General features: G+C 61.6%; 219 protein-coding genes and 5 pseudogenes (2 of these 224 only partly in view). 102 read left to right on the forward strand and 122 right to left on the reverse strand.

The features are described 5' to 3' along the window. Positions 1-528 carry the 3' end of a fumarate hydratase gene (locus FHT93_RS02850; protein ID WP_183846040.1) on the forward strand. Its footprint begins 1,080 nt before the window's first position, so 528 of the gene's 1,608 nt are visible here — the last part of the coding sequence; its start codon lies off the left edge, out of view; the stop codon is at positions 526-528. 58 nt (positions 529-586) lie between these two features. Here FHT93_RS02850 and FHT93_RS02855 read toward each other — a convergent pair whose 3' ends face one another. After that, positions 587-823 (reverse strand): hypothetical protein, encoded by a 237-nt coding sequence (locus FHT93_RS02855; protein ID WP_183846041.1) that lies wholly within the window; start codon positions 821-823, stop codon positions 587-589. A gap of 363 nt (positions 824-1,186) precedes the next feature. Between FHT93_RS02855 and FHT93_RS02860 the strand changes: the two genes are divergently transcribed. After that, a complete protein-coding gene (locus tag FHT93_RS02860) occupies positions 1,187-2,257 on the forward strand; it encodes a GGDEF domain-containing protein (protein ID WP_183846042.1) in 1,071 nt (356 codons plus the stop codon). 85 nt (positions 2,258-2,342) lie between these two features. Here the strand turns inward: FHT93_RS02860 and FHT93_RS02865 are convergent, their stop codons facing one another. Further along, the gene (locus FHT93_RS02865) at positions 2,343-4,769 is read right to left on the reverse strand and encodes a glucan 1,4-alpha-glucosidase (RefSeq protein ID WP_183846043.1); all 2,427 of its coding nucleotides are present in this window, start codon (positions 4,767-4,769) and stop codon (positions 2,343-2,345) included. Between the two features lie 164 nt (positions 4,770-4,933). Between FHT93_RS02865 and FHT93_RS02870 the strand changes: the two genes are divergently transcribed. After that, the gene (locus FHT93_RS02870) at positions 4,934-5,662 is read left to right on the forward strand and encodes an ROK family protein (RefSeq protein ID WP_112547412.1); all 729 of its coding nucleotides are present in this window, start codon (positions 4,934-4,936) and stop codon (positions 5,660-5,662) included. A 19-nt stretch (positions 5,663-5,681) separates the two neighbouring features. Here FHT93_RS02870 and FHT93_RS02875 read toward each other — a convergent pair whose 3' ends face one another. Next, on the reverse strand, positions 5,682-6,461 hold the full coding sequence (locus tag FHT93_RS02875) for a class I SAM-dependent methyltransferase (RefSeq protein ID WP_183846044.1): 780 nt from the start codon (positions 6,459-6,461) through the stop codon (positions 5,682-5,684). 59 nt (positions 6,462-6,520) lie between these two features. Between FHT93_RS02875 and FHT93_RS02880 the strand changes: the two genes are divergently transcribed. Next, positions 6,521-7,390, forward strand: coding sequence for an acyl-CoA thioester hydrolase/BAAT C-terminal domain-containing protein (locus FHT93_RS02880; RefSeq protein ID WP_183846045.1), 870 nt, complete (start codon positions 6,521-6,523; stop codon positions 7,388-7,390). Positions 7,391-7,404: 14 nt separating this feature from the next. Here the strand turns inward: FHT93_RS02880 and chrA (FHT93_RS02885) are convergent, their stop codons facing one another. From chrA (FHT93_RS02885) to FHT93_RS02895, 3 genes are all read right to left on the reverse strand, one after another. Beyond that, positions 7,405-8,616, reverse strand: a complete 1,212-nt coding sequence (gene chrA, locus FHT93_RS02885) for a chromate efflux transporter (RefSeq protein WP_183846046.1) — start codon at positions 8,614-8,616, stop codon at positions 7,405-7,407. 152 nt (positions 8,617-8,768) lie between these two features. After that, positions 8,769-9,680, reverse strand: a complete 912-nt coding sequence (locus FHT93_RS02890) for an EamA family transporter (RefSeq protein WP_246781531.1) — start codon at positions 9,678-9,680, stop codon at positions 8,769-8,771. A gap of 176 nt (positions 9,681-9,856) precedes the next feature. Beyond that, entirely contained in the window at positions 9,857-11,299 is a 1,443-nt protein-coding gene (locus FHT93_RS02895; RefSeq protein WP_246781532.1) for a DUF1254 domain-containing protein, read from the reverse strand. A gap of 330 nt (positions 11,300-11,629) precedes the next feature. On the opposite strand from FHT93_RS02895, the gene FHT93_RS02900 reads away from it, so the two are divergent. The 3 genes from FHT93_RS02900 (at position 11,630) to FHT93_RS02910 (ending at position 13,386) form a co-directional block, all read left to right on the forward strand. Next, positions 11,630-12,265, forward strand: a complete 636-nt coding sequence (locus tag FHT93_RS02900) for a LysE family translocator (protein ID WP_183846049.1) — start codon at positions 11,630-11,632, stop codon at positions 12,263-12,265. Positions 12,266-12,380: 115 nt separating this feature from the next. Continuing rightward, positions 12,381-12,803 (forward strand): hypothetical protein, encoded by a 423-nt coding sequence (locus FHT93_RS02905; protein ID WP_112547357.1) that lies wholly within the window; start codon positions 12,381-12,383, stop codon positions 12,801-12,803. 10 nt (positions 12,804-12,813) lie between these two features. Continuing rightward, positions 12,814-13,386, forward strand: coding sequence for an OmpA family protein (locus tag FHT93_RS02910; protein ID WP_183847486.1), 573 nt, complete (start codon positions 12,814-12,816; stop codon positions 13,384-13,386). A gap of 166 nt (positions 13,387-13,552) precedes the next feature. On the opposite strand, the gene FHT93_RS02915 is transcribed toward FHT93_RS02910, so the two are convergent. From FHT93_RS02915 to FHT93_RS02930, 5 genes and pseudogenes are all read right to left on the reverse strand, one after another. Beyond that, positions 13,553-15,007 carry a transporter substrate-binding domain-containing protein gene (locus FHT93_RS02915; protein ID WP_246781533.1) on the reverse strand — a complete coding sequence of 485 codons (1,455 nt, stop codon included), beginning with the start codon at positions 15,005-15,007 and terminating at the stop codon, positions 13,553-13,555. A gap of 103 nt (positions 15,008-15,110) precedes the next feature. Continuing rightward, positions 15,111-16,775: an arylsulfatase gene (locus FHT93_RS02920; protein ID WP_183846050.1), complete on the reverse strand. Its 1,665-nt coding sequence runs from the start codon at positions 16,773-16,775 to the stop codon at positions 15,111-15,113. 139 nt (positions 16,776-16,914) lie between these two features. Then, positions 16,915-17,071, reverse strand: a pseudogene (locus FHT93_RS35990) (DUF1254 domain-containing protein); the annotation flags it as partial. A gap of 166 nt (positions 17,072-17,237) precedes the next feature. After that, on the reverse strand, positions 17,238-17,693 hold the full coding sequence (locus tag FHT93_RS02925; RefSeq protein WP_183846051.1) for a helix-turn-helix domain-containing protein: 456 nt from the start codon (positions 17,691-17,693) through the stop codon (positions 17,238-17,240). A gap of 13 nt (positions 17,694-17,706) precedes the next feature. After that, on the reverse strand, positions 17,707-18,153 hold the full coding sequence (locus FHT93_RS02930) for a MarR family transcriptional regulator (protein WP_113015767.1): 447 nt from the start codon (positions 18,151-18,153) through the stop codon (positions 17,707-17,709). Positions 18,154-18,238: 85 nt separating this feature from the next. Between FHT93_RS02930 and FHT93_RS02935 the strand changes: the two genes are divergently transcribed. After that, the gene (locus FHT93_RS02935) at positions 18,239-20,056 is read left to right on the forward strand and encodes a chloride channel protein (protein WP_113147542.1); all 1,818 of its coding nucleotides are present in this window, start codon (positions 18,239-18,241) and stop codon (positions 20,054-20,056) included. 85 nt (positions 20,057-20,141) lie between these two features. Here the strand turns inward: FHT93_RS02935 and FHT93_RS02940 are convergent, their stop codons facing one another. Further along, entirely contained in the window at positions 20,142-21,593 is a 1,452-nt protein-coding gene (locus FHT93_RS02940; RefSeq protein ID WP_183846052.1) for an MFS transporter, read from the reverse strand. Between the two features lie 134 nt (positions 21,594-21,727). Between FHT93_RS02940 and FHT93_RS02945 the strand changes: the two genes are divergently transcribed. Next, a complete protein-coding gene (locus FHT93_RS02945) occupies positions 21,728-22,645 on the forward strand; it encodes a LysR family transcriptional regulator (RefSeq protein WP_183846053.1) in 918 nt (305 codons plus the stop codon). A 147-nt stretch (positions 22,646-22,792) separates the two neighbouring features. Here the strand turns inward: FHT93_RS02945 and FHT93_RS02950 are convergent, their stop codons facing one another. Beyond that, on the reverse strand, positions 22,793-22,996 hold the full coding sequence (locus FHT93_RS02950; RefSeq protein ID WP_162710225.1) for a hypothetical protein: 204 nt from the start codon (positions 22,994-22,996) through the stop codon (positions 22,793-22,795). A gap of 223 nt (positions 22,997-23,219) precedes the next feature. On the opposite strand from FHT93_RS02950, the gene FHT93_RS02955 reads away from it, so the two are divergent. Both FHT93_RS02955 and FHT93_RS02960 read left to right on the forward strand, forming a co-directional pair. Beyond that, positions 23,220-24,059, forward strand: coding sequence for a DUF4118 domain-containing protein (locus tag FHT93_RS02955; protein WP_183846054.1), 840 nt, complete (start codon positions 23,220-23,222; stop codon positions 24,057-24,059). 159 nt (positions 24,060-24,218) lie between these two features. After that, positions 24,219-24,398, forward strand: coding sequence for a hypothetical protein (locus FHT93_RS02960; RefSeq protein ID WP_113116852.1), 180 nt, complete (start codon positions 24,219-24,221; stop codon positions 24,396-24,398). A 103-nt stretch (positions 24,399-24,501) separates the two neighbouring features. Here the strand turns inward: FHT93_RS02960 and FHT93_RS02965 are convergent, their stop codons facing one another. Both FHT93_RS02965 and FHT93_RS02970 read right to left on the reverse strand, forming a co-directional pair. Continuing rightward, the gene (locus FHT93_RS02965) at positions 24,502-24,813 is read right to left on the reverse strand and encodes a hypothetical protein (RefSeq protein ID WP_112547367.1); all 312 of its coding nucleotides are present in this window, start codon (positions 24,811-24,813) and stop codon (positions 24,502-24,504) included. Between the two features lie 111 nt (positions 24,814-24,924). Next, entirely contained in the window at positions 24,925-25,809 is an 885-nt protein-coding gene (locus FHT93_RS02970) for a LysR substrate-binding domain-containing protein (protein WP_246781534.1), read from the reverse strand. A gap of 135 nt (positions 25,810-25,944) precedes the next feature. Between FHT93_RS02970 and FHT93_RS02975 the strand changes: the two genes are divergently transcribed. Continuing rightward, positions 25,945-26,337, forward strand: coding sequence for a RidA family protein (locus FHT93_RS02975; protein ID WP_113147538.1), 393 nt, complete (start codon positions 25,945-25,947; stop codon positions 26,335-26,337). 9 nt (positions 26,338-26,346) lie between these two features. On the opposite strand, the gene FHT93_RS02980 is transcribed toward FHT93_RS02975, so the two are convergent. After that, a complete protein-coding gene (locus FHT93_RS02980) occupies positions 26,347-27,093 on the reverse strand; it encodes a sulfite exporter TauE/SafE family protein (protein WP_183846055.1) in 747 nt (248 codons plus the stop codon). A 97-nt stretch (positions 27,094-27,190) separates the two neighbouring features. On the opposite strand from FHT93_RS02980, the gene FHT93_RS02985 reads away from it, so the two are divergent. After that, complete coding sequence (locus tag FHT93_RS02985) at positions 27,191-28,069, forward strand: LysR family transcriptional regulator (protein WP_183846056.1); 879 nt, start codon at positions 27,191-27,193, stop codon at positions 28,067-28,069. A gap of 22 nt (positions 28,070-28,091) precedes the next feature. On the opposite strand, the gene FHT93_RS02990 is transcribed toward FHT93_RS02985, so the two are convergent. Then, on the reverse strand, positions 28,092-29,306 hold the full coding sequence (locus FHT93_RS02990) for an alpha/beta fold hydrolase (RefSeq protein WP_113015760.1): 1,215 nt from the start codon (positions 29,304-29,306) through the stop codon (positions 28,092-28,094). A 154-nt stretch (positions 29,307-29,460) separates the two neighbouring features. Between FHT93_RS02990 and FHT93_RS02995 the strand changes: the two genes are divergently transcribed. The 4 genes from FHT93_RS02995 to FHT93_RS03010 all read left to right on the forward strand — a co-directional run bounded on the left by FHT93_RS02995 (position 29,461) and on the right by FHT93_RS03010 (position 33,169). Beyond that, entirely contained in the window at positions 29,461-31,014 is a 1,554-nt protein-coding gene (locus tag FHT93_RS02995; protein ID WP_113015759.1) for an acetolactate synthase large subunit, read from the forward strand. Positions 31,015-31,105: 91 nt separating this feature from the next. Continuing rightward, entirely contained in the window at positions 31,106-32,002 is an 897-nt protein-coding gene (locus FHT93_RS03000; protein WP_113015758.1) for an AraC family transcriptional regulator, read from the forward strand. Between the two features lie 62 nt (positions 32,003-32,064). Continuing rightward, positions 32,065-32,943: an NAD(P)H-binding protein gene (locus FHT93_RS03005; protein WP_113015757.1), complete on the forward strand. Its 879-nt coding sequence runs from the start codon at positions 32,065-32,067 to the stop codon at positions 32,941-32,943. A gap of 76 nt (positions 32,944-33,019) precedes the next feature. Next, on the forward strand, positions 33,020-33,169 hold the full coding sequence (locus FHT93_RS03010) for a hypothetical protein (RefSeq protein WP_112547375.1): 150 nt from the start codon (positions 33,020-33,022) through the stop codon (positions 33,167-33,169). An 85-nt stretch (positions 33,170-33,254) separates the two neighbouring features. Here the strand turns inward: FHT93_RS03010 and FHT93_RS03015 are convergent, their stop codons facing one another. Beyond that, positions 33,255-33,551 (reverse strand): hypothetical protein, encoded by a 297-nt coding sequence (locus FHT93_RS03015; protein WP_112968280.1) that lies wholly within the window; start codon positions 33,549-33,551, stop codon positions 33,255-33,257. A gap of 170 nt (positions 33,552-33,721) precedes the next feature. Between FHT93_RS03015 and FHT93_RS03020 the strand changes: the two genes are divergently transcribed. After that, on the forward strand, positions 33,722-34,111 hold the full coding sequence (locus FHT93_RS03020) for a YkvA family protein (protein WP_113015756.1): 390 nt from the start codon (positions 33,722-33,724) through the stop codon (positions 34,109-34,111). A gap of 22 nt (positions 34,112-34,133) precedes the next feature. Here the strand turns inward: FHT93_RS03020 and FHT93_RS03025 are convergent, their stop codons facing one another. Beyond that, positions 34,134-35,024 carry a LysR substrate-binding domain-containing protein gene (locus FHT93_RS03025; RefSeq protein WP_113015755.1) on the reverse strand — a complete coding sequence of 297 codons (891 nt, stop codon included), beginning with the start codon at positions 35,022-35,024 and terminating at the stop codon, positions 34,134-34,136. Between the two features lie 168 nt (positions 35,025-35,192). On the opposite strand from FHT93_RS03025, the gene FHT93_RS03030 reads away from it, so the two are divergent. From FHT93_RS03030 to FHT93_RS03040, 3 genes are all read left to right on the forward strand, one after another. Continuing rightward, entirely contained in the window at positions 35,193-35,354 is a 162-nt protein-coding gene (locus tag FHT93_RS03030) for a DUF1127 domain-containing protein (protein ID WP_112547378.1), read from the forward strand. 107 nt (positions 35,355-35,461) lie between these two features. Then, on the forward strand, positions 35,462-36,322 hold the full coding sequence (locus tag FHT93_RS03035; RefSeq protein ID WP_183846057.1) for an NmrA family NAD(P)-binding protein: 861 nt from the start codon (positions 35,462-35,464) through the stop codon (positions 36,320-36,322). Between the two features lie 129 nt (positions 36,323-36,451). Continuing rightward, the gene (locus FHT93_RS03040) at positions 36,452-36,850 is read left to right on the forward strand and encodes a cupin domain-containing protein (RefSeq protein ID WP_183846058.1); all 399 of its coding nucleotides are present in this window, start codon (positions 36,452-36,454) and stop codon (positions 36,848-36,850) included. A gap of 118 nt (positions 36,851-36,968) precedes the next feature. On the opposite strand, the gene FHT93_RS03045 is transcribed toward FHT93_RS03040, so the two are convergent. The 8 genes from FHT93_RS03045 to FHT93_RS03080 form a co-directional block, all read right to left on the reverse strand. After that, the gene (locus FHT93_RS03045) at positions 36,969-37,898 is read right to left on the reverse strand and encodes a sigma-70 family RNA polymerase sigma factor (protein ID WP_113015916.1); all 930 of its coding nucleotides are present in this window, start codon (positions 37,896-37,898) and stop codon (positions 36,969-36,971) included. Positions 37,899-37,945: 47 nt separating this feature from the next. Then, on the reverse strand, positions 37,946-38,878 hold the full coding sequence (locus tag FHT93_RS03050) for an alpha/beta hydrolase fold domain-containing protein (protein WP_183846059.1): 933 nt from the start codon (positions 38,876-38,878) through the stop codon (positions 37,946-37,948). Between the two features lie 199 nt (positions 38,879-39,077). Next, positions 39,078-39,938, reverse strand: a complete 861-nt coding sequence (locus tag FHT93_RS03055) for a glycerophosphodiester phosphodiesterase family protein (protein ID WP_183846060.1) — start codon at positions 39,936-39,938, stop codon at positions 39,078-39,080. Positions 39,939-39,954: 16 nt separating this feature from the next. After that, positions 39,955-40,779: a glycerophosphodiester phosphodiesterase family protein gene (locus FHT93_RS03060; protein ID WP_183846061.1), complete on the reverse strand. Its 825-nt coding sequence runs from the start codon at positions 40,777-40,779 to the stop codon at positions 39,955-39,957. A gap of 11 nt (positions 40,780-40,790) precedes the next feature. Continuing rightward, positions 40,791-41,888, reverse strand: coding sequence for a sn-glycerol-3-phosphate ABC transporter ATP-binding protein UgpC (gene ugpC, locus FHT93_RS03065; RefSeq protein ID WP_183846062.1), 1,098 nt, complete (start codon positions 41,886-41,888; stop codon positions 40,791-40,793). A 1-nt stretch (position 41,889) separates the two neighbouring features. Continuing rightward, entirely contained in the window at positions 41,890-42,807 is a 918-nt protein-coding gene (locus FHT93_RS03070) for an ABC transporter permease subunit (protein ID WP_113206327.1), read from the reverse strand. Between the two features lie 9 nt (positions 42,808-42,816). Continuing rightward, the gene (locus FHT93_RS03075; RefSeq protein ID WP_183846063.1) at positions 42,817-43,707 is read right to left on the reverse strand and encodes a sugar ABC transporter permease; all 891 of its coding nucleotides are present in this window, start codon (positions 43,705-43,707) and stop codon (positions 42,817-42,819) included. Between the two features lie 61 nt (positions 43,708-43,768). Further along, positions 43,769-45,079: an extracellular solute-binding protein gene (locus FHT93_RS03080; RefSeq protein ID WP_183846064.1), complete on the reverse strand. Its 1,311-nt coding sequence runs from the start codon at positions 45,077-45,079 to the stop codon at positions 43,769-43,771. A gap of 190 nt (positions 45,080-45,269) precedes the next feature. Here FHT93_RS03080 and FHT93_RS03085 point away from each other — a divergent pair, with 190 nt between their 5' ends. Both FHT93_RS03085 and FHT93_RS03090 read left to right on the forward strand, forming a co-directional pair. Continuing rightward, entirely contained in the window at positions 45,270-46,424 is a 1,155-nt protein-coding gene (locus FHT93_RS03085; RefSeq protein ID WP_183846065.1) for an ROK family transcriptional regulator, read from the forward strand. Positions 46,425-46,711: 287 nt separating this feature from the next. Beyond that, positions 46,712-49,309, forward strand: coding sequence for an autotransporter outer membrane beta-barrel domain-containing protein (locus FHT93_RS03090; RefSeq protein WP_183846066.1), 2,598 nt, complete (start codon positions 46,712-46,714; stop codon positions 49,307-49,309). 34 nt (positions 49,310-49,343) lie between these two features. Here FHT93_RS03090 and FHT93_RS03095 read toward each other — a convergent pair whose 3' ends face one another. After that, positions 49,344-49,739, reverse strand: coding sequence for a GFA family protein (locus tag FHT93_RS03095; protein ID WP_113211662.1), 396 nt, complete (start codon positions 49,737-49,739; stop codon positions 49,344-49,346). Between the two features lie 253 nt (positions 49,740-49,992). Between FHT93_RS03095 and FHT93_RS03100 the strand changes: the two genes are divergently transcribed. Beyond that, complete coding sequence (locus tag FHT93_RS03100) at positions 49,993-51,594, forward strand: methionine--tRNA ligase (RefSeq protein ID WP_183846067.1); 1,602 nt, start codon at positions 49,993-49,995, stop codon at positions 51,592-51,594. A 126-nt stretch (positions 51,595-51,720) separates the two neighbouring features. On the opposite strand, the gene FHT93_RS03105 is transcribed toward FHT93_RS03100, so the two are convergent. Together FHT93_RS03105 and FHT93_RS03110 are read right to left on the reverse strand one after the other, a co-directional pair. Continuing rightward, entirely contained in the window at positions 51,721-52,332 is a 612-nt protein-coding gene (locus FHT93_RS03105; protein ID WP_183846068.1) for a pyridoxamine 5'-phosphate oxidase family protein, read from the reverse strand. 48 nt (positions 52,333-52,380) lie between these two features. Then, on the reverse strand, positions 52,381-53,331 hold the full coding sequence (locus tag FHT93_RS03110) for an alpha/beta fold hydrolase (RefSeq protein WP_183846069.1): 951 nt from the start codon (positions 53,329-53,331) through the stop codon (positions 52,381-52,383). 45 nt (positions 53,332-53,376) lie between these two features. Between FHT93_RS03110 and FHT93_RS03115 the strand changes: the two genes are divergently transcribed. Then, positions 53,377-53,844 carry a MarR family transcriptional regulator gene (locus FHT93_RS03115; RefSeq protein ID WP_112547394.1) on the forward strand — a complete coding sequence of 156 codons (468 nt, stop codon included), beginning with the start codon at positions 53,377-53,379 and terminating at the stop codon, positions 53,842-53,844. Positions 53,845-53,899: 55 nt separating this feature from the next. Here FHT93_RS03115 and FHT93_RS03120 read toward each other — a convergent pair whose 3' ends face one another. From FHT93_RS03120 to FHT93_RS03130, 3 genes are all read right to left on the reverse strand, one after another. Further along, complete coding sequence (locus FHT93_RS03120; protein ID WP_183846070.1) at positions 53,900-54,295, reverse strand: SgcJ/EcaC family oxidoreductase; 396 nt, start codon at positions 54,293-54,295, stop codon at positions 53,900-53,902. Between the two features lie 184 nt (positions 54,296-54,479). Further along, a complete protein-coding gene (locus FHT93_RS03125; protein ID WP_112968291.1) occupies positions 54,480-55,667 on the reverse strand; it encodes a low temperature requirement protein A in 1,188 nt (395 codons plus the stop codon). Positions 55,668-55,721: 54 nt separating this feature from the next. After that, the gene (locus tag FHT93_RS03130; protein ID WP_112547419.1) at positions 55,722-56,096 is read right to left on the reverse strand and encodes a DUF971 domain-containing protein; all 375 of its coding nucleotides are present in this window, start codon (positions 56,094-56,096) and stop codon (positions 55,722-55,724) included. Between the two features lie 136 nt (positions 56,097-56,232). Here FHT93_RS03130 and moaA point away from each other — a divergent pair, with 136 nt between their 5' ends. Then, positions 56,233-57,279 carry a GTP 3',8-cyclase MoaA gene (gene moaA, locus FHT93_RS03135; protein ID WP_183846071.1) on the forward strand — a complete coding sequence of 349 codons (1,047 nt, stop codon included), beginning with the start codon at positions 56,233-56,235 and terminating at the stop codon, positions 57,277-57,279. 183 nt (positions 57,280-57,462) lie between these two features. Beyond that, positions 57,463-57,978 carry a GNAT family N-acetyltransferase gene (locus FHT93_RS03140; protein WP_348649756.1) on the forward strand — a complete coding sequence of 172 codons (516 nt, stop codon included), beginning with the start codon at positions 57,463-57,465 and terminating at the stop codon, positions 57,976-57,978. Between the two features lie 20 nt (positions 57,979-57,998). On the opposite strand, the gene FHT93_RS03145 is transcribed toward FHT93_RS03140, so the two are convergent. The 3 genes from FHT93_RS03145 to FHT93_RS03155 all read right to left on the reverse strand — a co-directional run bounded on the left by FHT93_RS03145 (position 57,999) and on the right by FHT93_RS03155 (position 61,671). Beyond that, positions 57,999-58,628, reverse strand: coding sequence for a GNAT family N-acetyltransferase (locus FHT93_RS03145; RefSeq protein ID WP_183847492.1), 630 nt, complete (start codon positions 58,626-58,628; stop codon positions 57,999-58,001). Between the two features lie 162 nt (positions 58,629-58,790). After that, complete coding sequence (locus FHT93_RS03150; RefSeq protein ID WP_112547399.1) at positions 58,791-58,997, reverse strand: CsbD family protein; 207 nt, start codon at positions 58,995-58,997, stop codon at positions 58,791-58,793. A gap of 118 nt (positions 58,998-59,115) precedes the next feature. Beyond that, positions 59,116-61,671, reverse strand: a complete 2,556-nt coding sequence (locus FHT93_RS03155) for a HAMP domain-containing methyl-accepting chemotaxis protein (protein ID WP_183846072.1) — start codon at positions 61,669-61,671, stop codon at positions 59,116-59,118. A 311-nt stretch (positions 61,672-61,982) separates the two neighbouring features. Here FHT93_RS03155 and FHT93_RS03160 point away from each other — a divergent pair, with 311 nt between their 5' ends. Genes FHT93_RS03160 through mobB form a run of 3 tightly spaced genes read left to right on the forward strand, consistent with a single transcriptional unit; the run spans position 61,983 to position 64,095 of the window. Then, positions 61,983-62,891, forward strand: a complete 909-nt coding sequence (locus FHT93_RS03160; RefSeq protein ID WP_112968295.1) for a DMT family transporter — start codon at positions 61,983-61,985, stop codon at positions 62,889-62,891. Positions 62,892-62,908: 17 nt separating this feature from the next. After that, positions 62,909-63,538 carry a molybdenum cofactor guanylyltransferase MobA gene (gene mobA, locus FHT93_RS03165; RefSeq protein ID WP_183846073.1) on the forward strand — a complete coding sequence of 210 codons (630 nt, stop codon included), beginning with the start codon at positions 62,909-62,911 and terminating at the stop codon, positions 63,536-63,538. 32 nt (positions 63,539-63,570) lie between these two features. Further along, positions 63,571-64,095: a molybdopterin-guanine dinucleotide biosynthesis protein B gene (gene mobB / locus FHT93_RS03170; RefSeq protein ID WP_113202487.1), complete on the forward strand. Its 525-nt coding sequence runs from the start codon at positions 63,571-63,573 to the stop codon at positions 64,093-64,095. 335 nt (positions 64,096-64,430) lie between these two features. On the opposite strand, the gene FHT93_RS03175 is transcribed toward mobB, so the two are convergent. Continuing rightward, entirely contained in the window at positions 64,431-66,704 is a 2,274-nt protein-coding gene (locus tag FHT93_RS03175) for an OmpA family protein (protein WP_183846074.1), read from the reverse strand. A gap of 326 nt (positions 66,705-67,030) precedes the next feature. On the opposite strand from FHT93_RS03175, the gene FHT93_RS03180 reads away from it, so the two are divergent. The 7 genes from FHT93_RS03180 to FHT93_RS03210 all read left to right on the forward strand — a co-directional run bounded on the left by FHT93_RS03180 (position 67,031) and on the right by FHT93_RS03210 (position 72,483). Beyond that, a complete protein-coding gene (locus FHT93_RS03180; RefSeq protein WP_112968299.1) occupies positions 67,031-67,804 on the forward strand; it encodes a transporter substrate-binding domain-containing protein in 774 nt (257 codons plus the stop codon). A 111-nt stretch (positions 67,805-67,915) separates the two neighbouring features. Further along, positions 67,916-68,689 carry a transporter substrate-binding domain-containing protein gene (locus FHT93_RS03185; protein WP_183846075.1) on the forward strand — a complete coding sequence of 258 codons (774 nt, stop codon included), beginning with the start codon at positions 67,916-67,918 and terminating at the stop codon, positions 68,687-68,689. Positions 68,690-68,802: 113 nt separating this feature from the next. Continuing rightward, positions 68,803-69,609 (forward strand): ABC transporter permease, encoded by an 807-nt coding sequence (locus tag FHT93_RS03190; protein WP_112547511.1) that lies wholly within the window; start codon positions 68,803-68,805, stop codon positions 69,607-69,609. Continuing rightward, positions 69,606-70,436, forward strand: coding sequence for an ABC transporter permease (locus FHT93_RS03195; RefSeq protein ID WP_112968300.1), 831 nt, complete (start codon positions 69,606-69,608; stop codon positions 70,434-70,436). Before FHT93_RS03190 ends, FHT93_RS03195 begins: the two co-directional genes overlap by 4 nt. Before the next feature lie 161 nt (positions 70,437-70,597). Then, positions 70,598-70,864 (forward strand): usg protein, encoded by a 267-nt coding sequence (locus FHT93_RS03200; RefSeq protein ID WP_112547513.1) that lies wholly within the window; start codon positions 70,598-70,600, stop codon positions 70,862-70,864. 43 nt (positions 70,865-70,907) lie between these two features. Next, a complete protein-coding gene (locus tag FHT93_RS03205; protein ID WP_112547514.1) occupies positions 70,908-71,729 on the forward strand; it encodes a class I SAM-dependent methyltransferase in 822 nt (273 codons plus the stop codon). Positions 71,730-71,799: 70 nt separating this feature from the next. Then, positions 71,800-72,483 carry a glutathione S-transferase family protein gene (locus FHT93_RS03210; protein WP_113015730.1) on the forward strand — a complete coding sequence of 228 codons (684 nt, stop codon included), beginning with the start codon at positions 71,800-71,802 and terminating at the stop codon, positions 72,481-72,483. 15 nt (positions 72,484-72,498) lie between these two features. Here FHT93_RS03210 and maiA read toward each other — a convergent pair whose 3' ends face one another. The 6 genes from maiA to FHT93_RS03240 all read right to left on the reverse strand — a co-directional run bounded on the left by maiA (position 72,499) and on the right by FHT93_RS03240 (position 78,537). Then, a complete protein-coding gene (gene maiA / locus FHT93_RS03215; protein WP_113015729.1) occupies positions 72,499-73,149 on the reverse strand; it encodes a maleylacetoacetate isomerase in 651 nt (216 codons plus the stop codon). Positions 73,150-73,311: 162 nt separating this feature from the next. Beyond that, positions 73,312-74,133 carry an ATP-binding cassette domain-containing protein gene (locus FHT93_RS03220; RefSeq protein WP_113015728.1) on the reverse strand — a complete coding sequence of 274 codons (822 nt, stop codon included), beginning with the start codon at positions 74,131-74,133 and terminating at the stop codon, positions 73,312-73,314. Between the two features lie 11 nt (positions 74,134-74,144). Further along, complete coding sequence (gene ssuC / locus FHT93_RS03225) at positions 74,145-74,981, reverse strand: aliphatic sulfonate ABC transporter permease SsuC (RefSeq protein WP_183846076.1); 837 nt, start codon at positions 74,979-74,981, stop codon at positions 74,145-74,147. An 89-nt stretch (positions 74,982-75,070) separates the two neighbouring features. Further along, entirely contained in the window at positions 75,071-76,246 is a 1,176-nt protein-coding gene (gene ssuD / locus FHT93_RS03230; RefSeq protein WP_112968305.1) for an FMNH2-dependent alkanesulfonate monooxygenase, read from the reverse strand. A 48-nt stretch (positions 76,247-76,294) separates the two neighbouring features. Then, positions 76,295-77,260 carry an aliphatic sulfonate ABC transporter substrate-binding protein gene (locus FHT93_RS03235; protein ID WP_183846077.1) on the reverse strand — a complete coding sequence of 322 codons (966 nt, stop codon included), beginning with the start codon at positions 77,258-77,260 and terminating at the stop codon, positions 76,295-76,297. 311 nt (positions 77,261-77,571) lie between these two features. Beyond that, a complete protein-coding gene (locus FHT93_RS03240) occupies positions 77,572-78,537 on the reverse strand; it encodes an aliphatic sulfonate ABC transporter substrate-binding protein (RefSeq protein WP_183846078.1) in 966 nt (321 codons plus the stop codon). Positions 78,538-78,802: 265 nt separating this feature from the next. Between FHT93_RS03240 and FHT93_RS03245 the strand changes: the two genes are divergently transcribed. Beyond that, complete coding sequence (locus FHT93_RS03245; RefSeq protein ID WP_183846079.1) at positions 78,803-79,672, forward strand: NAD(P)-dependent oxidoreductase; 870 nt, start codon at positions 78,803-78,805, stop codon at positions 79,670-79,672. After that, positions 79,669-80,352, forward strand: coding sequence for a DNA alkylation repair protein (locus FHT93_RS03250; RefSeq protein WP_183847494.1), 684 nt, complete (start codon positions 79,669-79,671; stop codon positions 80,350-80,352). Before FHT93_RS03245 ends, FHT93_RS03250 begins: the two co-directional genes overlap by 4 nt. A 3-nt stretch (positions 80,353-80,355) precedes the next feature. On the opposite strand, the gene FHT93_RS03255 is transcribed toward FHT93_RS03250, so the two are convergent. From FHT93_RS03255 to FHT93_RS03275, 5 genes are all read right to left on the reverse strand, one after another. Further along, positions 80,356-81,288 (reverse strand): LysR substrate-binding domain-containing protein, encoded by a 933-nt coding sequence (locus tag FHT93_RS03255; protein ID WP_112547524.1) that lies wholly within the window; start codon positions 81,286-81,288, stop codon positions 80,356-80,358. Positions 81,289-81,728: 440 nt separating this feature from the next. After that, positions 81,729-82,799, reverse strand: coding sequence for a porin (locus tag FHT93_RS03260; RefSeq protein WP_113015720.1), 1,071 nt, complete (start codon positions 82,797-82,799; stop codon positions 81,729-81,731). Between the two features lie 856 nt (positions 82,800-83,655). After that, entirely contained in the window at positions 83,656-84,144 is a 489-nt protein-coding gene (locus FHT93_RS03265; protein WP_007816294.1) for an Lrp/AsnC family transcriptional regulator, read from the reverse strand. A 70-nt stretch (positions 84,145-84,214) separates the two neighbouring features. Continuing rightward, positions 84,215-84,862, reverse strand: coding sequence for a uracil-DNA glycosylase family protein (locus FHT93_RS03270; protein WP_183846080.1), 648 nt, complete (start codon positions 84,860-84,862; stop codon positions 84,215-84,217). Then, the gene (locus FHT93_RS03275; protein ID WP_183846081.1) at positions 84,856-85,401 is read right to left on the reverse strand and encodes a thermonuclease family protein; all 546 of its coding nucleotides are present in this window, start codon (positions 85,399-85,401) and stop codon (positions 84,856-84,858) included. Before FHT93_RS03275 ends, FHT93_RS03270 begins: the two co-directional genes overlap by 7 nt. 106 nt (positions 85,402-85,507) lie before the next feature. Here FHT93_RS03275 and FHT93_RS03280 point away from each other — a divergent pair, with 106 nt between their 5' ends. Beyond that, on the forward strand, positions 85,508-87,043 hold the full coding sequence (locus tag FHT93_RS03280; protein ID WP_112968314.1) for a HAMP domain-containing sensor histidine kinase: 1,536 nt from the start codon (positions 85,508-85,510) through the stop codon (positions 87,041-87,043). Positions 87,044-87,056: 13 nt separating this feature from the next. Here the strand turns inward: FHT93_RS03280 and FHT93_RS03285 are convergent, their stop codons facing one another. After that, positions 87,057-87,437 carry a diacylglycerol kinase gene (locus tag FHT93_RS03285; RefSeq protein ID WP_112547529.1) on the reverse strand — a complete coding sequence of 127 codons (381 nt, stop codon included), beginning with the start codon at positions 87,435-87,437 and terminating at the stop codon, positions 87,057-87,059. A 121-nt stretch (positions 87,438-87,558) separates the two neighbouring features. Next, positions 87,559-88,575: a nicotinate-nucleotide--dimethylbenzimidazole phosphoribosyltransferase gene (gene cobT / locus FHT93_RS03290; protein WP_112968315.1), complete on the reverse strand. Its 1,017-nt coding sequence runs from the start codon at positions 88,573-88,575 to the stop codon at positions 87,559-87,561. A gap of 155 nt (positions 88,576-88,730) precedes the next feature. Between cobT and FHT93_RS03295 the strand changes: the two genes are divergently transcribed. Genes FHT93_RS03295 through FHT93_RS03305 form a run of 3 tightly spaced genes read left to right on the forward strand, consistent with a single transcriptional unit; the run spans position 88,731 to position 90,424 of the window. Continuing rightward, positions 88,731-89,510, forward strand: coding sequence for an adenosylcobinamide-GDP ribazoletransferase (locus FHT93_RS03295; RefSeq protein WP_113015716.1), 780 nt, complete (start codon positions 88,731-88,733; stop codon positions 89,508-89,510). An 18-nt stretch (positions 89,511-89,528) separates the two neighbouring features. After that, positions 89,529-89,726 carry a DUF1289 domain-containing protein gene (locus FHT93_RS03300; RefSeq protein WP_113116922.1) on the forward strand — a complete coding sequence of 66 codons (198 nt, stop codon included), beginning with the start codon at positions 89,529-89,531 and terminating at the stop codon, positions 89,724-89,726. Continuing rightward, positions 89,723-90,424, forward strand: coding sequence for a TIGR02281 family clan AA aspartic protease (locus tag FHT93_RS03305; RefSeq protein ID WP_112968317.1), 702 nt, complete (start codon positions 89,723-89,725; stop codon positions 90,422-90,424). Before FHT93_RS03300 ends, FHT93_RS03305 begins: the two co-directional genes overlap by 4 nt. On the opposite strand, the gene FHT93_RS03310 is transcribed toward FHT93_RS03305, so the two are convergent. After that, entirely contained in the window at positions 90,421-91,410 is a 990-nt protein-coding gene (locus FHT93_RS03310) for an aldo/keto reductase (RefSeq protein ID WP_183846082.1), read from the reverse strand. The genes FHT93_RS03305 and FHT93_RS03310 overlap by 4 nt on opposite strands. 112 nt (positions 91,411-91,522) lie before the next feature. Between FHT93_RS03310 and FHT93_RS03315 the strand changes: the two genes are divergently transcribed. Beyond that, the gene (locus FHT93_RS03315) at positions 91,523-92,491 is read left to right on the forward strand and encodes an AraC family transcriptional regulator (protein ID WP_112968319.1); all 969 of its coding nucleotides are present in this window, start codon (positions 91,523-91,525) and stop codon (positions 92,489-92,491) included. A gap of 87 nt (positions 92,492-92,578) precedes the next feature. Further along, on the forward strand, positions 92,579-93,424 hold the full coding sequence (locus FHT93_RS03320) for an NAD(P)-dependent oxidoreductase (RefSeq protein WP_183846083.1): 846 nt from the start codon (positions 92,579-92,581) through the stop codon (positions 93,422-93,424). 5 nt (positions 93,425-93,429) lie between these two features. Here FHT93_RS03320 and FHT93_RS03325 read toward each other — a convergent pair whose 3' ends face one another. Beyond that, positions 93,430-94,401, reverse strand: coding sequence for an alpha/beta hydrolase (locus FHT93_RS03325; RefSeq protein WP_183847496.1), 972 nt, complete (start codon positions 94,399-94,401; stop codon positions 93,430-93,432). 145 nt (positions 94,402-94,546) lie between these two features. Between FHT93_RS03325 and FHT93_RS03330 the strand changes: the two genes are divergently transcribed. Both FHT93_RS03330 and FHT93_RS03335 read left to right on the forward strand, forming a co-directional pair. Beyond that, positions 94,547-94,984 carry an Rrf2 family transcriptional regulator gene (locus FHT93_RS03330; protein WP_113015712.1) on the forward strand — a complete coding sequence of 146 codons (438 nt, stop codon included), beginning with the start codon at positions 94,547-94,549 and terminating at the stop codon, positions 94,982-94,984. A 158-nt stretch (positions 94,985-95,142) separates the two neighbouring features. After that, positions 95,143-95,580, forward strand: a complete 438-nt coding sequence (locus FHT93_RS03335; RefSeq protein WP_183846084.1) for a hypothetical protein — start codon at positions 95,143-95,145, stop codon at positions 95,578-95,580. An 8-nt stretch (positions 95,581-95,588) separates the two neighbouring features. Here FHT93_RS03335 and FHT93_RS03340 read toward each other — a convergent pair whose 3' ends face one another. After that, positions 95,589-95,978, reverse strand: coding sequence for a Rap1a/Tai family immunity protein (locus FHT93_RS03340; RefSeq protein ID WP_112968323.1), 390 nt, complete (start codon positions 95,976-95,978; stop codon positions 95,589-95,591). A gap of 148 nt (positions 95,979-96,126) precedes the next feature. Then, positions 96,127-96,753 (reverse strand): TetR/AcrR family transcriptional regulator, encoded by a 627-nt coding sequence (locus FHT93_RS03345; RefSeq protein ID WP_183846085.1) that lies wholly within the window; start codon positions 96,751-96,753, stop codon positions 96,127-96,129. A 115-nt stretch (positions 96,754-96,868) separates the two neighbouring features. On the opposite strand from FHT93_RS03345, the gene FHT93_RS03350 reads away from it, so the two are divergent. Beyond that, complete coding sequence (locus tag FHT93_RS03350) at positions 96,869-97,726, forward strand: MBL fold metallo-hydrolase (protein ID WP_183846086.1); 858 nt, start codon at positions 96,869-96,871, stop codon at positions 97,724-97,726. 13 nt (positions 97,727-97,739) lie between these two features. Here FHT93_RS03350 and FHT93_RS03355 read toward each other — a convergent pair whose 3' ends face one another. Next, positions 97,740-98,192 carry a pyridoxamine 5'-phosphate oxidase family protein gene (locus FHT93_RS03355; RefSeq protein ID WP_183846087.1) on the reverse strand — a complete coding sequence of 151 codons (453 nt, stop codon included), beginning with the start codon at positions 98,190-98,192 and terminating at the stop codon, positions 97,740-97,742. Positions 98,193-98,340: 148 nt separating this feature from the next. Here FHT93_RS03355 and FHT93_RS03360 point away from each other — a divergent pair, with 148 nt between their 5' ends. Both FHT93_RS03360 and FHT93_RS03365 read left to right on the forward strand, forming a co-directional pair. Continuing rightward, the gene (locus tag FHT93_RS03360) at positions 98,341-98,763 is read left to right on the forward strand and encodes a helix-turn-helix domain-containing protein (protein WP_183846088.1); all 423 of its coding nucleotides are present in this window, start codon (positions 98,341-98,343) and stop codon (positions 98,761-98,763) included. 18 nt (positions 98,764-98,781) lie between these two features. Continuing rightward, the gene (locus FHT93_RS03365) at positions 98,782-99,162 is read left to right on the forward strand and encodes a DUF4180 domain-containing protein (protein WP_183846089.1); all 381 of its coding nucleotides are present in this window, start codon (positions 98,782-98,784) and stop codon (positions 99,160-99,162) included. Between the two features lie 41 nt (positions 99,163-99,203). On the opposite strand, the gene FHT93_RS03370 is transcribed toward FHT93_RS03365, so the two are convergent. Beyond that, positions 99,204-100,193, reverse strand: coding sequence for a squalene cyclase (locus FHT93_RS03370; protein ID WP_183846090.1), 990 nt, complete (start codon positions 100,191-100,193; stop codon positions 99,204-99,206). 171 nt (positions 100,194-100,364) lie between these two features. Between FHT93_RS03370 and FHT93_RS03375 the strand changes: the two genes are divergently transcribed. Continuing rightward, positions 100,365-101,288, forward strand: coding sequence for a LysR family transcriptional regulator (locus FHT93_RS03375; protein ID WP_183846091.1), 924 nt, complete (start codon positions 100,365-100,367; stop codon positions 101,286-101,288). On the opposite strand, the gene FHT93_RS03380 is transcribed toward FHT93_RS03375, so the two are convergent. The 3 genes from FHT93_RS03380 to FHT93_RS03390 all read right to left on the reverse strand — a co-directional run bounded on the left by FHT93_RS03380 (position 101,251) and on the right by FHT93_RS03390 (position 104,320). After that, positions 101,251-101,988 carry an SDR family oxidoreductase gene (locus FHT93_RS03380; protein WP_183846092.1) on the reverse strand — a complete coding sequence of 246 codons (738 nt, stop codon included), beginning with the start codon at positions 101,986-101,988 and terminating at the stop codon, positions 101,251-101,253. The genes FHT93_RS03375 and FHT93_RS03380 overlap by 38 nt on opposite strands. A 117-nt stretch (positions 101,989-102,105) precedes the next feature. Beyond that, on the reverse strand, positions 102,106-103,503 hold the full coding sequence (gene chrA, locus FHT93_RS03385; RefSeq protein ID WP_183846093.1) for a chromate efflux transporter: 1,398 nt from the start codon (positions 103,501-103,503) through the stop codon (positions 102,106-102,108). Between the two features lies 1 nt (position 103,504). After that, positions 103,505-104,320: a sulfurtransferase/chromate resistance protein gene (locus tag FHT93_RS03390; RefSeq protein WP_183846094.1), complete on the reverse strand. Its 816-nt coding sequence runs from the start codon at positions 104,318-104,320 to the stop codon at positions 103,505-103,507. A 270-nt stretch (positions 104,321-104,590) separates the two neighbouring features. Between FHT93_RS03390 and FHT93_RS03395 the strand changes: the two genes are divergently transcribed. After that, positions 104,591-105,187, forward strand: a complete 597-nt coding sequence (locus FHT93_RS03395) for a demethoxyubiquinone hydroxylase family protein (RefSeq protein WP_183846095.1) — start codon at positions 104,591-104,593, stop codon at positions 105,185-105,187. Between the two features lie 6 nt (positions 105,188-105,193). On the opposite strand, the gene FHT93_RS03400 is transcribed toward FHT93_RS03395, so the two are convergent. Next, complete coding sequence (locus tag FHT93_RS03400; protein ID WP_183846096.1) at positions 105,194-105,931, reverse strand: glucose 1-dehydrogenase; 738 nt, start codon at positions 105,929-105,931, stop codon at positions 105,194-105,196. A 192-nt stretch (positions 105,932-106,123) separates the two neighbouring features. Between FHT93_RS03400 and FHT93_RS03405 the strand changes: the two genes are divergently transcribed. Beyond that, the gene (locus FHT93_RS03405; RefSeq protein ID WP_183846097.1) at positions 106,124-106,747 is read left to right on the forward strand and encodes a TetR/AcrR family transcriptional regulator; all 624 of its coding nucleotides are present in this window, start codon (positions 106,124-106,126) and stop codon (positions 106,745-106,747) included. 175 nt (positions 106,748-106,922) lie between these two features. Here the strand turns inward: FHT93_RS03405 and FHT93_RS03410 are convergent, their stop codons facing one another. From FHT93_RS03410 to FHT93_RS03435, 6 genes are all read right to left on the reverse strand, one after another. Beyond that, positions 106,923-107,456 carry an AAA family ATPase gene (locus FHT93_RS03410; RefSeq protein ID WP_183846098.1) on the reverse strand — a complete coding sequence of 178 codons (534 nt, stop codon included), beginning with the start codon at positions 107,454-107,456 and terminating at the stop codon, positions 106,923-106,925. Between the two features lie 53 nt (positions 107,457-107,509). Further along, a complete protein-coding gene (locus tag FHT93_RS03415) occupies positions 107,510-108,829 on the reverse strand; it encodes an ATP-binding protein (protein WP_183846099.1) in 1,320 nt (439 codons plus the stop codon). Beyond that, positions 108,826-109,503: a response regulator transcription factor gene (locus FHT93_RS03420; RefSeq protein WP_183846100.1), complete on the reverse strand. Its 678-nt coding sequence runs from the start codon at positions 109,501-109,503 to the stop codon at positions 108,826-108,828. Before FHT93_RS03420 ends, FHT93_RS03415 begins: the two co-directional genes overlap by 4 nt. Beyond that, the gene (locus FHT93_RS03425; RefSeq protein ID WP_183846101.1) at positions 109,500-110,066 is read right to left on the reverse strand and encodes a cytochrome b/b6 domain-containing protein; all 567 of its coding nucleotides are present in this window, start codon (positions 110,064-110,066) and stop codon (positions 109,500-109,502) included. Before FHT93_RS03425 ends, FHT93_RS03420 begins: the two co-directional genes overlap by 4 nt. 3 nt (positions 110,067-110,069) lie before the next feature. After that, entirely contained in the window at positions 110,070-110,336 is a 267-nt protein-coding gene (locus FHT93_RS03430; RefSeq protein ID WP_183846102.1) for a PepSY domain-containing protein, read from the reverse strand. Between the two features lie 120 nt (positions 110,337-110,456). After that, the gene (locus FHT93_RS03435; protein WP_210299178.1) at positions 110,457-110,825 is read right to left on the reverse strand and encodes an NIPSNAP family protein; all 369 of its coding nucleotides are present in this window, start codon (positions 110,823-110,825) and stop codon (positions 110,457-110,459) included. Between the two features lie 396 nt (positions 110,826-111,221). On the opposite strand from FHT93_RS03435, the gene FHT93_RS03440 reads away from it, so the two are divergent. Then, on the forward strand, positions 111,222-111,926 hold the full coding sequence (locus tag FHT93_RS03440) for a DNA helicase (protein ID WP_112968340.1): 705 nt from the start codon (positions 111,222-111,224) through the stop codon (positions 111,924-111,926). A gap of 71 nt (positions 111,927-111,997) precedes the next feature. Here the strand turns inward: FHT93_RS03440 and FHT93_RS03445 are convergent. Then, positions 111,998-112,890, reverse strand: a pseudogene (locus FHT93_RS03445) (LysR family transcriptional regulator). Between the two features lie 94 nt (positions 112,891-112,984). Here FHT93_RS03445 and FHT93_RS03450 point away from each other — a divergent pair. From FHT93_RS03450 to FHT93_RS03465, 4 genes are all read left to right on the forward strand, one after another. After that, the gene (locus FHT93_RS03450) at positions 112,985-113,392 is read left to right on the forward strand and encodes a cupin domain-containing protein (protein WP_112547554.1); all 408 of its coding nucleotides are present in this window, start codon (positions 112,985-112,987) and stop codon (positions 113,390-113,392) included. Next, the gene (locus FHT93_RS03455; protein WP_183847498.1) at positions 113,392-114,375 is read left to right on the forward strand and encodes an aldo/keto reductase; all 984 of its coding nucleotides are present in this window, start codon (positions 113,392-113,394) and stop codon (positions 114,373-114,375) included. Before FHT93_RS03450 ends, FHT93_RS03455 begins: the two co-directional genes overlap by 1 nt. Positions 114,376-114,400: 25 nt before the next feature. Beyond that, entirely contained in the window at positions 114,401-115,141 is a 741-nt protein-coding gene (locus tag FHT93_RS03460; protein WP_183846103.1) for an SDR family oxidoreductase, read from the forward strand. A 373-nt stretch (positions 115,142-115,514) separates the two neighbouring features. After that, a complete protein-coding gene (locus tag FHT93_RS03465) occupies positions 115,515-116,150 on the forward strand; it encodes a DUF1062 domain-containing protein (RefSeq protein ID WP_113202453.1) in 636 nt (211 codons plus the stop codon). A 67-nt stretch (positions 116,151-116,217) separates the two neighbouring features. Here FHT93_RS03465 and FHT93_RS03470 read toward each other — a convergent pair whose 3' ends face one another. The 3 genes from FHT93_RS03470 to FHT93_RS03480 form a co-directional block, all read right to left on the reverse strand. Further along, entirely contained in the window at positions 116,218-116,745 is a 528-nt protein-coding gene (locus FHT93_RS03470) for an NUDIX hydrolase (RefSeq protein WP_183846104.1), read from the reverse strand. 142 nt (positions 116,746-116,887) lie between these two features. Beyond that, positions 116,888-117,892, reverse strand: coding sequence for an inorganic phosphate transporter (locus FHT93_RS03475; RefSeq protein ID WP_112547558.1), 1,005 nt, complete (start codon positions 117,890-117,892; stop codon positions 116,888-116,890). After that, positions 117,892-118,536 (reverse strand): DUF47 domain-containing protein, encoded by a 645-nt coding sequence (locus FHT93_RS03480; protein WP_183846105.1) that lies wholly within the window; start codon positions 118,534-118,536, stop codon positions 117,892-117,894. Before FHT93_RS03480 ends, FHT93_RS03475 begins: the two co-directional genes overlap by 1 nt. Before the next feature lie 114 nt (positions 118,537-118,650). Here FHT93_RS03480 and FHT93_RS03485 point away from each other — a divergent pair, with 114 nt between their 5' ends. After that, positions 118,651-119,193: an NUDIX hydrolase gene (locus FHT93_RS03485; RefSeq protein WP_183847500.1), complete on the forward strand. Its 543-nt coding sequence runs from the start codon at positions 118,651-118,653 to the stop codon at positions 119,191-119,193. 63 nt (positions 119,194-119,256) lie between these two features. On the opposite strand, the gene FHT93_RS03490 is transcribed toward FHT93_RS03485, so the two are convergent. From FHT93_RS03490 to FHT93_RS03500, 3 genes are all read right to left on the reverse strand, one after another. Beyond that, positions 119,257-120,099, reverse strand: a complete 843-nt coding sequence (locus FHT93_RS03490) for an isocitrate lyase/phosphoenolpyruvate mutase family protein (protein WP_183846106.1) — start codon at positions 120,097-120,099, stop codon at positions 119,257-119,259. A gap of 102 nt (positions 120,100-120,201) precedes the next feature. Further along, complete coding sequence (locus FHT93_RS03495) at positions 120,202-120,963, reverse strand: ABC transporter permease (protein WP_112547561.1); 762 nt, start codon at positions 120,961-120,963, stop codon at positions 120,202-120,204. Beyond that, complete coding sequence (locus FHT93_RS03500) at positions 120,960-121,886, reverse strand: ABC transporter ATP-binding protein (RefSeq protein WP_112547562.1); 927 nt, start codon at positions 121,884-121,886, stop codon at positions 120,960-120,962. Before FHT93_RS03500 ends, FHT93_RS03495 begins: the two co-directional genes overlap by 4 nt. A 570-nt stretch (positions 121,887-122,456) precedes the next feature. Here FHT93_RS03500 and FHT93_RS03505 point away from each other — a divergent pair. After that, positions 122,457-123,863 (forward strand): adenylate/guanylate cyclase domain-containing protein, encoded by a 1,407-nt coding sequence (locus tag FHT93_RS03505; protein ID WP_183846107.1) that lies wholly within the window; start codon positions 122,457-122,459, stop codon positions 123,861-123,863. Between the two features lie 11 nt (positions 123,864-123,874). On the opposite strand, the gene FHT93_RS03510 is transcribed toward FHT93_RS03505, so the two are convergent. From FHT93_RS03510 to FHT93_RS03550, 9 genes are all read right to left on the reverse strand, one after another. Beyond that, on the reverse strand, positions 123,875-124,357 hold the full coding sequence (locus FHT93_RS03510; protein ID WP_183846108.1) for a GNAT family N-acetyltransferase: 483 nt from the start codon (positions 124,355-124,357) through the stop codon (positions 123,875-123,877). A gap of 93 nt (positions 124,358-124,450) precedes the next feature. Then, complete coding sequence (locus tag FHT93_RS03515; protein ID WP_112547572.1) at positions 124,451-124,741, reverse strand: hypothetical protein; 291 nt, start codon at positions 124,739-124,741, stop codon at positions 124,451-124,453. A 7-nt stretch (positions 124,742-124,748) separates the two neighbouring features. Continuing rightward, positions 124,749-124,985, reverse strand: coding sequence for a hypothetical protein (locus FHT93_RS03520; RefSeq protein ID WP_112547573.1), 237 nt, complete (start codon positions 124,983-124,985; stop codon positions 124,749-124,751). Positions 124,986-125,183: 198 nt separating this feature from the next. Further along, positions 125,184-125,546, reverse strand: coding sequence for a cytochrome C oxidase subunit IV family protein (locus tag FHT93_RS03525; RefSeq protein WP_112968348.1), 363 nt, complete (start codon positions 125,544-125,546; stop codon positions 125,184-125,186). A 7-nt stretch (positions 125,547-125,553) separates the two neighbouring features. Then, positions 125,554-126,273, reverse strand: coding sequence for a heme-copper oxidase subunit III family protein (locus FHT93_RS03530; protein ID WP_183846109.1), 720 nt, complete (start codon positions 126,271-126,273; stop codon positions 125,554-125,556). Positions 126,274-126,299: 26 nt separating this feature from the next. Further along, positions 126,300-127,019, reverse strand: a complete 720-nt coding sequence (locus FHT93_RS03535) for a cytochrome c oxidase subunit 3 (protein WP_183846110.1) — start codon at positions 127,017-127,019, stop codon at positions 126,300-126,302. Next, the gene (gene ctaD / locus FHT93_RS03540; RefSeq protein ID WP_112547577.1) at positions 127,016-128,785 is read right to left on the reverse strand and encodes a cytochrome c oxidase subunit I; all 1,770 of its coding nucleotides are present in this window, start codon (positions 128,783-128,785) and stop codon (positions 127,016-127,018) included. Before ctaD ends, FHT93_RS03535 begins: the two co-directional genes overlap by 4 nt. 52 nt (positions 128,786-128,837) lie before the next feature. Then, on the reverse strand, positions 128,838-129,656 hold the full coding sequence (locus FHT93_RS03545) for a cytochrome c oxidase subunit II (protein WP_183846111.1): 819 nt from the start codon (positions 129,654-129,656) through the stop codon (positions 128,838-128,840). A 143-nt stretch (positions 129,657-129,799) separates the two neighbouring features. After that, on the reverse strand, positions 129,800-130,189 hold the full coding sequence (locus tag FHT93_RS03550) for a cytochrome c family protein (RefSeq protein ID WP_183846112.1): 390 nt from the start codon (positions 130,187-130,189) through the stop codon (positions 129,800-129,802). Between the two features lie 212 nt (positions 130,190-130,401). On the opposite strand from FHT93_RS03550, the gene FHT93_RS03555 reads away from it, so the two are divergent. Next, on the forward strand, positions 130,402-130,575 hold the full coding sequence (locus FHT93_RS03555) for a hypothetical protein (RefSeq protein ID WP_183846113.1): 174 nt from the start codon (positions 130,402-130,404) through the stop codon (positions 130,573-130,575). Further along, positions 130,562-131,101, forward strand: coding sequence for a DUF1772 domain-containing protein (locus FHT93_RS03560; RefSeq protein WP_246781536.1), 540 nt, complete (start codon positions 130,562-130,564; stop codon positions 131,099-131,101). Before FHT93_RS03555 ends, FHT93_RS03560 begins: the two co-directional genes overlap by 14 nt. A gap of 2 nt (positions 131,102-131,103) precedes the next feature. Here the strand turns inward: FHT93_RS03560 and FHT93_RS03565 are convergent, their stop codons facing one another. Further along, entirely contained in the window at positions 131,104-131,358 is a 255-nt protein-coding gene (locus FHT93_RS03565) for a DUF982 domain-containing protein (protein WP_112547581.1), read from the reverse strand. Between the two features lie 228 nt (positions 131,359-131,586). Between FHT93_RS03565 and FHT93_RS03570 the strand changes: the two genes are divergently transcribed. Then, positions 131,587-132,351 carry a Crp/Fnr family transcriptional regulator gene (locus tag FHT93_RS03570; protein ID WP_183846114.1) on the forward strand — a complete coding sequence of 255 codons (765 nt, stop codon included), beginning with the start codon at positions 131,587-131,589 and terminating at the stop codon, positions 132,349-132,351. Here the strand turns inward: FHT93_RS03570 and FHT93_RS03575 are convergent. Continuing rightward, positions 132,345-132,839, reverse strand: a complete 495-nt coding sequence (locus tag FHT93_RS03575) for a sigma-70 family RNA polymerase sigma factor (protein ID WP_112968355.1) — start codon at positions 132,837-132,839, stop codon at positions 132,345-132,347. The two genes, FHT93_RS03570 and FHT93_RS03575, sit on opposite strands and share 7 nt — an antisense overlap. 137 nt (positions 132,840-132,976) lie before the next feature. Continuing rightward, positions 132,977-133,360, reverse strand: coding sequence for a response regulator (locus tag FHT93_RS03580; protein WP_183846115.1), 384 nt, complete (start codon positions 133,358-133,360; stop codon positions 132,977-132,979). Between the two features lie 266 nt (positions 133,361-133,626). Between FHT93_RS03580 and FHT93_RS35880 the strand changes: the two genes are divergently transcribed. The 3 genes and pseudogenes from FHT93_RS35880 (at position 133,627) to FHT93_RS03595 (ending at position 134,931) form a co-directional block, all read left to right on the forward strand. Continuing rightward, entirely contained in the window at positions 133,627-134,154 is a 528-nt protein-coding gene (locus FHT93_RS35880) for a hypothetical protein (protein WP_183846116.1), read from the forward strand. A 64-nt stretch (positions 134,155-134,218) separates the two neighbouring features. After that, complete coding sequence (locus FHT93_RS35885; RefSeq protein WP_183846117.1) at positions 134,219-134,581, forward strand: hypothetical protein; 363 nt, start codon at positions 134,219-134,221, stop codon at positions 134,579-134,581. Further along, positions 134,578-134,931 (forward strand): annotated as a pseudogene (locus FHT93_RS03595) (ADP-ribosylation/crystallin J1). Before FHT93_RS35885 ends, FHT93_RS03595 begins: the two are co-directional and overlap by 4 nt. A gap of 7 nt (positions 134,932-134,938) precedes the next feature. Here FHT93_RS03595 and FHT93_RS03600 read toward each other — a convergent pair. Further along, on the reverse strand, positions 134,939-136,294 hold the full coding sequence (locus FHT93_RS03600) for an extensin family protein (protein WP_183846118.1): 1,356 nt from the start codon (positions 136,292-136,294) through the stop codon (positions 134,939-134,941). 268 nt (positions 136,295-136,562) lie between these two features. On the opposite strand from FHT93_RS03600, the gene FHT93_RS03605 reads away from it, so the two are divergent. Further along, on the forward strand, positions 136,563-136,994 hold the full coding sequence (locus FHT93_RS03605) for a nuclear transport factor 2 family protein (protein ID WP_183846119.1): 432 nt from the start codon (positions 136,563-136,565) through the stop codon (positions 136,992-136,994). An 81-nt stretch (positions 136,995-137,075) separates the two neighbouring features. Here FHT93_RS03605 and FHT93_RS03610 read toward each other — a convergent pair whose 3' ends face one another. Further along, a complete protein-coding gene (locus tag FHT93_RS03610; RefSeq protein WP_112968360.1) occupies positions 137,076-138,896 on the reverse strand; it encodes a methyl-accepting chemotaxis protein in 1,821 nt (606 codons plus the stop codon). A 299-nt stretch (positions 138,897-139,195) separates the two neighbouring features. Here FHT93_RS03610 and FHT93_RS03615 point away from each other — a divergent pair, with 299 nt between their 5' ends. After that, positions 139,196-139,579 carry an acyl-CoA thioesterase gene (locus tag FHT93_RS03615; RefSeq protein ID WP_112547587.1) on the forward strand — a complete coding sequence of 128 codons (384 nt, stop codon included), beginning with the start codon at positions 139,196-139,198 and terminating at the stop codon, positions 139,577-139,579. 4 nt (positions 139,580-139,583) lie between these two features. Further along, on the forward strand, positions 139,584-140,168 hold the full coding sequence (locus FHT93_RS03620; RefSeq protein WP_112968400.1) for a hypothetical protein: 585 nt from the start codon (positions 139,584-139,586) through the stop codon (positions 140,166-140,168). Between the two features lie 60 nt (positions 140,169-140,228). Here the strand turns inward: FHT93_RS03620 and FHT93_RS03625 are convergent, their stop codons facing one another. From FHT93_RS03625 to FHT93_RS03655, 7 genes are all read right to left on the reverse strand, one after another. Further along, on the reverse strand, positions 140,229-141,401 hold the full coding sequence (locus FHT93_RS03625; protein ID WP_183846120.1) for a DUF1501 domain-containing protein: 1,173 nt from the start codon (positions 141,399-141,401) through the stop codon (positions 140,229-140,231). Between the two features lie 9 nt (positions 141,402-141,410). Beyond that, positions 141,411-142,940, reverse strand: a complete 1,530-nt coding sequence (locus FHT93_RS03630) for a DUF1800 domain-containing protein (protein WP_183846121.1) — start codon at positions 142,938-142,940, stop codon at positions 141,411-141,413. A 127-nt stretch (positions 142,941-143,067) separates the two neighbouring features. Then, positions 143,068-144,243, reverse strand: a complete 1,176-nt coding sequence (locus tag FHT93_RS03635) for a GGDEF domain-containing protein (protein ID WP_183846122.1) — start codon at positions 144,241-144,243, stop codon at positions 143,068-143,070. Between the two features lie 190 nt (positions 144,244-144,433). Further along, the gene (locus FHT93_RS03640) at positions 144,434-145,684 is read right to left on the reverse strand and encodes an MFS transporter (RefSeq protein ID WP_113015674.1); all 1,251 of its coding nucleotides are present in this window, start codon (positions 145,682-145,684) and stop codon (positions 144,434-144,436) included. 183 nt (positions 145,685-145,867) lie between these two features. Then, positions 145,868-146,779 carry an ankyrin repeat domain-containing protein gene (locus FHT93_RS03645; protein ID WP_183846123.1) on the reverse strand — a complete coding sequence of 304 codons (912 nt, stop codon included), beginning with the start codon at positions 146,777-146,779 and terminating at the stop codon, positions 145,868-145,870. A 234-nt stretch (positions 146,780-147,013) separates the two neighbouring features. Beyond that, positions 147,014-147,298 carry a hypothetical protein gene (locus FHT93_RS03650; protein ID WP_113209278.1) on the reverse strand — a complete coding sequence of 95 codons (285 nt, stop codon included), beginning with the start codon at positions 147,296-147,298 and terminating at the stop codon, positions 147,014-147,016. Next, the gene (locus tag FHT93_RS03655; RefSeq protein ID WP_183846124.1) at positions 147,298-148,080 is read right to left on the reverse strand and encodes a thioredoxin family protein; all 783 of its coding nucleotides are present in this window, start codon (positions 148,078-148,080) and stop codon (positions 147,298-147,300) included. The genes FHT93_RS03650 and FHT93_RS03655 overlap by 1 nt, the downstream gene beginning before the upstream one ends. A 118-nt stretch (positions 148,081-148,198) precedes the next feature. Between FHT93_RS03655 and FHT93_RS03660 the strand changes: the two genes are divergently transcribed. Both FHT93_RS03660 and FHT93_RS03665 read left to right on the forward strand, forming a co-directional pair. Then, on the forward strand, positions 148,199-149,419 hold the full coding sequence (locus FHT93_RS03660; protein WP_183846125.1) for a helix-turn-helix domain-containing protein: 1,221 nt from the start codon (positions 148,199-148,201) through the stop codon (positions 149,417-149,419). 84 nt (positions 149,420-149,503) lie between these two features. Then, entirely contained in the window at positions 149,504-150,136 is a 633-nt protein-coding gene (locus FHT93_RS03665) for a PQQ-binding-like beta-propeller repeat protein (RefSeq protein WP_113015670.1), read from the forward strand. A 75-nt stretch (positions 150,137-150,211) separates the two neighbouring features. On the opposite strand, the gene FHT93_RS03670 is transcribed toward FHT93_RS03665, so the two are convergent. From FHT93_RS03670 to FHT93_RS03685, 4 genes are all read right to left on the reverse strand, one after another. Next, on the reverse strand, positions 150,212-150,631 hold the full coding sequence (locus tag FHT93_RS03670; RefSeq protein ID WP_112547597.1) for an organic hydroperoxide resistance protein: 420 nt from the start codon (positions 150,629-150,631) through the stop codon (positions 150,212-150,214). A 67-nt stretch (positions 150,632-150,698) separates the two neighbouring features. Continuing rightward, positions 150,699-151,343: an isochorismatase family cysteine hydrolase gene (locus tag FHT93_RS03675; protein WP_113015669.1), complete on the reverse strand. Its 645-nt coding sequence runs from the start codon at positions 151,341-151,343 to the stop codon at positions 150,699-150,701. 16 nt (positions 151,344-151,359) lie between these two features. Then, positions 151,360-151,902, reverse strand: a complete 543-nt coding sequence (locus FHT93_RS03680; RefSeq protein ID WP_113147452.1) for a hypothetical protein — start codon at positions 151,900-151,902, stop codon at positions 151,360-151,362. A gap of 75 nt (positions 151,903-151,977) precedes the next feature. Continuing rightward, on the reverse strand, positions 151,978-153,255 hold the full coding sequence (locus tag FHT93_RS03685; RefSeq protein ID WP_183847502.1) for an epoxide hydrolase family protein: 1,278 nt from the start codon (positions 153,253-153,255) through the stop codon (positions 151,978-151,980). Between the two features lie 315 nt (positions 153,256-153,570). Between FHT93_RS03685 and FHT93_RS03690 the strand changes: the two genes are divergently transcribed. The 3 genes from FHT93_RS03690 to FHT93_RS03700 all read left to right on the forward strand — a co-directional run bounded on the left by FHT93_RS03690 (position 153,571) and on the right by FHT93_RS03700 (position 157,651). After that, positions 153,571-156,423 (forward strand): winged helix-turn-helix domain-containing protein, encoded by a 2,853-nt coding sequence (locus FHT93_RS03690; protein WP_183846126.1) that lies wholly within the window; start codon positions 153,571-153,573, stop codon positions 156,421-156,423. 115 nt (positions 156,424-156,538) lie between these two features. Beyond that, a complete protein-coding gene (locus FHT93_RS03695; RefSeq protein ID WP_113209319.1) occupies positions 156,539-157,228 on the forward strand; it encodes a type 1 glutamine amidotransferase domain-containing protein in 690 nt (229 codons plus the stop codon). Positions 157,229-157,381: 153 nt separating this feature from the next. Beyond that, entirely contained in the window at positions 157,382-157,651 is a 270-nt protein-coding gene (locus FHT93_RS03700) for a hypothetical protein (RefSeq protein WP_112972020.1), read from the forward strand. 51 nt (positions 157,652-157,702) lie between these two features. On the opposite strand, the gene FHT93_RS03705 is transcribed toward FHT93_RS03700, so the two are convergent. The 3 genes from FHT93_RS03705 to FHT93_RS03715 all read right to left on the reverse strand — a co-directional run bounded on the left by FHT93_RS03705 (position 157,703) and on the right by FHT93_RS03715 (position 160,574). Next, entirely contained in the window at positions 157,703-158,506 is an 804-nt protein-coding gene (locus tag FHT93_RS03705) for a class I SAM-dependent methyltransferase (protein ID WP_183846127.1), read from the reverse strand. Positions 158,507-158,779: 273 nt separating this feature from the next. Continuing rightward, positions 158,780-159,637: an N-acetylmuramoyl-L-alanine amidase gene (locus FHT93_RS03710; RefSeq protein WP_183846128.1), complete on the reverse strand. Its 858-nt coding sequence runs from the start codon at positions 159,635-159,637 to the stop codon at positions 158,780-158,782. A 31-nt stretch (positions 159,638-159,668) separates the two neighbouring features. Further along, positions 159,669-160,574: a glycoside hydrolase family 75 protein gene (locus FHT93_RS03715; RefSeq protein WP_183846129.1), complete on the reverse strand. Its 906-nt coding sequence runs from the start codon at positions 160,572-160,574 to the stop codon at positions 159,669-159,671. A 173-nt stretch (positions 160,575-160,747) separates the two neighbouring features. Between FHT93_RS03715 and FHT93_RS03720 the strand changes: the two genes are divergently transcribed. Further along, on the forward strand, positions 160,748-161,494 hold the full coding sequence (locus FHT93_RS03720) for a hypothetical protein (RefSeq protein WP_183846130.1): 747 nt from the start codon (positions 160,748-160,750) through the stop codon (positions 161,492-161,494). 13 nt (positions 161,495-161,507) lie between these two features. On the opposite strand, the gene FHT93_RS03725 is transcribed toward FHT93_RS03720, so the two are convergent. Further along, positions 161,508-161,960, reverse strand: coding sequence for a TspO/MBR family protein (locus FHT93_RS03725; RefSeq protein WP_113015944.1), 453 nt, complete (start codon positions 161,958-161,960; stop codon positions 161,508-161,510). Positions 161,961-162,351: 391 nt separating this feature from the next. Between FHT93_RS03725 and FHT93_RS03730 the strand changes: the two genes are divergently transcribed. Both FHT93_RS03730 and FHT93_RS03735 read left to right on the forward strand, forming a co-directional pair. Continuing rightward, a complete protein-coding gene (locus FHT93_RS03730) occupies positions 162,352-165,225 on the forward strand; it encodes a peptidoglycan-binding protein (RefSeq protein WP_112545981.1) in 2,874 nt (957 codons plus the stop codon). After that, positions 165,222-167,285, forward strand: coding sequence for a hypothetical protein (locus FHT93_RS03735; RefSeq protein WP_183846131.1), 2,064 nt, complete (start codon positions 165,222-165,224; stop codon positions 167,283-167,285). Before FHT93_RS03730 ends, FHT93_RS03735 begins: the two co-directional genes overlap by 4 nt. 57 nt (positions 167,286-167,342) lie before the next feature. Here the strand turns inward: FHT93_RS03735 and FHT93_RS03740 are convergent, their stop codons facing one another. Further along, on the reverse strand, positions 167,343-168,245 hold the full coding sequence (locus FHT93_RS03740; protein ID WP_183846132.1) for an AraC family transcriptional regulator: 903 nt from the start codon (positions 168,243-168,245) through the stop codon (positions 167,343-167,345). Between the two features lie 96 nt (positions 168,246-168,341). On the opposite strand from FHT93_RS03740, the gene FHT93_RS03745 reads away from it, so the two are divergent. Then, entirely contained in the window at positions 168,342-169,079 is a 738-nt protein-coding gene (locus FHT93_RS03745) for an SDR family oxidoreductase (protein ID WP_183846133.1), read from the forward strand. 61 nt (positions 169,080-169,140) lie between these two features. Here the strand turns inward: FHT93_RS03745 and FHT93_RS03750 are convergent, their stop codons facing one another. Next, positions 169,141-170,016, reverse strand: coding sequence for an NmrA/HSCARG family protein (locus FHT93_RS03750; RefSeq protein ID WP_183846134.1), 876 nt, complete (start codon positions 170,014-170,016; stop codon positions 169,141-169,143). A gap of 127 nt (positions 170,017-170,143) precedes the next feature. Here FHT93_RS03750 and FHT93_RS03755 point away from each other — a divergent pair, with 127 nt between their 5' ends. Further along, the gene (locus tag FHT93_RS03755; RefSeq protein WP_183846135.1) at positions 170,144-171,058 is read left to right on the forward strand and encodes a LysR family transcriptional regulator; all 915 of its coding nucleotides are present in this window, start codon (positions 170,144-170,146) and stop codon (positions 171,056-171,058) included. 72 nt (positions 171,059-171,130) lie between these two features. Further along, on the forward strand, positions 171,131-171,889 hold the full coding sequence (locus FHT93_RS03760; RefSeq protein WP_183846136.1) for an adenylate/guanylate cyclase domain-containing protein: 759 nt from the start codon (positions 171,131-171,133) through the stop codon (positions 171,887-171,889). 97 nt (positions 171,890-171,986) lie between these two features. Here FHT93_RS03760 and FHT93_RS03765 read toward each other — a convergent pair whose 3' ends face one another. The 4 genes from FHT93_RS03765 to FHT93_RS03780 form a co-directional block, all read right to left on the reverse strand. Then, a complete protein-coding gene (locus FHT93_RS03765) occupies positions 171,987-173,468 on the reverse strand; it encodes a sodium:solute symporter family protein (RefSeq protein ID WP_112545987.1) in 1,482 nt (493 codons plus the stop codon). Then, entirely contained in the window at positions 173,458-173,658 is a 201-nt protein-coding gene (locus FHT93_RS03770; protein WP_112546004.1) for a DUF3311 domain-containing protein, read from the reverse strand. The genes FHT93_RS03765 and FHT93_RS03770 overlap by 11 nt, the downstream gene beginning before the upstream one ends. Before the next feature lie 205 nt (positions 173,659-173,863). Next, positions 173,864-174,511, reverse strand: coding sequence for a response regulator transcription factor (locus tag FHT93_RS03775; protein WP_113211492.1), 648 nt, complete (start codon positions 174,509-174,511; stop codon positions 173,864-173,866). 41 nt (positions 174,512-174,552) lie between these two features. Continuing rightward, entirely contained in the window at positions 174,553-175,923 is a 1,371-nt protein-coding gene (locus FHT93_RS03780; RefSeq protein ID WP_112545989.1) for a cache domain-containing protein, read from the reverse strand. Between the two features lie 112 nt (positions 175,924-176,035). Between FHT93_RS03780 and FHT93_RS03785 the strand changes: the two are divergent. The 4 genes and pseudogenes from FHT93_RS03785 to FHT93_RS03800 all read left to right on the forward strand — a co-directional run. Next, positions 176,036-176,134, forward strand: a pseudogene (locus FHT93_RS03785) (adenylate/guanylate cyclase domain-containing protein); the annotation flags it as partial. A gap of 68 nt (positions 176,135-176,202) precedes the next feature. Continuing rightward, positions 176,203-176,772, forward strand: coding sequence for a TetR/AcrR family transcriptional regulator (locus FHT93_RS03790; RefSeq protein ID WP_112545990.1), 570 nt, complete (start codon positions 176,203-176,205; stop codon positions 176,770-176,772). 159 nt (positions 176,773-176,931) lie between these two features. Continuing rightward, complete coding sequence (locus FHT93_RS03795) at positions 176,932-178,113, forward strand: efflux RND transporter periplasmic adaptor subunit (RefSeq protein WP_246781574.1); 1,182 nt, start codon at positions 176,932-176,934, stop codon at positions 178,111-178,113. A gap of 6 nt (positions 178,114-178,119) precedes the next feature. After that, positions 178,120-181,278: an efflux RND transporter permease subunit gene (locus FHT93_RS03800; RefSeq protein WP_183846137.1), complete on the forward strand. Its 3,159-nt coding sequence runs from the start codon at positions 178,120-178,122 to the stop codon at positions 181,276-181,278. A 186-nt stretch (positions 181,279-181,464) separates the two neighbouring features. Here FHT93_RS03800 and FHT93_RS03805 read toward each other — a convergent pair whose 3' ends face one another. Next, positions 181,465-183,063: an EAL domain-containing protein gene (locus FHT93_RS03805; RefSeq protein ID WP_183846138.1), complete on the reverse strand. Its 1,599-nt coding sequence runs from the start codon at positions 183,061-183,063 to the stop codon at positions 181,465-181,467. A 290-nt stretch (positions 183,064-183,353) separates the two neighbouring features. On the opposite strand from FHT93_RS03805, the gene FHT93_RS03810 reads away from it, so the two are divergent. Then, on the forward strand, positions 183,354-184,151 hold the full coding sequence (locus FHT93_RS03810; RefSeq protein WP_183846139.1) for a class I SAM-dependent methyltransferase: 798 nt from the start codon (positions 183,354-183,356) through the stop codon (positions 184,149-184,151). A 29-nt stretch (positions 184,152-184,180) separates the two neighbouring features. Here the strand turns inward: FHT93_RS03810 and FHT93_RS03815 are convergent, their stop codons facing one another. From FHT93_RS03815 to FHT93_RS03825, 3 genes are all read right to left on the reverse strand, one after another. Beyond that, positions 184,181-188,200, reverse strand: a complete 4,020-nt coding sequence (locus tag FHT93_RS03815) for a hypothetical protein (protein WP_183846140.1) — start codon at positions 188,198-188,200, stop codon at positions 184,181-184,183. A 124-nt stretch (positions 188,201-188,324) separates the two neighbouring features. Next, complete coding sequence (locus tag FHT93_RS03820) at positions 188,325-189,362, reverse strand: MBL fold metallo-hydrolase (protein WP_183846141.1); 1,038 nt, start codon at positions 189,360-189,362, stop codon at positions 188,325-188,327. Between the two features lie 288 nt (positions 189,363-189,650). Further along, positions 189,651-190,316 (reverse strand): peroxiredoxin, encoded by a 666-nt coding sequence (locus FHT93_RS03825; protein WP_183846142.1) that lies wholly within the window; start codon positions 190,314-190,316, stop codon positions 189,651-189,653. A gap of 260 nt (positions 190,317-190,576) precedes the next feature. Here FHT93_RS03825 and FHT93_RS03830 point away from each other — a divergent pair, with 260 nt between their 5' ends. The 4 genes and pseudogenes from FHT93_RS03830 to FHT93_RS03845 all read left to right on the forward strand — a co-directional run bounded on the left by FHT93_RS03830 (position 190,577) and on the right by FHT93_RS03845 (position 196,761). After that, a complete protein-coding gene (locus FHT93_RS03830; RefSeq protein WP_183846143.1) occupies positions 190,577-192,295 on the forward strand; it encodes a BTAD domain-containing putative transcriptional regulator in 1,719 nt (572 codons plus the stop codon). A 410-nt stretch (positions 192,296-192,705) separates the two neighbouring features. Beyond that, the gene (locus tag FHT93_RS03835) at positions 192,706-192,891 is read left to right on the forward strand and encodes a hypothetical protein (protein ID WP_246715509.1); all 186 of its coding nucleotides are present in this window, start codon (positions 192,706-192,708) and stop codon (positions 192,889-192,891) included. 164 nt (positions 192,892-193,055) lie between these two features. Next, a pseudogene (locus tag FHT93_RS03840) lies at positions 193,056-194,897 on the forward strand (tetratricopeptide repeat protein). A 73-nt stretch (positions 194,898-194,970) separates the two neighbouring features. Continuing rightward, positions 194,971-196,761, forward strand: coding sequence for a glycoside hydrolase family 15 protein (locus tag FHT93_RS03845; protein WP_183846144.1), 1,791 nt, complete (start codon positions 194,971-194,973; stop codon positions 196,759-196,761). A gap of 78 nt (positions 196,762-196,839) precedes the next feature. On the opposite strand, the gene FHT93_RS03850 is transcribed toward FHT93_RS03845, so the two are convergent. From FHT93_RS03850 to FHT93_RS03860, 3 genes are read right to left on the reverse strand one after another with little or no spacing between them, the layout of a single operon-like run. Then, positions 196,840-197,166, reverse strand: a complete 327-nt coding sequence (locus FHT93_RS03850; RefSeq protein WP_113015960.1) for a helix-turn-helix domain-containing protein — start codon at positions 197,164-197,166, stop codon at positions 196,840-196,842. Then, positions 197,159-197,515: a type II toxin-antitoxin system RelE/ParE family toxin gene (locus FHT93_RS03855; RefSeq protein WP_113015961.1), complete on the reverse strand. Its 357-nt coding sequence runs from the start codon at positions 197,513-197,515 to the stop codon at positions 197,159-197,161. Before FHT93_RS03855 ends, FHT93_RS03850 begins: the two co-directional genes overlap by 8 nt. A 60-nt stretch (positions 197,516-197,575) precedes the next feature. Continuing rightward, positions 197,576-197,860: a hypothetical protein gene (locus FHT93_RS03860; RefSeq protein WP_183846145.1), complete on the reverse strand. Its 285-nt coding sequence runs from the start codon at positions 197,858-197,860 to the stop codon at positions 197,576-197,578. 298 nt (positions 197,861-198,158) lie between these two features. Here FHT93_RS03860 and uvrB point away from each other — a divergent pair, with 298 nt between their 5' ends. The 7 genes from uvrB (at position 198,159) to FHT93_RS03895 (ending at position 206,817) form a co-directional block, all read left to right on the forward strand. Then, positions 198,159-201,125 (forward strand): excinuclease ABC subunit UvrB, encoded by a 2,967-nt coding sequence (gene uvrB / locus FHT93_RS03865; RefSeq protein ID WP_183846146.1) that lies wholly within the window; start codon positions 198,159-198,161, stop codon positions 201,123-201,125. 70 nt (positions 201,126-201,195) lie between these two features. After that, positions 201,196-201,645 (forward strand): hypothetical protein, encoded by a 450-nt coding sequence (locus FHT93_RS03870; RefSeq protein ID WP_183846147.1) that lies wholly within the window; start codon positions 201,196-201,198, stop codon positions 201,643-201,645. A 203-nt stretch (positions 201,646-201,848) separates the two neighbouring features. Then, entirely contained in the window at positions 201,849-203,423 is a 1,575-nt protein-coding gene (locus FHT93_RS03875) for an AAA family ATPase (protein WP_183846148.1), read from the forward strand. Between the two features lie 14 nt (positions 203,424-203,437). Beyond that, entirely contained in the window at positions 203,438-204,502 is a 1,065-nt protein-coding gene (locus tag FHT93_RS03880) for a hypothetical protein (protein WP_183846150.1), read from the forward strand. Positions 204,503-204,699: 197 nt separating this feature from the next. Next, positions 204,700-205,665 carry a hypothetical protein gene (locus FHT93_RS03885; RefSeq protein ID WP_183846152.1) on the forward strand — a complete coding sequence of 322 codons (966 nt, stop codon included), beginning with the start codon at positions 204,700-204,702 and terminating at the stop codon, positions 205,663-205,665. Positions 205,666-205,757: 92 nt separating this feature from the next. Further along, complete coding sequence (locus tag FHT93_RS03890) at positions 205,758-206,225, forward strand: DUF3828 domain-containing protein (protein ID WP_183846154.1); 468 nt, start codon at positions 205,758-205,760, stop codon at positions 206,223-206,225. Positions 206,226-206,430: 205 nt separating this feature from the next. Further along, positions 206,431-206,817: a GNAT family N-acetyltransferase gene (locus FHT93_RS03895; protein WP_183846156.1), complete on the forward strand. Its 387-nt coding sequence runs from the start codon at positions 206,431-206,433 to the stop codon at positions 206,815-206,817. Between the two features lie 8 nt (positions 206,818-206,825). On the opposite strand, the gene FHT93_RS03900 is transcribed toward FHT93_RS03895, so the two are convergent. Next, positions 206,826-207,434 carry an exonuclease domain-containing protein gene (locus tag FHT93_RS03900; protein WP_183846158.1) on the reverse strand — a complete coding sequence of 203 codons (609 nt, stop codon included), beginning with the start codon at positions 207,432-207,434 and terminating at the stop codon, positions 206,826-206,828. Between the two features lie 264 nt (positions 207,435-207,698). Beyond that, positions 207,699-208,025, reverse strand: a complete 327-nt coding sequence (locus tag FHT93_RS03905) for a hypothetical protein (protein ID WP_112971988.1) — start codon at positions 208,023-208,025, stop codon at positions 207,699-207,701. Between the two features lie 489 nt (positions 208,026-208,514). Here FHT93_RS03905 and FHT93_RS03910 point away from each other — a divergent pair, with 489 nt between their 5' ends. Next, positions 208,515-211,418, forward strand: coding sequence for a winged helix-turn-helix domain-containing protein (locus tag FHT93_RS03910; protein WP_183846160.1), 2,904 nt, complete (start codon positions 208,515-208,517; stop codon positions 211,416-211,418). Here FHT93_RS03910 and FHT93_RS03915 read toward each other — a convergent pair. Beyond that, positions 211,395-212,666, reverse strand: a complete 1,272-nt coding sequence (locus tag FHT93_RS03915) for an MFS transporter (RefSeq protein ID WP_246781537.1) — start codon at positions 212,664-212,666, stop codon at positions 211,395-211,397. The genes FHT93_RS03910 and FHT93_RS03915 overlap by 24 nt on opposite strands. Positions 212,667-212,776: 110 nt before the next feature. Here FHT93_RS03915 and FHT93_RS03920 point away from each other — a divergent pair, with 110 nt between their 5' ends. From FHT93_RS03920 to FHT93_RS03930, 3 genes are all read left to right on the forward strand, one after another. Continuing rightward, on the forward strand, positions 212,777-213,631 hold the full coding sequence (locus FHT93_RS03920; RefSeq protein WP_183846162.1) for a VOC family protein: 855 nt from the start codon (positions 212,777-212,779) through the stop codon (positions 213,629-213,631). Positions 213,632-213,702: 71 nt separating this feature from the next. Further along, the gene (locus FHT93_RS03925) at positions 213,703-214,116 is read left to right on the forward strand and encodes a putative quinol monooxygenase (RefSeq protein ID WP_113203202.1); all 414 of its coding nucleotides are present in this window, start codon (positions 213,703-213,705) and stop codon (positions 214,114-214,116) included. 71 nt (positions 214,117-214,187) lie between these two features. Next, complete coding sequence (locus FHT93_RS03930; RefSeq protein ID WP_183846164.1) at positions 214,188-214,907, forward strand: SDR family oxidoreductase; 720 nt, start codon at positions 214,188-214,190, stop codon at positions 214,905-214,907. Positions 214,908-214,960: 53 nt separating this feature from the next. On the opposite strand, the gene FHT93_RS03935 is transcribed toward FHT93_RS03930, so the two are convergent. The 3 genes from FHT93_RS03935 to FHT93_RS03945 form a co-directional block, all read right to left on the reverse strand. After that, on the reverse strand, positions 214,961-215,797 hold the full coding sequence (locus FHT93_RS03935; RefSeq protein ID WP_183846166.1) for a dienelactone hydrolase family protein: 837 nt from the start codon (positions 215,795-215,797) through the stop codon (positions 214,961-214,963). A 241-nt stretch (positions 215,798-216,038) separates the two neighbouring features. Beyond that, entirely contained in the window at positions 216,039-216,491 is a 453-nt protein-coding gene (locus FHT93_RS03940; protein WP_183846168.1) for a hypothetical protein, read from the reverse strand. Between the two features lie 53 nt (positions 216,492-216,544). Continuing rightward, complete coding sequence (locus tag FHT93_RS03945) at positions 216,545-217,150, reverse strand: J domain-containing protein (protein ID WP_113117685.1); 606 nt, start codon at positions 217,148-217,150, stop codon at positions 216,545-216,547. 719 nt (positions 217,151-217,869) lie between these two features. Between FHT93_RS03945 and FHT93_RS03950 the strand changes: the two genes are divergently transcribed. Continuing rightward, on the forward strand, positions 217,870-218,082 hold the full coding sequence (locus FHT93_RS03950; protein WP_007818490.1) for a cold-shock protein: 213 nt from the start codon (positions 217,870-217,872) through the stop codon (positions 218,080-218,082). A 271-nt stretch (positions 218,083-218,353) separates the two neighbouring features. On the opposite strand, the gene FHT93_RS03955 is transcribed toward FHT93_RS03950, so the two are convergent. Then, positions 218,354-218,734, reverse strand: coding sequence for a helix-turn-helix domain-containing protein (locus FHT93_RS03955; RefSeq protein WP_183846170.1), 381 nt, complete (start codon positions 218,732-218,734; stop codon positions 218,354-218,356). A 47-nt stretch (positions 218,735-218,781) separates the two neighbouring features. Here FHT93_RS03955 and FHT93_RS03960 point away from each other — a divergent pair, with 47 nt between their 5' ends. Next, positions 218,782-219,496 carry the 5' portion of an SDR family NAD(P)-dependent oxidoreductase gene (locus FHT93_RS03960; protein WP_183846172.1) on the forward strand. The gene runs 95 nt beyond the window's last position, so 715 of the gene's 810 nt are visible here — the first part of the coding sequence; its start codon is at positions 218,782-218,784; the stop codon falls past the right edge of the window.

The raw sequence follows: 219,496 nt of genomic DNA on the forward strand, positions 1-219,496 counted from the left end.
ATGGCCGATATCCTGGCCGAGCTTTCCAAGCATCCGGTCAAGACGCGCCTGTCGCTGACGGGCACGATCATCGTCGCCCGCGACCTCGCTCATGCCAAGATCCGTGAGCGGCTGGAAAAGGGCGAAGGCATGCCCGACTATATGAAGAACCACCCGGTCTATTATGCCGGCCCGGCCAAGACGCCTGCCGGTTACGCCTCCGGCTCCTTCGGCCCGACGACTGCCGGTCGCATGGACAGCTATGTCGACCAGTTCCAGTCCTTCGGCGGTTCCATGGTCATGCTTGCCAAGGGCAACCGCTCGCGCGCCGTGCGCGAAGCGTGCAAGAAGCACCAAGGCTTCTATCTCGGCTCCATCGGCGGCCCGGCCGCCCGGCTGGCGCAGGATTGCATCCGCAAGGTCGAGGTGCTGGAATATCCCGAGCTTGGCATGGAAGCCGTCTGGAAGATCGAGGTTGAGGACTTTCCGGCCTTCATCGTCATCGACGACAAGGGCAACGACTTCTTCCAGGAGCTGAATCTGGGCTAAGGAAGTCCGGTGAAGGGCGATTGGCCGAGTGCCATTTCGCCCTGACAAACCCCATATTCTACCGCACCGAAGCCGCCTGAGGCCCATCGAGATTGACGGCCGTCATGGACGGGACTGGTGGCTTCTCCAGCGCGGCGATATCGGCAGCGCTCAGGACATCCTCTGCCTTTACGCTGGCGACGATGTCTGTGCTGAAGATGCCGTTGAAAAAGCCACTCTGCTGCAGAAGGAAGATGGTGCCGGCGAGAACGGCGAGACCAAGAATGACGGGTGACGTGTAGCGAGACGATTCCATGATCTCATGCCCAAAGACGGGGACCGCGATCCGGTCCCCATGAATTCGATTTCCTGAGATGGAATCTGTGGTCTCGCCATGCCGGTCTGTAGATCAGACAAAAGATACCGACCGTCAACAAAGCGAAAACAATCCCTAAAAAGAGAAAACGATTGAACTTTTTTGGAACACCTCGCGCATAAGAGGTGTCTCCGTTGCAGTCGAACTTACAAATATTTGTGAAAAATCATAGGGCTGATCGTAGTATTGATGCCCGTCAAACTTATCGTATGTAATCTTTGGTATATGTCGCTTTAATCATTTCCCAAGAAATCTAAGGTAACAAATAGAAGATTGCTTAAGAATTGGATGAGGAGTTGCCGGATGAACACGGCTGTTGCGCCCAAGGTGCAGGTTCCCGATGTGGCGGGTCAGATCACCTATGCCATGCGCTCCATGGGCGTTGCGCCAATTCCCCGCAATTACGAACTCTTCTACGAAGCCTATATCGGCTCCAACCCGGCACTCACCCGCGACCTTGCCGCCCTCGGCAGCCAGGCGACGCAGGCCGAGCTCGATGCTCTTGGCTCGCAGCATTGTTCCCACACGGCGCCCGCCAAGATTTTCGACGATGCCCACAGCCGCATCGCCGGTGAGCTGGAAGGCCTGCTGCGCGTGCTGCGCCAGGAGCAGACCTCGCTCGAAAGCTACAATCGGCTGCTCAACGAGACCTGCAAGCGCATCAGCTCCAAAAGCACGACGAGCGCCGACCTGATCGAAAACGCCATCGACCTGCTCACCCAGGCAACTGGCGATACGATCACCCATGGTGAAAAGACCGTCGAAGACATGGTTCAGCGCTCGCAGGAGATGGATCAGGTCCGCAAGGAACTCGACGAATACAAGCGCATCGCCAATACCGACTCGCTGACGCGCCTTTCCAACCGCCGCGCGTTCGACGACCGTCTGGCGGCCGTCTTCAACACTCCGGCGCTACGCCCGGTAACCGCCCTGCTCCTGGCCGACATCGACAATTTCAAGAAGATCAACGACACCTATGGTCATCCGGTGGGCGACAAGGTGCTGGCGACAGTCGCCTCCGTCATCCGCAGCAACGTCCGCCGCGACGTCTTCGTCGCCCGCACCGGCGGCGAGGAGTTCGCCCTGATCATTGACGGCAATACGCTGGAGGAAGTCACCGCGATCGCCGAGCGCATCCGCCGGACGCTGGAATCGACACCCTTCAAGAATTCCCGCACGCGTGTCAATTACGGCCCGGTCACCGTCTCCATCGGCATTTGCATGGCCTCGCATGCCGACGATGCCGGCGAACTCTATTCCAAGAGCGATATCGCGCTCTACAGCGCCAAGAACGCTGGTCGTAACTGCACCGCCGTCTATGAGGACGGCATGCAGAAGGAGTTCACCAAGAGCTGGCTGATCTACAAGGCCTGATTCCTGGACCCGATGAACTGGGTTTTTCGGCGGCCGCGACGGCCGCTTTTTCTTTGTGTCCGCTCGGCGGCGCACGGCACGAGCCTCAAACCACCTCGATCTGAAAATCCGCGCCCTCCCAGCGCTGCGCATCTGCCCAGAAAATCGTGAAGTCGATCTTGCCGGAACCAAGCGCCTCCGTTGGCAGGTCGAAGACATGGGTTCCGAAAGCGGTGTCACGGCACGGGCTGTCGGTAGCACTTGCCCACCAGTCGGTGGACCAGCGCACCAGGGCGGGTGACGGCAGTTCGATGCGCAGCTTGCGTCCGGCCGGCATACGGTCCTGCCGCGCCGTCAGCCGCCACGAGAAAGGCGCCGGTTCCGGTTTTGCCGCTACATAGCGGGCAAAGGTCTGGGGCGGCATATCGAAGATCACGCCGTCGCGCAGCGATCGCAGCAGCTTGATATGTTCGGCATGCGCCCAGACGAGCGGCATGGCGCTGCCGGAGGGTCGGCCGAGGAAGAGTTCGCGCCGCGGCACGTCTTCGCTGTCCCAGATCTGCTCCGGCAGGAGCCCGCCTTCGCTTGCCGAGGCTTCGAGTGCTGCGAGCATTCGCCGCGCCTCGCCGGCTCGCCCGGCAGCGAGTTCATAGTGGGCGCGCTCGCCGGTCAAGAGCGGCCACAGCCGTCCGACACCACTGCCGGCAAAGGGCGCGCCGTCGATGCGCTCGCCATAGCCATCGTCATTGTAGCGATACCAGTAGGGACCGGCAGGAAGGTCGCGGCGCAACTCCGCATCGATCACGGCCACCGTACCAAGTATGCGCGGATCGTCGGCGGCCCGCAGGCCGAAACGTACGAGCGCCAGCGCATCTGGACTGATCAGCAGGTCCGCTTCAAGCACCTCGCCGAGATCGTCCCGATTGCGGATCGGAATGAAGTCACGCCGCAGTGACGGGCTGCTACCATCGGTCGCCGAGGCGATGCGAACATAATAGCCTTCGACGCCGACACGGCGCGACAGCTCGGTATCGGTGGCGTAAGTCCATTCCTCGATGCGCTCGTTCCAGCCGTCAGCCACTTCGCGCAGATAGCGCGCCGCATCCAGCCGCCCGGCCGCTTCCACGGCATCGGCCGCTGCAAGCAGGCCGGCAATCTCGACAGCGAGCGTGAAAGGCGAATAGCCGGCATCCTCCTCCCACCGGTCTTCCTGGGTGGCAGGCCCGTTTCTGACGATATAGCCCGCCGCAGCCTCGATCATCGGCAGATAGCGCCCCCGCTCGGCGGCATCGATTGCGCCTGCGCGCAGCAGCATGTCGTAGAGCAGGATCGGAAAGGCCGTCTCGTCCATCTGGATGCCGTTCCAGTAAGGCCGGCCATCGAGCCAGGCATTCTGCACCCAGTGGCCGTCCCCTTCCTGGATGACGGCGAGATAGTCGAGCACGGAGCGTGCATCCGCTATGGCCCCGGCTGCGAGCAGTCCGCCCGCCGTTTCCACCAGATCGCGCGTCCAGACCAGATGATAGCCGCCAAGGTCGTCATCGCTCTTGCTGAAGCCCCAGGGGATGGAAAGGCTGGCAATGATGGCGCCGGAGGCATCGTCCCGGTGGGTGGCGAGCACGCCGGTGCTGACGCGGTACCGGTTCAGCTGGGTCGGATCATGCGGCTCGTCGAGCGCTAGCAGTCCGGCCTGCCATTCCCGCCAGCCGCTGCGATAATGTTTCAGCGCCGGCTCGACGCCCTGTTCCAGGCTGAGCAGCGTACGCAGGGCCGCCTCCTCCGGCTGCGTGCCGAAACCGATGGCGATCAGCGCCCGTCCCTGGTCTGCTCGGCCCCCGCTAGATTGAATATCCAGTGTCCCCGACAGCGCGATGTTCCCGGAGCCGGCATAGCAATATTCCTCCTTCAGTCCCTCGCCGCGCGACAGCGTCTGCCAGCCATCGGAAAAGCCCACATAACCTGCCGAGCGCGCAAGCCAGGGCACAGAAGCGGCGACGGCGAGCGAGCGGCCGGAACCCTCGGCAAAGAGCATCGGCCTGCCCTTGAAATCGGCATACCAGCCGGTGTTGTCTGCGCCGCCATTGACGAGATGCGGAGCGATCAGTGCGTGCAGCCTGTAGTCGGAGAGACTGCCCGTCAAAGCCTCGAAGCGGATGTCCTGCAACACCACTTCGCGCTCCGGGTCGGAAAAGATGGTCTTGGTAATGCGATAGCGACCGTCGCGGGCGGTATTGACCAGGCGGAAGCCCGGGACGCCGTCCTCGATCGCCTGCACGCGGTGATCGGCGTCACGCTTTTCTTCGGAGAAATAGCCCTGCGCGGTAACGATGAAGCCGAAATCGCGGACACAGGCCATGTCGAGCCGCGGCGCGTAGATCTCGTTCACAATGCCGTGGCTCGTGGTGAACCAGACGCAGCTCGCCGAGCTCACTGATGTGCCGACCGCACTCTTGTCGCTGGAGGTCCAGCGGGGCTCGATGCCGGGAGCACCTGGTGGTTCGACGGAACCGGGTGGCAGTTTCGGAAAGGCCAAGTGCTGTTCCTCCGCTTAAGGGTTCTCCACTGAATGCGCTATCCTGAGATGAAATTGGGCGATCCGCAATATACCGGGCTTGACAGCCGGCACCTATCTTGCGCCCGATAGAATGGCGCGGGAAGGATTGAGGCCACCCGGAGAGGAGCGCCAGCATGACGGACATGACGGAAGCACCAGATGCGACTCAGGCAGGCGAGCATGGCAAGGAGGCGGCCGCATCGGCGAGCCGTATCGTGCTTGCCGTCGATATCGGCGGCTCGCATGTGAAGGCGGAACTCAGCAGCGGCAGCGAGCGGCGGTCGGTCGTCTCGGGGCGCGAAATGACGGCGGCAAAGATGGTCGCCGCCCTCAAGGATCTCACCGCCGACTGGCACTATGACGTCGTCGCCATGGGCTATCCCGGCCCCGTCTCCGCCCACCGTGCCGCGGCGGACCCGTTCAACCTTGGTCCGGGATGGAAGGGTTATGATTTCGAGCAAGCCCTCGGCAAGCCCGTTCGCATGGTCAATGACGCGCTGATGCAGGCGATCGGCAGCTACGAGGCCGGCCGTATGCTTTTCCTCGGTCTCGGCACCGGCCTCGGCTCGGCCCTGGTCGCGGACAATGTCTGCCTGCCCTTGGAACTGGCGCATATGCCCTACAGGAAGAAGACCTTCGAAGATTACGTCGGCGAACGCGGTCTGGAAGGTCGCGGCAAGAGTAAATGGCGAAAATCGGTCTTCGACGTTGCCGATCGCCTGAGTGCTGCCCTGTTGCCCGACTACATCGTCATCGGCGGCGGCAATGTCGGACGGCTCAAGGATTTGCCCCCGAAGTGCCGGCGCGGCAACAATGACAATGCTTTCCGCGGCGGTTTCCGGGTCTGGCTGGACGATAGCCTGCGGCTTTGAATTCAGTCTCTGGCGATGGTCATGACCTGATCGAACCCCAGACCAGTTTGGTCTTGACTGTGAAACTGATTTTTCCGGCAGAGGCATAGGGGGCGAGAATTTCCCTGATCTCCGCATCGAAAGCCTTCATCCTGTCGCCGAGGCGCGATGGCGCGAATGTATCGCGCGAATGCTGGCAGCGGATAAAGTCTTCGACGCTTTGCTCAAACGGGGCGGATAGAAAGTTCTCGGAACCATCGATGTCGAGGAACGCCTTGTAAGCCGACCAGCTCTCCTCCTTGCCGACGGGGTCGAACGCCTTGCCAGTCATGGCAGGAACCCACCTTGCAAGAAACGAGTGCCAATCGGCCTCCCAGGCAGGTTGGAAGGGCGCATCTCCTGAAATCACCGCCACCTTGTGATCGGCAGCCGCATAGGTTTTCAGCCGCGAGAAAAGGCGCCCGTGATCCATCCAGTGAATGCTGGCGGCGGCGACGATGAGATCGGGACGATCGGGGATGTCGATATCCTCGGCGAAACCCACGATCCAGTGAAGATTGCGCGCCCGGCCGTCTTCCAGGCTCTGACCGAGTTCGATCATGTTGCGGGACGGATCGACAGCTATGACCTTGTCGAAATGCCGCGAGAGAGGTCGCGAAACCTTGCCGGGGCCGCAGCCTATATCCAGCAGACAGCCACGTTTCGGCGCGATGGCCAGCAGCTTCTCGTAGATCGCCTCGGGATAAGGCGGGCGATAGCGATAGTTGCTGACGACATCGGCATCCTCGAAGGAAGCCCCTGCACGCGCATGCTCGACCATGGTAGGCTCCGCCTCTAGTGACAGTCGAGAACCATCCGATAATTCAAGAAGATGTCAGTATGGTAACAAGTGCGACGGAGGGCTGCAAAATCGAGCGGCTCCAAGGCCGGATAAACGGTGCATTCGTTTTCAGGCCAGATGCGGGCGAGACCGGCGTCGTCGTGCTCGGCGGTTCCAGCGGCAGGGTCGATACCGACCGCGCCAGGCTCTTTGCCGAGGCCGGCGCAAAGGCATTGGCGTTGCAATGGTTCGGCGCAATGGGGCAACTGCCTGGAATCTGCGAAATCCCGTTGGAGACCTTCTGTGAGGCAATCGACTATCTGATCTCGCGCGGATGCCGGCGCATCGTCTTCGTCGGGACATCGAAAGGCGCAGAAGCCGCGTTGCTCGTCGCGATCCGGGACCCGCGCATCAACGCCGTTGTCGCGATCAGCCCAACCGCCTTCGTCTGGGGTAATATCGGCCCCGGCAAAGACGGCGTGGAATGGCCCGAACGCTCGTCCTGGTCCTGGAAGGGAGAGCCGCTGGATTTCGTTTCCGCCGACACTGCCTGGGAGCGGGACTATCGCGACGGGCTGATATCCTATCGTTCCTTTTTCGAAAAATGCCTGAAGACGGACCGAGAGACCCTGGGGCGGGCCGAGATCCCCATCGAAAAAACCGCCGCAGAGCTCATCCTCGTGGCCGGTGGTGATGATGCGCTCTGGCCATCGGAGAGGTTCGCACGCGAGCTTGCCAGCCGTCGCGAACGAAGCGGCAGGCCGGTGTCACTGGTCGTTGATACCGAGGCGGGCCATCGTGTACTGCTCCCGGGCGAGACGACGCCTCGCTCCAGCCTTCGTGCTCATGGCGGCAGCGACATTGCGGATGCAAGGCTTGGCCTGATGGCATGGGCGGCGATAGAAGCCGCTTTATCACCAGGGGATTGATGGCCTGGCACCGGTCAGGCGGAAAGCTGCAGCAGGATCGCACTTGCCGCCATCAGCACCACCACAATCCATGGCGGCGCCTTCCAGATGACCAGCAGAAGAAAGCCAGTCAAGGCAAGAGCAAAATCCGCGGATGTCAGGACCGCGCTTGTCCATACCGGATTGTAGAGCGCTGCACCCAGCAGGCCGACCACGGCGGCATTTGCGCCACGCATGGCCGCCTGCGCCAGTGGATAGGCGCTGAGCCTGTCCCAGAAAGGAAGGGTGCCGAGCAGCAGCAGAAAGCCGGGCAGGAAGATCGCCACCAGGGCGATCGCTGCGCCTGCGACACCGTTGGGAGCCGGCGCCACAACCGCCCCGAGATAGGCCGAGAAGGTAAAGAGCGGACCAGGCACGGCCTGCGCAACACCGTATCCGGCGAGAAACGCATTTTCGGAAACCCAGCCCGGTCTCACGACCTCCGCCTCGAGCAGCGGCAGGACGACATGGCCGCCGCCGAACACCAGCGCGCCCGAGCGATAGAAGGCATCGAAGAGGCGCAGCCCCTGGGAATCGAAGGCAGCGACGACAATCGGCAGTCCGAATAGCAGGAGCAGGAAGGCCAGCAGGCAGACAATGCCGGTTGATCGCGATATTCCGAACGAAAACCCCGCCTTGTGTTCGACGGCGGCCTGGCGACAAAGCACGAGCCCGGCAATTGCACCCAGGGCGATGGCGGCGAGCTGGCCGAGCGCGCCCGCGGCTGTCACGATGAAGATCGCGGCCAACGCAACGGCGGCGCGTGGCTTGTCGGGTGTCAGCGATCGCGCCATGCCCCATACGGCTTGTGCCACAACGGCGACGGCAACGAGCTTCAATCCGTGCAGCAGTCCCTGTCCAAGTGGATTGTCGAGCGCGGTGGCGGCGGTTGCGAAGATGAAGAGGATCAGCGCGGACGGAAGCGTGAATGCACTCCACGCCGCAAGCGCGCCCAGCGGCCCACCGCGCAAGAGGCCCATGGCAAAACCGACCTGGCTCGATGCGGGACCGGGAAGGAACTGGCAGAGCGCGACGAGATCGGCATAGCCCTTCTCGTCGATCCATTTCCGCCGCGTCACGAGCTCGTTGCGGAAATAGCCGAGATGCGCGATCGGTCCGCCGAACGATGTGAGGCCAAGCTTCAGAAAGGCGCCAAACACCTCCGCAGGCGTACCCGCCGGTGGAGCCGCTGTCTTCTCCCTGGTCATTTCATTCGCATCCACGCCAATATCCCCCATTGTCCGCCCCGTATCCTCATCATCAATGACGGCGCGATGACAACAGGCGATTTTCGATATCTGTCAAATAGTGGTCGCGGCCCCGGTGCCCGCGGCAGCGAGGCTGAACCGAGGCCGGGCGTTCATGTCGATGGCGGCATGGACTGGATTGCCTGGCGGACCCGCGCTCTGGCAGGCAGCGTCATGGCAATGACGCCGGCCATGATGCAGGCAAGCCCAAGGCCTGCCGTCGAAGACAGCGTTTCGCCGAGGAAGACGACGCCGATTGCAACGCCGATCGGCACCCTGAGATAGGCCTGGGCCGTCGCGCCGACCGAACCGAGCGTCTGCACGAGGCGGAAATAGATCACAAAGGCGAGCGCCGTGGAGAAGACCGCGAGGGCAAGGAGCGCGAAGATCGAATCGAGGCTGGGGCTCAATTTCCACGGGGCATCGATGACGATGCTGATGGGGATGAGGATCACCGCCCCTGCGAGCAACGAACCGGCGGCCGGCATCATCGGATCAAGCCCCCTGAAATTCCGCCCGAAAACGGCAGCGCCCGCATAGCAGATCGTGGCGGCAACGATTGCAAGCTGCGCCCAAAGCCCCTGCCCCAGAGTGTCGAGCGCGCCAAGGCCAATGACCAGCGCGGTGCCGGCCAATCCCGCCGACACGCCGAACAGTTTGCGGCCTGTGAGGGCCTCGTGCCGGGTAACCAGTGCCGTGATTAGAAAGGCAAAGATCGGCGTCGTCGAATTCAGGATCGCCGCCAGGCCGGCATCCGTCGTCCGCTCGGCCCAGGCGATCAGCGTGAAGGGCAGGACGCTGTTGAGGCAGGCCTGAAAAAGAAAATAGGTCCAGGTCTTTCGATCGCGGGGCAGTTTGAGGTCACGCCAGCTGATGATGGCGAGAAGCAGCACGCCGGCAACGAGTGTTCGTGCGGCCACCAGTGTCAGCGGCGGGATGGTTTCGACGCCGATCTTGATGAAGGTGTAGGAGGCTCCCCAGAGCGTCGAAAGCGCCAGCAGCAGCGCCAGTTCCGTTGTCATCATCGCCGTCTTTTCCATCGCAGTCCCATTCGTCAGCCGTGCAAAACCGACTGCCTGTTTAACGGGTGCGGGCGCGAAATGCTTCGATACGGGCCGAACTGTCGATGGAAAAGAAAGGCTTGGCGGGACGCGCGCGGATCATGGCGCGCGCCCCAATGTTTTCGATGCCTTTAGCCTTGTCACTGAGCGGCGAGCGGAGCGGCTGGAGCCGCACGTGTCACCGGCGGCGGGTTCCACTTGCCGATCAGCGCCGTCCCCTTCGGCGCGTAAAGCCGCATCGTCAGATTGTACGGGCCGTTCGGCGCCGGCAGCCAGTTCCATTCCTTGTCCTTGCCGGGGCTTTCCGTCTGGAAATAGAGGTCGAGTGAGCCGTCGGCATTGAACCGGAACGGCATCCAGCTGCTGACGGCGAACCGGTTGAGCGGATTGGCGACCTGGAAACCGTCATTGTCATAGAGGGTGACAGACCAGAAAGCATTGACCGGCGGGATCTCCTCCTTCTCGAAATGGATCGTATAATTGCTTCGTCCATCGAGCGGGTTGCCGCTTTCATCCGCAAGGTTGAGCGGATAGATGGCGTCTTCGGGCAGATTGGCACCAAGCCCTTGTTGCGCCACGATCGCCCGTTTCAGGTAGTAATTGCCGTAGACGCCCATCGTGTCGGTATTCATCGACCAGCCGTTGACCACGCGGGCCAATGTCTTCAGCTTCCAGCCCATCAGTGCCTGCCCATCCTGTGGCGCCGTCTTCAAGGCGTTCTGGACGACAGGATCGGCCTTGGAAAGATCGAAGCTCTTCCCGGGCTCGATGCCGATCCGCTTCATGCGGGCAATGATCGGCTGATCGGTGCTGTGCGGCGGATGAAGTTTCAGGAGTTCGGCAGCATAGGCGAAATAGTCTTCCGCCGACGCCGTGTCGACCTGCGTCTTCGGTGGCGTCTTCATGTCGATGGATGGGTCTATCTTGACCGCGGCCGGCTTGGCGTCCGTACCCCACTGCGACAGCGGGGTGATCTTGTAACCGTCCTGGATCTTGTGGACGGTATCGTAATCATTGGGGCCATCGGTCTTGGTGCGGCCGATGATCCAGACATAGGGCGTCGGAGCATCGATCCGTTCGGTCCCCTCCGGCAGCTTGAATTCGCCGAACGTGCCGCGAAGTTCTGGCCTCCAGCCGGGCGGTGCGACCAGGAAGTTTCCGGCGGATGTCCCGGTCGTGCGCCAGCCCGGCGCGGCAAACACATCCGTCCACATATCCAGCATCGGCAGCAGATAGTAGCGGCCCGCCGTATCGGGCGCGGTCACGACCACCGGCTCCTTCGTCAGATCAAGCCAGCCGCTCGAATAGAGCGTATCGAAATTTGGCCGCACCACGGCTTTCATGTCCGCCGCCGGAAATGCGCGGATATTGTTGAACTGATTGGGCGGCCCGCCGATCGCCCCTTCCTTCGCTTCCATGTTGGTCAGCTGTTTGCGCGTAATATCCATCGTTATCAGCGGATAGAAGTAGACATAGGCTTCGATGCCGATCTGCCGCGCTTCCTCTTCCGTCAGAGAAGCGGCCGCGGCCTCCTGTGCAGCCGGAATGGCCATCGAAGCGATTGCCAGAAATGCGAACGACATAGGTGTCTGCAACAGGCTTTTGATTCCAAACTGGATTGTCATGTGCGTTTCCCCCGGAACGAAATGTAGAACGTGGCAGGACTTCGATTGACGTCGGGCATCGCTGGCAAGACCAGGATGCAAAGATACTGGGGACCTACTGGCGACCCATGAAAAGCGAAACATACCGGGCGTATATCCGGAAGTACGTTACAGTAAACGGCGCCGTAAATGGCCGGGATACAGAGCTTTGTGCTTCTGTCGGGTGCAGGCTATTGGCTTTCCTTGAAGACCCTTCCGCAAATGTCAGGTGAATGCCATAACTCGAATCCTGACACGGAGGAGGACGACATGACTGAAATGACGGTTCTTGCATTTGCGCTTGTGGCATTCATCGGCATCGCCACACCCGGCCCGACCGTGCTTCTCGCCCTGACGAACGGCTCGAAATTCGGAGTGCGCCGGGCGATGTCGGGCATGATTGGCGCTGTCCTGTCCGACTTCGTGCTGATCGGTGCGGTTGCCCTCGGGCTCGGTGCTCTGCTGGCTGCCTCGGAATTCTGGTTCACTGTCGTCAAATGGGTCGGTGTCTGCTACCTCGCCTTCCTCGGCGTCATGCTGTTGCGCTCGAAGGGAACGCTTGACGTCTCGATGCGCTCTGAAAGCGGCAACACGTCCGCTTCGCCGGTGACGATCTTCCTCAAGAGCTTTCTCGTCGCCGTCACCAATCCCAAGGGCTATCTCTTCTTCTCGGCCTTTCTGCCGCAGTTTATCGACCCCGCGGGTCCGCAGATCGAGCAATATGCCGTGCTCGCCCTCGTCTTCGCTGCCATCGATTTCATGGTCATGTTCGGTTACGCGTTGCTTGGCTCGCAGGCCGTCCGGCTGCTCAGGAAATCGGGCGCGCTCTGGCTCGACCGGATCTGCGGCGGTGCCCTGCTGACGCTTGCCGGCTCGCTGGCGCTCTATCGGCGGGCGACCACCTGACAGCCTGCCGATTTACAGCGAGTTTACGGTAACGTACTTATCCGAGCTCTCCCGATCTGCATTCAATGGCCCTGAGGGGACGCCATTTCGGCGGCCGTAACAGGAGGGCTCATACATGCCTGGAGTATGGAGACTGGCAGGTGCGGTGGCGATTGCCGTCATCGCCGGGACGTGTGCCGCCAAGGCCGACACGGTCAGCTATGCCGATGCGATCACTGTACTGGCGAAGGATTGCGGCAGCGATATCAAGAAACTCTGCAAGGGGCTGAACCTCGGCAATAACCGCATTGCCGATTGCCTGGCGCAGAATTCCGCCAAGGTCTCGCCGACCTGCACATCGACGCTGGCAAGCGTTGCAGCGTCGATCCAGAAACGCGAGCAGGCGCAGACGAGCTACAAGCAGGTCTGCGCAACCGATATGGCGCGGCGCTGCAACGGCGTCAAAGGCGACGGCTACATTCTCGCCTGCCTTGCCGGCAAGACGAAAACGATCAGCAAGCAATGCAGCCAGACGATCACCGATGCGGGCTGGAGGTAAGATCATGACCATGAGAAAAACCGCCCTCGCCGGCTTTGCCGCGGCCTTCCTTCTACCCGCCCTTGCACTGGCCCAGCAGGTTTCCGAGCAGCGCATCATCACCGGCCTCGGCAAGTTGCAGGGTGCTGCCCCGATCGTCGATGTCGAGATTCTGCGGCAGGAGGCCATGAACGGCTCCGGCAAGCAGATGTCCGGCCTGCCGAACTGGAGCAAGGTCGCGCGCCTGCCGCAGATGGTGGTCGAGATCGCCTTCGCCAACGACTCCGTTGCCATCGAGCCGGAATCCTACCGCACGCTCGGCATGATCGCCGATGCGCTGCACCACCCGAACCTCTGGGCTTACAAGTTCCTCGTCGTTGGCCATACGAGCTCGACCGGAACCGACCAGCACAATCTCGATCTCAGCCAGCAGCGTGCCGATGCGATCAAGGAGATCCTGTCGACCACATTCGCCGTCGATCCCGGCCGTCTCTATGCGGTCGGCGTCGGCGAATATTTCCCGATCGACGGCTCGAAATCGGAAGCCGCCAACAACAGGCGCGTCCAGCTCTACAATCTCGGCGTCTTCACGAAGAAGCCGTGAGGCTCAAAAATGCCGGTGTCGTCGCTGCCGGCATGCTTGGTCTGCTAGCCTTCACGCTGGCGCGAATGGGCGCGCCAGGGCCTTGCGGGCGTGGCAGGGCCGCCAGCCGCATCGCAGGGAATACGGTTCGGCGGCGTGTCACCACCGGGTGATGTTGCCGAAAATCCTATTTCTGCACCGCTTCGCCGGCATCCGAGCGTTCGCCCATCCGCGCCACGAGCAGCGAATAGGCCACGTAATATTTGTAGATATTGCTGACATACTGGACCGTCTCCCGACCGACGATCTCGGACGCCGCATTCTCCACATTGCCGAACCAGACATTGGGGTCGAGCCCCATCGCCTTGGCCTTGTCGCGGAATTTGTGCAGATTTCCCGGCCCCGCATTATAGGCGGCGAAGGCAAAGAGCTGCCGGTCCTTGGGTGTGAGCCCCTCATCATCGATATAGGTATCGATCAGGTGACGCAGATATTTGGCGCCTGCCTCGACATTGCGATCGGGGTCCTTGTCGATGCCGCTGATGCCGATCACCTTGTCCTTCGCCGTCGAAGGCAGCATCTGCATGATGCCGACGGCGCCGCGCGGCGAGCGACGCGACTGGTCGAGCTGCGATTCCTGATAGCCTTGCGCCATCAGCATCAGATAGTCGAACGAATAGCTGCCGCCATATTTGCGGAAGATTTCGGTGAGCGTCTGAAAACGTGCGACATCGGAGGGCGAGTAGGCGCGTTTGACGATCTTGTCCTGCTTGTAGAAGGTGTTGCGCAGGATGTTGCCGAAGGTCGTGCCCACTTTGTGCGTGGCGACGAAGGCGTTGAGGTCCGCCTTCAGCTTCGGGCTGTTCTTGCGGATCGCCCAGGCTATCCTACCCTGCGATGACAGGACGATGTCGTGGCGCACCTTCATGTCGCCAAAGACGTGCGTCCAGATATCGGCCTTGTAGGCATCGACGGTCGTGAAGGGCAAAAGGTCGGCATTGACCATCTCCATTAGGTCCTCGTCTTCGAGGCTCTCATCCATCAGGTCGATGATGATCTCGGGCTTGCCCGCCGCGGCCAGCGCCTTGTTGCGCGCCAGAAGATGTTCGTAGTAGCTGCTGGAGGCGCGCACCGCGATATGCTGGCCGGAGAGATCGTCAAGGCTGGCAATCGCCGGGCTGTTCGGGGCGCTCACCAGCACTTCCTCGGCATTTTCATAGAGCGGATCGGCAAAATCCACCTGCGTCAGCCGCTCGTCGGTAATCGTCAGATTGGCCATGACGATATCGCCATAGCCTTCGTTCAACGCGTCGAGCAACCTGTCGCGCGGCATCGGCACGAAGACGATGGTGATGTGGTCGATCTGCTTCTTGCGGTCCTTGTTCAGGACCTTTTCAAGCTCCAGCCCGAATTGCACCGCCGTGCCGTACTGGCGACCCTTGTCGACGAAATAGATCGTCTTGCTGTAGGGCACGAGCACACGCACGATCCGGCGCTCCTTCATCGCGTCGAGATCGATCACATGCTTGTCGATGAGGGCCGGTTTCTCAAGCGGTGCCGGGGTCTCGGCCAGAGCAGCCCTGGTCCCCAGCGATACGGCAGCCAGAACGAGGACGAACAATACCTTCAAAAACGAGCTCATCGAGGCCTCCCCAGCATCGGCCATGAACGCATTCTATCGCTGCGGTTTTGATCTTATCCGCCGCGGGAGCTCCGGCCGCACTCCCGCGACGGTCTTGCGAGACCTATTGCGGCGTGAGCCGCTCAAGATCATTCAGCCGTTTCAGCGCCGCTTCCTGCCGCAGAAGGCTGTAGTTGATGCCGCTCGCATTCAGCGAACTGCCCTCCTGATAGGGGTATTGGTTGAAGTCGGAGAAGAATTCCTTGATCTTGCCCTGCACCGGCACGATCAGCCACATGTTGCGGGCAAGGAATTCGATGGCGCCGCCACCCTCCTTCAATCCGCGCTCATAAGGGTCCATGCGCAGATTGGCGATGCTGGCCCAGGCGGGCACCTCGCGCGTTGCCGTGGCGATGTTGCCTTCGCTATTGACCGCGAAGCTGAGCTTCCAGTCGTTCCACCTGATGGCGTTGAGATTGCCGCCCTGATCGAAATAATAGACGGAATCGCGCGGGCCGGATTTGACTTCGCCTTTCAGCATCGGCAGCAGATTGTAGCCATCGAGATGCACCTTGAAGTTCTTGGCGCCCGAGGCGAAGCCGACCTTCATCTGCTCCTTGAGATCGTCCATGCCGGCAGCCGCCGCAAATGTCGGCATCCAGTCCATCAGCGTGACGATGTCGTTGACCTCGGTTCCGGGCTTCACGACACCGGGCCAGCGCACCATCATCGGAATGCGGAAACCGCCTTCCCATGTCGTGCCTTTTTCGCCATGGAACATGGTCATGGCGCCATCGGGCCAAAGCGCGATCTCCGCGCCGTTGTCGGTCGTGTAGAGAACGATCGTGTTCTCGGCGATCCCGAGTTCGTCGAGCTGGTCGAGCAGCTGGCCGACATGGCCGTCATGCTCCACCATGCCGTCGGCGTGGATGCCCTTGCCGGTCTTGCCGAGCGAGTCTGCCTTCAGGTGGGTGAAGACATGCATGCGGGTCGAGTTGAACCAGCAGAAGAACGGCTTTTCGGCCTTGGCCTGCCGGCCGATGAAATCCTTGGCGGCGGCGAGGAATTCTTCATCCACCGTCTCCATACGCTTGGTATTGAGCGCGCCGGTATCCTCGATCTTGCCGTCCGCCGTCGATTTGATCACGCCGCGCGGGCCGAACTGCCGACGGAAGGCCGGGTCCTTGGGATAGAAATAGCCCTCCGGCTCTTCCTCGGCATTGAGGTGATAGAGATTGCCGAAGAATTCGTCGAAACCGTGCTTGGTCGGCAGATGCTGGTCCTGGTCGCCCAGATGGTTCTTGCCGAACTGGCCGGTGGCATAACCCTTCGTCTTCATCACATCGGCAATGGTCGGCATCCAGTCCTGAATGCCATGTGGGTCGCCCGGCATACCAATGGTGAGAAGACCGGTACGGAACGGCTCCTGACCGAGAATGAAGGAGGCGCGCCCGGCCGTGCAGCTCTGCTGGCCGTAGGAATCCGTAAAGATCGCCCCTTCCCGGGCAATACGGTCGATATTCGGCGTGCGATAACCCATCAATCCCATCGTATAGGCGCTGATCTGCGGAATGCCGATGTCGTCACCGAAGATGACGAGAATATTCGGCGGCTTCGTGGAGCCGCCGGTCTGGCTGGCCGTGTTCTGTTGTGTCTGGGCGACCGCCGGCCCGGTCGCAGCTGAAACGGCAAGAGCCGTGAGCGCCAGCGACGTTCCGCCCAGCAGAAGATCACGGCGGCTGACGGGAACGATCGGGTCATCCTGCTTCTGAATATCGACGTCGTTCATCGAATTTTCTCCTTGAGATGAAACCTGCACGGGAATGCTTTGCCAATTTCCGTGATCGCGGAAGTACGTTACGGTAAACATCGGCCGTAAACTTACGCTGAGCCGAACGGCACTTGAGCTTCATGACGTCATCCCCTGCGCCGGTGCCATCGAGGCGCAGAGCGGCGATGAAGTTGCGGCCCGGAACGGTCTGGATCCAGTTGCTGCCGGGCGCTTCTGCAGGTCTAATGGCTCCGAAAGCCGTTGACAGATGGCAGCAACTGCCTTGCCTCCGGCATCGATACATCCGTCACGTTCTTGAGCGTTGCATGGCTACAATGTCGGCTGGAATGTCGGCAAGGCGCGGGACAGACCGTCCGGCACGCCCATCTACATGTCATCGGCCGCCTTGCCGACGAGCCGTTTGCGGACCGCGACATTTGCCATCACCTGAAACAGGCAAACAACCGGCGGACTTGGGCGTCAGCGCGACCAGGGGTCGGTCTTGATCTCGCCGTCCGTCTGCAGACCTTGCAGGATATCGATGAGTTTCGGCGCCATGTCCCTGATTTCGGTCATATGAATGGCTGTCAGCCGCTTCAGCACATCGTCTGCCTTTGCGGTCAGCTCCAGCGTCTGGCGCCGTTTGTCGGCGGGGTCGGTCTTGCGGGAGACGTAGCCCGCGGCCACCAGCCTCCCGACCAGTTCGGTTGCCGAATGCGGGGCGATCAGCAGCCGCTCGGAAAGCAGGCCGATCGTCATGGCGTCTTCGCTGCGATGGCCGCGGATCGCAAGCAGCGCCTGATGCTGCTGGGTCGGCAAGCCCTCCTCCTGCGCGGCGGATGCGCTGAAATCCATGAAGCGGCGCAGCGTGTAGCGCAGGTTGGAGAGGGCCTCGTAATCGGCATCCGTCAGATCGTTCCTGGGCTTCTTCACCATGCCTCCCCTGCGATCATTGCATCCATGCTGCCACTTCCATCTGCCGGTGATCCTGCAGCATGCGCAGCGCCTGCATAAGTTCCGGCGCCATCTCGCGGATCTCGTAGAGATGGGCCGATGTCAGCCGACGCAATAGCTCTTCTGCCTGTGCTGTCAACAGCACGACCGGCCGGCGTTTCTGCTTCGCCTCGATGGTGATATGGCCGGCCTCCTGCAGCGAGGCGGCAAGCTCTGCGGCCTCGGGCGGCGAGAGGAAGAGCCTGTCAGCAAGCGCAGACAGGCTCATGCGCCCGCCGGCGCCGAGCCCCTTGATCGTAAGCAGCGCCTGATGCTGCTGCCGCGTCAAGCCGAGCTTTTCGGCCGCTTTCCCGCTGAACTGGCGAAATTTGCGGATCCTGTATCTCAGATTGGCGAGCGCCTCATATTCGGTTTCCGATAAGGCGCGGTCTACGTTCGGCATGGTTCCAGCTCCTGATTTTGGCTGTTGATTTATATCGTACTACGATATATTTGCGACGAGAACGAAGCCGTCAACAGGACCAGCAATGCCTCCCCAAAAAAATGCTCATCGCCCCCATGATTTCATGGGTGGCCTCTCCCGGCGCGAGGCCGGGGATTTCACCACCGACAAGCGCGTTCTGGCCCTGGTCGGCATGGCCTTGATCGTCGGCACGGGCGGCGCCTTTGCCGCCTGGGTTCTGGTCAGCCTCATCTCGCTGGTGACGAACCTCGTCTGGTTCCACCGTTTCAGCATCGCCGCCGTGTCGATGGCGCAGGCGCCGCGCTCCGTCTGGATGGTACTCATTCCCGTCATCGGTGGCCTCGTCATCGGCCTGATGGCCCGCTACGGCTCCGAAAAGATCCGCGGTCATGGCATTCCCGAAGCAATTGAGGCGATCCTGATCGGCGGCAGCCGCATGTCGCCGAAGGTGGCGGTCCTGAAACCCCTCTCCTCTGCCATCTCGATCGGCACCGGCGGCCCCTTCGGCGCGGAAGGCCCGATCATCATGACGGGCGGCGCAATCGGCTCGCTCTTTGCCCAGTGCTTTCATCTGAGCTCGGCCGAGCGCAAGACGCTGCTGGTCGCCGGTGCCGCCGCCGGCATGACCGCGATCTTCGGCTCGCCGATCGCCGCAATCATGCTTGCCGTAGAACTGTTGCTGTTCGAATGGAAGCCGCGCAGCTTCATTCCCGTTGCGGTCGCTGCCTGCGTCTCGATCTGCTGGCGCCCCTTCCTGTTTCAGGCCGGTCCGCTCTTTCCCAAGCAGTTCCATATGGATCTGCCGTGGTGGGGCATCCTGCTCTGCGCTGCAATGGGCATTATAGCCGGGCTGCAATCCGGTATCCTGACGACGCTGCTCTACAAGGTCGAGGATCTTTTCGAGGCGCTGCCGATCCACTGGATGTGGTGCCCTGCCCTCGGCGGCCTCTTCATCGGCCTTGGCGGCCTGATCGAGCCTCGGGTGCTCGGCGTCGGCTACGACATCATCGACGGCCTGCTGAACAGCTCCATCCTGCCGGCGGCGGTGCTGACGATCCTCCTGGTGAAAGCCGCGATCTGGCTTGTCGCCCTCTCGTCGGGCACGTCAGGCGGCGTGCTGGCGCCGCTGCTGATCTTCGGCGGAGCGCTCGGCTGGCTGGTCGGCCTTTTCCTTCCCGGCGATCCCGGTTTCTGGGCGTTGCTCGGCATGGCTGCCATGATGGGCGGCACCATGCGTGCGCCGCTCACCGGCACCTTCTTTGCCGTGGAACTGACGGGCGACGTCTCCTCGCTGCTGCCGCTTCTGGCGGCAACCGTTTCCGCCTACGCGGTGACGGTACTTCTGCTGCGCCGGTCGATCCTGACGGAAAAGATTGCCCGCCGCGGCCAGCACATCACCCGTGAATATGGCATAGACCCTTTCGAGTTCTCCCGCGCCCGCGACATCATGATCAGGGAGGTCGATACGTTCCCGTCGGATATGACGGTGGGTGACGCGACCCATTTCTTCACGGCGACCGCGAAAACCCACCGCGTCTATCCGGTCGTCGATGGCAGAGGCATCGTCAAAGGCCTGGTCTCGCGCGGCGATGCGCTGCGCTGGCAACAGGATGGGACGCTTGCCGACCAGACGCTCGGCGATCTCGTATCCGACACCTCCCTGCCGCTCGCCCACCCGGACGATACGGTCGGCTATGTCGCCGACCTGATGCTGGCGACGGACGCCGGTCGCATCCCGATCGTCGATCCCGAAAACGGAGAGCTGCGCGGCCTCGTCGCCCGCAAGGACCTGCTGCGCCTGCGCCATTCGCTGAAGGCAACCGAGACGGAGCGTCAGCCCTATTTCGGACCACGAAGGCAAATGGGCGAAACACGCACCTGAGGCTCAGACATCTGATTGTAGGTGAAATCCGCCGTCAGCCTGTGACGGCGGAGAATGACTTGGGAATTTAGCGTCAACGCAGGCCTCACCTGTATGCGTGATCTATGGTTGTCCCTTTTTGCAATGCGCGGAACAGGATGAGGCCCAGAGCAACGGCGACCAAATTATAGAGTGTCGCGACCGCGAATGCCGTCCCATAGGCACTGGCGGTTCGAACAGCGGAATCTGGTTCTGCGCCGCTCCCGTTACTGATGCCGAACAGGATCATACCGACGATCGTCACGCCAAAAGCCGAGCCTGCGGTTTGGATGGTGCTGAAAACGCCTGACGCCATCCCGGCTTCAGTATCTGCAACAGTGCTCAGAACCATGTTGAGCAGAAGCGGAATAATGATTCCCTGGCCGAACCCCTGGAGGATCACTGAGACAGTCAACGCCGATCCATCTCCGCCGACAAAGCCGTCGATAACCGCGATCAGCAAGCCTAAGCTGAAGACGCCCATGCCAAATGTCGGCGCCCCATGCTGCAGCCGTTTCGCAAACCAGGCGGAAACCACGGAACCGGCAAAGAACGCGACAGTGGAAGGCAAGAACAGCATGGCCGCCTGAAGAGGGCTCTGGCCGAGGCCGATCTGCAAGAAGATCGTCAGAGACAGCGAGAACGAACTGATCGCGGAGAAAAATAGAAACGATGCCAACATGCCGAGGGCCACACCGTTTTTCTTGAACAGCAAGGGATCAATGATTGGGATGCCGCCGCGCCGCCTCACGCGGTTTTCGTAGGCAATGAAGGCCGCGAACAAAGGTACGGACAGCAGTAGGCCGAGGACCGTCCACCATGGCCAATGTTGTTCCTGTCCGACCATTGCTGGCAGGAGGATCGCCGTGAGTGCCGAGGCGCCAAGTAGTGCGCCCATGAGATCGAGCCTTGCCGATGTAGCGTCTCTGGTTTCGACAATGAACCATTTCCCGGCAATGAGGGCGTAGGCGGCGATGGGAAGGTTGACGAAGAAGATCAGGCGCCAGTCGAGGCTGCCAATGTCGAGTGCCATCAAGCCGCCGCCGAGCAGTTGCGAGGCCGCACCTGCGATACCTTGCACCGCGCCCATCACGGCAAAAGCCCGCCGACGCTCGTCACCATCGAACAACAATCGCAGCGACGCGTAGACCTGCGGCATCATCAGGGCTGCGCCGATGCCCTGCAGGGCTCGGGAGGCGATAAGGCTCCAGGGAGATAAAGCGACGCCACACAGCAGGGATGCCAGCGCAAAGATTGCCATGCCGGAGAGAAACATCCGTCGACGGCCATAGAAGTCGCCGAGCCGTGCGCCATTGAGCAGCATTGCGCCGTAAGAAACGCTGTAAGCCACCATGATCATCTGCAATTCGGCATTCGAGGCGTGCAAGTCCCGTTGGATGTTCGGCAAGGCCACATTGACTATGAAAAGGTCGAGGATGGTGACGAAATTTCCGGCTAGCAGCACCGCCAGTGATGAATTGGCTCCTGCCCACTGTCGTTCCTTTTGTGTCAACTTCATCTTTTTCTCCGGCTAAAGGAAAGCAGAAACCGAATTGGCTTCCTGTCGGAGGAAACGATATTCTGTCTTCAATATGGATCAATCGCCGGGTATGGACTTACATAAAGGACAAAATGTCCTCTTTGATATAAACCATGGATAGTCTCAGCAGCCTTACCGCCTTCGTTCATGCCGCCGAGCGACACAGCTATGTCGCGGCGGCCCGCGTCGCCGGTGTTTCTCCATCGGCCATCGGAAAGGCCATCGCTCGCCTGGAAGCGCGGCTTGGCGTCCGGTTGTTCAACAGGACGACGCGCAATATCAGCCTGACGGAGGAAGGTTCAGCCTTCTACGAACGCTGCAAGCGCATTATCGATGATCTCGAAGATGCGGAGACGAGCATTATCGAAAGCCGGAAACGCCCGAAGGGGCGCCTGCGCGTTAGCGTTCCGCATATCGTCGGTCATCATCTCCTGATGCCGATCCTGCCGGCCTTTGTCGAACGATATCCCGAAATCGAGCTGGATATCGACTTTGAGGATCGCGTCGCCGATCTGGTGACAGAAGGGCTGGATGTTGTCATTCGCAGCGGAGAACTTGCCGATACTGGTCTGATCGCCCGTCGTCTCGGTGAGCAGCATTTTGTCGTTTGTGGAAGTCCCGGCTATTTCGCTCGCCATACGCTGCCGACAACGCCAGCCGATCTTGCCGGGCATGCCTGCATACATTTCAAATATCCAACCAGCGGTCGCCTGGCGCCCTGGGCTTTTGCTCCTCCGAACGAAAAACTGATCTTGCCGAGGAGCCTGACGTTCAACAATACGGACGCAGGCTTGCAAGCCGCGCTGGATGGTTTGGGCATTGCCCATTTGCCGGTCTATGTGGCGGCGGCGCATGTAAGGGCGGGATTGCTCGTCCCCGCCCTGACCTCATACATGGTCGCGTTTGGTTCACTGTCTCTCGTCTGGCCGTCAAATCGCCAGTTATCACCGAAGGTTCGGGCCTTTGTGGATTTCGTAGCCGAGCATCTCGCCGATCGACCTCGCGAAATTCCTGATTTTCGTCGGAAATAAGCAGAACTGAGATCGCTCGTTAAATCTTGCTGCAAATATCAAACGCAAAAGTCCACCTTCGGAGAGGATTCTTTGTGTCGACCGCGCAGATCGGCGGGTATCGATCCGCCGAGGTGCAACGGCATTGCAGTTACTTCATCATTCCTGTCAGTTCGCCACCCACAGGATGCAGGCGACGCCAGCAAAGAAGACGGCCAGAACCAGGGCGAGCCTGACGAATATCCAGAGATCGTCTGCGTGATCGAACGCGACCCCGGTTCTGTTCTGCGTATTCCTGGACGGATGAGACAAGGTCACATCGCGCATGCGCGCCTGCATGTAATAAGCCCACCAGCGACCGTACATAGCCATTCCTTCCGATCAAAATGCACTTGTCCGAACGGACGATGCAAAGCTATCGGTTCGCGCATATGTTTTCGATTGGAGCAGACGGGAAGCGGCATAAGCGTCGTATAAGGACGCCAAGACGCGTTCGTCCGGCAGAGGCTTTATGCGGCCTTTATGAAACGCCGCCTTTTTCCGCATGGAATTCAAATACGACGCGATCCACTTTCCTCTCAGAAGGATTGTGGTCATGTCTCTTGAGAAGAATTTCACTGCGTCGCCGGCCGAAGCCTCGATTGCCGACATTGATATCGAAGAAGGCCTGGATTTCTCGGAGGTGCCGCCGGCCGTCCGTTATGTCATCTGCCTCCTCATGACCGTGATGGCGACAGCCATTGCCGCGGGTTTCGACCGCTATGAGGCCATTCCCAACCTGTCGCTTATCTATGTCATTCCAGTCGTCATCGGCAGCGTGTTCTTTGGCTTTGGGCCGGCGCTGTTTTCAGGCGTCCTCGGCGCGCTCGCCTATAACTTCTTTTTCACCGAGCCGCGTTTTTCGCTTGCTGTGGCTGATAGCGCCAATATCTGGGCGATCGTTTTGCTCTTCGTCGTCGCCTGCATCATCAGCGCCATCACCGCCTGGGGACGTCACAAGAGCATCGATCTCGAGAGAACACGCCGCATGCAGGCTGCTCTGAAGACCTATGCGGGAAAGATGACGACAAGCCGCTCGCTGGAGGACTCGACGACGCTGACGCTTGCTGCCGTCACGGGCTTCTTCCAGTCGCCGGTCGTCGTCATCATCCGAGAACGGGCGGATGGCAAACCGAAGGTTACGGGCGCAGAACAACTGTCGGCCATCGAGATCGAGGCTGCAAGATCCGCGTGGGATTCGCGCCTTGCCGTCACTGGCGGCGTCTACCCCTATGACGAATCCCGCTTCGACTTCTGGCCCGTCGCAAACGCCTGCGGCCAAAGTGCCGTCATCGGCGTCGCCTTCGATCCGGACCGGCGCCCGGCCAATCCCGACGGCATGATGGATATCGTCGCCCTGGTCTTCGGCACCGCGATCGACCGCTATCGGGCTTGAAGCCCGGGCCTGCGAGTTTTCACGCTGACAGTGGCAGCGAGCACGCTTTGGCACTTATGCAATTCTTATCTGCCCTGCCCCGCGGCAATATCGATTTCATATGGGCTTTTCGGGCAAATTCCCTCGGCAATCCAGTCGAAGACCTCGAGGAAGAAACCTATGTTCGGCCGCAACGGCGTAATTTACCTGGCGCGTGAACGCGAAATCATTGCCGGCAGCGCCCGAAACCGGAAGACCTATCGGCACTTTCTGGCGAGCCTTACGACTGCGGTCGTTCTGTTTCTCCTGCTGGCCGGTGCGATCGCCATCAGGCTGATGCCGCACGGCACCTCCTTCTAGACCCGACCTGTTCAGCCTGCGGCTGCAAAAAGCGTCATCCGATCGGGCCGGCATATTGTTCCGGCGGCAGGCCATCATGCGAGCGCATGATGGCCGCATGGCATTACCGGCCGAGCCAGCGATATTCCTGGATAGAGGCCTTGCCGGTCTTCTTGTCGTAGAGGCAGATCAGGTTGACGTTCTTGACCTTGCTCTTGCCCTTGCCCATCGAGCCGCGCAGCAGCACGGCAACCTTGCCCGTCGCGTCGTCGAAGACGATGGGAGCGGTCGCCTCTGGCGTATCCATGCCCGACTGGCCGATGCAGGTGCCGTTCACCTTGGCAAAAAGCGCATTCCACGCGGCATCACTGGAGGCAGCGGCAAACTGGGCCGATACCAGCATCGCGGTTGCCGCAATCGTCATTATCTTGATCATTTTCAAACCCTTGTTGAACGGTCGAATCGCCCATCGCGTGGGACCTGCTTAGTGATAGGCGAGCGGGGCCAAAACAAGGCGGCGGGCATCATACGGCGCGACGCCCGACGATCAGCCTATCTCCGCCCGCAACCAGTCGAGCGCCGCGCGAACGCCGGCACCGGGCGGCTGATCACTGCTCGTGACCATATGGTAGGTATGGCCGGCAACTGCAGGGCCGAACGGCTGGACCAGATGACCGGCCGCCAGCTCCTCCCGCACAAGCGCAAGGCTCAGCAACGCTATACCCTGGCCGGCAACGGCGGCCTGAATGGCATGGCTTTCATCCGAAAAGTGCAATTGTCCACGGGGCGAAGACGGGGCAAGACCGGCTGCCGAATACCAGCGCTCCCAGGTCGGATTGAGCGGGTGTTGTCGCCGCCATTGAAAATGGATGAGCGGCACCTTATCCAGGTCGCCGATCCCCAGCGGACCGAGCCGGGGATTGACGACGGGGGCGAAGTCATCGGCAAACATTACCTCGGCACTCAGGCCGGGATAGGGGCCTCTCCCGTAGCGGATCGCGATATCGATACCGGTCTCGGTGAGACTGACCGCATCGTCGGAAGCGTGAAGTTGAAGGTCGATATCCGGATACAGGGCGTGAAAACGCGCCACGCGCGGAACGAGCCATTTGGACGTGAACGCGCTGGTGGCCGAAATCGTCACCCTGGCGCGTCTCTGGACCTGAACAAGACGGTCGAGCACTGCCTCGACGGCATCGAACCCGTCCCGCAGGACGGGATAGAGCTGCACACCCGCCTCCGTCAGCACCACCTTGCGGACCTGCCGGTTGAACAGAACAAGGCCGGTGTGATCTTCCAAGGACCGGATCTGATGGCTGATGGCCGTCGGCGTCACGCCGAGTTCCTCCGCCGCTCGCTTGAAGCTCAGCAAGCGGGCGGCTGCCTCAAACGCACGCAGCGAGGACAGGGGTGGAAGTTTGCGCATGACCATGACGGACGAATTCAGTTCACCTGATAGCTGATGATTTGGAATTTGTCGAACACAGGATTTCCAGATCATTATCCCGACAAAGCCGAGGTCATCAAGATGATCTGAACTTGATCATCGCCGCGCAAGGAGCAATCAATGTTTGAACGTGTCGTCACCCAACCGGACAATTATGAACCTTTCCTGCTGTCGCAGGGCATCAGGTTCGGCAATCTCCTGTTCATCTCCGGCCAGGCCGGTGCCGATGACGAGGGCCGGATCGTCGACGGCGGTTTTCGTGCACAGGGAGAGCAGGCCTTCGCCAATCTGCGCCGCGCGCTCGAAGCCGGCGGCTCGAGCCTGAAGGACGTTGTCAAGGTGACGATCTTCGTCACGGATATGAGGCATTTCCCCGATGTTGTAGAACTGCGCCGCAAATATTTCTCCGAGCCCTACCCCGCGGACACGATCGCCGAAATCACGGCGCTCTATGACCCCAAGGCGATGATCGAAATCGAAGCGATTGCCGCGACCGGCGGCCCAAGCCGCTGACAAGCGGCGTCAACGTGGCACCAGACACATCTCCGCCCCGAGCAGCAGCAGACAGATGAGGAAGCCTCGGCGGAACGTGTCGGGCGCAATTCGCCCGCGCAGCACTTGCCCCGCCCACATGCCGGCCAGCGCCGGAAGAATGGCGAGGCAGGAGAGCGCAAGATTGCCCGCTTCGAAGGCGCCACGCAGCCCGAGCGACGCCGCAAGGCCGAACGTCGAGACGGTGAAGGACAGGCCGAGCGCCTGGACCAGATCATCCTTCTCAAGCGCGAGCGCTTGCAGATAGGGTACGGCGGGAATGACGAAGACGCCGGTACCGCCCGTCACCAGTCCGGTGGCAGCGCCAATGGTGGGCGAAAGCCAAGGTTCCATCGCCCGTGGCACGCGGATCTGGCGGCTGAACAGCGCATAGGCGGCATAGAGCACCAGCGCGGCGCCCAGACATCTGGTCGTCAGGCTGGTATCGCCTGTGGTCAGCAATGCCGATCCGAGAAGCGTTCCCGCAACAACTGCTGCCATCATCGGCCAGAACCGTCGCAGAAGCGGAAGCAAGCTCGGCCCCGCGAACAACTGCCAGATATTGGTCACTGACGACGGCGCAATCAGCAGGCTTGCCGCCGTCAGCGGCGAGGTCAAAACACCCAGGACACCCATTGCGACCGTCGGAAGTCCCATGCCGGTGACACCCTTGACGATGCCGGCGACAAAGAACGTGGCGGTGACTGCTGCGAGAAAGGTAATGGAAAGATCGGGCATGCCGCATCGGTAGCAGCTTCCAGTATCGGCACAATGCGGAAGTCCCTCGCCCAGCCTTCGGCTGGTCCGAAGGCTGAAAATAGCCTATCCTTGAAAAATGCGTTTCGATCTGACTGACCTTCGCCTTTTCCTGGCCGTCGTCGATGCCGGCAGCATTACCCATGGGGCGGCAGACGTGGGCCTCTCGCTCGCCGCTGCCAGCGAACGCCTGCGCGACATGGAGGCGCTTGGCGAAGTCGCCTTGCTTGAGCGCGGCCGGCGCGGCGTCTCGCCGACTGAGGCCGGCGCGGCACTTGCTCATCATGCCCGCCTGATCCTCGGCCAGCTCAGGCAGATGCACGGCGAACTCGGCGAATATGCACGCGGGCTGCGCTCGACGATCAGCATTCTCGCCAACACGGCCGCCATATCGGAACACCTGCCAGAAAAGCTGGCTCATTGGATGGCAGCCAACCCGCAGGTGGATCTGCAATTGAAGGAGCGCCAGAGCGTCGAGATTGCGAGAAGTGTCGCAGCCGGCCATGCCGAGATCGGCATCCTCTCTGCCGCGGCTGAGATGGCCGGCCTGACGGCGAGACCTTTCGCGACCGATCGGCTCGTCGTCGTAGGCAGCGGCCATTCTCTGGCGCAGGAGAGCAGCGTCCGTTTCGCCGATCTCGCAGGCGAACATTTCATCGCGCTTGCCGGCGGCGCCCTTCAGGATCACATCGATGCCCAGGCGAGCCGCATCGGTGTCAGGCTCAAGATCCGCGTGCGGCTGCGCGATTTCGAGGCCATCTGCCGGCTGGCCGGTGCAGGCGCCGGCATCGGCATCGTGCCGGATACGGCCGCCCGCCGTGCGAAGCGGTCATGCGGAATTGTCGTTGTCGGCCTGGCGGACGATTGGGCAACCCGACGGCTGGTGGTCTGCACGGCGCAAGGCGCGGACCTGCCGGTTCACGCCCGCAACCTTCTGGACCATCTGACATCGGCCTGAGCAATGTCTGGGTGTCCGACGATCAGGCCCTGAATTGCTCGTCGAGCCAGTCCAAAACGCGCCTGTTGAGCAGTGACCGGTTCTTCATCTCGCAATGGCCATCCGCGCCCTCTGCGGCGGTGAACCGCATCAGCGTCTTCGGGCAGCGCAATGCAGCGAAGAAGAAGCCGGCGTCGGCAGCAAGCCCATCATTCTCGGCCTGGGTGATCAATGTCGGGCACTGGATGCGCTCGGCATGTCCCCGCATGGTGAAAAGTTCGGCCGAGGCGAGGAAGGCCCTGAGATTATCCACTCCATGCACCCAGAAACCGCGTTGCACCACCTTCCAACTCAGCACCGGGTTGGCGCGCAGGAAAGCGTCCATCGTATCGAGCAGTTTCTGGTCGAGAGCGCCGAGATCGGCCGCCGCTTCCGCCGGGACGCCGAATTTCTGGATGATGACCCGGCGAAAACCATCGGCAATGCTCCACGTGCCAGGATCGGCAATGAGCGCGGCAATGCGCGGCTCTCCCGCCGCCCCGCGCGGCGCGAGGAGCCCGCCGAGGCTCCAGCCGCTGAGCGCGATCCGATCAGGGTCGACGAGCGGATGGTTGACCGCAAAATCCACCACCGCCCTGATGACCACGTCCCAGTCCGGCCGCAGCGGTATGCCGTGCTCGTAGAGCATGGCGCCCTGGCCGGGACCGTCGAAAAGCAGGCTGTGATAGCCGCGCCGCGAAGCCGCGACGGCGCAGGCGAAATAGGTGTCGGTGATGGTGCAGTCATAGCCATTGTTGAAGATGACGAGCGGCCGCACCTCATGCTCGAGACCCTGTGCCGGGACGAAATATCCGGGCATCGGCGTCTTGCCGAATGGTATGGCGAGCGGCTCGATCGTCGGCGCCGAGAGCGCAAGCCCTCTTTCCAGTGCGTCCGTCTGCTTGCGGAAGGCGGAAAGCAGGCGCGGATCGACGGGCGCACCATAGAGCGGATGATAGGAAGCCGCATAAAAGACGCTCGCTCTCAGATAAAGCTCGCGTGCGCTGACCTTATGGCCCCTGGAGAGCGCTGCCTCGGCCTCTTCTTTCAGCCGGTCGCCGGCCGAAATCCAAGCCTGGTAAAATGCGCCGTCATCGCCATCCCCGACGGCTTCCGCCACAGCCCGGATCTCGCCGAAATCCGCCCCGCCATAGGGAATATAGGCAATCGGCCAGCTGCCGAAATCCTCATGCAACTGGTTCCTGAACAGCATGCTCATCGCCAACTCCACCAATGGCTGCCGCCGCAGCGATCGCAATGACTATAGTGGCGGCTTTCGACCCTGTCACGAAAACGCGCTTACCTGAGACATTATTGGAGGTTGTGCTCATGCTCTTCCCGTGCAAGGCTGTTGAAAGCGGGAGGTAACTGTCATGAACGGTGCAGACAGCCTGTGTGATACGCTTCTGGCAAACGATGTCAGCGTATGTTTTGCCAATCCCGGTACATCGGAAATGCATTTCGTGGCGGCGCTCGACCGCAAGCCCGAGATGCGTTGCATCCTCGGTCTTTCAGAGGGCGTGGTGACGGGCGCAGCCGACGGCTACGCGCGCATGACCGATCGCCCGGCCGCGACCTTGCTGCATACCGGGCCGGGCCTCGCCAATGGCCTTGCCAATCTCCACAATGCGCGGCGCGCGCGGATACCTGTCATCAACATTGTCGGCGACCATGCGTCCTATCATCTGCCCCTCGATGCGCCGCTGACATCCGACATTGAGGGCCTGGCAGGCACGATGTCCAACTGGGTGCACCGCATCAGCAGCCCGGAAGATATTGTCGGCGCGACGGAGGCTGCCTATCGCGCCTCCTTGTCACCGCCCGGTGTGGCAACGCTCATCCTGCCGGCAGATGCCGCCTGGGGCGATGTCGAAGTGGATCAGCCGATCAGGCTGCCCCGGCCGGAGCCTCATGCCGTAAACATGGACAGCGTGCGCGGGGTTGCCGACGCCATCAGAGATGCGCCCGGCGAGGTCGGCATTCTTCTCAGTGGCGCGGCAGCCCGCGCAGACTCCCTGGAGATCGCGGGTGCAATTGCGGCTGCCAGGGATGTGCGTCTCTTCTGTGAGATGCAGCTGCCAAGGGTCGAGCGCGGCCGCGGCCGTGTCGCGCTCACCCGCATCCCCTACCCGATCGACGCCGCGCTGGACCTGCTGGCCGATATCGATGTGCTGGTGCTCGCGGGCGCGCCGGAGCCCGTCGCCTTCTTTGCCTATCCGGGAAAGCCCGGACGGCTGGTGCGCAAAGGCTGCAAGGTTTTGACGCTTGCCAGGCATGGCGAGGATCTGAAAGGAGCGCTGGAGGCGCTGCGGGATGAACTCGACGTCAGGCAGTCGCTGCCTCAATCGCGGTCGCCGGTGCTTTCCGACGATATCGTTCCGTTCGGACATCTGACCGAAGATGCGATCGCCGTGATGGTGGCGGCGCGACTTCCAGACAATGCCATCGTCTGCGACGAAGGTGTCACCTCCGCCCGCCGTTTCTTCGAACTTTCGTCCGGCGCGGCGCCGCATGACTACCTGATGAACACGGGCGGCTCGATCGGCTGCGGCATTCCGCTGGCAACGGGTGCAGCGGTTGCCTGTCCCGACCGCAAGGTCATCAACCTGCAAGCGGATGGCAGCGGCATGTATACGGTCCAGGGCCTGTGGACGCAGGCGCGTGAAAATCTCGACGTGATCACGATCATCTTCGCCAACCGCGCCTATGCCGTGCTGCATGCCGAGATGCGCAATGTCGGCGTCAACGGCATCGGCGAGAACGCCCGGCGGATGATGAACCTCGATCACCCGGCCTGGGACTGGGTGTCGATCGCCAAGGGCATGGGCGTCGATGCCGCAGGCGCCCATAGCTGCGAACAATTTGCCGATCTCTTCGAAAGCGCACTCAGGCGCCGCGGACCGTTTCTCATCGAAGCGATCATTTGAGCGTTCAGGCGACCCCGGTTGGCAAGGCGGCGATTGCGACATAGCATCTCCGCCTCAAGCCGAAAGCCCCTGCCAAAAGCAAAGACAGATCATGACAGCTTCATCCTTGCAGACCTCGCCGCAGATCCTGCTGACCAGCGCTGGACGGGCGTGGAATGGGCTCGCGGCCGAATTCCTGCATATCCCGCGCGGAATCTCCCGCGTTCCGGGGGGTGACATGCATCGTCTCGGCATCCACTTCGGTCCGCCCGTCAATGCCGATTGCCACTGCGGCGGCAGGCGCATGCGCCGCGTCCAGAAGCCGGGCGATATCGATGTCGTCCCGGCCGGCCTCGACGGGTCCTGGGAGGATGATGCCGATTGCCGGATCCTGCGTGTGAGTCTCGACCCCTTGCGGCTGCAGCAGGTCGCGGAAGATCTCGGGCGGGATTTCAGCGAGATCGAGCTGCAGCCAAGATTCCAGCTGCGCGATGCCGGCATCGAGGCGATCTGCCGGGCGATCAAGGCGGATCTGGAGGCCGATATTCCATCAGAGCCGCTCTATATCGACCTTCTCGCCAACGCGCTCGCCATCCGGCTGATCGAGACGTCGAGCGATGGCGCTCCCGGGCCAGAGATCGGTCGTGAACAAAAACTCTCGGCCCGGCAATTGCGGATGCTGACGGAATTCATCGAGACCCATCTGGACCGGAAGCTGCATCTGGCGGATCTGGCTGTCGTTGCCGGCGTCAGCGTCACAAGGCTGAAGAGCCTGTTTCGCAACAGCACTGGCCTTTCCGCGCACCAATATGTCATCCGCCGCCGCGTCGAATATGCCCGTGCCCTGATGACGACGACGGATATGGCCGCAAGCGAGATTGCCCTTGCCGCAGGCTTTGCCCATCAGAGCCATATGGCGACGACCATGCGCCGGCTCATCGGCCAGACACCCGGAGAGATCTTGCGCGAAGTGGGCGAATTCCGCCCGAAATTGCAAAGACCGGCCTGAATTTGTGCGACGCCTTCGGTGCTGCCCCCTAGTCCTTGCGCGTCACCAGCAAGGAGAAAGACATGATTGCAATCCTCGGAGCCGCCGGAAAGATCGGCTATTCGACCGCCAGGACGCTGCGCGAGGTAGGGGTGCCGGTGCGCGCCATCCTGCGCGATCCGGCAAAGGCTGACCGCCTGAGCGCCATCGGCTGCGAAGTCGCATTTGCCGATCTGCAGGACGCCAGGGCGTTCGCCGCAGCGATATCGGATGCCGACAGCGTTCAGGTCATTCTGCCGGCCGACCCTCGGGCCGAGGACATAAAAGGCGATATGCGCCGCTCGATCGAAAGCATTGCCGGGGCATTGGAAGAGGCGCGCCCTGCCCTCGTGCTTGCCATTTCCGATTACGGCGCCCATCTCGGCGAAGGCTTCGCCATGCCGAGCATGTTCTACCAGTTCGAACAGCGCCTTCGCCAGCTGGATATGCGCCGGATCTTTCTGCGGTCGGCCGAGCATATGGAAGGCTGGGGCCGCGTCGCGCCGATAGCGATCGCAACCGGCATCCTGCCGAGCTTTCATGACCCGGTCGAAAAGCAGATCCCAAACGTCTCGGCACAGGATGTCGGCCGCATCGCCGCCGATCTCCTGCTTCGGCCCGACATCGAGACGCGCGAACAGACCGTTCATGCGGAAGGCCCGCGCCGCTATAGCGCAAGCGACGTGGCCGCAGCGCTGAGCCAGCTGCTGGGGCGCACGATTACGGCCGAAGCCCTGCCCCGCTCGCAATGGCGGGAAAGCCTGGGCCGGGTGATGAGCGCCAGCGCTGCCGATCTTCTGACCGAGCTTTATGAGGTCCACAGCAGGGGCGGCCTCATCGAGGTCGAGCCGAATGCGCTCGATATCCGAAAAGGCTCCACCGAACTTGTCGACGCACTGAGGCCTATTGTCGCCGAACGGTGACTTCAGGGAGGGTCGTTCCGGCAAAACGGAACCGAATAAGGCTGAGGGGATTTATCCCTCAGCAGAGGAGATTCCGATGATCCGCAAACTGAAGTCAGGCGAATATCGTCTCTATTCCCGCAAACCCGACGCCAAGACGAACAAACGCAAGAACCTTGGCACCTTCAAGACCCGGGAAGCGGCTGAGAAGCATGAACGCGAGGTGCAGTACTTCAAGCATCACTAGAGCAATTCCGGCGAGAATACCGAGCACCAGCGATAGCGCCGTTGGCGCCGACAACGGCTCAAGTGTACGGCAGATCGCTTTCGCCTCAGCGGCCAACCGTACCCTTCGAATCATCCTGATATGGGCTGCTGCGGTTGGGGTCGCTGTAATAAGTCCGGTAGCCGCCGCTCGAATAGGTCTCTCGATAGGTGCCGTTGAGCTGCTGATGCGTCTGCGAATAGAGATCGCCGTTTCGATAGGTGTTATAGCCGCCGCCGAGATTCTGCTCCCTGATATAGGTATTGCCTGAACTGTCGGTGGAACACGGAGCCGAAACCAGCTCGCACGATGCAGACGCGCTCCCGGCCGTCAGCAAGAAAATCCCAAACAAAACCGTCTTCATTCAACTCTCTTTTCGCGAAAATAAACGCCACGCACGCATGCAATGTAACTGAACGGCAAAAAAGAACAAACAGAAAACATCCGGGCTTCAATTTGCCCTTCGTCCAATCGATCAAATGTTAAACTGCATCTGCGATCATCCCGATCCTCGAACCGACAGGCGGCGCAATGATGGGTGAATGGTTGACGGCGGCAAAACGATGGGCGCGGAGCGTGAAGCGCGATGTCGTCGCGCTCTGGATTGCCGCGCGCGACGATCGCACGCCCCTGATGGCCAAGATCGTCGCCGGCGCGGTTGCTGCCTACGCCCTTTCCCCTGTTGACCTCATACCCGATTTCGTGCCGGTGCTCGGCTATCTCGATGATCTCATCATCGTGCCGCTCGGCATCCTCATCGCCATCCGCCTTATTCCCGCGCCGCTGATGTCGGAATTCAGGGACATGGCCACCGAGCGCACGCAGCGCCCGGTCAGCCGTTCGGGGCTTGTTGCGATCGTGATCGTCTGGCTTCTCGCAGCCGCCCTCTGCCTCTGGCTTGCGCGGGATCTGTTTCGTCACTGAAGCGAAAGCGAGTTTACCCGGCCTATTCCCGCACGAAGGCGCTGCGCAGCCAGTCGAGGAAATGGCCCGCTGCCGGCGACAGCGCACGGCCAGGCTGAATGACGGCCACGAAACCGTTCTCGTAAGTCAGGAATTCCGACCGTTCCACCAGCTTGCCGCTTTTCAGCTCGTTCAGCGCAAATCGCCGCTCCACCAAAGCCACGCCAAGCCCGCTGACGGCGGCGCTGACACAAAGATACATATGCGGGAAGTAGAGCTCCGACTGCGCGGAGATCCTGTGCCCGGTCGCCGCCTGCCAGTTGGTCCATTGTTCGCTCAAACTGTCGGGCGAAATGCGGGCCGGGAAGCTGAAATCATCGCCATCGGTACTGAACGGATAATCCGGTGCCGACACGAGGCCAAAGGAAACGGAGGCGAGCGGGATATGCTCGCGCCTGAACTGCGGCCGTGACAGCCGATCCCAGCTCAGCATGATATCCACCCCGTCCCTCGCCCGGTTCGGGCCGGCGTCACGGGCGCTCGATGACATGGTCAGCTGCACGCGGCAATTCGGATAGAGGCTGTAGAATTCCGCCAGACGCGGCACCAGCCAGACCATGGCGAAGGTAGCGCTGCAGGAAAGATGCACGCTCGCTTCGTTCCGGCTCGACTTCAGCTCCTGATAGCGCTCCTCCAGAAGATCGAAGGCCCGCGACACCGTGGTGAAGAAGGCTGCCCCATCCTCATTCAGCCGAAGGCCGGTGCCCGACTTCTCGAACACGGGAAGCCCAAGCTGCTCCTGCAAAAGCTGAAGCTGCTTGGAGACGGCACCGTGCGTGCGCCCCAGCTCGTCGGCTGCCCGTGTCACCGAACCGAGACGTGCAGTGGCCTCGAAGGCCCGGAGATAGGAGAGCGGCGGCAGATGGCGGGCCATGGTCTTCTCTTGTGTGAGTTTTTCTAACGGATGACGTGAAGATAACGCGCTTTTTCGAATTCAGATATGGGCATAAAACCATGACACAAGAGCAAAGTGAGTGGAATCTTCGCCTCCACCTTCGTCAATCATAGGTGAGTTTTGCCAACAGAGAAAGGAAATTTCATCATGCATGTGACCGACACGCTCCGCATGTGGCGCGAACGCTGGACCGAACGTCGTCTCTTCGCACGCGAGCTGGATACTTTGCCCGACGAAACGCTCAGGGATTTCGGCATGACCCGTGAAGCCGCCTTCGAGCAGAGCCACCGACCCTTCTGGCGTGCGTAGGCGGCGTCCCTACCCGAAAGTCAAACTTCACCGTTCCGGCGACATCAGCGACGGAACCTCGAAGCGGTGTGCGCAGTTATCCTGATGGTTGTCTGCGAGTTTCACCCATGTATGTCATCCTTGGCGCATCCGGACATATAGGCTCTGTCGTTATCGACGCATTGCGGGCGTCGGGCGAGAAAGTCATCGCTGTCGCTCACAGTGCAGACAAGGCCGCCGCCATCGCACGCGACGGTATCGAACCTGTCGTCGCCGATGTCACCGATACCGGGCAGCTTCGATCGATCCTGCAAAAAGGGCGTCGCGCTTTTCTCTTGAACCCGCCGGCCGATATCAAAGGCGATACCAACGCCGGGGAACTGAAAACCGCCAGCAGTATTGCCGCCGCACTTGAAGGATCCGGGCTGGAGAAGCTCGTCCTGGTGTCCACCTATGGAGCGCTTGACGGCGCCGGCATCGGCGATCTCTCGGTGCTGTACGAATTCGAACGCCTCGTGAAGGCAACCGGCATTCCGGTCGCGATCAATCGCGGTGCATATTACTTCACCAATCTCGACATGCTTCTGCAGCCTGCGAAAGAGACCGGGCGCCTGCTCACTCCCTTCCCCGAGGACATGAAGATACCGATGGTTTCTCCAAGGGATCTGGGGGAAGCCGCCGCTGCACGCCTCAGGAGCCCGAGCGAGGATATCGGGATAGACCATGTCGAAGGTCCGGAGCGTTATTCCTTCGCCGATGTCGCCAAGGCGTTTTCATCGCGTCTCGGCCGCCCGGTTAGAGCCGAGACGATCCCTCGCGAAAGGTTCGAGGAATATTATCTCGGACTTGGCTTTTCCTGGGCTGCCGCCCGTTGCTACGCGAAGATGGCAGAGGTCACCATCGATACCGGCTTTGAAATGCCCACCCGCCGCCATTGGGGCAGGACGACGCTGGATCAGCACCTCGAAGCACTTCAAGAAAATCAGTGACGAGAGCATCTCGCAGATACACGGCGATACAAAAAACGTCCTCCGCTGAAACATTTCCAATTCATCCGTCTGTTCATATGAACCCGTCGCCCGGTTGCGGGCCTAGCCATCTGACGGAAGGACAGACAGATGAGGACCATCATGATCATGGCAGCAGGCGCACTCCTCGTTGCGGGTGCAATGCAGCTGACCAAGGCCAACGCCGAGCAGCCCATCCAGCGTACCGATCTCGTTCAGAACGACATCGACGTGCCCGGTCACGAGGCTGTGCAGGTTCGCGTCGACTTCGCCCCCGGCGCCTTCGCCGTGAAGCATCACCATCCGGGCGAGGAAATCGCCTATGTGGTCGAAGGCACGCTGGAATATGAGCTGGACGGACAGAAGCCGGTGACGCTGAAAGCCGGCCAGTCGCTGTTCATCCCCTCGGGCGTTGCCCATTCCGCCAGGAATGTCGGCGACGGCAAGGCCTCCGAACTCGCAACCTATATCGTCACGAAGGGCTCGCCGCTCGTCGTGCCGGTGAAATAGCCTGGTGCCAGATGCAGGTCGGCGCCCATGGCGGGCGCCCGGCCCGGTTCGCCTGGATCAGCCGAAACCGTGGCCTCCCCAAGGACTCGCAACCGCCGAGACTTGCTCTGCGCCTCCGTCATCCTCCTTGCGAGACGACGGACCCGGCCATGAGTTCCAGATCGGCCTCCGAGGCGTTTCCAATGACCCACGGGCAGGCATAATAATCTTCAATGCGGTCGATAATGCCGCCGACGACATGGACGCGAACCGGCCATGCGACCCGCCACAGATCTCCTTGCTGGAAGAGCACGAGCAGGACGGGCTCCCCGTCGATCGCCCCAAACTCCATGGTCCACGGTTCCGTGTTTTTCTCGTATTCGACGAAATAGGGAGAGTTTCTGAGCAGACCGTCGAAGCAGTCGGCGACCCGCAATCGGGCATCGGCGCTGGTGAGACCCCGCACACCATCCCAATCATGGCGGTTGAAGAGGTCAACATAGCGCTGCAGGAGCAGCGCCGTGTCGGGATCAAGCGGGCGGCTCGGTTCGCCGGTCGGTTCAGCGGGCAAGCCGGCGAGCTTCGCCCGTCCACGGGAGAGCGCGGCTTTGACGCCGCCAACCGTCGAATCCACGAGTTCTGCGGTCTCCTCCAGCGAATAGTCGAACACATCCTTCAGGAGGACGCAGGCGCGCTCTTTGGGCGGCAGGCTGCCGACCAGCCGTTCGATGGCGCGACGTGCATCACTCGCAGCCGGCTCCGCGACGACGACGCCGATGTCATCCGAATAGGTGCTCTCCGCGCGCTCGCGCGCATCGCGCCGCCTCAGAAAGTCGATGCAGCGATTGTGAGCGATGCGAAACAGCCAGGACTTCAGCCTGTGGGCCTCATCAAGTGTCTCGATCTTCATGTAGGCCTCGAATAGCGTTTCCTGCATGAGATCCTCACCGTCGAGCCGTGAGCCGGTCATGCGGGCGCAGTAGCGATGCAGTTGGGCACGAATGTCTGACACCGTCTCGAGGAAGGCTCGATATCGCACGTCGAATAGACCGATCGGTCGCTCCCGCATGTCCTTCACCTGTCACATCCCAACGTTTTTGAGGAAATAGATACGAGTCATGCGACTTCGCGACTTTCAAGGCGTGCTGCCGCGGCTCCGGTCAGGCCGAGCTTGGGGCGAACCCACTGTGCAAACCGCTCTATCGCGTCATCGGCTTCGGGAGCGCGGCCAGCCATCATCTGGAACGAGTGCAGCATCTCCGGAAATACCTCTAGGCGCACCTCGACGCCCGCAGCCTTCGCACGGTCTGCGAGCACTCGGCTGTCGTCAAGCAGGGTTTCGTCTTCGCCAGCTTGCAGACAGATCGGCGGCAAGCCCTTGAGATCGGCAAAGATTGGACTGGCGAGTGGATTTCGAGCATCGGCTCCTCCGAGCACCTGTGATGCCAACATATCCACGGTCGCCTTCTGGAAGAAAGCGTCCTTTTCGCGGTTAGCCTCGTAAGACAGGCCGCTCGCCGACAGATCGTGCCAGCCAGAGATGCTGAAGAGCGCGGCCGGCAGCGGCCGTCCCGCATCACAAAGTTTCATCGCGGCTGCAACGATCAGGCCCGCGCCAGCGGAATCGCCTGCACCTATAGTGTGCTCCGGCCCGATGCCCTGCTCGGCCAACCACTCCAACGCGGCCACGACCTGCTCGATCTGCCGCGGGAACTTGCTCTGAAACGAGTAGTCGTAACTCACGATCAAAGCGTAGCAGCCTACCGCCTTGGCGAGGTGTCCGACCATCTTGCGATGAGTCCAGATCGACCCGCCAACATAACCGCCGCCGTGTACGTAAAGCATGACGCGATCCCTGGCCGCCAGTTTGGGCTGCACCCACAGCGCGGTCTTGCCGCCGAGGTTCGCCTCGATGTAATCGACGCCGCCCGGTTCCGCCGTCAGAACCGACCACTCGGAGACTTCCGGTGTCAATTCCCGACCGTTGCGCCAAGCTTCCGCGTTCGTTTCGTAGTATATCTTGTTTGCCAAACTCTGCTTGCTATCCATTGTCACGCTCCAATTCGTTAAGGGGCGACGTCGAGGACGACCGCCAACAATAACCAAGACGGACGATCGCGCCGAAAGGATACGTGGCCAGCAGATTTGAATTTCAGTACGGACTCCAGACCAACTGCGTCGGACCGCTCGAATGCGGAAGATGCGGGCCACCGCGCCGGCTGGCGGATGGCCGGCAAATCGCGGAGGCTCAGCCCGCAGCCCGGGTTGTCACGGGATTTTGCGCCGCTCTCCGCGCCTCGATATAGGTCCGCAGCGCAGCCGGTTCGTCCGTCTGGATCGTGCTGATTCCGGCGTCCATGAGGCGGCCCCAGATGGCGTCGGGTTCGGTCAGCGCCCGGGGATCGGTCCACTCGCCGCTCGCCGCCATATCCAGCGTATTGAACCAGATTGCCATATCGGCATCTTCGAAGAGCTGGCGGTTGCCGGCGATCGTCTCGAGATGATCGAAGCGCAGTTCGCACATGAAAGGCTTGATTTCCGAGAGCAGCGAAAGCCTTTCGCTGACATCGCCGGCGGTGAAATAGGCCATCGCCATGAAGGGCACGCCTTCTATGTTCTGGGCGCGTACCCAGTCGAGATCTTCGCGGGTCATGACTGTCGTCTTCAGGTCGACGGATGACGCGACGCCCATGTCACGGGCACAGGCTGCCACCTCCGAGAACAACCTGCGATCCTTCAGGTCGAGATCAGCGAAGATGCGTCCGCGAATGGTCTCGAACACCTGCTTCAGCGTCGGAATGCGCTGATCGGTGAGAGCGCGGCCCTCGCCGCCATTGTCTTCGCGCAGCGCAATCGCCTGGAGTTCGGCCATGGTGAAAGTCTCGGCATCGCGATCGATGCCGGCCATGCGCAAGAGCGTATCGTCATGCATCAGGAAAAGCTCGCCATCCGCGCTCTTGCGCACGTCGATCTCGACAATATCGGCGCCGACGGCAATGGCCTTCTCGATCGCTGCCAGGCTGTTTTCCGGCGCACCGTGCCAGGCGCCGCGATGAGCGACGATAGCGCAGGAACGGTTCGGGTCGGCGATGAAGTCTTTGTAGCTCATGGTCTTTCCTTATGTGTCAGCCGCGGCGGCTGGCGAGGTATGATTTGAGGGCGACCGGTTCGTCGGTCTGGATCAGGGAAACGCCGGCTTCGATCAGCCCGCCCCAGATGGCGTCGGGATCCTGCATGGCAGCCGTGTCGGTGAAGCCGGCAAAGGCGACGGAATCGAGCGTATTGGCCCAGAGCGCCATGCCCGTCTGGCGAGCGTGGAGCGCGGCGATATCCTCGACGCGGTCGAAGCAGACTTCACAAACGGCAGGCGCAAGCTGGAGCAACAGATCGAGCTCCGCCTCGGCATGCGTAGCGCCGATCCGTGACTTGGCCATGAACAGCACGCCATACGGGCTAACAGTCTCGCGCACCCAGGCAAGATCTTCGGGCGTTCGAAGATTGCCCCAGAAATCCACCTGGGATTCGACATCGAGATCGCGCGCGCAGGCGATGACGTCGGGGACGATGGCACGATCCTTGACATCGAGATGCAGGAAGATGCGATCGCGCGTCAGGTCGAAGAGCTGCTGCAGGCTCGGCAGCCTCTCGCCGGTCATGGCGTTATTCTCGCCACCGTCGCGGTTTCTGAGCGTGAGACCTGCGAGCCGTGCCGAGCTCAACGCCTCCGGCGCCTCGTCGATGCCTGCCATGCGCAGCAGCGTCTCGTCATGCAGCAGGAAGAGGCCGCCGTCCGCACTCCGGCGCACGTCGATTTCGACGATATCGGCACCGGCGCGGATCGCCGCTTCGATGGCGGGCAAGCTGTTTTCGGGTGCGTCGCGCCAGATGCCGCGATGCGCCACGACTGCGCAGTCCCTGTTCGGGCTGCGCACATAGTCAGTGTAGTTCATGGAGAGGTCTTTCAATGGCCGGCGAATGCATCCGCAATGGCGCGCCCCGTTTCGCTTTCAAACAGGTGCAGGCGGGATCGTGGGAAGGAAAAGGAAAGTTCCGTGGCGGCATCGATCTGCGCGCCGAAGGGCGTGGCGATACGGATGGAAGTGCCCGCGAGATCGACGGCCAGCACCGAATGCGAGCCGAGATCCTCGAAATGCCTGAGGCGTCCCTTGATCCTACCGTCGGCGCTGATGGCGATATCTTCCGGGCGGATGCCGAGCTGGAAATTGCCAGGCCTGTGGTACTCGGCGACCACCTGCCCGTCTGCCAGCCGCAGCACGGACCCGTCTGATGTCACCGGCAGGATATTCATCGGCGGCGCGCCGATGAACTTGGCGACGAAGACCGAGGCCGGGCGATGATAGATCGCCTTCGGCGTATCGAACTGTTCGACATTGCCCTTGTTGAGGATGAGGATCCTGTCGGCGAGCGTCATCGCCTCCACCTGGTCGTGGGTAACGAAAACGGTCGTTGCTCCGATGCGCCGATGCAGGTCGGCAAGCTCGACGCGCATGTCGTGGCGCAGCTGCGCATCAAGATTGGACAGTGGCTCGTCGAAGAGCAGCACGCCGGGCTCGCGTACGATCGCCCGGCCGATCGCCACACGCTGGCGCTGGCCGCCTGAAAGCTGTCCCGGTTTGCGATCGAGATAGGCGGCCAGTCCCAGCATCTCGGCAACGGCGCCAACACGTTCCCTGCGTTCAGCTTTCGGCAGGCCGGCGACACGCAGGCTGTAGGCCATGTTGTCAAAAACGGTCATATGCGGATAGAGCGCGTAGTTCTGGAAGACCATGGCGCAGCCGCGCTGCTTCGGCTCCAGGCCCTGCACCTCGCGGTTGCCGAAAAGGATCTTGCCGCCGCTGACGGCCTCGAGGCCTGCGATCATCTGCAGCAGCGTGGATTTTCCGCAGCCGGACGGGCCGAGAACGACGGTGAATTCGCCGGCGCGCAACTCGACATCGAGTGGCGGGATGACGGTCGATTTCGCGTCATATGCCTTGGTGACGCCTGCGAGCGTGATGTTGGTGGCCGCGCTGCGGATAGCGGTATCGATGGCGTTCACGTCATTTCTCCGAAAGAACAAGGCCTTGCACGAGGTAGCGCTGCAGGAGCGCAATCATCGCAAGGGGAATGATCGAGACGACCACGACACCCGCCATGATCATCGGAAAGTCGGGAATCTCGCCCTCCATATCGGGCGCGAGCCGTGCAAGACCGACGACGGCGGTGGTCATCTCGGGTTTCGAGGCGGCAACGAGCGGCCAGAGATATTGCGTCCAGCCGCTGAGGAAGGTCAGCACGAAAAGCGCCGCAAAGCTGCTGCGTGAAATCGGCAGCAGGATGTGGAAGAGGAAGCGGATCGGCCCTGCCCCATCCATGCGCGCTGCCTTGAAGAGATCGGACGGCAGCGTGCGGAAGAACTGCCGGAACAGGAAGGTGCCGGTTCCATGCGCGACAAGCGGCGCCACGAGTCCGAAATGCGTGTCGAGCACGCTGAGTTCGAGGTGAAGTGGCGCGCCGAACAGGCTTTCGATCAAGGCGTTCGCCCCGATCAGATCGAGCAGTCCATTCAGTGGCGAGAAGATATTGGCCGCCACCTGATAGGTGGTGATCACGCGAATATCGATCGGTAGCATGATCGTCGCCAGGATCACCGCGAAGGCAATACCTGCCCAGCGGATGCGGAAATAGACCAGCGCATAGGCCGCAAGGAAGGACAGCGCGCAGGTAAAGAAAGCATCGTAAAGCGCAACCAGCATGCTGTTCAGCATCTGGATCGGAATGCGGGTCTCGTTGAAGACACGCGTGACGTTGGCGACGAACTGATCACCCGGATACCAGGCAAGCCCGTTGCGAAGCAGAAACTCATAGGACTGTGATGCATTGGCAAGCGTCAGATAGAGAGGCCCGAGAATGAAGACGATGCCGATAAGCAGGATGGCGCTGGCGACGAAATTGAGCGAGCGGGCATTTTCGATCATGGCTCTCTCCTACCGTTCATAATTGACGCTACGGCCGAGAAGCAGGAACTGCGCGGCTGTCAGGATGACGACGAAGACCATCAGGATGGCCGTCTGCGTGGAAGCGCCCGAGAGATCGTAGCCGCTGAAGCCATCGGTATAGATCTTGTAGACCAGCAGATTGGTGGCGCCGCCCGGACCGCCCTTGGTGATCGTGTCGATCAGCGCGAAGGCCGACGTGACGCTTTCGGTAAACTCCAGCACCAGCGTCAGGAAGAGCTGAGGCATGATCAGCGGCAGCTGTACGTCGAAAATGCGCCGCCACGGCCCTGCCCCATCCATGGCCGCCGCCTGAAACATGGTGCGCGGGATGGATTGCAGGCCGGCAAGCAGGATGACGAAATTGAAGGGAATGCCGCCCCAGACATGGGCTACGATGAGTGTGATGAATGCGTCAGTGCCATCGAGGCCGGGCGCCCACGCCCCCGGAAAGAAATGGTTGATTGGCGCCAGAATGCCGACGAACGGGTTGAAGATGAAGGCGAAGACGACGCCGATCGAAGCTCCCGCCACCCCCTTCGGCCAGACAAGCACGTTACGCGCTGTCAGCGACAGACGGATCTTTCGGTCGGCGGCAACCGCCAGGATCAGCGGCAGTGCGACGGCGAGCGACGAGGCAAAGACCATGAAGATAACTGTGCGCCAACCGGCATTCCAGAATTCCGGGTCGGCAAGCACGCGGCGGAAATTATCCCAGCCGACGAATTCCGACCCGCCGCCGAATGGCCTTTCCAGAAAGAACGACCAATAGAAGGCCTGCACGATCGGCGCATAGAAGAAGATGAGGATCAACAGCAGCAAGGGTGCGGCCAGCAAAGCCGGCAGCCAGCGATGGCTGAAAAGCGAGGATTCCGACGTCATCACGCATGTCCATTTCGAGGAAGCCCGGTGCGGCGACGGGGAGCGCCGCACCGGCCAGGGATCAGGGCAGCTTTGCCGTCTTGTAGGTCTGCTCGAAGCGGCGCAGCAGTTCGTCGCCACGCTTCTTGGCATTGTCGAGCGAGACCTGCGCGGTCTGTGTGCCCGCAAATGCCTTCTGCGTTTCCTCTATAAGGATCGAGCGGAACTGCACGTAGAAGCCGAGGCGAATGCCGCGTGTATCGGGCGTGCCCGGCTCGTTCATGGATTCGATGCCGACACCGGCCGTCGCATATTTGGTGGTACGGGCATCCGGGCTTTTGGCGATGGCGTCGAGCACGTCATTGGTGACAGGCACGTAACCGGTCGAAGCCGTCATGAACATCTGCTGTTCCGGCTTGCGCAGGAAGTCGAGGAAGACCTTGGCGCCATCGATCTCGGCCTGGTCGTGACCCTTCATGATGTAGATGGACGCGCCGCCGACGAAAGTGTTGTGGCGCTCGTAGCCCTTGTACATCGGCGTCAGGCCGACGGAGAGCTCATACTTGCCGGCAAAGGCCTTTGCAGAGTCCGTGTAGGAGCCGGAGGAATTTTCCATCATGGCGCATTCGCCGGAATTGAATGCGGCCGTATAGTTGCCGGCCTTGGTGTCGCTGGCGATCTTGACCAGGCCTTCCTTGCGCCAGTCGATCAGGTTCTGCAGGTGCTTTGCAAAGAAGGTTGTGTTGAAGACATATTCGGCATCGAGACCATCATAGCCATTATGCTTGGAGGCGATCGGCAGGCCGTGACGGGCGGAGAACTGCTCGAACATCGACCAGGGCTCGCCATTGGTGACATAGGGGCATTCATGGCCTGATGCCTTCAGCTTGCGGGCAGCCTCGATAATGTCTTCCCAGGTCTTCGGCATCTCGGTGACGCCGGCTTTCTCGAGCTCCGTCTTGTTGACGTAGAAGAGCAGCGTCGAAGCATTATAGGGCTGCGAATAGAGCTTGCCGCCTGACGTTTCGTAATAGGAGCGCGCGCCCTTGATGTAATTGTTCCAGTTGACATCGGGCAGTACATCCTGAACCGGAACGACGGCATCCGACAGAAGCAGGTCGAGCGTGCCGGCATCGAAGAACTGGATCAGCACCGGATGTTTGTTGGAGCGGTAGGCGGCAATCGCCTTCTGCATGGAGACTTCATAGCTGCCCTGCCCGACGCAGGTCACATGGTCTTTCGACTGCGACGCGTTGAAGGTGTCGCATTGTGCCAGGATCGCCTTCTCGACGCTTCCCGTATTGCCGTACCAAAATTCGAAATTTGCAGCCTGCGCGGAACTACACGCAGCCGTCATCAGGGCGGCAGCAGCCACCAGAATGGAGATCTTCATAATACCCTCGCCTGAAATGTGAGACCCGCCGGACCAGCGTCCGGATCGTCAACGGCGGCTTAATACACTTTGTGTGTAACAACTGGATGACGAGATTTGGCTTGATCGGTTACGCGGGGCCCGGTATCTAGGCACCTGCGGTTGCCATCTATGTTGCATTTACACTTTTGTAGTATATTCGAGGTGCGTGATGCCTTATTCTCCTGAACCGTTGATTGCTGCCCGCTTCCGGCGTCCGGGAGAAGAAATCGTCGTCTCCGCGAATGAGCGCAGCCTGCTGAAGCTCATCTGGCGCAATCCCGGCCTGTCACGATCCGAGATCACCGGCCACACCGACCTTACGCAGCAGTCGGTCCATCGCATCATCGACCAGCTCGTCGAGCGCGGTATCGTTTCGCTGGGGTCTCCCAAGCCCGGCCTCGGCCGCGGCCAGCCGAGCCCCATGCTCAGCCTCAACGGGCGCCACGCCTATTCGGTCGGCATTTCCGTCAATTCCGACGTGGTCGATATCTGCCTGGTGGACCTGTCAGGCAATGTGCTCGGCGAAAGCGACATCTCGCTGAGGGAGCTCAGCATGAACCAGGCGCTGGATCGCGTGCGCGACCGCATCGCCGAACTGCAGCAGTTGAACGGCCTCGATGACGAGACCTTCTTCGGCATCGGCTTCGGCATTGCCGGCGCTCTGATATCAGGGACAAAATATAATGCCTCGATGCCGCTGCATGAATGGTCGTTGATCGAGCTTGGGCCTCTCCTGAGCGATCTCTTCAAGAAGCCCGTCTGGCTCCTGAACGGCGGCAGCGCCGGCGCAGTCGCCGAGGCGATGTTCGGCGTCGGGCGTTTCATCAAGCATTTCGCCTATCTCAGCTTCAACTACGGCTTCGGCGGCGGCCTGATCAACGACGGCGAACTCCTGGCCGGCGGTAACGGCAATGCCGGCGAATTCTCGGGCATGTTTGACGATGAGGAGACCACCCGCCGCCCCGCCCTGCAGCTGCTCCTGGAGAAGCTGAAGCGCCACAATGTCGACGTGCCGTCAATCCCCTATCTGCGCAAGCATTTCGATCCGAAATGGCCAGGCGTCGTGGAATGGGTCGAGGAGATCACCCCCGCCTATAACCGTCTCGTCAATGCCATCTGGGCGATCTACGACCCGCAGGCGATCGTCTTCGGCGGCCAGGTGCCGCCGGGATTGGCGCAGATGCTGAGCGAACGCACCGAACTTTTCGGACGCCCGCGCTACGGCGTGCCTCGCCCGCACCCGAAACTCATAGTGTCAGACATAGCAGGAGACGCCGCTGGCATGGGCTCGGCCATCGTTCCCTTCAAATCGACATTCTACTGAAGAGCCTACTCGCTTGAGCGACCGCTATGTCGCATCTTCATCACCGGGTTCTGATAGGCGCTCCGCCAGGCGCAAAGAATCAACCTTTCAGTGTTTTAGTCGCCGCTGAATCGCGAAAGTTCCCATTTACGTCCGTTTGACCACAGACTCAGCATCGGGATAAGTCGAGGAAAGGTCTACATTTTTTCGTTTTTGTTACGCTGAGGCGATACACGTTTACGGTAACAAGGTTCCTTTAGCAGGAAGACATGAGCTAATCTTCGCGCATAAGTGACGGAGAGATGCTGATGTTCAATCTGTCGTTGGCGGAATCGCCGAGGAAAAGAAGACCATTCAACAGCCTGTTGCTGTTCCTGATGTCTTCGGCGGCTTTCCTGGCGTCGTCCTGGCCGCATATGGCGCGTGCCCAGCAGGTTTTCGCTGACGGCACCACCGTCATCGCCAGCGGCGTGATCGACATGGGCACGATCAACGGAGACGCCGGCATCGCCCTGCGGGCCCGCAATAACGGCACGATCCAGAGCTTCTCTCCATTGACGATCATAACCCGCGGCAGCAGCGCCATCGGCGCTCAGGCGCTCTCGAATTCTCGCATCTATCTCTTCGACGGCACCACGATCCACACCACCGGTAGCCAGGCCGATGGGATCGTCTCCTCCGGTGCCGGCAGCCTGGTGACGGCCATCGGCACGGACGTTCTGACGGAGAACATCGGTTACGGCCTCATCGCCGGCACGAACGGCCGCATCCTGATGACGAACGGCTCCGTTCGAGCTCTGACTGGCACAGGCGTGGCCGCCTTTACCGGCGGCCAGGTTACGCTCGAAAACAGCATTGTCGAGACTGGGTCCGGTCTGGCTCTTTGGGTCAATCCAAACTCCAGCATCATCGGGACCGGTGTGGCAGTCACGTCCAACACAGTGCAGGGAGCTTACGTCCAGCAGGGCCTTCTCTCTCTGACGGACTCGTCGATACGCAGCAGCTCCATAGGCGTCCAAACCGCGACCGGCGCAACCGTGACGTTGAACAACACCGCGGTCAGCACCACCGGGACTTCCGCCTATGGCGTGTATCTCAGCGGCGGTAGCGCCCTTACGATGAACGGCGGCTCGATCGAGACGGCAGGCAGCGGCGCCAGGGCGATCTATGGCGGCCCGGGCACCAACACCGCAACGATCACGGGTGCGGATATAACGTCGTCTCGTTCGTCGGCCATCCTGGCGTTTGGCGCTACCGCCGTCTTCAACGTGGATCTGATCAATTCATCGATCATCGGAAATCCATTGGCCCTCGAAATCGGTGGCGGTGCGACGCTCGCTCTCGACGCCTTCGGCTCGCAGATGACAGGGGCGGCCGTCACGGCGGCCGGCAGCACGTCCAATGTCGCCCTGTTCGACGGGACGGTATGGAACCTCACCGGCAATTCCAACATCACCGCCCTTTCCAACGACGACAGCCTGATCCAGTTCAGCGATCCCGCGGGAGGCGCCTACAAGACGCTGACGGCCGTGAACTACGCCGGCAACGCGGGCCGCATCGGACTGAACACCTATCTCGCTGCAGACGGGTCGCCGTCCGACCTCCTGATCATAAACGGCGGGACTGCGACGGGGACGACCGGTCTATTGATTTCCGACACCACCGGCGGCGGCGCGTTGACGACCGGGAACGGTATCCTTGTCGTCGACGCCATCAGCGGGGGCGTGACCGATAGCGGAGCATTCCATCTCGCCGGACCGGCGGTCGCAGGTCCCTACGAGTATTCGCTCTACCGCAGCAGCCTCGACGCCTCAGGTCCGCAGAACTGGTACCTCCGGTCGGACCTTTCACCCTCTCCTCCCGGGCCGGGGCCGGAACCGACGCCCGATTACCGTCCCGAAGTCTCTCTTTATGCCGCGATACCCGCGATGGGGGCGATCTACGGACGGCACCTGATCGATACGCTGCACGAACGCGTCGGTGAGGAAGAGCAACTCGGCAGCCGGGACGACGGCGGAGGGAATGAGACTTTTAACGGCTTCTGGATGCGCGGCATCGGCCATTGGGGGCATCGTGACGGCGACCCGAACGGCATTTACGATGGCGCACCGGAATTCGACTATCGTTTTGGCGCTATGCAGGGAGGGCTCGACTTCTATAGGAGCGAGACGGGCAGCGTCACCGACCATGCCGGCATGTATCTCGCTTACGGTCGCGGCGTGATGGATGTGACCCAGGACAGGTTGATCGAAACCAGGGATGCAGGCCGGAACGAGTTCAATGCATTTTCCGTCGGTGGCTACTGGACGCGCTTCGGCGAGAACGGCTGGTATCTCGACGGCGTCCTGCAGGGCACCTGGTACGACATGACGACCAGATCGAACCGAGCCACCGAGTTCGGGCTTCCGGATCAGGATGTAGACGGCTTCGGTTTCGCCGCCTCCCTCGAAGGCGGTTACCCCTTCGACCTTGGCAATGGGTGGCAGCTCGAGCCGCAGGCGCAGGTCGTCTGGCAGACCATCCACATGGGCGACTTCAACGACGGTGCGGCCGATATCCGCTACGACGAGCTGAACTCCCTGGCTGGGCGCATCGGCGCGCGGATCGCCCGCACCTGGGAGGCCAAAGAAGCGACAGCCACGGAGCCTGCCCGCCTTGCGACGATATGGGGACGGGTCAACCTCTGGCACGAGTTCACTGCAAAGGCGCAGACGGAGATCTCGTCGGCGGATGGATATGTACCGTTCTCGACCGATCTCGACGAGACGTGGATCGAGGTTGGCGTCGGGGGAACGAGACAGGTGTCGAACAACACCTCGCTGTATGGCAACGTCGGCTTCAGTACGAGTTTCGACGGCGACAACTACGCCTGGAACGGCAAGGTCGGCTTGCGCGTCAACTGGTGAATCCGGCGCGATGCCGGCGGCTCAGGTAGCAAGGTCAGGGCTCAGGCGCATGCTCGTTTTCGTCATAGAGCCGGACATCGGGTACAGCGGGCAGCCAGGATTCGCGCCTGATAGTCCAGACTTCGACCATCGGGTGGATGTCGTTCGGTGCCTGATCCAGGGTGCCGATGAAGACTTCCACAGCGTCGTCGAGCATGAAGAACAGCCGAGAGCCGCAGATCGGGCAGAACGACCGTTTGTCGTAGGTGCTGATCTCACCGTCCATCTTGAACTTCGAGCGCCGCCAGTTCGCTGTGGCCGAAAAGATCGAGCCCGTCAGCTTCCGGCATTTGGTACAGTGGCAGAGCCCGGACTGATATGGCTCGCCTTCGACTTCGTAGCGCACCGCGCCGCACATACAGCCACCCATCCTCACGCTTTCCGTCGCCATCGCTTCCTCCACGCATCAAGCCACCGCAGAATAGCTGACAATGCGTCGAAAGCAGCCGGCTTGTCGGATGCGGCTCCAGGTGTTACCAATTCCGCATGGACAGAACCGTGATCAGCACGTCGGTGATGATGATGCCGCGCTCATAGCGTGGCGGGTTTCGTGCGTCCATAATGCACCAGCGACCGCCCTCGAGGCGGTCTTTTCATGAGTCGATCCGTCTCGCGGGGCAGCTAGCCCTCGAAAGGATCAACAGATGAACAAGATCTATATTACCACTTCGATCCCCTATGTGAACGCTGCCCCGCATGTGGGCTTTGCGCTCGAACTCGTGCAGGCCGATGCCTATGCGCGCCACTTCCGACTGCTCGGCCGCGATGTGCGGTTCCAGTGCGGTACCGATGACAACAGCCTGAAGAACGTTCGCTCGGCGGAGGCTGCCGGCCTGCCTGTGGCGGATTTCGTCAATGCCAATGCCGACCGCTTCGAACAGCTGGGGATACGGCTCGATGTCTCCAACCACGAGTTCGTCCGCACTTCGCGCGACTCGCGGCATGTCGCCTGCGTGCATGCCCTGTGGAATGCCTGTGCTGACAATGGCGACCTCTACCGCAAGGCCTATGAAGGCCTCTATTGCGTCGGCTGCGAGCAGTTTTATGAACCATCCGAACTCATCGATGGGCGCTGCCCCGAGCACCGCATTCCGCTCGAACTGGTGCGGGAGGAGAACTGGTTTTTCCGCCTCTCCCGCTATGGCGACCGGCTGCTGCACCTCATCGAGAGCGACGGACTGAAGATCGTGCCGGCCCACCGGCGCAACGAAGTGCTGGCGCTGCTTCGGCGCGGCCTTGAGGATATCAGCGTCTCGCGTAGCGCCGAACGGGCGCGCGGTTGGGGTGTTCCCGTGCCTCTGAGCGATGAGGTCGTCTATGTCTGGTTCGATGCGCTGGCAAACTATCTGACCGGGCTCGGTCATGGCGCCGATGAAGAGCTCTTCAATCGCTACTGGACCGCTGGCGGTGAGCGCATCCACGTCGTCGGCAAGGGCATCTCCAAGTTCCATGCCATCTACTGGCCGGCCATCCTGCTCTCGGCCGGTCTGCCGCCACCGTCGTCGATCCTTGTGCATGGCTATGTGACGGTCGACGGCAGAAAGATCGGCAAATCGGCCGGCAATGGCATCGATCCCAATAGCGTCATCGATGCCTATGGCACGCCGGATGCGCTGCGCTATTACCTGCTCCGGCATATCCGCTCGGGCGATGATGGCGACTTCTCGGCCGAGCGTCTGGAGGCAGCCTGGACAGGAGAGCTCGGCGGCCAGCTCGGCAATCTCGCCAACCGGGTCCTGGCACTGGTCTCGTCAGCTTTCGAAGGGGTCGCTCCGCCCCTGCAGAAGAGTGATTTCACGCAGGAGGCGGCACGGCTTCCAGCGAAAGTGGCTGAGGCCTTCGACGCTTATGAGCTGCATGTCGGCCTTGCGGATATCTTCGCCTTCGTCGGCGAGGCGAACCGGCGCTTCGCCAAGGGTGCACCGTGGGTAGATGCAAAGGCACTTGCGGGGGATCTGACGACGGCGGAGAGGAAAGCGACCGGCGACCGCCTCGGTGCCTGCATTGCCGAGCAGGTCTATGCGTTGGCGGTGGTGGCGCGCTGCCTCTTGCCGTTTCTGCCGCGCTCCGCCGTGGCATTGCATGGAAGATTGGGAATTGCGGTGCCTGAGGTGTACAGGGCGCCGCTTGTGATTGATGGAGTAAAGACGGCGTCGGAAGCTGTGCTGTTTCCGAGGAGGGAAGCAGCCTCACGACATCACGGCAAGGCCCCTCCCCAACTCCTCCCCACAGGTGGAAGGGGCTAACTCCTTACTTCCTCTCAAACCTCGAAGGTCTAGAGAGCGGGGGCCGCAAATTAAGCCCTCCCCTGTGGGGAGGGTTTGGGGCGGGTTCCTTGTCGCCTCTAAAACAATCCTTACGCAGCAACCCCCTCACCACATCGTCTTCGCAGCCCGCGCCGGCCATTCGCGATCGTAGGTTTCGTGGTCGAAATCCCCAACCGCATCCTTCAGCATCTGACCGGGCGTCGGCAGATTGGCAGGGTCGACGAAATGTTCGGCATTCCAGAGCTCGGCGCGCATCACCGCGCGGGCGCACTGGAAATAGACCTCGACGATGCTGATGACGATGACCGTGCGAGGATGCTTGCCGTCCATCTCGAAGCTTTCGAGCAGCGCCTCGTCATTGGACACTACCCCGCGCCCGTTGATGCGCATCACCGTGTTCGAGCCGGGAACGAGGAACATCAGCGAGAGGCGCGGGTCGCGCACGATGTTGGAGAGCGAATCGACGCGGTTGTTGCCGCGCCAGTCCGGCAGATGCAACGTGGTATCGTCGACGATACGCACCACACCGCCGATATCGCCGCGCGGCGAACAATCGAGCCCCTCAGGCCCGATAGTTGCCAGCGCCACGAAGGGCGAGATCTCGATCATGCCACGGTAGAGCGGTGTCAGCGCCTTCGTTACCTTGTCGACCGAAGCCTGCGACAGCCCGCCTCCATAGATCGCATTGAGCTCTTCGATCGTGCTGATGATCTTCATCTGTGTCCTGCCATGGTATCGGCCGCCTGACTTGCGGCCGGCCGGACGCTACACCGATGCGCGCCGCGCCGGAAGCTCTGATATCGGAATGATCTCAGCATCTTTTTTGATGTCTTCGTCGGCAAGGAAAGCCACGACTTCGCCGAGAACCGTTCCTGCCGACATGATGCGCCGGTGGCCGAAGCCGTTCGCCCAGGAAAGCCGCACGTGACTGCCCGAAGCCGCATAGCGCCGCGCGTGGGCGGCGCTGACTTCCTTGTCGTCCTCGGCATGAATGACGAGCACAGGCTTGCCGATGCCTGCTGCCGTTTTTCCCGCGTCGAAATCCTCTAGTCTCCGGCCGGTGATACGCTGCACGGCATCCTCGAGCGCGGCCTGTGCGGCCGATTTCAGCCGCAGGATCCGTCCGAAATCGGTAAACAGCCATTGCATTTCACTCGGCGAGCCGATCAGCACCATGCGTTCGCACGAGACGGGCTTTATGTCCGGCAGAATGGCGGAGGCCGAGACCATCAGCGCGGCGCCGCCGAAGGAATGGCCGATGACCGCATCGAACCGTCCGAAACGCGCTTCCGCCGCCGCAATCGCCTTGACCGCCAGCCCCATATGCAGGAAGCGCCCGCCGGCGCGGCCGTGACCGGGGAAATCGAGCGCGATCACTTCGGCGCCCGTCCCGGCAAGCATCGTCACCAGATCGGCCATATAAGCCATGCCGGAGCCCCAGCCATGGGTAACGAGATAACGCTTGCGCCGCCCGAGCGCCCCGCCATTCAGTCGGTACGCATGCGCGCGCCTGCCTTCGACGGGCAACGTGAACTGCTCCGCGCTGGCCAGCCTGGCGACACCTGCTGCATACGCTGCCTTGGCCTTCTCGCCTTTCGGTTTGGCGGATGGCGTTCGGCAGAACAGCCGGAAGGCCGCCTCGCCGGCAAGGCGTGGGGAAACGGCTTGCATGAGCGAAAATCCGAGGCGCGTGACCTCCAGCGCAAATTTTGCCATGATAGGATTCCGATAATGTTCAACACTGAACAATAAAGTACAACGATGAACAAAAATCAATCCCTCCCCTGGGATCATCCGCGTTTTCGCAGCTGGATCGCGGTGGCTCGCGCCTGCCAGCTCATGCAGCAGTCCCTCACCCGCTCGCTCTCCGATCTCGACATCAAGCCGCCGCATCTCGATATTCTCGTCAATCTCTACCGCTTCGAAGGCATTTCGCAGCAGGAACTTGCCCGCAAGCTCCTGGTCGGCCGCTCCAATATGAGCATGCTTCTGCCGCAGATGGAAAAGCGCGGCCTGATCCTGCGCCGCGACGACGAGCGCGACAAGCGCGTGCTGCGCCTGCACCTGACGCCCGAGGGACGCAAGCTGACCGAGGAGGCCATGGCGATCCAGACCGCCCTCATCGAGCGCACGCTCTCGGCAGAACCGATCGAGCAATGCATGGCAACGGCCGATTCGATGGAGCGCATCATCGGCGTGCTGCTGCAGGATCTCAGGGACGAGGATTAGGGTAATTCCATCAACCCGTGCAGCAGCTTTGCGTCCGGAATTGCCTTGATAACGACTAGGCCACGTCCAGCAGATCCGTCCCGTAGGAATTGTCGATCAGGCAGAGCCATTTGCCGCCGACCTTGTGGAAGACATAGGTCGCGCGACGTGTGATAGCCGTGACTGCGCCATTGGCTCCTGTCGTCTCCAGTGTCGCCTCGGCAAGGACAAGCGCCGTATCGCCGCCTTCGACGATCTGCATCCTGGCCTGCGCGATCTTCAGCGAGTGATTGAAATAATCGGCGATCGCCACGAATGCCGCACGGATCTTCTCCTTGCCCGAGACCTCGAGTCCCGGCTTGACCACCAGTGTCGCCTGCTCGTCGTAGAAATCCATCAGCGCATCGAAATCCTCGGCCATGATGGCGCGGTCGGCAGCATCGATAACGTCTCTGAGTTCATGAGATGACATATCCGTCTCCTGTAGGGCCGGGCGACGGACAAAGAAAACCCGCCTCGCCGGCGGGTCGCATTCTGGAAGCTTTATGCGCGCAAACCCACCATTTACAAGATGGTGCGAATAATCAGCGGGCGGTTGGCGCAAACCTGTTCCATGCGCCGGTTTTCTCACAGGATCGGAATACTGTCCAGCCGCCTCAGTGCAGCGCCGGCCCGGCCGGCGCTTTCGTCAGCGACTTGTACTCCCAGGCCGCCACGACAATCAGCACCAGTGCCGCCAGGATGCCCAACACATAGACTTCCATGAAGGGCGCGAAGAATGTGCAGAGGATCAGGATGACGATGCCGGCGAGATGGGATAGCGGCATGCGGCCGCTGGTGGCGCCCTTGAACCAGAGATTGCCGACCAGGAACAGGCCGGAGCCGCCGAGCACGGAAGCAGCGATGGCGAGGCTGCCCCTGTCATATGGATGCTCGAACATCCATTCCACCGCCACCGCATGCACGATGATGCCGGCAAGAACAGGGATATGCGCGTAGGTGAAGGCCTGCCGCGCGAGACTGCCGGGCGTATCGGCATGTTCGATACGGTGCGCCGCCCGCTCATGGCCGAAGCGGAAATAGAGCCACCACATGGCGACCGTGCCGATGAAGCCGATCAGGAAGACGACGCCGGTGATGGCGGAAAATTCCATCTCCGAGAAGGTGCGGCCGGAAACGAGGATTGCCTCGCCGAGGCAGATGATGATGAAGAGCGCACAACGCTCTGCCATATGGGCGCCGGAAACGTCCCATTCCTCCGTCTTCGACCGGCCGAGACCGGGTACGGCAAAGGCAAGTGCAGGTCCTGTATATTCGATCAGCAACGCGATCACCCAGCAGATCAGCCGCGCTTCATGCTCCAGCAGACCGCCTGCAATCCAGAACACACCGGCCGCCGCAAGGTAGATGGTGATGCGCACGAAATTGATGACGGCCGAGCGGCCTGCAGCCCGCATCGCATAGGTGGTGAAGAGCGAGCGGCCGACCTGCATCAACACATAGGCCGAGGCGAAGAGCAGACCCTTCTCGCCGAAGGCCTCGGGAATGGAAGCCGAGAGCACGAGGCCGAGCAGCATCAGCACGACCAGCATCGATCGTACCGGCATGCGCTCCGGGTCCAGCCAGTTCGTGGCCCATGCGGTGAAGATCCACACCCACCATACGGCAAACATCATGAGTGCGGCTTCGGCAGCACCGAGCAGCGTATAATGCGCAAAGAGCGCGTGCGAGAGCTGGGAGACGGAAAAGACGAAAACGAGATCGAAGAAAAGTTCCAGGAATGTGACCCTGCTGCCGGTATGCCCATGGGCCCGCAGCCAGCTCTTGTTATGCGTTTGCGTCATGTGCCCCCCGGCAGCCAGTGATATTCAAAACATTTCCAGCAAAAGTGTATAGCTCTATCGCGGCCGTTCGGTCACATCGCGGCTCATCCCCTTTTCCTTGAGCTCTTCTTCATAGGCGGAAAAGAGTTCGAAGCCGCGTTCGCCGAGTTCGCGCAGATATGTCCAGGTATATATGCCGGTATCATGCATGTCGTCGAAGCCGATGCGCACGGCATAGTTGCCCGTCGGGATCACGGACACGATGGCGACATTGCGCTTGCCCGGCACCGTGACCTTCTGCCCTGGCCCGTGCCCCTGCACCTCGGCAGAGGGCGACAGTACGCGCAGCAGCTCGGCCGAGAGATCGAAGCTCTGGCCGTCATTGAAGCTTATCACCAGCCTCTGGCGGTCCTTCGAGATCCTGATTTCGGTCGGCCAGATATCGCTCATCTCAATGTCCTCTTCTGATGCGAGGAGTAGGCGCTGATCTTTTTCGGCGCAAGCGCAAATTCGCTTGATGCCGCGGCCTGTTTCCCTTGACGCCACAATAGCATATGCCCACATTGAAACGAGTACGGAGACAGACGTGAACAGCAGTGTCGGAACGATTGGCAATGCCTCCCCGCTGGTAGCTGGCGCAGGACCGATGATCGACCCCTTCGGTCGTGCGGTGACCTATCTGCGTGTCTCCGTCACCGACCGCTGTGATTTCCGCTGCACTTACTGCATGGCGGAAAACATGACCTTCCTGCCCAAGAAGGATCTGCTCACGCTGGAAGAGCTCGACCGGCTCTGTTCCGCCTTCATCGCCAAGGGTGTGCGCAAGATCAGGCTGACCGGCGGCGAGCCGCTGGTGCGCAAGAACATCATGCATCTCGTGCGCCAGCTTGGAAAGCAGATCGGCTTCGGCCTCGACGAGCTGACGGTTACCACCAACGGCTCGCAGCTCGCCCGCCATGCGCAGGAACTCTTTGATTGCGGCGTGCGCCGCATCAACGTTTCGCTCGACACGCTCGATCCGGACAAATTCCGCAAGATCACCCGCTGGGGCGATTTCGCCAGGGTGATGGAAGGCATCGATGCAGCCCAGAAGGCCGGTCTGAAGATCAAGCTCAATGCCGTGGCGCTGAAGGATTTCAACGAGGCGGAGATGCCGGACATGCTGCGCTTCGCGCATGGCCGCGGCATGGATCTCACCGTCATCGAAACCATGCCGATGGGCGAGATCGAAGAAGACCGTACCGACCAGTACCTGCCGCTCTCCAAGCTGCGCGCCGATCTCGAACAGCAGTTTACGCTTGAAGATATCGATTACCAGACCGGCGGCCCTGCCCGCTATACCAGGGTCGCGGAGACCGGCGGCCGCCTCGGCTTCATCACCCCGCTCACCCATAATTTCTGCGAGAGCTGCAATCGCGTGCGCCTCACCTGCACCGGCACGCTCTACATGTGCCTCGGCCAGAATGACGCTGCCGACCTGCGCTCCGCCCTGCGCGCCACCGAAGATGACGGCCTGCTCCATGCCGCAATCGACGAGGCCATCACCCGCAAGCCCAAAGGCCACGATTTCATCATCGACCGCACCCATAAACGCCCGGCTGTCGCCCGGCACATGAGCGTTACGGGTGGGTGAGGTCCGGTGCCGCGCAGCGGCAGCAATCGATCCAGTGAATCGATTGCAGGACCGAACGCCCGAAGCCATGCGAAGGGCCGGCAAAGGCCGGTGCCGCGCAGCGGCAGCAATCGATCCAGTGAATCGATTGCAGGACCGAACGCCCGAAGCCATGCGAAGGGCCGGCAAAGGCGGGTGCCGGCTGTGATCGACAACCACACCCGCCGCACCGACAGGCTGCTGCTGCGCCCGCCGATGTTGGAGGATCTTCCCTTTCTGACGGAACTGTTCGCAAAACCTGAACTGGTGGCGCATCGACCGGTGCCCCAGCCGGACAGCCCCGAGGAAAGTGCTGCACGACTGGCAAGGGACATGGCGCATTGGAAGCAGCATGGCTTTGGCCGCTTTGCAGTCGTCGCCGGTGGTGAACTGATCGGCTTTGGCGGAGTGACCGTGTCGAACGAGTTCGACGCTCTCAACCTTTCATATCACCTCGATCCGCGAAGCTGGGGGCACGGTTACGCAACCGAACTCGTTTCCGGCATTCTGGCCTTTGCCTTCAACGAACTGGGTGCCCGGCGGATTATCGGCCTGGTACGGCCGGCCAATCCTGCATCCCGCCGCGTTCTCGAGAAATGCGGCTTCGGTTTCGAGCGCGAACTCATGCTCCACGGTGCGCCAACGAACCTTTACAGCCTTCTATCCCCGAGCTCCGGATAGGCTCTTGTGCTGGCGCGGCCCTATTCGAGGATCGGCACATGCGGCGCCGCCGACCGCGGCAAAACCCCGGTCAGTCGCGGATCGTCCGCGACCTCGATCATGAATGCATAGGGTTTGAAACCGGACCGCTGATAGAACGGCAGTGCATTCGGATGGTCGAAATGACAGGTGTGCACCCAGAGCCGCTCGATCGGATGCGCCCAGGCGATGGATAAGGCGTGATTCATGAGATAGCGCCCCGCCCCGGTGCCAATGGCGCTTTTGCTGAGGCCGAAGAAGACCAGTTCACATTGGCCGGGCTGGCGAAAATCAAGTTCCAGCATTCCGACTTGCCGGCCGTCCGAGAGCAGCACGTAGATCTCCACCAGGGGGTCGCCGATAATGGCCTTCAGCGCTTCATCGGTCATGACCAGCCGGGAAACCCACAGCCAGTCCTCGCCGATCGCCCTGAACAGCTGCCGGTATGTCTGCGGATCGGGCGCCGGCATCCTCTCCAGGGAAAGCCCTGCGATATTCCTTGCCTCCCTCGGCAGCGGCTTCTCGGTCATTTCCAGGCAGGTGACGGCGTTGGCAAGCTTGCCTCGGGGAACCGCAGAATATCCCATCGGGAGCTCCGGGTTTGACTTATCTGGTTTTTCCGCAGTGCTCATGGTTCGTATATCCGCTGTGCTCGGTTCCAAGATATCTAACGGAGAACAGGATTCGGCCATTGCATCAACACGGCGTGCCGCGGCTGATGGCGGACACAAAAAAAGCCCCGCGTGAGCGGGGCCAAGTCTATGTGAGTGGAAGACTATGATATCGGATTGTTATCAGTGCCAGGTCTGGCTGTCGTACCAGGTATCGACATCTTTGCGGATACGGTCCTTTTCGTAGCCGTAGCGTTCCTGCAGCTTGCCTTCGAGCTGTTCGCGGCGGCCGTTGATCTGGTCGAGGTCGTCGTCAGTGAGCTTGCCCCACTGTTCCCTAACCTTGCCCTTCATCTGCTTCCAGTTGCCTTCAACACGGTTCCAATCCATCGCTGTTCTCCTTTGTTGGACATGGTTGGAAAACGACCGGGTCGGCTAATTGTTCAAAAGAAAAACCCGCGGTTGGAAAACCGCGGGCTCTTTGTGATCTCATTGCCGATGCACTGACTTAAGCAGCGCGGCCCGTCCAGCGCCCTTCAGCGCGGCCATATCCATGCACCGCGCCCTCCTCGCCGGTGCGGAAGCGGTTGACCTTGTCCGAGAGCATGTCCACACGCTGGCGCAAGCCCTGGATTTCGGCATTGTTCTCTTCCACCATCGCCGCATTCTGCTGGGTGATGAGCTCGACGTCATGCACCGCCTTGCTGACCTCGTGAATGCCGGTCGACTGTTCGCCGGTGGCTGCCGAAATCTCGGAGACGAGGCGTTGCACGCCGCCGACATGGTCGATGATTTCGGCAAGCGCCTGGCCGGTTTCCTCGACGAGCTGCACGCCGCTCTGCACCTGGCCGGAACTTGCCGAGATCAGTTCCTTGATCTCGCGGGCGGCCTTGGCGCAGCGCTGGGCGAGTTCTCGTACTTCCTGCGCCACCACTGCAAAGCCACGTCCCGCCTCGCCTGCCCGCGCGGCTTCCACGCCGGCGTTCAGTGCCAGCAGATTGGTCTGGAAGGCGATCTCGTCGATGACACCGATGATGGTGGCGATCTTCTCGGACGAGCGGTTGATTTCGCTCATGGCGTCGACGGCCTTGGCGACCACTTCGCCGGAACGAGTTGCGAAAACCTGCGTCTCGTTGACCGAATGCGCGGTCTGCTTGGCGCGGTCGGCGGTGGAGCGCACGACGTCGCTCAGGTGTCGCAGCGCCCGCGAACTTTCCTCAAGGGCGGCCGCCTGCTGTTCGGTGCGGCGGGCAAGGTCGTCAGCCGAGGACGCGAGATTGCCCGTGCCGCCCTTGATCTCGACGGTGGCGCCACGCACATCGGCAAGCGTCTGGCGCAGTGCCTCGACGGCATGATTGTAGGTATCGGCCATATCGACGAAATCGGCAGCGAGATCGCGGCGCATGCCGATCTCGAGATTGCCCTCGGCCAGCGCGTTCAGTACGTCGGAGAGCGCATGCAGCGCCTGCTTCTGCTCGGCCTCGATGCGAGCGCGTTCGGCGGCGCGGCGGCTTGCCTCATCGGCGGAGAGCGCACGGGCACTTTCGGCCTCCCTCTCGAGCCGGACGTTTTCGACCGCAGCGTCACGGAAGACGGCAACCGAGCGCACCATGTCGCCAATCTCGTCGCCCCGGTTGCGGCCTTCGATGGCAACTTCGAGATCGCCATTTGCAAGCCGCGTCATCACGTCGGAGACGCGCTTCAGCGGGCCGCGCAGCGTCTCGACCAGCATCAGGCCGCCGACAATGGCTAGCAGCGTGCCGAGGATCATGGCAAAGACGGAAACATTGGCCGAACGCTCGCTGTCCTCCTTGCCGAGTTCCTGTGCCTGGCTGACGAACTGGCGAAGAGCGGCCATGGCGCCGGAAAGGATTTCGGAGGATTGCTGGCGGGCCGCCTTCCAGTCCGCCGCAGCCTTCAGCATGTCGGCCGAACCGGAGGTCAGCGAAGCCGCAGCCGGGGCAACATTGTCCGCAAAAGCCTTCATCACCGCATCATTTGCACCGAGCGCCGAGATCTTTCCGGCGGTTTCGGTCAGAGCCTTGAGGTCGGCAAGAACCACGTCCCGCGCGGCCGCATCACGCGCGCTCAGCATCTGGCTTACATGCACCTGCAACCGGTCGGCACCGTCGCGCACCTGATCGACGGAGGTCAGAAGCTCGCGCTGTTCGGCAATGCTCTTGTCGAGGTTGACGAAGCGGGCCGCCGCCGTATCGCTGTTCTTGGCCGATTGCAGCGTCATCTGCCCCTCGGTGTTGACGAAGCCGGTCAGGAGCGGCGCCATGCCGGAGGCCTTCTCATCCGGTGTGCCGGTGCCCTTCAAGAGCGCATCGAGCTTGCCGGCCGTTTCGGCGACCTGCGCTATCAGCGGCTGGCCGTCCTTGGAAACCATGGCCTTGGCGATATCGAGCTGCTTCAGGATCTCGGCAATATGCTGCTGGGCGGCTTCGATCTGCTCCTCGGGCGTAAAGCCCATCTGGATGTCGACGCGCATCGCGCCCATGATATCTGTAAGCGACTTGAAGGCGGCAGAATCGTAGAGCAGCGCCTTGGCGAAGATTTCCTTGTCGGTGAAGTCCTTGCGCACCAGATCGGTCTGGCCGCCGGCTTCATCCGCAGCCGCCGAAATCGCCTGCACCATCGTGTTGATGGCCGCAACGCTTGCATCCTCTGCCTGGCGCAGGCCCCACAGCGTCTCCTGCTGCTTGCGCATGGCGGAGGCCAGGCCGCTGACTTCGGTGAGCTGGCTGCGCTGGTCGTCCGTCTTCAGCAGCCCGTTGAGGCGTAGCACGCCGCTCTCCTGTGCATCGATCGCCTTGCCGAAACCGGCCTTGCTCGCATCCGACGGATCAGAGACGAACTCCTGCAGTGCCGCCTGCAGGTTCTCGAAATCGGAAATGTTTTCGATCGTGGCGCGCGTCACCGTCATGTGACCATTCAGGATGTTGGCCGTGTGGTAGCCGAGGATGCCGACGCCTGCGATCAGCACGACAAGCGGGATGACGAACAGCAGGACCTTGGTGACGATGCGACGGCTTTGCAGAAGTCGGTCGATGAAGTGCATGGATGCGGCGCCTTGAAGCTGATGGTACCGTCCAGTCCGCAATCATTCCGGATGGTTCGGCGGCATCCTCCATCATGGAGAGTGATGGCATATTTCGCCGAATCGGTTGATACAACCTTAATCGGCAACCGGAAGATTTGGGAATTATCCTTATATTTCTAATATTTGCCGCAACTGCACAAGGATTTGCTTTACCTTGCGGCAGGTTGTACTGCAGTGCAGCATCGAATTATCGGAAGTGTGGCATTCCTCCGATACCCTTGCCCGCCGTTCCCTTCTAAAAGGGCTTGTAAGGTAAGGGAATCTCCAGCATGCCGCGATCACGCAATACCGAAGGCGCCATCTGCATGAGCATGGCGATGGCGGGCTTTTCCGCAAGCGACGCACTCTCCAAATCCGTCATAGCCTACATGAATGCCGGCGAGATCATGTTTCTGCGTGGCCTCTTCACCAGCATCCTCGTCTATCTGATCGCCTGGAAGCTGGGCGCGCTGCGGCCTTGGCGCGTCATGCTCAAGCCTGTCATCGCACTGCGCATCGCCTGCGAGATCATCGCTGCCGTCACTTACATTACCGCCCTCGGCATGATGCCGATCGCCAATGCCTCGGCGATCCTCCAATCTCTGCCGCTGGTCGTCACCTTCGGCGCGGCACTTTTCTTCAAGGAACCGGTCGGCTGGCGGCGCTGGCTGGCGATCCTCGTCGGCCTTGCCGGCGTCATGATCATCATCCGCCCCGGTCCGGAAGGTTTTACCCCGGCCGCCCTCCTCTGTGTCGCCAGCGTTGCCTCCACCGCAGGGCGCGACCTAGCCACCCGCGGCATCAGCAAGGAAATTCCCTCGCTGATGATCACGACGGTCACGGCGGTCTCGGTCGCAATATTCGGTGCGCTGATGATCCCTTTCCTCGGCGGCTGGGAACCGGTCAGCGTCACTTCGCTTTCGCATCTGCTGCTCGCCTCCGTGCTGGTGCTGGTCGGCTACCAATCGGTCATCCTCGCCATGCGTACTGGCGAAATCTCCTTCGTGGCGCCCTTCCGCTATACGAGCCTGATCTTCTCGTCCCTTCTCGGCTTCGTCTTCTTTGCCGAAGTGCCGGATTTCTGGACGCTCGTGGGCGCCGCTATCGTTATCGCATCAGGCCTCTATACGTTCTATCGTGAGGCCAAGCGTCACGTGCCGCCGGTCGCCCAGGAATCGGCGCCCCGTTCGCCCGTGTGATCGTCAGAGGTACCGCCATGACCGACTTCGTGCTCGACCAATCGACCATTCCAGGTGTCGTGCTGGCCGGCGGCCGCTCATCGCGCATGGGCCGCGACAAGGCGGGCGTCATGCTTGGCGGCCGCAGCCTGCTTTCGCATGTCCTGGCTCGCCTCTCGCCGCAGACGGCGGAGATCGCCGTCAACGCCGACACGGCCGTCGGACACGACCTGCCCGTCGTCTCCGATCTTATTCGCGGCAAGGCGGGGCCAATGGCCGGAATCCACGCGGCTATGGTCTATGGCGCCGGCCTGCCCGCTACGCATGTCGTGACCGTCTCTGTCGATTGCCCCTTCTTTCCGGCCGATCTCGTTAGCCGGCTTATGAATGCGATAAGCCATCCCGAACAGATAGCGATTGCTGCCTCCGAGGGCCGCAGCCACCCGGTCTTCGGCCTCTGGCCGACCGCGCTCGCCGCCGACCTGGAAGAATGGGTCAAGGTTGACGAGAAGCGCCGCGTGCGCGACTTCCTCTTGCGTCATGACGTTACGGAAGTGCCCTTCCCGCTGCATCCCACCCGCGCCAGCCTGCTCGATCCCTTCTTCAACATCAACACACCCGATGATCTAATCGAAGCCGAGCGCTGGCTGGAGGCGCTGGGGGGATGAAGCAAGATGGAGGGATAAAGGAAGGTGGGGCAATGACACAGAAAATCTTCGGCATCGCCGGCTGGAAGAACTCCGGCAAGACAGGTCTTGCGGTGCGCCTCGTCGAGGAATTCACCCGCCGCGGCTATCGCATTTCAACGATCAAACATGCCCACCACGATTTCGACATCGACAAGGTCGGCGCTGACAGCTACCGCCACCGCCAGGCCGGCGCCCACGAGGTGACGATCGTCTCCGGTACCCGCTACGCCATCATGCACGAGCTGCGTGGTGCGGCGGAGCCGAGCTTCGAGGAGATCCTGGCGCGGTTGGCGCCCTGCGATCTGGTACTCATCGAGGGCTACAAGCGCGAGCCGATCCCGAAGATCGAGGCGCGGCGGCTCGAATCGGCAAGGCGTGACCCGCTGGCGCCCGAGGACCCGCATATCGTGGCGATTGCGGCCGATCATGTGGTGGACGACGCGGCGGGTCTGGTGGTGTTTGATCTCGATGATACCGTCGCGATTGCCGATTTCGTGGCGCGCACGGTTGGGCTTGGGGCTCCGGTTGGCGTTTGAGGAAAGGTATGAGACGGCCTCCGGAATCGGGTGTGTTGTTTTCTGCTCACGGCGTGCCGTGGGACACCCCCCTCTGGCCTGCCGGCCATCTCCCCACAAGGGTGGAGATCTACAAGCGGCCTGACCTTCGCGTCTCTCTACCGTTTTGCCGGGCTGCAACGCGAATAGTTTGGGGAAGCCGGTGCGCCCAGCCAATCTCCACCCTTGTGGGGGAGATGGCCGGCAGGCCAGAGGGGGGTGCCACACGGCACGCGCCCTCGCCTCTTCCCAGAAAATCCAAAAAGAAAGGGCGAGGCCTCGCGACCTCGCCCTCCTCATAACAGTCCGGCGCCCTCTTACCTGTTCTGTGCCACCGGCCGCACCAGCGGCGTGACACGGCGAATGGTCACACGGCGGTTCTCCTGGTTCGGCCCATCCGTATTCACCTTCAGATAGCGCTCGCCATAACCCTGCGTCGCAAGGTTCTCCGGCGGAATGCCATAGACATCCGTCAGCACGTTGGCGACCGATTCCGCGCGCTGGTCGGAGAGGATCAGGTTGCTCTGGTCCGAACCGACAGCATCGGTATGGCCTTCGATCAGGAAGGTCTCGCTCTTGTTCTTGTCGAGCACTTCGTTCATCGCATCCGCCACCTTGCGCAGCGTGCGGGCCTGGCTCATCGGAATTTCCGCGCTGCCGGTCGCGAAGGTCACCGTATCCAGGTCGATACGGCGCACCTTGTCGCGGATACGAGCGGAATATTTCACCTCGTTCAGCGAATAGACGCGTTCGACCGGCTCGACGGGCGGCTCGCTCAGGAACTCGTAATAGTCACGGTCCGGATCGGTGCTGGTGTCGATGATATAGTCATTGAGCGGCACGCGCAGACGCATCGGCGGCAGGTCGGCACCCGGATCCTCGAAGTAATCGCGGTCCGGATCCTCATAGAGCTCAGGCGAATAGTAGAGCACCTCTTCCCGGCCGCGTGCATCTACCCGTGAGCGCTGGATGATGTCGCCGTAGCGATTGCGGAGCGTCACGATGCGATAGCCCTCAGGCCGCATGATCGTCTCGCGGTAACGGTCGCCCGAAAGCTCCTCATAGCTCGGCCGTTCGCCGTCGCGCAGGAACCGGCGATCGTCGTCGCTGCGCACCACGGTGCGGTTGCCGAACTGGATGATGACGCGGCTGTCGTCGGTGCGCTCGCCGTAGCGCGCGCCGTCAGGTTGCGCGAACTGAGGACGGCGATCGATGCGCCGGCCTTCCTCGCGGGTGATGGCCTCGATCTGTACCGGCGCACGCTGCCGGGTGCCGCTCAGCGACTGAGCTTCGGCATCGGAGGTCGGCAGCTTGAAATCCTGGCTGTCGGCGCGCTGGCGATCCCGGTCGCGGCGGCCCTGCCGGCCCTGGCTGCGATCGGCATCCTTGTCGCTGTCGAGAACGGCGGCACCGTTCTGAACCGGCAACACGATGGTCTCGTTGCTCTTGGCAGGATCCTGGGCGATCTCCTTGCGGCGCTCCAGCTCCTGCGGTGTGACCTTTTCGGGCGCCGGAATGGCCTGTTCGGCCTGCTGCGGCGCAGTGGCTGCCGGCGGCTGGCCGGGCTGCGGAGCGTTTGCGGCAGGCTGTTCCGGCTGGACCTGGCCGGTGGCTGGCTGCTCGGCCGGTTGCTGGGCTTGACCTGCTGCAGGTTGTTCAGCCTGGCCAGCGGCCGGCTGTTCGGCAGTGGCGGGCTTTTCAGCAGTCGCCGGCTTCTTGGTCGGAACGGGCTGCTCGGCGGCAGGCTGTTCTGCGGTCGCAGGCTTCTCGGCCGTTGCGGGCTTTTCAGCGGGAGCCGGTGCTTCTCCGGCCGGTGCTGCCTGCTGCTCGGTGGCAGCGGGACGCTTGCCGCCGGCCGGGCGCTTGCCACCCTGCTGCTCTGCAGGCTGTTCCGTGCTCTGCTCGGCGGGCTGCTCTGTTGTTTCGCTCTTCTGGCGCTGCGGGCGCTGGCGCGGTTTTTCAGCGGGCTGATTCGCCTCGCCTGCGGCCGGGGCTTCGGCAGCCGGTTGCTGCGCCTCAGGGGCGGCCTGCTCGGCATTCTGCTTGCGGTCGCGCTGGCGCTTCGGCTGCTCTGCGGGTGGCTGCTCGGCTTGCGGCTCGGCCTGCTGTTCGGGCTGCGCCTGACGCTGGCGCCGCGGCTTCTGCGGCTCTTCGGCGGCAGGCGCCTGCTGGTCGGGTGTTGCCTGTTCGGGCTGGGCTTCCCGCTGGCGGCGTGGACGTGCGGGCTCCTCAGCCGCAGGTGCCTGCGCTTGGGGCTCTGCCTGCGGTTCGGGTTCGCGCTGACGCCTGGGTTTCTGTTCCGGTTCCGGAGCGCTTTCGGCGGGCGCCGCGCGCTTCTGCGGCTTTTCTGCAGGCGCCTCCTGCTGCTGTTGCTGCTCTTCCGCTTGCTTCTTCCTTTTCAGAAGCTCCTCTTCGGAAGGTGCGTCCTGTGCCACCTCGTAGCTGCCCCCGATAAGGGGATTGGCGACGGTGCCGACAGCGCCGTGCTCAACCCCGCCCACTGCGGCGTAAGCGCCTACCGGCGGCACCACCAGGGTAAGGGAAAGCAGCGGAAAGGCCGCACTGGCAAACAGTCTGGATTTCATGCCCATCAGGGGTTTCCTCGTCCTTATTTTGACTTCAACCGGGGCTGACTGCCCCGCAATCACGGCTTTTTGTGCACTAAGCGAAGCACAAATCGTTAAAATGCAGATTTGTTCCTGACGCTAAGAAGGACGGGATTAACCTTGCCTGAACACCTCGGTCGGGCCCTGTTCATCTCGGCTGCCGGTTGCAACGCACAACTGCGCGGGGATTCCTGTTGCAATTTTGCGAAAAAAGGTTTGATTATCGCCGCAAGACGGTGGTGGCACCGTCGAAGTGTGCGGCCGCCGGCGAACAACAACAAGACCCGGCGCCACCAACAGAGAGGATCCTCATGCGCATTTCCACCAAGCTCCTTGCTGCAGCTTCGCTAGCGGCAATGTCCCTTTTTGCCGGCGCAGCACTTGCTGACGGCGAAAAATACGTGATCGGCACGGACTCGACCTACCCGCCGTTCGAATTCGTCGACGCCAGTGGCACCATTCAGGGCTTCGACATTGATATCGCCAAGGCACTCTGCGCCGAAATGAAGGCTGAATGCTCGTTCGTCAGCACCGACTGGGACGGCATCATCCCGGCGCTCAACGCCAAGAAGTTCGACATGATCGTCTCCTCTATGTCGATCACCCCGGAGCGCCTGAAGCTCGTCGACTTCTCCAACAAGTATTACAACACCCCGCCGGCAATCGCCGTGCCGAAGGACTCCACCATCACTGACGTTGCCGGCCTCAAGGGCAAGGTGATCGGTGCGCAGACTTCCACGACCCATGCCAACTACGCCGAGAAGCACCTCGCCGACACCGAGCTGAAGCTCTATCCGACGGCTGACGAGTACAAGCTCGACGTTTCCAGCGGCCGCGTCGATGCCGTCATCGACGACGTCGTCGTTCTCTCCGAGTGGGTCAAGTCCGACGCCGGCTCCTGCTGCAAGATCCTGACGACCCTGCCGGTCGACAAGGAAATTAACGGCAACGGCGCAGGCATCGCCATCCGCAAGGGCGATCCGCTGAAGGAAAAGCTCAACACGGCGATCGCCGCTATCCGCGCCAGCGGCGAGTACAAGAAGATCCAGGACAAGTACTTCGATTTCGACGTTTACGGCGAATGATAAATTCGGTATCTGGCCGATGAAGGTGATGGCGGAAGACTTGCTCTTCCGCCATTTTTTGTTCGGCAACACGGCGATGTCAAAACGGCAAAAGCCGTGAGAGGAATTCTCATGCGTATTTCCACGAAGCTCCTTGCTGCAGCCTCGGTTGCGGCATTGTCTCTCTTTGCCGGCCCGGCTCTCGCCGACGGCGAAAAATACGTCATTGGCACCGATTCGACCTACCCGCCATTCGAATTCGTCGATGCCAGCGGCACCATCCAGGGCTTCGACATCGATATCGCCAAGGCCCTATGCGCTCAGATGAAGGCCGACTGTTCGTTCGTTTCGACCGACTGGGACGGCATCATCCCGGCGCTCAACGCCAAGAAGTTCGACATGATCGTCTCGTCGATGGCGATCACCCCGGAGCGCCTGAAGCTCGTCGATTTCTCCGATCATTTTTACAGAACCCCGCCGGCCGTTGCCGTGCCGAAGGATTCGACCGTGACTGATGTCGCCGGCCTCAAGGGCAAGGCGATCGGCGTGCAAATCTCCACGACAAACGTCACCTATGTCGAGAAGCACTTCGCTGACAGCGAGTTGAAGCTTCACCCGACGGCTGACGAGTACAAGCTCGATGTTGCAGCCGGCCGTGTCGATGCCGTCATCGATGACATCGTCGTCCTCTCGGAATGGATCAAATCCGGTGACGGCACCTGCTGCAAGATCCTGACGGCCCTGCCGGTCGACAAGGAAATCAGCGGCAACGGCGCCGGTATCGCTGTCCGCAAGGGCGATCCTCTGAAGGAAAAGCTCAACACGGCGATCGCCGCGATCCGCGCCAGCGGTGAGTACAAGAAGATCCAGGACAAGTACTTCGATTTCGACGTTTACGGCGAATGATAAATTCGCTATCTGGCCGATGAAGGAAATGGCGGAAGGCTTGCTCTTCCGCCATTTTTGTTTGACAAAGGTGGCAATATCAAAACGGCAAAAGCCGTGAGGGGATTTCTGGCATGGGCGGATTGTTTTCCGCGCTCGGCTCCTTCTGGAGCCTGCTTGTGCACATCTTCGATCCGCTGTGCGGACCCGTCGGTATTTTCACCTGGTTGGCCCCGTCGACCATCCTTGCCTGTGGCGACACCGGCTGGGGCGACGAGATCGCGCTTGGCCTGCAGGTCACGGTTTCGGTGGCGATCGTCACCCTGCCGATCGGTCTCGTCATCGGTTTCCTCGTGGCGCTCGGCCAGCAGTCGGAAGAGAAGTCGCTGCGGCTGGCAGCCGGCATCTACACCACGATCTTCCGCGGACTGCCGGAACTTCTGACGCTCTTCATCATCTATTACGGCATGCAGATCCTGATCCAGTATCTGCTCGACATTGCCGGCTATGAAGGGCCACCGGTCGAGATCAACGCTTTCGTCGCCGGCGTCATTGCGCTGTCGGTGGTCTTTTCCGCCTATTGTTCGGAAGTGCTGCTGTCTGCCTTCCGCGCCATTCCCAAGGGCCAGTATGAGGCGGGCGATGCGCTCGGCCTGCATCGCGGCCGCACACTGCGCCTCATCGTCCTGCCGCAACTGGTGCGTATCGCCCTGCCCGGGCTGACGAACCTCTGGATGGTGCTCTTGAAGGATACGTCCTACGTCTCGATCATCAGCCTCTCCGATATTCTGCGCCAGACGAACGTGGCCGTGCGCGTCACCAAGGAACCCTTCTTCTTCTATGGCATCGCCTGCTGTCTCTATCTGGTGCTCGCCATCCTCTCCTCCTTCCTGCTTGTCTATATCGACCGCTGGGCCAAGCGTTCGGAGGTCCGCCGTTGAGCTACGCTGAAAAATTGATCGCGCCACAAGCTGCACCGCGCGCGGTGGCAAAGCCGATGACGCCCGCCCGCCTCACCGGCTACATCCTCGTCGCTTTCTGGGCACTGCTCGCAGCCTTCCTGATCCTGACCGTCATCAAGGGCTGGGATCCGGATAAGTTTACCCGTTACGGGCCGCGCTACCTGCACGGCCTCTGGATCACGCTTTCCATCGTCGCCCTCTCGGTCGTGTTCGGCGCCGTGCTGTCATTGCCGCTCGCCATGGCCCGCATGTCCGGAAACCGGGTGCTGAACGGACTGGCCTACTGCTACATCTATTTCTTCCGCGGCACGCCGCTTCTGGCCCAGCTCTTCCTCGTCTATTACGGCCTCGGCATCTTTCGCCCGCAGATGGAAGCAATCGGCCTCTGGTGGTTCTTCCGTGACGCCTGGTATTGCGGCGTCTTCGCCATGACCATCAACACCGCGGCCTATCAGGCGGAAATCCTGCGCGGCGCCATCGAAAGCGTGCCGCATGGTCAGCATGAGGCGGCGGCAGCACTCGGCATCCACAAGCGCATCGCCTTTTTCAAGATCGTCCTGCCGCAGGCCTTCATCGTGGCGCTGCGCCCCTATGGCAACGAGATCATCCTGCTCATCAAGGGCTCGGCGGTCGTCGCCATCATTACCGTGCTCGACCTCATGGGTGAGACGCGCTACGCCTTCTCGCGCACTTTTGATTACCAGACCTACCTGTGGGCGGCGATCTTCTACCTCGCCATCGTCGAGGCGCTTCGCCACCTCTGGAACTGGATCGAACGCCGCCTGACGCGTCATCTGAAGCGCTGAAGAGGCTGGCAGCACTCCCCGATGATCGCTGCTAAGGCTTTGAAATTAAAAATAAATAGCTCTTTTATGCGCTATCTGTCAAGCTTCGGTTAACCACCGCATGATCTCATATCATGTGGCGCTAATTAGCGCTAAGTGGGAACAAGAAGAAGCGAGACAAAATGCACAAAGACATGGAAAAACAGCTCAATGGTTATGGGCTGACGACAGCGCAGATCCTCTACCACATGCCGGATCATCCGGCCTTTCTCCAGACCTATATCTGGCAGGACTACGACCTCGCCCCGGACTTTCCGGAAATGCGCGGTTTTCTGAAATTCTGGCAGGAGAAACTGGACGGGCCGCTGCATTCGGTACGTTACATTCACCGCAGGCTCATTTCGGCAACCGAATGGCGCTCTCTTAAGGGTGAATTCATATTGCACTGAAAATGCAGTTGCGATGGTAGGCTGCGGGCTCTAAAACGCCCGCATGAACAAAAAGAAAGTCGACGAAGAGGCTCTCGCGGAAGCCTATAACCGCGCTCTTGCGCTTGAGAAAGCCGGTGATGTCGATGCGGCCGTCGAGGCTTACCAGGAGGTCCTGGCAATCGACCCCGACGATCACGGCGGCGCGGCCGTCCGTATTGCCTCCATGGGCCGCGGCGAAACGCCAGTCCGTGCGCCGGACGCCTATGTCGAAACCCTCTTCGACCAGCATGCCGAAGTCTTCGAGGATGTGCTGGTGGAGCAGCTCGGCTATCACGTGCCGATGCTCGTGCGTCAGCGCCTGCAGGATCTGAAGCTCGGCCCCTTCAAGCGCATGCTCGATCTCGGCTGTGGCACGGGTCTGACGGGCAGCGCGCTCAATGACCTCTGCGAAGAGATGATCGGAATCGACATTTCCGAGAACATGGTCGTCATCGCCGACGAGAAGGAAGTCTACGAGACGCTCTTCGTCGCCGAGGCCGAGGATTTCCTCGATGATAATGACGAAGACCCCTTCGATCTCATCACCGCGACCGATGTGCTGCCCTATCTCGGCGCGCTGGAACCGCTCTTCTTCGGCGCCGCCGAGAATATGAAGCCCGGTGGCATTTTCGTCTTCTCCTCGGAAACCCTGCCCGAAAGGCTGGCAGACGGCCGCCCCTACATGGTCGGCCCGCACCAGCGGTTCATCCATACGGAGACCTATATTCGCGAGCGCCTCTCCGCCACCGGCTTCGAGCTCCTCGAGATGCTCGAAATCAACGTGCGCATGCAGGAAGGCCAGCCGAGCCCCGGCCATCTGGTCACGGCACGTTATAACGGCTGAGTCTGCCATCTGGCATTTTGCGGGCGCCTTGCTTATGTCCTGAGCTGAATTTCTCAGGAAAGGTCAAAGCATGGCGCTCGTTCTCTACCAGCATCCGCTTGCCTCCTTCTGCCACAAGGTGCTGATCGCGCTTTACGAGAACGGGACGCAATTCGAAAACCGCTTCGTCGATCTCGCCGACGAGCAGTCGAGCGCCGATCTCCTGCGTTTCTGGCCAGTCGGCAAGATTCCGATCCTGCGCGACGAGACGCGCGACAGCACGGTTCCCGAAACCAGCATCATCGTCGAATATCTGGACCGACACTATCCCGGCCCGGTTCAGCTCGTGCCCGAGGAAACCAATGTCGGCCTGCAGGTCCGCCTCTGGGACCGCTTCTTCGATCTCTATGTACAGGTGCCGATGCAGAAGATCGTCATCGACCGGCTGCGCCCGGAAGGTTCGGCCGATCCGCATGGCGTCAACGAAGCGCGGGGCATGCTGTCGCTTGCCTATGACATGGTGGAAAAACAGATCGACGGCAAAGCCTGGATCACCGGCGACGCCTTCACCATGGCCGATTGCGCCGCAGCACCTGCCCTCTTCTATGCCCGGACGCTGGTGCCTTTCACGGAGAAGCGGCCGGGGCTGGAAGCCTATTATCGCCGCCTGCTGGAGCGCCCCTCCTTCGCCCGGGCGCTGAAGGAGGCGATGCCCTATTTCAAGTTCTACCCCTATAAGGAAAACCTGCCGGACGAGTTTCGGCCCCAGGAATAGCTTGCGCCCGCCATCCTAGTGAGCGTTCGAGTAACCGGGCTGCTTGGACGGATGCGCCTGCGCAAACTCCGGCATGTCGAAGCAGCGCTTCCCAAGCGCCGCCACGGCCGGAAAGGCTGCGAGGTCAATCTTGTTGAACTCGGCCAGGACGATCTGGCCGGCGATGCAGATATCGGCAATGCCGGGGGTCTCGCCCAGCGCGAAGGGTGTGGGCGGGCGCCGGGTGAGCAGGCGTTCGTAGGTCGCAATTCCCTCCATCGTCCAATGCCGGCCCCATGCCTCGATCGCGGATGCATCGGCGCCGAGGGCCTCGCCGAGATGTTTGCGCACACGCGGCACGATCAGCGGATGGGCATCGGCGATGGCAACAAGCGCCAGCGACCGGGCATAGGCTCTCTCTTTTGCGTCAACCGGCATCAGCCTTGGCTCGGGATGGATATCGTCCAGATATTCCATGATCGCCAGCGACTGGAAGAACTGATGACCATCGTGAACCAGCGTCGGCACGACATGCTCGGCGTTCACTTTCGCATAGGCGGCATCGAACTGACGCCCGGAGAGGATATCGATCTCGATTTCCTCAAACGCCAGTTTCTTCAACGCAAGTGCCACACGGACGCGGAAAGCGGCGTTGGAGCGCCAGAAGCCGTAGAGTTGAATGGTCATGGGAGTGATCCACTGTAATGAGTGCCAGGTCTCGCAATGATGCGAACCTGCCCAATCTAGCGGATGACCTACCCACGTGTCTCGCCTCGCGGGATCGCAGCGACGCAATGTCACTTCGTCGACACTCAAGCGCCTTGCTCTGAAAGAGGATGACTGGCGGACCTAATGCCCGCCATCACTGCCGAGAATGGCCGAAAGCAGCCGCCCTTCCAGCTCCGCGAGCGCGGGATTGCCGTGACGACGCGGATGCGGATAGGGAATGGCGAGATCGAGCGAGATGCGGCCTTCTTCCAATACGATGACCCGGTCGGCCAGATGCACCGCCTCGCTGACATCGTGGGTGACGAGCACGGTGGTGCAGCCGAGTTCGCACCAGACGCGGTTCAGCAATTGCTGCATGCTGATGCGGGTCAGTGCGTCGAGTGCACCGAGCGGTTCGTCGAGGGCCAGAATGCCGGGCTTGCTGACAAGCGCGCGGGCCAGCGCCACACGCTGGCGCTGGCCGCCGGAAAGACGCGCCGGCCATTCGCCGGCCTTTTCGGCGAGCTGAACTTCGGCAAGCACAGCCTTGGCTTCTTCCCGCGCCCGCTTCTTCTCGATACCTTCGCCGAGACCGACGACGACATTGTCGGCGACACTGAGCCAGGGAAGTAGCCGGGGCTCCTGGAAGACGATGCGGGCATTGGGCTGCGTATCGCTGCCATCGGCGCCTTCGAAGCGCAACTCACCATCACTTGGCTCATCGAGGCCCATCAGGATGCGCAGCAGCGTGCTCTTGCCGCAGCCGCTCTTGCCGATGACCGCGACAAACTGGCCGGCGGGAATATGCAGGTTGATGCCACGCAATACCCGGTTGGCACCAAAGCTCTTTTCGAGGCCCGAGAGTGTGATGGAGGCAGCGCCCTCGCCGGCGGCGATCGGCTGATGCTCGCCATATTCGGCTGTATCGACGGGATGGAAACGCTCACGCGAGATGACGGTCATCGCACTAACTCCTATTTCGCGTAAGCCGGGTTCCACTTGAGCGTCTGGCGCTCAAGGGCACGAGCGACAACATCGGCGAGCTTGCCGAGAACCGCATAGATGACGAGCGCGAGCACCACGACATCGGTCATCATGAATTCGCGGGCATTGTTGGCCATATGGCCGATGCCGGAGGAAGCGGCGATCGATTCCGAGACGATCAGCGTCAGCCACATGATGCCGAGTGCATAGCGCAGCCCGACGAAGATCGACGGCAGCGCGCCGGGGAAGATCACCTTGCGGAACAGCGTCCAGCCACTCATGCCATAGACCTTGCCCATCTCGATCAGGTCGCGATCGACATTGCGCACGCCGTGGTAGGTGTTGAGATAGACAGGAAAGAGCACGCCGAGCGAGGTGAGGAAGAGCTTCGATTCCTCACCGATGCCGAACCACAGGATGACGAGCGGGATCATCGCCAGATGCGGGATGGTGCGCAGCATCTGCAGCGTCGTATCCGTCAGTTGCTCCGAGAGTTTCGACACACCATTGGCAATGCCGAGCAGGAAGCCGATAGAGCCGCCGACGAGCAGGCCGGCAAAGGCGCGTGCGGCGCTGACCAGCACGTCCTCGGGCAGTTGCCCCGAGATCGTCGTCGTCCAGAAGGCACTGGCGACATCGGCCGGAGACGGCATGATGCGCGAGGAAATCCAGCCGACGAAGCAGCCGAGCTGCCAGAGTGCGATGATTGCAACCGGCACCAAATAGGGCAGCAGCCTGTCACGGCCGGGCAGCGGAAGGCGAAAGCCCGCCCTGCCCTTGTCGGTATCGGCGGCAGCCCGCGCAAACGGCGTATCGAAAGTCGACATGAATATCTTCCTCGCGCTTTGCTTCAGTGCAATTCCGGGAAACCGTGCGGAGTTTCGTGTCCGGAACTGCGTTGGTGAATGGCCCCCGATCAGGAGCCCGAGACGACCTTCAGGTTGCCGCCATGGCTGCCGCCGGCAAAAACCTTCTTGCGGCCGAACTCGTTGTTGAAGCTGAGCCGCTGTTCGTCCCTCTCGATGCCGAGTTCCGGGAAGAGCAGTTCGGCGACGCGATAGGCTTCTTCGAGATGCGGATAGCCGGAGCCGATCACCGTATCGATGCCGACCTCCTGATATTCGCGCAGGCGCGCGGCAACCGTCTTCGGCGAGCCGACGAGGGCAGTACCCGCACCGGCACGCACCAGGCCGATACCGGCCCAGAGGTTCGGCGATACTTCGAGCTTGTCGCGGCGGCCGCCATGCAGCGCAGCCATGCGCTTCTGGCCGACGGAGTCGGATTCCTTGACGAAACGCTCCTGCGCTTCGGCAATCGTCGCGTCATCGAGATGGCGGATCAGGCGATCGGCGGCTTCCCATGCCTCCTCGTCCGTCTCACGGACGATGAAATGCAGGCGGATGCCGAAGGAAACGTCGCGGCCCTTGCCGGCGGCGGCAGCGCGCACCTTCTGCACCTTCTCGGCAACCTGTGCCGGCGGCTCGCCCCAGGTCAGGTACTTGTCGACACGGCCGACGGCGAAATCGATGCCGGCATCCGAGGAGCCGCCGAAATAAAGCGGTGGGCGCGGAGACTGCACCGAGGGGAATCCGAGGCGGGCATCGGTCGCCTTGATATATTTGCCGTCGTAGCTGGCGACACCCTTTTCGAGCAGTTCTTCAAAGACATGGAAGAACTCGTCGGCATGGGCGTAGCGCTCGTCATGCTCCAGATGGATACCGTCACCGGCAAGCTCGGCTGGGCTGCCGCCAACGACGATATTGAGCAGCAGGCGACCGTTAGAGATACGGTCGAGTGTCGTGGCAAGGCGGGCATAATAGGCCGGAGATGCCGTGCCGGGGCGGATCGCCACCAGGAACTGCAGCTTCTCGGTCCGCGCCGCGAGCGCCGAAGCCATGACGAAGGATTCCTCGCAGGCAACGCCGGTCGGCAGCAGCACACCGGAATAACCAAGACGGTCCACCGCCTGGGCAATCTGCGTGAGGTAACCGATCTCAGGCGCGCGGTTGAGGTCGGTGGAGCCGAGATAGGTGCCGTCGCCGGAGGTCGGGATGAACCAGAGAAAATTGATCGGGTCGGATGAAGCGGTCATGAGCGCATTCCTTTCTTATACATGTCTGAAATCGGTCCGGTTACCCGATCAGCTGGCTTTCGGATGCCACACGATATCGCTGATCGTGAGCTGCTTCGGCACGATCTTGAGTTTGTAGAAATCGTCGGCGAGCGCCTGCTGGTAGGTGAGCGCCGCATCCGGAACGAGCGAAACTTTGCCGAGGTCGGCCTGGCTGCGGGTGAGTGTGACGCGGGTGATATCGGCCGGCACGCCGGTGATCTGGGCGAGCGCCTTCACCGTGTCGTCGAGATTGGCCTGTGCGGCCGCGCCTACCTTGGCAAGCTCGTCGATGACATCGACGATCACTTCGGGATTGGCGTTGGTGAAGGTGCTGTTTCCGAGGAAGTAACCCCAGTTGTCGAGCAGGCCTTCCGAAGTCGTCAGCACCCTTGTTTGCGGATCGGCCTCCGCAACAGCGAAGAAGGGATCCCAGATCGCCCAGGCATCGATGCTGCCGGTCTTGAAAGCGGCACCTGCATCCGGCGGCGGCAGATCGACTTCGGTAATATCCGACAGCGAAAGCCCTGCCTTCGCGAGAACCTTGAGGGCGAAATTATGGGCGCTGGAACCGCGCTTGTAGGCGACTTTCTTGCCCTTGAGATCCTCCAGCTTCTGGATCGGCGAATCCTTCTGTACCAGCAGGCCGTGGAAGGCGGCAGGGCCGCGATAAGCGCCGACATAAAGGAGATCACCACCGGCGGCCTGAGCAAAGAGCGGCGGCACATCGCCGGAGACGCCGAAATCGAGTGCGCCGGCACCGACGGCTTCAAGCAGCGGCGGGCCGGAAGTGAATTCGTTCCACTCGACGCTTACACCCCTGGCCTCGAGCCGTTTTTCAAGTGCGCCTGCAGCCTTGGCAAGCGGCAACACGCCGAACTTCTGCCAGCCGATGCGCAGCGTCGTGGCCGCAGCCTGTGCGGAGCGAACCTGCGGCAGAATGGTCGTTGCGGCCGCAGCACTGAAAAGCCCGAGTGTTTGTCTGCGTGTAAACATGAAATCTCTTCTCCGTCCTCGTGGCTTTCGGCGGTGACCTTTTGCGAACCAAAGTCGCGAACCGGTCGCCCTTGGTCATGCGGAGATACTGACATAGACGACTAATTAGATCGACAATATCAATTTGCTATTCTAACTCGGTCTGGAGAATAATTTTGCCCGGTTCCGCGGCATGGGTATGTTCCCATGCCGCGGTTGCCCGGCCCTGCCCCAGCGCCACCCCAAGCCGCAGGAGAGACGAGCTTGCCCGGCGGCTGGCTTGGTCAGCTCGCTCGAACTGACGAAATCAGCTACCTCGGCGGCTGACTTGGTCAGCTCGCCTTCGGACGCCAGACGATATCGCCGGTTGTCAGCTTCTTAGGCACGATGCCGAGATTGTAGAATTCGTCGGCCAGCGCCTGCTGATAGGCGGCCGCCGCATCGCTTACCGTTGTCACGCTGCCGAGATCGGCGCCGGGACGCTGGAGCGTCACCCGCGTAACATCAGCGGGAACGCCCGTTATTTCCGAGAGCTCCTTGACCGTCGCGTCGAGATTGTCCTGCGCCGAGCGGCCGACCTTGGCGAGCTCATCGAGCACGTTGACGATAACAGTACCGTTCGCGTCGGTGAAATCCTTGTTGGCGAGGAAGAAGCTGTAGGAATCGACGATGCCTTCGGCAGTCGTCAGGATGCGTGTATCAGGATCGGCTTCGGCGATGGCGAGATAGGGATCCCAGATCGACCAGGCATCGATGCTGCCGTTCTTGAATGCAGCAGCGGCATCCGGCGGCGCAAGATCGACCTGCTGCACATCCTCCGGCTTCAACCCCGTCTTGCGCAAGGCCTTGACGGTTACGTTATGAGCGCTGGAACCGCGCTTGAAGGCAACCTTCTTGCCTGTCAGATCCTCCAGCGTCTTGATCGGCGAATCCTTGCGCACGAGGATGGCCGACCCCGCCGGGCTGCCGCGATAAATGCCGACATAATAGAGCGCCCCGCCTGCCGCCTGTGCAAAGAGCGGCGGCACGTCGCCCGTAGCCCCGAAATCGAGCGCTCCGGCGCCGAGCGCTTCAAGCAGCGGCGGGCCCGACGTGAATTCCGACCAGCTGACGGTGATACTCTGATCGGCAAGCCGCTTCTCGAGCGCCCCGCGGCGCTTGGCGAGCGCCAGCACGCCATTCTTCTGCCAGCCGATACGGAACTCCGTTGCCGCAGCCTGCGCCGAGCGGACGGATGGCAGAATGGCGGTGGCGGCTGCGGCTCCGAAAAGCCCGAGCGTCTGTCGACGTGTGATCATCTCTATCCCCTTTGTCCGGCGAGCTGGTGCTCCTGCTGCGCTCGCTGCCTGTTTCGATGGGGAAATGATGATTTAGTCTATAAATTAGATCGACAACTAAATTTGTCATATTCACGATATCTGAAACTTTCCAGACCCTGTTTTGTCGGGCTCGGAGAAATTTTGTTCCAACGGAGGTCGCTTCTCTCCGCCGAGTGGCTTTCCGCTGCCCGCCGTTTCCGCTAATCCTCTGACCCTGTTTGCAAGCGGTTATGGAGGACAGCATATGGCGAAAGTCGCTTTCATCGGTCTCGGTGTCATGGGTTTCCCGATGGCGGGACATCTGAAGACAAAAGGCGGCCACGATGTCACCGTCTATAACCGCACGTCCGAGAAGGCCGCCGCCTGGGCGGAGAAATTCTCCGGAAAGTCCGCCCCGACGCCGGCTGAAGCTGCCGAGGGCTGTGATTTCGTCTTCGTCTGCGTCGGCAATGACGACGATCTCCGTCAGGTGACATCGGGCGAAAGCGGCGTGCTGAAGAGCATGAAGCGCGGCTCCGTTCTCATCGACAACACCACGGCAAGCGCCGAAGTCGCCCGCGAACTCTACGAGGCGGCGAAGGCAAAGGGTGTGGATTTCATCGATGCCCCCGTTTCCGGCGGCCAGGCAGGCGCCGAGAATGGCGTGCTCACCGTCATGTGCGGCGGTGATGAGGCTGTCTTCGAAAAGGCAAAACCGGTCATTGACGCCTATGCCCGCATGGTCGGCCTCATGGGGCCAGCCGGTTCCGGCCAGCTGACCAAGATGATGAACCAGATCTGCATCGCCGGCATCGTCCAGGGTCTTGCCGAAGCCGTGCATTTCGGCAAGCGCGCCGGCCTCGACATCGAGAAAGTGGTTGACGTCATCTCTAAGGGGGCCGCCGGCTCCTGGCAGATGGAAAACCGCCACAAGACGATGAATCAGGGCAAGTATGATTTCGGCTTCGCCGTCGACTGGATGCGCAAGGATCTCGGCATCGTCCTGTCGGAGGCACAGCGCAGCGGCGCCAGATTGCCGCTGACCGCCCTCGTCGACCAGTTCTATGGCGATGTTCAGGCGCTCGGCGGCAAGAGATGGGATACGTCCTCGCTGCTCGCCCGTCTCGAAAAATGATCGGCCCGTCTTCGAGCGCAGCAGAGCTGATCGCGCATCTTCTACCGCTGCGCTCGGAAGACAATATAGCCGGCATGGCGCGTTTCGGCATCGTTACCGAAACCGCGATCGGCATTTCCAATCCCGATCTGCAGAGGATCGCCCGGCTCGCAAAGAAGAACCACATCAGGGCAAAAGAACTCTGGGCAAGTGGTATCCGCGAAGCGCGCATGCTGGCGCTCTACACACTCGAGCCGAAAAGGCTGACGGATGCGGAGGCGCGCATCCTGGTGGCGGACTTCAATTCCTGGGAAATCGTCGACTGCGCCGCCGATGTCTTCGTCGAGGCCGATCTCGACGCGCTAATTCCGGAATTCGCCGCCGACAGCAGAGAATTCGTCAGGCGAACCGCCTTTGCCATGATCGCCGGCGCCGCCGTGCATCGCAAGAAGGATACGGATGAAAGCCTGCTGGCCTACCTGTCGCTGATCGAAGCGCATTCGACAGATGACAGAAACTTCGTCCGCAAGGCCGTCAACTGGGCGCTTCGCAACATCGGCAAACGCAGCCGTGCCTGTCACGCCCCTGCCCTGATGCTGGCCGAACGCCTTGCCGCCAGCGCCGACAAGACCGCGCGCTGGATCGGCAAGGATGCCGTCAGGGAATTGACGAGTGAAAAAATACTGGCTCGCCTAAGGTAATCCTTATTCTGCGGCAAGTGCAGCGCTGGTCGTAACGATCTGATGCTGCTTGGATTTTTCGACCAGGAAATCGATGAGCGCCCGCACTGCCGGCGGCATGCCCTTGGTCGTCGTGAAGACGAGATAAAACTGGCTCTCCACCGTCTGCCACTCCGGCAACACGCGAACCAGCCGGCCGGACTGGAGGTCCGGCGCGCAGGCATGCTCGAGGATGAGCCCGTAGCCCACACCCGCGCGTGCGGCATCGAGGATAGCCGTCATGCTGCGGCAGGTGAGCCGCGGCTGATGCCGCACCACCTTCTTCTCGCCATCCGGTCCGACCAGCTCCCAGGTATGGAACGACATCCAGGCGGTCATCGCGAGCGTTGGGGCATTGCCGAGATCGTCGACACTGGTGAGTTCGCCCATGCGTTCGATCAGCGAAGGGCTGGCGACGAGGATGCGCCGCGCCCGGTCGAGCTTGCGCATTGTCAGGCTCGCCTGTGTTTCCGGCTCGCTCGCCGCGCGGACTTCGACATCGATGCGCTCGTTGATGAGATCCGTGCGCCGCTCGGAACCGACGACCTGCAGCTTGATCTTGGGGTAGCGCTCCAGGAATTCTGGCAGCACGGCTCCTAGGGAAATATCGATGAGGCCGAGCGGGCAGCCCATGCGCACAATTCCCTGCGGATCGGACTGGGCCTCCGTAATGATCGACTTGGCGCGATCCGCTTCCCTGAGAATCGTCTGGCATTGCTCATAAAAAGCCTGCCCGATCTCCGTCACCCGGAAGTGACGTGTGGAACGCTCGATCAGCCTCGCGCCGAGGCCATCCTCCAGGCGACTGACGCGCCTGCTCAGCTTGGATCGGGGTATTTTTAGAGTTCGGCTTGCGGAAGCAAAACCACCGCTGGAGACGACGGCGGCAAAATAGAAGTAGTCATTAAGATCGTCCATTATCGAAACCTACCCGAGAGTAGTAATGAATGCCAGCCTCTGAAATGCTTATAGCGTCTCACCTGTTACGTTACAGTCACATTATCGGCATCGAATCCCGACAGATGAAACCTGTCCCGATGAGCAAACTCGCCCGATGAAATTGCATCACGAAAAGATGCACATCGCGCAACAAGATAGGGCGCGATTTACCGGGGCCAACGAATACGGCGATAATTTAAAAAGGTAGGCGACGTTGGGAAACCGGAGGAAAGCCTGCCGACAAGGTGAAACCGGTAAGCGTGGCGGCGCTCCTGGCTTCATGACCGCTTTCAACTGCAAAGGACTGGCCCAGCAGGGAAAACCGGACCAGTCCCTCGTTACTGATCGGAGGTCATTCTGATCAGAAACTCGTGGGTTAGGAGACCCCCGGCACGAAGCCGGGGGTTCCGTCGTTCAGATTAGAACGAGCGCTGCAGACGGAAGTAACCGGTGGTTACGTCGTCGCCATCTTCCGGATCCAGGTACTGGACGGAAGCCTTGGCGTAGAAGTTGTCAACGATCTGGTAGTCAACCGTCAGACCGGCCTTCCAAGCATCGCCGAGACCGTCGAAGTCATCCGGAACATCCTTGCTGCCACCGAAGTAGTTGCCGTAGTACTGAACACCAGGGGTGATCTTCAGCTTGTCCGTTGCCTTGATGGCGTATTCGGCAGCAATTGCCCATTCAGCAGACGAGTAGTAGGAGTTCGGGCCGCTGGAGTAGACAGCAGCGAGGCCGAGCGTGCCCGGACCAATTTCAGCCGTACCCATTGCGCGGATTGCGCCGTCTTCGTTGTCGAAGTCCCAGCCGCCGGTAACCTGGTAGCTGAATGCGCCAGCCGTGCCGCCGATGCCGAAGGCAACGCCGACGTTGTTCGGAGCTTCGTCAGCCGTGAAGACGCCGGTGGCGGGATCAACGGTACCCTTGAAGACGCCGTCTTCCAGTTCGTCGACGCTGATGCCAGCGTAGAAGGAACCGGTTTCGTACTGATAACGGATGGAGTTATGCAGCGTTACGACAGAACCGATATCGTCCGTTTCGCCGGAGAGACCATCGTCCCACCAGGAGTAGAAGAGACCAGCGCGGAAGCCAGCAACGTCGAGGTAAGCGGAGTCAAGGATCGTTTCCTGGCTGGATGCGTTGTCGGCATTGGCCTGGAGAACGATAACGCCGGTGAGCGGACCGTATTCGGTGTCGCTCTTAGCCGTGAACTGAACCTGACCACGGGTTACAGCATCCCAGCTCGAGTCGTTGGTGGAGCTGTCGCCGCCGGCGTTCGGGCCGACGTTAACCTGGAAACGAATGTAACCTTCGATCTTAAGGCAGGTTTCCGTGCCCGGGATGTAGAAGTAGCCGGTGCCGTAAGCGTCGCAGACGCGAACGTACTCAACCGGCTCCGGCTCGGCAGCAACGATTGCGTCTGCTGCGAGTACCGGGGTCGATGCAGCAAATGCTGCTGCCGACGCAAGCAATACCATCTTGATGTTCATTGTAGAATTCCACTCCTTTGTCGATCGGGGCTTTACCCTGTCTCCGAAGATCCAAAGCCGACCCGTTTGAACAGCCTCACGGCGTGCGGATCGATCGAACCGCCGAACGTTCATCCCACAGACATCTGAGTGTAGCAATTCGTGAAGGGCGCCAACTCACAGCCGGAGCATGCTTTCTGCTTCAGGCGTGGTTTTTATACAACAATTTCAAGGAGATAAATAGTTAACGCAGAAATGCCGCCGCGGTAGCCAGTGGCTATCGCAAGCGGCAAAAATAATCCTCCCAAGGCATCGCGAAAAGGGAGCGGAGCTCGAACGCTTTTTTGCGATGCAGCCAAACACTAGCGCCGGCTAACGACTATATAAAGGTCGGAGATTAGGACATAGTGTCCTGAAATCGAACCTAATGGTGCAGATAACGACCACTAGTCGATTTGAAGCCTACTTTTCGTTGCGAAAACAACCAAAAGTAAGAGTTTTGGCGCCACTCAAGCGTTTCGCCAACCGCACAAAAAATCGTGTACAGTGCGATACTGCACTGCACGGACATTATAATAAGTGCTCCAGATGCCCCCGGACCACCTCCTGAACCTGCTCCCGTGCCTCCCAACGGCTGAGCTGATTCATGACCCGCGTGAATTCGCATGGTTCCATGACAGGAAGATTACAATTTGGAAAGGTTTCGCGCTGCCGTCAAGTGGCTCCCGCTTCGGGATCACTGTCAGAAGTCACTGATGAACTCTGATTCTCTCTGTGCAGCCTGTCTCCGGAGGAGCTTGTATCTCCTCGCCGGGTGGGCGCGATTCGCTCGCGCCTGCCTTAAGTCATATGCGCTGTCGCGAAGCGCCTGCCCTGCTCAGTCCTCGTTGGACTTCGCGTTTTCCAGAAGCATGTAGTCGAGCGGCAGTTGCGTCGAATATTTGATCTGCTCCATCGCGAAAGCAGAGGAGACGTCGCGAATCTCGATCTTGGCGATCATTCGCTTGTAGAAGGCGTCATAGGCAGCGATATCGGGCACGACGACGCGCAGCAGATAATCCACGTCGCCGCTCATGCGGTAGAATTCGACCACTTCCGGGAATTCCGCCACGACCTCGGAGAAGCGACGCAGCCATTCGATGGAGTGGGTCGCCGTGCGGATCGACACGAAGACCGTAACCTTGGTGTTGACCTTTTCCGGATCGAGAATCGCCACCCGGCGCTTGATGACGCCGTCTTCCTCCATTTTCTGGATACGCCTCCAGCACGGCGTCGTCGAAAGCCCGACCTTCTTGGCGAGGTCGGCCACGGCGAGCGTCGAATCTTCCTGGAGCAGGCGCAGTATCTTTCGGTCGAGGCGATCCATGCGAAAACAAGTCCCTTTCGAATTATTTTCTTTGTATAGCGCGATTCCGGCCGGCGAAAAGAATTTTGTTTCAGAATGCCAGCATTTTGATTCGCCGGCGCAGCTCAGGAAGCAGTTCCTCCTCAAACCATGGGTGGCGCTTGATCCAGCCCGTGTTGCGCCAGCTTGGATGCGGCAGAGGAAGAATCAAAGGCTTTCCCGGCGCGCCGAGGCTGTCACGCCAGGCCCGCACCGTCTCGGTCATGTTCTCGCGTCTGAAAGCCCCCATATGCCAGGTCTGCGCATAACCGCCGACGGCAAGCACCAGTTCGATCTGCGGCATGGCCGAGAGCACGCGATCCCGCCAGACCGGCGCGCATTCGCGCCGCGGCGGCAGGTCGCTGCCCGCAGCATCATAACCTGGAAAACAGAAACCCATCGGCACGATCGCGAATCGATCCCGGTCGTAGAAGGTCGGCCGGTCCACCTCCAGCCATTGCCGCAACCGGTCACCGGAGGCGTCGTCGAATGGCAGTCCGCTTTCATGCACGCGCAGCCCAGGCGCCTGGCCCGCGATCAGCACACGGGCGCGGGAAGAAAGCACGGCAACCGGACGCGGCTCGTGCGGCAGCCGGTCCTCGATCCCGCGCAGCGGCGCATCGCGACAGATCCGGCAGGCAGCGATCTCGGCCCGCAGCTCGTCCAATTGCTCCTCGTTCAATGCACTCTTGATTACCATCCCGTCCATCCGCCGATCAGCCGCCGGAGCCCTGAACTCTCATGTCGGGCCTGATCCCTGACATCGCGCGGCATCTCAAAATGACCGGCCCAGAGCCCAAGCTTTTGGCCCCTCGCCTTACCTTCCTCCTGCTGATAACCGCCATAGGAAACCGCCATCCCGCTAGCAACCATGCGTGCATTGATATTGCCGGCCTTGTTGCGGCAAGTGACAAGCAGCCTGTCGTAGCGATCGCGCTCGTTTCCGCCGCATTGCGTGGCCTCGTCAGAAACCAGTTGCTGCAGCGCATATTGCGCCTGCCTGCCACAGGCCCAGTCCTGCCCCTGCCGCTCGCAAGTCTGCGACAGTTCCGGCGCATCGATGCCATCAAGCCGCATGCGCTCGCCATCGAGAACGAGGCTGTCGCCGTCGGCGGCGCGAAAGGCGCCCTGGTGCCGGATGTCGGGCCTATCGTTGAGCTTGGCCGCGATTAATACAACGAGAACAAGAAAAGCCAGAGCGGTTGCACCGTCCCGGGTCAAGACCAGAAGCCGTGCCACGCTTTTGCCTCCTTGAAAAACAAACCCTTGGCAAAGATGGCAAACATCTTCTTAAGAATTTCCGGTTAAGCTCTTATTCATCTGTGGGACAAGTTTCAACGTGCACATGAGTACCGGCGTCAGCACATCAACCGACAAGATCATTGTCGACAAATCGCGCGGCCACCGCAACAAGGCGGTTTCCAAGGCCGTCCGGCAGACGCGCGAACGCTTGCAGTCCGGCCATGCCTCAAGCTCCGCCTTTGATCGTGACGTGCTGCAGATGTATGTTGCAGCTGTCCTGCAGGGCGCGGCGATCATGCCGCCCTTCGTCATTATCGTTGCAGCACTCGGCACCTATTTCGCCGAGGATGCGAGCTTGTTCTTCTGGGCGTTGCTGACGCTGACTTGTCATGCTGCCAATATCCTCCTGGCCCGCCGTGCCAGAAAGCAGGAGATTACTGCCGATACGGTGCGCCGCTGGCGCAACCTGTTGCTGGCGGGCCAGTTCCTGATCGGTTGCTGCTGGGCGGTGTTCGCCTTGCAGGAGTGTTCAGCCTGCGAACCTTCGAGCTTCACCCTCTATAAGGGCGCTACCCTGCTGATCGCGCTGTCGGTCGCGACCATGTCGAATTTCATGCTGACGCCCGCTGTTCTTGTCGGTTTTGCGCCTGCTGTCGTTGCGCTCGCGGCAAAAAGTGGCATTTCGCGCGATATTCTCGAACTCTGCCTGACCGGCGTCTTCACCACGACGGTCGTCTTCTTCAATTACATCAGCGACCGGCTCTTCCAGTCCAGCCTTAAGATTCTCTCCTTCCAGTCGGAAAAGGATGATCTGATCGCCGAGCTGGAAGTGGCGAAATCCATGTCCGACGAGGCCCGCCGCCGCGCGGAGGAGGCAAACCTCGCCAAGTCGCGCTTCCTTGCCTCCATGTCGCATGAACTGCGCACGCCGCTGAATGCCATTCTCGGTTTCTCCGAGGTCATGTCGGCGGAGGTCATGGGGCCGCTCGCCAATCCGACCTACAAGGAATATGCCGGCGACATCCATCGCTCCGGCCAGCATCTGCTCGATTTGATCAACGAGATCCTCGACCTTTCCCGTATCGAAGCCGGCCGATACGAGCTCAGCGAAGAGGCGATCTCGCTGCTCGATATCACCGAAGACTGCATCGGCATGGTGCAACTTCGCGCCCGCGCCAAGAACATCACGATCCACGATCAGGTCGAGCGCCAGCTCCCGTCGATCTGGGCAGATGAGAAATCCATGCGCCAGGTCGTGCTCAATCTTCTTTCCAATGCCGTGAAATTCACGCCTCAGGGTGGAGAAATCAACGTCAAGGTCGGCTGGACTGCCGGCGGTGGTCAATACATCTCGATCAAGGATAACGGCCCCGGCATCCCCGAAGAAGAAATCCCGGTCGTGCTGTCGGCTTTCGGCCAGGGATCGATTGCCATCAAGAGCGCCGAACAGGGCACCGGCCTGGGCCTGCCGATTGTCCAGGCGATCCTTGCCAAGCATGACGGCCAGTTCATCCTGAAATCCAGGCTGCGCGAAGGCACCGAAGTCATCGCCATCCTGCCGGCCAAGCGCGTGCTGCAGAGCATCCCGGCCGTGGAAGAAGCGCAGCCCGTCACCAAGAAGCGCAAGAGCTTCGCCTAGTCATCTCATTCTTTTAGAAGAATAGATGCTTGATCACGACGAAGCCGAGATAGAGGCAACAGGCGGCGATCATGCAGCTCACGGCAAAAGAGCCGAGATCCTTGGCATGTTTGCCGACGATGGAGATCTCAGGTGATATCCGGTCGATCACTTCCTCGACCGCTGTATTCATCGCCTCGATTGAAAAGAGTCCGAGGAATAGCACCGTCGTGATGACGAACTCTGCGGCATCCGCACCGATCAGGAAAAGCAGGATCAGTGCCGCGACGAAAAAGCCGATCTCCTGCCGGAAAGCCGATTCCTTCAGCACCCGCTGGAAGCCGGCGAGTGAATAGCTTGCCGCTGCCAGGAAATGGCGAAATCCTGTCTCCTTGGTCACCGCGGGTTTGGTCAACGGCCTCTCGTTTTCCCCGCGCCGATCCCCGAACCGGCGCTCTGTTTTTAAGCGAATACGCAGATACCGTGTCGCTGGCTCGCGTGCAAGCAATGTGCAAGCCGGCTTGGCGGCTCCAGCCCTAGTGTTTTCCGGAGACACCGGCCTGGGCGAAGGTCGCCATGCCGGAATGGCAGGCGGCGGCCGCCTTGACGATGCCGGCGGCAAGTGCTGCCCCCGTACCTTCGCCGAGCCGCATGCCGAGCGCCAGAAGCGGCGTCTTGCCGAGCTGCTCGATGGCGCGCAGATGCCCCGGTTCGGCCGAGACATGCCCGATCAGGCAATGGTCGAGCGCTGACGGGTTGGCCGCCCGGAGGATCGCGCCGGCCGCTGTCGCCGTGTACCCGTCGATCAGCACCGGAATCCGCTCCATGCGCGCCGCAAGAATTGCACCTGCCATCGCTGCGATCTCACGGCCGCCGAGCCGGCGCATGATTTCCAGGGGATCGTCGAGGTGATCGCTGTGCAGCTCCACCGCACGCTCGACGGCATCGATCTTGCGTTCCAGCATCTCGCCTTCCGAGCCCGTTCCGGGGCCGACCCAGTCGCGCGCGGTGCCGCCGTAAAGCGCATAGTTGATCGCGGCCGCAATCGTCGTATTGCCGATACCCATTTCGCCAATGCAGAGCAGGTCGGTCCCGCCGGCGATCGCTTCCATGCCGAAGGCCATGGTGGCCGCACAGTCGCGCTCGGAAAGAGCGGCTTCCTCGGTGATGTCGCCGGTCGGATAATCGAGCGCCAGGTCGAAAACCTTGAGGCCGAGATCGTTGGCCACACAGATCTGGTTGATCGCCGCCCCGCCGGCTGCGAAATTCTCCACCATCTGCTGCGTCACCTCAGGCGGGAAAGGCGTGATGCCCTGCCGCACCACACCGTGATTGCCGGCAAAGATCGCCACCAGCGGCCGGTTGACGGCGGGCGCCCTGCCCGTCCAGGCCGCGAGCCAGAAGGCGATTTCTTCAAGTCGTCCAAGAGCGCCCGGCGGCTTCGTCAGTTGCGCGTCGCGTTCGCGGGCGGCGACCAGCGCACGGGCATCCGGTCCCGGCAGGTCGCGAATAAGGGCGCGAAAATCGTCGAACGGCAGGCCTGAAACGCTCATCTGGATGGCTTTCCTTGTATTCTTGTCTTTTCCCGGCAAATCGGGTTCTTTGCGTGGCGACTCTCTTAAAGCGACGGGCCAAGAGGAACAACCTCAAAAGCCGCAGCAAGACAAAGACGCCGGGAGAGACAGGGGACCGCAGGAATGATCCGGAAATGATAAAAGCCATCGTGGTCGATGCCGCGCGCGCCGTGGCTTTCCTGAGCCGTATTCCGATGCCGCCATGGCTCTTTGCCGGCTATGACGGCAAGCTTGGCCGGCTGGTGCGTGTCTTCCCGCTTGCCGGTCTCCTCATCGGCGCCCTGCCCGCGCTCGTCTTCCTGCTGATGCTGGCCTTTCGCGCCGACCGCCTGATGGCGGCGCTCGTCGCCCTCGCCGTGCTGACGATCCTCACCGGAGCGCTGCATGAAGACGGGCTTGCCGATACGGCCGACGGCATCGGCGGCGGCAAGTCGCGCGAGCAGAGCCTGATCATCATGAAGGACAGCCGCATCGGCAGCTATGGGGCGATCGCCCTGATCCTCTCCTTCGCTCTCCGGGCCTCCGCACTTGCCGCCATTGCCCGCGAGGCAGCACCCTTTGCCGCTGCTCTTGCCATTCCGGCCGTTGCCGCGCTCAGTCGCGGTGCAATTGCCTGGCACTGGCAGCGCCTTCCCGCTGCAAAGCCGGATGGCCTTGCAGCCTCGGCTGGCAGCCCCGTCGAGGCGACGATGCAGATCGCGCTCGTCGTGGCAGGCTTTATCACTGCCATGCTCGTCTGGCCCGCGCTCGGTCTGCTTCCCTTCGTCTCGGCTCTCCTCGCCGCCGGCCTCTCGACGCTTGTCTTCACCTGGTTTATCCGCCGCAGGCTCGGCGGCCATACCGGCGACACGCTCGGCGCCACCCAGCAGATTTGCGAGGTCGCGGCTTTCTGCGCCCTTGCCATGGCCCTCTGAAATCACGATATGACGCTCATGCGAACACCCTGCATCCGCATATGCTCCCTGGATCCTCTCACCGGTCTCTGCGCCGGATGTGGCCGCACAACGGATGAAATCGCCGGCTGGATGCGCTTTTCCGACGAGGACCGCGAAACCATCATGAACAGCCTGCCCGCCAGGCTCGCAGCACGTGTTCCCGAATCGGCGAAACCTCTGGAGGCGACGGCCTGATGCGCCTCATCATCCTGCTTGCCGTCATCGGCATTGGCCTTGCGGTCCTGCTCTTCAACAGTGATCAGACTCGTATTTTTGGACTGGCAAGCGACGATTTCGGCCGCTTCGTCTACCTGCTGCCGATCGCCCTGATGCTGGCTGCCGGTATCGTGGGCAGCCGTCGAAACATCGGCCAGACCATGCGGCAGTTGATGATCTGGCTGGTCATCATCCTGGCGCTCGCCACTGCCTATCTCTACCGGCAGGATGCGCTTGGTGTCGGCAACCGCCTGCTTGCTGGTCTCGTGCCCGGCCGTGCTGTCGTCGTCACAACGAGCGAAGGCGGGCAGGAAGTCATCGTGCACAAGATGCTGAACGGCCATTTCGAGGCCGAGGTATCCGTCAACGGTCAGTCCGTGCCGATGCTGGTCGATACCGGCGCCAGCATGGTGGCGCTCTCGCACGCCGATGCGTTGCGCATCGGCATCGATCCGAAGCAGCTCACCTACTCCATGACCGTGATGACTGCCAACGGCCGCGCTCGCGCCGCGCCCATCACCCTCGATCAGGTGGCGATCGGCCCCATCGTGCGTCACAATGTTGCCGCCACTGTCGCCGAAGATGGCAGGCTCGACCAGAGCCTGCTCGGCATGAGTTTCCTCGAAACGCTGGGCTCCCTGCAGATGCAGACGGATGAGCTGAGGATGCGGGACTAACGGTCAATGGTGGCCATGATCCAGTCCGCATAACGGTTCCCGGATATAGTCCCGGTCACCAGCGCTGCATCGAGCCTCCGCACCTCCTCAGCGTCCAGGCGGATAGAGGCAGCAGCAACATTCTCTTCCAGATAGGATCTGCGCTTGGTGCCGGGGATCGGCACGATATCGTCACCCTTGCGCAGCAGCCAGGCGAGCGCGATCTGACCGGGCTTCACGCCCTTGTTCGCGGCTATGTCGAAGACGATCTGCGCCGCCTGCATGTTGGAATCGTAGTTTGTGCCCTGATATCGCGGGTCGATCCGCCGCGTATCGCCTTCCGGATAGTCCTCGGCCCGCTTCACGCCACCGGCGAGGAAGCCGCGTCCCAGAGGGCAGAACGGTACAAGACCGATCCCAAGCTCGCGCAGGACCGGAATGATCTCAGGTTCCAGGTTCCGCTCCCAGAGCGAATATTCGCTTTGGAGCGCAGAAACAGGATGGACGGCATGGGCGCGGCGAAGATTGGCGATACCGACCTCCGAAAGCCCGAAGAAGCGCACCTTGCCTGCAATGACCAGATCCCTGACCGTGCCGGCCACGTCCTCGATCGGGACGCTCCTGTCGAGGCGGTGCTGGTAAAGCAGGTCAATATGATCGGTCTGCAGCCGGCTGAGGCAACCCTCGACAACCCGGATGATGTTCTCCGGCCTGCTATCTGTGCCGACGATCCTGTCACCGTCGAAGCGTGAGCCGAATTTGGTCGCGATCACCACCCTATCGCGCCGATCCCTGAACGCCTTGCCAAGTAGAGCCTCGTTCTTGAATGGGCCGTAATTCTCGGCCGTGTCGAAGAAATCGCAACCCAGCTCGATGGCGCGGTGCAGGGTCGCGATCGATTCTGCCTCGTCGGCTGGCCCGTAGGACTGGCTCATGCCCATGCAACCGAGGCCGATTGCTCCGACTTCCAGTCCCTGGCTGCCAAGTTTTCGTCTGCTCAATGTCATGAAGATTCTCTCTGTCCAACACCGCCGGTCCGGCGGCATAGATCAAAGTTAGAACTGTCAGGTCGGATTATGAATGCTTGAACGGGTGAAATACTTGCGCGATAGTGCGGGAATGCCTTCCGATCCCTTCTCCGATATCCTGAAATTCACCAATGCCGAAACACTTGTCACGGGTGGGTTCACGGCTGGAGGTCCCTGGGCAATCCGTTTTCCGGTGCCGAAGACGATCAAGTTCTTTGCCGTGGTGAAGGGCAGCTGCTGGGTTGATATCGATGGTGAGCCGAAGCCGATGCTGTTCGAAGCCGGCGATGTCGGCCTTCTTTCGGCGCGGCGCTCCTTCGTGCTGTCGAGCGCACTTGATGTTCCCGCGGTCGACGCGATGAGCCTGTTTTCAGGTGCCGGCCGCTCGACCGCGCAGCTTGGCGATGGCGATGACTTTGCCCATATCGGCGGCCATGTGCTGCTCGATCCCGTCAGCGGCCGCTTGCTGGCCGATGTCCTGCCGCCCTGGATCCACATCGGCGCAGCGTCCCTGCAGGCTTCGACCATCAGATGGATTCTCGACCAGCTCGTCAACGAACGGGCTTCCACAGAGCCCGGCGCTCGTCTTGCCTGCGAGCAACTTGCCCAGCTTCTCTTCATCCAGATCCTTCGCGCCCATCTGAAAACGGCGGCGCTCATGCCTCCCGGCTGGCTACGGGCGTTGTCGCATCCCCGCCTCGCACCCGCACTGCGCCTCATGCATGGTGACCCGACCCGTTCCTGGCATTTGGATGAGCTTGCCAGTGCCTGCGCCATGTCGCGCACGACCTTTGCTTTTCATTTCCGCACGATCTCGGGTGCGGCCCCTCTGACCTATCTCGCAGGATGGCGTATGCACCTTGCCGAACGGGCGCTCAGGGAGGAAACCACCCCTGTCGCCGTTATCGCCCGCTCGCTCGGCTATACGTCCGAGAGTGCCTTCAGTAATGCCTTCAAGCGCATGACAGGTAGCTCGCCGAGGGCCTGTCGCGATGCCGCGCGTTCGCAGTCCGGCTTAAACCGGACCAATAGAGAGGCTGAGGAGATAACGAGCCTTTGAGACGCGGACCGAAGGCCGCACCCGCCTTGCGGCAGCGGCCGTCCCGCCCTAATCTCAGTCCATCCCGCCAATGAGGTCTCTCCGCCAATGTCCATCACAATCGCATTGTTCGGTGCCGGCGCCATGGGCAGTGCCGTCGGCCGCCGCCTTGCCGAGTCCGGCGCCAAGGTCATCACCTTTCTCGATGGACGCAGTCAAGCGACAATCGAGCGCGCCCGAGCCGCTGGCCTCATCGCCGCTCCGCTTTCGGCGTTCACCGAGGCCGATATCATCCTCTCCATCGTTCCGCCGGCAGAAGCGCAGAAGGTTGCGGATCTCATCGCTCCGGTGCTGCGCGACAGCGGCAAAAAGCCATCCTTTGTCGATCTCAATGCCATAAGCCCGAAGACCATGGAAACGCTGGCCGCGGGCCTCGCTTCCTCTGGCGCCAAGGTCATCGACGGCTCGATCATCGGCGGCCCGCCGGTTCCCGGCAAGGCCGGCCCGGTCGTTTGCCTCTGCGGTGATCTCGCCGGCGAACCCGATCTGCTCTCCCGCTTTGGCCTGAAGATCCGCCGCGTGAAAGGCCCCGTTGGAGCCGCCTCCGCGTTGAAGATGTGTTACGCCGGCATCAACAAGGGCATCACCGGCCTCTCCGCCGCCATGCTGCTTGCGGCCGCACGCTCTGGTGCCAGCGACGCATTGAAGGTGGAACTGGCCGAAAGCCAGAGCGAGCATCTGAAGCGGCTGCGCCAATCCATTCCGGACATGTTTCCGAAGGCCTATCGCTGGGTGGCGGAAATGGAAGAGATTGCCGAGTTCCTGGGCGAAGACGATCCCGCCGCGCTCATCTTCAAGGGCATGGCCGGCGTCTTCCAGACAATCGCCGATGACCGCACCGGCAGTCGGGAACTGATCGCCACCCTTGAGCGGATGCTCGAAGACGGCGATTAAACCGCTCACAGGCCCCGCACGAAATCGATGATCGCGCGGCTGACAATGTCGGGCCGCTCCTGCGGCAGCCAGTGGCCGGCGCCGGGAACGAACTGCGTCGCCCTGAGGTCGGGCGCGAGTTGTGGCATCGCGCCGATAATCTCCCGCATTCCGGGGATGGCAAGGCCTGTATCGCGTTCGCCGGCCATGAACAGCGCGGGGATCTCGATCTTCAGCCCCGCAAAAGCCTTCTGCAATTCCCAGTTCCGGTCGAGGTTGCGATAGTAGTTCAGGCCGCCGCGAAAGCCCGATGCCTTGAAGGCGTCGACGAACGTATCGAGATCGGATTTCGGAAGCCAGGCGGGAAGCGTATCGCTTTCCGGCAGATCGGCGAGCAAACCGGAAGCGCGCGAGACCATGCCGAAGGGATTGGGCGTTCCGTCGCCCGGCAGCCGCGGGCCCGCCTCGCCGCTTGCGGCGCCATAGATCTTGCGAAGCGTGACCTCCACATTCCGCTCGAACTCGGCCTCCGCCGATCCCGGCTGCTGGAAGTAGAGCACATACAGCAGATGATCTGCCGTGGCCGGAAAGATCTTCGTCGGCGGTATCGGCGGCTGACCCATGAGAGGCACGCTCATCGCGACGACACCCCGGAACCTGTCCGGACGCATCAGCGCGGCCTGCCAGGCAACCGTCGCACCCCAGTCATTGCCGACGATGACAGCCTGTTCCGCACCAAGCGCATCGACGAGCGCCACCATGTCGGCCACGAGATCGACGACCGTATAGGCGCCGGCCTCATCAGGGCTTTCCGTTCGGCCATAACCGCGCATGTCGGGCGCCACGGCATGAAAGCCCGCCCCTGCAAGTGCGGTGATCTGATGACGCCATGCATGCGATGTCTCGGGAAACCCGTGGCACAGCAGCACCAGCGGCCCCTCGCCCGCTTCGGCAATGTTCATCCTCAAGGTTGCGGTTTCGATCATGCGCTGCTGCATCGCTGCCTCCTCGACAATAAGCCCGTCGCCCTCGGAAAAATCGGATCCGGACGACATCGAATCTTTAATTCCGTATCTTTTTACGTTACAGAATATGGGAGTCAATAGACCGTAACATTATTTGTTACGCTATGGAGAGGCGCAGATGCGGCAAGACGGAAGACTGGCGCGAATGATCCATGTTCTCGTCCATATGGGATTGCTGGGCGGCAGGGAAACGAGCGAGCGCATCGCCCAGATGCTCAACACCAACCCTGTCGTCGTCCGCCGCACCATGGCCTCGCTGCGCCAATACGGCATCGTCGAATCGGAGGGCGGCCGCGGTGGCGGCTGGTCGCTGACAAGGCCGTTGGCAGAGATTACCATTCTGGATGTGCAACGCGCCCTGCAGGGCGAAACGATCCTCGATGCGCCGCTCTCCAACGATCACCCGTCCTGCCCCGTTGAGCGCGCCGCCAATGGCAAGCTGCAGCGCGCCTTCGAAAGCGCCGAACAGACGCTGGAGCAAGAATTCCAGAAGGTGACGCTGGCCGAAATCGGCGACATCGCCATGGCCACCGCCCAGGCGGAAAAGCGGGCGTGACACTCATCCGGCTGCTTGCCGACGGCGCGTGAATCTGCCAACTTTCAGCAAAACAACAAGACCACAAAGAACAAGAAGAAACTCCTAGTCTGGTGGCACCACATCCCGATCGCCTTCCCTGAAGGTCTCAGCGTGTCCGGTGCGACAGGAGTTACATCATGACTGGATTCTGGCCCTTATTCGTCGGCGGCGTGGTCCCCGCCGTTCTCTGGGGCATCACCGCTATTTTCCAGAAGCAGAGCGCCGTATCGGGCGTCGGCTCTTCGGCCTATCTCATCGCCTTCGGCCTGACGCTCGCTGTAGCGGGCGGCATCTCCGCCCTGATCTGGCGCCCCGCGCCCTGGACGGCAGAAGGCATCGGCTTTGCCGCCACCGCCGGCTTCTGTTTTGCCCTTGGCACCGGCCTCATCAGCTTCGCGCTCTTTGCCTACGGCGTGCCGGTCTCCAAACTCGCGCCGATCTGGAGCTGCAACGTCCTGGTGACGCTCGCCGTCGGCGCGGTGTTTCTGGGAGAGGCTGCTGAGATCGATATCATCAAACTCTCTGCCGGCACCCTGCTTATCATCGGCGGCGCTATCCTTGTCAGCAAGGCCTGACGCCTGCCTTACCGGCAGCCGTAGCTGCGGGTAACGACGGTCATCACCAGATCGTCGCCCTCAGCACTGCGGACGCCCGGATTCTCCTGCAGGAAGTGGCACAGCATTTCGCCGATTATGATGGGTGTCGTGCCCGGCGGCAGGCAGATATTCCACCCGACCGAATGGCCGAGACGGGTTATACTGACCATCGCCTGCGGATCCCCGGCCGCATCCGCGAACGAACGCCGCGCAAGAAACTCATCCCGGTTCCATTTGTCGAGCCAGCCGGAAACATAGCCGATGACGAACTGCCGCGAACCGCCACAATCCGAAAAGAGAAGGTCGCCGCTGGCATACTCCATCGGCGCCTTGGCCGAGACAGTCGCCAACAGGGTTGCAATGAGAATGCCCGGCATCTGATCCCCCGCCCGCATATCGATGCCGGAAACTCCAGCCCGAACATGTCGGAATTAAGCTGGAACTGTTACCGATCCATGACGTCGGAAAAGATGGTAAATGCCCGAACCGGAACGGAAATTTCTTCTTAACCGGGGTAAATAGCCTTCAATGCCCCTTGCCGTGCAGCAGCACGTCAAAGACCATCTGCTTGAATGTCTCGAGCGGGGCTCCGCTACGGTCCGCGCGCATGCGCAGAAGCGCCCCTTCCCAACTGTTCAGGATGAAATCGGCAAGTGCTCCGGCCGGCAGTTCGCCAGAGAGTGTGCCGTCTGTCTGCGCTTCGGACAGACATGCCGCAATCACCTCGCTCCAGCGGCCGAAATGCGCTGCCACATGCTGGCGGATCAACTCGCTGTGGTCCACCGTCTCGGCACTGAAATTGCCGAGCACGCATCCCTGCGTATGACCTCTCAAGGCAAAGGACGCGGTGCGATCGTCGAAAAAGGCCTTGAGGCGGCGAAGCGGTGGTTTGTCGTGATCGGCAAGGAAACTCGTGAGCCGGGCAAGCGCCTGCTCGGAGTAGCGATCGGAAACCTCCGCCCCGAAGGCCTCCTTGCTCTCGAAGTAATTGTAGAAAGAGCCCTTCGGTACCTTGATGTCGTCGACGATCTTCTGGATCCCGGTCGCGGCAAACCCATGAGCATGGATCTCCTTCAGACCTGCCTCGATAAGCTTCTCCCGCATGTGCATGTTCGGCTTGGGGCCGCGTCGAGCCGGCGTGTCTGCGTCCATTTTTCCTCTTGAACAATTATAGACGACCGGTCATATATTTATTGTTTCGCAGCAAAAAATCAAGCTCGATCCCTCGCCCTGCCGCCAAAACTCAACTGTTCAAGGAATTACCGCCATGAGCTCGAACCCCACCCCCAGCCTGCGCTACGATGTCCTGACAATCCGCCGCCCAGGCCTCAGCCGCGATGTGCCGGCTGGAGATCCCGCGCTTCGATGGGTCGCCAATTCCGCCACGCTGATCTCGGGCGAACGTGATGCCGTGCTCGTCGACACTTTCCTGACCGAACCGCAGACAAAGACGCTCGCCGACTGGGTGGAGGCGAGCGGCAAGCACCTGAAGGCGATCTACATCACCCACGGCCATGGCGACCATTTCTTCGGCATCGGCGCTCTGCTGAAGCGCTTCCCCGATGCGAAGGCTTATGCGGTCTCAGATGTGGTGGAGGCGATGCGCCGCCAGAGCGAACCCGACATGCTCGACGGTTTCTGGCGCAAACTCTTCCCCGGCGAGATCGCCGAGACCATGGCCGTCGCGGATGTGCTTGAAGCACCCGACCTGGAACTCGAAGGCCACAAGCTGATCCCGATCGATGCGGGCCATACCGACATGTCGCACTCGACCGCCCTGCACGTTCCCTCGATCGGGCTCATCGTCGGCGGCGACGTCGTTTATAACGGCATTCACTGTTACCTCGGCGAAACCACGCGCGAGAGCAGGCAACATTGGATCGAAACGCTGGACCGGCTGAAAGAGCTGAAGCCGAAGGCCGTCGTCGCCGGCCACAAGATCCCCGAAAATGACGACAACCCCGATATCATCGACCAGACGCAGCAATACTTGCGTGATTTCAACAGGCTTGAACTGGAAACGACGACAGCGCGGGAACTGTTCGACGCCATGCTGACGCTCCATCCCAACCGTGCTAATCCCGGCTCGCTCTGGGGCGCTGCCAAGGTCACCAAGGGCGCCTGACTTTCACGCCGCATCAGAGCGTGACGAGATCCGCGTGGCCGAACCCTTTGGAATAATCAAGCACCGAGATCACCTTCGGCATGACGCGGAAGATAAAGATCTGATCCCGCGTCGGCATGGCGACCGCCAGATCCTGCTGGACGGGATATTTCGCCGGCATCATGCGGAGCACCCTGTCGGCCTCGTCAGGGTCTTCCACCTTCTCGGCAAAGGCCGCCATCGACAGGCCGGTGATCTGCATCAGCTGGGCTACATCCGGGTTGATCGTCAGCGACAACCTTTTGTCCCGCGCCAGATTGGCGGCTTTCTGGCTGTCCGGGCTGCAGAGAAAATAGAGCGTCAGCCCGTCATTGACGTAGCCCACCGTCGTCGTCTGCGGCCAGCCGTCTGGCCGGAGCGTCGCAACGCTCATGATCCGTTGCCCATCCAGGATCGCCTGGATCGTCTTCCTGATCGCCTCGTCCATGGCTCGCTCCGTTCAGTTTGCTGGCTGAAGCATGGTTTGCTGCTCGGCATTCCGCATTGATCCGTATCAAGGCGAATATCGATCTGGATTAATTCCAAATATTCCGTATTATTACAAAAAATGATCAGGATAGAGAATAATACGGACCATGTCGGAAGAGTTCTACACCGCTGAACAGGCGGCCGAGCGGCTGAAACTGCACCCGAAGACCCTGCTGCGGCTCATCCGCGAAGAGCGCCTGCGCGCCACGCGCATCGGCAAATCCTACCGCATTCTGCGCTCCGACCTCGAAGCCTTCGCCGGTGTCAGCAACAGCGCCACGGCCCTGCAGGCGGAGGTCTATGTCACCAGCATCGTCGAAGTGCCCGATCTCTCCGCCGACATGTCGAGCCGCCTGACGGTGCTGATGCAGGCCATGCTGATCTCGCGGCATCGCCGTCCGCACGCCCTGCAGTTCAATGCCGTCTATGACGCGGAACGGCAACTCCAGAAATTCATTCTGATCGGTACGCCGTCGGATACGGCGGAACTGTTGAACAGCCTGGACGCTTATCTGAAGGCGCTCCGCTGACCCGAAGGGAGACATTCCGTGAGCAACGATATCAAGCTCCTGCACGGCTTTCGCGTGCTCCTGCGCAATCCCGATGGCAAGCCGTTATCGGCTGAAAGCGGCATCAATGATCTGATCGGCCACGCACTCGGCGAATCCGTCGATTGGGTCTTGCTGCCGGTACCGCGACTGCCGGAGGGTTTCCTGACGCTCCGCTCGGGCATTGCCGGTGCTGCGATCCAGAAATTCGTCAATTACCGGGTTCGTGTCGCCATCATCGGCAGGATCGATGCGGAGCTTGCCGCAAGCAACGCGCTGCAGAGCTTCGTTCTTGAAGCCAATCGCGGCACGACCTGCTGGTTTCTCGATACGACGGAAGAGTTCGATGCCAGACTTTCAGCCTTCAGCACGCCGGCATAAATCACTGATTTATCGGGATAATGCCGGCTGTCGCGGCAGACTCACGTTGCGGCATGTTCAGACCGACGGCTGTCCCACCATTTCAGCACCCTGAGCGCCCTGAGCGTTACCCAGCGGGAGGGCTCTCCCTCGCCGTCATCCATGACGAACCAGGCCCTGCCGGACACGCGCCAGTCGAGCGGCCAGCGGCCATCTTCAAGTCGCCGCAGCCGGAGGTATTCAATTGCCTCTTTCAGCCGCATATCGGGAGCAGCCCCGGTCTGCAGGCTTGAGGCGCGAAAGTAATCGAGCGCCCGCAGCACATCGAAGCGCCAGCGGTTCGGATGCAGGAACTGCATGAATTTTTCGTCGACCGGTTCGCCGGTGCTGAGGCGCCGCATCAGGTGCCGCGCCAGCAGATAATCCTCGCCTGACCGTCTTGCCTCGCGCGCTTCCTCGGTGCCGCCGGTAGTCCGCTCATATTCGAGAAGTCCTTCCAGCACATTGATCGTCGTGTGGAAGGAGGAACGCATCGAGCCATTCGCCCGCTCGCAGTTCCAGCCGCCATCCGACTGCTGCTCACCGAGCAATCTTTTCACGATCGGCGAGATATCGACGCCGAAATAGGCGCCGTCGCCAACGGTGCGGCCATTGATGCATTCCTCCACCTCTCCTTCCCAGAAAGGCTGTCCGCCCTCGTCCCAGCGGCAATTGGCGCCGATGAGTGCGACAGTTCTCCGTGCGCTTTCGGAGCGCGGGTCGAGGCCGAATTCGCGAAGCTGCGTCAGCGAGAAATTCGTTGCCGTCCAGGGCTGGCCGGTTGCCTGCCATTCCTCGCGCGTGAAATCGCTGGGCAGGAAGGAACCGCCCGCCCATTGCCCATCGGCATCCTGAAAGGACAATAGCTTGGCGCCCCACCCCTCGCGCTCGACCTTCTGCCGTTCGGCGGACCAGACGGGTTCAGGCGCGTCCAGAAGATCGCGCAGCACCTGCCAGCGGATGGCCGGGTCGGAGGCGAGCAGCCAATCGATCACGGATGTCTCAGATGGCATCGGCAAGGCTCCCGTCGCTTGCGAAGACGGTCTTAAGTTTGGCCAAGCATGTGTCTGCCGTCAATATTGCGAGGCTCGACGCGAGGATTCCAGCCAACCGGAGACTCCCTCGGAGCAAGGCCACCTGATATAGGAGTGCCCATCCTTGCCACGGAGCGCACGGAGCTCGCGATGAACCCACGCCAACTGAAGACCTTCCTTGCCGTCGCAAAGCACGGCAATATCACCCGTGCCGCAAGCGAGGCCAATCTCGCCCAGTCGAGCCTCAGCGATCAGATGCAGGCGCTCGAAGAGGAATTGGGCGTCCCGCTTTTCGAGCGTTCCCGGCAGGGCGTGACCCTGACACCGGCCGGTGACGCGCTGAAGGCCTATGCCGAAGAAATCCTTGCCCTGAACGACGAGGCAAAGACCGCAATCCGCGCAGCTGCCGGTCTCGAGAAACAGGCCCTGACGATCGGTACGCTCGAAACCATCGCAGCGGAAAAGCTCGCCGCCTTCCTGTCGCGTTTTCGCGAGACGCATCCCGATATCGGTCTGACGCTGAAGATCGGCGGCAGCGGTGAATTGCAGCGGCGGCTGGAAGACGGCTCGATCGACATCGCCTTCACCTTCGACCGCGGAGAGCAGGATGGACGGTTCCAGACACGCCTCGTCTCGCGCGAGCCGCTAACCCTGATAGCAGGCCGCAATACCCGGGTGATGCCGCCCGCAAACCTCGCTGACGTGAGCCGCCTGCCCTTCATCGCCACCGAAACCGGCTGCGTCTATCGCCGCGTCTTCGATACTGCCTTTGCCGAGGCAGATATTGCCGCCCCTGATATCGTCACCCAGGCGGACAGCGTCCAGACGATCATCCGCCTCGTCGCATCCGGCGCCGGTTACGGTCTTGTCCCGCGTCTGGCCGTCACTCCGGCCGCCGAGAGCAGCGATGTCGTGGAACTGCCCTGGCCAGGTGATACACCTGCTGCGTCGCTGATCATGCTGTGGCGGCGCCGGCGGGTGCAGCCGCCGGCGCTCTCTTCATTGATTGCCATGGCAAGCGAAGACCTGCGGTCGGTCAGACCAGCCGATGCCCGCCTTCGACATGCAGGATAGTGCCTGTGGCAAAGCCGTTGCCGATGAGGAAGCGGATCGCGTCGGCAATATCATCAGGCCGACCGACGCGACCCGCAGGCAGCCGCTTCGCCATCGCCTCCAGCGTTGCCAGCTTGGCATCGCCGGCAACGAAATTCCAGATCGGCGTATCCACCCAGCCCGGTGACACGGCGTTGACGCGCAGAGGCGCAAGTTCGACCGCGAGCGCCCGCACCAGTCCCTCCAGCGCCGCATTGACGGCCGCAACGACGGAACCGCGCGCCGCCGGCCGATAGGCGGCAACCCCCGACGTAAAGGTGATCGAGCCAGACGGCGGCAGGCACGGCGCGCCGTATTTGGCAAGCAGCAGCGGCCCGTAGAATTTGCTCTCGACAACCCGCTGCGCCGCCGCAAGCTGCAGATCCGGCAGCAACTGATAGGCTCCCTCGATATCCGCCGCCGTGCTGACGATATGGTCGACCGGCCCGCAATCGCGGAAGAAGGCCGCAATCTCCTCTTCACGAGTGAGATCGAGGGCCGCGGTGTTCAGATCAGCAGGGTCGCCGAGCGTCTGCCGCGCCGCTTCAAGCCTCTCCGCACTGCGCCCGGCAATCGTCACCCGCGCCCCTTCGGCCAGCAGCCGTCGCGCCAGCGCCAGCCCCATGCCGGAACTGCCGCCTACGATGATAATCCTGGCGCCTTCCAAATTGATATCAGTCATCTGCGTCTCCTTCTTGTCTGGAAGAGCAGATGCCGCGTGCCGGGCGGCAAGAAAAACGGAAGAAACCGATGGCGCCATCGGTTTTTCCGATGATGCGTCCGGCGCGCCGTCGATGCTTCAAGTCGGCCAGAACATCCCGGCGACGGCACAGCCGAGCAGCACCGGAATGACCGCCAGCCTGAACCGGAAGATCGCGATCGCTGCCGCAAGGCTCAACAGCAGCGATGGCAGCGACAGCGACGCCCAGACGGGCAGCTCGATCGAGAAGGGTCCGAGGCTGTGAACCGCGGCGCTCCTGAACAGGAAATGCAGGCCGAACCAGATCGCGAGATTGAGGATGACGCCGACCACGGCCGCCGTGATGGCCGACATCGCACCGGCCAGGGCTGCATTGCCGCGCAGCTTCTCGATGAAGGGAGCGCCGAGGAAGATCCAGAGGAAACAGGGAACGAAGGTCACCCACGTCGTCAGGATGGCGGCGAGCGTGGCGGCTGTCATCGGACCGAGGCTGCCGGGATCGCGATAGGCGCCCATGAAACCGACGAACTGGAGGACCATGATCAGCGGACCTGGCGTCGTTTCCGCCATGCCCAGACCATCCAGCATCTCGTTGGGCTTCAGCCATCCGTAGTGCTGGACGGCTTCCTGAGCCACGTAAGCGAGCACGGCATAGGCGCCGCCGAAAGTCACCATCGCCATCTTGCTGAAGAACACGCCGATCTGCGTGAAGATGTCGTCGGGTCCGAGAAGGAGATAGAGCAGCAGTATCGGCAGCAACCAGAGTGCCAAGAGCGCCGACGAGATCCTCAGCGACCACAGAAGGTTCGGTCGCGCATGCAGAGGTATCTCCTCTCCGAGCAGGGCATCGGAATCGGATAGAGCCGCGCCGCCAGCTGCCTTGTGCCCGCCGTCACCCTGGAACAGGCGGGAACCCGACTTCGATCCCAGGAAGCCGACGATGGCAGCGGAGAGGATGATGACGGGAAAAGGGACATGGAACACGAAGATCGCCAGGAAAGCGGCTGCCGCGATCCCGACCATTGCCCTGTTCTTCAGTGCGCGGCCGCCGACCCTGACGACCGCCTGAATGACGACGGCAAGCACCGCCGCCTTCAGGCCGAAGAACAGGCCCTCGACGGCATCGACACTGCCGAGGCTCACGTAGAGATAGCTGAGCGCCAGAATGGAGAGGAAGCCCGGAAGCACGAACAGGATGCCCGCGACCAAACCACCGGCGGTCCGGTGCATCAGCCAGCCGATATAGATGGCAAGCTGCTGCGCTTCCGGTCCCGGAAGCAGCATGCAGTAATTCAGGGCATGCAGGAAACGCTGCTCGCCGATCCACCTCTTCTCATCGACGACGATGCGGTGCATCACGGCGATCTGCCCGGCCGGTCCGCCGAAGCTGAGGGCTGCAACGCGCAGCCAGACGCGAAAGGCCTCGCCGAAGGTGACGCCATGCGGGTTCGGCGACGCCCCGGTATCGGGCGTCGCATGGGTAACGGCACTGCTCATGTCAGCCTCCCTTTTTCGCGGAAGGCCAGTTGTGCGTTTCATCGGTGGCGTCGCGGCACCAGCGGTAGAAGGCATCATAGAGCAGCATACCTGCATCGAGCTGCTTGAGATCGTCGACGAACATGCGCGACAGGCCGAGCGAAGCGGCGAGCAGCCCGGCCACTTCAGGGGCAAGGTCCGGCCGGGCGGTATCGGCGCCGCGAACGATCCTCGCGAGCCTCAACATCGGCTCTGAGGCAAGGCCGAATTCCTCGATCATCACATCGAAGGTGCAGAGCTCGCCGCGATGGCTCCAGAAGACCTCCTCGATATCGAACGGCACGGCGGCGAAGCGATCGGCAACCAGGGCGACGTCCGATGTCGGCACGAAGAGAAAGACCGCCGAAGGATCGACGAAACGCCGGATGAGCCAGGGACAGGCGATGCGGTCGATCTTCGGACGCGCACGCGTGACCCAGACGGTCCGCCCCTCCCGGTCGCGCGGCGGCAACCTGTCGACGGGCACCGCCGAGCCGCCGGCCCTGATCCAGGCCTCGAAGCCGCCTTCCAGCACTTCCGCAGTGCCCCCGGCATGCCTGATGTGGGCGGCGACCCCATGGCTGAGCTTGCCGCCGGCCTGGCAGACGACGACCACCGGCCCGGCAAAGCCTGCCGCCCATTCGCTGACATCGGTGTGAGATTTCCGGATCGAGCCCGGCACAAGCCGCGGATCGCGGGCGAAATCCTCCTCGATGCGCACGTCGACGACGACAGGCGCATTGGGTGTGCCGACGATACGGTTCAATTTGTCTGAAGATATTTCGAGAAATGATGGCATGACGCGTCCTCCGGTGTTCGGTTTCATGGACGCGATTCTTCGGCATGTCGCCTCGTGGGGTGATCGCAACCCCATATGATTTTTATGCGCGCCGCCGTTTTTCGTGTCAAGCTTCGGGAGGGGAATGCCGCCCGGTCCGTCAGACCCTCTTGCGAGGTCATTAAACGGGGGCCCGGTCGAGAATACGCCTCATAGGCTGTGCCCAGCCGTTGACGATCGCGGTGGTCGTATTGCCTACTACTGACACCGAAGCTGGGGCGCGCATGGATCATGGACAATCTGCCTGATATCGTCAGCAAGCGCGATCCGGCGATCACCGTCAGGCGTATCCTCAAGGTCAATCATGCCGGCGAGTTCGGCGCCATCCGCATCTATGGAGCACAGATCTGGATGGCGAGCCGGCTGTTTCCGGATATCGTCCCGGCGCTTCAGGACATGCGGGATGACGAGATCAGGCATTGCCGCCTGTTTCGCGAGGCCATGCCGCCAAGGAGCGCCAGGCCTTGCCGTGTGATGGGCTTCTGGAGCCTCGGTGGTTTCGTCCTGGGCTTTCTCACGGCCCTTGGCGGGCGCAACATGGTCTGGATCTGCACCGAGGCGGTGGAAAGTACCGTTCATCGCCATCTCGAAGATCAACTGGCCTTCGTGAAGAACCGAGATCCTGAGCTTCATGCGCTCATCGCTTCGATCCAGGACGAGGAACTCGCGCATCTGCGCGAGGCCGAGGAAAAGCAGACAGGGCGCGGGCTCGCCCACAAGCTGCTACTGCCCGTCATTGGCGCGCTCACCGATCTGATGATCTGGCTGTCGACCTGGGGCGATTCGAGCTGGATGCGCGCGGAGATCGCGCGCTCCGGAAAGGCCTAGCGCCTATCAATTCCGCCCGCCATTCGCCCTGATCACCTGCCCATTGACCCAGCCGCTCTCGGCACTCGCCAGAAACGACACGATCTGCGCAATATCCTCGGGCTGCCCGAGCCGGCCGAGCGGGATTTCATTCGTCAGGCGCTGGATCAGCTCCGGCGATCGGCCCGAGAGCAGCAGTTCGGTCGCGACCGGTCCCGGCGCCACGGCATTGACTGTGATGCGGCGGGGGCCGAGCTCCTTTGCGAGGATATGCGTCATCGCTTCCACCGCCGCCTTGGTCGCGGTGTAGACGGCATTGCCCGGCGAATAATGGCCGATAATGCTGGTCGACAGATTGATGATGCGGCCGCCCTCGCGAAGGCGTCTTGCGGCCTCGCGCATGCCGTTGAAGGTACCGGTCAGGTTGACGGCGACGAGACGCTGGTAGTCTTCGTCGCTCACCTCAGAAAGCGGGCCAAAGGTGGTGACGCCGGCATTGTTGACGAGCACGTCGACAGTTCCAAATTTCCCCTCTGTGTGCTCGAAGAGCTCGGCAACTGCCTGCGGGCTCGAGACATCGGCGCCAAGCGCCAGCGCCCGGCCGCCGGCGGCCGTGATGGCGGCGACCACTTCTTCTGCCTGCGCGGCGCCTGCCGCATAATTGACGACGGTCTGGAAACCATCGGCTGCGAGCCGTCTGGCAATCGCCGCGCCGATGCCCCTGGATGCGCCGGTGACGATGGCGGTCTTGATCTCGTTTGACATGGACAATTCTCCGTTCTGTTCCGGCGCGGTTGATCGCAGGCACAGCAAGGGATATGCGCGTCACCGGTCCCGGTGATGCGTTCCAGTCTCCAAATCCCTTTGCTGAGTACCGCTTGTGCGCTTGATCTGACGGATATAATGTGAGCGATAACTCGCCTTCGCGCTACTCGCATTTCAAGGCCCGTTCCAGCAATGTCCGAAAGCCCCTACAAGAGCCGATCCTCGCCCAGAAAAGCGCCCAGACAGGCTCGTTCGCTTGCGACGGTCAGCGTGATCGTCGAGGCCGCGGCTCGCATTCTGGAGGAGCGCGGCCACGAAGGTTTTTCCACCAATGCGGTGGCAGAAAAGGCCGGCGTCAGCATCGGCTCGCTCTACCAGTATTTCCCGCGCAAGGATGCGCTGATCGGCGCGCTGATCCTGCGGCAGACCATGTCACTGATTGGAGATGCAGAAAGTGCTGCCTGCGAGCCGACGGGGGAAGCGGCGCTCTCCGCCCTGATTGACCCCTGCGTCCGCCAGCAGCTCGAACGCCCTGCCCTTGCCCGCCTGCTCGATTACGAGGAGGCCCGCCTGCCGCTCGATGCGCAAACCGATCGCATCAAGCAACGCTTCCTTGAACTCACCCGCAATACGCTGGCGCGGCCGGACATGCCGCCGCAGCCCGATATCGATATCGCGGCACGCGATGTAGTGGCAATCATCAAGGGCATGATCGACGCCGCCGGCGAGCATGGCGAAGAAGACCGGGACGGGCTGGCGCTGCGCGTCAGACGCGCCGTGATCGGCTATCTCAGAGCCTCCTCGGAAGGCAGATAATTCCGGACCCTGATTTCGGTCGGCAAAAAGAACCCTCGGTCCGGGAGTGGAACCGAGGGTTTTCATTTGCAGGAGTGAACGCAGCGATCGCTGGGAACGATGAGCCTTCGAGTGGGGGACAAGGCTGCCGCGTTGGATAAGAAACGAGCCGTGTCGAACTTGGTTCCTTAAAAAGTCACAGCTCCGGCAGCTGGCTCAACAGAAAGTCCGCTCGCGCCGGGACATCGATCTTCGGCAGGATGACGACGTCGTAGCCCATTTCGGGATAGGCCGTGGTCAACCGGTCATATTCGGCAACCGCCTCTTCGAAACCATGCCGCCGCTCGGGGTCGTGGACATAGATTTCCGGCCAGGGCGGCGTCAGAAACACCGTGTGGTGATAAGGGTGTTGATCCCGCAGCGTCTCCAGCATCGCCTTCCCGGTCGTGGCCTGAAGGGCAGAAGCGGCGTCGATCAGGCCGCGATCGAAAAACGTCCATCCGGGCTGGACTTGAGCCAGCTTCCGATCCTCGAGCGCCATCGCGATCGCCCGCCGGGCAAAGGCGGCCGGGTCGACCCAGGGCAAGGCAGCACCCTGCCCGGCCAGTTCCTCCCTCACGATGCGGCGTCCCGGCTCCTCGACGGTGGCGTAGCCGCGCCGGGAGAGCTCTTCGAGCAATGTGGATTTCCCGCCGCCTGAGCAGCCGGAAATAACGACGCATTTGATCATGGAACTCTCCGATGAACGGATGATGAGGAAAGAAGCGCGACGCGCAGACGCGGCTATGTGCCGATCTCCAGGTCGAAGACATGACCCTGCCTGCCGGCCGAGCAGCGAAGCGAACCCCTGTGTATCGCAGCGATGCGCGCCACGATATCCAGCCCGATGCCCATCCCGTCGGCGCGTGCGGCGACATCGGCGCCCTGCCTCAGGCCTGCCGGATGCCGGTCCTCGACGCGGATCAGATCATTGCTGACCCGCACGACGATGCCGGTATGGGCAGGCGTGTGGCGAACGGCATTGTCGATCAGGTTGCGAACGGCGTCCTTCAGCAGGGCCGGCACACCCTGTACTATGGCGGCATCGACCTGCGCCGAGAATTCCAGCGAGTGATTGTTTTCGTAGACCCAGGGCGCCAGCTGTTCCACCACGCTGGACGAAAGCTCGACAAGGTCGACCTCCTCGAACATGCCGTGATCGAATGTATCGAGCCGCGCGAGCGCGGTGATCTGGCTGACGAAACGCACGAGATCGTCGAGATCCGCTTCAGCCTTGCGCGCCCGCGGATGGTCGATATGGCCGAGCTCCAGCTTGATTGCCGCAAGCGGCGTGCGCACTTCGTGCGCGATGCCCGATGTCAATATCTTCTGGGATTTCATCAGCTCGCCGACACGCTCGAAGGCCCGGTTGACGGCCTCGGCAAGGTGGGCGACTTCGCGCGGCATCTCCTGGAATTGCAGATGCGAGCGTGAATCCATCGGGTCGATCCGTTCGGCCGCCTCGGCCGCAGTCCGCACCGGCTTCAGCGCCTGCCGCACGGAAAGCAGGGTGGCGCCGAGCACGAGCACCAGGAGGATGCTCATCGGCACGATCATATGCTCGATCACCTCGTTCCACAGGACATCCGACACCACATCCTGCGGATCGCCCATCGTCGCGACATCGACGACGAAGCGCCGCTCGCCCACCATGAAGGCCCGCCCGCCCACCAGCGTCAGCGGTTTGCCGGGCTCGAGCGACCGCAGCCAGAAATCCGGAGGGTTGACATCAGGCGGCAGGAAGCGGCTCTCGCAGGCAGCGTCGCAGGACTGGAAGACGAACCCGCCGTCGGCCTCGCGGATGCGGGCCACATAGCCTGTCTGCGCCTGCCCATAACGCCCCTCGACAGAATCGGGAAGCCGGTAGCGGATGGTGCCGTCCTCCACCGCAATGCCGGAGGCGAGCCGTTCGGTTTCCTGCTCCACGAAGAGCCGCGAGAGCTCCCCGACATTCCAGTAATAGTCGGAAAAGATCACGGCGAGCTGCAGCACCATGGCCAGCACCGCAAAGAAGGCGATACGCCGGGTCAGGATCGCACCCAGAGTCGGCGATGAGAGCCTCATGCACGCACCTCCCGCATCATGTATCCGACGCCTCTGACGGTCTCGATCAGCACCTGTGTCGGATGCCCTTCGAGCTTTCTGCGCAGCCGGGAAACGGCAAGTTCGACGGCATTGCTGCTGCGTTCGTCGCCGAATTCCGAGAACGCATGCTCGATCTTCGGTTTGGGCACCACTTGCCCGCCGTTGCGCATCAACAGTTCCAGAAGGCCCTTTTCGGAAGGCGCGAGCGCAATCTCGTCGCCAGCGCAGATCACCTGGCGCGAGGCGAGATCGTATTGAAGGGCGGCGAATTCCAGGACCGGCATGACGGTTGACGGCGTGCGGCGCGTCAGCGCACGGATGCGGGCGATCAATTCCCCATTGTGAAAGGGCTTTACGAGGTAATCATCCGCGCCGGCATCGAGCCCGGCGATGCGCTCGTCGACTGCGCCCCGCGCCGTCAGCACCAGGACCGGCATCTGGACCCTCGCGGCCCGGAGCGATTTCAGAAATGCGATCCCGTCCTCATCAGGCAGGCCGAGGTCGAGAAGCAGCAGGTCATAATCCGCTTCCTGCAATGCAAGCCGCCCCTCCTGCGCCAGGGCGAAGGCATCGATCTTCCAGCCGGCGTCGTGGATGGCTTCGCAAAGCAGTTCGCGAAGCCGGGAACTGTCCTCGATCAGCAGTATCCTCATGCCCTCTTTCGACCCGTGACCATCGACCAGACGAGATTCTCCCTGTGCCTCCAGCTTTCGATGATGGCTGCGCCCGCGTGGACGAAGGCAAGCACCATGATGCCGTTTGCGATCGTGCCGTGCAGTTTCTCCAGCCATTTCTCGCCCCAGAAGGCATCGAGCGTCGTCATCCAGCCGGTCAGCACCGTTGCCGCCAGCAATGCCATCAGCAGCAGCATCATGACCGATGCCAGCGGATTGTGACCAAGATAACGTCTTTCACTGCCGTCGATCATATCAAAGATCTGCTCCATCACCCTGCGCGGCGTCGGCAGGAAATCGGAAAAGCGAGCATGTTTTGTACCGACGAACCCCCAGAGGATGCGAATGACGATTGCCGTAGCGACGACATAACCCGTGATGCGGTGCCAGTATTTGCCCTCTTCGAGAATGAAGAGGTTGAGCGTGCAGGCTGCGACGATGATCCAGTGGAACAGCCTGACGACCGGGTCCCACACCCTGATGGTCTGCCTGGCGGCATCGGAGGGCACCTGGCCCTCCTTCTTCGACGAGATGGCTGTCATCGCTCAATCGCCCTTCTGGACGATATCGCCGGAGATCGGATTGAAATAGACCTCGGCGCGTTCGCCGTTCTTGTCCTTGCCGTAGATCTCGTAGCAATTGCCGGTGATTTCGAAAGTCTTGACCTTGTAGCCCATGGCCTCGATCTTCGCCTTCATGGCGGCCTCAGGCATCCATTTGGATTTCGGCTCCTTCGTGCAGCTCGGGCTTGCAAGCGCCAAGACGGGCGAGAGCGACAGGATTGTGAGAGCGGCGACCAGTTTCAGCTTCATGATTTTACCCTTTTGCAGAAGCCCCTTGCGGGCGACGGCAAACGGGTAGCGCGGCGAAGCTGTCTGTTTGCTGTCGGGGACGGAAGACGAGTTCCTGCCGCCGACAGCTGCCCTCGCCGTCTATTCGCCGCGCGGCAACGGTCGCAGAAACAGGCGCTCGTAGCTCTTGAACGGCGGATCGGCCCCGAAGCGCGCATTGGCCGCGATACTGTCCGGATCGGCGGCGACGCTGGCGCGGTAGCCGAGATAGGTCGGCTCGTCCGGAAAGGTGAAAAGAGCGATTGCGATATTGCCTGCCCCATCCGCCCCTGCACCCGGAAAGCTCAAACCCGCGCCTTCCGGCTTTTCGCGCGGCATGAAATAGCCGTGATGTGTTCCGCCATAACGCTCGATCAGCCGGACCCAGACCTCGGCATAGGCTTCGAATTCCATACGTTTCTTCGGGTCGAGGCGGTAACGCACCTCGCAGGTGACAGGCATGCTCGACATCAAGGACATTCCTCCCCCGTCACATATAGTTCACGAGCTGATACCTGCCATGGACGCGCAGACGGATCTCAGGGAATTCCGGCAAGCGCGGCCGGTGCTTGGAGGGGGATCGAGCCGGCGAGCGGGCCGCTTGCTCAGCCAGCGTGCAGGCGCGATGCGGATCAAGTTCACTCAGGAGCATCGTGCGGGCCCGAAGGAAGCAAGCGCCCGAAACACCACTGAATTTTCCAGCTTGCCGCGAATCGCGCCGCTCGCTACCTCTCGGGCAAGGCTCGACCCAAGCCTCCTCCCTCCATCCGGGAAAGCATCGTCCATGCGGGGTAATCCACCATCGAACCATCTGTTCGAGCACCGCATAAGGAGGGGTTGCGTTTCCGGCTCGCAATGGAGGTTTGAATGAAACTGTCTGCACCCATCTATCAGCTGAAGCGCCGGGCGAAATTGCTGGCGCGTACGGATACGATCCCGCTTCATCAGGCGCTCGATCGTATTGCGCAGGAGGAAGGTTTTACGGCCTGGAGCCTGCTTTCTTCCCAGCATGAGCCATCTGCATCATCCATGCTGTCGCAACTGGCAGATGGCGATCTGCTGCTGATCGCCGCCCGTCCGGGCCACGGCAAGACCCTGCTTGGCCTGCAGCTTCTGCTCGATGCCGTCAGCCAGGCACGAAGGGCAACCTTCTTCACGCTCGAATATACCCATCAGCAGAGCATGAACCGCATCCATGCCCTGCCCGAAGGCGAAGCAATCGGGGACAGGATCGAGATCGTCACCTCGGATGAGATCAGTGCCGATTATATCATCCGCCATCTCGCGGGCGCGCCGCGGGGAACAGTCGCAGTCATCGACTATCTGCAGCTTCTCGACCAGCAGCGCAGCAAGCCGGCCCTGTCGGAGCAGGTTTCGGCCCTACAAAGCTTCGCCCGGGATACGGGGGTTGTGCTGGCCTTCATCTCGCAGATCGACCGGTCCTTCGAGGCCGGCGGCAAGGGCTTGCCGGATCTTGGGGATGTGCGTCTGCCGAACCAGCTTGACCTCGGGCTCTTCACCAAGGCCTGCTTCCTGCACAATCGCGAAGTCCAGCTTCAGCACATAGCCTGAGTCATTCGCGGGGGCCGTTATCCGTCAGTTGCCGGCCCCCGGCTTTCTCGTGACTGTTGACGTTTCAGTTCTCAGCCGCGATAGCGCAAGGAATCCACCACTATGGCGAAGGCCGGCGTCTGATGGCGCCGGCTGGGATAGTAGAGGTGGAAGCCGGAAAAGGGTGGACACCAGTCTGCAAGCACGCGGGTCAGGCGGCCCGCTTCGAGATCGTCGCGGACGCGGTCCTCCAGCACGAAGGCGAGACCGGCACCGGCAATGGCCGCCTTGACGGCCAGCGCGCCGCTGTTGACCGCAAGCTGGCCCTCCACCCGCACACGCAGTTCACGCCCGCCCTGCTCGAATTCCCAGGCATAGAAACCACCGGCCGTCGGCAGCCGCAGATTGATGCAATTGTGCTCCGTCAGCTCATGCGGTGTGCGCGGGCGGCTTCGCTTCTCGAAATAGTCGGGGGAGCCGACGACGGCATCCTGACATCCGGGCCGATCCGCACGGCCACCATGTCCTTCGCAACTTGTTCGCCGAGCCGAACGCCGGCATCGAGACGCTCGGCGACGATATCCGTGAGGCCGTTATCGACAACGATTTCGATCGCGATATCGGGATATTGCGGCAACAGCTTCTGCACGGCCGGCATGAGGACCAATTCGGCTGCCTGTTCGCCCGCCGAAATGCGCACGCTACCCGAGGGTTTTTCACGTAGCGCCGATAGCTGCGCGAGTTCCGCACTGATCTCCTCAAGTCGAGGCCCGACAGATTGGATCAGACGCTCGCCTGCATCCGTCGGCGACACCTTGCGCGTCGTGCGGGTGAGCAGCCGCAGACCCATGCGCTCTTCGAGCGCGCCCACCGTCTGGCTGAGAGCCGATTGCGAAATGCCGAGCAAGGCGGCGGCTCGCGTGAAGCTGCCCTCGCGCGCGACGGCCAGGAAAGCGGAGATATCGTCAAGATTGGTCCGGGTCATTCATAAGCTGCCCTAATAGGTTCATGCGGATTTTAGCTTCTAATCGCAGAACTGCGTAGACGCTACATGAAGATCGGCAGGAAAGGATACGCCCATGCAGATCAAGCGCAGCGGCTTCGCACCCTCGGTCCCGGGGCCGGAAGCCTTTTTCACCGGGACAGTGCGACTCGACGCCCGTTTCGACAGCGACGATCCCGACCGGGTCGGCGGTGCCACCGTGACCTTCGAGCCGGGAGCACGCACCGCCTGGCATACCCATCCGCTCGGCCAGACGCTGATCGTCGTCTCCGGCCTCGGCTGGGCACAGCGTGACGGCGGCCCGATAGAAGAAATCCGGCCGGGCGATATCGTCTGGTTCGCACCCGGCGAAAAGCACTGGCACGGCGCCACTGCAACCACCGCCATGAGCCATATCGCTATTGCCGAAAAGCTCAACGGCAGTCCGGTCGACTGGATGGAAAAGGTCACGGACGACGAATATCACCGGATGGAGACACGATGATGCAGAAACGCAAACTCGGAACGCATGGTCCCGAAGTCTCGGCCCTCGGCCTTGGTTGCATGGGCCTGAGCTTCGGTTACGGCCCGGCAATGGAAAGGCATGCGGCGATTGCTCTGATCCGCACTGCCTTCGAGCATGGCGTCACCTTTTTCGATACGGCGGAAGCCTATGCCCAGGGAGCCAATGAAGAATTGCTCGGCGAAGCACTCGAACCGTTCCGCGGAGAGGTGGTGATCGCCACGAAATTCGGCTTTCGGGACGGCGATTCCAGCAAGGGTCAGGACAGCCGCCCCGAGCGCATCCGAGAGGTGGCGGACGCCGCCCTGAAGCGATTGCGTACCGACAGGATCGATCTCTTCTACCAGCATCGCGTCGATCCCGAGGTGCCGATGGAAGAGGTTGCCGGCGCGGTGAAGGAGCTGATCGCTGCCGGCAAGGTCAAGCATTTCGGCATGTCGGAAGCCGGGGTGGATTCGATCCGCCGGGCCCATGCCTTCCAGCCGGTCGCCGCCCTGCAGAGCGAATATTCCCTCTGGTGGCGCGAGCCCGAGAAGGAGATCCTGCCGCTGCTCGAAGAACTCGGCATCGGTTTCGTGCCCTTTAGCCCCCTCGGCAAGGGTTTTCTGACGGGCGCAATCAGCGAGAGCACCAGTTTCGACAAGACGGATTTCCGCAATGTCGTGCCGCGCTTTTCGGAAGAGAACCGCAAGGCCAATCAGGGCCTCGTTGCGGTGCTGAGTGGGATCGCCGCCGCCAGGCAGGCGACACCGGCGCAGATCGCGCTCGCCTGGCTGCTTGCCCGTAAGCCATGGATCGTGCCGATCCCCGGCACCACCAAGCTGCACCGGCTGGAGGAGAATATCGGCGGCGCAGCGATCGAACTCACGGCACAGGATCTGCAGGAAATAGAGACCGCATTGTCTGGTGTCACCGTGCAGGGAGATCGCTACCCGGCCCACCTGCAGGCCCGCGTCGGCCGATAGGCTGCCAGCACTGAAAGGAACGACCATGACTGACAATATCAAGGGAAAGACGGTCGTCATCACCGGCGCCAGCAGCGGCCTCGGCGAAGCGACCGCCCGCCATCTCGCCAATGCCGGCGCCAAGGTGGTGCTCGGCGCCCGCCGGATCGACCGCCTGAAGGCGCTGTCCAGTGAACTCGGCCTCCCCGAGGGCTCCGCCATCGAAACCGACGTGACCGAGGCCGGACAGGTCAAACACCTCGTCGATCAGGCCGTGCGTCTGCACGGGCGGATAGACGTGATCGTGAACAATGCCGGTCTGATGCCGCACTCGCCTTTGGAGCGCGGCAAGATCGACGACTGGGACCGGATGATCGACGTGAACCTCAAGGGCGTGCTCTATGGCATTGCCGCCGCCCTTCCGCACATGACGGCGCAGAAGAGCGGCCATATCGTCAACGTCTCGTCGGTCGCGGGACACAAGGTCCGCCCCGGAAGCGCGGTCTATGCGGCGACCAAGACAGCCGTGCGTGTCATCTCCGAGGGCCTGCGCCAGGAGGTGAAGCCCTATAATATCCGCACGACGATCGTCTCGCCCGGTGCGGTAGAGTCGGAACTGCCGCAGAGCATTACCGAGGCCGATGTCGCGGCCGGCATCGCCGATTTCTATGAACGTTATGCCATCCCGGCCGACAGTTTCGCGCGGGTCGTCGCCTTCGCGATCTCGCAGCCCGAGGAAGTGGATATCAACGAAATCCTCTTCCGCCCGACGGCGCAGGAGCTTTGATAGAGCTTCAGCGGGAAGTTGCAGAAATGCCGCATGGGGCAGCGTTCGTCTCTGCCATGCGCCGTACGTCTCCCTCTCCCGGCGATTGTTTGCTATTGATCCGCTCGAAGAGCATTGGCGCATCGAGGTAGACTTTGCCTAAGTAAGAACCGGTCTCAACCCAGTTTCACCCGTACGGCCTGGCGGCCATGGCTGCCGGCGTATGAATACGTTCATCGGGTGGCGGCAAGAGACCGGTTTGGCATTGTTCCGATCGCCAGCAACAGCCCCGCTGTCTCTGCTCTTCAGCCACCCAAAAGCATCGCCACGCCGCGCCCGATAGGGCTTTCTCTCGCGCCATCTTGGTGAACTTCCGAACGGAAGACCAAGACTTATGTGCGATACCCTACGGGTCCGATGGACCGTAACGCCGAAAACCGCTCCCCAGCCCTGGATTGCCTGTGGCGGATGCGGTGGATTGAGAGCCTTTCGATCCAGCGACAAGATCCGGCTCAATGCCAATGGCCGCCGGCTGGATGCCTGGCTCATCTACAAATGCCTGGCCTGCGACAAGACCTGGAACCGGCCGCTCTTCGAGCGTCAGAATGTCCGCGATATCGATCCGGCCGTTCTGCACGCGCTGCAGTCCAACGATCCGGATTGGATCCGGACGGAGAGCTTCAACATCGAAGCCCTGAAACGCAAGACCGAGCGCATCGACGAATTCCCGGAATTCGACCTCGTCAGGGAGGTGCTGCGCGAGACTGCCGGCTGGACGCGACTGGAGATCGAGCTCGCTGTGCCGTTGCCTGCCGGCATACGCCTCGACCGCCTGCTGGCCTCCGGGCTGGAGATGTCGCGCACGCGGCTGCAGGCGCTCCACGAGAAAGGCCTGCTCCGGGCGCATCCGGATCGCGCCGGCCTCTTGCGGCGGCGCATCAGGACCGGCGTCGAGGTGATGGTCGACCTTTCAGCCGTCCCTGACCGTGAGCTCTCCTGGGGACCTCTTGCAACCGGCAGTCCCCGCTAGTCTCTTAACGCAAAGGCCCGCAGTGGCGGGCCTTTGCAACTGCGCCTGCCCGCCAGGGCGGCGGCGATCAGGTCAATCCTGGCAATGAGGCGAGCGACACGGCTGCATCGGCCCGCGGCCGCCGTCCATGGATGCGATGGGGTTTCAGTCGGTCCTGCGACGTCAGCGGATTGTCCGCATCGATTGCGCGGAAGATCTCCTGCAGTTCGGGCTCATCGACGAGAGAGGCCGCGTCCGCCGGCGAAATCCAGATCTTCTGCCTCTCCCCATATTCGCGGAAATGCGTGGTCTCGCTCTCCAGCCGCAGCAGATGCACCGAAACCGTCAGCGGCTGCTCCTGGTCCTTCAGATAGCTGTAATAGCCGAGCGGCTTCTTCCTGACCTTGCCCCTGACGCCGGCCTCTTCGGATGCCTCGCGCTGGGCGCAGCGATAGGGCTTTTCCTTCTTCTGGAGATAGCCTTTCGGGATCACCCATCGTCCGGTATCGCGGCTGGTGATGAGCAGGACGCTCAGCCTCCCGCCCCTTTCCACGCGGCAGCAGATGACACCGCACTGGTCGACCCCGCGGCGGCCTGTCCTTGCCGGAGTTTCCACATTCAATTCCGATAAATGCCTGTATGGATGCATCTTTCGCTCGTCTTCGCCTTCTCCTTGCATGGAGAATAGAGCGCAACATCGGATCGAAAATAGTAGCCCCTAAAATTAAGGTATCCGGTGCATCCGGCGGCCGTCGACCTCAGGCAAACAGGCTTGCAATTCCATAGCAGGCGGCGGCGATGGCAGCGGCAGCCGGCATTGTGATGACCCAGGCGATGACGATATTGCCGGCGACACCCCAGCGCACGGCCGAAAGACGCCGCGCTGCTCCCACCCCGATGATCGCGCCGGTGATCGTATGCGTCGTCGACACGGGAATGCCGAGCCAGGTCGCCGCAAACAGCGTCAGCGCGCCGCCGGTCTCGGCGCAGAAACCCTGCATCGGATTGAGCCTTGTGATCTTCGAGCCCATCGTATGCACGATCCGCCAGCCGCCGAAGAGCGTGCCGAGCGCCATCGCCGACTGGCAGGAAATGACCACCCAGAGCGGCACATGGAAGCTCGGGCCAAGCTGCCCCTGGCTGAAGAGAAGAACGGCGATGATGCCCATCGTCTTCTGCGCATCGTTGCCGCCATGGCCGAGCGAATAGAGCGATGCCGAGACGAACTGCATGAAGCGGAACGTGCGATCGACGGCAAACGGTGTCTGGCGCACGAAGAGCCAGGAGACGACGAGGACGAAGAACAGCGCCAGCAGGAAGCCGATCGCCGGTGACATGAAGATAGCGCCAACCGTCTTCAACAGGCCGCTCCAGACGATGGAGCTGAAGCCGACCTTAGCCCACCCTGCTCCGACGAGCCCGCCGACCAGCGCATGCGAGGAGGAAGAGGGAATGCCGAACAGCCAGGTGACGATGTTCCAGACGATCGCCCCCATCAGCGCCGCAAAGATTACCTGCGGGGAAACGATGGCCGGATCGATGATGCCGGTGCCGAGCGTTTCGGCGACATGAAGGCCGAAGAACAGGAAGGCGATGAAATTGAAGAAAGCCGCCCATCCGACGGCATATTGCGGCCTGAGGACCCGGGTGGAGACGATGGTCGCAATCGAGTTTGCAGCATCATGCAAGCCGTTCAGGAAATCGAAGAACAGCGCGACACCGATGAGCCCGATCAGCAGCGGAAGGGAGAGAGAGGCTTCCATCAGACGTTCTCGATGACGACGCCGCTGATTTCATTGGCCACGTCCTCGAACCGGTCCACGATCTTTTCTAGATTGGAATAGATCTCGCTGCCGATCATGTAGGCCATGGCATTGCCGCTGGCCCCATGCCGGCGATAGAGGTCTTTCAGCCCCTCGTCATGCAGCTCGTCGGAACGCCCCTCGACCCGGGTGATCTCCTCGGCGATGACGGCAAGCCGCTGCGCATTGGCCCCCATCTTATTGAGAAGCGGGATCGCCTCCGCCATCAGGGCCGCTGCCTTGACGATCTCCCCGCCCATGTCCTGCATCAGCGGGTCGAAACTCGTCCGCTCGAACAGGCGGATGATCTTCACCGTCTTGTGCATCATGTCGATCGCATCGTCCATCGACTGGATCAGGTCCTTGATATCGCCGCGATCGAAGGGTGTGATGAAGCTGCGCCTGACGGCCACAAGCACTTCGCGGGTGATGTCGTCGGCCTGGTCCTCGAGCGCGATGATCCGATCGCAATTTTCTTGAACCGCCTCGCCTTTCAGCAGCCTTTCCATCGCGTGCGCGGCGGCGACGACCGTTTCGGAGTGCCGGCAGAACATGTCGAAGAAGCGGTCCTCCCGCGGCATCATCTTGCGAAACACGCTCATCATCTCGGGCGATCCTTCCTGAAGCGGACATGGCAGTCACACGCGACTGTCACAAATCTGTCATAAAACGTCGCAGGCAATTGATCGAAAATGCAGAAATTGACAATGCTTGATGTCATGAAATCCAGCAAAAAAGGCGCAAAACCTCGCGCCGCCACCCCAAAGCCGCTGCTGAAGCAACTTGCCGAAAGGCCCGAGAAGCTTTTCTCTGGCGCCTTTCGCCAGCAATATGGCGCTCTCTGCTTCCGTTATCGAAACAACGATCCCGAAAGCGATCATCGCGACATCGAAATCCTCGTGGTCACCACCCGCGACAGCGGCCGCTGGATCATTCCCAAGGGCTGGCCGATGAAAAAGAAGAAGCCGCATGAGGCGGCCGCCATCGAGGCCTGGGAGGAAGCCGGCGTGCGCGGGACGGTCAGCAAAAAGCCGGTCGGTCGCTACACCTATCTCAAGGAACTGGACGATGGCGACGTTGTTCCCTGCATCGTCGATATCTTCCAGATCGAGGTAGACCGCACGCAGGGGCAGTTCCGCGAGGTCGGCCAGCGCGTGCTGGACTGGGTGAGCCCGGATGAAGCGGCCCGACGCGTGCGCGAACTCGAACTGAAATCCCTGCTTGTCGATTTCCGCCCGCGGTACGGCAAGAAGAAGGGCTGACTGGCAGACATCCGGATTTTGTCAGCACTTATCGATCCGCAATGCGATGTCACCGATCCAGCCCTACTCCCGGTCGCCCCGCTTCTCCTGCGACATGAGTCGGCTGAGCGTGCCCGCCGGGATCGCATCGGCCGCATAGTCAAAGGTCCCCGATGATTTCACCTCCTCGGCCGCCCGCAGCAGTGCGCCAAGCGCCGCGCGAGCAAAGGATCCGCCCACGCTCACACGGCGCACGCCCGCCGCCGAGAGTTCGGCAACGCTATAGCGCGGCCCCTTCAGCCCCATTACCACATTGACGGGCTTGTCCACGGCAGCGCAGACGGTTCGGATGGCGTCGATATCAGGCAGGCCGGGTGCGTAGAGCACATCGGCGCCGGCTGCCGAGAAGGCTTGCAGCCGCCTGATCGTGTCATCGAGATCGGGCCGCCCCCAGAGAAAATTCTCTGCCCTCGCTGTCAGCAGGAAAGGCAGTTTCCGCGCGGCTTCTGCCGCCGCCTGGACCCGCTCGACGGCGTGCGAGAGATCATAGATCGGCCTTGCCGGATCGCCGGTGGCATCTTCGATCGATCCGCCGACCAGCCCGACCGCAGCGGCCAGCCGGATCGTTTCGGCGCAGATTTCGGGTTCTGCGCCGAACCCGTCCTCGAGATCGGCAGATACGGGAAGATCGCTCGCCCCGACGATCTCTGCGGCGTTGTCGAGGATCTCGCCGCGCGTCAGGCTCGCAAAGGAATCCCGCTTGCCCTTCGAAAAGGCATAACCAGCGCTGGTCGTCGCCAGGGCCTCGAAACCAAGGCCTGCCAGGATCCGCGCCGAGCCGGCATCCCATGGGTTCGGAATGACAAATGCCTCATCCCGTTGATGCAGCGCCTTGAACCGCTCGAACTTCGTCTGTTGCTCCGCCACGACTCTCCTCCGTATATAACAGCGAGGTCAGACTAGCAGTCGCGAACAAAATGTGAACAACTTTGTGCCGCCTGTACGGATTTTGCCGGTGGCGGTCCCCCGTCAGTTCCGCAGCCTGTACCCGGTCTTGAATATCCACCCGAGCGTGCTCAGGCAAACCACCAGAAACAGCGAGATCATCCCGAGGCTGACCAGCGGGTTCACATCCGCAATCCCGTAAAAACTCCACCTGAAGCCACTGACCAGGTAGAGCACCGGGTTGAAATGGCTCACCGCCTGCCAGAAGGGCGGCAGCATGTTGATCGAGTAGAAGCTGCCGCCGAGGAAGGTCAGCGGTGGCACGACCAGCATGGGGATGAGGTTCAGCTGCTCGAAATTCGTCGCCCAGATGCCGATCATGAAGCCGAACAGGCTGAAACTGATTGCCGTCAGCAGGAAGAACAGCACCATCATGAAGGGGTGCTCGATGCGGACATCGACGAAGAGATTGGCGGTCAAGAGGATGATGACGCCGATGATCAGCCCCTTGGTCGCCGCCGCCCCGACATAGCCGATCAATATTTCCGTCATTGCGACGGGCGCCGAGAGAATCTCGTAGATCGTACCGGTGAATTTCGGGAAATAGATGCCGAAGGAGCCGTTGCCGATGCACTGGCCGAGCAGCGTCAGCATGATGAGGCCGGGCGTGATGAAGGCACCGTAGGAGACGCCCTCAACCTCCTGGATGCGCGAACCCACGGCAGCGCCGAAGACGATGAAATAGAGCGAGGTGGAAATGACGGGCGAAATGACGCTCTGCAGCAGCGTGCGCCGCGTGCGCGACATCTCGAAATAATAGATCGACTTGATCGCCTCGAAGTTCATTTTGCGGCTCCTACCAGCGATACGAATATGTCTTCGAGCGAGCTTTGCCGCGTCGAGAGATCCCGGAAATGGATGTTGTTCTGGCCAAGCCGCGTCAGAAGTGACGCCACGCTCTCGTGCTCGTTGCGGGTGTCGAACTCGTAGACGAGGCGATTGCCCTCGGCCTCGATCGACAGGCCGTTGCCGGCAAAGCAATCGGGGAGTTCCTCAAGCGGGTCGTTGAGTTCGAGGATCAGCTGCTTGCGGCCGAGCTTGGCCATCAGCGCCTGCTTGTCTTCCACGAGCAGCAACTCGCCGCCATTGATGACGCCGACGCGATCGGCAATCTCTTCGGCCTCTTCGATATAGTGGGTCGTGAGGATGATGGTGACGCCCGAGGCGCGCAACTGCTCGACGACATGCCACATGTCCTTGCGCAGCGTCACGTCGACGCCCGCTGTCGGCTCGTCGAGAAAGAGGATGGAGGGCTCGTGCGACAGCGCCTTGGCGATCAGCACGCGCCGCTTCATGCCGCCCGAGAGCTGGCGCAGCGTATTGTCCTTCTTGTCCCAGAGGGACAGGTCGCGCAGCACCTTCTCGATATGGGCCGGATTGGCCTTCTTGCCGTGCAGCCCGCGCGAAAAGCTGACCGTATTCCACACCGTCTCGAACTGGTCGGTGGTCAGTTCCTGCGGCACCAGGCCGATCAGGGTGCGCGTGGCGCGGAAATCCTTGACCACATCATGTCCGTCGACCACGACCGTGCCGCCGCTCGGATTGGCGATGCCGCAGATGATCGAGATCAGCGTCGTCTTGCCCGCCCCGTTCGGCCCAAGCAGCGCCAGGATTTCGCCGCGCTCGATTTCGAGATTTATGCCCTTCAGCGCCTGGAAGCCATTTGCATAGGTCTTGGTGAGATTTTGGACGGAAATGATCGGTGCCATAGGCGCTCTTTGCGGATTTCGTGCGATTTCGGCCGCTATATAGCCCCTTTGTGAAAGTTTGACATCCCGGGCGGGCCGAACACTGAATTCACACCGTCAGCCTATCCGCCGACAATGCCGAGACGCCCATCCACAGCCCAGATCGGACGATCAAAAGAAAATCGTCTGCCGGAGGCCCATGTCATCAAGCGGTGATGTTCGTCCTTCATAAGGAAGCCCGAGGACAGCACCGGTCTCCGCCCGCCGCCCACCCCTTTGCGGAGCCGCCCTCATGGCGATCTCGTTACGCCTTTTGCTGCCCTCGGCATTGCAGTGAAATTTATTGTCAGTCACGAAATGCAAGGAACCGGCTCAGTATCCCCTGTTTAGCCGCGTTCGTCTAAGCCGGCCTTGGGCCGGCTTTCTTTTTTCAGCAGATGAGAAACAAGGTCTCCGGCCCACGTTGTTTCGCTCCGGCGCACGAAAGGTTACCTTAAGGCGAAAAATAAACGGGTCGCCTGCCTGCCATTGCCGACCTATTGTTGTTCTTCTCGGCCCCGCTTTTCGGGCCGCACTCTGATAGGATGAGCGATGCCTGATATAGCCAACCGCGTCATGGCCGTGCGCCAGCATGTCGACGAAACCGTTGCCGCCGCGATGGCGCGTCTTATTGAGGAAGCGCCGGATTTTGGCCTGAACCGCGTCAATCCGCTGGCCTTTGCGCGCACGAACGGGCTCGGCGAGCAGGAGAGCATCGCCGCATTCCTGCATGCCACCCAGCACGGCCTTTTCGAACTCTCCTGGAACGTCGTCTGCCAAAGCTGCGGCGGCGTGCTCTATCAGGCGGAGTCGCTGCAGGGCATCGACCAGCATCACTATAATTGTTCCTTCTGCGCGCTCGATTGCGAACCGACGCTCGACGAGACCGTGGAGATCACCTTCACGGTCGATCCGCGCATCCGCCATATCGCCGCCCACGATCCCGACAGCCTGCCGCTCTGGGACTATACGCGACAGATTTTCTGGAGTTCAGGCAGCGATCTGCCCGAGCATCTTGCGCCCATCGTCAGCGAGGTCGTCCTCGACGCGTTCGAGATTGCGCCGGGTGCGCTCATGGGCCGCCAGGTTGAGATGCGCGAGGGCGTGGCGATCCTCTTCGATCCCGTGACGCACAGCTCGCGATTCCTGGAAGTGAGCGGCGAACCGGCCGAGGGCCAGCGTCTGTCGATCGAGCTCGACGATGCGCACCAGGCCGGCGAAACGCTGCGTGTGGCACCGGGCCTTCTGATGCTCGATCTCGAAAACCGGACGAACCGGAGGACAATGCCGATCCTCTGGATCGCCGGCAATACGCTGGAAGCGATCCTGACGCGGCGTGTGCCAGTCCTGACCGCCAAGCGGCTGCTCACGCACCAGACTTTCCGGGATATTTACCGTACCAATGTTCTCGATCTCAACCAGCGCTTCAGGATCACCAGCCTGACCTTCCTGTTCACCGACCTGAAGGGATCGACCGAACTTTATGAGCGGATCGGCGACCTTGCCGCATTCGATCTGGTACGCTCGCATTTCCAGCTCATGCATCAGGTCGTCTCCGCCCATGGCGGCGCGGTGGTCAAGACCATCGGCGATGCGATCATGGCAACCTTTCCAACCCCGGCGCAGGGCGTGGCCGCCGCACTCGACATCCGCAAGGTGATCGATGAACTCAACCGGCGCGACAGTCGCGACGACCTGTTCCTGAAGGTCGGCCTGCACAGCGGCCCGTGCCTTGCCGTGCTGATGAACGAGCGGCAGGATTATTTTGGTCAGACGGTCAATCTGGCATCGCGCCTGCAGACGATCGCCACCCCGGATATGATCTTTGCAACGACACCTGTGGTCGAGGATGAGGAAGCGCGCACATTGCTTGCCGCGCGTGGTCGCAGCCTGCACGGCACAACCGCTTTTCTACGGGGGCTCAGCGGCGAAATACCGGTCTACGGCATTCCTGCGTGAGGCTCGCGTCGTCAAAGATCCCGGTACATGACGAGCGCGTCGACAAAGCCAAGGGTCGGATGCCGGAACGCCCCGGGCAGCCGGCCGACCACTTGAAAATCGAGCGACTGCCACAGCCGCACCGCCCGCTCGTTGGAACTGACGACGAAATTGAACTGCATGGCCCGGAAGCCGCGCTGGCGTGCATGGGCAAGCGAATGCTGGTGCATGATGCGCGCCACACCCTGCCCCGCCGCCGCGGGTGCCGTCATATATCCGCAGTTACAGACATGGTTGCCGCCGCCCGCCTGATTGGCCCTGATGTAATAGGTGCCGATAATGCTGCCGCCGTCATCGGCGACGAAAGTTTCCTTGCCGGGGGCGAGCCAGTAATCGAGCGCATCGGCCTCGCTCATGTCGCGGTCGAGCGTATAGGTTTCGCCTGCCCGGATGACAGGTTCCAGGATCGTCCATATAGCGCTGCGGTCTTCCGCTCTGGCAGGTCGGATCAGCATGGCCGGATGTTGGCATGAGCAGATGCTGCTCCGCAACTGCGGCATGGTGCCTGCAGGGCTGCGGCGGAACAAGAAAACGTGACGGCAGATGCCTCAGTCGTGGATGCTGTCGAGGATATCGTCGAGAAGGCGCTCGGCATAGCGCATCGTTTCGAACTGCTCGTCCGGCGACAGCTTGTGCGCGACGCATTCCGCGCGGATGGCGGTCCTCAGCTTCGCCAGCAGAGCCGCCTGTTCATAGGGCGTGAACGCGCTGTCGCGCACGGTGATCTTCGCGATCGTCTCCAATATCGCGATCCGCCCTTCCACCTGCCTCGCCGAGCCGACATAGTATGGGTGGTGCGACCTCAGGTTCCGGCGCGGGAATGTCACGACATTGCTCATCGGCCGCTCACAGGGCCGGTGTCTTGAAATCGGAGCCTGACAGCGAGGTGTGCAGCTTGTATTCGCTGTCGGCACCCTGCCGGTAAAGGTCGATTGTCACACGCGCGAGTTCACGTGCCTCTGTGCAGTCGCGCGACAAGCCGCGTTCCGCGCAAAGTCTGTCGAAAGCCTTCTGCACGATCGCAAGCTCCACGGCACCGATCCAGCGGTCCGCAGGGGCATCCGTTCCGATCTTCGGTTGCATGATCTCCTCCCGATCGCTCCATAAAGATGCTGCCAAACGCACGAGGTGGCAGAGAGTTCCACACAAAAAACAGGACGCAAAAATATTCCTCGAGACCGCTCCGCAGGGCCGGAATCACGGCCTGCAAGCCAGCCCGCAAGCGCCCCGGAAGGAAAAACAAACGCGTTGAAACTTTCTGCGTTTCCCTTTCCCGGGCCCCTACTGCCCGGCGCCAAAGAAGGCGAGCCGGGTGAAGATCGTATAGTCCGCTTCCGAAACCATCAGCGCCACGAAGACAAGCACCAGCAGCGGTGGCAGCAGGATGGCATAGACCAGCGCCAGCCGTTCCCAGGCCATGTGCATGAAGACGGCGACGATGAGCCCCGCCTTCAGCATCATGAAGAGCAGGATCAGCGTCCACCTGAGATGGCCCTGGATGCCGAGATAATCGACCATGTAGGAAAAGGCGCTGAGCACGAAAAGCAGGCCCCAGACCACCAGATAGAGCCGGATCGGGTGCTGCTGTCCGTGTTCCTGTGCCTGTACCGTCGGGCTTTGCGCATGTGCCGTTGTCTCGCTCATGACGACCTCACCACAGATAGAAAAACGCGAAGATGAAGACCCAGACCAGGTCGACGAAGTGCCAGTAGAGGCCCATGATCTCGACGGCCTCGTAGCGGCCTTTCCGGCTGGTGAAGAAACCGCGTCGTTCCACATCGAAATCGCCCCGCCAGACCTTGCGGGCGACGATGAGGAGGAAGATGACGCCGATGGTGACATGCGTGCCGTGAAAGCCCGTGATCATGAAGAAGGTCGAGCCGAACTGCGCAGCACCCCACGGATTTTCCCAGGGTCGGACGCCCTCGGTGATCAGCTTCGTCCATTCGAAAGCCTGCATGCCGACGAAGGTTGCCCCGAGAAGTGCCGTCAGCAGCATCAGTGCCGCAGTGGTGCGGCGTTCGCGGCGGTAGCCGAAATTGACCGCCATCGCCATGGTGCCGCTGCTCGAGATCAGCACGAAGGTCATGATCGCGATCAGGATCAGCGGAACGTCCTCGCCGCCGATATGCAGCGCGAAGACCTCGCTCGGATTGGGCCAGGCGACCGGCGTCGACATGCGGGCCGTCATGTAGGCGATCAGGAAACAGCCGAAGACGAAAGTATCGCTGAGCAGAAAGATCCACATCATCGCCTTGCCCCAGGAGGCGGTCTTGAAGGCGCGCTGGTCCGAGCTGAAATCGGCCGCGACGCCCCGCAGGCCTGCTGGCCTGAGGCTTGTTTCGTCGTGTGTCCCGATAGTCTGTGCCATCTGCGCCTCCTGAGCAGCCCCTGGTTCTAGTTAAGCAACGTGCGGCAAAGATCGACGAAGTCATTCGCCCAGCCGGCAAAGAGCGCGAAGAGCAAAAGCCAGACGGCGAGCATGAAATGCGAATAGATGGCCGAGAGATCGACGCTGAGCTGCAGCCTGTCGGGTTGAACATTTGCCGAAAATGCCCTGACCGTCGTATGTGCGAGCACGGCAAGCCCGCCGAGAATATGCAGGCCGTGCAGGCCGGTCAGCATGTAGAAGAAGCTGTTGGCGGGATTGTCGGTCAGCACATAGCCGGCTGCGGTCAGCTCCCGCCATGCCTGGATCTGCCCGATCAGAAAGAAGACGGCAAGCGCAAGCCCGGTCACGAGCGCCGGCCGCAGGCTTTCCATGCGCCCATGCTGCGCTTCGCGTCTGGCCCATTGCAGCGCCAAACTGCTGAGCGCGAGCGCTGCGGTATTGATCCAGAGCAGTCGCGGAACCGGCATTCCCCACCAGTCGGCCGACGCCATGCGCATGAAATAGGCGCTGACGGCGAGACTGAAGAGCGCGCCGACGACGCCGAGGAACACGAAGAGGCCGAGTTTGACCGCCGGCACCGGTGACTGCTGCCTGACGGTATCGTCATGCGCGGGCAGCTGCACAGATCCCGTTTCCAGCCAGGGCTTCGAGGTCAACCGCTGCCCGGAAAGCCACCAGATGATGATGGCGGCCACCGCGGCAAGGAAGATCAGCATGACGTTCATGCCGGAACCTCCCGTGTGACGCCGCCGCTTGCCGGCACATTCTGCGGAATGAAATCCTCCGCCGCTCCCGGCACGCTGTAATCATAAGCCCAGCGGTACACGACAGGCAGATCCTTGCCCCAGTTGCCATGCGCCGGCGGGGTCTGCGGCGTCTGCCATTCGAGCGTCGTCGCCCGCCACGGATTGCCGCCCGCCTCCCTGCCCCGGAAAAGGCTCCAGACCAGGTTGAACAGGAAGACGATCTGTGCCGCCCCGACGATCAGCGCCATCACCGTTATGAAGACATTCAGCGTATGGGCCGAGGGCGGAACGAAGGCCGTCTCCCCCATCTCGAAATAGCGGCGCGGCACGCCGAGCAGGCCGAGATAATGCATCGGGAAGAAGATCGCATAGGTGCCGAGGAAGGTGATCCAGAAATGGATCTGGCCGAGAGTCTCGTTCAGCATGCGTCCCGTCACCTTCGGATACCAGTGATAGATCGCCCCGAAGATGACGAGGATCGGCGCAACACCCATGACCATGTGGAAATGCGCGACGACGAACATCGTATCCGACAGCGGTACGTCGACGACGACATTGCCGAGGAAAAGGCCCGTCAGGCCGCCATTGACGAAGGTGACGATGAACGCGAGCGCAAAGAGCATCGGCAGCGTCAGGTGGATGTCGCCGCGCCAGAGCGTCAGCACCCAGTTATAGACCTTGATCGCCGTTGGAACGGCGATGATCAGCGTCGTCGTGGCGAAGAAGAAGCCGAAGGCCGGGTTCATGCCGCTGACATACATGTGGTGCGCCCAGACGACGAAGCTCAGGGCTCCGATGATGACGATCGCCCAGACCATCATGCGGTAGCCGAAGATGTTCTTGCGCGCATGCGTGCTGATCAGGTCCGAAACGATGCCGAAGGCCGGCAGCGCGACGATATAGACCTCCGGATGCCCGAAGAACCAGAACAGGTGCTGGAACAGGATCGGGCTTCCGCCGCCATGCTTCAGCTGCTCGCCCATCTCGACGATGGCGGGCATGAAGAAGCTGGTGCCGAGCACGCGGTCGAACATCATCATCACGCAGGCGACGAAGAGGGCCGGAAAGGCCAGGAGCGCCATCACCGTCGCGGTGAAGATGCCCCAGACGGTGAGCGGCATGCGCATCAGCGTCATGCCGCGTGCCCGCCCCTGCAGCACCGTCACCACATAGTTCAGGCCACCCATGGTGAAGCCGATGATGAAGACGATCAGCGAGCTGAGCATCAGCAGGATGCCCCAGTCCTTGCCGCCGGGCGTGCCCGACAGGACGGATTGCGGCGGATAAAGCGTCCAGCCCGCCCCCGTCGGGCCGCCGGGTGCGAAGAAGCCGGCGACCAGGATCAGCACCGCAAGCAGATAGATCCAGTAGCTCAGCATGTTCGCGTAGGGGAAGACCATGTCGCGCGCGCCGACCATCAGCGGAATGAGGTAATTGCCGAAACCACCGAGGAAGAGCGCAGTGAGCAGATAGATCACCATGATCATGCCGTGCATGGTGATGAACTGGTAATAATGATCGGCATCGATGAAGGAGAGAGCGCCGGGAAAGGCGAGCTGGATCCGCATCAGCCAGGAGAGCACCAGCGCCACCATGCCGATCGAGATGGCGGTGATCGAATATTGCACGGCTATGATCTTCGCATCCTGGCTGAACACATATTTCGTCCACCAGCTGTGCGGATGATAAAGCTCGACATCCTCGACTTCGGCGGATGGGATGCTGCCGGATGGAATCTCGACCATGATCTCTCTTCCCTTCCTTTCCCGATGCGGCCTCCGGCCGTCACCCGCCGCCTCAGTTTGATGGCGGCGGTTCTCCCGACGATGCAGTAAGCTGGGTGAACGTCTGCTGCTGACCAAGCCAGGTCTGGTAGTCCGCGTCACTGTCGACGATGACGGTTCCGCGCATCTGCGGATGGCCGACGCCGCAGAGTTCGGCACAGAGAATCTCGAAGGTTCCCGTGCGCGTCGGCGTGAGCCAGAAATAGGTGACCATGCCGGGGATCATGTCCATCTTGGCGCGGAATTCCGGCACATAGAAATCGTGGAGCACATCGACCGAGCGCAGCAATATGTGCACCGGCTTGCCGATGGGCAGATGCAGCTCGCCGCCCTCGATGATGATGTCGTCGAGGCCGCTTGCATCGTTCTTGTCGAGGCCGAGCGGGTTTTCGGCGGTCACGTCACGCGTCTCGGCGCGGCCGAGCTTCCCGTCCGCGCCAGGCAGGCGGAAGCTCCACAGCCATTGCTGGCTGACAACTTCCACCGATGCGGCATCGGGCGGCACGGTGATGAACTGTTTCCAGACGATCAGGCCGGGCGCCAGCATGGCGGCGACCCCGACAGCCGTTCCCGAGGCAAGCAGCACTTCCAGCCTGCGGTTCTCGGGCTCGTAATGCGCCCGGTTGCCCGGCTTGTGCCGGAAGCGGAAGACGCAATAGGCCATGAAGGAAATCACCGCGACGAAGACGATGCCGGTGATCCAGAAGGTGATGACGAGGGTGCTGTCGATATAGCTCCAGTTGGACGCGATCGGCGTCCACCACCACGGGCTCAGCACATGGAACAGCACGGAGCCGACGACAACAAGGACAAGGATCAGCACAACAGCCATTTCCGCTCCTCCCTGAGCAGTCGACCGTGAAACCGTATTCCGCAAAAGTCCGTTTTTATTATCGCATAACTGGAAAATATCTGCAATTACGGCAATTTAGGCATGTGCCGTCAGCCACCACCCGGCATTTGGATTATGATCCGTCACTGGGAATATTGCTTGAGATAAGCGATGAGATTGGTGATCTCCTGGTCGTCCTTGACGCCGACGAAGGCCATTTTCGTGCCCTTCACCTTTGCTTTCGGATTGTGCAGGTAGTCGCGCAGGGTCGCCTCGTCCCAGACGAGACCGCCCTCACCGGCGGCCTTCATCGAAGGCGAATAGGCGAAATTGGGATGCGTTCCGGCCGGTCGGCCGAACAATTTGTTGAGCGACGGGCCGACCTTGTTCGTATCGGAATCGACGATATGACAGGTCGCGCATTTCTTGAAAACAACGGCACCCGCTGTCGCATCGCCCTCCTGCGCCCCGGCGCTGCCGGGCGAAAGGGCAATCACGGATGCACAGATCAGCAGAATAACACGGTAATCCACGGCAAACCTCATCCTCCTCAAGGTTGCCCCGCCACTCGCACCCTCCGCTGGCATTCGCGCGGATGGTGGTTGCGATGCCTCAAAGCTTAATCCTTCGCGGGAACAAGTCAATCGGCCCGCAGTTCCGGCCCGGGCGACGGATGGACGCGGCGGACGGGAACCTGCTGCTGGCTCGGATGTTCGGCAAATGTCGGGAAAGGAAAGGCAAGACCATGACAGCGAAAGAATCCGGATCTGTCGATGACGGTGCCAAGGCGAGAATCTTTTCCGCCGAGGATGCGCGGGGCGGAGAAATCATCCTGCGCACGAAAACGAGGCGCGTGATCTTCATCGCCGGCCTCGCCGGCTGCGTCCTGCTCGGGCTGGTCGTCCATGCGCTTACATGAATCTCGACAGCAAGCTCGCACACGCGGACGCGGTGCGGAACGGTTCATCCCCGGTCTCGGCGTTGCGACGCTCTTTCTCGCCGCCCTCAGCCTCGGCCCGTCCTACGCCCACGTTCTTGAGGCAGGCCCGCGGCTCGCCATCTGGTCGCCCGAGCTCTGGCGGGAAACAACTGTCTTCAACGGCCAGTTCGAGTATTTCGCCGTCGTCGGTGCGCCGGTCGATCTCGCGGCGATTGTCTTTACCGTCCTGCTTGCCTTCCTTCTGCACGGCAGGCGGCCGTCCGTCGCACTCGCTCTCGTCGGGGCGGCTCTTTTCATTGCCGCGCTTGCGGCGTGGTTCATCCTCGTTGCGCCCATGAATGCCGTCCTGGCGCTCTGGGCGGCCGGGCCGCTGCCGGCGGATTTCGAAGCGGTGCGTCATCGCTGGGAAATCGGTCATATGGTGGTGGCGGCGCTGAAGGCTTTTGGCTTCCTCTTCGTCTCAGCAGCCCTGCTCTTGCCACAACGCTTGCGTCGCGACACGTGATATCAGGCCTCGTCATAGTTCAGCCAGCCGACGCCGGCAGCATCCGCCGCTTCGACGAAGGCTTCCCGCGCCTCGTCGGGCAAGAGATGGCCTTCCGAGACCGCCGCGAAGGAGGCCAGCGCGTGCTCGAAGGCCGGACCGTGGGTGACAGGCCATTTGTCGGCAAGAAGCGCTGCCGCATGGCCCGTCCCGCGAACGGTGATAAGGCTCTCCTGGTCCGGAAGCCGGATGTAAAGGGGTGTGGTCCAGTCTGACATGTGAATAGCGGCGCTGCCCCGGATCGATCGTTCGCGCCCAACACGGCGACCCGAATAAAGTTCCCGCCCCGGCATTCCAGGAAAGATCACCATTTGGTGACAAGCCTGAAACATCGGTGCGCATAGGCTGCATGGAGCTCGACTGCCGACACAACTCCTGCGAAAATCGGCGCTAATCGGGAACTTCGGCCGTCGTATCGAGTCTGGTGCACGACGAAGGGGAAGATCATGGACAGGGCCATCTATGCAGCCGGCGATAATATATTGCGCGGAAGAATGGACGAGGAGGCGACACGGCATCTCACCCCTTACCTGGAACCGCTTGCCCTGCCGCGTGGCTATGCGCTTTCGACCTCGGGCCATCAGCTGAAACATTGTTATTTCATCGAGGACGGCATCGCGTCGATCGTCGCGCGATCGGTGGCTGAACGATCAAGCGAGGTCGGCATCGTCGGGCGCGAAGGCATCGTGCCGCTGGCGCCGATCCTCGACAGCACGCACGCGACCTTCGACATTTTCGTGCAGGTGGAAGGCCATGGTTCGCGCATCGCCGTGGAGCCGCTGCAGGAGGCCCTGAGGGCCGTGCCATCTCTGCGCAGGCTCCTGAACCGTTATGTCCAGACATTCATAGTACAGGCGGCTTTCACTTCGCTTGCCAACGCCAATCACTCCATCGAGGCACGGCTGGCGCGCTGGATACTGATGTGCCACGACCGTATCGATGGCGACCACATCGGCCTGACGCACGAATTCCTGGCTCTCATGCTGTCCGTCAGGCGCGCCAGCATAACCACCGCCCTGCATGATCTGGAAGGCAGGCAGCTGATCTGGTCGGAGCGCAGCTTGGTTACCGTCCGCGACCGGACGGGCCTCGAGGAATTCGCCGGCGATTCCTACGGTCGCGCCGAGCAGGAATATCGCCGGCTGATCGGCGAACTCAGACAGCCGCGGGCTCTCGCGAAAGTCCAGGCCGGCGATAATCAGGCCTATTGATAATAGCCGATATCATGCGCAATGCGTCGGCGGGCGCGGTTCACCCGGCTCTTGATAGTGCCGATCGGGCAATGGAAATGGTCCGCGGCTTCTTCATAGGAGCGCCCGTCCACGAAGACGAAGGCGAAGGCGGCGCGATAAGGCTCCGGCAGGTGTCCGCAGGCAGCCTCCAGTTCGTGGCCGCGCAGGTGCCATTCCTGGTCGGCCGGCACGCTGCCTTGCGAGGAGGCGCATTCTTCCGAGCCCAGCGTCTCGCGCTGCCTGAGGCGAAAGCGTGTGCAGAAGGCGTTGCGCATGATCGTGAACAGCCAGGATTTCATCTTGGTGCCCTGTTTGAACTGGCCGATGCTGCCAAGCGCCCTGACGAGCGTTTCCTGTACGAGATCATCGGCATCCCCGGACGATCGGTAAAAGGTGCGGGCAAATGCTCTCAGCGCCGGAATATGGGCGACCATCTCTTGTTGAAGCATTTCGTGGGAATCTTGCATGTCCTGGCTCCCTGGCCCCGGATGTGAACCCGCGGGCTCTTATTCTGGAGAAAGGGGGCAACCTGCTGTTCGTTCCGCCAGCGGGCCACTTTGTACGCTACCGCACAATGGGATGCCGCTGCGAGCCAGGCCGGATTTCAGCCGCCGTTTGCGCGCGGCGCAAAGAGAGCCTCGCCGATCTCGGCAAGTGCGGCGGGGCTCTCGTTGAGCCGGTAGCCGCCATAACCTGGTGCAATATCCGCATCGGCATGAAACATCGCGAAAACAAAAGATATTCTTGTGTCCTGCAGTCGCTCGGCGAGCGGGAATGCGGTTTCGCCTTCGATGCGGATATCCAGGATGGCGCCATCGATCCTGACGATGTCGAGCAGCGCAAGGCCGATTTCGACGGAGGCGGCAGGCCCAACGATGACGACGCCGGCCTGCGTCAGCGCAAGCCGCACTTCGTCGGCGACCAGATCGCCGCTCTCGACAATGAGCAGATGCTTTCCCGCCATGAGCCCGAGATCGCCGATCTCCATCCTTCCCCGCAGTCGCCTCATCCCCCGGGATCAGGCCGAGTATTCCTAACTGCGAAGTGCCTTAATGGTTTCCGGCAGGATGCGAGGATATCCGGGGCCGGCCTGCGGGCGAGGCAGAAGTATGCGACATGCCGCTGTCACGACAGTAAGTTGTAGACTTCGGCAAATTCTCCATGCCATCTAGCGGTCGTACCGCCGCTCCAAAAGTTTTATCCATGTTTCGCGCTCTGCAACGCCTTAAATCCTGTTTTAAAAGCCAGACGAAAATGACCAGAACCAGTTCCGTCGCGGCGCCCGAAAGGCACCCCGACGCGGACGCCTATCGCATCTACACCCGGCAATTCGATATCGTCATCGATGCAGACAAGCTGCATACCGTTCTCGGCAAACTGGAAGGCGCCGACCAGATCCAATACCTGGGTGCCTGCCGAACGTTCAGTTATGCGCTGACGGATTGGCGAACCGGCGCGACCGTCAAGGCACTGGCGGCATCGGACCGCATTCGTTCGGCAAAGACCGCTGAGGAGTTGTCGGAGATGGCAATCACCCTTCTCGTCGATCAATCGGGTTCGATGAAGGGACAGAACATATTGCTCACGGCAGCAGCCTGCGACATTGCGCTGGATTTCCTCAAGAATCTGGGCATCGCTACTGAACTGCTCGGCTTTACGACCGTCCGGTGGAAGGGCGGCAAATCCCGCCAACTCTGGCGAAGCAGGGGCAGGCCGCGATTGCCTGGACGCCTGAACGATACTCTGCATATCATTTATAAATCCGCGGCCGCACCCCACTGATCAGGCGGAGGTCGTGCATTGGAACCCATGCTTCGCCCGGACCTGCTCAAAGAGAATATCGACGGTGAAGCGCTCGAATTGGGCGGTGGATCGGCTGGCAGCAATCAAGAAGAAGAGAAAGGCGCTGATTGTCCTCTCCGATGGTGCACCTGTCGATGATGCAACGTTCTTCCACAACGAGGACACCATTCTCGACCGTCACCTGCGCGAGGTAATCGGACGCGTAGAAGCCGCCGACGACATCAGGCTTTACGGGCTCGGCATCGGCCACGATACGACCGGTTACTATGAAAATGCACAGATCATCCAGTCGGTCAGCGATCTCGGCACCGTATTGATCTCGACCCTCGAAAAGGCGATCTGCGACACCGCAGCATTGCCGGCAAAGACCTTGACCGAAGAGACGACCAACGAGGACAGGACATGAGCGACGCCATCGAAACAATCACCCTCTGGCGTCCGGTTGGTCCAGAGGAACTAGCGCTCATCCGCGATCTTGGCATGCGCGGATTTCCGCCCCGCCTGCCCGATCAGCCGATCTTCTATCCGGTGCTTTCTCAGGACTATGCCGTCAGGATCGCCCGTGACTAGAACGTGCCTCGTAGCGGCGCAGGATTCGTTACGAGATTCGAGGTCCGAAAGGACTATCTCGACGGATACGCGGTACAGGAAGCCGGCGGTCGGGCACATCTCGAATACTGGATACCCGCTGATGAAATGGACAGCTTCAACGCTGCCATCGTCGGCGTGATCGAGGTGACGCAGACCTTCCCGTGATATCCACCTACTTGCAGACGGCTCTTCCGCCCCTGCGCGACATGAGATCGAAGTGGAAATGGTTGTAGTGTTCCGGATTGTAGCCGGGGCCGAGCACCGTCGTGAAGTAATTGCAGCTGTCGGTGCGCACGGCTTTCAGGAGCCGCCCTTCGCGGAAGGAGAACAGGCCCTTCTTGCGCACGTCGATCTCATGACCGTTCTTCAGTACGAACTTGCCGACATCGATGGCGTTGCCCTTCGCATGTTCCGAAATCGGATTGTATCTCTGGCGGCTGTTGTTCATGCGCCGGCAGGAATAGCCGCCGAGCGGCACGATCGTCTGAATGCCGGTCCAGTAACGAAAGCGAGCCGAAGGCGCGAGTTCGTTCTTCACCCATTTGGCGAAGGCAAGCGTCACCTGGCAATTCAGCGTCACCGCCGGCTTGACGCCGATATTGCCGGAAAGGCCCTTCAGCGACACGGGATAGGGCACCTGGCAGGCCGGCCCGTTGGAGATCGGCGGGCGGTCATCGAAGATCACGCCCATGCGTTTCAATTCGCGCCGGCAGGAGAGCTCCGAGGCCGGCATGACGCCGGGATCGATCGGTGCGGCCCGTTCACTCATCATCGGATTGTTCGGCCGCAGCATGGCGACCTCTTCCGGCTCATCCTCTTCCGGAACGCGGGTCGGTGCCAGCACCGGGCTGCCGTCGCTCCAGGTCTGGGCGCGATTGCCGGCAGCGCGCATCGGCGCGCGGCTCATCTGCGCGGCAACCGGCTGCGGCAGGCGACCCTGGTTGAGCTGTGTCGGGTTATCGGTGCCGATACCGTCGACAACAGGTTCGGTGGCATTGCCCTCGGCAATCTGCTGCTGCTCGTCCTGCGCCAGCCCGACGACCTGCTCATTGCCCTGCCCGGCACCAAGTTCCGAATCCATGTTGACGCCACCCTGGGGGATGGCGAGCGGCTTCACGCCGCCCCAGTTGCCATTCGGTGCCTGTTGCGGCTGGCCCTGCTGCGCGAGCGCCTCGTCGCTATCGATCATGGGCAGGCGCCGCTGCCCCTGTTGCGGCGCGGCCATCGGGGCCGACTGTTGTCCGGGCGCGCGCATCTGTTGGCTCGTCCCGGCGAGGTTCGGCGTGTCGAGATAATCGATCTGTCCCTGCGTATTGCCGACCGGCGCGCTGGCTGCGGGATAAGGTTGCTGGCTCTGGACCGGCGCCATGCGCAAGGCCCCGCCCCGCGGCGGCGTGATGGAACTGACGCGCGTGCTGCTATCGACATTCTCGGGCGGCACCAGGCCGTCGCTGATCGAACAGGTCGTCAATGCCGCAGAAAGCAGGAGTGGCAAGGCGGTACGCTGGAGAAGGGAAAGAAACGCCATACTTATCGCTTCCGCATGCGGCCTGTGATCTGAAAACCTCGATTCAAATTTAGTTAAAAACGGTGAATGAAAGCTTTACGTGTGGAGATTGGCTGATCCGGAGCGCTTGCACTCGCTAGAGAGGTATCTCCGCACCGTGGGATCATGTGCTCCTGCGCCATAGGCGGGCCGACCCGAAAAATGCTGATCCTGCTTCGAGCCCTATTGGTATTCCCGGCCAGCACCATAGCTGCTGCATCATGAGCCCGGTCCATCAGGAAACCAGCCTATGGAAGCAGCAGTAAGGAAACTGTTCAAGCGGTATGAACACCTGTTCCGCCAGGGGCTCACGGGCAAAGCCGATATGGGTGAGGTCGCCGCCCTCTATGCCTCGGATGTCATCGCCGCCTCGCCTTCCGGGGTCATGTCCGGCAAGAATGACGATGAGCTCAAGCGCATGATGGCGAAGGGGTATGAGCGTTATCGCGCCATTGGCACCAAGGATATGATGCTTCGCCATGTCCGTCTCTCACCGATCGATGAGAGCCATTGCGTGGCGCATGTCGCCTGGAGGGCGACTTATGTCTGTGAGAGCCAACCGGACACGATAATCGACTTCGACGTCCACTATCTCGTGCAGGTTCTGGATGGAGAAGCGAAAGTCTTCGGCTGGGTTTCGGGCGACGAGCAGGCACTCCTGAAGCAGCACGGTATCGGCTGACGCCTTCCTCTGATCTGCCTTGGAATAAAAGAAAGGGCCGCGCAATGCCGCGGCCCTTTCTCGTCAGATCGTCACCCGCTATCAGGCAGCCCGGCCGTACCGCGCGCCCTGCCCGGCCTGGCCGCGCAGCTGGAACTTCGACAACAGCGACCGCAGCTGCTGGCTTTCCTCCGCCAGCGTCTGGCTGGCGGCCGTGGTCTCCTCGACCATCGCGGCATTCTGCTGGGTCATCTGGTCCATGTGGTTGACCGATGTGTTGATCTCCTGCAACCCGGTCGCCTGTTCGCGGGCGGCCGTCGCAATCGAGTCGACATGGGCGTTGACCCGGTTGACCAGCGCCTCGATCTCGACCAGCGCGTCACCGGTGGAGCGCACCAGCGCCACGCCGCCTTCGACTTCGGTTGCCGAGCTCGAGATCAGCGCCTTGATCTCCTTGGCCGCATTGGCCGAGCGCTGCGCCAGTTCGCGCACTTCCTGCGCCACGACCGCAAAGCCGCGACCAGCTTCGCCCGCACGCGCTGCTTCCACGCCGGCGTTCAGCGCCAGGAGGTTGGTCTGGAAGGCGATCTCGTCGATGACGCCGATGATCTGGTTGATGCGGCTCGAACTATCCTCGATGCGGCTCATGGCCGAGACGGCGTTGCGGACGATCTCGCCGGATTTGCCGGCGCTCGTCTTCGTTTCCGCCACCATGCTGCGTGCCTCGTTGGCGCGCTCGGAAGCCGTGCGGACCGTCGCGGTGATCTCGTCGAGCGCCGCTGCCGTTTCTTCCAGCGCCGCGGCCTGCTGCTCGGTGCGCTTGGAGAGGTTGTTGGTCGCGTCGCTGATATCGCGGGCGCTGTCATTGACGATGTGGCTCGATTCCGCGATCGCGTTGATGACACTGTTCAGTGCGTCGACTGCCGCGTTGAAGTCGGAACGGAGCTTGGCATAATCCTGGCCGATATCGTCGATCGAAACCGTCAGGTCGCCGGCCGCAAGCCGCTCCAGCCCGGCGCCGAGCGCGCGCATCGCCGCCGTCTGGCGCTCGGAGGACGAACGCAGGCTCGCCTCGTTGCCGCGCCGCTCGCCTTCGATCTCCCGCTGGCGCTCATCTTCGCGAACGCGCAGTTCGGCGCGCTCGGCAACGGAGTCGCGCAGCACGATCAGCGATTTCGCCATCTGGCCGATCTCGTCGCGACGATCGGCATCCGTGATGTCGACGCTCGCATTTTCATCGGCAATCGCGTTCATCGCCTCTTTCAGGCGGGCGACCGGGGCCGTCACGCTGCGCACGATCGCATAGGCGAAGGCAAGGGTGACGAGGGCGCCGATAAGGCCGACTACCGCCGTCCAGGTGGCGTTCTGGCGATAGAGCGCTGCAAGATCGTCCGCATAGACGCCGGTGCCGACGACCCAGCCCCAGGGCTGGAAGCCCGCCACATGCGAATATTTGAGGACCGGCTGATCGGCACCCGGCTTCGGCCAGTAGTAATCCACGAAGCCCTGCCCGCTTGCCTTCACCGTATTGACGAACTCGACGAACAGGAATTTGCCGTTCGGATCCTTGTTCTGCGTCAGATCCGTGCCGTTGAGCTCGGGCTTGACCGGATGCATCACCATGGTCGGATGCATGTCGTTGATCCAGAAATAGCCGGTGCCGCCGCCATAGCGCATGGAAGCGATCACTTCCTTGGCGGCCGCCTGCGCCTGCTCGCGGGTCATCGTGCCGGCCTGCTCAAGCTTGTAATATTTGTCGAAGATGGCGAGCGCGGTAGCATCCATCTGTGCCAGGCCGGCTTTTCGCTCGGCCTCCAGCTGCCGATAGGAATAGTTGAGGAAGAAGATCATCGTCGCGGCAAGCACGACAAGTGCGAAGGCGACGAGGCCGTAAAGGCGGGTAGAAATCCTGATGTTGCGCATGGGGTTCCGGCAGCTCTCATGTGTGACAATCAGCAGATACTGATATGAGCCGCTTACCGGACGGTAAAACTTGATTAGATCTTGATGAAATAACGCTACGTGAGGCAAATGGGCGCGGCACGCATTTGAGCTTCAAGTATCTGAATCAAAAGGAAATTTCGATGGTCATGATTTTTCCGCGACGAGCCACCATTTTTTAGGGGGCATTGTCGAATCCGGCGTTTTTACGGGCTTCCGCACCACTTGGCCTTTGCATTAGGGTGATTCCAGATGAATCACCGGCGAGATGGGAGACCTTGATGACCGATGCCAAGCCGACAGGCGAACTTACCTTGCGTACGCTTGCCATGCCCGGAGACGCCAATCCGGCCGGCGATATTTTCGGCGGCTGGGTCATGGCGCAGATGGACCTTGCAAGCGGCATCCGCGCCGCCGAGCGCGCAAGGGGCCGCGTCGTCACGGCCGCGGTCAAGGAAATGGCCTTCGAACTTCCGGTCAAGATCGGCGATACGCTCTCCATCTATACTCATGTGGAGCGCGTCGGGCGCACCTCCATCACGCTGCGGGTGGAAGCCTGGGCGCATCGCTCGCGTTATAACCAGCAGGAAAAGGTCACCGCCGGCACCTTCATCATGGTGGCGCTCGACGAGGACGGCAAACCCAAGGTCGTCCCCCAGGAGTGAGATGATGCAGGCGGCCGCGACACCGGAAGTCTACGTCTACATCCGCACCGTGATGTCGATGGTGATCGGCCTCTCGCTCGCCCGCCTGCTGACCGGCCTCGGCGGCATCGTGCAATCGCCCGGCAAATTCCGGGTCTACTGGGTGCACCTCGGCTGGGTCGCTTCGATGTTCCTCTTCATCATCCATTTCTGGTGGTGGGAATATCGCCTGCAGTCGCTCGCCGTGATCTCCTTCGGCGTCTACCTCTTCCTTATCAGCTTCTGCTGCCTGTTCTTCTTCCTCTGCGTGCTGATCTTCCCGACGACGATCGAGGATTACGGCGGCTACGAGGAATATTTCATCTCGCGGCGGCGCTGGTTCTTCGGCATGCTGGCCGTGACCTATGTGGTGGATTTTCTGGACACGCTGCTGAAGGGCAAGGCCTATCTGGCAGCACTCGGGTGGGAATACCCGGCGAGGAATGCGGTGTTCATCGCGCTGTGCATCGTGGCGGCCTGGACGGCGAACCGGCGGTTTCATGCTGTATTCGTAAGTGCGGGCCTGCTCTATCAGATCACCTGGATTTTCAGGCTGTATGATTTGATTTGAGGTCTCTCTTCCCGTCCTGCGACAAGCATGGGAATGCTGGAGGCTGGGAAAGTCCTCGCCTCAAACCCGCAGGAACTGTGATCCCTTGTCGAAACTCAACCCTGGAAAAATCTTCCCGGTCAGATCGTCAGCCGACACATCGAACTGTCGGTAGAGCATCGCCGCCGCCAGCTCGCGCACATCTGCCGTCGGCATCAGGTCGCGATCGTCGAGCAGTGCAGCGTCCCCAAGCCCCGGCCACTTGCCGAGTATGCGCCCACCATCGATCGCCCCGCCCGCCAGTACCGCGCAGCCTCCCGTACCGTGATCCGTTCCGCCGGAACCATTCTCACGCACCGTGCGGCCGAACTCGGTCATGGCGAGCACGACCGTCTTCGACCACAGATCCGGCCCCATCGTGGCTTTCAGCGTCGTGATCGCCTGCGCCAGATCCTGCACCGGCCGCTTGAACTGGTTAAGCTGGCCGATATGCGTATCCCAGCCGGTAATCGAGAAGCTGGCGATGCGGTAGTCGCCCTTCAGCATATTGCCGGCAAGAACAGCCACATCGGTGATCTTCTCGCCGCGCTGGGCTGATGGTTCCGCCATAATGGAAGCGCTGTTGGCGCGCATCGCTTCATCCATTGCTTTTGCGAAAGCCGGATCGCCGGCATAGAGCCGCATGAGGAACTGCATTTCGTCCCTGGCCGGCCCGAGATTGGAATCCGAGGCCCAGACATCGACATTGTTCGGCCCGGTCAGGATCAGCTCCGTCGAGGTATTGACGTCGATCGCCTTGCGCGCATCCGAACGCGGGATCACGGCAAGCGCCCGATTGAGCCAGCCGGTCTTTTCCTCGGCTACATGCTCGCCGCCGGATTCCAGCATGTCCTGCCCGTCGAAATGGCTGCGCTGGTCGCGATAGGGCGTGGAAACAGCATACACGAAGGCAAGCTCCTTGCTCTTCCACAGCGGCATCAGGTCGGCCGCCGCCGGATTGAGCCCGAAATGACCGTCGAGATCGAGAAGCCCCTTGTCCGGCGTCAGCGACAGCGTTGGCCGCAGGGCCGCAAAGCCGGCATCGCCATAGGGCTGCACCAGATCGAGCCCGTCCATCGCCCCGCGCAACACGATCGTCACGAAGCGCTTGTCGCCCGGCATCGCCGCGAAGGTCACCGGTGTAAAAATGGGGGCTGCGGCAAGGCAGCAAGCCGATGTCAGAAAACCACGGCGTGAAAGCATAAACTCTGTCATGACGGGCTCCTATCGACGATTGAATTCGGGGGACGCGAGAACCAGCGTCAGTCCGCTCACCCTGTTCGGCGCTTGCGAGACGACGCGGATCGTCTCGTCGCGGGCGGCATCGGCAAGTGTTGCCTTCAGGAAGTCGCGCGGATCGACATCCTTGCCGAACTGGGCACTGGCGCGCCGCGCCCAGGACAGACGCTCGGACAGCTGGCTCGCGGTGATCCAGGCGGAAAAACTCTCCTCGAAGCCGGCCGGGCTTGGCGGCAGCCATGTCGGCTGGCCCATGCGGCGCAGAGCGCCCTGCCCGAGCGCACGCGCCATCTGGAAGGCCTTGCGCCGCTTGATACGTGCCTCATCCTCGGAGCTCGGCGGCGCCTGCATCATCGCCTGCCCGTCGGCAGCGGGCGCTGCATCCTTCTTCGGCATCGCCATCATCTCGTCATTGTCATCATCGTCCTGCTGATAGGCCTGCATGAAGGCCGCGACATCGCCCGCGCCAGAACCGCTATTCAGCGCCCGCAAGCCGGTGACGATATAATCGAAAGGCTGGCGCGCCTTGGCGCCTTCATCTCGCCACGCGGCCGGATGGTCGAGCATGGCGCGGTAGACGGCAGCCAGATCCCCATCCGTCTTCTTCCACGCGTCGCTCATGACCTGGATCATCTCCTCCGGCGGCTGGTCGGAGATGAAATGCACTGCGAGCTTGCGGCTGATATGCGCAGCCGTCTTCGGATGGACCGCGAGATCGTCGAGCATGGCAAGGTAATCCTTGCGCGAGCGCTTGACCCCGCCATAGCTGACACCGAGCACCTGATGTTCGCCGGGCTCGGATATCTGCGGCCGGAAAGCTGTCTCCATCGCCTGCTGGTCGACAGTGAGCCCCGTCAGCACCATGGCTGCAGAGCGAACGTCGGCCTGCGTATAGCCGCTGCCGGCACCGAGCGTGTGCAACTCCAGAAGCTCGCGGCCGAGATTTTCGTTCAGCCCCTTGTTGCGCCGCATGCCGCCCTTGGATTCCGGCCCCAGCGACTGCGCCTGATCGAGATAGATCAGCATCGAAGGATGCTCGGTGGCGCTACGCAACAGCGTCGAAAACCTGGCCCCCATATAGGGCCGGATCGCCTCTGCCTCGTAGAGCGGCACGATCAGCCGCATCGGCAGGCTCTTGGCGGCACTGGTGGAAAAATGATTGGTCCAGAACGTGGCCAGCCGCTCGTTGAAACCATCGGGAGAAAGGACCGCCTGCATCAATCGCGCATTGGCATCCATCTGGAAAAGCACCTGCGCGCGGCGCTGCAACAGCCGCCGCTGCTGCCGCCGGTCGAGATCGTCGCCATTGGCCTGCCGGATCTGTTTCAGCCTGTCCTGGAGGTCGAGGATCTGCGTATGCCGCGCCTCGATACCGCCGACGGGAAAGCCCGGCACGCTGTTCGCGCCGCGCGTCACCTGCCCGATCAGATCATCCTTCGTCTGCGGCAGAGCCTCGCCCGGTCGTCGCCCGTAACCGAACCGGATCGCTGCCATCGTCGGAAAAGACAGGCTCATGACCATTCACCTCCTCATCACCAGATCGTGACAGGGTCTCAGCCAATTGCGACGGCACGGTGTAGTAAATACGGCGATTTTCCGACATGGACGATTTGTAATCTATTGAAATCGTTGGAACAGTCGCTCAGCAGCCCCTGTTGACCGACACCACCCGCGGGCTGGACATGTCGCGCGGCGGCTCGCCTTCGACCATCACCTTGTTGCGCCCGGCTTCCTTGGCCGCATAGAGCGCCTTGTCGGCGCGGGCGATCTGCTCGTAGAGGGAATGATCGGCGGCATCGGCGCCGGCGACACCGAAGCTGGCGGTAATCTTGCCGTCGAAGCCGCTCGCCTTGCGGTCGACGGCCGCAAAGGCAAGCCGCACCCGGTTGGCGAAATCGGCGCCTGCGGCCAGCGGCATTGCCGGCAGGAAGATCACGAATTCCTCGCCGCCGAACCGCGCCGCGAAACCGCCTTCCGGCATCCGCGCCAGCAGCATTTCAGCAAAGGCGCGGATCACCTCGTCGCCCGGTCCGTGGCCGAGCGTATCGTTGACCCATTTGAAATTGTCGATGTCGCAGATGATGACGGAGCCTGCGGCCCGGCCGCGCTCTGCCACCATGCGGTCGAAGCCGCGCCGGTTCAGCATGCCGGTCATCGGATCGCGCTCGGCGATATCGCGGTGCATTGCAATGGTGTCGACCGTCGTTGCAGCAAGGGCCGAAAGCGCAAACATCAGCGCCAGGATGGATGTCGAGGCCTGCATCGCGAAAGCATATTGCGAAGAGATGAAATCTCCGTGGCCGCCATAGGATGGTACCACGAAGACGAAGATGACATTGCGGATAATGGTATCGGCAATGACGAGGCTGGAGACGACAAGCAGCAGCGTGTCGGCCGTATGGCGCATGTGCCGCAGGCTGACGGTGACGGCAAAGCCGAGCAGCGCCGCACAGGCGAGATCGTTCAGCAGAAACTCCGCCGGAACATTGCCGGCCACCAGCCCCGCATAGAGCATGCCCGCGTAGGTCACACCGGCAAAGGCAAGGCGCGGCTGGAGATAGGAAGGCCGTTGGAAACGGGCGAGCATGGCGCCGGAATAGAAGACGAACGCGAGAAGGAACAACGCATCGGCGATGGCGGATGCAACGCGCTCCTGCAGCAGGCTGTCGAAAAGCGGAACGGAGAAGGCTGCCGACGCAAAAAGATAACCCGGCCCCCACAACTTCGCTTCCCGCGACCCGAACCGGCCGACGATCAGAAAGGTGCAGCCGAAAATCAGCATCATGACCGGCAGCAGGAAGGCGAAATTACTATCCATGAACCCTCGCGGCGGTACGCAATATAGAACCGGCGCAGGCAAAAGGTAGGACAATGATCTTAAAAAAGGAAAAACCGGGCGGGATCAGAAATACCTGGCAGAACTAGGCATCGCCTGGCGCACGCCTGCCCGTGGCTCACAAGGAAAGGCCGGCAGCCCTGGCCGCCGGCCTTCACAGCCACAGGCAGCGCTAAACTCGCATCGCGCCATGCGGCTCCTCGGCCTCCTCCGTGCCGAAGCGGACATCTTTCTTCTCGTATCCCAGGCCCGAAAGCGCTGCGACGACGATGGCAACGATCACCGCCACTATGACCAACGCATAAGCGTAGTCGCCGTTCCAATGGGCGGCGAGGTCCGCCTGCATCGTGGCGTTGCCCGAGGCCAGCAGATTGCCGAGCTGGTAGGCGAAGCCGGGGAATGTGCCGCGTACCTCGTCTGGCGAAAGCTCGTTGAGATGTACAGGCACGATGCCCCAGGCGCCCTGGACGAAGAACTGCATCAGGAAGGCGCCGAGCGCGAGCAGCACCGGCCCCGGTGCATAGGCCCATAGCGGCGCGACGGGCACGGCAATCAGTGCGGCGATGACGATCGCCCGCTTGCGGCCGATGCGTTGCGACAGCGCGCCGAAGAACAGCCCGCCAAGAATGGCGCCGATATTGTAGACGATGGCGATCGCGCCAACCGTATAGCTTGAATAGTTGCGCTGGCTTTCGAGGAAGGTCGGGTAGATATCCTGCGTGCCGTGGCTGAAGAAGTTGAAAGCGGTCATCAGCAGCACCGCCCAGATGAAGAGCGGAATGTTTTCGCGCAGCACGGTGAGAAACGGCCGGCGCCCCTGCTGCTGTCGCTTCACGAAGGCCGGGCTCTCCTGAACGTTGCGGCGGATATAAAGCACCAGCAGCGCCGGAGCGACGCCGACGAAAAACATGCCGCGCCAGCCGATCACCGGGAAAAGCAGGAAGAACAGCAGCGAAGCCAGCAGATAGCCGGAGGGATAACCTGCCTGCAGAATGCCCGACACGATGCCGCGGCTCTCCTCCGGCACTGTCTCCATGACGAGCGAGGCACCGACACCCCATTCCCCGCCCATGGCGATGCCATAGAGGGCACGCAAAACCAGGAACATGGTGAGCCCGGTCGAAAAACCGGTGAGGAAGTCGAAGAGCGAATAGAGCATCACATCGACCATCAGCGTAATGCGCCGCCCGTAACGGTCTGCCGCAAGCCCGAAGATCAGGGCGCCGAGCGCCCGCATGGCAAGGGTCAAGAAGATCGCCACGGACACCGCGGGAACGTCGGTATGAAACTCCTCGGCGATATATTTGAGAACGAAAACGAGAATGAAGAAATCGAAGGCGTCGAGCATCCAGCCGAGATAGCTGGCGATCACGGTATTGCGCTGCTGCGGGGTGAGCGCGCGCAGGCTTGCCAATGCGGACATATGTATTTCCTCCGTCCGAAAGCGGCGGCGAGCGGGCAATTCCGGATGCCGTCGGAAGGGGTGTCAGGGTGGGCATGCTGCCGGGAGACAGCGAGGCGGAAACGTCAGGATAGCTGACCGTGTTCCATCACGTTGGCGCGATTGGGAATTGTGCGGGTTCGTCATAACCTGCCCTTGAAGTGTTCAGGGCAGCGGGACAGGATTGTCGCTGAGTGTTCTCAGATAAGCGATGACGTTGACGCGATCGGCTTCTTCGGGCGCGCCGCGAACGTCCATATTCACGCCTGGCGTCGTGAGAGAGGGTCCTGCGATGAAGATATTGAGGTCCTCGTAGGTCCATGGCCCTTCCCAGTCCGACAGGGTTCGCGAGTAGCCTGGGAATTTCGTCGAGGCCTTGTCCCGTCCCACCACGTTCCACAGGTTCGGCCCTTTATTGGGTACGTCCTGCGGACGTTTGACATGACAGCCGGCGCAATTGGATGCGAAGAATGTTGCACCCTTCGCCGGGTCGCCATTTGCCAGCTTTGCGGAAATCGGCTCGGGCTTCTTTATGATGACGCCGTGGGCCAACAGGTAGTCGGCGATATCGGCATGATCGTCGTGCCTTGCAAGGTGATAGGCAGTGATGATGCTTGGCAGGCGCGCGGGATCGCCACGGACCCATATGGCGTTGACGTCGGCACCGGCTTCAACCAGGAGCTTGACGCAGTCCAGACACCCGCTCGCGACTGCGAAATGCAGCATGCGCTCGCCCCTCGCTGCCGCATTGGGATCGGCACCGTGCGCCAATAGTATCCGGATGAGGTCGGGGGAGCCCTTGAGGACGGCACCGGTGATCGGCAGGCCAATCGCCGACTCGTGGTTCACATTCGCCCCGCGCTCGATCAGTAATTCTGCTGCCTGCGGATGATCGCTGCGAACGGCTAGAAATAGCGGAGTGGCTCCCTTGTCCTGCTCCTCGATGTCAGCCCCCGCATCAAGGGCTGCCGCGATCGCAGCCAGGTCGCCCTTGCTGACCGCGTCGTGAAGCGGACCAGCATGGGAACTCGTAAGAACGATCAGATAGATGAACACGCTTGCCACGAGCCCGCGCATCTTGCTGTTCCTTGCCGCAAATTACGATCGACTAATATACACCCTGTCTCCTTGACCAAACAGCAGGAACAGGTTCGACAGCCTTGGCGGCGCTCAAGCTTTTGAAAAAACGCCATTAAAAAGCGAGCCTGCAGCCACCGTCGCAGAGAACTCGATCGGGGAGATCCTGGACATCCTGAGAGCGAGACGCCGTTATGTCCTGGTTTCCGTAAAGGAAACCGAATTCGTGCCGTCTCACGAGCGGCGCAAACGTCCCTCGCCGCCCATCCATCTGAGCCAGGGCCCGACATGAAACAGTCCCATCAGCAGATACATCGGCACCATGCCGCTGAAGAGCGGTGATCCATCCATCGGCATGCCAGCCATCGAGCAGATCATGTCGGCCGCCGGCTCGCTTGCCGAAAGTGCGGCCATGACGGCAAATGTCGGCGCCGCCGCAAAAGTTAGCCCGCGCGCAATGCCGGATAACAGGATGGAGCCGGCGGAATTGCCGGCTCCTGTGGAGACTGACGGGCGCATTACGCTGCCTCGTAGCGGTCGTGGTGGCGCCACCAGACGCCTTCCTCGTTGCGGCCCAGTGGCGCGCGATCGAGCCACTGGTACATGGCCCACACGCCATCCACCCCTCGGGCATAGGAGGAATAGGTATGGTAGATATCGCCGCCCTGCATTACGAAGGCGCTGAGGCCCGGCCGCTCACGGGCGAAGGTGTTTATATCGGTGCCGGTCATCGAGGAGATGAGGTCGTCCGGGCTTTGCTCACCACCTGGCTTCTGTTGCTGCAGCACGGCCGGGATCGGCGGTTCGCGGCGGAAGTTATATTCGATGCCGCCGCTCTGTTGTTCCTCCGGCGTGAACCAGACATTGAAGTCGCGGTTGAAATCGCTTGTTGATGACGAGGCCCAGTCGAAGGTCCAGCCCATGCGCTTCTTGAACTCGAGAAGCTTGTCGAGCGGCGCGCGGGAAACGGCGCTGAAGGCGACATCGTGGTTTTCGAGGTGAACGGTGACGCCGTTGAAGCCATCGGCGATCGACGAGCAGGACGGGCAGCCGGCCGTGTAATCTGGGCCGAACATGAAGTGATAGACGAGCAGTTGCGAGCGGCCTTTGAAGAGGTCAGCAAGCGGCACGATGCCGGCTTCGGTCTCCAGCTTGTATTCCTTGTCGATCTTCACCCAGGGCAGTTCCTGGCGCTTTGCGGCGATCTCGTCACTGCGGCGTGTCAGTTCCTTTTCCTGTTCCAGGAGCGCAATTCGGGCCTGCAGCCATTCCGCCCGTGTTCCGGTCTTGTGCATCATCATGGTTATTCTCCTCTCATTGCGTTGAAACGTATCCGACGGCGGGCCGTTGCCTGCCGATGGGGAATAAACTAGGTCTTGTTGCCCGAGGGGTGGGAGTTACAAGTGTGACGGGATTCCGATGGACTCGCTGATTACAGCCGCCGCACAGGCGCTGGCGGTGGGCGATGCACTGGGGGCGATGAAGCGCGTGGCGCTGCGCGACGACCCGCCGGCGCTCGCCCTTCGGGGCATCGCCATGGCCCAGCTCGGCGATCTCGCCCGCGCCAAGGCACTGCTGAAGGGCGCTGCCCATGCCTTCGGCCCGCGCGAGGCCGTGGCGCGCGCCCGCTGCATCGTGGCCGAAGCCGAAATCGCTCTGGTCTCGCGCGATCTCGCCTGGCCGGAAAAGGCGCTGGAAGGTGCGCGCCTCACGCTCGAAAGACGCGGCGACCGCGTCAACGCGGCCCACGCCCGCAACCTGCAGATCCGCCGCCTCCTTCTGATCGGCCATCTCGATGCTGCCGAAAAGCTGCTCGCCGATCTCGACCCCTCGCCGCTGCCGCCGGCTGCCCGCGCCGGCCATGAACTTGCCGTCGCCGGTGTCGCAATCCGCCGGCTGCGCACGGAGCCTGCGCGCCAGGCGCTGGCCCAGGCGGCAGACGCGGCGCAAAAAGCCGGCATACCGGCACTTGTCGTCGAGGTGGGAGAAGTCGCAAAAGCCCTGGAGGCGCCGGCCGCCCGCCTGATCGATGGCGGCACGCAGCGCCTGTTGCAGCTTCAGGAGGTCGAAGCGCTGCTTGCCTCCGATACGCTCGTCATCGATGCCTGCCGCAACGTGGTGCGCGCCGGCAGCGCGATCGTGCCGCTCGCAAGCCGCCCTGTGCTGTTTGCGCTCGCCCGCACGCTCGCCGAGGCCGCACCGTCAGATGTCCTGCGCTCGGTTCTTCTCGCCCGCGCCTTCCGCGCCCGTCACGCCGATGAATCCCACCGGGCGCGGCTGCGCGTCGAGATCGGCCGGCTGCGCGCAGCACTTGCCGATCTTGCCGAGGTCAAGGCGACGAGCCACGGCTTCATGCTGCTGCCGCAGGACGGGCGCAAAGTCGTCGTGTTCGCCCCGCCGGTCGAGGAGGAGCACGCCTCGCTGCTGGCGCTTCTCGCCGATGGAGAATCCTGGTCGAGCACGGCTCTGGCAATTGCGCTGAGCCTGAGCCCACGCACGGTGCAGCGGGCGCTGGAAGCGCTGCAGGACGCCGGCAAGGTGCAGTATTTCGGCAATGGCAGGGCGCGGCGCTGGATGATGCCGCCGGTCGTCGGCTTCCCGACAACATTGTTACTCCCGGGTCCGCTGCCCAGCGACTAAAAGTAGTTCCGGCAAGAGTGCGTCGCGGTCTTGCGACCGGAATTGCACCGGGCAAAGAGCCGGCGAGAAAGGGGATGGAGCGCCATGAAGACATCACAGGCAGAGATCATCAGGGAATACGGACCCTTCGAGGGCACGCGCAACATCGGCGGCGTCACCTATGACGGCAGCAAGGTCTGGTTTGCGGCGGGAGAAAACCTGCGGGCATTGGACCCTGAGAGCGGCGCCGAGCTGCGTGCGATCGATGTCGCCGCCCATGCCGGCACCGCCTTTGACGGGCGCTACATCTTCCAGATCGCCGAGGACAAGATCCGCAAGATCGATCCCGAGACCGGCGCGGTGATCGCGACCATCCCTGCCCCCGGCAAAGGCGCCGATTCCGGCATGGCCTGGTGCGAAGGCAGCCTCTGGGTCGGCCAGTACCGCGAAAACTGCATCCACCAGATCGATCCGGAGACCGGCAAGATCCTGCGCACTATCGAATCCAAGCGCCATGTCACCGGTGTCACCTGGGTAGACGGCGAGCTTTGGCACGCCACCTGGCAGGACGACAAGAGCGACCTGCGCCGCATCGACCCCAAGACCGGCGACGTGCTTGAACGGCTGGAGATGCCCGAGGGAACCGGCGTTTCCGGGCTGGAATCCGATGGGGCCGATGTCTTCTACGCAGGTGGCGGCGGCAGCGGCAAGGTGCGGGCGATCAGGCGGCCGCGGTGAGGTTTCGGGTGGCAGGCGGCCTTGGAGTTGAACGGGCGCCGCTGGCAAGACACCCTCTCTTCAGGCCTGCCCCAATCAAACCAGGCGGATCGTCACGTCGATATTCCCGCGCGTCGCCTTCGAATAGGGGCAGATCTGATGCGCCTCCTCGATCAGCGACTGGCCCACATCGCGCTCCACGCCGGGAATGCCGACATTGAGCCGTGCCGTCAGGAAATATCCGGCATCGGAAAGATTGAGATCGACTTCGGCATCGATCGTGACATCGCCTGACAATGCGATCTTCCTCTTCTGCACAATGATGCCGATTGCGCTTTCGAAGCAGGCCGACCAGCCGGCGGCGAAGAGCTGTTCGGGGTTGGTGCCGATCCGCGCCGAGCCGGGCACGGAGAGGCGCAGGTCGAGGCGGCCATCGGAGCTGCGCGCAACGCCGTTTTCGCGCCCGCCACTCGTATGGGTCTTGGCCGTGTAGAGCACTTTCGAATGCTGATCCATGGATTTGCTCCTTTGAAAGTTTGATTGAAACTGCGACTGCCGAAAGGGCGCAAGGCGCCCTGCCCGTTCACGCGAGCCCGGTGCTCTGCGCCGCCTTGATCGCCGCGACGACCTGTTGCGTCGTCACGATGGCGCTTGCATAGTTCGGCATGTTGATGACGAGTGCGGCATGCATCATCTCGTCGGAATAGTCGGCGATGGCGTCTTTGACGACTGTCACGTCGTAGCCGAGCTCGGCGGCGAAACGGACCGTTGCCTCGATGCAGGTATGGGCGATCAGGCCGATGACGATCAGCCGGTGAATGCCTCGCCGCTTGAGCTGGTTGTCGAGGTCGGTATTGGCAAAGCCGCTGGAGCACCAATGTTCCGAGGCCACGACTTCACCGGACGCCGGCACGAATTCGGCCTTGAACTCGCCACCCCAGGTGCCGAATTCGAATGTGCGGCGGTTCCAGGCGAGCTTCTGGATGGGGGCGATGTATTTCCAGTTTTCATAATCGCCCTCGCGATAGCGGTGGTGCATGGCGAAGAATACCGGAAGCTTTGCCTCGCGTGCTGCCGTCAGCACCTCGAGCATATGCGGCACGCAGTTATTGGCCTCGGCCACGGCCTGGATGCGCGGCCAGATCTTGCCGCCTTCGGAGATGAAGTCGTTATAGGGATCGACCACCAGAAGGCCGGTAATGTCGCGCTCATAGGAAAGGTCTATCATCCCGCTCTCCCTAGGCTCATGCCGCTTTGGATGGCTGGCTTCGCAGCGCGAAACGCTCGATGCTGGCAGCAAAGAGCGGCGTCTCGCCCTTGTTGTGGGCAATCGACATCGGCTGGCGCTGCGTGCGGAACACCTCGAAGGGAATGCCCTGCCGGTCGAGGAAGGCCATCATTTCGTCGGTCGCGAAGGACTGCACCCGGTTGGTGAACTCGCACCTGCCGCCGTCGATCGCCTTGACGCTGAGTTCCCAGGTCACATGGATGGTGAGGCGGCCGGTCGGGGTGAAGACGTCGGAGTCGGAATCGAGGATCAGGTGATCCTTCTCGGCAAGCGTTTCGACATAATGCTGCACCATCAGGCTGCCGCCGATCGTCTCGACATTGATCGACATGCGCGTGCCGTCGGGCGCCGTCGTAAAGCCGGCGGCGATATGGGCGGGCGAGCAGGACTGGTATTCCTTCTCCGGCAGCGTGAAGCACCATCGAGGAATATCGATCTTCTCGATCGGCGCATTGATGATGGCGCTAAAGCTGGAATCGACGATCTGGTTATCGCTCATGATCTCTTTCCTTTGGGAAAACAGGGTTGGCTTTCAGGGAAAAGCGGCGCGGACTGCCGCGCCGCGGGCTCCCCCTCAGATCTGATCGCGCAGCGACTTGAAGGAGGCGCGCAGCTCCTCGGTAAACAGCTCCGGCTGTTCCCAGGCGGCGAAATGCCCGCCCTTGGCCGGCCTGTTGTAGTGGATGAGCTTCGGATAGGCCTTTTCCGCCCAGCTCTGCGGCGCCTGGTAGATCTCGTCCGGGAAGGCGCTGATGGCGACCGGGATCTTGATGCCGCGCGGATCGAAGAAGCCGCCGGAGGGGAAATGCGCATTGTCCCAATAGAGCCGCGCAGACGAGATCGCCGTGTTGGTCAGCCAGTAAAGCGTGACATTGTCGAGGACATCGTCAGGCGTCAGGCCTTCCTTTTCTCCGTTGAAGGATCGGGCGATCATTCGGTAGCTCCGGATGTCGTGGTCAAGCATCCACGAGGCGAGGCCAACAGGCGAATCCACGATGCCGTAAAGCGTCTGCGGCCGGTTGTTCATCTCGATCGCGTAACCGAGCCCGTTCTTGTAGAAATCGTCGAGCTGTTCATAGGCGCGTTTTTCATCGGCCGTGAGATCGGCCGGCGCCGGCGCCCCTGCTGACAGCAGCTTGGCGATGTCGGCAGGCACGGTGGCTGCCATGTTGGTATGGATGCCGATAAGGCCGGCAGGCTCCTGCACCGCCATGAGCTCGGTCACCGCATTGCCCCAGTCGCCGCCCTGGGCGACATATTTGGTATAACCGAGGCGCTGCATCAGCACGGCCCAGGCCTTGGCGATGCGTGGCGGGTTCCAGCCCGCTTCCTTCGGCTTGCCCGAGAAGCCGTAGCCCGGCAGCGAGGGAATGACGACGTGGAAGGCATCGGCCTCGGTGCCACCGAAGGCGGTAGGGTCGGTCAGCGGCTTGATGATCTTCATCTGCTCGATGATCGAACCCGGCCAGCCATGCGTGATGATGATGGGCAGCGCCTTTTCATGCTTGGACTTCACATGGATGAAGTGAATGTCCAGCCCGTCGATCTCGGTCATGAACTGCGGGAAGGAGTTCAGCCGTGCCTCGACCTTGCGCCAGTCATGCGCCCGCCAGTATTTGGCGACTTTCTGGATCGTATCGAGCCGCACACCCTGCGTATCGTCGGAGACTGTCTCACGGTCCGGCCAGCGGGTTGCGGCAACGCGCCGGTGCAGATCCTTCAGCTGCTCGTCCTTGAACTTCACATGGAAGGGACGGATGGCCTCGGGGTCGGCCGCAGCTGCCAGAGCTGACGGCATCAGCGCCATCGTACCGGCGGCGGCAAGTCCAAGCGTTGCAGCGCCCAGCAGCATGCGGCGGTCCTGATCGATCTCTTCGACATCGGTATGCATGGCGATCTCCTTGAATTCGGGAATGTTCCGGCACTTTTGTGCTGGCAGGAACCTACGGGAGAAGGCGGCGCATAGCCCGTTAGGGCTTGTTAGAGGCTGTTAGCTCTTGCAAGCCGCACGCGGAGATCCGCTAAACGGGCACTCATTGCGCAAGCACTTATCAGAGGTCGCAAAGCTCGGGACCGCGAGGGCGAAACAAGGCGATTGCCGTATGGCGCAGGCCAGATACTTGCTCTAAAGTCCGCCCCGCACAGGGGCTGGCGGGGAAGAAACGCCGTGGCGAATGGGGTGGACGAGGATATCGGCGGATTTCGCTTCGGCCCGTTCCGGCTGGCCGTCAGCGAACGGCTGCTGACGAAAGACGGCGCTCCCATAGAGCTCGGCGGACGCGCGCTCGACATCCTCATCGCACTCGTGACCGCCCCCAACGAGATCATCTCCAAGAAGGACCTGATGGCGCAGGTCTGGCCCGATGCCCTGGTCGAGGAAGGCAGCCTGCGCTTCCACATGACCGGCCTGCGCAAGGCGCTCGGCGACGGCCAGGCCGGAGCGCGCTACATCACGACGGTTCCCGGGCGCGGCTATTGCTTCGTAGCGCCCGTTTCGCTGGCGCCTGCAGAACGGAACGGCCCATCCGCTGCCACACCGCATTTTCCGCATGCCAATCTACCCCCGCGCCTTGGCCGGATGATCGGCCGCGACGTTGACGTGATGAAGCTCGCGGCACAGCTGACGGATTCCCGTTTCGTCACCATCGTCGGCCCCGGCGGCGTCGGCAAGACGACGGTCGCGATATCAGCCGCCCATCAGGTGGCGGAGGATTTCGCCGGCCATGTGCTCTTCGTCGATTTCAGCGTGATCACAGATCCCGGACTGGCGGCCACCACCATCGCTTCCATGCTGGGCTTGTCGGTGCAGGCCGAGGACCCGACGCCGGATCTGATCCGTTTCCTGAGAGACAAGCGCTTCCTGCTGGTGCTCGATACCTGCGAACACCTCGTCGAGGCGATCGCCGCCCTGGTCGAGACCATCCTGGAGGCCGCGCCCGAAGTGCACGTACTCGCCACCAGCCGCGAGGCATTGCGCATCGAGGGCGAGCGTATCTACCGGCTGGACGCACTGGCCTATCCGCCGGAGACCCCCGGCTTTTCCGTCAGCGCGATCGAGCAGTTTCCGGCAACGCAACTCTTCATCGAGCGCGCCATGGCAAACGGCGCGCATCTCGATGTCAGCGATGCGGAAGCCGCCATTGTCAGCGATATCTGCCGCAAGCTCGATGGCGTGGCGCTCGCAATCGAGCTCGCCGCCCGCCGTGTCGAGGCCTATGGGCTGGAACAGACGGCAGCCCTTCTCGACCAGCGCCTGACGCTTCTGTGGCATGGCCTGCGGACGGCGCCGCCGCGCCAGCAGACGTTGCAGGCCACGCTCGACTGGAGCTACAGCCTGCTCTCGGATCTCGAGCGCGCGGTGCTGAGGCGGCTCGCCGTCTTCGTCGGCCATTTCACGCTGGATGCCGCTCTTGAGGTGGTCACGAACGACACGCTCGACCGCGCTGCCGTCTTTGCCGCAATCGACAGCCTGGTGGAAAAATCCATGGTGGCCGCCCGCCCGCTCGGCGCCATGATGCGTTACCGGCTGCTGGACACCACCCGCGCCTATGCGATCGACCTCTGCACCGATACGGCCGAATGGACGGAGCTCTCCGGCCGTCATGCCGCCTATTTCCGCCGCTGGCTGGAACAGAACGGCAGCGAATGGTCGACATTGTCGACCGCCAACGAGCGCGCCCCGCATTTTGCAGCGATCAACAATGTGCGCGCCGCTCTCGACTGGTGCTTCGGCGACACCGGCGACAGGCAGATCGGCATCGGCCTTGCCGCTGCGGCCGCCCCCGTTTCGCGCGCCATGGGGCTGCTGCCGGAATGCCACCGCTGGACCGAACGCGCGCTGCAGGCGCTGGACGAGACGACGCGTGGCGGCAGCGAGGAAATGCAGTTGCAGGCCTCGCTCGGCGTCTCCATGATGTTCACGCGCGGCCACCATGAAGCCACCGTTGCCGCATTGAACAGAAGCTTCGAGATCGCACAGATGCGCGGCGATTATCTCAATGCCGTGCGCCTCATCGGACCCATCTATTTCTATCACCTGCGCAGCGGCGAACAGAGGCAATGCCTGCTCCAGGCAAAACGCTGTGCCGAAATTGCAGCGACGCTTGGAGACCCGGCGGCAACCGCACTTTCCCACACGCTGATGGGCGTCTCGCTCTGCGTCATGGGAGGGCTGGCCAACGCGCGAGTGGAGTTGGAAACCGTTCTAGAACCCGACAATCCGCCTGCCAGCCGCCAGATTCATTACGGCTTCGACCATTACAGCTGGGCCGGCATCGGCTGGGTCACGGCCCTCTGGCTGCAGGGTCATACGGCACAGATGCGCGACGCGATCGACGAGGCCGTCGGGGAAGCGGAAGCCATGCGCCATCCCGTCGCTTTCGCAATCGTCATCAATGCAGTGGCAGCGCTTCTCTGGGTCGGCGATCTCGATCTCGCCGAAGAACATCTGGACTGGTTCGTCGCGCGTGCCGAAACCCATTCGACCGGCCCCTATCTCCATATGGGCAACGCCTTCAAGGCCGAGCTTTCCATACGCCGCGGTGATGTCGAAACCGGTGTCGCCACCTTGCAGCGCCACCTCGAGAAACTCCACGCCGCCCGCTTCGAGCTCTTCTCCATCCGCTTCAACATCGTCATCGCCACGGCGCTTGCCGAAAGCGGCGGCTTTGCCGAAGCCTGGTCGCTTGCCGAGGAAACCAGCCAGGGGATCGAGGAGAAGGGCTATACTTCCTACCTGCCCGAACTCCTGCGCCTGCGCGGCGCCATCCTGCTGTCGGCTCCCGAACTCAGCAACATGTCGGCCGAGGACTATTTCACCCAATCACTGCAACTCGCCCGCATACAGGGCGCCAAAGCCTGGGAAATCCGCACCGCCACGGACCTCGCCACCCACTGGGCCGGTCGCGAGCGCGCCGGAGATGCGAAGGCGCTGCTGCGGCCGGTCTACGACAGTTTCACCGAAGGCAGGGACACACCGGATCTGAAGGCCGCGGCCGAGGTGCTGGCAAGGCTCGGCTGAATGCCGGCGCAGTCTTGAGACGCCTGACATTGCGACGCGCCGGGGCTTGCCCCGGCATTCGAAATCCCCAGTTTTCAGCGCATGCCAATCAACCACGCCAACAGGGAGAAGCAGCATGAAAGTCCTCATGGTTTTGACTTCGCATGACCAGCTCGGCAACACCGGCAAGAAGACCGGCTTCTGGCTCGAAGAGCTTGCCGCACCCTTTTACGTCTTCAAGGAAGCCGGCGCCGAGATAACGCTCGCGTCTCCCAAGGGCGGCCAGCCGCCGCTCGATCCCAAAAGCGACGAGCCGATGTTCCAGACCGACCTGACGCGCCGCTTCAATGCCGACGAACCCGCCAAGGCGCAGCTCGCCAGAACGGTTCGCCTCGACAGTGTCAATCAGGCCGATTTCGACACGGTCTTCTATCCCGGCGGCCACGGGCCGATGTGGGATCTCGCAGAAGACCCGAATTCCATCAGGCTGATCGAGAGCTTCATCGCCGCCGGCAAGACCATCGCCCTCGTCTGCCATGCGCCAGGCACCCTTCATCGCGCGAAGAAGCCGGATGGCACGCCGTTCGTCGCCGGGCGCACGGTCACCGGCTTCACCAACGGCGAAGAGGAAGCCGTCGGCCTCACCAAGGTCGTGCCCTTCCTTGTCGAGGACGAGCTCCTGAACCTCGGCGCCACCTTCTCCAAGGTGAAGGACTGGGGTGTTCACACCGTTGTCGACGGCCAGCTGATCACCGGCCAGAATCCCGCCTCGTCAGGCCCGACGGCGAGCGTGCTGCTCGAAGCGCTTCGCAAGCAGGGCAAGTGACAAAAGCGGATTGAGGGAACGCGATCGGGCGCTTCCCTCTCTCTGCCCGGCCAGCCCGCAACGGCAACGAAACCTTAACCATAACCGGACCATTTCGGAACCGCTTCCCATGGCGGGAAGTTTCCCTGCCGTAAGCAAGCAGGTGGAAATGACATGGTTCAGTGGTTTCGGGAACGCTACGTTTCACGCGAGGAGCATCAGCAGGTCGTCGATTATTATCGCAAGCTGGTGGCGCAGCTCTACGGCAATGTGCGGGACCTGAGGGCGCTGGTCGAGGCGCAACGGGCGGACACTCCCCAAACAATGGAACAGCCTGCCGAAGCCTCCACTGAGCAGGCCGAGATACCGCAGCAGAAAAGGGACCTTGGACCGAATGTGATCAGCATCGGCTTGTATCGCGATCGCCGGAGGTCCGGGATCTAAAGCGGCTCCGGCACAAGTGCACGGCGGTATGGAAACAAAGGTTTGCCGCGGCTATCCCGGCACCCTGCCCCGGCACGCCCAGGCGACCGAGGCAAACGACCGCGGCCCGTCCGGCTCTCCGGCCTCGTAGGCATCCCTCACCGAGGCATCGACCCTCCTGCGCATCTCCGCATCCAGCCCAGCCACATATTTGCCGAGCGGACCTTCGCCCGAGGCGATCGGATCCCAAAAGTCGGCAAACGACCCGTAATCCATGCGGATCGTCAGCGAGGTCTCCTCGACATCGACAAGACCATTGCCGACAAAGCTCGCCTTCATTTTTCCCGGCTGCGTCATCGGCTGGAAGCAATAGCGATGGCGCATCGCCCGCGCATTCGCGTCGATCATCGTCACCGTATCCCACATCATGCGCATGCCGGACATGCCGCCATAGTGATCCCAGACGGCGGCGGCGACGACACCGCCAGGACGCACGACGCGCCGCATCTCGGCCACAGCCTTGCCGGCCTCCGGCACGAAATGCAGCACGAGCAGCGATAGCGCCCGGTCGAAACTGTTTTCCTCGAAGGGCAGCGCGCAGGCATCCGCCTCGCGAATAGCGATGCGCGGGTCCGTATTGCGCCGGCTTGCCGCCTCCACGAAGACGGGTGAAAAATCGATGGCCGAGATCGCCTTCAGGCGGGGATTTTTCGCCAGCGTGAAGGTGAGGCTTCCCGTGCCGCAGCCGACATCGAGAATGCTTTCCCCATCCGCAAGCCCGGCGAAATCGACGAGCCCGGGGGCGAGCTTCTTGCTCCAGCGCCCCATCAGCTGCTCGTAACCATCGGCACTTTCGACATTGAAACTCGACGGCATCGCGCTCTCCCTCAAAACGGGACAATGTCCGCTTCAACATTAGGACTGAGCGAGCTGCGCGGCAAGCAAATCGGCTCTTCTTGTTTCCACGCAATTACGCCCACAAACCGCGGTGCCGTTTTGCCGGAATTGCTCCTCAGCTACGAGCGCTCGCCTTTCCCTCTACATTCAACGGCTTACCGTCGATGCTTCCAGCAGCACCCGTAACGGAAGTCCCGACCCAAAAGGAACCAGCGACTTCAGTTTACGCCACGGCTAGTCGAGAGCGATATTCTAACTCACACTGGCGAGAAGGCGTCCAAGTGCGGCGTCGAAATCCTCCAGGCTGAAATTCTGCGGGTCGTCATGCCCGTCGCTCAGGCCCTGGTCTATTGCCGCATGAAATGCCGGAACGAGGCCGGTTTGGGCGCGCATGCTTGCCATGAGGTAAAGCAGCGCGAGCCGGTCATACTGGGTTGTCGAGAAACCGGGCGTTGGCGCGTTACCATCAGGCTGGCTCGGGTGCTTCCGGCGCGGCTGCACGTTCTCGATGTGCAGGAACATGCCGCGCGACAAAGTGCCGATCTGCTGCTCCAGCTTGGTTGCGCGCCACGGCACGCCAAAATCATGGCCGACATAGATCTCGCCCCGGCGGTTGAGGAATATGTGCGCCTTGGCGTTCGACGGGCTCTTGAAACCGTCGAGCCGATTGACCTGGTTGCTGGTATCGATGTCAGCGGGAAACTGCGCCACGTTCCCGAAATTCGGCGAACTCGTATCGTGAATGACGAAGTAGCGCGCCATCGGTGCCTGCGGATTGTTCGTGTTGCCGCGGGACAAAGGCGCGTCGAGACTGCCTCCGAGCCCGGCCTCGGTCAGTCCCTGGCCGGAAAGTGCCTGCCGCAGCTTCGTCTTGGAGATGGTGACCGGCTGGCCGATGAAGCCTGCGAGATTGGACGGCAGCTGCGCGGGCGTGGCGTCGACATTTCCCAGTATCTTCACCTTGCGCAGCAGACAGGATGCCTGTTCCCCAGGGCTTCCCGCAAAGGCCATGGTCTCTGTATTGAACTTGCATTTTCCAAAGGTCGCCGCGCTGAGCTGGCCGGTCGCGCCGGCAAGTATCAGAATGCTCAATGGCAAAAGGTAACGCATCGCAAACTCCTCTCCTGCTTGCGTGGGAACATCACGGGCACATTGCGCCGCCCGTCAGGTTGAGCTTCTCCTTGGCAAAGGCACACATTTTCGAGATGGCATTCTCCGGCTTCAGACCGGTGTCCCGGCTGCCTGGGTAGACGATGAAGATCACGTCATGGCCGAGACCGAAATTCTTGTAGGGATAAACGTGTCCCGGCCCGACGCAGGCCGTTTGATCGCTGTTCCACTTCTTGCAACGGCTTTCGCCGATTGCTTCGAAGACCCTGCTCGATCCCTCGCCGAGCCGCATGAAAGGACCACCATCCGCGATCAGAACCGGCGTCCACCGGTCCTTGTAGACGACGACGCCCATATCGCCGAGCCGAAGCCCGGTCTTCTCAGCGAACATGCGGCCCATTTCACCGCTCTTGTTGCCGGTTATCTTGGAAAGGCCGGCCGTCGGCATCACGATGAAGGGAATGCGGTCCGGATCGATTTGTGCGGATTGCGCGGAAGGATTGGAGGAGCCCGGCCACTTGTAAGACGTCTCCTTCAGATCGGTAGCACCGGGCAGACCGTTCCATGCCGCCCAGGATCCGTCGACGTCGAGCGCCATCTTGCTGCGCCAGTAGATCGCGCCGTCCTTGAGGCGCAGCAACGCCTTCACATTGCTGGGGTCGCGACTGCACAGATAGTACTGTTTCGATTCCGCGACACCAGGAAGCCTCAGGTTGAAACCGAGAAACTTGTCCTTCCTGCTCGCTCCGGCCGCGCCGTCGCAACCGACGAACTCTCCCCGGTAGGACTCGTCGAGCGGCGTCGCCGCGGAGAATTCGACGGCCTTGAGGACGTCGGCCGAGCTTGTCGGCGGTTCTGCGGCGTAAGCGTGAAAGGCGAGCACTGCAATGCCAAGCGTGACTAAAACGCGGGATAGTTGAAGCATGTAGAGAGACATGGTCTGCGGCTCCTCTGCTCGGCTTCGGTGCAACGTGAACGACCCAAGTCACTATTTCATTTAATCTTGGATTGTGCAATATTAACGACAATAAAAACAACTTTGTCTCCCCAGGTTGAAAGTATTTCCTCCAAAAATCTCGCAAGGACGGTAAAATGCGGCGGCTGCTTCTTATGACATCGAGAAACGTCGGGCTTGCCATTCTGCTCGCTGCCTGCGCCACGCGTATCACGCAGGCGGCAGAAACCGACCTGGCGTCGCTGACGACCGAAATGGAACACCGCTTCGAGACGCGCATCAGCGGCGGCCAGTATATGAGATCATCGTGCTCGCCGACGACGGCGGACGACTGGCCGGGTGTCGAACTCCAGCGCTGCACCTACAGGGAACTGAACACCGAGGCGACGGTGACGCTCGCCTTGCCGAGCGCCGCACAGCTGGCGCGCTGGACAGTCTCCGCCTGCCGCGACGCAGCAGCGACCGACATGAGGGCCTGCGCGCGTCATATCGAGAAGCGTATCTGGTCGGCTTCGAATGCCCAGTTTCCGGTGCGCGGCTATGTGATCGAGCCGCAGTCCGTGATCGGTGGCCCGGCAGACAGGGCTTACTGTTTTCTGTTCCGCGACGGCGTCACGGTAAGGACGGCCGCGGTGACGTCACGCCCGCCGCAAGGCGGCAAATGCGCTCCGCAATCTGCGGAAAATGATCCGATCACCCGCGCCTTCACCTATGGCCGGATCGCGTCGACCACCCGGGCCGAGCTGGCGCTCGCCCCCGGCGCTCCGAGCGAGTCCGCTCTGGCGGGCACGGCTTTTCCAGATGCGGTGCGCAAGGAATTCGTCGCCGCCTGGACCTCCGACCGCAACCGCCTGATCTCGGGTGCTGCTATTGCCGACAAGGCGAACGGGAAATTCCACTGACCGCGTTTTCCGCCTAGTTCATCGAAGCGATGGCGGCATTGAGCGCCGTCGCATAAGCCACCCACACCGCATAGGGCATGAACAGGACCGACGATATACGGTCCCGCTTCCAGGACAGGCCGATGAAGGCAAGGATCAGCAAAAGCAGCGGGATGATGATCATCAGCCCCAGGCTCGGGGATTTGAGGCCGAAGAAAGCGGGCGACCAGGCGAAATTCAGGACGAGCTGGGCGATCCAGCAGGTCATGACGGGTGACCGCCTGCTGCGAGCATAGGTGCGCGCGCCCGCTATGCCGATGAGGATATAGAGGATCGTCCAGGCCGGGCCGAACAGCCAGTCCGGCGGCGTGAACCAGGGCTTGGCGAGCGACTGGTACCATTCATCCGGCAGATTGATGAGACCGATGAGAAGCCCGCCGCCGAGCGTGAGCAGAATGAAGACGAGATAATGATCGAACCGGTGCAACAGAACCCCCGCGTGAGTGACGGTTGAAACTGGCGCCCGGCGGCCCGCCGTCAAGAGCGTCTTGCTCGGCTGCCGGTTTCCCGCTCGCTGAGCGTCTCGATCAATAACGCCGGAGTGCGCACCGCAAACGCGCTTGACGCTCAGCCCGAAGGCGCTTTCGCACTGACGGAGCAGCGTACCAGACTCGCACACTACCGCAGGGATTTGTTCACCTGATCGCGTTGGAGATGCCGGGAGCGCCTACGCAAGTCCGGTGAGTTAGGCTACAATTCGCCAATCTGCTTCCAGATGCAATGTGAGCAACCCCGGCCAAAGATCGGGGCACGCAAAAATTTCTCGCCATATCTCGTGCCGATACCACTGCGAATTTCATTCACCAGCGGAGGCGAATATGCCGTCAAACAAGACTTTGCAGGAGCTCATCGACTACACGACCGTCCGACCCTATGCCAGCGAACTGTTCGGCATCTACCAGCCGCTGCTCGGCTGGAAGTCGAAGCGGCTGGAACACCGGTTCAACGACGGTTTCAAGCAGGACAAGCAGTCGCTGCTGAACCGGCTGAGAACCCAGTTCAATCCGCAGGTCAGCATAAACTATCGCGAAGGCTGCCAGGTCGGCATCGACATAAAGCCTGGGGCGCTGGAGCTCGGCGAGCCGCGCACCTTTGACAGCGTCGTGCTTGAAACCGTGGCCAAGAAACTGCCGCCGCACGAGCAGTACAAGCCGGACATCTGGCGCGACATCATCAGCCGCGACACCATTGAATCGATCTTCACGCAGGTGGTGATCCCGCAATACAGCCGGCTCTACACCGAGCATTGCCGCAGCAACACCACGCCGGTGCGTCTCGCAATGAAGGCCGACAGGGGCGATGTCGACAGTCAGCGGGTTCTGTACCTGAAGGCGTTCGAGAGCCAGCTGCGCAACGAGTCCTCGCAGGCGGGCGCACTGCTCTACCTCACTGAGCATAATCACCACGCCCAGCTCGAACAGATCTTCTACAGCCTGAAGAACAACGCGCTGCAGGCCGCCAACCTCTCCGCCATCCTGGGCGCGCTCGAACTCGTCGACGGCTATCTGAGCATCGACAACCTGAACCCGCAGGACCAGGAGGACATTCGTCGCGTGGCGCTGTCGCCGATCAGCGTCGTGCACCTGTTCCGCCAGTATTTCTTCGAGCTGGATTCCTTCCTCGGCTCGCCGGTCAGTCACGTCTGGATGAGCCCCGGTTCCACCGTCGAGCTGATCGAGGTGCAGACGCGGCGCGTGCTGGTCGAAAAGAGCCTGGAAACGTTCACCGAAACCGTCACCAAGACGGAAAGCGAAAAGACCGAGCAGGACGAGATCAGCGAGGCGGTCAAGGAGGACAACAAGCAGGACATCAAGTTCGGCGCGAGCGTGACTGCCTCATACGCATCCGTCACCGCCACATCCAGCTTCGACTATTCCACCTCGCAGCAGACTGCGCGCGAGGAGTCGCACAAGCGCATGCGCCAGCAGACGGAGAAGCTCTCCACCGAGATACGCAAGAACTACAAGACCACCTTCCGCACCGTAACCGAGACGACCGACACGTCCAGCAAGCGTTACCTGCTCACGAACTCGACGCAGGCGCTGATCAATTACGAGCTGCGCCGGAAGATGCGCCAGGTGGCCGTGCAGGTGCAGGACGTCGGCACCTATCTCTGCTGGCAGACCTACGTCGATCGCCCCGGTGAATCGCTCGGCATCGCCGACCTCATGCACATCGCCAAGCCGGCAGAACTGGACGGTCTGCACGCGCCGGACGAGATCCCGATGCTGCAGCCCTTCAGCGAGAACAAGATGGTGACGATCCCCTTCATCTCGGTCGAGGATACCGACGCGGACAATGAGGGCGAGGTCTACAAGGACGGCATCGAGGTCGACGATTCCGAGGCATTCGGCAACCTCGAGAAGATCCAGGCCGATTTCCCGATCGAATGCATCTGCCCCAAGGGCAATTACGCGCTGACCGGCGTCGAGTTCGACGGCCAGGGCAAGCCGGTGGCGGCCTCGCGCAAGGGCGATATCGTCAACAACGCCGACAAGGCGAAATTCACGCTCCACCTCGACAGCGCCGATTTCCAGGGCCAGAACAGCGTGCAGGTGAAGCTCCTGCTGCACTGGACGCCGACCGACGGCGCCAATGACGAGGCGGTCAAGAAGAACAAGGAAAACGTCGAGGCTTTCAAGGCCAAGGAGCAGGCCGAGTATCAGAAGGCCTTCGTCCAGAACGCCAAGGACCGCATCAAGCTCACGCACCAGATCAAGCCGCGGCCGAGCGAAGACCTGCGTGAGGAAGAGCGCATCGTCGTCTATCGCAAGCTCATCCAGGACATGCTGATGCACGGCATCACCATGCCGGACGATCGCACCCGGCATGTCGTGGCCGAGCTGATCAACTCGATCTTCGACATCGACAAGATGCTGTACTTCGTCGCGCCCGAATGGTGGCGGCCGCGGCTGCGCGTCTACACCCAGCAGCTCGGCGAAACCAAGGCGGCGCCGAACAACTTTCTCGCCTCCTCCGCGTCCGTCTCCTCCGCGTTCAGCACGGTTACGAAGGCGGTCGCCAAGACCATGTACTCCTTCAACGCCAGCCAGCAGTCCGCCAAGCTTGCTCCCAGCACCATCGGTTGGGGCGGCATCGACGATCCGCTCCGCGACAACTACTACATAACCGAGGATTCCGAGCCCGCGAGGTTCGGCAGCTCCCTCGGCTGGCTGCTGCAACTCGACGGCGACGACATGCGCAACGCCTTCCTCAACGCCCCCTGGGTGAAGGCGGTCATCCCGATCCGTCCGGGCAAGGAGGAAGCGGCGATCAACTGGCTGAAGGGCGTCGAAGGGTTCAACGGCATCGGCGACGCAGACATCTACCAGACCAACAATCCCGACGAGAAGGATATCAACGGCAATCCGCTCAACGGCCAGAAGGTGATCGACGTGATCCTCGACCTGGCGAAGAAGATCCGTCGCAAACACGCCGAAGGCGTTGAAAACGGCCAATACCCGAAGGAAAGCGAGATCGCCGATCCGACGCTGGTCGACGAGGATAATGTGGTGACCTCGACGCCGATCGATCGTGTCTACGAGCACGGCTTCTATCCGCTGAAGGATGGTTTCCGCGCCAACGTCACCGGCAATTATGAAGTGTTCGACCAGTGGCTGGAGATCCTGCCGACCGACCAGGTCGTGCCGGTGGAGGTAAAATACGATCCCAAGACAGGACGGCAGGTGTGACGACCCGCTATGTCAATGCCAAGACGGGCAAGACCGGCGGCAAGTTCGACACAGCCTTGACCCCGGCGCGCAGCATCACGGCCGCCCTCAAGGTTGCCGTCGCCGGCGACACGATCGTGATCCAGGATGCCGAGAGCTACAAGGAAGGTGAGCTGGTGATCGACAAGCCGCTCACTCTCGTCAGCAGTTTCCTTCTGGCCAATCCCTCGGCCGATCCGACCGCGGCCGGGTTCGATCCAAAGAGATTGCCTGAGCTGACGATCAAGTCGGGCACGCGTGCGCGTGTCCTCCGCATCACCGGCACGCCCGCCACGCGCGCGAGCGCCGGACCGGTCGTGATCAAGGGGTTGCGCATCCGCGGCGGCCGGTCCCTGCACACGAGCACCGAACCAGCGCAGGGCGCCGGCGGCGGCATAGCGGTGGTCGATATCGACAATGTCACGATCGAGCGCTGTGTTTTCACCGACAATCAGACCGAGACCGCGCCGATCGGTTCCTGGCCGGAAGCCGACCGCACGGCCTTTCGCGACGCGGTGGTCGATCTGGTGGGCGCGATCTTCACGCCGACGGTGGAGTCCTTCATCAACACGCTCATCGACACCGCCAATTTCGCCCTCGTCCTTGCCGGTTATCCGAAGCTTGCGCATGTCAGCCGCGCCACGATCCTGACGGAAGTCGGCAAGGCTTTTGACGCAAAACTCGGATCGGGCCGGCCGAACCACTGGCTCGCCGGACAGGCCTTCGGCGGCGGCGCGGCAACCGTCTGGGCAAGCCCCACCTTCCGCCGCTGCCTGTTTCGCGGCAACAGTGCCGAAGGCCGCGGCGCAGGCGTCGCCGTGGTCGGCTATGGATGGCCGACGCTCGACGCCTGCGTGATCGACGGCAACCGGTCGGGAAATGTGGGGCGTCGCGACGGCGGCGGCGTCGGCTGCGAGGTGGCCCTGCCCGGCAAGCTGCCGCGCAACCTGTCGGAGATCGACATGGTGAAGTTCCTGACCTCGAAACTGGCGGCGGTGAAGGCGATCATCGGCTCGCCGCTGTCCTACATCAGCGTCTGGGACATCATCAACTATGCCAAATGGCTGGCCAATCCCGCTGCCCCGAGCCCGCCGGTGCGCGGCATCAAGGCCGTGATCCTCGACCTGATCAACGCGCGCTGGTCCGAAGCGCTGGACCACCTCTTCTATTTCGCCTCCACCTCGGCGCTCAGCCTCAACAAGTGGGACGCGTGGAACGCCGATGAAATCAAGCGTGCGCAGACGACGGCGGTCAGCATTTCCGACAGCACGCTGTCAAAGAACTGGTGCGCCGACGACGGCGGCGGGCTCTATGCCTCGGTCCTGTCGCGGGTCGACATTTCCAAGAGCAAGGTGCTGCAGAACACGGCCGACAGTAGCGGCGGCGGCCTGCGCTTCTCCATGGGCTCGGCGGCAAATGTCAGCGGCTGCGAACTGCTCGGCAACACCGCCGAAGTCAACGACCCCTCGGGCAAGCTGGTGGCGGGCGGCGGCGGCATGTCGGCCCGCAACGTCGATCTGGTGATCAAGGACACCCGCCTCGGGCCGACTGCCGCGGCAATCGGCCCGGATTCGAATGTATGCAGCGATCATGCAGGCGGCGGTTTCGCCTATCAGGCGGACACCGAAGGCATGCTCGCCGGCATCCCTGATCTGTGGACCGCCATCATGGTTGAAGTCTTCGGCGTTCGCGCCGTCAGCGTGATGATCAATTCGGGCTGCGCGATCGTCCACAACGGCGCCGGCTATACCGTACGCCGCGCCGCAATCGGCAGCGCGGTGAAATCCAAGGGCGGCGGTGTCTGGTTTGTCCAGGGCATATTCCCCGACGCCCCGAAGCTGACATTGAAGATCGATGCCGTGGCGACGGTCGTCAGCGGTAACATCGCGCAGACCAGGGGCTATCTGTCGAAAGTGCAGCCCGGCACGACCATCGCCACCGCCAACGAGGTCTGCATCCAGAACCTGATCGCCAGGCAGGAATGGACGGAAGTGAACTATGCCTCGCTGGTGAAGGCGGGAGCTCTGGATTTCAAGGCATGAGCTCAATTCGAAGCCCAGCCGTCCGCCTGCCCTCGGAAGCGTCGCAGGTCTGCTCTGTCAGGCATCCCGCCAGTAGCGTTTCGGCGCGCGGCCGAAGACGCGCTTGAAAGCATTGCCAAAGGCACTTTCGGAGGAATAGCCGAGATCGGCCGCAAGGCCCGCAACCGTCGCCTGCCCGCGCCGAAGCGATTCCCGGGCGCGATGCATCCGCCAGCGGGTGACGTAGTCGAGTGGTGCGATGCCGACCTGCGCCCGGAAGCGTTCGGCAAAGGCGGAGCGCGACATGCCGATGCGGCTTGCAAGCTCGCCCACCGTCCAGCGATATCCGGGGTCGTTATGAACAAGGCTGATCGCCTTGCCGATCTGCGGATTGCCGAGCGCGCCGATCCAGCCGGCATTTTCAGGCCCGACGCGGGCGACATGGGCGCGCAGCGCCTGCACCAGCAGGATATCGCCCATGCGTCGCGTCATCAGCGTCGAGCCCATGTCGCCGGCGCCGAGCTCCTCGTCGAGGGTCGCGAGCGTGGCGCGCAGAATGCCGGCCGCACGATCGTCGGCCGAGATATGGATGAAGGGCGGCAGCGCATCGATGAGCAGTTGCGCATTGCCGCCGGAGAGCGTGAAACTGCCGCCGATCAGCGCCGTCTCGTCGCCGCCGTGCCGGGCAATGTCTGAATGCTCCCAGTCGAAGAAGGCAATGCCATCCTCCGGCTCGCTCGCGAGGTCATTGGCGATGACATAGGCCGGCGCATTGGCGAGCAGGAATGTATCGCCGGCCCGAAGAGCAAAAGGCCGCTCGCCCTGCAGGATGATCCAGCAGCCTCCCCTGAGGACGGCGACGAATTTCAATGCCGGCTTCGGCGGAAAGCGGAAGGCCCATTGCCCGCCCACCTCGAAGCGCGTGCAGCGGGCGCTCTCGATATCGACGAGCGAAAACATATCGGACAGTGGATCGATCATGATTTCTGGACGATCTCGACGAAATGACGGAGCCGGCAGCATAGATTCTCCGGCCTGACGCTGCAATCCTTGGCTAACGGACCAAGGAGAACGAAGATGTCACCGATCAAGGACAAGGTTATCGCCATCACCGGCACCAGCAGCGGCATCGGCGAAGCGACCGCGTTGATATTGGCGCAGCGCGGCGCCAGGGTGGTACTCGGTGCAAGGCGCAACGAAAAGCTGGAAGGGCTGGCCGAGCGCATCATCGCCGCCGGCGGCAAGGCCATCCATCGCGTCACCGATGTCAGGAAGCGCACGGATCTCGAAGCTCTCGTGGCACTTGCCTGCGACACCTACGGAAAGCTCGACGTGTTGATCAACAATGCCGGCATTGGACCGATCTCGCCGATGGACGAACTACGCGTCGAGGACTGGGAGGAAATGATCGACGTCAATATCAGGGGGCCGCTCTATGGCATCGCCGCCGCCCTGCCCGTCTTCCGTCGCCAGGGTTTCGGCCATTTCGTCAACACGCTGTCGACGGCGGGCATCACCATCAAGCCGACCATGGCCGTCTATGCCGGCACGAAGAATGCCATGCGCACCATTGCCGAGGGCCTGCGCCGGGAGGCCGGCCCGAACCTGCGCGTCACCAATATCTCGCCGGGCTTCATCAGGACCAATTTCGCAGACTCGCTGACCAGCCCGGCCGTGAAAGCCGGTATCACCAAAAGCATGGAGGAGATGGCGATTTCGCCCGATGCGATCGGCCGTGCCATCGCCTTTGCCATCGAGCAGCCCGAAGATGTCGACGTCGGCGATATCGTCATACGCCCGACGGCGCAGGGGTGAACCAATACGAAGCGGACCGGCTTCACGCCGGTCCGCGTCGCGGGGTATCGTCGCCTGCAGATCATTTCCCGTCGAGAACACTCCAGTCAAAGCCCTTCGCCCAGTCGGCATAGCTGTGCCAGCCGACCTCGGGGAAATCCCGGCGCAATGCCGCGATATCGGCGGAATAGCCCGTGCGGTCGAACCATTCGAACATCAGCGCCGCATCTTCGCTCTGCTGGCGCATGGCCGCAATCGGCAGTTCCTGGAAGCGGATCGGCCGGCCGATTGCCTCGGTCAGAACCTTCGCCTGCTCCTCGCCGGAGAGTTCGTCACCGGCAATATCGAACCGTTTTCCGAAGACCTGTTCGCGGCGTTCGGCAAGGGCGGCGACGAAATGGCCGATATCGTCGATGGCGATCTGCTGCAGCTTGCGGGCCGGCGGCAGGGCTGCGGCATAGACGCCTTGTTTCAGTCCGCCGATCGACCAGGGCGCCACGGTATTTTCCATGAAGGCGACCGGAGCCGAAATCGTATAGGGAATGCTGAGCCCGGCCACATGTTGCTCGACCAGATATTTGCTGTCGAAATGCGGAATGCCGGTCTTCCTGTCGGCATCACCGACCGAGCCGTAAATGAGATGGCCGATACCGGCCTCCCTCGCCGCATCGGCGGCAATGATACCCTGGCGCGTTTCCGCGTCGATGCCGGCCTCATAGCTGTTGCCCATCAGGTACATCGTATCGACGCCCTTTGCCGCCTGCACGACCGAAGCCTTGTCATCGAGATTTCCGGCGACCACTTCGACGCCTGTCGCGGCCAGCTGCCGGGCGGCATCGCTGTCAGGCCTGCGGGTCAGGCCCTTGACGCGGTGGCCGCGTGCAGCGAGCGCGCGGGCGACGGCGCCGCCCTGCTGGCCGGTCGCACCCGATACGAGAATGGTTCTGATATTGCTCATCGCTTGCTCCTTGATCGCGGCGGGACCCGTGTTCCCACCTGTCGTTGCTGATGAAGCAAAGTTAGGCATTGTCGCATTGAGCCATAATGGCCTACAACTGCAAAACATCGTCCCATCACAAGCACCAATGATCGATCTCAACGACATAGCGATCTTTGCCCGCGTCATCGAGACCGGCAGCTTCACGGCTGCCGCCCGGCTGCTAGGCATGCCCAAGACGACGGTGAGCCGCCGCATCGCCGCCCTGGAGCGCGAGCTTGGCGTGCGGCTGTTGCAGCGCACGACCCGCAGCCTCAACATGACCGATGCAGGGCGGCTCTATTACGCGGAAAGCAGCCAGGCGCTACGGCGGATCGAGGATGCCAACCTGCGGCTGGCCGAAGCGCGCGCCGAGCCTGCGGGCACGATCCGCATATCGGCGCCGGTCGGCTTCAGCAGCCACTTTCTGCAGGAGGCGATCTTCGACTTTCTGGCGACCTATGCCAAGGCGAGCGTCGAGCTGCGCCTGACCGACGAGCGGCTGAACTTGATCGACAACGGCATCGACCTCGCCTTCCGCACCGGACAGCTCGAAGATTCCACGCTGATTGCGCGGCGGCTCGGCACCACCTACCGCCTGCTCTGCGCCAGCCCCGCCTATCTCGCCCGTTCAGGCATACCGGCGACGCCGGCCGATCTCGCTAGCCATGACTGCGTCATCGCCGGGCCATCGGCCAGCCATGCCCAATGGCTGCTGGAAGGCCCGCACGGACAGGAAACGGTTTCGGTATCGGGGCGCTTCGCCGCCAATGAAATGCAGGCGGTCAAGGAAGCCGCCGTCGCCGGCTACGGCATCGCGCAGTTGCCCTACGGCGTCGCCTTTGGCTGCATCGCCGACGGGCGTCTGCAGCGCGTGCTCGACGGCCATAGGACGGCGTCGGGCGGATTGCATGTCGTCTATCCCAGCAGCAAGCACCTCTCGCCGCTGGTCCGCGCCTTCATCGAACTCGCCGAAAAGCGGCTGCATCAGGCCGACGCGCAGAATATTCTGCCGGTCTCCTAGCGCCCGGACACACGCTGTTGCCAAATGCGCCGGACTGGCGGAAGCTGCCATGACACGGGAGTAACGGCAGGCATGACGACAGCAGCCATCACAGGACATCATGCAAAACCCGGCAGCGCCGGCATCTGCCGCGGCTGCTGGGACCAGATGCACATGCCGATCCCGATCGGTGGCCCGCTCTCGCTGCCGCTGCGCGCCTTCGGCATCACCAGAAGCAAGATGAATCCCGATATCTGCACGATCTGCGAGCGCTCCTTCCAATATGTGAAGAAGCAGCGCCACATCACTTCGGGCGCAACGATCCTGTTTGCCGATATCAGGGGCTATACCGGCCTGTCGGAACGCATTGGCGCGGTTGAACTCAGCCAGATCGTCAGCCTGTTCCAGACCCGAGCGGCCGAGGCGATCTGGGCAAACGACGGCATCGTCAACAAGCAGATGGGCGACGGGCTGATGGCGATCTTCAACTTTCCCATCAAACGCGAAGATCATGCCGCAGCCGCAATCCGGGCCGGCAGGGATATCCAGCGCCTTTGCGGCGAAGCGCTGGCCGGCATCGATGTCAGCGAGCCGCTGGGCATCGGTGTCGGCATCCATACGGGCGATGTCCAGATCGGCGAATTCTCAAGCTTCCACAGCGATTTCACCGCGATCGGCGGCGTGGTCAACCAGGCGGCAAGACTGGAATCGCAGGCACAGCCGGGCGAGATCGTGGTCTCGGCCGAAGCGGCCCGTCAGGCGCCGGCGCTCATGACGGGGAGCGAGGTACGGATGCTCTCGCTGAAGGGCTTCGAGCAGCCGGTGGAGGCGCGCATTTTACCGGCGGAGTGAGCGCGGCGGATGCCTCCCCCGTATCGGGACTGTCCAGCCGCCCTCAAGCGGGGCGGCCGGGCGTTGGCGGCGACCTCGCGGTCGCCACCGGTCAGGATCATTGCTGGGTCTGAGGCCGTGTGGATTTCGCCAGCGCCGCGCTCAGAACCGCCGCGACGACGATGTTCGCCGCAAGGGCCAGAAGCCCGGTATAGACGGTGAAGCTCGCGCCTCCGATGGTCACCGCATGCAGCGGCTTCCAGCCCGCGTCCCAGACGAGATAGGTGCCGCCGAAGAAGCCGACGAACCAGCCGGCGAGCAGGCCGGGTGCGCGGAACCAGCCGGTATAGAGGCCGAAGACCAGGGCCGGCAGCGTCTGCAGGATCCAGATGCCGCCGAGCAATTGCAGGTCGAGGGCAAACTGCGTCGGCAGGAAGAGGATCACGAGCAGCGCACCGATCTTGACGATGAGCGACGTGATCTTTGCGACCTTGGCCTCGCCCGCCGGAGACACGGCGGGATCGACGTAAGCCTTCCAGAAATTGCGGGTGAAGAGATTGGCCGCACCGATGCTCATGACCGCAGCCGGCACCAGCGCGCCGATGGCGATGGCCGCGAAGGAAAAGCCTGCAAACCAGCTGGAGAACAGGGTCTTGAACAGCGCGGGAACGACGTCGTTGGCGCTGTCCAGCTGCAGATGCGCGGCATGGCCCATGTAGCCGAGCAGCGCCAGCAGGCCGAGCAGCAGCGTATAGGCCGGCAGCAGCACCGCATTCTTGCGGATCGTGTTGCCGCTGTTGGAGGCGAAGATGCCGGTCAGCGTATGTGGATACATGAAGGCGGCAAGCGCCGAGCCCAGCGCCAGCGTCGCATAGGCGACATACTGGTTGGAGGCGAGCAGCAGGCTTCCCGAGCCCTTGGCCTGGAAGGCGGCATCGGCGGCATTGAAGACATTGGCGTAGCCGCCGAGCTTCGAGGGGATCAGTGCCACGGCGGCAATCACCACGATATAGATCATGATGTCCTTGACGAAGGCGATCAGCGCCGGTGCGCGCAGGCCCGCGGAATAGGTGTAGAGCGCCAGCACGATGAAGGCGATGGCGAGCGGCAGTTCGCCATGCAGGCCGAGCGCCTTGAGCACTGCCGTCATGCCGACGAGCTGCAGGGCGATATAGGGCATGGTGGCGATGACGCCGGTGGCCGCTACGGCAAGTTCCAGCCCCCGTGAACCGTACTGGCCGTGCACGACGTCGGCAGCGGTGACATAGCCGAACTCCTTCGCCCGCTTCCACAGCACCGGCATGACCATGAAGACGAAGGGATAGACGATGATCGTATAGGGCAGCGCGAAGAAACCGTAGGCGCCGACCGTATAGACGAGCGCCGGCACGGCGATGACCGTGTAGGCGGTGTAGAAATCGCCGCCGACGAGGAACCAGGTGATCCAGGTGCCGAACGAGCGGCCGCCGAGACCCCATTCATCGATATGGGCAAGCGTTTCGGGCTTGCGCCAGCGGGCGGCGACGAAGCCCATGATTGTGACCAGGACGAAGAAGAAGATGAAGACGGAGAGCGCCGTTACGTTGATGTCACTCCCCATCGCGCGTGCTCCTGTAGGCGACCCAGATCAGGGCTGCGGTGATCGGCACCCAGAGCAGCTGATACCAGTAGAAGAAGGGGAAGCCGAAGAGTTCCGGCTCGCGGAAATTGTAGAACGGCACCCAAAGGAGGCCGATATAGGGGATGAGCAGCAGCCAGAGCGCCGCCTTCCCGGTCGATTTCTGATTCACAATGATATCCTCTCGTCCTGAGCGCCCGGGCGCCTGCCCGGCCAGACGGAGAAAGATCTTGGGCCGACCCGGCGGCAAAGCCGCGGCGGGTCGTATGGCTGGCGGATTTTTCTCCCCTGGGCACAGATCCTCCGCTGTGCGCAAGCCTTGCTAGAACAGGCAGCGCACGCGCCTCAAGACGCGCGGCGGGGATGTTGGCGCCGGACTACCCACTGGTGGGTAGCTCCGCCAGCGCATCGGGATGCTCCAGTACGAAGCGCACGAGATCAGCGGTCGTGGAGACGCCGAGCTTGCGCTTGAGGTGCTTGCGGTGCGTCTCGACGGTCGCCTCGCTGATTCCGAGTTCGTCGCCGATCTCGCGATTGCTCTTGCCCGCAGCCACCAGCCGCGCCACCTCGTGTTCGCGCCGGGTCAGGCGTTCGCCTGTCGGCAGCGGACCGGTGTTGAGCAGCAGATCCCTCACGCCGCTGGAAAAATAGGTCTGCCCGCCCGCCACCGTCACGATCGCCTCCACGACCTCTGACGTCGGTACCTCCTTGAGCACGTAGCCCGCAGCACCGCGCATGATCGAAGACGAAATATACTCCCGGCTGTCGTGCATCGACAGCATGACGATACGGCTTTCCGGGCTCTCGGCCTTGATCAGCGTTATGGCGTCGATGCCGCTGGTCTTCGGCATGTTGATATCGAGGAGCACGACGCGCGGGCGCAGTGCCCGCAGGAGCGGCAGCGCCTCGGCCACGTCGTTTGCGCCGCCAACGACGCTGACGCTGTCGTAGGTGTCGAGAACCTTCCTCAGCCCGTCGACCACGACGGGATGGTTGTCGACCAGGAACACGGTGATCGGCGCCATCTTCGTCCGCCCCTTTCATACGGCCGCTTCAAGCGGCCATCTCATGCTGCTTTTGTCGCAGCGTCCGCTCGTGCTGCCGATCGCGGCAGCATCACCTGCAATTTCGTGCCTTTTTCCGTTCCGCCGATAATCACCATCCCGCCGAAATGCGCAACACGCTCGCGGATATTCTGCAGACCGAGCCCTTCGTTCTGCCTGATGAAGCCGGACGGCAGGCCGAGGCCGTTATCGGCGATCTGCATCCTGGCGCGCCCGTTCTCGCTCCATAGCCTGATTTCCAGCGCCGTGGCCTTCGAATGCCGTTCCACATTGTTCAGCGCCTCCTGGGTGACGCGAAAAAGAGCCGTGCGCGCGTCGGGCGAGAGATCGTCCACGAAGCTCTCCATGTCCATCGTCAGCGCCAGCCCGGTGCGCAGCGAGAATTTCTCCGCCAGGTTCTTGATGGCGGCAGCCAGCCCCATATCGTCAAGGACGCGCGGCCGCAGGTCATGCGAGATTTCGCGGATCTCGCGGATCGTGGCATTGAGCCCCTTGACGCTTTCGTCGATCGCCTCTTTCAGCTCCGTCGTTTCCGCATGTCGCCCCGCAAGCTCCATCGCGAAGCGCACGCCGAGCATGTCCTGCGAGATGCCGTCGTGCAGCTCCCGCGCCAGCCTCGCCCGTTCGGATTCCTGCGTGTCGATCACGCGCTGCGTCAGCTGCTTCAGCGCCCCGTCTGCCATCCGGCGCTCGTCGAGCGTCAGATAGAGACAGGTCGAAAAGACGATCACCACCGCCGGTACGGCAAATAGCGCGACGATGATGAAACTCTGCCGCGTGCGCTCGCGCAGCGCCGCGTTGGCCGCCGAGGTCTGGACCGCGACATCGTCCAGATAGGCGCCGGTACCCAGCACCCAGCCCCATTTGGGAAGCGCCACCACATAGGAGATCTTGTCGGCGACGGCCTCGGTGGAGGGTTTCTGCCACTTGTAGCGGTGATAGCCACCGCCGCTTCTGGCGGCAGCGACAAGCTCGCGGATGACCCGGTCGCCGTCAGGGTCCACCAGCGTCATCCAGTTCCTGCCGTTGCGGAACGCCTGCCGGGGATGGACGACATTGTTGCCGGCATAGTCGTAGACGAAGAAATATCCGTCCTTGCCGTAGTCGAGCGAATTCAGGATCGCGGCGACGCGCTCCTTGGCGGCGTCGTCATCCACCCCCGCGCCGTCGTAGGTCGACTGGATGGATGACATTGCCACACCGACGAGATTGGCGATCTCCCCTTCCTTCGAGCGCAGCATCGCTTCCTCGAACGCGGCCGAATTGCTGCGTGCAAGCTTGGCCGACTGCCAGGTGAGCAGCATGGTGACCGCGAGCGTGACCACGATCAGGGGGCCGACAGCGAGGACCAGGATTTTCGATCTGAACGTCATTGATACTCTTCCCGTCGTTCAACCGGCGGCACAGCGGCCCCTGGTCCTTGTGACGGAGTTTTGCCTTCGCCACAACATCGCCGGCCAGCCGCTCGACATCGGCGCCGGCATACAGATCGGAGAATTCTCCAGCTTCCACAGCAATTTCACCGCGATCGGCGGCGTGGTCAACCAGGCGGCAAAGGCGCAATCGCAGGCGCGGCCGGGCAAAAAACAAAAGCACTTGTATTTAAATCCGAACGTTCGTATTTTTATCCATGAAAACCGGGGCCCATATCTGTGACGCGAACGCGCAAGATCACCACTGACGATATTCTGGATGCTGCAGAGCGCGTGGTCGTGCGCGCTGGCGCGGCCGGGCTTTCGATCGATGCGGTCGCAAAGGAAGCCGGCGTCAGCAAGTCGCGCGTCGTCTATGACCACAAGACCAAGAGCGCGCTTCTGGAAGCGCTGGTCGATCGTCGTGTCGGGGCAGATGTCGCCCATATGCAGGAATGCGTTGACGCCGCGACGGATACCCCTCACCCGGAGCTTTACGGCCGCATTGCCGCTGCCGACAAGACGCTCGACGATACCGACCGCGCCGTGGCAATGGCGATCAGCGCCTCCATGTCGAGCGAGGAAAACCTGCAGCAGATCATCCGCAAATGGGTGGTGAGCGATCTGGCGGCCATGGCCGCCGGGCCGAAGCCGCGAGCAGCCTTGATGGCCTATCTGGCGCTGACCGGCTTCTATTGTACCGAACTTTTCGATTTCCACCGCTGGAGCGGTGGCGAGCGCCAGCAGCTGCTCGAGGATATCCGTAACGTCTACACAACGTTTCGCGAGCCTCCTGAAACGAAGAGCTGACCCTAGTTAAACTCCAAACCGGTTCCGGGAATGCCGTTGAGCGGTCTTTCCGATGGGAACTGCTTGGGAAAAATGACCTGAACAAGCCGCCCGGGGGGCGGCCAAAAAGGGAAAAGACTGATGTTGCGCAAGACCAGACTGCCGCGCCTCAAGGCGATCATGGCAGCCACCGCCCTCCTCGCATTCACCGCTGGTGAGACGCTGGCGCAGGAGGGCATGCAGATGCCGCCGGCCGCCGTCGGCGTCGTCGAGCTGAAGGCCCATGCCGTGCCTGTGGTCAACGAGCTGCCGGGCCGCATTGCCGCCACCCGTGTTTCGGAAGTGCGCGCCCGCGTCTCCGGCATCCTGCAGGAGCGCGTCTTCGAGCAAGGCACATTGGTCAAGCAGGGCGACGTGCTCTACCGCATCGATCCACGCATCTTCCGCGTCCGCGTCGCGAGCGCCGAAGCGACGTTGCAGCGCGCCAAGGCCACGCAGCAGAATGCCCGCCTGCAGCTGCAGCGCCAGCAGAACCTGAAGGAGCGCAATATCGCGACCGGCATCGATTACGATACGGCCGCCGTCGCCGTCGCCCAGGCCGATGCCGATGTGGCAAGCGCCGAAGCCGGCCTCGACGAAGCCAAGATCAATCTCGATTACACCGAGGTCCGCGCGCCTATTTCAGGCATCATCGGCGGTGCGCTGGTGACCGAGGGCGCGCTCGTGACCGCCGACGGCACCTCCAATCTGGCGCTCATCCAGCAGGTCGACCCCGTCTATGCCGACTTCACCCAGTCGGCCCAGGATCTCCTGAACCTCAAGCGCGCGGTCGCCGACGGCAAGCTTGCCAGCACCGCACCCGGCGAAGCCCGCGTCGAACTCGTCTTCGACGATGGCAGCCTCTATGCCGAGCCCGGCCGGCTGCTCTTTGCCAGCGCCAATGTCGACCCCAATACCGGACAGGTGACGCTGCGCGCCGAATTCCCCAACAAGCATGGCGATCTCCTGCCCGGCATGTATGTGCGCGTGCGCATCGAACAGGCCGTGCGCCAGGATGCGCTGACCGTGCCGCAGCGGGCTGTCACGCGAAACGAAGCCGGCCAGGCGCAGGTCTATGTGCTCGCCGAAGGCAACAAGGCGGAGCTTCGCCCCGTCACGCTCGGCCAGGTTCTCGGCTCCGAATGGGTCGTCGAGACAGGCCTGAAGCCCGGCGAAACCGTGATTGCCGATGGCGTGCAGAAGGTGCAGCCCGGCGCGACTGTCGCGCCCGAACCCTGGAAGCCGGACGCCCCGGCGGACACTTCCGCCGCACCAGCGGATGCTTCCGCGAGTGCCCCTGCTCCGGCAAAGACGGCGGAGTAAGAGCTCATGGCACAATTCTTCATCCGCAGGCCGATCCTGGCCTGGGTCTTCGCATTGTTCATTTCGATTGCCGGCATCATCGCAATCCCCTTCCTGCCGGTCTCGCAATATCCGAAGGTCGCTCCGCCGCAGCTTTCGATCTCCACCTCCTATCCAGGTGCCTCACCGCAGGAAATCTATCAGGGCGTCACCCGCCAGATCGAGGATGAGCTGAACGGCGTCGAAGGCCTGATGTATTTCGAATCGACCTCGGACAATTCCGGCTCGGTCAGCATCAACGCCACCTTCCGCGCCGGCACGGATATCGACCAGGCCTCGGTCGATGTGCAGAACGCCATCCGCCGCGTCGAAGCCCGCCTGCCCGCGACCGTGCGTTCGCAGGGCATCAACGTCGAAGAGGCAAGCTCCGGCTTCCTGATGTTCATCGCGCTGACCTCGACGGACGGCACCCGCGATGAAGTGGCGCTCGGCGATTACATCACCCGCAACATCATCGGCGAACTGCGCCGCATCGATGGTGTCGGCCGCGCCCAGCTCTTTGCCGCCCAGCGCGCGCTCCGCGTCTGGATCGATCCCGACAAGATGGTCGGCCTGAACCTCACGACCGACGACATCAACAACGCCATCACCGCCCAGAACGCCCAGGTCGCCGCCGGCCAGATCGGCGCCGCACCGAACCCGGTCACCCAGGACCTGACCGCAACCGTTCTCGTGCAGGGCCAACTGCAGACCCCGCAGCAATTCGGCGAGATCATCCTGCGCGCCAATCCCGATGGCTCCACCGTGCGCCTCAAGGATGTCGCCCGCGTCGAACAGGGTGCCGAATCCTACAATTTCACCAGCCGCCTGAACGGCCAGCCGAGTGCGGCGATCGCCATCCAGCTCTCGTCGACCGGTAACGCCGTTGCCGTCTCCAACGCCGTCAACGCGAAGATGAAGGAGCTTTCGCGCTTCTTCCCGTCGGGTATCGAATATTCCGTTCCCTACGATACCAGCCCCTTCGTCTCGGCCTCGATCGAGAAGGTCATCCACACGCTGATCGAGGCCGTCGCCCTCGTCTTCGTGGTCATGTTCATCTTCCTGCAGAATTTCCGCTACACGGTCATCCCGACCCTCGTCGTGCCGGTGGCGCTGCTCGGCACCTGCGCGGTCATGTATGCGACCGGATTTTCGATCAACGTGCTCACCATGTTCGCCATGGTGCTGGCGATCGGCATCCTCGTCGATGACGCGATCGTCGTCGTCGAAAATGTCGAGCGCATCATGGCCGAGGAAGGGCTGTCACCCAAGGCGGCCGCCCAGAAGGCGATGGGCCAGATCACCGGCGCCATTCTCGGCATCACGCTGGTTCTCTCCTGCGTCTTCATTCCCATGGCCTTCTTCCCCGGCTCGACCGGCATCATCTACCGCCAGTTCTCGCTGACCATGGTCGTCTCGATCCTGTTCTCGGCCTTCCTGGCGCTGTCGCTGACGCCGGCCCTTTGCGCCACCTTCCTGAAACCGATCAAGCAGGGCCATCATGGCAAACGCGGAATCGGCGGCTGGTTCAACCGCAATTTCGAGCGCATCACCGCGGGCTATTCGACGACGGTGACAGGCATGGCGCGCCGCGCCGGGCGCATGATGATCGTCTATCTCGCCCTCGTCATCGGCCTCGGCTACCTCTTCATCAACCTGCCGACCGCCTTCGTCCCGGATGAAGACCAGGGCTTCATGATCGTCGATATCCAGGGCCCGCCGGAAGCGAGCGCCAACCGCACGATCGAATCCATTAAGCAGGTGGAAAAGATCTTCCGCACCGAATCCGCCGTCGAGAATATCGTGGCGATCCAGGGCTTCTCCTTCTCGGGCAACGGCGCCAATGCCGCGCTTGCCTTCGTGACGCTGAAGGACTGGGCGGACCGCGGCCCCGGGAACACCGTGCAGGAAATCGCCAACCGCGTGAACGGCCAGCTCTTCGCCCTGAAGGATGCCACCACCTTCGCGCTCTCGCCGCCGCCGATCGAAGGCTTCGGCGCCACTGGCGGCTTCTCCTTCCGCCTGCAGGACCGCGGCGGCAAGGGCCAGACCGCCCTTGTCGAGGCGGCCGGCCAGTTGATGCAGATGGCGGGCAAAAGCCCGGTTCTGACGGGCATGCGCGTCGAAGGCATGCCGGATGCCGCCCAGGTGCTGATGGTGATCGACCGCGAAAAGGCCAACACCTTCGGCATCTCCTTCGCCGATATCAACAACGCCATCACCGCCAATCTCGGCTCGTCCTATATCAACGACTATCCGAATACCGGCCGCATGCAGCGCGTCATCGTGCAGGCGGATGACCGCGCCCGCCTGCAGATCGACGACGTGATGAAGATCAACGTGCGCAACGCGAGCGGCGGCATGGTGCCGCTCTCCTCCTTCGCCATTGCCCAATGGCAGAAGGGCGCACCGCAGATCGTCGGCTATAACGGCTATCCGACCGTGCGCATCTCCGGCGCGCCGGCTCCCGGCCAGTCCTCGGGTGCGGCAATCGCCGAAATGGAGCGTCTGGCTTCCCAGCTTCCCGAAGGCTTCGGCTTCGAATGGTCCGGCCAGTCGGCGGAAGAAATCACGTCAGGCAGCCAGGCGCCGATCCTCTTCAGCCTGTCGATCCTCTTCGTCTTCCTGCTTCTGGCAGGTCTCTACGAAAGCTGGTCGATCCCGCTCTCGGTCATGCTGGTCGTGCCCCTCGGCGTCATCGGCGCGGTCGCGGCCGTGATGCTGCGTGATATGCCCAACGACATCTACTTCAAGGTGGGCCTCATCGCGATCATCGGCCTATCCGCCAAGAACGCCATCCTGATCGTGGAATTCGCCAAGGATTATTACGCCGAAGGCAAATCCCTGCTGGATTCGGCGATAGAAGCCGCCCGCGTCCGCTTCCGCCCGATCATCATGACCTCGCTCGCCTTCACCCTCGGCGTCGTGCCGCTGGCAATCGCGACAGGCCCGAGCGCGGCGAGCCAGAACGCCATCGGCACCGGCGTGCTGGGCGGCATGATCTCGGCTACGGTGCTGGCCATCTTCTTCGTCCCGGCCTTCTTCGTCTTCGTGCTGAAGCTGATGAGGACAAAACGACCGGTCACTGAGCAGGAAACGCCCGCACCACAGGAAACCCCGCCAAACGCCCCGACCGTCCACCCCTGACCGCAGCGGCCGGTGCGTCATGCCTCCCGGGCTCCCTTGAGGGCCTGGGAGGCAGTTTCGAAGCCCGATCTACAGCAATGCGCCACATGGGGCCGAACGCGAACGCCCCAATCCTCCCCACGAATAGCAGGTCGGAGGGCGGGCCACGTGCCCGATAGCGGTTGTCGGAAATTTCGATTTTCCGGATCAAACCGACTTGACGAGCCGAATGATCGCCGGCGCCGGTCCGAATTTGGCGATCGAGGTCTTGCGAAAATCCAGGAAGTCCTGCGCCGCAAGCGCCTTGGAGAAAAGCCAGCCCTGGCCGAACGAGACGCCGTGCTCGCGCAGATAGGCGGCCTGCTCTTCCGTTTCGACACCTTCCGCAACGGCGAACAGTCCAAGCTCCTGTGCCATCTCGATAATATGCAGGGTTACGGAACTCGTCGCTGTGCCCCGCCCAATCATGTCGATGAAGGATTTGTCGATCTTCAGCGCATCCACAGGCAGCCCCTGGAGATATTGGAGGCTGGAATAGCCCGTCCCGAAATCGTCGATGGCAACCGAGTGGCCGGCTTTTCGTGCCCTCTCCAGATTCGTCCGGGCGGCTTCGACGTCCATGAAGCCCCTCTCTGTCGCCTCCAGCCAGATCTGCTCGTTGTGAATATCCGTGTTCTGAAGCTTTTCGGCGATCATGTCGATGAAGCGGCCCGATTTGATATCGGCCGCGCAGAGATTGATCGCGATATGCAGCCCCCTGTCGCTGGCGAGAACCGCTGACATATCCTTTACCACCGCCTCGACCACCTGATCAGTGATCGGCATAATCAGCCCCGTTTCCTCCGCAAGCGGGATGAAGAGATCGGGGCGGACCATGCTGCCATCCCGTTGCCGCCATCGCACCAGCGCCTCGGCGCCCACGCAGACACCCGTCGCCAGCTCGATGATAGGCTGGTAATGCACGATGAACTGCCGTCTGTGGATCGCAAACTCCAATTCGGCCCGCGGCGACAGCTTTCCCCTGGAAAACACCACGACCACAGCCACGATGAACGCGGCGATGAAAAGGCCGACCGGAAGAAACAAGGTCAGCTCCCGGCGAAGCTGGCCGTAGACCATGCTTGTCTGCTCCGAAGTCACAGCGACGACACCACCGCCGGATACCGACGCAAACATCCTCTCGCCGTCGATGCCCGTGACCTTGTTGTCGATATGCTGGCGGGCGAACGAAATATCCGGATCGTTGCTTCCATCGATCAGCAGCCCGCTTTTGTTGAAAAGCGCAAGTGATATGCCGCGGCCAAGCTCGACATCGACAAACCTTGAAGGCGTCACAAGGACATTGTGATTGCCCAGGTGCAGCGCCGTCATATGTTTCCCTCGGCTTACAATAGGCAGAATGCGAAGAGATACCTCCACGCCGTCAGCGGTCGTGTAATCCACACGCGGTTTCGCGATATCGGCTTCCGTGACGCCCCATGACGTGCACTTAAGCTTGCCATCTTCGAAATAGCCGATCTCCTCCACAGACGCCGTATTTATGGTCAGCACGCGCATGAGCGCGATGTGCTGCGGCGAGCAGGGAGTGACATTTGCGGCATCCACTTCGGCAAGTGCTGCGCGCGCATCGGAAAAAGTGAAACTTGCCCGCTCGACAGCGTCTTCGGCCTGTCGCTGAAGGCCCGACAGTTCCTTGCCGATCGCAATCTGCCATGAGGCATAGGCCATGACCGCCAGCGGCGCGACCGCCCCGACGACAGCAAGCACTATGCCCAGCGTGATGACACGATACCGTCTGGCTTGCATGAGTCACCTATAATTCAACTATAAGAACATAATCAGCAAGCATTAATCAAGAGGCAAACCAGCGGTCGATATTGTGTGGAAACATCGCCAAGGGGTTTCTTCTCAGCTGCCGCAGGAACCGCCATGAAAACCGGCGGCGTGAAGGCCGTCAGAGGCCACGTCATGGGTCGATGGCAGGAGGCCAGAGCGTTGTCCACGGCACAACCGAACAAACCCCAGCCCTCCGATAGACGCAGCATCCACCCCGCCCTATATCCGCCCCGCAAAAGCACCATTGCCGGGAGCGCCCCATGCCATCCACCTTCATCGCCAAGGGCGCCGACGCCTATGAAGCCAGCATGGGCCGCTGGAGCCGCAAGCTTGCAGACCCCTTCCTCGCCTTTGCCGGCGTGCCCTCGCACGGCCGCGTCCTCGACGCCGGCTGCGGTACCGGCAGCCTGACGCTGGCGCTCGCAGCCCATCCCGGACTGACCGCCATCGAAGCCCTGGATTTCGAGCAAAACTTCGTCACAGCCCTCAGCGCCCGCACGGATGACCCGAGGATATCGGCCCGCCAGGGCGACGTCTACGCCCTGCCCTATGACGAAAAGAGCTTCGACGCCGTCTATTCCCTGCTCGTCCTGCATTTCGTCTCCGACGCCGACAAGGCCATCACCGAAATGCGCCGCGTCCTAAAACCCGGCGCCACCGCCGCAGCTGCCGTCTGGTCCCATGACGGCATGCCGAGCTGGCGCCTCTTCTGGAACACGATCCGCGCCGTCGAACCCGAAGCCGAAGGCAACGGCATCCCCTCCGGCCCGAGGCCGATGACGGCGGAGGGCGAGCTGCGGGCGCTCTTTGCGAAAGCCGGCTTTGCCGATGTCACCGAGGCAAGGCTGACGATCACGATGAACTACGCCAATTTCGAGGATTTCTACCTGCCGAAAGTCTATGGGCAGGGACGGTTTTCGGCCTTTTTCGAGGCATTGCCGGAGGCGAGACGGGACCGGCTGCGGGAGGCGCTGAAGGCTGCCTATCTGGATGGGAGAAGCGAGGATGGGCCGCGTGGGTTCGAGAGCGTGGCCTGGGCGGTGCGGGGTGTGGGTTGACGAAGAAACAGTCGTGCTCGTGGAAAGCTCTAAACCTGTGAAACATCCAGTACGAATACATCAATTACCCCGCAAAGATGCGTGGGTATTTGCATTTCAATTCTCCGCTTCAGTTCTTCGGCACTCACGATGCCATGTTTTTTTAGGCCCGCGACCTTCTCGTCCGCGCCGAACCAGATGACAAGAAATATTCCTTGTTGTTCGGCGTCAGGATGAATTGAATAACGTTCATAAAGCTGAGCCGATGCGGCCGTATACAGATCTTCATGCCACTGTCCCTTGACCTCGGTAACAAGCAGTCGCCTTATCCCGCTAATAACCTTGGTGACGGTAAAATCGCTGCGATTTGCGGATTTAAGCTGATGCTCCGGCGTCACAGTAATGCTTTTCGGCTGAAGTCGAAGGCTTAAGCGCTCAGCTATGATTTCCGTGGATCTCACCTCGCCTAACCGTTCCCCCTTCTCGTAGAAACGGCTCGCCGAATTAAACTCGCCTCCAACTATCGCCCGTTGAAAATCCTGCAGTTCTTGAATCACCAGTTCTCGTAAGCCCTCCACCGTAACTACCGCATCGCGGTCAAGAAGATGCACCACCTGCAATGGCGAGGGAGCTTCAAAGTCTCTCAGAGCTCTATTGCGGAGTTGCCCAGCTCGAATACTTTTAAGGTCTTGATGAAAATCAACGTACCGAAGATCGTAAAGAAGTTTCTCAAGTACGGGGATCGCGCGGTCGGGATCGTCTGAACTCATCGACCAAATCACTTCGGTAAGAAAGCGATATGCGTTTTCAGCTTTGGGACTATCGGTGCCAAAATGGTCGGGCAATTCAACCTTGGGCCATTTGTCGACAAAGGCATCCAAGATCGCTTCAACTTTAACCGATGTTAGCTTTGGCCACCCCGGATGGTCGCCGCGGCTCATACGCCCCGAACGTTCGTAGAGCATCAGCACCGTATCCCTATCGGCTCTAAGCCAATCCCAACATGACGCGAAGGTATTGTCTAAGAAGTACCAGGATCGGATAAACCAGAACAATCGCTTTTGCTCGATATCTTCATTGTCAGTCGGATATGGCCAGAAAAATAGAAATTCAGCGCATCGCAGGGCTATGATTTCGTTTAATTTTTCGCGACTTCCGAACTGCGCCGCGATATCAAAAAGATTGCTCAATGAACGAAGATCCAGCCCTCGAGATCGCTCAAGCCATTCAATTGATATCGTCGCTCTCCAAGGGCTAAAGACCTCTTCATCCCGCAACAGCCTGACCTCGCATTGGGCACACCCCTGAATGAAAAGTTGTGGCTCAACGTATCGTCGTAAAAAAACCTCAACACAGCTGGCATCGGGAAAAATGAGACGATCTACTTCGGTCCGAAGCGCGTCGCGTTCTCCTTGAGAGACAGCATCGTAAGTCATACGAATGCCCGTGCGCAGGACTTGCAGAAGTCGCACCTCAACGTTTTCGAGTGTACCTTCTGCGCGCATGATCTCTACGCAAGCCGCGTACAGTATCATCTCTGAATACAGGCTCTTCGAGGAGCATTGGAGTTCCGCGAGCCGATGCAGATCGGGAACATGTTCGTCAATAAAGCTTAGACAATTTCTCAGAGCATTTCGAACAAGGGCCTTGTCTCCAAACTCCCGCTCAATTTTCTCCGGATGCATCAGCGTCAACAGAGCGAACCGAACTAAGAGACTCCAATGACGGCCACTCTCAACAAAATCCCGGTTATCTTGCACATATCTGATGTTCGCTGCGTGAAGGTCGTCCTCCTGCCTCCGCCGGCGTTTCATTTTGCGAGCATGCCTGAAACTTGGCAGTCTATGTTCCCGCTCGAATTGCGCCGCTGTTCTGTTGGACCTAGTCCACTCTCTTAGGAGCGGGAGTTTCTCTGACGCCTGCGCACGCATATGCCGCCGCAAGCTATCTGCACTCCTATCGGCTTTATCTCGATAAAATTGGTGCGGAACAATAAAGCTCGTCCATAAGTCAACATTATCTGTTCTAAACGCCAGATCGACTGTGAACCGATAGTCTTGCGGATGAAATCGCAATCCAGAATGGCAATACATATCAAAATTATGCATTCTTGTTCTAACTATGTCATTTTGATCCTTAAGAGTCTCGAACGCATAGGCAATTATACCTTGGCGTAAATCATCTTCCTGGAGCGCACGCACCGCGGCGCTTTGATCCGCACCTCTGCCTTCGTGGAAATTCAAATTTCTGACCCACTGCCAAACTCGCTTAGGATCATGTGGCGGCGGAGCCATCTCGAAGTAGCGATCCAACATCGAGCCGATGATCTTACTAATGCCGTTGCGACAATCACACTCGTAGGGTTTGGCGCCACAGGTGCAAGCCACGTTCCTACACAAACTGTCGAGTAGGCACTGTATGGTATCCAGCTCCAAACTTGCGATGAGCCGCTTCACAAAATATCGCGCTCCAATAGTTCGTTCGAGCCTTTCTCGATGACCGGGATAGAGGTGAGCACATACGCGGAAAAAACTCACGAAATCTGCAGTCCTAAATGTCCCCGGACCTAGCGCTTCAATAATACGGGCCGCAACATGAAGTGACGCTTGGCTTGCTTGAAAAACCAAAACGGCCAAATCAGGATAGCAATCATAGCCGTCCGCTCCGAGCAGACACCTGCTCGCCAGTTCCCGAATATGCTCCTCTTCATCCGGCGCGAGTAAGAGCTGCCGTAGCTCATCGCGCAACATTGCAACGGCAGGCGATCCGCACAAAAGCTCCAAAATCAACTGGCGCAGGTGCCCTTCATTATCCCGCGCCAACAGGGGTTTGATCTCGTCGATGATTTCTTGGGTAAAGAAACCCGCAACGCTAAATCTGCGCCAAAAGTCACCTCGTCGAAAGTAAGGGTCCTTTTCCTCAACGGCTCTCAATCGATTTATCAGCCTACGCTTTGAAGAAGGATCAAGCTGCGACGGATCGCCGTTGGCAAGTACCGCATATGGATCCAGATCAATCGCGGCTTCTTGGATCGACTTATTGCCAAGTGACGCCATCCATCCAAGCAAGCCCCTGAGTTCGTCTCTAACAGTTCGGTTCGGCGCGATAACTGACAGACATTTAGCGAGGCTGAGAGGATCAGAAGAGTCAGCAATCCTTCTTATTAGATAATTCGCTGCGCAATATTCCGAAACGATCTTGTGAACAGGCCGGTGCTGGTCCACTGTGTCGCCCGGTTTAAAAAGCCGCGTTGCTAAAATTCCCTCGACCGCGGTCCCCTTCTCGCTAAGCATGGCGAGCAAGGGATACATGCGGTTTTCGCTGAATTCATTGGTGGCGACACCTTCAGCGCCGGATAGCAGGAGTTTTGTAAAAACCTCCGAAGCGATCTCAATTTTTTTAGCTGCGGCCAGCGGCTGCCTGCTTCTTGCAACTTCTATATTCGCCTCTCTCGCTAACCGCTCGACAGCTTGTTCAAAAATTGATCGCTTGTCCGTAAAGCGTCTTCCACTTTCGAGGTATGCATCGGCGAACAACTTTAAAAACTGCGGATTTGGAAGCAGTGCTTGTAAATCAAATCGGGCAACTTCGTTTTGAAATGACGGAAAATCTTCGCCCGGAGCATGCTGCTCAAATATTGCGCTCTGCTCATCCTCATCAAACTCACAAAGTCTAACTACCAATGGCTCATGCCCCATAAACGCCTTGAACGCAGCTGTGGCTGCGTTATCCCATTCACTGGAGCGACTCGATATAATAAGGTGAGTGGGGTCTCCTTTTCTGACATTCCCAAGAAGTAGGTGAATTCCCGCGGCGTCCACTTTCGCCAACTCATCGAAGGCATCGATAATCAGCGTCGAGCTAATTTCAGGCGCACCAATCCGTGCGAACACGTTCGCTGTTACTACGGGCACGCTCAATTGACGAGAAAGACTCTTTAGCAGTTCAGTCTTCCCACCGCCGGGCTCTGCTAATACGACGATATATTTTGAAGCGCTCAGAAGCGCTATTTCGCTATATATCTTCTGGTCATCAAAAAGCTTGCGAGGCAGATAAAAGCTATCGATCATGCTGCTTTAAGTAGCAAGAAAACGCCTTTTCGTTAAGCCAACCCAAACTGAACGCACAAGAATTCTGCTAAAAATCAGCTTAACGCTCAAGAATTTTCTCGCGCCTTTACTGTTCATTTGACCTTCACTCCCCCACCACCCCACCAGCCTTCTTCCAAGCATCAATCCCCCCCTCAATATGACACGCCGTCCCCATCCCTGAATCCTGCGCCGCCTGCACGGCCATCGCCGACCGCTCTCCGAACGCACAGTAAAACACCACCCTCTTCCCCGTCGCCGCCGCCAGTTCATGCAGCATGCCGCCCGCTGACAGGTTCTCCTGCAGATCCGCATAGGGCGCATGCAGGGCGCCCGGGATCACCCCATGCCGCTCCCGTTCGCTCCTCTCGCGCAAATCCACGATGACCACATCGCTTCGCCCGCGCAGCCCCAGCGCATCCCGCGCACTCACCGCCCAGCCCTTGCGCGCGATCTCGTCCTGGTGGAGGCCGATGTGGATGTTGGCTGGCACGGCGACGTCCATCATCTTGGGGTTGGGCAGGTGCAGGTTGTTCATGAGGTCGACATATTCGTCGATCGATTTGACCTGCAGGCGCGGGTTGAAGCGTTTTTCCTCGCCGATGGTCGAGACCGTGTCGCCCTTGTAGTCGTGGGCGGGGAAGAGCAGCGTTTCGTCCGGCAGGCGCAGGAGCTTGTTGAAGATCGAGTCATATTGGGCGCGCGGATCGCCGTTCTGGAAATCGGTGCGGCCGGTGCCGCGGATGAGCAGGGTGTCGCCGGTGAAGATGCGGTCGCCCATCAGGTAGGAATAGGAATCGTCCGTATGGCCGGGCGTATAGAGCACGTCGAGGCTCATGCCCTCGATCGTCACCCGGTCGCCTTCGGCAACGCGCATGGCAACGACATCGGCCTTGGTCTGCTCGCCCATCACGGTGATGCAATGGGTCTGGTCGCGCAGCGCGCCGAGGCCGGTAATGTGGTCGGCATGGAGGTGTGTGTCGACCGCCTTGACCAGCTTCAGGTCCAGCTCGCGCACGAGCTGCATGTAGCGATCCACCTTTTCCAGAACGGGGTCGATAATCAGCGCCTCGCCGCCGCGCCTGGAGGCGATGAGATAGGTATAGGTGCCGGAAACACTGTCGAAAAGCTGTCGGAAAATCATGGTCGTCTCCGTGATGTGCTCATCTCGATCTCGCCAAGCGAACGGATACCGGCTCCAGGGCGCCGTGCGGCCGTTCGGACGCATAAGGGACGCTCTGTCTTTTCGATCTCCGCATCAGGCTTTCCGAAAATCGAATCCGAATTTCGGGCCGATGCCGTGGCCGATGATACGCTCGCATGGAAAAAAGCGGAATATGGGACGAGGACGGATGCACACTCCCGCCCTCGCCTCTTCGGATGACCTTCCCTAAGGGCAGGCTATTCATTCCCTAACGGGAGGCAGCAGCTTTCAGGTCAGGATCGGCTGCGGCACGATGCGGATATAGGGCTTCGGCTCCTTCCAGCCCTGCGGATAGAGCTGCTTTGCCTCATCGTTGGAAACCGAGCCCGCGATGATCACCTCGTCGCCCGGCTTCCAGTTCACGGGCGTTGCCAGGCGATGCTTGGCTGTCAGTTGCAGGCTGTCGATCACGCGCAGGATCTCGTCGAAATTGCGCCCCGTCGTCATCGGGTAGGAGATGACGAGCTTGATCTTCTTGTCCGGGCCGATGACATAGACATTGCGCACCGTCTGGTTGTCGGCGGCCGTGCGTCCCTCGGATGTCTCGCCGGAAGCGGCCGGCAGCATGTCGTAGAGCTTGGAGACGGTAAGCGTGGGATCGCCGATCATCGGGAAGTTCGGCGCCATCCCCTGCGTCTCGGCAATATCCATCGCCCAGCCGGAATGCCTGTCGACCGGATCGACCGAGAGGCCGATGATCTTGACGCCGCGCTTGTCGAATTCCGGCTTCAGCCGCGCCATATAGCCGAGCTCCGTGGTGCAGACGGGCGTAAAATCCTTCGGGTGGGAAAACAGGATGCCCCAGTCCTTGCCCAGCCATTCGTGGAAGCTGATCATGCCGTCGGTGGTCTCGGCGGTGAAATCGGGGGCGATGTCGTTGATGCGCAGTGACATGGTCTTGGTCCTCTTGGTTCGCCGGCCGCCTTGGCCGGGGTCGCGAAATCTGGGCTGATCCTCTTTGCGCTGCTCTGGGTGTGTTGCCATCGCCAGCGCCGGATGTACGATGGCGACATTACGCTTGCGCCCGTTCCTCCAGCGTTCCCCGAGCCAGCTTTCGCTGCGGCGGGCGGAAACCTCGGCACGGGCATTTTTTCGACATGGCATTTTCGAGACATTCCGGGCCGCGATCGGGCCTGATCTGACAGGGGCATAATGTGAAAATTTCTCTGGAGCTGCTCGGCCGCTTTGCGGTCCGCGTCGATGGTGCCGAAATCCCGGCCGCCGCCTGGAAGCGGGACCGCGCCGCCGCCATCATCAAGCTGCTGGCGCTCTCGCCCGAACATCGCATCCACCGCGAACAGGCGATGGAAGCCTTCTGGCCGGATCTGGATGCGGAAGCCGCCGGCGCCAACCTGCGCAAGGCGCTGCATTTCGCCCGCAAGGCGCTGGGCGCGCCGGACGCGATCGGCATAGCAAGGGAAATCGTCGCCTTCTCGCCCGACGTGGAAATCGAGACCGATGTCATCAGGTTCGAGACCGCCGCAAAGGCTGCGCTGCGCAGCAGGGATGCGGCCGAATGCGAGGCCGCGGCCGATCTCTATGGCGGCGCGCTGCTGCCGGACGACCGCTTCCTCGAATGGCTGGACGCACCCCGCCAGCGCCTGCAGCAGCTCTATGTGGAGACACTGCGCGCTGGCAAGCTGTGGCGCCGGCTGATCGCGCTCGACCCGACCGACGAGGAGGCGCAATGCGCCCTCATGCAGGCAGCGCTCGATGCCGGCAACCGCACGGAGGCGATCCGCCAGTTCGACCAGCTGCGCGAAAAGCTGCACGCCGAGCTCGGCGTCGGCCCCAGCCGGCCGGCAATCGAGCTTTACGAGCGGGCGCTGGCTCTATCGGGCGCGCAGCCGGCAGCCCCGGTGGAGCGGATCCGCGCCGCCCTTGCCTGGGCGCTCGTGCATCTGCAGAGCGGCGAGTTCGCAAAGGCTGCCGATCTCGCCCGCCAGACCCGCGCCGAGGCGCTGGATGCCGGCCTCGGCCGCGAGGTCGGCGAAGCCGGCGCCATCCTCGGGCTCACGGCCCATATGCAGGGCCAGTGGCGAGAGCTTTTCCGCAGCGAATTCACCGAATGGGTAAGGAAGCGCAGCGCCTTCGTGCCCGCGGTCTTCGATGGCCATCTCTGCCTCGCGGAATTCTGCCTGTGTGACGCCCGCGGCCACGGCCTCATTCACGAGAGCGCCGAGGAGCTGCTCGGTGTCGCCGACGAGGCGAAATCCGTGGCCGGCCGTGGCCTCGCCTGCCTCATCCTCGGCGAAATTGCCCGCTGCGCCGGCAATCTCGATGAGGCCGAACGCCTGCTTGTTGAGGCCGAGCGCCTGCATGTTGAAGCCAATGCCATATCCGGCCGGGTGCTGGTGCTGGAGCGGCTGGCCGAGATCGCGCTTGCCCGCGGCCAGAAATGGCGCGCTGCCCGCTTCATCCAGAAGGCATTTGCCGATGCGCAGGCCTCCTGGCTGTCAGGTCACCTGCTCTTGCGCCTACAGGCGCTCGCCGTGCGCTCCGCCACCAGCAAGGAGAAGCTCGCCGAAGCCATCCTCACCGGCGACCGGCTGCTGACCCCCGGCGCCTGCCAGCTCTGCTCCATGGGCCTGCGCACGGCATCCGCGATCGCGCTCGCCCAGGCCGGCAATCTCGACCAGGTCGATCGCCGCCTGAACGAGGCCGAACGCATTGCCGGCATGTGGCAGGGCGGCCCCTGGGCGGCTGCACTCTGGGAGGCGCGCGGCGTCCAGCGCCAGGCCCAGGCCAACAGAATCCGCGCCGTCGCCGCCTTCGCCGAGGCCGCCGCCCGTTACGAGGAACTCGGCCGGCCACTCGATCAGGCGAGATGCCTCGCCCAGATGGATGAGGCGCAGATGGCTGTGGCGGTCTGACAAGTCAAAAAGCCTGCCAAGTCTGCGTTTTAACTGTGCAAAAATTAAACAAATACCCGGCGGAAAGCTCCGCCGGGTATTTATTAAGCAACAGCTGAAATAATTTCGCCGCGATTTAAAAAGTGAAATTGCGGTTCCATTATTCAGGCCTACAATGTTCCACGCTGGATGCTGCAAACCCAGTGGAGAAGGGTTGCCCAACCTGTTGAACCGGGCGGCCCTTCTCCTTCCTTTACCGCAAGCGCGGATCTGTTGCTATTACATGCGTAACATCGTGAACAGGCATTGAAGAAATCCCCAGGGCGGACGGGGCTGCACGAGGACGTGATCTACTTTTTATTGAAGAACACAATCTGCGCCCTAGAACGTTCGGGGGGACGTTTGAGGGAATGTCGATGATAAGAGAGAAAATGTCGGCGAGTCAGACGCCGATGCAGGAAGAAGATGTCGCTCTTTGCCAGAGCGTCTATGACCATATCTGTGCGGCACGGCATATCGCCACGGACGGCGAACGCGAGGAACTGGCGATCCAGATCCTGCATTTCTATCAGCATGGCGTGAAGGACCAGGGCAGCCTGGAGCGGCTGTTGCTGTAGGTGGAAGACGGCGCATTGCGCAGGGTATCTGCCTATGGCAGCCCTACCCGACGGCCGCTCCTGCGTCATGTTCCGGCCCAACCCCGATCTCTGCAGCGAAGCAGACTGGCTTTCGCGCCTATGCTACACTCCCGCTCGAGAGCATGCTCATCGAGGGGACCGGCATGGAACGCAAGCTCGCAGCCATTCTCGCCGCCGATGTCGCCGGCTATTCGGCGCTGATGGAGCAGGATGAGGCCGGTACGTTCCAGCGGCTGAGGGCGGATCACAGGGAGCTGCTGGAGCCGGAAATCCGCCAACACAATGGCCGCATCTTCAAGCTGATGGGCGATGGATTGCTGGCCGAATTCGGCAGCGTCGTCGATGCGGTGGAATGCGCCTCCGCCCTGCAGCGCGGCATGACCAGGCGCAATGCCGGTGCTTCCGAAAACACGCAGCTGGAAATTCGGATTGGCATCAATCTCGGCGAGGTCATCGTCGAGGGCGAGGATCGTTATGGCGAGGGCGTCAACATCGCCGCCCGCCTGCAGGCCCTTGCCGAACCCGGCGGCATCTGTGTTTCGGGCAAGGTTTCGGGTGAGGTTTCCGGCAAGCTCGCCTTTGCCTTCGAGCCGATGGGCGAACAGCGGGTCAAGAACATTGCCGAGCCGATCGCCTGCTACCGCGTGACGTTCGATCAGGGCATGCCTTCCCGCACCGGGCCGCGAGCGCCGAAAAGAATCTCGATCGCCGTCCTGCCCTTCAGCAACATGAGCGGCGACCCGGAGCAGGAATATTTCTCCGACGGCATCACCGAAGACATCATCACCGACCTCGCGAAAATCTCCGGCCTGCATGTCATCGCCCGCAACACGAGCTTCACCTACAAGGGCCGGGCCGTGAAGATCGAGCAGGTGGCCCGCGAACTCGGCGTCGGCTTCCTGCTGGAAGGCAGTGTGCGCAAGGCCGGCGCCCGCGTGCGCATCACCGGGCAGCTCGTCGACGGCAGGGATGGCAGCCATCTCTGGGCGGAGCGCTACGACCGCGAACTGACCGATATCTTCGCCATACAGGACGAGATCGCCCACGCCATCATCGAGCAGCTGAAGGTCAGGCTGCTGCCAAATGAGAAAGCGGCGATCGACGCCACGCCGACGGAGGATGTCAAGGCTTACACCTATTACCTCCGGGGCCGGCAATTCCTGCACATGTGCTCGAGATCCTACATGCTGCTGGCGCGGCGCATGTTCTCGAAGGCCGCCGAGATCGACCCTGATTATGCGCGCGCCTATGCCGGCATCGCGCTCTGCGATTCCGTTCTCCACTCCTGGCAATATGCCGATATCTCGATCGATGGCATCCTCGCGACGAGCGCCAGGGCGTTGGAACTCGATCCCGATCTCGCCGACGCCCATGCCTCGCGCGGCCTCGCCCTGCAATATGGCGGCCAGCGCGATGAAGCCGCCGCCGAATTCGAGCTGGCGCTGACGCTCGATCCCGATCTGCATGAGGCAAACTATTTCTTCGCGCGCTTCTTCTTCGAAAATGGCGATTTCGAACGAGCCGCCACCCTGTTCGAACGCGCCACCCAATTGCGGTTCGACGACTACCGCTCCGCCGCGCTCCTGGCCTGCATCTATCTCAAGCTTGGCCGCCGCGCCGACATGCAGCGGGCCGGCCGGCTGGGCCTGGAGCGGGCCGAACGCGAACTCAGCCAGCATCCCGAGAATTCGAGCCCTGCCCAGCTCGGAGCATTGATGCTGGCCTATCTCGGCGAATGCGACCGCGCCAGGGAATGGGCGGCCCGCACGCTCGCCATAGACCCCGATGATCTCAACGCCATGTACAATATCGCCTGCGCCTATCTGAACATGGGAGACCAGGAAGCGGCGCTCGACCTCCTGGAAAAGGTCCTCCCGATCGCCTCCGTGCACCGCCACTGGTGAACCAGTGATCCGGACCTCGACACGATCCGCGATCACCCGCGGTATCGGAGGCTGGTGGAGATGACAGCGGCAGGCACCTGACGCGCCGTTCTCACGGTTGACCTCCGCGTACAAGCCCTACCTAAACCCCGGCTGACATGCTGAGGAGGTTAAGGTGACGGCACTCATCGAGGATTACGCCCTTATCGGCGATTGCGAGACCGCAGCACTCGTCTCCAGAAACGGCTCGATCGACTGGCTGTGTTTTCCGCGCTTCGACTCTCCCGCCTGTTTCGCCGCCCTGCTCGGCACGGAGGAGAACGGTTTCTGGTCGCTGGCGCCTTCGGGCTGCAAATACAGCACCACGCGCCGCTACCGCGAAGACACGCTCATTCTCGAAACCGAATTCCAGACCGAGACCGGCACCGCTGTCGTCACCGACTTCATGCCGTTGCGCGATGGCACCAGCGACCTGATGCGCATTGTCGAGGGCAAGAGCGGCACCGTCGCCTTCGATATGGAGCTCAACCTTCGCTTCGATTACGGCCGCACCGTTCCCTGGGTCACGCATGGCGAGGATGGCGGCATCACCGCCATTGCCGGCCCGGACAGGCTGACGCTGAATTGCGCCGTGCCGCTGGAAGGTCGCGGGCTGAGCACGGTCGGCTCTTTTGAGGTCGCAACCGGCGAACAGCAGATATTCACCCTCACCTGGTCCCCCTCGCACCTGCCGCAGCCTGCGCAGCGGCAGGTGGAATATGCGCTGCCGGACACCGAGGAATTCTGGCAGTCCTTTGCCGCGAAATGCCCCAAGGTAGGCAAGTGGACGGAACAGGTGAAGCGCTCGCTCATCACGCTGAAGGCGCTCACCTACATGCCGACGGGCGGCATCGTCGCGGCGGCCACGACCTCCCTGCCGGAAAAGATCGGCGGCCCGCGCAACTGGGATTACCGCTATTGCTGGCTGCGCGACGCGACGCTGACCCTGCTCGCCCTGATGAAGCTCGGCTATTACGAGGAGGCGAGCGCCTGGCGCAGCTGGCTGCTGCGCGCCGTTGCCGGTGCGCCGGCACAGATGCAGATCATGTATGGCGTCGCCGGCGAGCGCAACCTGCTGGAATGGCAGGTGCCCTGGCTGAAGGGCTACGAAGGCTCCGCGCCGGTGCGCATCGGCAATGCCGCCGCCGAGCAGGTGCAGCTCGATGTCTATGGCGAGGTGGCAGATGCCTTGCTGCAGGCCCGCAAGGGCGGCCTGCCGCCGCATCACCGCGGCCGCGAACTGGCCATCGCCATCCTGCCCTTCCTGGAAAAGGTCTGGGTGCAGCCCGACGAAGGCATCTGGGAGGTGCGCGGCGAGCGCCAGCATTTCACCTATTCCAAGGTCATGGCCTGGGTGGCCTTCGACCGCGCCGTCCAGATCGCCGAGGCGGACGGCGAGCCGGAAGAAGCCGCCCGCTGGCGCGCGCTCGCCGACCGCGTCCATGCCGAGGTCTGCGAAAAGGCCTTCAACGCCGAACTCGGCTGCTTCACCCAGGCCTACGGCTCGAGCGCGATGGATGCGAGCCTGCTGCATCTCGGCATGGTCGGCTTCATCGCGCCAGACGATCCGCGCTATGTGGCGACCGTCGAGGCGGTGGAGCGCAAGCTGCTGCGCGACGGCCTGCTCCTGCGCTACGAGACGCAGGAAGTGGATGACGGCCTTCCACCCGGCGAAGGCGCCTTCCTCGCCTGCAGCTTCTGGCTCGTCGACGCCTACTACATGATCGGCCGGCAGGAGGATGCGCTGCAGCTGTTCGAGCGGCTGCTGGCGATTTGCAACGATGTCGGGCTGTTGGCCGAGGAATATGATCCGGGGTCAAAGCGCATGCTGGGGAATTTTCCGCAGGCGTTCAGCCATATCGGGTTGATAAACAGTGCGCTGAACCTGGCGCGGGCCGAGGGGCCGGCGGATCAGCGCTCGGCGTGATGGGTGGAGCGGTTCCGGCTCTCTCCTCATTCCTGTGCATGCCTGTCACAAGCACAGGAATGAGAGTGGATAGGCGTGCTACGCCGTCTGCTTCACATAAATCTCGGGATCGAAATCAACACGCCTGGCCTTGCCATCAGGCGTTTTCAGGACAAGCTCGACGCCGCCCCCGATAGAATGCATATACCGCACGATCGAGGACAGAAGGACATCGTCAGCGCTCTCGATCTTCGAGACGGTATTCTGCGTCATTCCGGCGCGAGCGGCAACCTCCTGCTGTGTTGCCTGCATCGCCTTGCGCACTTCCGCCAGCGCCCTGCCTAGACGACGCTCCTGACGTTTCACATCGAGCCGGACGCGAACATCCTCGGGAAGTTCCTCGCGTAAAGTCTTCCAGTCAGTCATTGTTCTTTCCCTTCAGCCAGGATGCAAAACGCATATCGGCCTTGTTGATCAGCTGCTTGTAAAACAGTGCCTCGCTCATGCCCTGCTTGTCGCCGCCACAAAGGACAATGGCGCTCTGCGTGGGGTCGAAGGCGAAAGCAAATCGCCATACCTGTCTTGCAAACCTGACCCTGATCTCTTTCATATTCGCATGAGCGGAACCCGAGAGCGTATCAACCTCCGGACGCCCCAGAAACGGGCCGTCATCTTCCAGATGGTCAAGCACTTCACCGACCAGTTCTTTCAATCCCATTTCGAGCTCTTTCCATTCAGGAATAAAATCGGGATGGAATTGCACCCTATATGTCATCTATTGCCTCAAAATATATATTTAAAGATATAAAATCAAGTCGGTTGCTTCTGCCTATTCTCACTCCGTAAAGGTGAGCACCGTCGAGTGACCATTCTCGATATCGACGGCGACAAGGTAGCAACTATGTGTATTGGCTGTGAGTTTTCCGCCTCGCAGGTCCACGGCGACGAAGCAATCCAAGGCGGAGACGGGCGGGAGGATGGCCTTCCAGACGATACGCCCGCTCGCATCGACCCTTATGAGATTCCTGCCGTCCTTCACCTCCTCAAGCATGTAGTCGTAAAGCAGAATGCTTCCCTCGCCGTCGGGAAGATCGATGCGGTCCATGATCTTGTCAGACATCGCGCCTCGCAGTCGCGGCTGGTGTTTCGTTCCTGCTAGCACGCGCAGGGCACTTTTGTGAAATGCGTCTTTTTCCCGCGGTGCGATGGTGAGTTATTCACCGCGTGGACACGCGGTGGCTGGATTCCTGTGACAAGCACAGGAATGAGGGAGCTTGGGTTAGCGCCCCTGCCCAAAACGAGGTCGGCGCCGTTAAGAGACGCCACCCCACTATTCCAAAATCCCGAACGATTCATTCGTTTCCCTTTTGTACTCTCAACCCCTTCCATTTCCGCATGACAGCAGCCATATTCCGCGCATGGCAAAATCTCCGAAGAAATCCCCCGCCTCGAATGGTTTCGAGGAAGCTCCCCAATCGTCCTTTGAAGGCGCCCCGCTCAGCGGCAGTGTCGCCGACTGGGTGAAGCAGCTCGAAGCCGATGCCGAGCAGGCAGGCGTCGAAAGCCAGCGCGAAATCGCCTCCAAGGCGGGCAAGCACCGCAAGAAGGTGGAGAACGAGGCGCGCAAGCATACGGAGGCCGTCAGCGTCAACAAGAAGGCCACCGTCAGCAAGACGGCGCGCGGCGTTTCCATCGGCGGTTCGAGCGACCCGAAGACCCGCGCCGCGGCCGGCCTGAACCCGGTCGCCGGTCTCGATATCTCGCTGGAAGATGCTGGCAGTCTCGCCAATGGCGGCGTCACCGCGACCGTCGAGGCGCTCTCCAAGCTGATCGAAAGCGGCAACCCGCTGCACAAGAACGGCAAGATCTGGACGCCGCACCGCCCTGCCCGGCCGGATAAATCCGAAGGCGGCATCAGCATCCGCATGGCCTCGGAATACAGCCCCGCCGGCGACCAGCCGACGGCGATCCGCGATCTTGTGGGCGGGCTGGAAACGGGCGAACGCAGCCAGGTTCTGCTCGGCGTCACCGGCTCCGGCAAGACCTTCACCATGGCCAAGGTGATCGAGGAAACGCAGCGCCCGGCGCTGATCCTGGCGCCGAACAAGACGCTGGCCGCCCAGCTCTATTCCGAATTCAAGAATTTCTTCCCCGACAATGCGGTGGAATATTTCGTTTCCTACTACGATTATTACCAGCCGGAGGCCTATGTGCCGCGCTCCGACACCTATATCGAGAAGGAAAGCTCCATCAACGAGCAGATCGACCGCATGCGCCACTCGGCGACGCGCTCTCTGCTCGAACGCGACGATTGCATCATCGTCGCCTCCGTCTCCTGCATCTACGGTATCGGCTCGGTCGAAACCTATACGGCCATGACCTTCCAGATGAATGTCGGCGACAGGCTGGACCAGCGCCAGCTGCTGGCCGATCTCGTGGCCCAGCAATACAAGCGCCGCGACATGGATTTCCAGCGCGGCTCCTTCCGCGTGCGCGGCGACACGATCGAGATCTTCCCGGCCCACCTGGAAGACGCGGCCTGGCGCATCAGCATGTTCGGAGACGAGATCGACGCCATCACCGAGTTCGACCCGTTGACCGGCCAGAAGACCGGCGACCTGAAATCGGTGAAGATCTACGCCAATTCGCACTATGTGACGCCGCGCCCGACGCTGAATGCCGCGATCAAATCCATCAAGGAAGAGCTGAAGGGCCGCCTCGTGGAGCTGGAAAAGGCCGGCCGCCTGCTGGAGGCGCAGCGCCTGGAGCAGCGCACCCGCTACGATATCGAGATGCTGGAAGCCACCGGCTCCTGCCAGGGCATCGAGAACTATTCGCGTTACCTCACCGGCCGCGACCCCGGCGACCCGCCACCGACGCTGTTCGAATACGTGCCAGACAATGCCATCGTCTTCATCGACGAAAGCCATGTCACCATTCCGCAGATCGGCGGCATGTACCGGGGCGACTTCAGGCGCAAGGCGACGCTGGCCGAATATGGCTTCCGCCTGCCCTCCTGCATGGATAACCGCCCGCTGCGCTTCGAGGAATGGGACGCCATGCGCCCGGATACGGTCGCCGTGTCGGCAACCCCCGGCGGCTGGGAAATGGAACAGGCCGGCGGCGTCTTCGCCGAACAGGTCATCCGCCCGACCGGCCTCATCGATCCGCCCGTCGAGGTGCGCTCCGCCCGCAGCCAGGTGGACGACGTGCTCGGCGAAATCCGCGAGACGGCCGCCAAGGGCTATCGCACCCTCTGCACCGTGCTGACCAAGCGCATGGCCGAGGACCTGACCGAATACCTGCATGAACAGGGCGTGCGCGTGCGCTACATGCACTCCGACATCGACACGCTGGAGCGTATCGAGATCATCCGCGACCTGCGCCTCGGCGCATTCGACGTGCTCGTCGGCATCAACCTCCTGCGCGAGGGCCTGGATATTCCCGAATGCGGCTTCGTCGCCATTCTCGATGCCGACAAGGAAGGCTTCCTGCGCTCCGAAACCTCGCTGATCCAGACGATCGGCCGCGCGGCGCGTAACGTCGACGGCAAGGTCATCCTCTATGCCGACAACATTACCGGCTCCATGCAGCGCGCCATGGACGAGACGGCCCGCCGCCGCGAAAAGCAGGTGGCCTATAACGAAGAGCACGGCATCACGCCCGAAAGCGTCAAGGCCAAGATCTCCGATATCCTCGACTCCGTCTACGAACGCGACCACGTCCGCGCCGATATATCCGGCGCCTCCGGCAAGGGTTTTGCCGACGGCGGCAACCTCGTGGGCAACAACCTGCAGGCCCATCTCAACGCGCTGGAAAAGTCCATGCGCGACGCCGCCGCCGACCTCGACTTCGAAAAGGCCGCCCGGCTGCGCGACGAAATCAAACGCCTCAAGGCCGTCGAACTCGCCGCCATGGACGACCCGCTGGCAAGAGAGGAAGCCAAGGCGATGGAAGGCATCAGGCGAAACGCCAAGGCGACCCGGGAATCCCTTCCCCCCAGCGCGGGGAAGGTGCCCGGCAGGGCGGATGAGGGGGCCACACCCACCTCCCCCTCCTACTTCGCCAAACCCGAACTGGACGAAATGGGCGGCCGCAACGCCCGCCCGGTCCCCGCCGACGGCCAGACCCTCTTCCGCCGCAACACGCTGGACGAGATGACTGTGGGCAGGACGGAAAAGCCGGTGACCGGGCATGTGCCGGAGAAGCCGGACGCAGCCAAGGGCACGAACCGGTTTTCGCCGTTGCTCGAAGGCCAGCCGGAACGCGACGACGGCACCCGCCCGCTGGTGCGCGGCAAGACGGGTGTCGGGAGCTACGAGGACCCGGTCGACCAAAAGCGCAAGGGCCGCACGAAGAACAAGACCGGCCGGCCCGGCCGGTAATAAAGACGTTTCTTTTGCCGCCTATAAACGCCTGACACGATCAGGCGTTTAAGCCCCGAAGGAAACAGCGATGTCCTTTACCCTCCTGCGCTACATCCCCGCCGATCCCCATTGGCAACCCACCCCGGAAGCCGCCGCCAGGGCGGTCTCCCTGCTGGAAACGATGGCGCTCAAAGCGGACGAGATAAAATCGCGCTTCGAGGACAAGGTGCGCTTCTTCGACCCCGGCGAGAACTGGTCCGGCGTCGAATGCTACGCCTGCGGCGCGGATGCCTCGGGATGGTGGGGCCGCGCGATGGATGCGGCTTATGCAGCCGGGTTCAGGGATCTGGAGACCCCGGCGCCGTGCTGCGGCAAGACGGTGTCATTGAACGAGCTGCGCTATGGTTTGCCGGCTGCGTTCGGGCGGTTTGCGCTGGAGGTGAGGAATCCGGAGACGGCGGATCCCACCGAAGAGCAGGATCGGGCGGTGGGGGAATATGTGGGAATGCCGGTGCGGAAGGTTTGGGCGCATTATTAGGTGGTGGTGGATTGCCAATGTCATCTCTCTGCGACTTCGCCCGCAGCCGCCGATGTCCACTCCAATCTCACGCCTGCGAACCTGGAGGATAACAAAAAAGGATTTCATCAACGTCATTGCAACTTATCGATGTGGAATGTAAGGGAGCGATTAGTAATTACGCGATACTATCCGTTAAGATGAATCGGCCACAGTTTCTAAAGATGAAGATCAGCTATTCGGTACAAAATCTTCGACGCCTTACATCGGTCCCCATGATCGAACTAAGGCCAATTACTTTATTGCTTGGCCGGAACAGTGTGGGAAAGAGTACATTTTTACGATCGTTTCCTCTTATCAGGCAATCAGTTGAAACGAATGCTAGCGCGCCGATCCTGTGGTACGGCGACCACGTCGACTTCGGAAACTTCAAAAGCGCTGTATCTGATAATGACGTCGACAAACAAATTACGTTCTCGTTTGAAATCGACAACTTCACCTCCCCAGTCATTGCCAGCAATTACCTCAAATCTTTAAAAGCTACGGCGTCGCGGACGAAAGAATTCGGGAAGGTTATCGCCCGCTATGCAGTTCGTGGCGCTGAAGACGCCACCCAGCGCCACAGCTTAACGCTTGAAATTGCTGAGATAGAGGCCAAGCTTTGTTTGAAATTTGACAGATCAAATCGGTTTGTGTCGGAAGTCATACTTAATGACAAACATTTCAGCGCACTCACTGAGGAAAGCGGTCTATATATCCCATCGGACAAGATTTTCGGCACACCACTGTTCTTTTCTCGAAAGGACAACCTGCTCATTTCAGGAGGCCGCGTTACTGTTTTTCAGCGACTTCTCGTGAAAGAACTAAATTCTGTAGTGGACGGACGAATCGGTCATGCTCGAATTGCTAAGGAAGCCAGCCGCATCCTCGACAAGAAGATTCTAAATAAAGAAGCCTTAGCCTCGCTTCAGTGGACCGATACGCAAGCTTTCCGGAATATATATGCGAGTCTTGGCCGTTCACCGGATAGCATTTTAGCGCAAAGACTAGATGCAATTTGCCGTGCAAATCATGCTTTCATTTTGATGGAAGCTCTGAACAACGCGCTCGACGGGTACTTCCAAGGGGTGGAGTACATTGGGCCTGCGCGTGCGCGAAGTGAACGGTACTATAGACAGCAAGAATTGGCCGTTTCAGAAATCTCCCCTGACGGCCGTAATCTTCCGATGTTTCTTGCGTCGCTGGACGCGCGAAAGCTTAACGAGCTCTCCTCCTGGGTCGAGCGCGCATTCGATTACGGGATTAGCGTCCACAAAGAAGGGGGACATATTAGCATTAATCTTGAGCAAAACGGAAAGTCGATCAACGTTCTCGACACAGGGTACGGTGTGTCCCAAGTGTTGCCAGTCCTAACACAAATCTGGTGGATGCAGCAAAAAGACAGGGCTCGGAGAGCGCAATCTACTCGGCTGGACATTTTCAGGGTCCAAACGTTGTTGATCGAGCAACCGGAGCTCCATCTTCACCCCGCTCACCAGGCGCTATTGGCGGATGTATTTGCTGAGGCGATAGCAGACGAGGAAGCACCGGCACTCTCGTTCCTGATTGAAACCCACAGCGAAAGCATGATCAATCGCATAGGTGAATTGATCTCGACGGGTACCGTTCAAGCCGAAAAAGTTCAAATAGTCATCTTTGGGGATTCCTCGGACAGTTTGACCTCCAGCGACGTGACTCTTGCGACGTTTGACCAAGAGGGCGTTCTCCAAAACTGGCCCTACGGTTTCTTTAATTATTAACGCCTGGTGTTTGGATGATCGTGACGATTGATGCAACCACGGGCGAGTTCGGTGCCGCTAACGCAGCCGAGATGGAGTATCTATTCTCCGAAGTCCTCCGAGCAAGTATTCTAGGCAAGCACTTCGTCTTGCTCGACCGCGTCACATGTGATTGGGCGATGGGCAATTTAACTCTCGGCGCTCAGTACCAAGCCCATCTGCAGTTGCTTAAGCAAGAATTTACTCAGCGGGGAGCCATTCGAGCGGTGGCCGGTCAAATTCTCTCCATCAAGATTGGGGGAAATGGGCTGCAACCCGTCACCTCCCAGAAGTACGAAATCGGCCACAGGACTCTTTTGCAGGGAAACTACCTAGATGTGGCGGTGTTGCTTGTAGCAAATACAGCCAATGATGGAGAATTTTTAAAACAAATACTTAACATGACTAAACGAAATCATCCGATCGGGCATTTTGCGTTTGTTGTACGTCACGGGGGCGGATCGACAATTGTTGAATGTTTTAATGAGGAGCTGAATGCGCAGCGAATCACTATCTGTATTGTCGATAGCGATAGGCTTTCTCCACACAATTTTTCATCAACGACAGTAAGAGCTCTTCAAGCTTCAGCAAATCAAAACGCCTACGTCGGCGGTATATTTCCCACACCATGCAGAGAGATCGAAAATTTCATCCCCCTGGACTTAATAGAACGACATCGCCTTTGCCCCACTTATCCCGATTTTCAGAAATTAAAAGCGATCCTCCAGCGCCAAGATATTCAAGACGACGCACATAACGCGTGCTGGCTTTATTTCGATCTGAAAATGGGACTGTCGGGGCCAGCTTTATTGGCAAAGGGATTACAGGCAGATATCGAAGCGTGGATTCAACAACACTTCACGCCCGATAGCGAAACCTTCAATCAGACCAACATAGCCGGGTTCGGTACAAACATTTTGCGCACGTTCTTGAACTCAAACCCAGCAATGCGTGACTACAATGACTTCACCAAGACCTCGTTTTGGGCTGCTGTGTTTGCTCCACTCTTCGAAAAGATCGCATGGTTCCTTGCCGCCGACAAACGGAAAGCAGCCGTTTGATGCAAGGGAACCCAAAAATGGCACCTACACAAGCACGCGCGGCCATTTGTCTATATAGTAGGAAGTTGGCTGGATAGCTTCAATCCGGTCATTACTATTCCGTTTCATCCGCCACGCTCATTGCCCCCGCACCATCCCCGCCCTACCTCCACCCTGCCCCGCATTCGCGGGCACACCACCACACCCTGGAGCAACACATGGCGGCCTATACGACCGATGATGCGATGCGGGAGCTAGGTTCCATCCTCGCCAAAGCACCGGCAGGCGCGGTCAGTGGCCAATGGGAAGCGACCACCATGCAGGCCGGGCATTCCTCCCGCACGGGCGGCTTTCGCGATGCCGCTGGAAACCATGTGGAGGAAAGCAGGCCAGATAGCCTGAGCCGCATCGCCGATATCGTCGAGAAGCTGGAGGCCGGCGCGGCTGACGGTGGCAATGGCCCCGGCTTCAACAAGGTGGTGATCCGCTGGAAGAAGCCGAAGATTCCCTTCATGCGCGGTCAGGTGACGATCGAGACCAGCTTTGACCGGTCGATCGTGCCGCGCGGTGTCGATGATCCCGTCTATGAGGCGGCGGCATCGGTGCGGCGCGCCTTCTGGCAGTCCCGCGGCGCCGTCGATGCCGGCTTTGCCGCCGAGCGCGGTACGCCCAACAGCTATAACCAGACGAAATGGTTCGGCCCGCATCGCCGGGTGCTTTCGATCCGCGGTCGCGGCAACGATGGCGTCGCAGTGCTGCTGCTCGCCACCGACGGGCTTTCCACGCCCTGGGCGGGCATATCCGAGCCGGAGAACGGCGTCGAATGCGAGCTCTTCATGGAATTTGACGATAACGCGCTGGATGCCGAGGGCATCGACAGCTGGGGCAATCTGCTGATCAGCATCGGCGATCTCGTGGCCGATGGCCATCGGGTGGCTCGTGACGTGGAGCGTCACGGCGCCGTTCTCTTCTGCCGGCTGACGGAGGATTATCGGCCGTTTCAGCACATCATGCTGAGCCGCGATAACGGTCGCATCGAGGGCCTGCCTTTCGGTGTCGTGCCGCTGATCCGCGTGACCCCTGTGACCGAAGCCGAACTTGAGGGACAGGACCTCGACGAGGAATGGGGCGTGACGGCGGCCCGCAATATACTCGCCAGCCGTGGCCTTTCGCCGGCGCTGTGACGGCGCGTTCGGCGGCACTTCTTTTCACGAAACACCCTCCCTCCGCACCCGCGACTCCTGCTACACATCCTCACTCAGCAGAAGGAGCGCACATGCGCCTGTCCACCCTTATCCTCGGCCTAGCCCTGTCGGCGCTGATCGCCTCCTCGGGTTTCGCCGCGACCTACAAGACCCCGGAAGCGCTGCTTGACGCCCTCTACAGCTTCGACACGGACAAAGCTGGCGATGACGGCCCCTCGCCCTATTCGGCCTTCTTCTCCGATCATCTGAACGAGATGCTGCAGGCCGATATCGACAACACGCCGGATGGAGAAGTCGGCGCGATCGATTTCGATCCCGTCATTGCCGGACAGGATGGCAAGGCAAGCAATGTCGAGATCGGCAAGCCGATCCTGCTGGACGACCGGGCCGAGCTGGAGGTGCAGTTCCGCAACGGCCAAGTGGTGACGCTCTATTACACGCTGGTGAAGGAACATGGCGGCTGGAAGGTGGAGGATATCGCCGACCAGCAGGGCGAACAGCCGTGGAGCCTGAGTGCGCTGCTGAGTGAAACGCAGTAGGGGGTCCTGTTGGCTCCTGGATGGGTGCCCGCCAGTGACCTCATGCCCTCCTCGCATCGGCACGAGGGCATGAAAATGGCGGGGAAGCTTCGCCCCGCCCACGGCCGACCTCTTCCGGCCCCAACCGTCCGGTCGATGATGCGCTACGGCCGCGTTCCGCTATGCTGGGACTCGCGCCTCCCACCGCCACAACCGGAAACAGCCCATGCCAGACATCCGCATCGACCCTTTCCCCTCGCCTGAAGAATTCGCCGCCCTCTGGCCGGCCGCCTGGGACGGTGCAGAGGCGCCGGATTTCACCCGTATCCTGTCGCGCAGCCTTTCTCATCTCGGCGCTTATCATGACGGGCGGCTGATCGGCTTCGTCAATGTCGCCTGGGATGGCGGCATCCATGCCTTCCTCCTCGACACCACGGTGCATCCTGATTTGCGCCGGCAGGGTATCGCGACAGCGATTGTGGTGGAGGCGGTGCGGGTTGCCGGGGAGCGCGGGGCGGAATGGCTGCATGTCGATTTCGAGCCGCATCTGCAGGGCTTTTACCACGCCTGCGGTTTCAGGCCGACCGAGGCCGGCTTGATACGGCTGACCTAGAGCCGTGCTTAAGACAGAAGCGGCCGGTAGCCGCCGCCGGGCTCGCGCCGGGTCAGGAAGAAATGCAGGAGGTTGGCATAGCCGCGGGCATCGTCGATGGCGCGGTGCGTGTGCGGCACGTTGCCCAGCCACTCGCGCGGATAATGGGCGATATCGCATTCCCACGGGCTGCGCCCCGTCGCGCCCGCCACCAGCGACATGATGCAGAGCGGCGGATGGCGAAACAGGCGGTCGGCGATCCACGGCCCTTCGAATAGCGGCCGGCCGGTGAAGCGCTTCAGGTAATGATCGAGCCAGGGAGCGTCGAGCGTCACGGGATGGGCGGCAAAGATCGGCTCGGCCCGGAAGGCCTTCACCCAAGCGGTGAAGCGGGCCATGACCTCGGCAGCAGGCTCGGGATTTTCAGTCGCGGCCGCGAAGGCCTGCGGATGCGCCTGCCAGAAGGCCGTGGTCACGGGGTCGCGTCCGGCACCCTCGAGCGGCTGCAGCACGGCTTCGAATTCACCGAGCATCTGGCCGGTCTCGGAAACGGCGACGGAGGCGAAGGACAGCATCGAATGGGTGCCCGGTATCGGGCCGTCGAATTCGCAATCGGTGACGATGTAGATATGCGGCACGCGCGGTATGCTCCTGCTTCGGTGGTTGGGGGAGCATAGCGGGATATTTGCGCGTTGCCATCGGCTTTGGGATTTGGCGCCGCACTTCCTTCTGCAGAGCAATCGCCTGGCATGGGAGCGCTCAAACGCGGGCGCCCAACCTGCCCTCCCTTTCAACCGCCTGCGATGCTGCTCGCCCAATCACCCCATGCGACACGAAAACGCCCGGCCACATCATGATGACCGGGCATCTTCTCGACCCGCGCCGTATCAGGCTTAGTGGGTTCAGTTGTTGTGCGCTGCGCAGGCCTCGTCCATCGGCGTTGCATTGCTGGTGCCGCCCTGGGTCTGCAGCTTGCCGGGACCGGTGCCGCTGCTGCTTGCAGGGTCGGGGCAGTGAACCTTGTTCGACTTCATGCTGCCCATTTTCGTGCTGCCGGTCTTCATCTTGTCCGTTGCGACAGGCTTCTTGGCTTTGACGCCGGCGCCGCCGCCGGAATCAGTGGTGTTCTTGTCCATGGTGGCGCCTGTCGGGGCGGGGTTGGACTGGGCGAAGGCCGATGTGGCCATGCCAAGGGCGAGCAGCGTTACTGCGACAATTTTCGTGCGCATCGGTATTCTCCTGATGAGATCAGTTGCTGGTAGTTAAGGAACCGACGATCGCAGACATTGTTCCCATGAATTTGATCATGCTGCCCGGGCCTTGCCCCCTTCTCAATTTTCGAGCAAGCACCATCTCTGATGTCAATCACCAATGTTCGATCGTTTCGGAACGGCCAGAGGGGAAACAGGCCGCATAAGAGGCGCGGAGGAAACGATCCGCCGCACCCGCCAAAAACCACCTCCAGCCCGGAAAACCCCGCCGGGCTTTTTCTTGGCCCGGCTGCCACAGCGCGCCCTCATCCCTCCGCCATACCTGCAGGCTGCGCCGGTGCGGTCCATCGCGTTTCTCCCGTCAAAACCGCCCGATCCTTTCGGGCTCCACGGCGCGGCGCCGGAAGGCAGCCGGATCAGAATTCGGGGCCATGGTTTTTGCGCCTTGTGGCGGTTATCATCGCGGCCTGGAGACCCGTCAGGGCCTTGGTGTCTGGAGCTTCGACCTTGCGTTCCTATTCCTTCGGGCCGTACATCCTCACTCCTGAGCGGCAGTCGCTGGTGAAAAACGAGCGGCCGGTGCGCCTCGGCAGCCGTGCGCTGGAGATCCTGGCAGCCCTGGTGGAACGTCCCGGCGAAATCCTCGGCAAGACCGAACTCGTCTCGCGCGCCTGGCCGGAAACCTTTGTCGAGGAAAGCAATCTCAAGGTCACGGTCTCGGCCATTCGCCGCGCGCTCGGCGATGCCGCCACCGATATCAGCTATATCGCGACGGTGAGCGGCCGCGGCTATCGCTTCGTCTCGCCGGTGCAGGTCTCCTGGGATGGAGAAAAGCCGGTGCCTGCCGCAGCCATGCCGCCGCGTGCCCATAACCTGCCGGTTTCCACGACGCGGCTGGTGGGCAGAAGCGATGCGGTGAAGACGGCGCTGGATGTTCTCGCCCATTCCCGCCTTGTGACGATCGTCGGTCCCGGCGGCATCGGCAAGACCCGGTTGGCGCTTGCCGCCGCCGATGAGCTGACAGGCGCCTGTGAACACGGCATCTGGTTCGTCGATCTGGCACGGGTCAGCGATGCGGCGCTGGTGCCGACCTCTATTGCCGCGGCGCTGGGGCTCAGGGTGCATTCGGCCAATATCGAGGCAGCCCTTGCCGCCTTTGCCGCCGATCGCGAACTCACGCTGATCCTCGACAATTGCGAGCATGTGATCGAGGCGGCCGCCGCCTGCACCGAAATGCTGCTTGCCGCCGCACCAAGGCTGCGCATTCTCGCGACCAGCCGCGAGCCGCTGCGTATCTCGGCCGAACAGCTCTACCGCCTGCCGCCGCTCGAAACGCCGCCGCAGGGCATCGCGCTCTCCGCCGCCGAGGCGCTGGCCTTCCCGGCCGTCGAGCTCTTCGTCGAGCGCGCCGCCAAGAGCTTTGCCGGTTTCGAACTCGGGGATGCCGACGCGCCTATCGTTGCCGAAATCTGCCGCAAGCTGGATGGGCTGGCGCTGGCGATCGAACTCACCGCGCCCCGGCTCGATGCCTTCAGCGCCGGCGAGCTGCTCGATCTTCTCGCCGAACAGTCGCATCTGTGCAGCCTGCGCTCCGGCCCCGACCGCCACCATACGCTGGCCGCAACGCTCGACTGGAGCTACGGGCTGCTGGCCGAGCCCGAACGCATGCTCCTGCGGCGGCTCTCGGTTTTCGCCGGCGCCTTCAGCCTGGAATCGGCCTGCGCCGTCGCGGTCGACAAGGGCCATGCGCGGGCGCAGTGCATGCATGGCGTCGCAAATCTCGTCGCCAAATCGCTGATCGCCATCGAGCGCGGCGAACTCGGCACGCAATACCGGCTGCTCGACATGACGCGCCGCTACGCCCTGCAGAAACTGGCCGAGAGCGGCGAGCACGAGGCGTTGCGCCAGCGCCATGCCGAACACCTCCTGGCGCTTGCCGAACGCGCCGAGGCCGAGTGGAAGATCCGCCCGACGGCGCAGTGGCTCGCCGAATATGGCAGCAAGGTCGATGATATCCGCCTGGCGCTCGGCTGGGCCTTTTCCGGCAGCCGCACCACCGCGCTCGCCGTGGCGCTGACGGTCGCCGCAATTCCCTTCTGGGAGCATCTGTCGCTCGTCGAGGAATGCCGCGTCCGCGTCGAGGGCGCGCTCGGCAAATCCCTTGCCGGTCACAGAAGCCTGCGCGACGAGATGAAGCTGCATCTGGCGCTCGGCACGGCGCTCTTTCACACCTGCGGGCCGCTTCCGGAGGTCAAGGCCGCCTGGACGATGGCGCTCGATTGCGCCGAAGCGCTCGACGATGTCGAAAGCCAGATGAGCTGCCTCTGGGGCCTCTGCGACTACGCCACCTGGACCGGCGACCACCGCACGACGCTCTCAACCGCCGAAAGGATCAGAAAGCTCGCCGAGAGCATCGGCGATCTGGCCGCCCGCACCAATGTCGAGCGGCAGACGGGAACGGCGCTGCGCTATCTCGGCGAACTCGGCAAGGCCCGCCGTCATTTCGAACGCATGATCGCCCGTTACGTGCCGCCGGTGACACGTTCGGATATTGCCCGCTTCCAGCTCGACCCGCGCTCGGCCGCCCGCGGCACGCTTGCCAATGTGCTCTGGCTGCAGGGCCATCCGGAAAAGGCCGTCGCCATGGCCGAACGCCAGCTGCAGGAGGCGCGCGCCGCCCAGCACGCGCTGGCGCTCTGCAATGCCCTCATCCACACCACCTGCCCGATCGCGCTCTGGACCGGAGACCTCGCGGGCGCCGAGCCCATGCTCGCCACCATCGAGCTGCACATGGCCGAACATGCGATGACGATCTGGATGGCCATGGGCCGCTGCCTGCGTGCCGACTGGCTGCTGCAGGGCGGCAATCCCACCGGGCTTGCCCTGATGAAGGGCGCGCTCGACGAGCTGGATGAGGTGGGCTTCCGCATGCGCTGCCCCTTCTACGCAGGCATTTACGCCGCCGGGCTCGGCGAATACGGCGATGCCTCGGCCGGGCTTGCGGCCATCGAGACGGCCATCGCGCGCGCCGCCTCGACAGGCGAATTCTGGTGCATGCCGGAGCTCTTGCGCATCAAGGCCGATCTGCTGCGCCGGGAAAGTGCCGCACGCACGGTAGAGGACCGCGAAGCGCTCTATCTGCAGGCGCTCGATCTCGCCCAACGGCAAGGTGCGCTCTCATGGGAGTTGCGCATCGCGACGACGCTTGCCGAGGAGTGGTTCTGGCAGGGGCACGGCGCAAGGGCGAGCGATCTGCTGGCGCCTATCCATCGGCGCTTCGCAGACGGTTGCGAGACCAGCGACCTCATCCGCGCCCGCCTGCTCCTCGATGCCCTGCCGGCCGCAAGCGAAGGACACCGCCTTGCCGGCCAGCCGCATCAAGGCCTGTCACGCCCCGACGCGCTCGGGTGAGCGTATGCCGCGATCGAGCATCAGCAGAAGCGGCGCAATCGCCCCGATACAGGCAAAGACCGTCAGCGCCTCATCGTAGCGCGTTCCTCCATCGGCCAGGAAATGCAGCATGGCCGGGCCGAGGCCTGCGCCCATTGTCAGCGCCATGTAGTTGATGCCGAAAAGCTTGCCGAAGCTGCGCATGCCGAACCGCCGCGCCAGCAGGAAACCGATCGCATCGCCCTCCGCCCCGGTGGCGAGGCCGAAGAACACGGCACTGACATAGGCCGCCGCCTGCCCCTCCGAATTCAGAAGGATCAGATGGCCGACAACGGGTGCGAGGAAAGCGAGCGCCGTCAGCGGCACCGGCGGAAACCTGTCGAGCAGCGCCCCGAAGCCGAGGCGCATGACGATGAAGGAGAGCCCCACCATGCTCATCACGAAGGCCGCTTGCGCAGGCGCCGCACCACGGTCGGCGAGCTGCACCGGCAGCGAGATCGAACCTGCTGCCGCCGCGAAATAATTGAGGAAGAAGGCGGCCAGCATCAGCCAGAAACTCGATGTCCTCAGCGCCTGCGGCACGTCATGCCCCTCGCTGCGTGCAGCCTTGCTTGCCGCCGGCGGATCGCGGATGACGAAGAAGGCGACGGGCAGCGTGATCGCCATTGCCGCGATGCCGGCCGCAACGAAGGCGAAACGCCATCCCCAGAGCGAAATGATGAAGGCAAGTGCCGGCGGAACCGTGGCGATCCCGAGCCCGACGAAGGAGAGCATGATGCCGAGCGCAAGGCCGCGCCGTGCGCTGAACCAGCCGACGATCACATAGGTATAGGGCACCCCGGTCTGCGCAGCACCTAGCAGGCTCGCGATGGTGACGGCGGCGACGAAGGCTTGCAGGCTGTGCGATGTGATGCCGACGGCGGTCAGCCCGAGGGCCATCAGGATCGAGGATGCGATCAGCACCCGGCGCGGCCCGAACCGATCCGTCAGCGCGCCGACGACGGGCGACATCAGCCCGTTGACGATGGCGATCGGCGCCACGACGGCGGCGACCGCCGTCCGGTCCCAGCCGGTATCCTCGACAATCGGCAGGATGAAGACGCTGAAACCGTAGATCAGCACGATGCCGATGCTGAAATACATGCCGAGCCCCGAGCCGACCACGATCGCCGCCGGCCCGAGCCACGCTGTCCTTCTCTCCATGTCATCCCCTCCGGGCGCCAGCCCCCAGCGGCCGGTTTCCTTCTGGTGAAAGGTGAAACGGCCCATGCGCCTTCACCGAATTTCCCCGATCTTCACCCCGGCCGCAAGCGCCGCCGATCTAGAATTCCATCAATTGCCCGAACAGCAAAACCATCCGATATCCCGAGGAGAGAAGCATGTCACACGAGCAGATGAGCCAAAACCAGCCCGAAAACCCCGATCGCCGCACCGTACTGCGCGCCGCCGGCGGCGTTGCGATCGGCGGCATGGCCGCAGCCCTTTCGGTCAGCACCAAGGTGTCGGCGCAGCAGGCGCCGGCAGCTGCCCGCGACCCCGGTTCGCTCGGCGCCCGCCTGCAGGGCGTCCAGCATTTCGGCCTCACCGTGCAGAACATGGAGCGCGCCTATGAATTCTACACCGCCGTTCTCGGCGGCACGGAAGTCTTCCGCCACGGCGATTTCCAGGGTGATGCGGTGCAGAACACGCTGCTGGCCGACCAGGAGATCATCGCCAATACCCTCGGCGTCAATCCGCGCACCATCGGCGTGCCGGATCTGCGCGGCGGCGCCCAGCGCCTCGACGTGCGCTTCATCCAGTTCGACAATGTGGTGATCGAACTCCTGCAATATCGCGATGCCGACCAGCCGATGGGCGGCCCGAAAGCCTTTGCCGAGCCGGTGGAGCATATGAGCCCGGCCTTCCCGCGCATGATGCATATCTGCTTCTATGTGCGTGACGATGTCGACTTCAACCAGTTCATCACCGATCTCGAAGCGGAATCCGCCCGGCGCGGCATGACGCAGGTGCGCGCAAACCGCATCATCCGCGTCACCACGGAAGAGGAACGCAAGGCAGCGCCCCAGGACACCAACACCAACAAGGTGACGGTCGCCCCCTCCGACGGCTGGGAACTGATCTACTGCAAGGGCCCGGAAGGCGAACAGCTGGAATTCGTCAAAGCGCTCGGCCCGGTGAAGAAGCGCTTCGCCGACGCGCATGACGCGCATATGCGCCTCGCGAGCGCGAACTAAGCCCATCCCGCAATATTCGACATCCAGACCGCGGCTCCGTTGCGGGCCTTCGCGGGACAAGGAGACATGCCATGAAAACTCTTGCCTATCTGCAGATTTCGGCCCTCCTGCTTTCGGGCCTTTTTCCAGGCCTCGCCGCCGCCGAGGGCGGACCGGGCGCCGGCTATGCGAAGATCTCTGACGGCGCCTATTCGATCGTCGCCGAAGTGCGCGCCAAGCCCGGCAAGGAGGCCGAACTTCGCGCCGTCACCCTGCCCCTGATCGACCTCGTGCGCGGCGATCCCGCCAATCTCGTCTACTTCCTGCAGGAAAACCGGGAAAGCCCCGGCCATTTCATCTTCTACGAGATCTTCGCCAATCAGGCCGATTTCGAGGCTCACAACGCCATGCCCTACGTGAAGGACTGGTTCGCCAAGCTGCCCGATCTCGCCGATGGCGGCGTCAAGGTGATGCGCATGGAAGTGCTCGCACCCGCAGGCAAATAGCGGAAAACACAGGCAAGGAAACAGCGTCACCGCCAGGTGACGCAATCCTCAACGGATCAGGGAGTGGCGACATGAGACTTGAGGGCAAGGTCGCGTTGATCACGGGAGCGGCAGGCGGCATCGGCCATGCGGTGGCCGGCCTCTTCGCCACCGAAGGCGCCATTGTGATCGCCGCCGATATCAAGCTGCCGCAAAAACCCTATGCCGGCGATGTCGAGACGATCATGCTCGATGTGACCCGCGAGGAACAATGGGCATCGGCCGTCGCTGCCATCGTGCGCAAGCACGGCCGTCTCGACGTGCTGATCAACAATGCCGGCATCATCGCCTACGAGCCGCTGGACAAGCTGGAAATGAAGGACTGGCAGAAGATGATCGCCGTCGACCAGACCGGCGTCTTCCTCGGCATGCGCGAGGCGGTGCGCGTCATGCGCAAGCAGCAGGCAGGCGCGATCGTCAATATTTCCTCGATCTGGGGCAGCGCCGCGGTCCCGGGCGCCCATAGCTATCATGCCGCCAAGGGCGCGGTGCGCAACATGTCGAAGAACGCCGCCATGACCTATGCCGGCGAGGGAATCCGCGTCAATTCCGTCCATCCCGGATTCATCCACACGCCGCTGACCGACGCCCAGAACCCGGACCTGAACAGGATCGTCATCGACACGACCCCGATGAAACGCGGCGGCCAGCCGATCGAGATCGCCTATGGCTGCCTGTTCCTCGCCTCCGACGAGGCAAGCTTTGTCACCGGGGCGGAACTGAACATCGACGGCGGCTATCTCGCGCAGTAGCGCCGGGCGATGCGGGCCTGCTCCTCGCCTTCGTCATCGCCGCCGAGCAGGCGCTATTTGCCGACATATGCCTTCAGGAAGGCTTGAACGCTGGCGATCGACTGTTCCGCCGCGGCAGCATTATATTCCTCCACATGCCCGAAGACCGTCTTCGGCTTGGTCATGGCTTCATCATCGAAATCATGACGCGCGCCGGGATAGATATGCAATTCGACCGGCGGCCCCTTGCCGCTGAGATTGGCGATCCGCTGCCGGCAACGCTCCGCCGGGCTCCAGTCATCAAGATCGCCATTCAGGATCAGCGTCGGCACCGTCGCATCGCTCTCATGTGGCGCACAGACCGGATAGTAGGCAACCGCCGCCTTGAATTTCTCATCCATGAATTGCTCGTTTCCCTCGATCTTCGTCGCCTCCAGCGTCGCAATCCCACCCGCCGAGAAGCCCATCAGCGCGACGCGCGAGGCATCGACGAAGCCGCTCTTCGTCAGGAAGTCCAGCGCCCCATAGGCATCGAACACCCGATCGGGAAGATAGGTCTTGCAACTGTTCTCGATGTTGCGCGTGGTGAAACTGTCGACCACGAGTGTGACATAACCCCAGGAGACCAGCCGCTCCGGCCAGACGTCTCTCACATGCGGATGGATGCCCCCGCATCCGTGCATCAGCACGACAGCCGGAAACGGCCCGTCGCCTTGCGGGCGGGTGAGATAACCGATCAATGGGGTCGCCTGCGGTACCGGCGGCACCTCGCCCTGCTCTTTCGCCTTGCGCTCCAGAAACGGGCTCGGCTTCACGACGGCACTGTCGAAGTGCACGAGTTCGTCGGCTTGGGCCTGCGGAAGGATGAAAAGGGAGACCGTGAGACAGAGGAGGAACTGGAAGAACTTCACGGGATGACCTCGTTCCGGATGACAGGCTTAAGCCCACAGCGGCAACATGGATGAAGTGATGCGAGGGTCAAGGTGATGCGGCAGAGAGGCGCAGTGCGCCCTCTTCCCTCATCTCCTCCTCGTGCTGGCACGAGGGATGGCACAGAGATCCAGCGCGCCCAAGCCCTTGAGCAGGAGAGACTTTATTGTTCGCCGCTAGTGGTCATTCAGCGCGGGAATGACAGTATTGCCGATGTCACCCTCACGGGTACCAGAAGCCTTCACCCTCTTCGCGAGCCATCGCTTTCCAGGCACTGTCATGTTGCCTCACATCAGCGAAACGCCGCTCAACCGTCCTCAGAACCTTCTGATCATCCGTGATGACTTCGTAGAACGTACTGTCGATCGCCCGGATGACGACCCAGGCCCGGTCGGGGTTGGCCGGCAGCGATCCGGTAAACTCTCCCCATATGACCTGAAGCGTGTCCTGCGCCGCTGCCGCCAGATCCCGACCGCTCACGGGCTTGCCAGACTGCGCCATCGCATGCAGAAGCTCACCGCCGGGACCGTTGGCATCGAACCACGGATAGCCTGCATCGACCGCCGACACTTTCCATGAAGCCTTCAGGGAGCGAGGCACAAGGCACTGCAGGAAATCACGCAAATCGAAAGGAAGTGCTCGTTCGTGAGGGCCATAGATTCTCAAGGTCTTCATGGCGCATGACCCGAATGCGAGACGGTTCAATGGCTAAATGCGGAGGTGAACCCCTACTCCGCAGCCTCCCCCCGCTGCGGCTCCACCACCTCCACCGTCACCTCCTCCAGCGGCGCCAGAACCTCCACCTCATACGAGTAACCCTCGAGCATCGTATAGGTGTGCTCGATCGTCTCGATCTGCTTTTCCGTCTTGCGGATGGCGTCGGCGATGGCCTCGCTGCGGGCGCGCAGCATGGAGCCGAGCACGTCGGTTTCCGGGCGGCGGCCGAGGCGGTCTATGTGTTTGCGCACGCGGGCGCGGTGGCGTTCGAGCTCCAGGATGTGGAAGCGGCTCTTGACGATGTCGTCGGAGAGTTTGCGGCGCATGGCGGCCACGGGATCGAAGCTGCCGGGTTCGCGCTCGTCGAGGATCACCTCGTTGACCAGCGATTCCAGCATCAAGACGCCTTCGAGATCCCTGGGATCGGCAAGCTGCGGATCGTAGCCGGTATCGTCATAGACACGCCGGCGCACGGGATCCTGCAGCAGTTCATAGGCAATCTGCAGCCGGTTGAAATTGTCGACATCGCCACCGGCATCCGGATGCGCGCCCTTGGCGGCCTTGCGCCAGGCAAGCTTGATCGCCTCTCCACTGGCGTCGCGCTCCAGTCCGAGCATGGCATAAGGATCGATCACGCCGGCATTTCCTTCATTCACTGCTTCGTCCCTCCGAGACCTACCGGCTGGCAGACGCCGCATCAAGCCCCGAAACACGCTGCCATATTTGCGGCAGCTCGGGACGAAATTGTGGAACGGCGCCGATTTTCCCACAGATGAAAGGTTAATGCGACGAGTTTTCCCCTTTGGTGTGGCCGGCAGAAAGGCTCGATCCCACAGCACGGCCTGCCCTCGTTGCGAAGTTTGTGCGGCCGCTGCCTAAAAAAGCCATGGCCGGCCCGCCGCATACCTCGGCCAGCAGTAGTATCGAACCACGCCCAGGTTGCAAATGCGACCCCCGTCCCGCAATGATACAGATCCGTCAGCATAGACTAACGCTCTGCCAACCATTTGAATCATCATCAATTCTCGCAACCGCGAAAGACATGCCACAATATTACCGCTTGCTTTTTGCCCGAAATGCTGGCACCAACTGCGACACTCGGGCATTTCGCATGCCGGTGACTGGACTGAAGTGGTAATGTCCGGCTGGAGCGCCAATTCCGGTTGGGCGGCATGGGTGACACCCATGTGCGTAGATGTTCTTTCCCCGTACGTGACGTCTCGACTGACCCTTCGCGTCCGGCTTCCAGGCCGAAACGCGAAAGCTAAAGCCGTCCGCCTCCCCACCGCCGGGGGTGCGGATAAACTAACTACCAATGGGAAAAGGACTATCCCCCATGGCCACCAAGGGCACCGTAAAATTCTTCAACCAGGACAAGGGTTTTGGTTTCATCACGCCGGAAGGCGGCGCGAAGGACGTTTTCGTCCACATCTCCGCTCTCCAGGCTTCTGGCATCCAGTCGCTCCGCGAAGGCCAGCAGGTTTCCTTCGACACCGAGCCGGATCGCATGGGCAAGGGCCCGAAGGCCGTCAACATCCAGGCCTTCTGATCTGATTCAGGTCTTTCTGCTTCGGCAGGCGACGGCGCTCCGCAAGGGGCGCCGTTTTTGTTTGCGGGTTCAAGGTTCGGATTCCAAAGACCCCTCCCCAACCCCTCCCCACAAGGGGGAGGGACTAACCCGAGGCGCCACCTCGCTCCTTCCAAAACGTCTGACATGTGGAAAGCGGGTGCGGCAAGGTAAGCCCCTCCCCCTTGTGGGGAGGGGTTGGGGCGGGGTCTTCAACCACCCGCACGAAGCCGCGTGATCTGAATGCGATCCGCTACCCTGCAGCAGAATAATCCCGCGAAAACTCCCGAGCCGCCATCAAGACCGGCATCAGCGCCCTGCCCGCCTGAGACAGCCGGTATTCCACGCGTGGCGGCTGCTCGCCGAAATCGCGCCGCTCGATCAGCCCGTCCTCTTCCATCTCCCGCAGGTGCTGTGTCAGCATCTTCTGAGAAATACCCGGCATGTCCCGCTTCAGCTGCAAGGTGCGTATCGAGGGCTCGGCAAAGAGCCGGAACAGGATCGGCAGTTTCCAGCGCCCGCTGATCATCTTCATGACCCGCGCCACATGCGCAACCGAGCCGTCAGGCCCGAGGCAGGCGGAGCGCTCGTCCTGGTCCATGGGCACTTTTAAGTGCGTAATTGTGTCGAGCATCGTCCTGTTCTTCTGTGTTGCATCGACTCCAAGATAGGGACACGGCCATGGATTTGAAACTCGACGGCAGGACAGCGCTTGTTACCGGCAGCAGCAAAGGCATAGGCGAAGCGATCGCGCGAGGGCTCGCCCGCGAGAAGGCTACCGTGATCGTCCACGGCCGCGACAGGGGCGAAACACAGCGCGTGGCCCGTGAGATCATTGCCGAAGGCGGCCGCGCCTATGCGGTCACCGGGGACCTCACCCTGGACGAAGAGGTGGAGGGACTGATCGCCGAGGCTCGCGCGCTTGCCGGCCACATCGACATCCTCATCAACAATGCCGGCGGTTCCGGCCAGCCGGAGGATTGGGCCGCAAGTCGTCCCGCCTCCTGGGCCGAAGCCTATGACCGCAATGTCCTGGCAGCCGTGAGGGTCACCACAAGGCTGCTGCCCGACATGCGCAAGGCAGGCTTCGGCCGCGTCGTCAACATTTCCAGCCTCGCAGGCCTGATGCCGCCTGCCGGCAGGCCGGATTATTCCGCCTGCAAGGCTGCCATGAACGCCATGACCTCTTCCATGGCCAAGGCAGTGGCGACCGAAGGCGTGACCGTCAACACGATCTCGCCGGGCACGATCCGCAGCGCCCGCCTCGACGCCCGCTTCCGCGAGGTGGCCGCCGAGCGCGGCGTGGCTGCCGATGCCGCGTGGGAGACGATCGAACAGGCGGTGCTGCCGCTTTTCGCCGAAGTGCCGCTTGGCCGCGTCGGGACGCTGGAGGAGA

Origin of the sequence: Rhizobium sp. BK379 (assembly GCF_014193955.1) — a bacterium.
In the GTDB taxonomy this organism is placed as follows: domain Bacteria; phylum Pseudomonadota; class Alphaproteobacteria; order Rhizobiales; family Rhizobiaceae; genus Rhizobium.

What these genes read in the sequence shown, in the direction of transcription:
- FHT93_RS02855 (WP_183846041.1), bottom strand. Translation starts at nt 823, where the DNA reads ATGGAATCGTCTCGCTACACGTCACCCGTCATTCTTGGTCTCGCCGTT.
- FHT93_RS02860 (WP_183846042.1), top strand. Translation starts at nt 1,187, where the DNA reads ATGAACACGGCTGTTGCGCCCAAGGTGCAGGTTCCCGATGTGGCGGGT.
- FHT93_RS02870 (WP_112547412.1), top strand. Translation starts at nt 4,934, where the DNA reads ATGACGGAAGCACCAGATGCGACTCAGGCAGGCGAGCATGGCAAGGAG.
- FHT93_RS02875 (WP_183846044.1), bottom strand. Translation starts at nt 6,461, where the DNA reads ATGGTCGAGCATGCGCGTGCAGGGGCTTCCTTCGAGGATGCCGATGTC.
- FHT93_RS02880 (WP_183846045.1), top strand. Translation starts at nt 6,521, where the DNA reads ATGGTAACAAGTGCGACGGAGGGCTGCAAAATCGAGCGGCTCCAAGGC.
- chrA (WP_183846046.1), bottom strand. Translation starts at nt 8,616, where the DNA reads ATGACCAGGGAGAAGACAGCGGCTCCACCGGCGGGTACGCCTGCGGAG.
- FHT93_RS02890 (WP_246781531.1), bottom strand. Translation starts at nt 9,680, where the DNA reads ATGATGACAACGGAACTGGCGCTGCTGCTGGCGCTTTCGACGCTCTGG.
- FHT93_RS02895 (WP_246781532.1), bottom strand. Translation starts at nt 11,299, where the DNA reads ATGTCGTTCGCATTTCTGGCAATCGCTTCGATGGCCATTCCGGCTGCA.
- FHT93_RS02900 (WP_183846049.1), top strand. Translation starts at nt 11,630, where the DNA reads ATGACTGAAATGACGGTTCTTGCATTTGCGCTTGTGGCATTCATCGGC.
- FHT93_RS02905 (WP_112547357.1), top strand. Translation starts at nt 12,381, where the DNA reads ATGCCTGGAGTATGGAGACTGGCAGGTGCGGTGGCGATTGCCGTCATC.
- FHT93_RS02910 (WP_183847486.1), top strand. Translation starts at nt 12,814, where the DNA reads ATGAGAAAAACCGCCCTCGCCGGCTTTGCCGCGGCCTTCCTTCTACCC.
- FHT93_RS02915 (WP_246781533.1), bottom strand. Translation starts at nt 15,007, where the DNA reads ATGAGCTCGTTTTTGAAGGTATTGTTCGTCCTCGTTCTGGCTGCCGTA.
- FHT93_RS02920 (WP_183846050.1), bottom strand. Translation starts at nt 16,775, where the DNA reads ATGAACGACGTCGATATTCAGAAGCAGGATGACCCGATCGTTCCCGTC.
- FHT93_RS02925 (WP_183846051.1), bottom strand. Translation starts at nt 17,693, where the DNA reads ATGGTGAAGAAGCCCAGGAACGATCTGACGGATGCCGATTACGAGGCC.
- FHT93_RS02930 (WP_113015767.1), bottom strand. Translation starts at nt 18,153, where the DNA reads ATGCCGAACGTAGACCGCGCCTTATCGGAAACCGAATATGAGGCGCTC.
- FHT93_RS02935 (WP_113147542.1), top strand. Translation starts at nt 18,239, where the DNA reads ATGCCTCCCCAAAAAAATGCTCATCGCCCCCATGATTTCATGGGTGGC.
- FHT93_RS02940 (WP_183846052.1), bottom strand. Translation starts at nt 21,593, where the DNA reads ATGAAGTTGACACAAAAGGAACGACAGTGGGCAGGAGCCAATTCATCA.
- FHT93_RS02945 (WP_183846053.1), top strand. Translation starts at nt 21,728, where the DNA reads ATGGATAGTCTCAGCAGCCTTACCGCCTTCGTTCATGCCGCCGAGCGA.
- FHT93_RS02950 (WP_162710225.1), bottom strand. Translation starts at nt 22,996, where the DNA reads ATGGCTATGTACGGTCGCTGGTGGGCTTATTACATGCAGGCGCGCATG.
- FHT93_RS02955 (WP_183846054.1), top strand. Translation starts at nt 23,220, where the DNA reads ATGTCTCTTGAGAAGAATTTCACTGCGTCGCCGGCCGAAGCCTCGATT.
- FHT93_RS02960 (WP_113116852.1), top strand. Translation starts at nt 24,219, where the DNA reads ATGTTCGGCCGCAACGGCGTAATTTACCTGGCGCGTGAACGCGAAATC.
- FHT93_RS02965 (WP_112547367.1), bottom strand. Translation starts at nt 24,813, where the DNA reads ATGATCAAGATAATGACGATTGCGGCAACCGCGATGCTGGTATCGGCC.
- FHT93_RS02970 (WP_246781534.1), bottom strand. Translation starts at nt 25,809, where the DNA reads ATGGTCATGCGCAAACTTCCACCCCTGTCCTCGCTGCGTGCGTTTGAG.
- FHT93_RS02975 (WP_113147538.1), top strand. Translation starts at nt 25,945, where the DNA reads ATGTTTGAACGTGTCGTCACCCAACCGGACAATTATGAACCTTTCCTG.
- FHT93_RS02980 (WP_183846055.1), bottom strand. Translation starts at nt 27,093, where the DNA reads ATGCCCGATCTTTCCATTACCTTTCTCGCAGCAGTCACCGCCACGTTC.
- FHT93_RS02985 (WP_183846056.1), top strand. Translation starts at nt 27,191, where the DNA reads ATGCGTTTCGATCTGACTGACCTTCGCCTTTTCCTGGCCGTCGTCGAT.
- FHT93_RS02990 (WP_113015760.1), bottom strand. Translation starts at nt 29,306, where the DNA reads ATGAGCATGCTGTTCAGGAACCAGTTGCATGAGGATTTCGGCAGCTGG.
- FHT93_RS02995 (WP_113015759.1), top strand. Translation starts at nt 29,461, where the DNA reads ATGAACGGTGCAGACAGCCTGTGTGATACGCTTCTGGCAAACGATGTC.
- FHT93_RS03000 (WP_113015758.1), top strand. Translation starts at nt 31,106, where the DNA reads ATGACAGCTTCATCCTTGCAGACCTCGCCGCAGATCCTGCTGACCAGC.
- FHT93_RS03005 (WP_113015757.1), top strand. Translation starts at nt 32,065, where the DNA reads ATGATTGCAATCCTCGGAGCCGCCGGAAAGATCGGCTATTCGACCGCC.
- FHT93_RS03010 (WP_112547375.1), top strand. Translation starts at nt 33,020, where the DNA reads ATGATCCGCAAACTGAAGTCAGGCGAATATCGTCTCTATTCCCGCAAA.
- FHT93_RS03015 (WP_112968280.1), bottom strand. Translation starts at nt 33,551, where the DNA reads ATGAAGACGGTTTTGTTTGGGATTTTCTTGCTGACGGCCGGGAGCGCG.
- FHT93_RS03020 (WP_113015756.1), top strand. Translation starts at nt 33,722, where the DNA reads ATGGGTGAATGGTTGACGGCGGCAAAACGATGGGCGCGGAGCGTGAAG.
- FHT93_RS03025 (WP_113015755.1), bottom strand. Translation starts at nt 35,024, where the DNA reads ATGGCCCGCCATCTGCCGCCGCTCTCCTATCTCCGGGCCTTCGAGGCC.
- FHT93_RS03030 (WP_112547378.1), top strand. Translation starts at nt 35,193, where the DNA reads ATGCATGTGACCGACACGCTCCGCATGTGGCGCGAACGCTGGACCGAA.
- FHT93_RS03035 (WP_183846057.1), top strand. Translation starts at nt 35,462, where the DNA reads ATGTATGTCATCCTTGGCGCATCCGGACATATAGGCTCTGTCGTTATC.
- FHT93_RS03040 (WP_183846058.1), top strand. Translation starts at nt 36,452, where the DNA reads ATGAGGACCATCATGATCATGGCAGCAGGCGCACTCCTCGTTGCGGGT.
- FHT93_RS03045 (WP_113015916.1), bottom strand. Translation starts at nt 37,898, where the DNA reads ATGCGGGAGCGACCGATCGGTCTATTCGACGTGCGATATCGAGCCTTC.
- FHT93_RS03050 (WP_183846059.1), bottom strand. Translation starts at nt 38,878, where the DNA reads ATGGATAGCAAGCAGAGTTTGGCAAACAAGATATACTACGAAACGAAC.
- FHT93_RS03055 (WP_183846060.1), bottom strand. Translation starts at nt 39,938, where the DNA reads ATGAGCTACAAAGACTTCATCGCCGACCCGAACCGTTCCTGCGCTATC.
- FHT93_RS03060 (WP_183846061.1), bottom strand. Translation starts at nt 40,779, where the DNA reads ATGAACTACACTGACTATGTGCGCAGCCCGAACAGGGACTGCGCAGTC.
- FHT93_RS03070 (WP_113206327.1), bottom strand. Translation starts at nt 42,807, where the DNA reads ATGATCGAAAATGCCCGCTCGCTCAATTTCGTCGCCAGCGCCATCCTG.
- FHT93_RS03075 (WP_183846063.1), bottom strand. Translation starts at nt 43,707, where the DNA reads ATGACGTCGGAATCCTCGCTTTTCAGCCATCGCTGGCTGCCGGCTTTG.
- FHT93_RS03080 (WP_183846064.1), bottom strand. Translation starts at nt 45,079, where the DNA reads ATGAAGATCTCCATTCTGGTGGCTGCTGCCGCCCTGATGACGGCTGCG.
- FHT93_RS03085 (WP_183846065.1), top strand. Translation starts at nt 45,270, where the DNA reads ATGCCTTATTCTCCTGAACCGTTGATTGCTGCCCGCTTCCGGCGTCCG.
- FHT93_RS03090 (WP_183846066.1), top strand. Translation starts at nt 46,712, where the DNA reads ATGTTCAATCTGTCGTTGGCGGAATCGCCGAGGAAAAGAAGACCATTC.
- FHT93_RS03095 (WP_113211662.1), bottom strand. Translation starts at nt 49,739, where the DNA reads ATGGCGACGGAAAGCGTGAGGATGGGTGGCTGTATGTGCGGCGCGGTG.
- FHT93_RS03100 (WP_183846067.1), top strand. Translation starts at nt 49,993, where the DNA reads ATGAACAAGATCTATATTACCACTTCGATCCCCTATGTGAACGCTGCC.
- FHT93_RS03105 (WP_183846068.1), bottom strand. Translation starts at nt 52,332, where the DNA reads ATGAAGATCATCAGCACGATCGAAGAGCTCAATGCGATCTATGGAGGC.
- FHT93_RS03110 (WP_183846069.1), bottom strand. Translation starts at nt 53,331, where the DNA reads ATGGCAAAATTTGCGCTGGAGGTCACGCGCCTCGGATTTTCGCTCATG.
- FHT93_RS03115 (WP_112547394.1), top strand. Translation starts at nt 53,377, where the DNA reads ATGAACAAAAATCAATCCCTCCCCTGGGATCATCCGCGTTTTCGCAGC.
- FHT93_RS03120 (WP_183846070.1), bottom strand. Translation starts at nt 54,295, where the DNA reads ATGTCATCTCATGAACTCAGAGACGTTATCGATGCTGCCGACCGCGCC.
- FHT93_RS03125 (WP_112968291.1), bottom strand. Translation starts at nt 55,667, where the DNA reads ATGACGCAAACGCATAACAAGAGCTGGCTGCGGGCCCATGGGCATACC.
- FHT93_RS03130 (WP_112547419.1), bottom strand. Translation starts at nt 56,096, where the DNA reads ATGAGCGATATCTGGCCGACCGAAATCAGGATCTCGAAGGACCGCCAG.
- FHT93_RS03145 (WP_183847492.1), bottom strand. Translation starts at nt 58,628, where the DNA reads ATGAGCACTGCGGAAAAACCAGATAAGTCAAACCCGGAGCTCCCGATG.
- FHT93_RS03150 (WP_112547399.1), bottom strand. Translation starts at nt 58,997, where the DNA reads ATGGATTGGAACCGTGTTGAAGGCAACTGGAAGCAGATGAAGGGCAAG.
- FHT93_RS03155 (WP_183846072.1), bottom strand. Translation starts at nt 61,671, where the DNA reads ATGCACTTCATCGACCGACTTCTGCAAAGCCGTCGCATCGTCACCAAG.
- FHT93_RS03160 (WP_112968295.1), top strand. Translation starts at nt 61,983, where the DNA reads ATGCCGCGATCACGCAATACCGAAGGCGCCATCTGCATGAGCATGGCG.
- mobA (WP_183846073.1), top strand. Translation starts at nt 62,909, where the DNA reads ATGACCGACTTCGTGCTCGACCAATCGACCATTCCAGGTGTCGTGCTG.
- mobB (WP_113202487.1), top strand. Translation starts at nt 63,571, where the DNA reads ATGACACAGAAAATCTTCGGCATCGCCGGCTGGAAGAACTCCGGCAAG.
- FHT93_RS03175 (WP_183846074.1), bottom strand. Translation starts at nt 66,704, where the DNA reads ATGGGCATGAAATCCAGACTGTTTGCCAGTGCGGCCTTTCCGCTGCTT.
- FHT93_RS03180 (WP_112968299.1), top strand. Translation starts at nt 67,031, where the DNA reads ATGCGCATTTCCACCAAGCTCCTTGCTGCAGCTTCGCTAGCGGCAATG.
- FHT93_RS03185 (WP_183846075.1), top strand. Translation starts at nt 67,916, where the DNA reads ATGCGTATTTCCACGAAGCTCCTTGCTGCAGCCTCGGTTGCGGCATTG.
- FHT93_RS03190 (WP_112547511.1), top strand. Translation starts at nt 68,803, where the DNA reads ATGGGCGGATTGTTTTCCGCGCTCGGCTCCTTCTGGAGCCTGCTTGTG.
- FHT93_RS03200 (WP_112547513.1), top strand. Translation starts at nt 70,598, where the DNA reads ATGCACAAAGACATGGAAAAACAGCTCAATGGTTATGGGCTGACGACA.
- FHT93_RS03205 (WP_112547514.1), top strand. Translation starts at nt 70,908, where the DNA reads ATGAACAAAAAGAAAGTCGACGAAGAGGCTCTCGCGGAAGCCTATAAC.
- FHT93_RS03210 (WP_113015730.1), top strand. Translation starts at nt 71,800, where the DNA reads ATGGCGCTCGTTCTCTACCAGCATCCGCTTGCCTCCTTCTGCCACAAG.
- maiA (WP_113015729.1), bottom strand. Translation starts at nt 73,149, where the DNA reads ATGACCATTCAACTCTACGGCTTCTGGCGCTCCAACGCCGCTTTCCGC.
- FHT93_RS03220 (WP_113015728.1), bottom strand. Translation starts at nt 74,133, where the DNA reads ATGACCGTCATCTCGCGTGAGCGTTTCCATCCCGTCGATACAGCCGAA.
- ssuC (WP_183846076.1), bottom strand. Translation starts at nt 74,981, where the DNA reads ATGTCGACTTTCGATACGCCGTTTGCGCGGGCTGCCGCCGATACCGAC.
- ssuD (WP_112968305.1), bottom strand. Translation starts at nt 76,246, where the DNA reads ATGACCGCTTCATCCGACCCGATCAATTTTCTCTGGTTCATCCCGACC.
- FHT93_RS03235 (WP_183846077.1), bottom strand. Translation starts at nt 77,260, where the DNA reads ATGTTTACACGCAGACAAACACTCGGGCTTTTCAGTGCTGCGGCCGCA.
- FHT93_RS03240 (WP_183846078.1), bottom strand. Translation starts at nt 78,537, where the DNA reads ATGATCACACGTCGACAGACGCTCGGGCTTTTCGGAGCCGCAGCCGCC.
- FHT93_RS03245 (WP_183846079.1), top strand. Translation starts at nt 78,803, where the DNA reads ATGGCGAAAGTCGCTTTCATCGGTCTCGGTGTCATGGGTTTCCCGATG.
- FHT93_RS03250 (WP_183847494.1), top strand. Translation starts at nt 79,669, where the DNA reads ATGATCGGCCCGTCTTCGAGCGCAGCAGAGCTGATCGCGCATCTTCTA.
- FHT93_RS03255 (WP_112547524.1), bottom strand. Translation starts at nt 81,288, where the DNA reads ATGGACGATCTTAATGACTACTTCTATTTTGCCGCCGTCGTCTCCAGC.
- FHT93_RS03260 (WP_113015720.1), bottom strand. Translation starts at nt 82,799, where the DNA reads ATGAACATCAAGATGGTATTGCTTGCGTCGGCAGCAGCATTTGCTGCA.
- FHT93_RS03265 (WP_007816294.1), bottom strand. Translation starts at nt 84,144, where the DNA reads ATGGATCGCCTCGACCGAAAGATACTGCGCCTGCTCCAGGAAGATTCG.
- FHT93_RS03270 (WP_183846080.1), bottom strand. Translation starts at nt 84,862, where the DNA reads ATGGTAATCAAGAGTGCATTGAACGAGGAGCAATTGGACGAGCTGCGG.
- FHT93_RS03280 (WP_112968314.1), top strand. Translation starts at nt 85,508, where the DNA reads ATGAGTACCGGCGTCAGCACATCAACCGACAAGATCATTGTCGACAAA.
- cobT (WP_112968315.1), bottom strand. Translation starts at nt 88,575, where the DNA reads ATGAGCGTTTCAGGCCTGCCGTTCGACGATTTTCGCGCCCTTATTCGC.
- FHT93_RS03295 (WP_113015716.1), top strand. Translation starts at nt 88,731, where the DNA reads ATGATAAAAGCCATCGTGGTCGATGCCGCGCGCGCCGTGGCTTTCCTG.
- FHT93_RS03300 (WP_113116922.1), top strand. Translation starts at nt 89,529, where the DNA reads ATGCGAACACCCTGCATCCGCATATGCTCCCTGGATCCTCTCACCGGT.
- FHT93_RS03310 (WP_183846082.1), bottom strand. Translation starts at nt 91,410, where the DNA reads ATGACATTGAGCAGACGAAAACTTGGCAGCCAGGGACTGGAAGTCGGA.
- FHT93_RS03315 (WP_112968319.1), top strand. Translation starts at nt 91,523, where the DNA reads ATGCCTTCCGATCCCTTCTCCGATATCCTGAAATTCACCAATGCCGAA.
- FHT93_RS03320 (WP_183846083.1), top strand. Translation starts at nt 92,579, where the DNA reads ATGTCCATCACAATCGCATTGTTCGGTGCCGGCGCCATGGGCAGTGCC.
- FHT93_RS03325 (WP_183847496.1), bottom strand. Translation starts at nt 94,401, where the DNA reads ATGCAGCAGCGCATGATCGAAACCGCAACCTTGAGGATGAACATTGCC.
- FHT93_RS03330 (WP_113015712.1), top strand. Translation starts at nt 94,547, where the DNA reads ATGCGGCAAGACGGAAGACTGGCGCGAATGATCCATGTTCTCGTCCAT.
- FHT93_RS03335 (WP_183846084.1), top strand. Translation starts at nt 95,143, where the DNA reads ATGACTGGATTCTGGCCCTTATTCGTCGGCGGCGTGGTCCCCGCCGTT.
- FHT93_RS03340 (WP_112968323.1), bottom strand. Translation starts at nt 95,978, where the DNA reads ATGCCGGGCATTCTCATTGCAACCCTGTTGGCGACTGTCTCGGCCAAG.
- FHT93_RS03345 (WP_183846085.1), bottom strand. Translation starts at nt 96,753, where the DNA reads ATGGACGCAGACACGCCGGCTCGACGCGGCCCCAAGCCGAACATGCAC.
- FHT93_RS03350 (WP_183846086.1), top strand. Translation starts at nt 96,869, where the DNA reads ATGAGCTCGAACCCCACCCCCAGCCTGCGCTACGATGTCCTGACAATC.
- FHT93_RS03355 (WP_183846087.1), bottom strand. Translation starts at nt 98,192, where the DNA reads ATGGACGAGGCGATCAGGAAGACGATCCAGGCGATCCTGGATGGGCAA.
- FHT93_RS03360 (WP_183846088.1), top strand. Translation starts at nt 98,341, where the DNA reads ATGTCGGAAGAGTTCTACACCGCTGAACAGGCGGCCGAGCGGCTGAAA.
- FHT93_RS03370 (WP_183846090.1), bottom strand. Translation starts at nt 100,193, where the DNA reads ATGCCATCTGAGACATCCGTGATCGATTGGCTGCTCGCCTCCGACCCG.
- FHT93_RS03375 (WP_183846091.1), top strand. Translation starts at nt 100,365, where the DNA reads ATGAACCCACGCCAACTGAAGACCTTCCTTGCCGTCGCAAAGCACGGC.
- FHT93_RS03380 (WP_183846092.1), bottom strand. Translation starts at nt 101,988, where the DNA reads ATGACTGATATCAATTTGGAAGGCGCCAGGATTATCATCGTAGGCGGC.
- chrA (WP_183846093.1), bottom strand. Translation starts at nt 103,503, where the DNA reads ATGAGCAGTGCCGTTACCCATGCGACGCCCGATACCGGGGCGTCGCCG.
- FHT93_RS03390 (WP_183846094.1), bottom strand. Translation starts at nt 104,320, where the DNA reads ATGCCATCATTTCTCGAAATATCTTCAGACAAATTGAACCGTATCGTC.
- FHT93_RS03395 (WP_183846095.1), top strand. Translation starts at nt 104,591, where the DNA reads ATGGACAATCTGCCTGATATCGTCAGCAAGCGCGATCCGGCGATCACC.
- FHT93_RS03400 (WP_183846096.1), bottom strand. Translation starts at nt 105,931, where the DNA reads ATGTCAAACGAGATCAAGACCGCCATCGTCACCGGCGCATCCAGGGGC.
- FHT93_RS03405 (WP_183846097.1), top strand. Translation starts at nt 106,124, where the DNA reads ATGTCCGAAAGCCCCTACAAGAGCCGATCCTCGCCCAGAAAAGCGCCC.
- FHT93_RS03410 (WP_183846098.1), bottom strand. Translation starts at nt 107,456, where the DNA reads ATGATCAAATGCGTCGTTATTTCCGGCTGCTCAGGCGGCGGGAAATCC.
- FHT93_RS03415 (WP_183846099.1), bottom strand. Translation starts at nt 108,829, where the DNA reads ATGAGGCTCTCATCGCCGACTCTGGGTGCGATCCTGACCCGGCGTATC.
- FHT93_RS03420 (WP_183846100.1), bottom strand. Translation starts at nt 109,503, where the DNA reads ATGAGGATACTGCTGATCGAGGACAGTTCCCGGCTTCGCGAACTGCTT.
- FHT93_RS03425 (WP_183846101.1), bottom strand. Translation starts at nt 110,066, where the DNA reads ATGACAGCCATCTCGTCGAAGAAGGAGGGCCAGGTGCCCTCCGATGCC.
- FHT93_RS03430 (WP_183846102.1), bottom strand. Translation starts at nt 110,336, where the DNA reads ATGAAGCTGAAACTGGTCGCCGCTCTCACAATCCTGTCGCTCTCGCCC.
- FHT93_RS03435 (WP_210299178.1), bottom strand. Translation starts at nt 110,825, where the DNA reads ATGTCGAGCATGCCTGTCACCTGCGAGGTGCGTTACCGCCTCGACCCG.
- FHT93_RS03440 (WP_112968340.1), top strand. Translation starts at nt 111,222, where the DNA reads ATGAAACTGTCTGCACCCATCTATCAGCTGAAGCGCCGGGCGAAATTG.
- FHT93_RS03450 (WP_112547554.1), top strand. Translation starts at nt 112,985, where the DNA reads ATGCAGATCAAGCGCAGCGGCTTCGCACCCTCGGTCCCGGGGCCGGAA.
- FHT93_RS03455 (WP_183847498.1), top strand. Translation starts at nt 113,392, where the DNA reads ATGCAGAAACGCAAACTCGGAACGCATGGTCCCGAAGTCTCGGCCCTC.
- FHT93_RS03460 (WP_183846103.1), top strand. Translation starts at nt 114,401, where the DNA reads ATGACTGACAATATCAAGGGAAAGACGGTCGTCATCACCGGCGCCAGC.
- FHT93_RS03465 (WP_113202453.1), top strand. Translation starts at nt 115,515, where the DNA reads ATGTGCGATACCCTACGGGTCCGATGGACCGTAACGCCGAAAACCGCT.
- FHT93_RS03475 (WP_112547558.1), bottom strand. Translation starts at nt 117,892, where the DNA reads ATGGAAGCCTCTCTCTCCCTTCCGCTGCTGATCGGGCTCATCGGTGTC.
- FHT93_RS03480 (WP_183846105.1), bottom strand. Translation starts at nt 118,536, where the DNA reads ATGATGAGCGTGTTTCGCAAGATGATGCCGCGGGAGGACCGCTTCTTC.
- FHT93_RS03485 (WP_183847500.1), top strand. Translation starts at nt 118,651, where the DNA reads ATGAAATCCAGCAAAAAAGGCGCAAAACCTCGCGCCGCCACCCCAAAG.
- FHT93_RS03495 (WP_112547561.1), bottom strand. Translation starts at nt 120,963, where the DNA reads ATGAACTTCGAGGCGATCAAGTCGATCTATTATTTCGAGATGTCGCGC.
- FHT93_RS03500 (WP_112547562.1), bottom strand. Translation starts at nt 121,886, where the DNA reads ATGGCACCGATCATTTCCGTCCAAAATCTCACCAAGACCTATGCAAAT.
- FHT93_RS03505 (WP_183846107.1), top strand. Translation starts at nt 122,457, where the DNA reads ATGCCTGATATAGCCAACCGCGTCATGGCCGTGCGCCAGCATGTCGAC.
- FHT93_RS03510 (WP_183846108.1), bottom strand. Translation starts at nt 124,357, where the DNA reads ATGCTGATCCGACCTGCCAGAGCGGAAGACCGCAGCGCTATATGGACG.
- FHT93_RS03515 (WP_112547572.1), bottom strand. Translation starts at nt 124,741, where the DNA reads ATGAGCAATGTCGTGACATTCCCGCGCCGGAACCTGAGGTCGCACCAC.
- FHT93_RS03520 (WP_112547573.1), bottom strand. Translation starts at nt 124,985, where the DNA reads ATGCAACCGAAGATCGGAACGGATGCCCCTGCGGACCGCTGGATCGGT.
- FHT93_RS03525 (WP_112968348.1), bottom strand. Translation starts at nt 125,546, where the DNA reads ATGAGCGAGACAACGGCACATGCGCAAAGCCCGACGGTACAGGCACAG.
- FHT93_RS03530 (WP_183846109.1), bottom strand. Translation starts at nt 126,273, where the DNA reads ATGGCACAGACTATCGGGACACACGACGAAACAAGCCTCAGGCCAGCA.
- FHT93_RS03535 (WP_183846110.1), bottom strand. Translation starts at nt 127,019, where the DNA reads ATGAACGTCATGCTGATCTTCCTTGCCGCGGTGGCCGCCATCATCATC.
- ctaD (WP_112547577.1), bottom strand. Translation starts at nt 128,785, where the DNA reads ATGGTCGAGATTCCATCCGGCAGCATCCCATCCGCCGAAGTCGAGGAT.
- FHT93_RS03545 (WP_183846111.1), bottom strand. Translation starts at nt 129,656, where the DNA reads ATGGCTGTTGTGCTGATCCTTGTCCTTGTTGTCGTCGGCTCCGTGCTG.
- FHT93_RS03555 (WP_183846113.1), top strand. Translation starts at nt 130,402, where the DNA reads ATGACAGCGAAAGAATCCGGATCTGTCGATGACGGTGCCAAGGCGAGA.
- FHT93_RS03560 (WP_246781536.1), top strand. Translation starts at nt 130,562, where the DNA reads ATGCGCTTACATGAATCTCGACAGCAAGCTCGCACACGCGGACGCGGT.
- FHT93_RS03565 (WP_112547581.1), bottom strand. Translation starts at nt 131,358, where the DNA reads ATGTCAGACTGGACCACACCCCTTTACATCCGGCTTCCGGACCAGGAG.
- FHT93_RS03570 (WP_183846114.1), top strand. Translation starts at nt 131,587, where the DNA reads ATGGACAGGGCCATCTATGCAGCCGGCGATAATATATTGCGCGGAAGA.
- FHT93_RS03575 (WP_112968355.1), bottom strand. Translation starts at nt 132,839, where the DNA reads ATGCAAGATTCCCACGAAATGCTTCAACAAGAGATGGTCGCCCATATT.
- FHT93_RS03580 (WP_183846115.1), bottom strand. Translation starts at nt 133,360, where the DNA reads ATGGAGATCGGCGATCTCGGGCTCATGGCGGGAAAGCATCTGCTCATT.
- FHT93_RS35880 (WP_183846116.1), top strand. Translation starts at nt 133,627, where the DNA reads ATGACCAGAACCAGTTCCGTCGCGGCGCCCGAAAGGCACCCCGACGCG.
- FHT93_RS03600 (WP_183846118.1), bottom strand. Translation starts at nt 136,294, where the DNA reads ATGGCGTTTCTTTCCCTTCTCCAGCGTACCGCCTTGCCACTCCTGCTT.
- FHT93_RS03605 (WP_183846119.1), top strand. Translation starts at nt 136,563, where the DNA reads ATGGAAGCAGCAGTAAGGAAACTGTTCAAGCGGTATGAACACCTGTTC.
- FHT93_RS03610 (WP_112968360.1), bottom strand. Translation starts at nt 138,896, where the DNA reads ATGCGCAACATCAGGATTTCTACCCGCCTTTACGGCCTCGTCGCCTTC.
- FHT93_RS03615 (WP_112547587.1), top strand. Translation starts at nt 139,196, where the DNA reads ATGACCGATGCCAAGCCGACAGGCGAACTTACCTTGCGTACGCTTGCC.
- FHT93_RS03620 (WP_112968400.1), top strand. Translation starts at nt 139,584, where the DNA reads ATGCAGGCGGCCGCGACACCGGAAGTCTACGTCTACATCCGCACCGTG.
- FHT93_RS03625 (WP_183846120.1), bottom strand. Translation starts at nt 141,401, where the DNA reads ATGACAGAGTTTATGCTTTCACGCCGTGGTTTTCTGACATCGGCTTGC.
- FHT93_RS03630 (WP_183846121.1), bottom strand. Translation starts at nt 142,940, where the DNA reads ATGAGCCTGTCTTTTCCGACGATGGCAGCGATCCGGTTCGGTTACGGG.
- FHT93_RS03635 (WP_183846122.1), bottom strand. Translation starts at nt 144,243, where the DNA reads ATGGATAGTAATTTCGCCTTCCTGCTGCCGGTCATGATGCTGATTTTC.
- FHT93_RS03640 (WP_113015674.1), bottom strand. Translation starts at nt 145,684, where the DNA reads ATGTCCGCATTGGCAAGCCTGCGCGCGCTCACCCCGCAGCAGCGCAAT.
- FHT93_RS03645 (WP_183846123.1), bottom strand. Translation starts at nt 146,779, where the DNA reads ATGCGCGGGCTCGTGGCAAGCGTGTTCATCTATCTGATCGTTCTTACG.
- FHT93_RS03650 (WP_113209278.1), bottom strand. Translation starts at nt 147,298, where the DNA reads ATGCGCCCGTCAGTCTCCACAGGAGCCGGCAATTCCGCCGGCTCCATC.
- FHT93_RS03655 (WP_183846124.1), bottom strand. Translation starts at nt 148,080, where the DNA reads ATGATGATGCACAAGACCGGAACACGGGCGGAATGGCTGCAGGCCCGA.
- FHT93_RS03660 (WP_183846125.1), top strand. Translation starts at nt 148,199, where the DNA reads ATGGACTCGCTGATTACAGCCGCCGCACAGGCGCTGGCGGTGGGCGAT.
- FHT93_RS03665 (WP_113015670.1), top strand. Translation starts at nt 149,504, where the DNA reads ATGAAGACATCACAGGCAGAGATCATCAGGGAATACGGACCCTTCGAG.
- FHT93_RS03670 (WP_112547597.1), bottom strand. Translation starts at nt 150,631, where the DNA reads ATGGATCAGCATTCGAAAGTGCTCTACACGGCCAAGACCCATACGAGT.
- FHT93_RS03675 (WP_113015669.1), bottom strand. Translation starts at nt 151,343, where the DNA reads ATGATAGACCTTTCCTATGAGCGCGACATTACCGGCCTTCTGGTGGTC.
- FHT93_RS03680 (WP_113147452.1), bottom strand. Translation starts at nt 151,902, where the DNA reads ATGAGCGATAACCAGATCGTCGATTCCAGCTTTAGCGCCATCATCAAT.
- FHT93_RS03685 (WP_183847502.1), bottom strand. Translation starts at nt 153,255, where the DNA reads ATGCTGCTGGGCGCTGCAACGCTTGGACTTGCCGCCGCCGGTACGATG.
- FHT93_RS03695 (WP_113209319.1), top strand. Translation starts at nt 156,539, where the DNA reads ATGAAAGTCCTCATGGTTTTGACTTCGCATGACCAGCTCGGCAACACC.
- FHT93_RS03700 (WP_112972020.1), top strand. Translation starts at nt 157,382, where the DNA reads ATGGTTCAGTGGTTTCGGGAACGCTACGTTTCACGCGAGGAGCATCAG.
- FHT93_RS03705 (WP_183846127.1), bottom strand. Translation starts at nt 158,506, where the DNA reads ATGCCGTCGAGTTTCAATGTCGAAAGTGCCGATGGTTACGAGCAGCTG.
- FHT93_RS03710 (WP_183846128.1), bottom strand. Translation starts at nt 159,637, where the DNA reads ATGCGTTACCTTTTGCCATTGAGCATTCTGATACTTGCCGGCGCGACC.
- FHT93_RS03715 (WP_183846129.1), bottom strand. Translation starts at nt 160,574, where the DNA reads ATGTCTCTCTACATGCTTCAACTATCCCGCGTTTTAGTCACGCTTGGC.
- FHT93_RS03720 (WP_183846130.1), top strand. Translation starts at nt 160,748, where the DNA reads ATGACATCGAGAAACGTCGGGCTTGCCATTCTGCTCGCTGCCTGCGCC.
- FHT93_RS03730 (WP_112545981.1), top strand. Translation starts at nt 162,352, where the DNA reads ATGCCGTCAAACAAGACTTTGCAGGAGCTCATCGACTACACGACCGTC.
- FHT93_RS03740 (WP_183846132.1), bottom strand. Translation starts at nt 168,245, where the DNA reads ATGATCGATCCACTGTCCGATATGTTTTCGCTCGTCGATATCGAGAGC.
- FHT93_RS03745 (WP_183846133.1), top strand. Translation starts at nt 168,342, where the DNA reads ATGTCACCGATCAAGGACAAGGTTATCGCCATCACCGGCACCAGCAGC.
- FHT93_RS03750 (WP_183846134.1), bottom strand. Translation starts at nt 170,016, where the DNA reads ATGAGCAATATCAGAACCATTCTCGTATCGGGTGCGACCGGCCAGCAG.
- FHT93_RS03755 (WP_183846135.1), top strand. Translation starts at nt 170,144, where the DNA reads ATGATCGATCTCAACGACATAGCGATCTTTGCCCGCGTCATCGAGACC.
- FHT93_RS03760 (WP_183846136.1), top strand. Translation starts at nt 171,131, where the DNA reads ATGACGACAGCAGCCATCACAGGACATCATGCAAAACCCGGCAGCGCC.
- FHT93_RS03765 (WP_112545987.1), bottom strand. Translation starts at nt 173,468, where the DNA reads ATGGGGAGTGACATCAACGTAACGGCGCTCTCCGTCTTCATCTTCTTC.
- FHT93_RS03775 (WP_113211492.1), bottom strand. Translation starts at nt 174,511, where the DNA reads ATGGCGCCGATCACCGTGTTCCTGGTCGACAACCATCCCGTCGTGGTC.
- FHT93_RS03780 (WP_112545989.1), bottom strand. Translation starts at nt 175,923, where the DNA reads ATGACGTTCAGATCGAAAATCCTGGTCCTCGCTGTCGGCCCCCTGATC.
- FHT93_RS03795 (WP_246781574.1), top strand. Translation starts at nt 176,932, where the DNA reads ATGGCAGCCACCGCCCTCCTCGCATTCACCGCTGGTGAGACGCTGGCG.
- FHT93_RS03800 (WP_183846137.1), top strand. Translation starts at nt 178,120, where the DNA reads ATGGCACAATTCTTCATCCGCAGGCCGATCCTGGCCTGGGTCTTCGCA.
- FHT93_RS03805 (WP_183846138.1), bottom strand. Translation starts at nt 183,063, where the DNA reads ATGCAAGCCAGACGGTATCGTGTCATCACGCTGGGCATAGTGCTTGCT.
- FHT93_RS03810 (WP_183846139.1), top strand. Translation starts at nt 183,354, where the DNA reads ATGCCATCCACCTTCATCGCCAAGGGCGCCGACGCCTATGAAGCCAGC.
- FHT93_RS03815 (WP_183846140.1), bottom strand. Translation starts at nt 188,200, where the DNA reads ATGATCGATAGCTTTTATCTGCCTCGCAAGCTTTTTGATGACCAGAAG.
- FHT93_RS03820 (WP_183846141.1), bottom strand. Translation starts at nt 189,362, where the DNA reads ATGATTTTCCGACAGCTTTTCGACAGTGTTTCCGGCACCTATACCTAT.
- FHT93_RS03825 (WP_183846142.1), bottom strand. Translation starts at nt 190,316, where the DNA reads ATGTCACTGCGCATCAACGACATCGCCCCCGATTTCACCGCCGAGACC.
- FHT93_RS03835 (WP_246715509.1), top strand. Translation starts at nt 192,706, where the DNA reads ATGTCGGCGAGTCAGACGCCGATGCAGGAAGAAGATGTCGCTCTTTGC.
- FHT93_RS03850 (WP_113015960.1), bottom strand. Translation starts at nt 197,166, where the DNA reads ATGACTGACTGGAAGACTTTACGCGAGGAACTTCCCGAGGATGTTCGC.
- FHT93_RS03855 (WP_113015961.1), bottom strand. Translation starts at nt 197,515, where the DNA reads ATGACATATAGGGTGCAATTCCATCCCGATTTTATTCCTGAATGGAAA.
- FHT93_RS03860 (WP_183846145.1), bottom strand. Translation starts at nt 197,860, where the DNA reads ATGTCTGACAAGATCATGGACCGCATCGATCTTCCCGACGGCGAGGGA.
- uvrB (WP_183846146.1), top strand. Translation starts at nt 198,159, where the DNA reads ATGGCAAAATCTCCGAAGAAATCCCCCGCCTCGAATGGTTTCGAGGAA.
- FHT93_RS03870 (WP_183846147.1), top strand. Translation starts at nt 201,196, where the DNA reads ATGTCCTTTACCCTCCTGCGCTACATCCCCGCCGATCCCCATTGGCAA.
- FHT93_RS03875 (WP_183846148.1), top strand. Translation starts at nt 201,849, where the DNA reads ATGAAGATCAGCTATTCGGTACAAAATCTTCGACGCCTTACATCGGTC.
- FHT93_RS03880 (WP_183846150.1), top strand. Translation starts at nt 203,438, where the DNA reads ATGATCGTGACGATTGATGCAACCACGGGCGAGTTCGGTGCCGCTAAC.
- FHT93_RS03885 (WP_183846152.1), top strand. Translation starts at nt 204,700, where the DNA reads ATGGCGGCCTATACGACCGATGATGCGATGCGGGAGCTAGGTTCCATC.
- FHT93_RS03890 (WP_183846154.1), top strand. Translation starts at nt 205,758, where the DNA reads ATGCGCCTGTCCACCCTTATCCTCGGCCTAGCCCTGTCGGCGCTGATC.
- FHT93_RS03895 (WP_183846156.1), top strand. Translation starts at nt 206,431, where the DNA reads ATGCCAGACATCCGCATCGACCCTTTCCCCTCGCCTGAAGAATTCGCC.
- FHT93_RS03905 (WP_112971988.1), bottom strand. Translation starts at nt 208,025, where the DNA reads ATGCGCACGAAAATTGTCGCAGTAACGCTGCTCGCCCTTGGCATGGCC.
- FHT93_RS03915 (WP_246781537.1), bottom strand. Translation starts at nt 212,666, where the DNA reads ATGGGCCGTTTCACCTTTCACCAGAAGGAAACCGGCCGCTGGGGGCTG.
- FHT93_RS03920 (WP_183846162.1), top strand. Translation starts at nt 212,777, where the DNA reads ATGTCACACGAGCAGATGAGCCAAAACCAGCCCGAAAACCCCGATCGC.
- FHT93_RS03925 (WP_113203202.1), top strand. Translation starts at nt 213,703, where the DNA reads ATGAAAACTCTTGCCTATCTGCAGATTTCGGCCCTCCTGCTTTCGGGC.
- FHT93_RS03930 (WP_183846164.1), top strand. Translation starts at nt 214,188, where the DNA reads ATGAGACTTGAGGGCAAGGTCGCGTTGATCACGGGAGCGGCAGGCGGC.
- FHT93_RS03940 (WP_183846168.1), bottom strand. Translation starts at nt 216,491, where the DNA reads ATGAAGACCTTGAGAATCTATGGCCCTCACGAACGAGCACTTCCTTTC.
- FHT93_RS03945 (WP_113117685.1), bottom strand. Translation starts at nt 217,150, where the DNA reads ATGCTCGGACTGGAGCGCGACGCCAGTGGAGAGGCGATCAAGCTTGCC.
- FHT93_RS03950 (WP_007818490.1), top strand. Translation starts at nt 217,870, where the DNA reads ATGGCCACCAAGGGCACCGTAAAATTCTTCAACCAGGACAAGGGTTTT.
- FHT93_RS03955 (WP_183846170.1), bottom strand. Translation starts at nt 218,734, where the DNA reads ATGCTCGACACAATTACGCACTTAAAAGTGCCCATGGACCAGGACGAG.